The following is a 230,686-nucleotide window of genomic DNA, read 5'->3' as shown; positions in this document are numbered from 1 at the left end:
CGTCCAATGGTTTGCACTACCTGCTTTTTATCTTCCTGAATCTCTAATTCTCTTACAAATTCCTCTTGTCCATTTACTATAGTTAACATTCCGACTCCGATACGCTTATGATCTTTGTAAGCTATTAGAGAAAATGGCTTGTCTACATTATTTACTATTTTGTAGTTCAGTAACTCAAACTCTTCTTTACCTGAAACTTTTTTAATTCTATCCTCATTAATGGCGGTGTATTTATCTCTTGTGAAGTAATTTGAAACTACAACAATGAGAACTATACTGATTAGAATAAAAACAATTTTCCATTTGCCTTTATGCATTTTTGCCTCCCTAATATCTAAATTCGAAGTGCAAGATGTAGATTTCTATTTATGTAATCCATCAACTTATTTATCCATATTATAGTGAAAAAAATCCATGTTGTCATTAACTAGAAGACTATACATATACCAATATAAACCAAATAAAATCCCATATTTCTAATACACTATCATTTGTTGATACCCATTCACTTACCTTGCTTTACGCTTGAAATGGTAGGAATCTTATAATGTTGGAATCCGTACAGATTCCAAGTTTCAAAACAGTATTAATTTCTTTAGAAATATTCACAAAAAAAAACTTTATGAGAGCATAATTCCTTTTTACATTGACTTTATCAATCAAATAATCAGAGTTAGACGAGCCGTTTTTTTGTTTTCTAGAAAAGATATTCCTCATGTACTTTCACTTTTCCCATAAATACACATGACATCCTAAAATAAGTATCACCTAAGGAGGGGTGTATGATGGGAAGTGGAGAAACTTTGCAACAACGATTGGAGAAAAATCGACAGCGGCTCTATGATTTGCAAGCGAAGTATGGACTAGAGCATATCTATGTACTCCGTCAATCTATGGTCTTGGACGAACTGATTAATCAATATAATCGGATATACTATGCAAAATTAAAAAAGCCGATTGCTTGAAGGCAATCGACCGGGCGAGAAACTTGTGGTGGGTCACTCGCCCTTTTATTGTAACATACATGCCAAATAATCCGATTGCCAGCTTTATCGTTTATTTTTGAGTTCATTCATACAGCAAATACAGATCCAAGCATTCTTAAAGTATGTAAGATGTTGAAGTTCGCCACATAAGGTACAAACTTTCCCCGTGCATTGTCGCATGATCAAACCACTCTCCGTCATCCAAAACTCCATGGCTGTATGCTTGCCAATCCCAAGACGCTTTCTTATATCCACGGGGATGACAATCCGACCTAAGCTATCCAAGTCTCTGACCATTCCTACGCGATCCAAGAAACAACCTCCTTATTTCAAAAATATCAGTAGCTCAAAAATAGGCATAAATGCCTTAAATAAGGAAATATTTATCATGACATGGCAAGAACCGGAAAAAGGACCGTGTTCAACATGGAGAAAATATAAAGCGCCTTGCCGGGGAAAACCTCCCAGCAAAGCGCACAGTTACGCGTTAAAGGAGAATCATGGGTACGTTCATGCTTTTTGCCTTAATAAGCAAGACTCCCTCCCGAATATCCAACGATACGAGCGGGCAGAAGAAAAAACCTAATCATCACTTAACTGAAGGCTTTCCTCACTGATTACGGTTGGAACGATAAGCTCAGGAGGAGTCGTAGGCTTAGCTTGTGTTAAATAGTCTGCTGCCCCCATCATCAGAGCGATGCCGATAAATAGCACGACCCAATTACGATTCTTTTTCATCATCTGTACCTCTCATTCTTCACTGCGCCCGTTCAGCCACTTGAACCAATGGAGCAGATGACTGAATCGGTATTCATGCTGCAAAGCATACGTCCATACTTCAGGCTCTTCACCAGGCTCCTTCCAGACGAGCATGGAAAAGTGACCCTCTTCCTCGCTCGCAACCGACAGCAGCGAAAGACGATCATCCCCGAATCGGTATGGAGCCGATTCCACCCAGTAATTCCGCATATCGCTGATCCAGCTGCGGAACTGCTCTGTACCTGCGATCCGCAGCACTTCATCTGGTAGGAGCAGATGCTCGTCGATGTCCTTCCAATCCCCCGCATATCGGTACCGCGCTGCCAACATTGGACTGAGCGGTCGGGTTTTGCCGGGGGCCAACGTAGGCATATAGGCGACGGGAACGACCGGACCGATACTCTGGATAGCATAAGACCGAGCTTCCTCCTCACTCATTCCGTAAGACATAGCCTCCGCGAGAAAATGGTTTCGTCTTACCCCAAACTGATGCTGATACTGTGACATCTCATCCTGTAGCTCCAATACCATACCCTGTAATGCATCTGTTCCGATCATTCCCAAACACCTCTCATTCCAAAATATAGTCGTGCAATTCCCGTTGCGCTCGATACTTTGCCCAATTGAATTCAGGCCAAGCCGATTCTTCTCTCGTCATGCTCGTCAAACGGGCTTGTAAAAACTCATCTAGTGATCCATGTTCCTTACGACTAAAGTCAATCAGCAGCGGAATCGCGTCTGCCGATAGCTCACTCAAATATTCCTTATCTATCACCGATGTCGTACGATACCGTTCGAGATTATTTTCAGCAATCCGTATATCAATGCCCACATAGTTCACGACGACATAGGCGACCAGAGCGAGTACAATATAATATTTCGCCAACGGCAGTTGACGGAAATGAATGCGCACAGCTGCAATAAGCAGTAGCAAGCCCAGAAAAATCATAAACGCGTGTACCAAATAGCGGGTGTACGTATAGCCGTATGCTTCTTCGTACATAACCAGCCGGGTATATCCCGAGTACAGCATCACACCCGAACAACCCACGAGTATGTACAGCAGGCCGCTGTTCATTTTTTGCACTATACCTGAGCCAAATTCAGTCCACTTCAATACACTGATCATCAGCACAAAGTTGATACCTGTTACCATAACCAGCTCCCCGAATCCTCTTCTCGCATATTCAGCATACGAGGTTCCTTCGGGCAGAGCACCTTCCCATGCACCAAACAGATATCCGAACTGCAACACAACGAACACAACATACACCAAATTCATGACAATCAGCACCGTAGCGGTAATTACAGGATCAAACTTGATCGCGACCGGCTCGTGGTAAGGCACCGTTGGTCGGTCAATCATCACTGAAGAATGACCATCGTACTCGGTGGTTGGACCATTCGTGCGCTCATTTAACCCGTGCCATGATTGAGTCTCTCTTTGCGTATTACGCGGAGCAGGCTGTACAAATCCCCACAAGTAGCAGAAGAAACAGAAGGTGAAAAAGCAGGTCCAGATCAGCCGCAGCATGCCACTCCCAAAGGACAGTGTGCCGATCCAATCGGGTATACCAGATAACAGCTTTTCGAACATCCCATCTGCCGAAGCCAGCAAAGATATGATGATGAACAGTAGCGGCAAGGCAATAAGCAAACCGATTATCACTTTGCCCAATACACGCTTACGCTCATCCTTCACATTCCGAAGGGCTACTGTCTTAACCATCCGAAACGGGGTCACGATATGACGAAAGTTTTGATAAAACCAATGGCTTAACGCCTGACCAATAATACCGGGTTCCGACCAGCCATGCCTTTTCTCCCCAAACAGCAGCACCATATGTACGCTAATCAGAGCAGATATCGCCAGCGCATTTAACACATATAGGACCGGATTATTGAACAGCGCATATGTCAATGCCAGCATGAAAATGATCACAAACAGTAAACGCCCTATCCATGATCCTAACTGGAAACGATCTCGATTAAAGGCATACATATAGGCGTAAAACACAATAACAAAAATTGGCATAGACACGCCCAGCCCATGTCCGTAAAACAGATATTGATGAACCAGCGCCAACACAATTGCGCCAGCAAAGGCGGACAGAAACGACGTTTTCGGCAAAGACGTTCCATTCATCTTGTCATGCATGGTAAATACCTCCACAAATATGCTTTATAACCCTTATTGTAGATGATAAAATAAGAAGATAAAGAGAAATTAATTCAAACAAAATTTCCTATTTTATAAAAGTGGCTACGCTTTTAATCAAATATAGGGGAAACGGAGCAACCTTGAATGAAACTCCATGCCCAATTTTTACGGCTTCACTCACACGCAGCTGACGACAAGGACGAAAACCATACCATAGAGACGACGCTGGATGAGCTGGCGGCTATTTTTGACTGTACTCACCGCAACGCCTTGATGATCATTCAGAAAATGGAGCAGCACGACTGGATACAATGGACTCCCCGCCGAGGCAGAGGCCGCCGCTCCAGTCTGCGCTTCCTCATTCAGCCGGAAGACATTGCCGTGCAATCCATGATGCAAGCCATAGACCGCCATGATATCAAACGCGCGCTGGATGAGATCCGAGTTCATTCACGCTCCTCCACCATGCAGGAGCATTTGCAAGGCTGGCTGCTAAATTATTTTGGGCATCACGCGGAGGTGCGCAGTGATCAGCAGCAGATCGACACGCTGCGTCTGCCTATTCGCCAGCAACTCTATACGCTGGACCCGTTGTACTTGAACTGGCTCGCCGAGTCCTTCGTATCCAGCCACGTCTTTGATGGCCTGGCCCGCCGGGCGAACGAAAGCGGTGAGATTTTGCCGGGATTGGCGCACGCTTGGGAGGTGGACGCCACTCGTACACAGTGGACCTTTTTCCTACGTAAAGAAGTGCTGTTTCATAACGGAAAAATACTGACCGCTGAAGACGTCGTCTATACCTTTGAGCGACTGAGTCGGGCGCCGGGAAGGCGACTTTATCATTTTATCGTCCGGCAAATTCAGCACGTCCAGGCGTTGAGCCCGACGATGGTACGCTTCGTACTAAAAGAGCCGAACGAGCTATTTCTATCCTTCCTGTGTACCAGCCGGGCTGCGATTGTGCCGCGTGAGCTTAATCAGGTGGGTGAGGCCGCCTTTGGCATCCGCCCTATCGGTACAGGGGCATTCAAAGTCACGGAAATGAACGAAAGCCTGTGTACACTGGAGGCTTTCGCACCTTATTTTCAAGGCCGGGCTCATCTGGACCGAGTGGAAATTGTCCAACTCCCGTGGGCGACTAAGCTGGAATCGTCGGATACGGAAGACACCGCTTCTTCTTTTCACATTATCCATAATCCCGTATCAGCGGGAGATACGGATACCGCATGGAGCCAGATTCACTCGGCGGCTTCGGTACGCAAATTTATCACATGTAATACACACAAGGATGGACCGTTGCGCAACCCAGAAATACGTGCCCGCATTGTAGCATGTCTGGATCATCGCTCCCTTCCTCCAGCAGTGGATTCATCTAACGATTCTTATGAACCACTGGCGGCACTACAAATTGCTACCATTCCCGAGTATAAAGCGGACGCAGACCGGGTTGCGGCTCAGCTCGAATCCTGTGGGTATACCTGTAACATCGTGGCCGCATCTATGAATGAATTCAAAAGCTCATCTATCCGTATGGAGTCAGACTTAATCATCTTTTCTCTCTTTCGTGACCGTGATGAGCAATTACGCCTGTTTGACTTGTATCTCAATGTATCTGGGCATGTGGAGCCTCATAGCCGTGTGGATATCGAAAGACTGCTGCGTGAAATTGCACGGGAGGCCGATCATACTGTTAGGGCGCAGCAATTTGAACATATCGAAACTCGGCTCATGGATGAGCACCAGCTGCATATTTTATATGAAAAGCCCGTTCAGACGGCCTATCTTCCTTCTGTGCGCGGTGTATCTTTTAACAGTCAGGGCTGGGTGGATCTGCGTCATGTCTGGTTTCCGCCTGCTCAACTTCCAACTCCCCACTCTTGACGGCAAAAGTGCTCCTTCAAATGCACTTCCACATCAAAAAAAGGTATCCTCTTCTTCATAAGAGGATACCTTTTGGGTTACGACAATCTAGACCTTTTCAGGTAGATGTATCAAGGGATGAAAAAGCCCATCCCCCCAGCCCATGACTGTGGATGTCGCTAGGATCTTCCATAGGGGGGGGAACGGGTGAAAAATTCAATAGGACAAAAACATTAAATGCGAGCAGAGAAAAAACGATCTTTTTTATCATGGATGTACTCTACCTCTCCAAGTAAGTTTTTATATTCCTCTTTGTCCTCAGAAGTGGCAGTATGCCGAAACTTTTCAAATAATCCTACACATTTGATTGTGACAGGATTACCATTCAGCACGACGGAATAGGAAAGGCTCTCGAGCAGGAATTTCATACCTTTGGAATAACGATGTTTGTTGAGATCATAACAAGCCATCTCTGCCAAAAATCGTGCATAGAGATCTGCTGACATTTGCTCCGTATAGGTCCCTACCTTGACATGCTGATCTGAAAATGCCTCAATTTGTTTTTCAAAGCGCTGCAGTACATGATCTACATTAAAATCATAACGGTTGGCCGCTACCATAATTTTATGTAGCCCCACCAGAATTTCACCTTCGTTTTTTTCCAAATAATCTACATACTGTGGAATCACATCCAGGCTGCCGGACATCAATTGATATAAATACCCGTTGGCCTCAGCCCAGTTGCTACAAAGGGCCTTCAAACGCTGAGCTTCTTCCGTATCCTCTTGCACCCAGCTCAAATCAGAGTATAGGGATACAAATTCCAGCGCTTTTTGGTAATCCCCGCGCTCATCCCACACCCCGGCGCGCAGCACATAAGAGTATACAATATACATAAACAAAGGACCCTTAGGTTCCTTGCCACGCTCCGATCTTCTGGTATTTCCGTATTTTTGCTCGTATTGTACCTTGGCTTTTTGAGCCATTTTTTCAGCAAACCATTCTACTTTATCCCAACGCCGCAAGGAGGCATAGGTATTGGCCAAGTCTCTTAAGGCATCCAGTTGGTCTGCTTCACCCAGTCGGTCCACAAAGCTTTCGAAATGTGTGGCTGCCCATAAGTTTTCGTCCTGGTCATCGCCAACGGCAATCGTAAATAAACGGTATTGGCAGAGCGCCAGACGCTCTGAATGTTGGTACTTTTCACTTTCCGAAACATTTTTATAAATAATTGCCGCAGCCTCGAACTTACCTTCACTGAATAATTCTTCTGCTGTCTCAAACAAAGCTGGGGCGTATATGAGATAGTCCATCATAAACTCCACGACTTGCTTAATACAATCCAGTTTGTTCAGCTCTGCACAGCGATGCAAAAAGGGGCGAACCCGTCGCCAATTCGGTGCCGTATTCCGTATAAATTCATCAATGTATAACTCATAGAGGCTCCCTTCTTCAAGCCCCATGCCTTCACCAATCCGATCCAACAGCAGCATCGCAATCGGACGATTACCGTTAATAATGGCACTGATCGTTCCTGCATTAATACCTGTGTTCTCCCCAAACTTACTAATCGTAATTCCTTCTCGTCTGATGTACTGCTCCAGCTCTGCGCGAATTGTGGTTGTTTCCTTCAAATCAGGCACCCCCAGGGATTACTTGCATGATTACAATACAAAAAAAGAAAATTCCCGTGAATATTCCCTTAATTATACAAAAGAAAGCCCACTTAGCCAACCGCTCAAGTAAATTTATATCAGAAAATTCAATAATTCTCCGAATTGCCGTATACTACGGGGAGGTGAGCCGAACAGCTACACCCAATCGGTACGCAGGAAAGGATACGACAAATGGACAACACCCCTACAACAGAACAAGAGATTGCACAATGGATGGTCGCGCAGATCCGTGAAGTGGGCACCCTGAAACAAGAAGATGCAATTGCATATGTACGCTCTGAGTATGGAGAGCAGTATGTGTTTATAAGCGAGCATGGTCATGTATCTCTGGAAAAAGAAATCAAAAAAGCATTCCGCAAGCTTCATGGTGGTAGAATTGCCTGGGATCGTGACGGATTTCTCTGGGCCTGGACTTAACAAGCAAAAGCATCTGCCCTAGGCAGGTGTTTTTTTAATCATTTATCCATATATCCTCTGGAGTCGGTTAATTTCTTCCTTCACAAACTGTCGGAGTGCTACAGGCTCCACAACTTCAACCCTACCGATCCAATCCATAGCATCGCGACAAGCCGCTTCATAACTATACATGTTGACCGTTAGAATGAAATGACTGCCTTCCTGTACAGACTGGATGATTTCCATTCTTTTCGCTATAATTCCCGCTTGCTTCTTATTCGTTCGGATCAGAACGGGATAGTATTCTTTCTCTGTACAAAGCTGCTTAAACGCGGTTTCTTGCCTCATCCAATGATGTTCCAGCGAAAAATCCACCGGAACCTCAAACACTTCCGCAGACGGCTGAACCTCCTTGATTCGCTCACACTTAAAGGTCCGAATCTCCTGCCCAACTTCACAGAAGGCAATGAGATACCAATCTCCTTTTTTCACCACAAGTCCATAGGGATGCACATGACGGGAAGAACAGATTCCGTCAGCCTTCTCATATTGAATGGTTATTTTATGGGACCCCCACACTGCAGCTCTCACGGCCTCAAGACAAGGAATGGCTATACGTTCCGTCCACCACGGCGTATCATCAAAATAAAACCGCGCTTTGGCTTTCTTAATATCGGACTGATACGGGTCTGGCATCGTCTGTTCCAGTTTGAGCAGAGCATTCTTTAACTTCAAACCCGATTCGGTGGGCCCGCCTGTATAAATGCCCATCCCTGTTAAATACAACTGAATGACATCCCCGCCATTCAACTGTTTCAGGTTCGCCGTATAACCCTCCATTAAATAAATTCCGCCCTTCGGTCCGGATGCGGTAACAATCGGAACGCCGGCTTCAGCCAGGAGGTCGATATCCCTGTAAATGGAGCGTACAGAGGTTTCCAGTGCCAACGCCAATTCCTTGGCCTTCATTCTCCCTCTAGATTCGATACATAATAAAATCGCGATTAAACGATGCAGTCTCACAATCATACCTCCACAATAGATGGTTAACCCGAATTGAAAAGATGATGCAAAGATTGTTGACACCCTGTTGGCAGCAATAGGTGTGTATCATAGAAGTAAAGGGGTGTAATGGATGATGAATATTGGAATATTGGGGACGGGATTCGGCGCATATCATGCCTCATTGTTAAACAACCATCCCAAGGTAAACAGAATCATGGTATTTGGAAGGAACGAAACCAAGCTGCAAAAGCTGAAAGAGGAGCTAAACGTAGAAGTCACACAAAATATAGAGGATATTCTGCTGGATCCAGACGTGGATATCGTCGATCTATGCCTGCCCTCCCACCTGCATAGGTCATATGCTGTGGATGCGCTAAAGCACGGTAAGCATGTATTTTGTGAAACACCCGTTTGCTTTAATCTCGAAGACGCTCTTCTTATGCAACAAGCTGCGGAGCAATATGGCAAAAAGATTCTGGTCAACCAGTTCATTAAGTTTGATCCCGCCTATACCTATCTGTATGAGGCATACCGCCAACAGAAGTACGGAAAGCTCATTTCCTTATCTTTGAAAAGAGAAACGCCTCCCCTGTGGGGAGATCTTGGACTAAGCTCCATCCCTACTCAGTTCATGATTCATGAACTGGATTTATTGACTTGGCTATTGGGCCCCTGTGACCCATGTACAGTCTGGGGTACAGAAGTTACCCATCCTGAACAAGCACAGGTTCGTGCTTACTTTCAGCATCGGGATACATTCACAGAAGTCATCGCTTCATCCCATATGCCGGGAAGCTACCCCTTCACAGTGGCCTATGAAGCTTATTTCGAAAAGGCCAAGCTGGTATTTCATGAAAGCGACGAAAACGATCTTATACCTACCGCATTATATGAGTATACCGCATCAGGACAGCAAAAAATCAACCTCGAATCTGCCAATCCATACGAAAAAAGTTTGGATCATGCACTTGAATGCTTTGGTGGACATTCGGAAAGCCTGATTCCACTGGAATCGGCTGTACAAGCGCTGAAAGTGGCTATTGAGATTAAAAGCAGACTGGGGCAAGGCCAGCGTTAACCCGTATTTTTTCTTATGCCTGTTCTTATCTACGGAAATCAGCTTCCTATAAGGAAGCTGTATCCGCAGGCAGGGAAACTTCGTCCGCGTAGTTCGTTGCCATAATCTTGGCTACCCCGGCCGGATCGGTCGTCTGCCCCAACGCCCACATCATTTTCGTCACCAGCGCTTCCGTTGTCATGTCATACCCCGGAATAACACCCTTCTCCAGTACCTTTTGCCCCACTTCGTAAATCGTCAAATCCCCGCCCTCATAAGGACATTGAGTAGTCACGACAATACTCATACCGTCCTTCATCAGTTCCTCGATTTTACTGATCAGGCTTCTTTCTTTAAAAGGGACGCCACCCATACCAAAGCCCTCAATGACGATACCTTTATAGCCCAAGCCCTGAATGGCATCGAAAATCGCCGGATTCGTACCCGGAATCAGCCTGAGCAGAAATACTTCGGAAGCATACCCGTCGTTGTATGGATGACGAACGGTACTGCGATTTGCAAATACGCCCTCCGTATAGACCACCTTACCGTTCTCCACGAGGCCAATGTACGGATAGTTAATACTCTCAAAGGCGTTATAGCTGCGTGTTCTGATTTTCGAGCTACGGCTACCATTGATAATTTTGCCGTTAAACACGACAAAAACCCCAGCCACCTCGCCACATGCGGTCAGGAATGAGTCAATTACATTTTTTTTGGAATCGCTGTGCTCCGCCAAAATGGAAACCTGTGAACCTGTCACAACGACGGGTTTGTCTACGGTTCCCAGCATGAAACTCAAGGCTGAAGCCGTATAAGCCATCGTATCCGTACCGTGTGCAATGACAATGCCGTCGTACTGATCGAGCGAACGATGTACCATCCGGGCGATGGAAGCCCAATCCTCTGGTTGTGTATTTGTGCTATCAATGCTCATCAGATTATGGGCATCAATCTCGCAAATCTCCTTCAGCTCCGGAATTTCCGCCAAAATATTTTCAGCCGATTGGGTCGGTGTCAGGCCGTTTTCCTGATAAGAGGAAGAAATGGTCCCTCCGGTATTAATGAACAAAACCTTTTTCATATGCCAATGTTCCTTCCCGATTACATCTTCACTGTATTGTTCTTAGAATTTATCATGAATAAGTGTGATAAGCTACTTTGCAATGGAAAAGAATTTGGGATAAGAGGCGCCAAAAAAGCACGACAAACAAGCGCGGGCTTTCCTTCCTCCTGCGACTTGTCTAACGTGCTTTTTACTATAAGTGCAATAAGTCTACAGCGCTGCACATACCTATAACCCATCCACGTACTTTTTATGGGGATACAGGCTGCTCCTGTGGTGCTCTCTGTACCAACGCTTTGCCCAGAAACTGCCGTGTCCGTTCTTCCTTCGGATTGGTGAAAAACTGCTCCACGGGTCCCTGCTCCACGATCACGCCATGCTCCATCAGCACAACCCGATCCGCTACATCTCTCGCAAAACCAAGCTCATGCGTGACAATAATCATCGTATTGCCTTCACTCGCCACCTTTTGGATCACGGACAGCACTTCATCCACCAGTTCAGGATCAAGTGAGGATGTCGGTTCATCGAACAACAACACCTGCGGATTTAGTGCCAAAGCACGGGCAATCGCAACTCGCTGCTGCTGTCCACCCGAAAGCTGGGCAGGATAATAGGTCATACGATCCTTTAACCCGACCTTTTCCAAAATGCCTTCACTGATCTCCCTCGCCTGCTTACGATCCAGCTTTTTCACACTGGTCAGACCAATCATCACATTGTGGAGTGCATTCAAATTTTTAAACAACTGATATTGCTGAAATACCATTGCCGTTGCCATCCGTAGTCCGAGAATGTCCTTTTTTCCCGCCTTGGCGGCATCGACCTTTACATCGTCAATTTCAATGACTCCGCTGGTCGGCTGCTCCAAAAAATTAATGCTGCGCAGCAACGTGGACTTCCCCGATCCGCTTGGGCCCAGGATCACCACGACTTCTCCCTTGCCTACCGTCAGGTCTATGCCCTTCAACACGTGATGCTGTCCAAAATGCTTATGAATTTGATGAAGCTGAATCATGCTCTTACTCACTTCTTTCGTAAATTCGAATACGCTTCTCCAGCACGACAAGCCCGCGCTCAATAATAATGCACACCAACCAGTAAATCAGAGACACCGCAACATATACCTCAAAAAAAGCCAACGCCCGCGCGCCCATAATTTTAGCCTGTCCCATCATATCGACGACACCGATCATAAAAATAAAAGACGTATCCTTCACCGTACTGATCAGCGTGTTTCCCAGATTGGGCAAAGCCACCGTCAACGCCTGTGGCAATACAATTTTGAGCATAATTTGTGTTTGGCTCATGCCGATGGAATTGGCTGCCTCAAATTGTCCTCGGTCGACTGAATGAATCGCCGCCCGGAACGTCTCCGACAGATAACCCCCGAGATTTAGTGAAAATGACAACAATGCGAAAACCTCGGGTGGAATCACGTAGATATTTAATTGCTGTAAGAAACCGTATTCGCTCTGAAAATAATATAAAAACTTGGGTATTCCATAATATACAAGAAACAGCTGCACAATGAGCGGTGTTCCCCGGATGTAGGAGACATACAGCGTAGACAGTTGCGCCAAGACAGGCACCTTGTATATCCGAATTAACGCCGTTGCCAACCCGATAATCGTACCCAGCAGCATGGACAAAAATGCAATCCATAGCGTAACGGGTAGATACTCAACGATCCGGGGAAGGCTTTTCAGCATATAATCAAGGTCAAACAGCTTTTCCATAGGAACCTCACTTTATCCTTTACATTGTTGTTACTGCGGGATATATTCCCCACCTGTCCATTGTTCAGACAATTTTTTCAGTGTTCCGTCCGTTTTCAACTCTTTAATAATCGGGTCGATTTTAGCTTTCAGCTCTTCGCCCTGCTTATCCTTTTTGAACACCAGATTGATATCATCCGTTTGCACAGGATCACCTATCGCTTCGACCTGCAAACCTTCCTTCTTGATCGTAGCAGCCGTCATGACTGGATCATTCACATAAGCGTCCACCCGGCCATTTTGTACGTCTTGAAGGTTATCGGACGAAGTGCCTGTATCATTGTATTTCAAAATAATTTTATTCCCATTCTTCGCATTATATTGTTCCAGCAATTGTGTGTAGGAATCGCCTACTGATGCGGCTACCTTCTTGCCTTCCAAATCCTTGAGAGAGTGTATATCCGTTCTGCCTTTTTTCACAACAATGACGGATTGTGCCTGAAAGTAGGATTCATCCGAGAACAAATATTTTTGCTCGCGCTCAGGATTTTTGGCGATTTCATCTGCTACGACCTGAATCTTGTTCGATTCCAGCGCCATGAAAATTCCGTCCCAGCCAGAAGGTACAAACTCAAACTTGTAGCCGTCCAGCTTCTTGTCGATCTCCTTGACTACTTCCACATCGTACCCGGTCAGCTCGTTTTTTTCATTCGTAAAAGCAAACGGAGGGTAGTCATTTTGTGTGCCTACATAGATTACCTTATCCCCCGATGCCGCATCCTTCGAGGAACATCCACTCAAGGCACCCGTTAATAACACAAGAGATAGGCCAATCGCTGCCACCAAAGCAGATTTCTTCATATATGACATCCCCTTTTTAATATCCAAGTAATTTACTATGATTTTATATTATAACGGGTTATTCAAATAATACAACAAGTAAATTTCATTTCGATTATTTATCCATATGTTGCACAAAAAAAGGACCCTTGCGGGTCCACTGTTATCCATGAAGCGGAAAACGCTCTGCTGGATGTTCCGGCAAAATGGACGAGATCAACCGTCGTACAGCCGGATGAGCAGATTCAAAAATCTGATCCTTCTCATCACAGCGCTCAATCAATCTTCCCTGCTCCATCACAGCAATGCCATCACAGACGGCATATGCCGCCCGAATATCATGCGTGATGAACAGATATGACAATCCAAACGAAGACTTCAGTTCTCCCAGCAGGGATAAAATATGCATCTGGTGAACCATATCGAGGCTGCTGACGGACTCATCCAGCACGATCAGCTTTGGTTTGAGCGCAATCGCCCGTGCAATGTTGATCCGCTGTAATTGTCCGCCGCTGAATTGATGCGGATATTTAATCCGATCTTCCGGCTTGAGGCCGACCCGTTCCAGCAGGCTTTCGACCGTTCTTTTTTGTTCCTGCACCGATAACCGTTCGTAATTGTCCAATGGCTCACCAATAATCTGCCCGGCGGTCATTCGGGGATTTACAGCAGAGTAGCAGTCCTGAAATACGACCTGCATATCCCGTCGCAGTCCCCTGCGGACTTGGGGGCTCGCATTATAAATGTCCTGTCCCTGGAACAGCACCTGACCCTCCTGCGGCTTCTCCAGCCCCAGAATAACCTTGCCCAGCGTGCTTTTACCGGCTCCGCTGGTACCAAGTAAGCCTAGGCAAAACCCACTTTCTATAGTAAGCGAAACGTTAGCCAACACAGGAGGACGTGGTTCAGAGCGGCCCAGCCATTTGCGCCTTCCATAGCTATGAGTTACTTTCTTCACTTGTAGCATGCGCATTCGCTCCCCTTTTGAAAGTGTAACCGTCGAACAGGCGACTAACCACCTACCTGATTTATGCCCCGAATGGACAACTTGGGTCTGACATGCAGCAGCATTTTCGTATATTCATCCTGCGGGTGATCGAATAACTGATGGACCTCAGCCTGCTCAACAATACGACCCTGCTGCATGACAGCCACTTCATCCGCCAATTGGGAAATGACGCCCAGATCATGCGAGATCAGCAAAATGGACGTATTGTATTCCGTACGCAAGCGATCCAGCTCTCTTAGCACCTGTAGCTGATTGACCACATCGAGCGCCGTCGTTGGTTCATCGGCAATAACCACTGCTGGCCGCAGGCACATGGAAATGGCGATCATGACTCGTTGCAGCATCCCGCCGCTCAACTGAAACGAATACCGCTTCATCAGCTTGGCTGGATCGGGCAGATTCATATTTTCCAGAGCCGTTATGGCAAGTTCATGGGCCTGTCGTTTGGTTAATCCGGTGTGCGTGCGGACCGTTTCCATAAACTGAGCTCCGATCGTATACACTGGCGTAAAAGCGCTCATCGGATTTTGCATAATAAACGCGATTTCCTTGCCCCGAATACGGCGCATCTCCTCGGCCACCATTCCGTTCAGCTCACGCCCGTTCAGACGGACACTACCTTCCACGTCCATCGTCTGGCGATCCAGCAGTTGGAGCAACGCTTTACAAGTCACTGTTTTGCCGCTTCCACTCTCGCCGACAAGACCCAGTACCTGTCCCTTTTTCAGCTCAAAATGAGTTGGCTCCAGCAGAGATACCGCCCCGGCATCGGTTTTGAGCTTCACCTGTAAGCCGCTGACCTCCAGCACCTTCTCCCTGTCGTCCATCGTTGTAACTCACTCCCGTTTTACTGACGTTTGGCAATTCCGTATCGGTCGGACAGCGCCTCCCCCAATATATTGAAGGCCATCACCACCACCAGAATCATAACCCCCGGATAGATCATTAATTCCGGATGACTGCGTATGTATCCCGTTCCCTCATGAATCATCGCTCCCCATTCGGGAGTCGGCGGCTGAATGCCTAGACCAAGGAACGACAACGCGGAAATATCCATGATCGCCCAGCCCATTTCCAGCGTACCAATGACCACAATCGGCCGCAGCACATTCGGAATAATATGCCGCCGGATAATGGCCCCTGAGGAGGACCCGCTAATCCTTGCAGCAGCTATAAAATTCCGTTCTTTCAGACTGACGACCATATTGCGGCACATTCTGGCATAATACACCCACTGCACCATCATTAAGGCAAGCAGCACCTGCATGAGGCCCGGCCCAAAAATACCGACAATGCCCAGCACAAGCACCAAATTCGGAAACGCCATAATACCTTCGCAAAACCGCATCAACACACTATCGACCCAGCCGCCCACATAACCTGCTAGCGACCCGACCACAACGCCGATGCTAAGCGAGGACAGGAAAATTAATGTCGCAAAACCGAGGGAAATCCGCGCTCCATACAGCAACCGGGATAAATTGCACCGACCCAAATGATCGGTCCCCAGCCAGTATTCTTTCGAAGGTCCCTCCAGCTTGTGCAGTAAATTGACTTTAACCGGATCATGGGGAGCCAGCCAAGGAGCTAGCGCCATAATGATAAAAAGAGCAGCCAGTACGACAGAGCAGACCACGATTACCTTTTGACCTTTGAACATTGTACGCAACCTTATCATCACTGCTCTGCTCGTCCCTTCGATGAAATTCGGGGGTCCATATACAAATGCACCAGATCAACGAGCAAATTGCATACGATGAACAGGCATGCCGCCAAAAACACATAGCATTGTATGACGGGAATATCCCGGTTAAAAATCGCTTCCACAAAATAACGGCCAAACCCGGGCCATGAAAACACCTGCTCCACAATAATTGTTCCGGTCAGAAGCTTGCCCAGATTCATACCCAGACTTGTAATCAGTGGAGCAATGGCAATTTTCAGTACATGCTTGAGCATGATTACCCGCTCACGAATCCCTCTAGTTCTGGCATACTGCACATACGTTTCCTGAAGCTGCTCCAACACACTGGAACGCAGCAGGCGCGTATATAAAGCAATCAGAACCAGCGACAGGGTCACCGTGGGCAACACCAGATGCTGCCACGTTCCTCGCCCCTCTACAGGGAGCCAATCCAATCGGACAGAGAAAAAGAAGATTAACAAATATCCCAGCCAGAACTGGGGTATAGATGCGCCAAAATATGAAATTCCTCGACTAAGCATGTCGATCCATCCATTTTTACGCATCGCCGCCAGCACGCCCAGTGGAATACTCACCACAATAGATAGCACCATACTGCTCACAGCCAATTCAAAAGTGGCGGGCAGCCGAACCTTGACCTCATCCCACACCGGCTTGTTGGTCAGATACGAAGTACCAAAGTCCAATTGACTGATTCTTTGAAGTGTATGCATATACTGCGTCAGCAAAGGCTGATCCAGCCCGAACTCATGTCTTTTCTGCTCCAGAATCTCTGGAGTAGGATAAATATGAGCAGCCGTCAAATAGGCCTCGGCCGGATCAACTGGTGAAATATGAATCAGTGCAAAGGTAACGAGGGTGGCAAAGAGAACAATAGGAATGACCGCTACCATTCGCTTCCCGATATAGCTGATCATGAGTTGTCCTCCTATCCTGTAAACTACCGTTACCTATCGGCTTCAGCTACTTTCCGATTTCAATTCCCTCAAACGGATTTTCATCCCGATTAGCCGGGAATACAAAGTTTGTAATCTTTTTCTGGTACACTGCCGTTTTCTTAATATAAGAAATAGGCACAATGGCAGATTGCTCCTGAAGCGTCTTCAGAATCGAAGCATACAGCTCTTGACGCTTGGTTTCATCTGTCGATGAGAGCGCTTCGTGTACTTGCTGATCCAGGTCTTTCTTCATCGGAAGGGCACTCAGCACCTCGGAAATTCCGAAGCTCTTCTTGGCAATGACATTAATAAAGGAGTGCGGATCATAAGGCGCACCATAGTTGTACCAGAAGTACAGATCAAACTGGTTGGATCTAAGGCGCTTAATTTGAACCGTCAGCTCCAGTCCGGTCAGGTTCACTTTGACACCCAATTCTCCCCATTCAGCCTGAATGGTTTCAGCCATCGCCTTTTGGATCGGATCAGTCTTATCAAAAATCAGCTCAAAATCCAGCTGTTGTCCGTCTTTTTCCCGTACTGTACCGCCTGCGGGCAGCTTCCAGCCAGCCTCATCCAGCAACGATTTGGATTTTTCCACATCATAGCCAACAGGCTGTAAGTTTACATTCGTATACGGATAGTTTTTGGATAAAACCGTATCCGCTGTTTCCTCCAGCCCCGAGGTTACACCTTCCACCATTGCCTGCTTGTTAAAGCCATGCTGGAGTGCCAGACGTACCCGAAGGTCTGCCAGCTTGGGATTGGATGAGTTGAGTAACAGGCTTCTTGTACCTACAGGCTCGGACAGCGTGGTAACATACTGATTCGTGTCGCGAAGCTGTTTGAAAGCATCCAGACTAATGACACCCTCTCCATAAATCAGATCCAGGTCGCCTTTTTCAAAGGCCATTACACGGGTTTCGCCATCGGGAATGATTTTTACCGTAATTTTATCCACCTTCGGTGCAGTACCCCAATAGTTCGGATTACGCTTAAAGGTTGCATATTCATCTTGCTTGTATTCATCCAGCATCCAAGGTCCTGTACCTACAGGTTTCTTGATTCCTTTGGACGTATCTCCATCATCCGGGAACCCCGCTTCACCCAGAAAACGGAACGGGCGAACGACAGACAAATCCTGAAGCACTGGGTAGTATGGCTCTTTGAGCGTCATTCGGAAGGTGCTGTCATCTACAGCTTCAGTTTTGTCGAGAACGCCTACTATACCAAGCCAGCTGTGCGTTTTCTCATTTTTCATAATAGCGTCAAAGTTCTTTTTGACAATGGTCGCATTAAATAGCGTTCCATCCGAAAATTTCACACCTTTGCGCAGCTTAAACGTATATATTTTGCCGTCCTTGGAAATAGTCCAGGATTCAGCCAAAGCAGGCTCCAGCTTGCCTCCTTGCTTGTAGCTGACTAACGGCTCATAGACCATGGATTGTGCAAAAAGTTGGGAAGGATTGTATACGTGAGGATTCATCGTACCAATGTCACGCGGCCACGATAGCGTGATCGACTTTTCATTGGCAGCTCCGTCAGTAGAGGTGGATGCAGGGGTGTTTTCCTGCTTCGCGCAGCCCAAAACAACGGATAATAAGAGGAGCGCCACCAACATAAGGGTGGCAGTCTTGCGGTGTCGAACGGACATCAATGTATTTCCCCTTTTCTATATATGTGATAATGATTATCATAATCATATTTAGAATAGGTACCACGTTCTATTTTGTCAACAATATTCGACAAGCAATCCTCTTATTTATTTTAAATTTGTATAATATTAAATTTATGGCTTAATTCTCCAACGTTTGAAACAGAGTACGCGTGTACTCGTGCTGTAACAAGTCTTCATCCCATTCCTTAAAGATTTCCACGATCTCCCCCTGAACCATGACGGCAACTCGATCACAAAACTGACGAGTAGATTGGAGATCATGAGTGATGAATAGGTAGGACAACTGACGCTCCATCTGCATTCTTTTGAGCATGTCCAGTACAGAAGACTGCGTTGTCGTATCCAGATTGGCGATCGATTCATCGAACAAGATAATATCCGGCTCCACCGCCAACGCTCGGGCAATACATACCCGCTGTTTTTGCCCGCCACTCAGCTGTGCTGGGTATTTTTCCAGACTGTCAGCCTCCAATCCTACTGATTCCAATAGAGACAGACAAATATCCAGCGCCTGCACTTTTAGCTCAGGAAAATAGTTGTGGATCGGCTCCATTAAAATATCTCGAATGGTCATACGAGGATGCAATGAGGAGGACGAATCCTGTGCAACCAACTGGATTCGCTTGTACAACTGAACGTCCTTCATCTTTTCGAAATGTATAGGCTGATGATCCAGCCAAATCTCCCCTGAGGTCAACGACTCCAGCCCTAGAATACATTGTGCCAGCGTACTTTTGCCACTTCCACTTTCTCCAACCAATCCAAGACACTCCCCCTGCCGTAACTCCAGACTCACCTTCTTCACGGCCTGCTCGCTATCTTGCGTGCTGAACCAGCCTTTTCTCCGTTTGCGGACAGGGTATGCTTTGGTCACATTCTTCAATTCCAGCATCACTGGTGCATCCTTCCTTCCGGGCTCATCTCCAACACTCGATCTGCTATGCGGCTCATACCTTGGCGATCATGTGAAATCAACAATATGGTGAGATCAAAGTCTTCTCTCAATTGTTGCAGCAATGCCAAAACCTTGTCGCGGTTGATAACATCCAACGCCGTAGTAGGCTCATCGGCAATAAAGAGGCTCGGACCTGAGCTTAACATTGCAGCCAGCAGCACCCTTTGACACATGCCTCCGCTTAGTTCAAAAGGATATGACGACAAAATATGCTCAGGATCTGCAAACCCAACCTTGCGGAGCAGAGAGCGCAAATAGGCCTCCCGCACTGGAGTAGCGCCTCCTCTGGCTATCTCCATGGCACGGATCAGCATCTGCCGCATCCGTGGCAGCACGCCCAGCGGGTGGACTTGCTGCGGTGCAGTGTGGGATGGGGCAGCACCAGCTTGCCCCGGCTCCATCTGGTCGTGCGGCATCCGACGCCGCCCGTGCAGTCTAAGCGTATCCATCAGCTGGGCGCGGACAGTCCGGATCGGATTCAACCCGCTCAGCGATTGTTGAATGAGCAGGGCAATATCCTCTCGGCGCAGCCTTTGCCAGCGCCGTTCCTGGAACGGGAGAGTGTCTTCCCCGTTATAGTAGATACGCCCTTGCGTAACACCGATACCTGGCTCCAGCATGCCTGCGATTGCGTGTGCGGTCAGACTCTTGCCGCATCCGCTCGGTCCGGTCAGGGCCACAATCTCCCCTGAATATATGGAAAAGCTCACATCCCGCAGCAGTGGTTTGCTCCCACTTCCGCTTGCTCCTACGCCTGTGCGGCAGATTTCCAAATGTTCCACGTGTAACAACGGTTTTCGCCCTGCCACTTGTTCTATCGTATCCTTGCCCCCAAGGGCTATTTGATCTCCCACTATTTGGCCGCCCCCTTTTCCGAAAAGCGGTCGCCCAAAAGCTGGCAGGCAAGTACGAATAGCATAATCGCCAAGCCCGGGAAAATCATGACATGCGGAGCCACCTGAAAATATGAGGTTGCATCATGCAGCATCACGCCCCACTCTGGCTTGGGCGGCTGTACACCCAGTCCAAGAAAGGACAGCCCAGCGATCATCAGCACCACGCGTCCGATATCCCATACCGCATAAACCAACAACTGCGGCAACGCTTGTGGCAATACATAACGTCTCAGTATACGCACGTGTGAATTGCCGGATAAACGGGCATACCGAACGTAGTCCTCCTGACAGGCTTTTTGAACCAGACTACGGATATACCGGACATAGCCCGCCCACCGTACCGCAATAATCGCAAGGGTCATGTTAACAAAACCCGGGCCCAAAATGCCCACAATTGCCACCGTTAAAATAATATCAGGAAAAGCCAATACGCCATCGATTCCCCGCATGATCAGCTGATCTACACGTCCACGCACATAACCAATGAGCAACCCTATAGGCAGACTAAAGCACAGCGTAGCTACAGTAATTGCACATGCGATTAGCACGCTCGTCCGTATCCCATAAATTAGCCGTGACAGCACATCCCGACCCAGATGATCCGTACCGAAAGGATATTTCCGACTGGGTGGTGCCAGACGGTTCAAAAGATCCACTTGAAGAGGATCATGAGGAGCGACCCATGGAGCCAATAACCCAAGCAGCACGATCAGACCAAAAAGTACGCCTCCTGCCAGCAAGCTCCCTTGAAAGGAAAGCCGTATCTTTTTCATTTTCAGCTTCCCCCTTAACGCAAACGTAGCCTCGGATCTATCGCCGTCTGGACCAAATCCACCAAACACTGAACACCTACAATTAAAAATACGGCAAAAATAACATACCCCTGAATCACCGGATAATCTCGCTGGGTAATCGCATCTATAAAATACTTACCTAACCCCGGCCATGAAAAAATGGTCTCGACGATGACATTACCTGCCAGCATAAATGATAGATTGGTACCTAGCAGTGTAATCATAGGCAGAACCGCATGCTTAAATATCTCAAAAAACAGGATATGCATACGGGAAAAGCCTCGGGCCTTCGCTGCTTTCACAAAATTCCGGTCACCCAGCTCCAGCATTTGAGCACGCAGTACACGTGCTTGTACCGCTCCCAAACCTGCACCAAGAGTCAGCGCTGGGAGCACTAGATGTGTCCAGTCCTCCCTTCCCATGGATGGGAGCCAGCCCAGGCGAACGGAGAATAGATAGATCAACAGAAACCCAAGCCAAAAAGAGGGAATCGACGATCCCAGCAGGGCAAACAGCCTGCCCAGACGATCCAGTGGGCCGCTGATTTTTAGCGAGGCAGCCAGTCCCAGCCCCAGCGTAAGCACCGTCATGACGGCAAAGCCCGCAGCAGCTAGCTCCACAGTAGCAGGCAGTCTGTTCCATAGTTCGGCTAGCACGGATTCCTTGGATACATACGAGGTGCCCCAATGCCCCGTGAACACATCTCGCAGCCAGTTCACATATTGAATATGAAGCGGCTCGTTTAAGCCCAGTTCCTGCCGTAGCGTCGTCAACGCCTCCTCAGAGGCAGGGACATTATGCGCGGTGAGCAAAATAGTAGCAGGGTCACCAGGAGCGAGCCGCATCAGTACAAAAGTCAGCGTGGATACAACGAATACAATGATGAGCAGCTGCGCCACACGTTCCAGTATAAAACGAATCATAGGATACGCAGCTCGTTATTCCGTAATATCAGATTGCGCTGTAATGTAGTAATACTCGATCGGATGGGGTGTAAAACCCTCCACCCCTTTTTTCACACCAAACACATTATCAGGATGCACAATGAACGACTGTGGCAAATCCGCATTGATGATATCCAGCGCTTGTAGTGTCACAGCATTACGCTGCGCTGTATCCTTCGCCAGCTTCAAGCTGTTAAGAATACTCTCTAGCGGTTTGGAACTATACCGGCTTACATTGGCTTCGCTTTTCGAAGAATAAAACATGTCCATAAAATATTGCGGCTCTCCTGTATGAGCAGTAAGCATGCTGTACATTGCAAAATCCCAATCGTTTTTGGTCAACGCCTCGTCGATATTTTCCACCTTGCGAATCTTGACCTGGATTCCCTCTTTCAGCAATTGGCTTTGGATGACCTCAGCCATAACGGAGAGCTCTGGACGCTGAGGGAAAGTCAGCAGTGTAACCTCGAACGGCTTGCCTTGCTTAGTCCATGTCCCTTGGGCGTCTTTCTGCCAGCCATCCTTCGTCAACAGCTGCTCTGCCGTTCCGTTCAGCGCTTTACGCTCAACTTTACCGAAGGGAAGAATGCTCGGGAACGGACTGCTTGCTTCCGTACCGAAGCCCCTCATGACGGCGCTCACAATCGATGTGCGCGGAATCAGGCTGTCCACCACCTTACGGTTCGCCGCATCCTTGAATACTGGCGATTCCATATTGTACACGATCATATGGGTGCGCAAGGAGGGAGCCGACAGCACTTGTAGCTTGTCGTTCTTTTTCAGTACCTCTGCGTTATCAACCGGAATATCCGTCGCTACGTCCACCTCGCCGGATTGCAGCGCCATCAGACGCGAATTCCCGTCCGTAATGAACTTCATCGTCGCTTCAGCCAGTCGTGCCTTCTCGCCCCAATATCCGTCATAACGCTCTACGACCAACGATTGGTCCTTGTTGAACGCTTTGATTTTAAAGGCGCCTGTCATCGCTGGGTAACTCTGCTCATCTTTCATCGATGCCACATCCAGTACAATTGTCGATGGATCAGCTAGATTGGACACCAGCGCCGCGTTCGGCTGGTTTGTCGTGATTTTCAAAGCCAGCGGGCCGCTTACATCAATGGACTTCACATTCAGTAAATCCTTAGCCAGATGGCTTTTCTCGATAGAGCGCAGCAAAGACGCTTTTACACCTGCTGCATCCATACTCTTTCCATCATGAAAAGTGACTTTATCCTGCAAGCTGAACGTCCAAACTGTAGGACTATCCTGCTTCCACTCCTTTGCCAGCCAAGCCACAGGCTCCAGCTTTTCATTCAAACGTACCAGTGTCTCACCTGCACCGGATCGCATCACATCCCAGCTATTATCTCCGTGCGGGTCAACGCCTGACGGTTTCCATGTATACGCCATTACCAGCTTTTTATCTGTCGCTGTTTGTTGTGCTGACGCGTTTTCACCTTTGCCGGAGCTATCCGACGTCTTATTGCTGGCACATCCCGAAAGAGCCATAACTGCCAGCAACAGCATCACCCCTGTACATATCAACCATGAACGCCTACTACGATTGCTAATCATTCAAAGAATCCCCCTCTATCTTGTAAAATCATATAAACCTAACGCAAAACGCGAAAAAAGCATTCCGGACCACTTGATCAGCAGTCAGAAATGCTTTCATTATAAAATGTCAAAACTCACCTCGAAGCCAACTCCAAAAACATAGAAGGGATCAGATCGGTTTCAGACATTCCGTATGCAGCACGCCTAACCACCTCCCCAGCATCCCGTGGGTCTGACAGTGATGTCAAAACAGGCAGGTCTCCTGACTCCAGGCGCATCTTTCAGGCCTTCCCGGTTCTTCACAGTTCCAGTGGCTGTTCTGAAAGCTCCAGCAGTATCCTGCTGATGCCTGTATACAGTGGCGGGCCCGTGTCGGAATCAACCGAACTTCCCTTTTAAGTGAACACGCTCAACAACTATCCACATGGTCTCAACAAAACCCCGTACATAGAGTCGTCCGGCTCACACCTGTTTTCTTCCTTTATTTCTTTCCATTACGATCTTATTTTGTTGTCACAGGCTTGTCAATAAATGCTGCACAATATTTTAAATTTGAACGATACAGCGAGATTGAAGGTGATGTCTATTCATTGCGTGCACGAAATGAACGTGCTAAAATTAGGTATAGAGATAATCATCGTGTCCGTATACTAAAAAGAGTCTTCGCCGCGCCAACGGCAAAGACTCTAGGACTTGAAAGGCTGTGGATCACCACCACGGCGCGCTGCATAACTAAATGTTAATGCAAACGAAACCCACCGTTAGGGGCCAACCTAATTACGCGGTGGGTTTTCGCTTGTTCCGAAATTTTCGACGTAGCCAGCGATAAAGTTTACGAATACTAAACACCAGGCTTAGTAACGTAACCATCCAACGCAACACATCGTAGCACGACACAAGGTTGACCATCGGCTTCACCCCCTTTCGGGAAGCTGCACCGTGGTCCGAAAACATCCACCACTATTCAAAATCCATAAGGTAAATTATACCACTGCCTCGCCCACTACTCTAGCAAATTCCTCTAGTAAATAAATCAACTTAAGAGCTAACTTTAGCGCCACTGCACAGTCGGACAGGGTCAATATCTATATGTCCCCAGACGGCAAGGGTTTATTTATCCCTAATCATCAAACCTTCTGTGGAACCTCCTGAACCGTCACGCTTTTGACCGAGTCCCCTTGTTTTCTCGTCAAAACGATGTTCAAGACAATCGCTGTAATCGAGCCTGAAACGATACCATTTTGCAACAGCATTTTGGCAAAGCTCGGCAGCTGGTCGAACATTTGTGGCAGAACGGCAGAGCCTAGGCCCACGGCAATACTGCATGCTGCGATCAGCAGATTGCTTTCCTTCCGCAGATCCACTTCTGACAGAATAGACATGCCTGATGCAGCGACCGAGCCGAACATGACGATCATCGCCCCGCCCAGCACAGCGTTAGGAATCACTGTCGTTAAAGCAGCCAGCTTAGGCAGCAAACCGAGAACAACCATGATACCGCCCGCAGCAAAAATAACGTTCCGCGATTTGACGCGTGTGAGTGAGATCAGACCCACATTTTGCGAGAAAGCTGTATAAGGAAACGCGTTAAAAATACCCCCAAGCATGATCGCAAGTCCCTCGGAACGCAGACCATTGACGATCTGCTTCTGCTCCACCTTCTGATCAATTGCTTTGCCTACTGCCAAATAAACGCCTGTAGACTCAACCATACTGACAATATTGACGATAATCATCGTACAAACTGCCATAATGCTAAACTCAGGCTTACCAAAATAAAACGGCTGTGCAACACTCACCCATGAAGCCTCCGCCACGGGAGCAAAATGCACCATTCCCATTCCATAAGCAACCACTGTGCCCGCGAACAACCCAATAAGCACGGAAATCGAGCGCAAAAAGCCTTTTGCCAACCGATTCACAAGCAGAATAACCAGTAGTGTGACTAAGGCCAACAGTAAATTACGTGGCTGTCCAAAGTCCGAACTGCCCTGACCCCCTGCTACATTGTTCATCGCCACCGGAATAAGGGATAGACCGATAATCGTAACGACCGAACCTGTAACCACCGTCGGGAAAAAGCGTAGCAGCTTGCCATACAACGGTGCTGCTAACACCACAAATATACCAGACAAAATAATGGCACCATACGCTGTCGCTAAATTTGAGGTCGAAGCAATCGCGATGATGGGCCCTACTGCCGTAAACGTACAGCCTAAAATGACAGGCAGTCTACTACCGAAAAAGCGTGTGCCCATAATCTGTAATAACGTAGCAATCCCGCAAGTGAACAGATCGGCAGCCACCAAATAAGCCATCTGGGCTGGCGTCAGGTGCAATGCTCCCCCTACAATTAGAGGTACAGCAATTGCTCCAGCGTACATCGCCATGACATGCTGGAAGCCCAGCGCGAATAACTTTTGTTTACTTAACATCCCACATTCTCCTTAACGGGAGGAATCACCACGCCAGCTTCCTCTATAAAATGAACCTCGCCTGGTGCCATGGAAGCGATACGCGCAAGAGAGCGCACAGCAATGCCTCTCTGCTCCAACAGTCCACGACCTTCCTGGAAGCTCTTCTCAATCACACAGCCAACCCCGGCCAGCTCCGCTCCTGCTTCCTTCACAATATCCGTAAGTCCAACCAATGCTGCGCCAGTAGCCAAAAAATCATCTACGATTAGCACATGGTCGCTGGCATCGAGATATTTTTGGGAAATACTCACCTGATAGGTTTCCTGCCGAGTGAATGAATGAACCTCGGCGAAGTATACCTGCTCATTCAGCGTGATTGCTTTCTTTTTCTTCGCATAAATGAACGGGACCCCCAAGGCAATAGCAGTAGCCATAGCAAATTGAATACCACTAGCTTCAATTGTAAGCACCTTGGTGATCGGAGCACTGCCGAAAAGGCGTGCAAACTCCTTACCAATCTCCAATGCTAATGCTGTATCTACCTGATGATTCAAAAATGAATCTACCTTTAATACGGTGTCAGATAAAATTTGTCCCTCTTGACGAATACGTTCCTCCAAAGCTTTCATTATGCGAGTATCGCTCCTTCTGTACTTTAAAATAGTATAAAACCTGCCAAAACCAAAAAAAGGACAGGCTCCCTTGAGTTGTTTCTCAAGTGAAGCCTGTCCTTGGGGGTTGTAATCCCTGACGGATTGGCGCACAAATAAATGCCCGCATTCATCCAAAGCCGATGCGCTATCACTCATAGTCGGACGATTACAGTGGTCATCCGGTAGAAACTTCTGGGCCATATCCCCAATATTATACGAGTCATATGAAATTGATATCTTGTATACTACACCCTCTGGCGGGCGGTTTCAAGACTATTTTTCATACAGACAGCGGCATTTGGAGAACCTTCCACAATTGGAATATCGTAAATCAAGCCGACCTTTGTTCAAGGTATATATATTGTAAGGACTTTGCATAATCCTGATTGTAGAAAACAGATAAAAAACAAAAATACATGCAAAACAACATTTAATTTTAATTATAATTTTAGAAAACAAAAATAAAACCACAAATTATACTTCCGTTTATGTTGACTACAAAGAAAAACGGAAGTAGTATGGAGTTAGTTAAGAAAGCAAAAGGCAGACTTTCAGGCTGCCAGTATTTTATCCATGCAAGGAGATTGGGTATGAATAATTATCTTGCTGTTGATATTGGAGCTTCAAGCGGAAGGCTCGTAAGTGCAACTCTGCAAGGTGACCAGCTACACTTGCAAGAGCTTCACCGTTTCAACAACTCCTTTACCGAAAAAAACGGACACGATTACTGGAATATCGACGAACTATTGAATGAGATTATTCAGGGCTTGCAAAAAGCTAAACAGACGGGGATTCACTCCTGTACGCTCGGCATTGATACATGGGCTGTAGATTACGTGCTGCTTGATCAGAAAGGAAACCGCATTCATGAGGTATACGCTTACCGGGATGCACGTACCCTCCATGCGCCCGACAGGCTGCACCAGATCATCAGTCGAGAGGCTGTGTATGAGAAAACAGGCATTCAGGAACTAAACTTTAATACCCTGTATCAACTGTTTGTCCATGATCGGGAACAGCTTGCCCAGGCGGATAAAATATTGATGGTCCCCGATTATCTGTACTATCGCCTGACAGGCATCATGATCAATGAAATGACGAATGCGTCCACGATGCAGCTTCTCAACGTGAACACACGAGAGTTTGATGAAGACCTGCTGTCCCTGCTCCAACTGCGACGCAATCAGTTTTCAGAGCTTGCCGAGCCTGGACGGGTTCTGGGTTCTCTTTTGCCGGAGCTTGTTCAAAAATACGATCTTCCGGACTGTCAGATCATTCTTGCGCCTACTCACGATACTGCATCGGCTGTTGCAGGTGTTCCGTCACAGCGGGAAGAATCTTGGGCCTATATTAGCAGCGGAACGTGGTCACTACTGGGAATGGAACGTTCCAAAGCCTTGAATACCAAGGCAGCCATGCAGGCGAACTACACGAATGAGTGGGGTGCTTACGGTACGTACCGTTTTCTGAAAAATATTATGGGATTGTGGATGATTCAGGAGGTTAGGAGGGAGGGCGGTTCCGCACATAGCTTTGCTGAATTGGCCGAACTGGCTTCAGCAGAGACACCGTTTGTCAGTCTCGTCCTCTGTAACCAGTCATCCTTCTTAAACCCGGATAGTATGACCCTTGAAATCCAGCGATTCTGTGAAGAAACAGGCCAGCCCAGCCCCAGAACGCCGGGTTCGCTCGCCCGCTGTATTTTCGACAGTCTGGCCTTAAGCTACCGCGATGCCTTACACGAACTGCAACGTTTAACAGACGAAACGATTACCAGATTGTACATTGTCGGCGGAGGCGCTAACAACGAATTACTATGTCAGCTTACAGCCGATCTCTTGGGAATTGAGGTTCAGGCAGGTCCTTCCGAATCTACAGCCATCGGCAATATTGTCGTGCAATTAATCAGCTCTGGTGTTCTTGAGGATCTCAAAGCTGCTGGCCGTACCATCGCCCGCTCCTTTCCGACTCGGCTATATGAACCGAAATCGGTGGAAGGCTTGCAAGAACTCCTGGATCGCTGGGAGCGCCTCAAGATACAAGCAACATCCTCTATTCAGATATCTCAATAAAGGAGTAAAGCCATGAATGAAGCTATTGAAGCCAGTTATAACGAAGCGAAAAAGCTGTATGCCCGCCACGGTATTCAAGTTGACGACATTTTACGGAAGCTTTCACAAATCAAAATATCACTGCACTGCTGGCAGGGAGATGATGTTCAGGGATTTCTGTTCAAAGACAAACAGCTTAGCGGGGGGATTGCCGTAACGGGCAGCTACCCGGGCAGAGCAGGCACGCCGCATGAGTTGCGTCAGGATTTAGAAAAAGCTCTATCGCTTATTCCGGGTAAACACAAGGTCAATCTGCACGCAATCTATGCGGACACCACAGAACAAGTGGATCTGGATCAACTGGAGCCACGCCATTTTCAGAACTGGGTAGACTGGGCCAAACAGCAAGGGCTCGGGCTTGATTTTAATCCAACTTTGTTCTCCCATCCCAAAGCGGAAGACGGCTTCACACTGAGTCACAAGGATTCGGAAATCCGCGATTTCTGGATCACACACTGCAAAAAATCACGCAGGATTGCAGAGCATTTTGGCAAAGAACTCGGTCAGCCCTGTGTCACAAACCACTGGATGCCGGATGGCTATAAAGATACTCCGGTTGATCGGTTGGCTCCAAGAGAACGTCTGCGTGATGCGCTGGACGAAATTTTTAGCGAGGAAATCAGCGAGGAATACAACATCGATGCGGTTGAAAGCAAGCTGTTTGGCATCGGCTCGGAAAGCTATGTCGTAGGCTCACATGAATTCTATATGGGATACGCCCTGACACGCGGTAAATCCATCTGTCTCGACGCTGGTCACTTCCATCCAACCGAAGTCATTTCGAACAAACTGTCCTCTGTGCTGATGTTCACCGATCAATTATTGCTCCATGTCAGCAGACCGGTTCGTTGGGACAGTGATCATGTCGTGACGATGGACGACGAATTGCTGGACATTGCCCGTGAGCTGGTTCGCGGTGAATTGCTTTCCCGAACCCATATCGGTCTTGATTTCTTTGATGGAAGTATCAATCATGTAGCAGCATGGGTCATCGGAACACGCAACACGATCAAAGCGCTACTTCGCGCTATGCTCGAACCGATTGAAGCATTAAAGCAGGCGGAAGAGGAACAGGATTTCACCACTCGTCTTGCTCTGGTCGAAGAGTTTAAATCGTATCCGTTTGGTGCCATATGGGATTACTATTGCGCTCAAAACGGCGTTCCTGTTCGTGAGGAATGGTTGGCCGAAGTAAAAAACTATGAACAACAGGTACTGCTGAAACGGTAACTACTGCACTGATAATGCTTATATTCATATCATACAAAGGGAGAGATTATCCATGACTACTGTGCTGGAGAATCAAAAAGAACGCAAATCGGGACTGGATATCCCATTTGTTCGCGAGATGGCGGAAATTACACAAAACATGTGGAAATTCGGCTGGGATGAACGCAATGGAGGTAATGTAAGCTATATTCTGGATGAAGCTGAGGTTGCAAAATATATAGATATTCATCAGGTCATTCGGACGATTAAACCTGCTTTTCCGGTGAATGAACTGGCTGGTAAATATTTTATCGTCACCGGATCAGGAAAATATTTCAAAAACGTAATTGCCGATCCGGAAGCCAATTTAGGAGTTCTTCGTGTCTCGCAGGATGGCGAGCAATTGGAAGTCTTGTGGGGCCTCAAACACGGGGCGGTGCCTACCAGTGAGTTACCATCCCATTTTATGGGCCACATTGAGCGCTTGAAGGTCGATCCTAACCATCGTGTTGTGATTCATAATCATGCCACCCATGTTATTGCCATGACCTTCATTCATAGTCTGGACGAAAACCAATTCACCAAAACGCTGTGGGAAATGTGTACCGAATGTATTGTCGTCTTTCCAGACGGTATCGGTGTAATCCCTTGGATGGTACCGGGCTCCAGCGAAATCGGCCGCGAAACGGCTAAAAAAATGAAGGATCATCACGCTGTATTATGGCCTCATCATGGCATTTTCGGAACGGGCAGCTCCATTGATGAAGCGTTTGGCCTGATTGAAACGATTGAAAAGGCAGCGCAAATTTATATGCTCATTGCACACCATGATATTCAGCAACGGATTACAGATCAGGAATTGGCCGATCTGGCCAAAGCCTTCAACGTTACTCCAAAAGAAGGCATCCTGAACGTATAAATGTAGGCTAATCTTCATCTCATAATACAGAACTTAAAAGGCTCCATGGCTCGTCTCAAATCGACCATGGAGCCTTTGGCATACCTAGTTTTAATTATATAACCCTTAATTCCAATGAATTAACTTGTAATTACGCTTCCCTTTATATACAATAAAATCAAAATTCCCTTATCTCCACCAAAGGAGAGGTGACAAGTTATGAAAAGAACAAAAAATGAAGATCACTTCGACATCGTGGAAGACCATTATTTCACAGCTACCGAACTGGAAAAATCCAGCGCCATTTGGCCAGTCAGACTGGGTATGGATATTTCGAAAACAAGCTGCCATGTCGGTCCCAAGGCTGTTCCTTATTTTTATTTGATTTTTGTACTTGAAGGTCAGGCTGAGTTTATTTATAAGCAGCAGAAGTACCGTGTCCAAAAGTCTGATTTATTCTGTTTTTTTCCGCATCTTGCCCATGAATATTACACCGATCAGGAGCACCCGTTGCAAAAGGTATGGATTGCCTTTGAGGGACCTAAATCCCTCGCGCTACTGGAGCGGATCGGAATTAATCCCTCTACGCCATTTATGGCTAACGCAGTGAGCGAGGAAATCCTTGAGCTTATCTCCAACCTGTTTTCCATCGTAAACGACAACAGACAGGGTAGCGATCTGGCCCGCTTGATTACACTGCATCAGATCTTCGAGGAGTTATCCCGCAACACATCTGACGTACTGCGCAACTTTGTATGCTCTGATTATTGGCTCCAGCAGGGGAAAGATTACATTGAAATGCATTATTGTGACCGTGTTACGATTGAGCAAATTGCCGAGCATGTAGGTGTGGATCGTGCGCATTTTTCACGTAAGTTCCATTCCACCTTCCTCATCTCTCCCGCCAAGTATTTGCAAAACCTCAAGATTAACGAAGCCAAAAGATTACTGGAGCAGACAACTTACAATTTGTCGATCATAGCCCAGTCCATCGGCTATACCGATATGTCCACCTTTTCCAAGGCATTTAAGAAAACAGCAGGGATTCCACCGCGTGAGTATCGCTTCCGACATCAGTCCCGGCAAGAGATTCGTACCGTCAACGCTTAGTCGGAATCCAGTAATGTTAAAGAGAGCCGCCGTATACGGTGGCTCTCTTTTTATGACCTGATCCTAATTTCCACTTGGTTCTGAGCCCTTTCAACGCTATAATAGGCTTCAAACCAACAGGAAAGGTACGTGAAATCCATGCTGCGATTCAATGCGATACGTACGGGCTATCTGCTGGGCATCTCACTGATACTGGCCGCAATTATTTATTTTTTCGCCTCCAATTGGGGCGGACTGGATCGGACATCCAAGATTGTACTTGCTGCTGCGCTTATTGTTCTGTTCTATGGCTTGTCTTTTGTATTTGCACGGATACGTGCTGTTCCCGGCCAACAAGCTTTTCTGTCTAATATGTTTTTGGTGGCTGGCTGTATAGCCTTTGGCGTTTCCGTGGCATTGCTCGGTCAAATTTACAATTCCCATGCGGACAGCTACGGATTGTTTTTCATTTGGTCGGTGCCGGCTCTGCTACTTAGCTGGATTACTCGCTACAATCCCTTTTATATGCTGTCTTATGTACTGATTCAACTTGGTTTGTGGCTTTATTTTTACCCTACGATGCAAAGTGTGCCTTATAGCGAACTTCGATCATTGTCGATTGCCGGAGTGTTCGCACTGGTCAATCTGGTGTTGTTTCTATTGGCGTTCCTTCATCGTATACGCTCTGCTCCACTACAATATATGAGCTTTACTGTTTTTCATATAGCCATGTTAGCGATGACCAACTCTTTTGCATTTGATGGGTATGGGCTGGTCATGAATATACCGTATATCGCTGTGATTGCTTTAGGATTTTATATATTTATCAAGGTGCGACTGAATAAAACGCTACTGACCTTGAATGCATTGGCGCTCTCAGCGTTTGCTGTCTTTAAATTTATAGAGCTGGCAGAGGCGTACTCCTCATCTCTGTTTTTTGTGTTTGGTTTGATTTTTGTGGCGCTGCTGCTGACGGGTAACGTGTGGTTTTTCCGTTATTTGAATCGTTTGGGAAAAACACCGCCGGAAGCAGGGATAACGGACATTAGTACATCAAAGACTGAGACGACCGTTCCCGAGGAACATGGCAGTGAATGGATCAGCAAAACCGTATCCCGTGTAATCAAAGTGGTTGGAGTGCTGATCGGTAGTATCTCTCTCATCGGATTGATTATGATTAGCACGAATGTAAACCACACCGAATATGTACTGTTGGTTGTGTCGTTGCTGCTTATGATTTTGATGATTGTCATACCGGAATCGAAGCTGGATTCGGTAATACGTTATACACTGCTGACCATCAGCTATATAACAGGCTTGGCGGCCATTCTATGGTCAGATCAGTCGCTGCTTTCGGTATTATTTCTGATCGTTTCCATCGCTGGATGGTTCCGCTCCAAGGGGAAAAGGCAGTTGTTTTTTGCCTACACCTTTGTAAACCTGAATCTGGCGACCATTTTATTTCAGCAGTATCAGGAGTGGGATGGTTGGAACTGGACCTATAAGTTCATCATCTTCTCTCTTTTCATCGTCAATGCCGTGTTATATGGGGTAAGTTACTTTATATTCAAGACGGAGTTAAAAGAACATCTGCGGAATAGCTCATTATTTTTCAGCTTGTTGTTCCTGTTTTGGGCGACGTTTTTCGAGGATGTCATTCCACACTCTTATATGTTCATTAACATTTTTTATTTTGTTATCGTTACCGGGATGATCTTTGCCTTTGCCCGTCTGAAACAAAAATCGGAGACCCTCATGAGCGTTGTATTCTGGTTTATTTTTATCGGCTTCAAATACTATGATTTATTGTGGACGCTACTGTATAAGTCTTTTACGTTGGCGCTTCTGGGGGTCATTGCACTCGGCTTGACCTGGTGGGCGGATCGGCGAATGGCCCATAGCGGCAAAGCAGCATTTGATGCCGACCACCGCAGCTTTAGCTTCATGCGCTTAAGCCCGTTACTCATCGCTATTGTCATCGTGCTACAGCTGGGGATCATCGGCTATCAGACGGCGAGAAGTGAAACCCTGCTCGCCACAGGGGCTTCCATTAAGCTCAAACTGGCTCCTATAGACCCGCGCTCCCTGCTGCAAGGCGATTATGTGGCACTGAATTACGACATATCTACCCCGCCTTCCAAGCCCCCTCTTCAGGAGGAGGAATGGAGCCGAGGCAAGGTCAAAGTCGTTCTCACACCAGATAGCCAAGGAGTATACGTCGCGGATCGCCTATATCAAGATGGTGAAAAACTTACCAGTCATGAGGTCGTTCTAAATGGACAATGGTATGGTTCTCGTATTCTGTACGGTATTGAGAATTATTTCATCCCTGAGGGAACCGGACGTACTGTAGAACAGAACGCACATTTTGCCCATATTCGGGTGAGCCGCAATGGGGACGCGCTGCTGGAACGTTTGGCAGAAAGCTGACCGGATCGGCGCAGGTAGTTAACAAAGCAGGCTGAACCAAGCTGCTCCATTGCTGGAGCACAACTTGGTTCAGCCTGCTTGTTCTTTTTCGGGCCATCGAGTTACCTCTTATAGATAACTTTTATCCCTACGCTACGCTTATCCTCGTTTATACATCTCTCGTCCATGATGCTATTTCCTCAATATCCAGCGGCTGAGTCCGGCAACAGCCGCCAATCAGACGAGCTCCCGCTTCATACCATTGGCGGGCACTTTGTCCAAATGTCTCTGTACAAGTGCTGCCGTGCCATGTCTTGCTGACCGGGTCATATTCCTCCCCCAGATTGGGATATACCACCACAGGCTTATCCGTGTGACTGCGTATTTCGTGAATAAGCGATGGAACGAAATTCGGCAAAGTGCAATTGATTCCTACAGCGGCCACTTGCTCATGCCCATTCAGCCACTCAGCACATGCAGCGGCAGACTCACCGTTGCTGATATGCTGCCCATCCTTTGCGCTAAAGCTGATCCAGGCATACGTGCCTGGGAATTCCTTCAGCAATCGGGCGATGGCCTTGGCTTCAACCAGACAGGGTATCGTTTCACAAGCTAAAATATCTGCACCCGCCTCAATCAGAGCTTTCATACGCGGCCTGTGGAACTCCACTAGCTGTTCCTCGCTCAGCTTGTAATCGCCGCGATACTCTGACCCATCTGCCAAAAACGCCCCGTAAGGGCCAACAGAGGCCGCGACTAGCGGCTTGGGACGATGCCGCTGACTAGCAGTAGCCGTCACGTCAGCCCAAAACTCATCGCGTGCCTGCACAGCAATCCGCACCGATGATTGAATCAGTTCCAGCGCCTCATTTTCACTTAGGCCCCGTTTAACATAGCCTTCAACGGTAGCCTGATAGCTCGCAGTAATCGCACAGTCTGCCCCAGCCTCAAAATAATCTCTATGTACACGCTTGATCGACTCCGGATGCTCATGGAGGATTTTAGCTGACCATAAGCTATCGTTCAGATCATGTCCATGACGCTCCAGTTCAGTCGCCATGGCGCCGTCCAGCACGATCAGCTGAAATTCGTCCAGTATATATTGTATCGGGTTCATGTGACCCCTCCTGCTCGTCTTTTCTATTTAACCCACTAATCAAGTAGGGTTTAATGATTTACATTATAGCACGGATGTTGATGAGCACTCACAAAGCCAATAAATAATCATTCCGTGAAGACGTGCCCTCTCGTTTCATTTACCATCTGATGTAACGTATAAATTTTTTAAATTAGTTTCATAAGTTAAATTAATTAGATATTGTTCTTTTTTTCACAAAGTCATTTTACTATAAAAGTGCAAACCAACACTTTGGCCAAAAGATCAGGGAATTGCATCGTCACATTCTGCATCGTCATTTATGTGAAAAAAGGTACAAGAGAGGGTTTTATCTATGTCTTTACTAGAAATGATTACAGCGACCTTAACAGATAACAAAATTCTCAGTTCTATCGCTTCCACCGTTTTTATTATCCTTCTTGGTTTCTTTTGCCGGAAGAAGGGGATTTTTAACGCAGCAGTAGGAAAGATGTTATCCAAGGTTGTTCTAACCGTGGCTCTACCAGCACTAGCCTTTAATTCTTTCATGCAGGATATTAATCCTACAATGTTAAAACAAGGAATGAATGTTTTAATATGGGGAATTCTAATTTATATTATTCTCATCTTTATTTCTAAACCGTTCTTCCTGAGCTACAACAAGGATAAACAGGATGTTTTGCGGGTGTTAACCATTTTCGGTTCTACTACTTTCTTCGGAATTCCAATTGTCGGAGCCATTTACGGTCCTACCGGAGTGATGTACAGTTCCATTTTTAACATAGGGTACCGCATTTTCTTATACTCCTATGGCTATATCAAAATGAGCGGCTTGAAAATGGAGCTTAAAAATCTCAAAACCATGTTTTTGAATCCCATCGTTATCGCCACGTTTCTAGGCTTGTTTGTTTGGTTGTTTCAAGGTTATTTGCCACAAATGAGTGTAGCTACAGAGGATGGGGCCATTCAGCAGTTCGCCTTTCTAAGAATTGATCAAACCGCTGTCTGGCTGTTCAAGCCCATGACCTACCTAGCTGGACTAGCTTCTCCATTAGCCTGGTTATCGATTGGCTCGACATTGGGGGAGATCAGCTTCAAGTCGGCAGCTACTGATAAGACCTCTTGGTATTACAGCATAGTTAAGGTTTGGCTTGTTCCTATTGTTAACATCGTCTTGCTGGCTTTGTTGACTGTATCCCATATTCTGTCAGTCGATTCTGTCGCTTTAGCTACTATTGTCATCATGATGGCTACTCCTACAGCTACCGTAGCCGCAGCCTATGCCATCAGTTTTGATAAGGAAGCCATATTAACTTCTAATGCATCGCTTCTATCTACTATCACTTCTGTCGTCATGATTCCAGTGTGGATCATTACGCTCAATGTCATTGATAAAATTGGAATTTTCTAAATCAGGGGGAAAACAACATGTTAAAAATCATTTGCTATGGTGTCCGTTCTTATGAGAAACCCTATTTCCAGGATCTCAATAAATATAACTTCCAACTAACGCTAGTAGAAGAGTTGTTAACCACCAGCAATGCAGAATTGGCACAGCATCACGATGCCGTTTTGCTAAGAGGAAACTGTGCTGCCAATCGGGAAAATATCACAAAATTCAATGAATACGGCATTCAATATGTTTTCACCAGAACAGTCGGAATCAACCACATTGATTTGGATGCCTGCAGCGAATTCGGAATGAAGGTGGCACGCGTGCCATCCTACTCTCCGAATGCCATCGCCGAGCTCTCCCTAACTTTAGCAATGATGCTGTTCCGACACACCGCTTATATGACTACCAAAAGCTCGTTCAAAAATTTTATTGTGGATGAGCATACATTCAGCAAAGAGATCCATAACTGTAAAGTTGGAATTATCGGGGTTGGTCGCATTGGTCTGACGGAGGCCAAATTGTTTAAAGGATTGGGAGCCTCTGTTATTGGTTATGATGTGTACCAATCGGACGCGGCCAAGGAAGTCATTCCATTCACAACCTTGGATGAATTACTGGCAGAGAGTGATGTCGTTAGTGTGCACGTCCCTTATCTGCCGGGACAGAACGACAAAATGATTAACGCCAGCTTTTTAGCAAAAATGAAAAAGGGATCTATTCTTATCAATACATCACGTGGAGAATTACAAGATAACCAAGCCATTTTGGACGCTTTGCTCAGTAACCATCTGGAAGGCTTCGCTACGGATGTCTTTCCTAAAGAAGATGAATTATTCTTTAGAGCATTTGAACCATGGCAAATGCTCCCGGACCCAACGATCCAGAAGCTTGTGGAGCTGTATCCAAGAGTTTTGGTAACGCCTCATGCTGGCTCGAATACCGTTACGGCGTTATCCAACATGATTGAAACTAGCTACGACAACTTCCATGATATCGTTACAACTCATTCTTCGGATAACCTAGTCCCACTTCCTGTTCTCTCTATGAAATAATTAGGAAGCTCGGTACTCTTGTTGAACAAAAAAGAACCGCTATTTCCAGATTACATCGGAAATGGCGGTTCTTTTATATCAGGATTCAACTGATAGAGCATTAGCGGCCTGCCAACCTTGTGGTATTCTATCGATTCAACCAGAAAGCCATCGTCCACCAGGAACTGAATATATTTTTTTACCGTGATACGGGACAAGTCCACTTCTCTGGCTAACGTTTCAACCGAGAATGGTCCGTCCAGCTCTTGAATATTCTTCAGTATCGTGGTCATGGTTAGTTTGGACAAATTTTTAGATAGGTTTTTCGGTAGATTATGCGATGGATGTTCAACAGGTTTTTTCTTCTCCACACCCGTATACTCTTCTTTATTAAAATAATGGTCAATGACAGCTTGATTAATTCCGTTCCCTTCCTCCATCACCGTGGCTAGGCGCTGGATTTTCTCAACAGCCAGTCTAAAGCGTTCGAATGTAAAGGGTTTAATTAAATAGTCTGCAACACCATAAAAAACAGCTTCTTTCACCGTCTGAATATCTTTTGCAGCCGTAATTAAAATAACCGAAGCATGATATTGATGCTCCTGCATATGTGATAATAAAGTTAATCCGCTTTTTCCAGGTAAATAAACGTCCAGTAATACCAGATCCGGTTTCCATTTTTGAAGACAGTCCTGTGCTTTCTTGACGGTATCTGCCTTACATATAACGTCCAAATTGTCCATGCGCTCGATAAACTGTTGATTGAGCTCAGCAACCATCGGATCATCCTCAACAATTAGAACCTTCATTCATTTGTCACCTCCAATGTACAGGGCAACTCTACATAAATACTTGTTCCGAGACCCGGTTGGCTATCAAGCTCAATGATTCCTTGATGATTTTCCACCATGGTTTTAACTAGATTCAAGCCGTAGCCTCTGTCTTCTCCTTTGGTTGAAAAGCCATGCTCGAATATCCTTTTTTGCATCTCAAAATCAATCCCCATACCATTATCTTTCACTTTCAAAATGAATACATTTCCCTCACACTCATAATTCAATTTCAGCTCAATTTTGCCGGGTTCTTTTTTTTGTAAGATGGAATCTATGGCGTTGTCAAAAAAATTACCCAGGATGTGTATGACATCATGAACGATATCCTGCATCTCCACATTAGAGACATCCGAGCTTTCTGCAAGAAGAACCGAAATATTCTGTTCGCGTGCTTCGTTGATTTTACCCATAATAAAACCTGCTAATGCCGGAACTTTAATTCTCTCAGTCAAAAAGCCTACCTCATCTTGATACCGGTGATTTAGCTGCTGAATATATTGACTGACCTCCGCATATTTCCTCATTTCAATCAGCCCGGATATTACGTGCATTTTGTTCATAAATTCATGGGTCTGTCCGCGAAGGGAGTTAATATAATATTTTGTACCACTTAACTGGTTGCTAAGATGGATCATCTCGGATTGGTCGCGCAGCGTTGCAACTGCCCCAAAAAACTCATTTTCAATATATATAGGGGTTACTGTCGCAATGACTTCTATACCATTCACATAAAATGAGCGATCCTTGATTTTCTTTTTATCATCAAACACTCTCTTGAAGAGCACGTTATAAAAGTTGGTATCTAGCTGCTCGCCAATCGGGGCTTTCATCTCTTGGTTTGCCAGTTGATACTTGGCCTGAGCTTCTTTGTTCATGAGCATAATTTTCTTGTCAGCCGAAATGGCTATAATTCCTTCAGCGACCTCATTTTCAATAATTTCTTTTTCGCGCAATCGTGTTGCTATCTCTTGCGGCTCAAGCCCAAATAAAATCGTTTTGATTTTCTGAGCCAGAATGATCGCCCCCAGAACTCCACTAAAGAGCCCCAACATCAGCCCCCCAAAAATGGTATACTGCGCCTGCATCAAATCATGATTTAGGGTTCTCATGGTCAGCCCTACACATACAATGCCAATGACCTCATGCTGTTGATTAAATATCGGCGTAAAATATCGGTAACCTTTGCCCAAAATACCTATATTCTCAGAAAAATGTCCCTGACCGGATAGCGCTCTTCTGGCATCATTCAAATCAGAGAACGGTTTGCCAACCATCGTTGCATTCGGATGAGATAGCCGAATTAAATCGTGGTTCAAAATGACAACAAAATCCACATTAACGTTGTGCATGACTCCAAGCGAGTAGTCTTGGATCTGCTTCACAGGAACTCCCTGCTCAACATTACGAATAACATCGTTGTCACTGGCAACCATCTTGGCAATACCCGAAAGTTTTTCCTTCGTATTATCAAAATGTTGGTTAATCACGAAATTACGAATGAGAAGCAAGGATATAATTAAAGAAATAATGATAACTAAAACAACCAAAATAATAATCATGAATTGTAGCGAAACTTTGAATTGTCGTCTCGGTTTCGACTTACTTTTTAACCGCAACCCCATCACCTAGCTTCTTTGTTAAGCTCTCCATTAGGAAGAAGAACCTATCTCTGACCCTATATTCCCTTGATATTCGACATCGTTTGACAATTTCCTTCTTATTCTGCAAGCTCTGCGCGCTCCACCGACAACCAAACGTATCCTTTATCTGAAATAAAACGATATGCTGAATAAGGAAAGATCAATTCTCCATAATAAGGACGTATACCTAATGAAATGGAGGATATCGGATGATTGACAATCTCGAAAGCAATTACAACTGCGCTAATGCGGGACAAGACCTTCATCAGCTCAAGCAGGAACTCACTGCGCTTCAGGAACAAGGTGCAAACGACCAGGCGTCCGAGGAAGCCATTCATCGGCTGGAAAATCAAATTTCGTTCATCTTGAACAAGTGCGATATTAACCACTAGTTGATGCTTGGCTATTTCAGTAAAATAAATAAAACCGACTTGTCTTTTAAAGACAAGCCGGTTCTATATGAATTAGTGTATGCAAAAAGGTTCCAAATTCACAAAATTCCCCGTATCTCATCCAATGACTGCACCTTTTCCCGCTGCATCCATTGTTCAAGGCCATGTACCAGCTCAGCCCCTGCATGTAAATGAACAAAATTGTACGTTCCCACCTGAATGGCAGCGGCCCCTGCCATGGTGAATTCAATAATATCCTCCACCGAGCTAATCCCGCCCATCCCGATCACCGGAATCGACACCGCCTGTGCCACCTGGTGAACCATGCGCAAGGCAATCGGTTTAATTGCCGGGCCGGAAAGACCAGCATACGTGTTGGCGAAGACACTGCGACGCCGGCGTATATCTATTTTCATTGCAGAAAATGTATTGATCAGCGAAACTCCGTCTGCGCCTTCTTCCTCGCACATAACGGCCATCTGTGTGATGTTCTCTGCGTTTGGAGACAGCTTGACGACCAACGGAAGCGCCGTCACATTGCGCACCTGACGCACAACCTCCCGTGCTACCTCCGTCTGGATACCAAATTGCATTCCACCCTGCTTCACATTGGGACATGAAATGTTCAATTCCAGCATATCAACGCCTCTGCGGTTCATCGTGCGACGCTTTTGCGCGTTTTCCGTAATCATCGCTACGGCCTGAACGTATTCCTCCAGATTGGAGCCGCCCACGTTGGCAATAACAGCCGTGTTCCAGCGTGTCATGTCATCCAGCTCATCCTTCAAAAAGGCGGCAACACCCGGATTCTCCAGCCCCACACTATTGAGCATGCCCGATGCTGTCTCATGTATTCGTGATCCCGTATTACCAGCCTTCGGATGCAGGGTCAGTCCCTTGCCGACGATACCACCCAATAATTCAGGAGAATAAAATTCCGCATACTCACGTCCGAATCCAAACGTACCGGAAGCCATGATGATCGGGTTCTTGAATGGTACACCCGCAATATTACACACCATGGAGATCATCAAACTCCACCTCCTCCACCGGGAATACAGGCCCTTCTTTACATACCCTTCGATTGCCTCCACGGGTACGCATCGTACAGCCCAAACATGCGCCAATACCACAGGCCATGTGTCTTTCAGTTGAAATATATAAACGGGATGACGTATCCACCGTTTTCATGGCGAGTGCTTGCAACATCGGAGTTGGCCCGCAGGAGAACATATTTGCATAAAGCGTCGGATCAACCTGTTCGACGATGCTTCCCCCTACCTTGACCTGCACAGATGCCGCCACAGCTTCGAACGCTTCAACCCCGAAGGCTTGCTGTGCAAACCCCAAATAAACGTGCGCATGCGGGTAATACTTTGCAGCCAACAGCAACGGAGCTGTACCCATGCCACCGCCGATCAAAGCCAAACTACCCTCTACCTGCGGAAAACCGTTTCCGAAAGGTCCTTTTAAATGAATCTCCTGACCAGGCTGTAATTGGGAAAACAAATTTGTCCCCTCTCCAACAACCCGGTACAAAAAGGAAATACTCTCTTCCCCGATATCATAAATGCTGATGGGTCTGGGCAGCAGTGGGTAACCTGTCCCGCTGCGCAGCATGTAAAACTGCCCCATGTTCCCTTTAAACTTTCCCTCTATTTTCATCACATAAATGCCCGGAACGAGCGCCACATTCGAAATTACGTTAGCCATATAACCCCTCCACTAACCACTCACTATAACGTAAAAGCAGCAACTATTACGTGACTATTTTCACATTTTCGGGTAACGTTTCGCCCTGCGGCTCGTGATATAAAAAAGCGTACTCCTGTTAGAGAGTACGCTTGTGTATTTAACTAATGGCTTCGCGCTCCGCATTGCGGCTACCCTTGGCATCCTTGCGGATTTGCTTGCTGCGTAGCTGCCCGCAGGCTGCGTCAATATCGACTCCATGCTCCAGCCGAACACTACAGCTAATGCCTTGTTTTTTCAGAACATCATAGAAGCCCGTAATCGACTCCGACTCACTCCGCTGGTATTGACTATGCTCATCCACCGGATTATACGGAATCAGGTTTACATTGGCCAAATTACGACGATGGCCCACCAATTCAGCCAGTTCGAGCGCGTGCTCCTTACCGTCATTAACATCCTTCAGCAAGATGTACTCCAGCGTAATCCGACGATTTGTTTTGTCCAAATAATAATCAATCGCCTGCATGAGTTTCTCAATCGGAATCGCCCGGTTGATCTTCATAATGCGAGTACGAATCTCATTATTCGGAGCGTGGAGGGAGATCGCCAGATTGACATGCAGGTCGGAATCTGCAAATTCAATGATTTTATCAGCCAGTCCACTTGTGGAAACGGTAATATGCCGCGGCCCAATCGCTAGCCCTTTGTGATCCTTAATGACCCGAATGAAATCGGACAGGTTCACGAAGTTATCAAACGGTTCGCCAATTCCCATCACAACAACATGACTGACCTGGTCGCCCGGGCGTTCCTGATCCAGATACAGCTGGACCTTCATAATTTGCTCTACAATTTCACCGCTGGACAGGTCACGGCTCTTTTTCAACAATCCGCTCGCACAGAAGCTGCACCCAATGTTACACCCTACCTGCGTAGTCACACATACGGATAAGCCAAACTTATGCCGCATCAATACTGTCTCAATCAAATTACCATCCTGAAGCCGGAACAAGAACTTAACCGTCCCGTCTGCTGACTGTTGCTTCACGTGTTCTTCAAGTGTTTCAATGGAAAAGTGCTCGGCCAACAGGCGAGTACAATCCTCATGAACCTCTGCCATCGCTGCAAAATCAGTAACCCGCTTCCGGTACAATGCGTCCCATACCTGCAATGCCCGGGATTTCTTATGTCCATGCTCGATGAGCCATGCTGTCAATTGATCTAGCGTTAATCCATAAATGGATTCTTTTTTCATGTTCGATCCTCTTTTCAAAACATTCAAATTCGTCTTCCTCTATATGAAACTAAGCACGCACCATTCGTCTCAACCATCATTGCATCATAGCATGTTTAAGCAATCTGCGCTATTTAAACGCCTCTTCCATTGTCCCAAATTTTAATTATGAACACAAGGGGGCAGGCACATGGTTTCTCCAAAATTTTAGCGTGAAATTATATCTTGAAACAAAGTACAAGCCACATTAAACTAGGCGACAGAACCTGTTCGATAAGAGCACGCAAAGACAGGATTACAGATACTCCTAATGATATGATTACAACTAAGGAAGGTGATGCGGTTGGAATGGTTGCTTCGGATCAAGAACGCACTGGATCTGATGGAAGAGAGAATGCAGCAGTCACTCGATATCGATGAAATTGCAAAGGCAGCCTACTCGTCTCCTTTCCATTTTCAGCGTATGTTTCATATGCTAACCGGCGTTACGGTTGCAGAATATGTGCGCAAACGTCGATTGACCTTGGCTGCTCAGGAATTGAGTCTTTCTTCCGCCAAGGTGCTGGATGTAGCGTTCAAATACGGATATGATTCCCCCGAATCTTTTTCTAAAGCGTTCCGAAGGGTACACGGTATTTCGCCCTCTGAGGCCAGAAGCCCTGGGGTAAACCTGAAAGCCTTTCCACGTATCACCTTCCATTTATCGTTGAAGGGAGATCAGGAAATGGATTACAAAATTATAGAGAAGGCGGCCTTTACGGTCATTGGCAAGTCCATTCAAGTCACCACTAAGAACGGCGATAATCTTCGAGAAATCCCAAAATTCTGGAACGAACTGAATGCGGATGGTACATCGGATCAGATTCATGCCTTGGGAACAGGCGACGACATCCTCGGTATTTGTTTGGATTTCAAACATGGAGAAGAGAAATTCACGTACCTGATTGCCGCAGAAGGCAGCGAAGACGTAGCGACCGCGAATGGGCTAGAATCCAGAACCATTCCGGCTTCAACCTGGGCAGTATTTACATCCATCGGCCCTATGCCTCACTCGATCCAAAAGGTATGGCAAAGAATTTTTCAGGAATGGTTCCCTGCCAGTAATTATGAGCATTCAGGCGGCCCGGAACTGGAAGTGTATACTATGGGCGATTCACATGCTGAAGACTACCGAAGTGAAGTTTGGATTCCGATTAAGAAAAAGTAAACAACGAACCGACTGCCTATTGCAGTCGGTTTTATACCGTACTGTATTTACATCAGAAGGTGACAGAAAACACAATTCCCTGCATACTCGCTACTCTAGCTTAATGCTCCCAGGCAACTCCCCAAGCTCCTGCTTCAACACAGAGTATAGGCTTGAACCTGCCGGCTTTAGCGGATAGTCTGTTGCTTTGCAAAGAAGGCCGAAGGTCATATCGATCAGGCTGCCGCTTAATTCCCTCACCGCTGTTCCTGCTGGGACAGAACTGACCAGAATTTGTGGCACAAGTGCAATACCTAAATCGCTCTCCACATAAAATTTCAGAGCCGTCATGCTGCCAATTTCCATCGTGTTTAATATGGTTATTCCATATTCCTTCATGACCATTTCAAGTTTGCGACGATATGGACAGGTGGCCGACGTAATAAGCAACCGCTGCCCCTGTAAATCCTCCGGCCCAATCTTTTCTTTTTGCGCAAGCGGGTGATTTTCAGGCATCAATACTACAAATCTCTCCCTAAATAAAGGTTCAAAATATAGCTCTGTGCCCAAATCCGGTGCGGAGCACAGCGCTAAATCAATATCCCCCTTGAGAACACGCTCGCTTAGAGTAGGGGTATTCCCAAACTCAACAGAAACCCGAATGTTCGGATAATGGGTTAAGAATCGTTTTAAAATTTCTGGTAGTCGGTAACTGGCAGTCGGTTCGGTCACTCCTATACGAAGGTCGCCTGCGGTTCCTCTTTGCAGATTGTCCATATTTTCCTGCAATTGCTCCATATCCTTTACAATATGTAGACTTTGCTCGTAAAACATCCTGCCCGCTTCAGTTAACTTTATTTTCTTGCCCCGTTCGATCAGTTGAATTCCCATATCGGACTCCAGCTTCTGTATTTGCATCGTCACGGTAGATTGTGCATAATTCAACTCTTCCGCTGCACGAATAAAACTCCCGTAATTCACAATCATTTGAAATGTTTTGAGTGTTTTAATGTCCATTCTCAAACTCCTATATGCACAATTAATTCAATTTTATTGAATTGTAAATTCAGTTAATTCAATTATACAGAACACAATACATCTTCTACAATGATACATATCAGATCATATTATTTTTCAGACGCAAAATGAACTGGATGGGAAGGAGCGAATATATATGGATTTACATCAAAAAGTAGCACTGGTTACAGGTGGAGGTACAGGAATTGGGAGAGCCGTATGTATGGCCTTGGCAGATCGAAAAGCTACGGTAGTCGTAAACTATTCCCGCTCTAAAAACGATGCTGAGGAAACTGTACGTATGATCCTTGAAAAAGGCGGACGTGCTATCGCATTACAGGCAGATGTTTCCCGAGATCAGGAAGTTCGAACTATGGTTGATCAGATTGTCCAGCAATTTGGTACGATTGATATACTCGTGAATAACGCTAGCATTACACATCACATTCCTATGGATGATCTGGAGGCAGCCACGGAAGAGGTATGGGATGATCTATTTGATGTAAATGTAAAAGGCATGTTTTACTGCGCCAGAGCCGTAGCTCCTTTTATGAAGCGTAGTAAACAAGGAGCTATCGTCAATCTGGGAAGTATAGCAGGGCAAACAGGGCTAGGTTCCTCTCTTCCCTATGCGGTATCCAAAGCGGCCGTCCACGGGCTGACCAAATCTTTAGCACGAGCACTGGCACCGGATATTCGCGTCAATTGCATCGTGCCGGGAGCCGTAGCGACAAGATGGTGGGCAGGCAGGGAAGAACAAATGAAGCAACTGTTTCCTCATTTGCTCCTACAGCACATTTCCACGCCCGAGGATATTGCTAGCATGATCTGCTCTGCTTTGGAACAGGAAGCCATGACAGGCCAGACTATTACGGTGGACAGCGGACAAACGCTGTAAAAATACTGGGATTTCTGCGTAAAAACAAGCCGCCTTCTCAGACAGAAGGCGGCTTTTGAGCTATCGTATACCGTCGTTGACTACGTTTTTTAGCTTAGAGATACCGCAATTCGTGTACCTTTCACGAATTTAACAAATAAGTACCGAACAAGCGGCCCTACAATTAAGAGCTGCAGAGGGAAAGCAAAAATAAAATTCTTGCAAACTAAAGACAAGTAATTTTTAAATAATGAGTCTCCCGAAAGACCATTAAAAAAGTAAGCTGTCCCCAATCCATAAAGTGACATACAGAGAACCATTCCAATGACCATACAGCATGAGAGGGATAGAATCACAAATACCTTTTTAGTTTTGTCGTATGGTAATGAGAAGGCTATTTTCTTTGCTAGTGGACCGACAATAAATAATTCCAATACGAAAGCAATGATAAAACATAAAATAAATTGCAGAAACATTACTTTTAGAGATATTGTGCCAATCAAGTCATTTGTATATAGATTATAAAATGTCATGAATACGACCATCCCCAAGCACATCATTAAACCAAAATAAAAATCTTCTTTCTTCGTTGTTGGCAATTCCATCATCCCTTCCGTGTACCTTGGTAATTATATAAATAGTCAAAACCTCCACATAAGTGAACTTTCTGTGAACTTTATAGTAAGCGCTTCCTTTTTTGTATATAAGAAATAGGCATCGTTCATCTCAACGATACCTTGGAATACTGCGTCATGTCCCTCAATGATCTGCTTTTAAATCTAAGCCAAATCTCTTCAGCTCAATAAAAACACCTTCCAGTCGCTTCCCTTTTTCCGTTAACGAATATTCAACACGCGGGGGAACCTCGGCATATACCTTTCTTTCTAACAGACCGTTATCTTCAAGTTCCTTCAGGCGTAGGGAAAGCGTTTTGGGGCTAATCCCCTTCATGGATTTTTGAAGTTGGCTGAATCTCAGTGTTCCTTCGATAAGAAGGTCGCGGATGATTAAAAAAGTCCATTTCGTTCCGATCAAATCAAGTGTTTGGGCAATAGGACACGGCTTACCTGGTATTCCTTTGGTCAATTCAATAGGTTCTTGGGCGTGCATAGGAACTCCTCCAAAAATATCTGTTAAACCCAATGGTATCACAATAGTTCCATTTAGGAAACTATATGAATTAAATATCACTACTTCCCTAAATAAACTTACTACATATACAATATCGGTGTAGCAAGTCATGTTTTCTCTAATACGAGGAGGTGAAGAGATGAAAAATATACTAATCATTAACGGTCATCAAAAATATGATTCGTCTGAAGGGAAATTGAACCGAACATTGATGGACAATATGGTGCGTCTCTTAAGTGAAGAGAACAAAATCAAAACAACGTCTGTTCAAAATGGCTATACCCTCAGCGAAGAACAAGAAAAATTTTTATGGGCGGATGTAGTCATTTACCAAACCCCTATCTATTGGTTCAGCGTTCCTGGATTATTAAAGACTTATATGGATGAAGTCTATGCTTACGGTGTATTCTTCACGGGTGCTCATGAATATGGTAGCGGAGGTTTATTAACCGACAAGAAATATATGTTCTCCACGACTTGGAACGCTCCAGAAAAAGCTTTTAATGATCCAACTCAATTTTTTAATGGCGCTAGTCTAGAAGCCGCACTCAGGCATTTGCATTCTGCACATGCATTTCTCGGTATGGAGCCTTTGAAAAGCTTTGCGTGCTACGATGTTATTAAAAATCCAAATATACCTAAATTTATTACTGATCTTGATATACATCTACAAGCCGTATTACATGATTAACAAATCCAGAGGAACACTAGGAGGGAATCCATTTGCAAAACCAAAAGATTGTCATTATTGGTGGAAGCTCAGGTATTGGTTTAGAAACAGCTAAGCAAGTCATTTCGCTTGGAGCGGAAGTGGTAATCGCCAGCCGCTCGGAGGATAAATTGCACAAGGCCAAAGAAATGCTGGGCTCTCGTGCTGCAATATATGTGCTAGACACGTCAGATGAGCAGCAGGTAAAATCTTTCTTTGAAAAAGTCGGCCCCTATGACCATCTTATCGTTAGCGCGGCAGAAACCTCAGGTGGGTCATTCCTTCAGTTGGAGACGGATCAAGCCCGCAAGCTATTCGAAAACAAATTTTGGGGCCAGTATTATGCAGCTAAATACGGAGCTTCTCAACTTTCAACCGAGGGTTCCATTACTTTATTTTCAGGAGTGGTGGCATACAAGCCGATGATTGGCTCCTCTGCGCTCGGTGCTGTGAATGCAGCGGTTTCGAATCTTGGTCAAACCTTGGCGTTAGAGCTTGCTCCCATCCGCGTGAATGTCGTCTCACCCGGCATTATTGATACACCTTCACGCAGCAAAATGCCTGAAAATACGCGCAATCAATTCTATGATACGATCGCGCATAAGCTTCCTGTGAAGCGAGTTGGACTTGCCGAGGATGTTGCACGAGGTGTAATTTATTTGATTCAAAATCAGTTTGTGACCGGAACAGTCCTTCATGTGGATGGCGGACACATTTTAACATAAAAGCTTCGTCTTAAATCCGTCAGTCATTTAACAAAAAAAACGAAGAACGCTCCCGCATCTTTGCTTGGGCGTTCTCCTCTTTTCTTATCAATGAATGATTTCACAAACTTTATCCTAGTGATGAATACGACGTTTGTTTCTCAAAATGTTGCGAATCATCTTGTGATTGGGGAGCTGCCTGAACAACATATGTCCGGGATGCGGGTTGGCCTCGATAATCCAGATTTGACCGCTCTTTTCAATAGCAAGATCGATGCCCAGCTCGCGAACCGGATGATTTGTATCTATCGTGTCGGCAATGATTCTAGAAAGCTCGGTGATCTGGTCCAGAATCTCTTTCATTTTTGTTCTGTCATTTTTAAAGACCCTTAAAAGCACTTTGGACAACGGCGCCGCATGTCCTCCCTTCCGATAGTTGGTAACGACTTTTCGAGGTGCAGCGACACGGCCGGTTATTCCTGAAATGACCCATTCCGATTCCGGCTTCTGCATATACACTCTGGCATCAAAAATGGAACCTTTGTACTTGGCTAACTTAAGTCCTTGCTGTACCAAATAACGGCGATGAGGTCTCCGATAGGTTCTAACTGCTCTTCTTACGGCGTGGGATCTAACGACTCTGCGACTGGAGCCACAACGAACCTCATATTTCCTCCCCAGCTTTTTCGCACGTATGATGCCAGTTCCTCCACTCCCATAATTAGGCTTGATGAAGACTGTGCGATAGGTATCCAGCATCCGTAAAGTCCTTGCATTACTGATCCAGCGGGTTTCGGGCAAGTGAGAACGTAAAATGGGATGTTGTCGCATTTCCTTGTATTGAATCATCTTTCCAATGGGCACGAATATCCCTCGATTCTGTTGGGTTTTTGCACACATTACATGAATATGCAACTATATTCTATCTTGGTAACGGCGAATGCCACAGTTTGCTATGAAAGAGGCAAATCTCCTACTTTCTTTAAGGCGAGTCTTCTTTGATTTCAAGAGAGAAATGAACAATGTGTTCTTTGCATGACGAAGTTATTGCAAATACCTATAAAGTTGATTCCAATAATATATTAGACCAATAATAATTCTGGATATATGATGTATTAAAAAATAACGTGAGGAGGAACGTTAATATGTCTATTTATGATTTTCAGGCAACCTCAATTAACGGGAAACCGATTGAATTCTCAGACTACAGAGGAAAGGTTCTCCTCATTGTAAACACAGCCAGCAAGTGTAGCTTCTCCAGTCAATTCGCTGATCTGCAGAGGCTCTACGAGAAACGGAGGGAACAAGGTTTTGAAATCCTTGCGTTTCCTTGTAACCAATTCAATGAAAAAGAGCCGGGTAGCCATTCGGAGGTTCAGGGATTCTGTCAAATGAACCATGGAGTAACCTTCCCGCTATTTGAGAAGACGGATGTAAGAGGCTCATCTCCTCATCCTTTATTTCAATATCTGACCCAACAGGCACCGTTTCAAGGCTTCGATACCCAGACCAAAGACGGTCAATGGATGGAGGATTTCCTGCGGGATAAGTATCCAGAAATATACGCTGGCGACGGTATCAAGTGGAACTTTTCTAAATTCTTGGTCGATCGCGATGGCCATGTAAAAGGAAGATTTGAAGTAACAACCGAGCCCTGTGCCATTGATCCTGTCATCGAATCGCTATTGTAATTTTTCCGTTCACTTCTTTGGATTCTTTAAAAAAAGAGTATCAAATGACAAAAATGAATATTTGTCATTTGATACTCTTTGTGTTATCCTGACTTCAAGGAGGTGACTCACACGGCACTTGACCGTGTCCCTATGGAAAAATCCTCAGATGTGCTAACCAAGGAACAGATTCTCATCGCTACAGAAGACACCCTTAGACGTTTTGGTGTAGCCAAAACCTCCGTGACCGATGTTGCCAAAGTACTGGGAGTAAGTCATGGCACCATTTACCGACACTTTAAAAGTAAGGCCGAGCTTCTTGAAGGCGTGACCGAAAAATGGCTGAATGAAAAGATTATTGGCCCGTTAACGGAGGTCTGTCAGAATTCATCTATACTGGGAACGCCACATTTAAAACGATATATACAGACCTTAGTCGAACTTAAGCAGTATTATGCCCGCGACGACGAGGAAATGTTTGAGATGTATACGAGGGTCACCGAGCAAGCCGCTGATTTAATCGACCTGCATATCGCCCACATTGTGGATCAGCTCGCTGATATCATTGCACGCGGGGACATCACATCGGATCAGCCAGCCCAACTGGCGCGTACCCTTTTCTATGCCACAGCCCGTTTTCATCATCCCGCTCATGCTTACGAATGGAAGAGTCCCGTGATTAATCAGGAGTTTTCGGATGTGTGGATGCTTTTAGAAAAAGGAATCACTTAAAATAGATAAAGGAAAGAAGGACAAAACACATATGAAGCATTTGGACGGAAAAACAGCAATTATCACCGGGTCCTCCAGAGGGATTGGACGTGCCATTGCCGAGCAACTGGCTGATCTGGGCGCTAATGTAGTCATCAATTATGCCAGCAGTCCGGACAAAGCCCAAGAAGTCGTGAAGAGCATTCTTCAAAAAGGCGGCAAAGCCATAGCACTTCACGCTGATCTGGGCAAAATGAGTGATATTGAAGCATTATTTACAAATACGATTGCTGAATTCGGTAAAGTGGATATTCTGGTTAACAACGCTGGGCTGATGACCACCCAACCTCTGGCTGAGGTGACCGAAGCTGATTTTGACAAACAATTCGCACTTAATGTAAAAGGCACTTTCTTTGCATGTCAGCAAGCCATGAAATATATGGAGAACTACGGAAGAATCGTGAACCTGTCTACATCCGTGATCGGACAAATGTTCCCGGCCTATAGCGTATATGCAGGTACCAAGGGCGCAGTGGAGCAATTTACCCGTCAGCTAGCCAAAGAGTTCGGAAGCAAGCAAATTACGATCAACGCTGTGGCTCCCGGTCCTGTGAACACCGAGCTTTTCCAAGCAGGAAAAACCGAGCAGCAAATCGAAGGCATGAAAAAAATGAATGCTATGGGGCGGCTCGGCGAACCGGAAGATATCGCTGATGTGATTGAGTTTCTGGTCAGCGCCAAATCACAGTGGGTTACCGGGCAAACGATCCGCGTCAATGGCGGGTTCATCTAAAAGCTGGAATACATGGAATGGAGGCTGTTTACGTTCATGATATTAAACAAAGGCGAGACCTTATTTCGACAAGGAGAATCCGGCCCTTTATATCACTTAAAGAGCGGCTTGTTAAAAATTGTCCGAGTCCATGAAGACGGCTCGCAAATTTTAGTTAATGTGATTGTGCCCGATGAAATCATCCCGCACCACTCCCTGATCAGCCCCAATCCTTATTATGGTACAGCGGTGGCGTTGGTAACCTCTGAGGTCGAGGTTCTGTCGCAAAAAGAATGGTATCAGGCGCTGGAGCAAGATCCGGCTCAATGTCGGGCTATCGCTTTGCAGCTACAGGACAAGTTACGCATGATGCAGCAACGAATTGACCAGCTCACCGAGGTGTCACCTGCCGAGAAGCTTCGGAAGCTCCAACGCTGGTTCCACTCCTACATCGCACCCGCCACGTTAACGGACGTGCTGACGCAGGAGGAAATCGGCCAGTTTATTGGGCTGCGTCGGGAGACGATTAATCGGCTATTGCGTGCTTCAAGCGCTCCTTCTGCAAAAGATGATGACGATAATGCATCTCAATGAGCTCAAACCACTCTCCAGCATTCAACGCACCAAAACTGGGATGAGAGACGGTGAACAGCGTTGTTGATTTCCCAACGGTCGGCTCAATCTCTCTCATCTTGCGGATCACGACGTTTAATCCCTCCACAATTTCTTCTTTGCTAGTGGGTTGTTGGGGAGTGTACTGAGGGGATGGTGGAACTTGGATACGCATTGGCGGAAAGCTCCCCAGATTAAAAATGGCTGTGCCTGCCTCCGTTTTAACTCCTGTCTCCCCATTAGGCTGTAGACAAAGATCAATGTTCTTAAGATGCATATACAGTGCAGAGTTCACCAAATGAAGATACATTTGTCCAAGCGACCATTGACCCTCCTGAGGTGTGTATTGCAGTTCCTCCAAGCTAAAGCTGTCCAATTCAAGAAGATAGTGTTGTGCCGTTTCTTCGAAACGCTGCAATGTTTCAGTTGTATTCATATATTAATAATTGCCCCTCTCTATCAAAGTAGCTTTACTATACAAAAATGCTACTGACAGCATTATGTCAGTAGCATTTCAACATTTTTTCCACTTCCACACGTATCCGCTCCCTGAGCGACTCAGGCTCCAGCACAACCATATCCGCGCCCCATCCAAGTATCCATTGCAGTAGTTCCTCTGGCTGTCTGACGCGGAAGAGTACATGCAGTCCATCTGCACGCTCCTCTATGGCCTCCATATAAAAGTTGTTCGCTTCCTTCACCTTATCTGCGATATCTGAACGTGCTAATATGCGAACAGTTACATGACGGTCATCGGTTTGCTTGTAATCCTGCAAATGAAAATCGACAGGCAACTGAAACCTGTCCTCCAGCACGATAAGCTTGTCCATACGTGACAGACGGAAATGGCGAAGCTGCTGTCGCAATTCGCATTGCCCAATTAACATCCAAGAACCACGGAGCAGTACAAGACCATAAGGAGCGACCACACGCACACTTTGACGATTCCCGTCAGCCTCTGGCATTCTCTTGGAGTAGCCAAACTGTACTTTCCGTTTTTCCAATACTGCGAGACGCAACGTTTCCAAACAGGTTTTCTCGCTATGGTTTACCCCTTCATCCACCGCGAGCAGTCTGATGGTCGTACGCACCCGGGAAACTTCCCTGCGAACGCTCTCCGGTAATATGGCTTCAATCTTCCTGCGGGAGGTTTGCGCCTTGATACCGTAGTCTGTATCAAATTTTTGTTCGACAAAATCCGTTCCGATTAGCAACGCCACAGCCTCTTCTGCGGTAAAGCTCAGGGGGGGCAGGAAGTACCCCTCCATCAAGGAATATCCAATGCCCGGTGCTCCTACAATCGGTACACCCGATTCACTTAGAGCCTGAATATCCCGATAGATGGTCCTCACACTCGTTTCGAATATGGCTGCCAAATCCTCGGCTCGTAAAATATCCTTACGCTGCAACTCTAGCAAGATCGCTAGCAAACGATCTGTTTTGTTCATACCACGGCCCCTCTCTGGAAGGATCTAAAATGCAGAAATACAAAAAAGCAATAAGGGCAGTACAGTCACTGCGACTTATTGCTCTTTTTTTCATACGGAAGTTACTTCATTATTTAAAAAACACTTTTTCGACGTTATATTTAGCCTTTTGTGAATTGATGATGTAGGTTTCATAGATTTCTCGCTCTACAGCATCTTCCACAATACAAACCTCAATAATCGCTACTTCGTTCCGCTTGTCCTTGATCGGCGATACGGTATCTTCAAAATGCTTTTTGATTCTTTGTCTCAGCTTTCTTGCTTTACCAACGAACAGCAATTCCTCCTGTGTGTTGTAGAACATAAAGATACCAGCCTTATCTCTAGGGATCAGGTGAAAGTCGGTAAATCCGTAAATATGGCTGAGCTCAGGGTTAACCTGTTTGGTAATTGTGATATCCGGAGTTGGAATTGTTATATTAATCACTATGTCACTTCCTCATTCTATATAGGTGTAAATATTATCACAAATCCCGTGGTAACACCATTTAATAATCCTTGTCCCATGACTAAAACTCCCAACTTAGAAACTGTATGAGAAAAAGATGACTCTGATGAATACAGAGCCACCTTTTCATTTATGTTATCCATTTTTGTAATCCGTAATGCGGTAATACATCGTTTTATCCTTCAACTTACGGAAATGGGACCTTGCCGGATAAAGATTAGCCTCAATAATCCCGATACGTCCTTTCCGGTCTATTCCAATGTCCAGTCCATACATACGATGTCCCGGAAAAAAATTACTTAATCTCTTCGCGGAACGGATGGAAACACGATTAATATGGGACTCTAGGGCACTGGCAGACAGGTGCCGAACAGAAGATTGTTTTATGCCGGATTTAAAACTGAGTAAAGTTCCCTTACTCCGTGTATTGTTGGAAACAATATAACCTTTGCCTGCAACTTTGATAACCTTCCCTGTGACTACCCATACAGGTGAGCCGGTTCTCCGTTGAATGATGACTCTCATATCAAAAGGGCGTTTGTTGATGGTCGGACGGGTAATTCTGCGTTGAACCATATAACTGGCGTTCCCGATTTTTCTTCTAATATAATGATACGTATTGGTTCTACCCCTTACTAAAACTCTTTTATTCTCGTAATGTACGATGTACTTATGGTTTCCTAACCAGGAGACCTGGAAGATCCCCCGTCCACGACTCCCCCACACCGGTTTCACAATAACATGCACGTACTTGGAGAGAAGTTTCGAGAAATTATGCCTATCCAGGAGCCTCGTCTCGGGGACATAAGACCTCAGAGACGCATACCTTCTCAATAACAAATATTTGTACCACTTATCTTTTGCTCCTGATGCCATGGGAACTCCACCTTTCTCATCCGCATTTTATGCTACTGAGATAGCCTTCAAGCAATTCCAAAAATAACTCCATTTCCTTATACGTAATATCACCTATATTGGCAATCCGGAACGTATTTAGCTTCTCTAGCTTGCCGGGATAAATCATCATGCCTTTGCTATAAAAATAATCATGCATAGATTGAAAATCATAACCTGCACAATGAGGCTCAAGAATGGAAGTAATGATCTTGGAATGATGCTCTTCGGGAATGATATAGGTTAGGCCTAACCGGGCTAACCCGTTAATTAAGGTTTTCCAGGATGTCGCGTACCTTTCGTACCTTTTATCCACCCCTTCCTGCTTTAATTCCTCAATCGCTTGTCTAAGCGCATATAAGGTTTGGACTGGGGGAGTAAACCGCATCTGCCCATGTTCCACAAAGTAGTTATATTGAGCATACAAATTCAAATAATAGCTTCTTGGTTTCTGGCCTTTCAAATTCTCCAATTTGCTTTTTTCGGCGATCACAAACGAAACCCCGGCCATTCCCTGTAAGTTTTTGTTGGAGCTTGCCGCCAGGTAGGCAATGTTCATTTCCTTCAATTGAATTGGAACGGCCGCAAATGAGCTCATGGCATCCACGATCATGTCGATTTGATATCTTTTGCACAATTCTCCGATATCCTTCACCTTGTTAAGCAGGCCAGTTGTCGTCTCATGATGTACGACGGCCAGATGGGAGACAGTGCGTTCGGAAGATTGGATAAACCTTTCTAATTCAGCCAAATCAATCGCATCATCGGGGGGACTTTTGAATTCAAGATAATCTACCCCATAAACCTTCGCTATCTCGCACATCCGTTTTCCATAGGCCCCATTGCTGACAATGATTACTGCATCGTGATTCGGGACCGAACTGATGATGGATTCCACCGCTGCAGTACCTGATCCGCCAAACAATACGGTCGCATAATCATCCGGGTCAGCAACCAACCGGGTCAGTTCTGTAGAAATGTACTCCATGATTTGGCCAAACTCGGCTTCACGAGGACAAATATCCGGAACCACCTGTGAACATTTCACACTTTCTGTAGTCGTTGCCGGCCCAGGGGTTAGCAAAATGTTTTTCTTGACGACAGAACTCATGAACCACCCACTTCCTTGCCCTTCAAAGGATCGTTATGAATAAAACGCTGCAGACGTTCTTTTACTTCGTGAGGCTTCATATGCGGACGAGCAAGCTGATCCTTAGAATCTTTGGATATTTTCAGACACAAAAACGTAAGTTCTCTATTCATTTTCCATTCTTGTAAAAAGACTTTTAGTTCCTCGAGACTGTGAACAAGAATCGACTTTGTATACCCACAGGAAGCAGCAATATCTATAAAATCAATATTATGCGATACCGTACTTTGCCCGCCTGTTGATTCATGGGCATTATTATCTAGCATGATATGAATCATATTGGCCGTATGGTAGTACCCGTTGGTTGCCAGGCTCCCCATACGCATCAGCAGAGATCCGTCTCCGTCAATCACGACAATATTTTTGCTTGGTTGGCTCAGAGCTAACCCCAGTCCAAAAGAACCGATGCACCCCATAGAACCTACCATGTACAGGTTGTTATCTGCATCTTCAATTTCATATAGTTCGCGCCCAGTTTTACCAGTTGTTGCGAGCTGGACGGTATGGCTGTCTTTCATGGAGTTAATCGCACATAATGCATCATAGCGCGTAGGCATTTGATGATTCGCACGACCATGCTGCCGGATCTGATTTAAATGGATGGAGGTTTGCTGTTTTTTCAATGGCTCTTTGTCGAACGTGCCTTTTTTAACGACAAAAAAGAACGGGCGATTCCGGGCAATTTGCTCATTAGCCTGGATCAATTGATTTTTTACCTCCTCTAAATCCTTGGAGAGATACTGCCATTCCACATCCATCAAATCCAGCATTTGCGTTGTAATCTGGCCCATCAGTTCATGCTGAGGCTCGTCAGGTATCCCCGGTTCTCCGCGCAGACTGACAAATCCAAGCAGAGGAATACGAAAAGGGTAAGTAAGGGAGGTCAATGGCGAAACAGCGTTGGTCAGCCCCGAATTTTGCATAAGGACTACCGATTTCTTCCCCCCTATATAAGCTCCGGATGCAATGGCGACCGCATCCCCTTCGTTAGCCGCTGCAACATAATCGCATTCGTTTATGGCATAATTGATCAAGCTTTTCAAGAAGGAGCATGGAACACCGCTGAAAAAGGTAAATCCTAATTTTTTCAGCTCTTCTCCTAACAATTTCGTGTCCATTATACGCGCTCACCCGAATCCGGTTCTGACGATGGAAGATATTTCTTTTCCGCAGCTTGCAGCTCTTCGACCCCTTGAAGCCGGAATACTTCTTCGAGGGTTGCGACTTCCTTTTCGACATGAACAAGGCTTTCATCCCGATAAATTCGGCCAGATAATTGTTTCATGGCTTGAATGGACGCTCTCAAATTATGGTTTGCCCAAATCACAAGGCTAATCCCCATCTCCTGAAACCTGATGGTTGGAGTCGTATAGTATTTGGTAGGCACGATCACTACTGGCAATCTTCCAGCCCATTCTTTCATGAACGCTTCAATCTCTGCGGCATCCGATCTTTTGCTGTGTATAAATACGGCATCGGCTCCTGCCTTTCGATATGCCTCCGCCCGCTGCAGCGCCACTTTAAGCCCACTCCCGGTAATAAATGCCTCTACTCTGGCCACCACCGTAAAATCCGTGTCCGTCTGCGTATCTTTCATCGCTTTAATTTTCCCGGAAAACTCTTCGATATCAGCCAAAGTCTGCTCTTGACCGTTAATGAAAGAATTCGTTTTGGGGAACCGCTTATCTTCGATACATACCCCCGCAATATGGCGCTGCTCCAGTTTCTTCACCAAGCGCCTTGCATTGTTGAAGTTGCCGTACCCCGTATCTCCGTCCAACAAAATCGGGATAGAGGTAGCGTCACTCATGAATTCCAAAACATCCAAAACCTGCGTCCAGGAGGCCTCATTGTTGTCCCTTACTCCCATCGCTGCAGAGATGGATAACCCACTGGCCCAAATTCCTTTAAATCCTGCCTCCTCCACAATTTTGGCTGACAGACCATTATGAGCCTCCATGATAAACTCTGGCTTTTGTGAATTGACCAAGTCTCTAAGTTGCTTTGTTTTTTTCATTGAAACTTTCTCCTTCTCCCCTAAAAATAACGTGCATGGAATCTACTTTCGAATAAGACTCTTGTTTCTCATGATGGTGTTGATCATAGTAGGATCGGGAAATTGAGTAAATAGCATATGTCCTGGGTGTGAATTGGCCTCGATAATCCAAATATGACCTTTTTTATCTATGGCAATATCAACCCCCAATTCGCGAACCGGATGCCGTTCATTGATCTTTTTGGCAATAATGATGGATAGTTTGGAGATTCTACGAAAATAGGCATCTGCTTTCGCGCGGTTGTGCTTAAAAAGGCTGAATAGCACTCGATGCAAGGATACTGCATGCCCTCCTTTAAGATAATTGGTAACATACTTATGAGGTGCCGCGACACGGGCAGCCACCCCGGAAATAACCCATTTCCCCCTTGGCTTCTGTAAATATATCCTGGTGTCAAAAATCGACCCGTGGTACTTAGCCAACCGAAGTCCTTTCTGTACCAAATACCGATGTCTGGATTTCCGGTATGACTTAATTGCTTTTAAGACAAAACGAGATCCAACAAACTTTCGACTTGAACCGCTACGAACCTCATATCCTTTTTTCAATCTCTTGACCCGGATGATCCCGCTGCCACCACTCCCGTGATTGGGTTTTATGAAGACCGATGAATAAGTATTCAGCATCCGCGAGGTCCTTGAATCCGTAAACCAGTGGGTTTCAGGTAAATGCGAACGCAAAACGGGATGTTGCAACATTTCTTTATGCTTTTTCATTTTTCCAATAGGCACTAGTCATCCCTCTTATCTTTTTGGGTTTTTGCGCATACAGTATGCATATGCATCCAGATCCCCTTCTGCGTGGGCCGCTACCTCTGCTAGAAACCAAGATTTATGTCACAAAAAGGCATGTCCCAGCTGTTATAAATACGCCCCCCTTGGAGACACCCTTTCGGACAGACTCGGGGTTCGGACCACAGAAAATAGGCTGTCACACACTGTACTTGAAATAAAACCCATTTTGACCGAAAATATAAAGGGTAATTATGTAATTAATTCAACTATTTTGTTAGGAGGAATATGTATCATGTCAAATATCTTTAATCGGAAGGTCAGGTTTAGCTTCTTACTCGTAGCCATCATTGCGTTCGTTATTCAAAATTCTACAGGAGACATTCATGTAGCCCGAGCTGCGGACAATGTAATTAATGCCAAGGATTTTGGCGTTAAAGCCAACTCGAATTCCTCACAGTCAAAGGAAATTCAGAATGCATTAAAGTATTTCTACGACCGAGGAATGGAGGGAACCGTCTATTTTCCAAAAGGAACATACTTGGTTGACGAATCTATTCGTTTATATGCCGGGGTTAGCCTGAACGGTGACGGAATGGGAAAAACGATTTTCAAAAAGACAGGGTCTAAAAGCCAATACGTCGTTGGCGATCCGATTCTACGAAACAATTCTGACCGACTAGACGTGAAGTTATCTAATCTCACCATTGATGCAGACCGTGCCAACCGTGAAGCCCGTGGCGAAAGTCAGGTAGGCGGTATTATTATGGAAATGGCCGTCTCTCACTTCACGCTGGATCACGTGGAAATTTGCGATACAACGATCGGAGCCCTTCTTCGCAGAACGAGAGATTCAGAGATTACCAACAGCCGCTTTGACCGAAATAATGGACATGCTATTGCCACCGGACACGAGAGCTTTCCGGCAGGCGAGTTCCGCAATGTCAAAATTACGAATAACCAGATTACCAATTCGGGCGGCGGCAGTGGAATCAATTTATCACGCGCAACCTACACGACAGTCACTGGGAACCAAATTATTAACAAGACCCATCAATCTGATGGATACGCAGGCATTCGCATCCCTAATAATGGTGCCAACAATACTGTAAACAATAATGTGATTGAAAATTACCCGCGCGGGATCTTTGTCCTGACTGGAGCAACAGGTAACAATGTATACGGAAATACTGTAAAAAATGCATCCCTGCAAGGTCTTTTGGTCCAATCGGATGGCAATACGTTTACCGACAACGAATTTATTCAAACCAATTCCTCACTTACTCCAGAGGCAGTCATTCGCCTTGCTGACGCAAACAACAACAAAGTTATTGGTAACGAGATGACCACATACTCCGGGTTCTCCAATATAGGAATACGGGTCACCGATTCCAACTCCAATGAAATTAAGGACAACATCACAGATACTAGAGGTAAATCAGTCAGTATTGAAGGCGGGCGTAATAACGTCAATACAGGCAACCGCAATCGGTAGAAATTTTATGAATTACCTACTATGCGAGTACGTCGGTTTCCGTTACAATATGTCAGTGTGATTCTGGCATCGGCAGATTGACGCGTACTTGAACATTATTGGAGGCTTCTATTTTTTCATGCAAAACGAATCTCATTCTAACGTAAAAATCATAACGGCCGATCCGAGTGCGATCGGCCTGTTTGGCTTGGCTATCGTAACGCTTGTGGCTTCATCCCAAAAGCTTGGTCTCACCGAAGGCTTAAGCTTCATCATCCCTTGGGCTATATTTCTCGGTGCTTTTGCGCAGCTGTTTGCCTCCATTCAGGATGCAAAACATAACAATACCTTCGGCATGACGGCATTTGGTGCTTACGCCTTCTTCTGGTTAGCCGTAGCTAGTAGCTGGATGATTAAAATGGGCGTATTCGGCCCTGAGCTGGCGTCTGCTGTAGACGGCAAGCAGCTCGGCTTTGCCTTTGCGGGCTATCTCATCTTTACGCTCTTTATGACCATTGGAGCGATGGAGACGCATAAGGTTCTATTCTTTATTTTTGTGTTGATTGATTTTCTGTTCCTCGGTCTTAGCTTTGATGCATTCGGCGTTGCACCAGAGATATTCCATACCATCGCCGCTTATGCTGAAATGGGCATTGGTCTACTCTCACTGTACGGTACAGGAGCTGCCGTTCTAAATGCTCATTTTGGCCGTACATTCCTGCCCGTTGGACGTCCTTTCGGCATTTTCAAGCCACGTCCTTAACTGTATATGTAAACCCACAAAGCCGCCTTTCGCGCCGATCCGCGTAAAGGACGGCTTTTGTTTTGGGATTAATATGCTATCTTAATTATTCAGCTTGCCAATTCGGCATCCGCTCTGCCGGATAACGAAGGCCTGCTGCCATTCCTTTTGGAATGATTGCGTTAATAGCTTCCATTTCCTGTGTGGTTAAAACAACATCGATGGAACCTGCATTTTCCTCTAAATACGTAACCCGCTTGGTTCCTGGAATCGGTACAATTCCCTCCTGCGCAAGCAGCCATGCCAACGCCAGTTGAGAAGGTTTGACCCCTTTTTGGGCAGCAAGGTCCTTAACATGCTGCACGAGGTCCAGATTTTTCTGGAAATTCTCAGGTTGGAAACGTGGCACCGAGCGACGGAAATCATCTTCTGCAAAATCATCAAACTTCTGAATTTGCCCGCTCAAAAATCCGCGTCCAAGTGGACTGTAGGCCACAAATTCGATACCCAACTCCTTACACGTCGGTATAACTTCATCTTCCGCTTCCCGGCTCCATAAGGAGTATTCCGTTTGCAGCGCTGTAATCGGATGTACCTTGTGAGCGCGTCGAATGAGCCCAGGAGAAGCTTCGGACAGCCCCAAATAGCGGACTTTTCCCGCCTGAACCAAGTCACTCATCGCGCCAATCGTTTCCTCGATAGGTACATTCGGATCGACACGGTGCTGGTAATACAAATCAATCACATCTACACCCAGTCTTTGCAGGCTGCGATCACATGCCTCTTTTACATATTCAGGACGGCCACTTACACCCATAAATGCGCCATCTTCCCCGCGCATAATGGAAAATTTAGTGGCCAATACGACTTCGTCACGGTGGCTCCGCAGGACTTGGCTAATCAGTTTTTCATTTTTCCCCACACCGTAGACATCGGCAGTATCCCAGAAGTTTATCCCTAGCTCCAGCGCACGATGAAGCGTTTTGATCGACTCCTGATCATTCAACTCACCGTAATACTCGGACATTCCCATGCAGCCCAGACCCAGTGCAGATACTTGAAGGTCGCTGTTACCCAGTTGTTTCTTTTTCAATTTTTATCACTCCTAAATTATCAGAATAGTCATCGCATTTCCTAATCACCACGTCACATCCCGTATATTACTACTTAAAGTTAACTTGAAGTCAAGCATTGTCTTGTATATGCTATTTCAAAATTTTTTAGAAAAATTTGATTTCCGGGTTGTAAGAGGCAGCTGTAAATTTCCTATATATATGAGAAACGAATTATCGCGCGAGATTCGGTTTCAAAATAATCCAATTGGAGGTTTAACATGCCAGCAAACTACTCTTACACCAAAACGTCCGATGGTTTCCATGTTATCATCACGCCAGCTTCGAATATTCAAAATAAAAATATTCGAAGCCGGATCACACAGCAAACCGATTACGGGATTAATGGGGGCTTCTTTAACCCAATCAGCACAACAAAGGCGCCGACCGAGTGTTTGTCTATCGCGGTCACACCTAATAATACCCATGATACTAAGGCGAATGCCAAAGGGAATAGCCGTGGTACAGCATTTGTATACACGGAGAGCAACAAAACGAAAATAGGGATTACCCGTGCTTCAAGTGTGACGGATCTCAAAAAACAAATGGGGAGTTCGGTTGCGTATAAGTCTATTATTAGCGGCGGTAGCCTGTCGCTGAAGAAAGAGGAAGAAGCATGGCTTGAGGATTTAAAAGATATTGAAAAATTTGATTTGAACGGAACGTTGCGATACACCGATTCCACCGGGCGAACTGGCCTGGGCTTCAAGGTCGTAAATAATGTTTGGCAGGTCTACCTGGTTGTTCATGAAAATGCGACACTGAAACAACTTCGCAATTATTTTATTAAACAGGATTGCTTTGAAGCCATTCTTCTTGATGGTGGAGGCTCGTCCGGTATTCAAGTTAAAAACTCTGCAGGCACTATGGTTAAGTATGAGCAAACACGTTATATCTACAACATGGTAAAACTCATTAATATCACCTAAGCCTTATGATATAACGTGCTTGTATAGGAGTAAGGAGGCCTTACCGGCCTCCTCTATAAATCATCCAGCACAACGATTTCCAATGCCAGGAAAACAGGTGTTACAGGGTACACATAAGAAACTTCAATCGGTTGCCCCGCTTGTAATTGTGCTGGATTGATTAATTGCCTCCGCTGACCATCCATCTGCTTATAAATATGTGTATCTGGGACAGATATATAGACCGATTGGATAGGTTTTTCCGTTGGATCATCACTTTGGGGTAGTTCTTTAGCAAATTGAACAGGCTGTTCAAATCGGACCAAATAGTCCATGGTGGGGGCTGCTAAGGGTTGTTCTACTTCTTTTTCAATTCTTTCAATACTTTCGATTTTGGCACGCCCTGTGTATACCGTTGTGCTTTCCAGACGGACTAAGTCAAAAATAGATTGAGCCACCGCTCCATTAGATTCGTTAACCGGCGTAGCCGATTCTGTTGTAGAACATGCAGGCAGTAATGCTGCCGCAAGCAAGACAAGGACAAGGGCAGAAACTCTATTTTTCATAAGTGATCCTCCCTAATCTGGTTTATAGAATATGTTCACTATTAAGACGCGGACAGGAACAATTTGGTTGCTTTAGTCTGTATTTATCCATTACATTTTGAAAGGTGTGCAATTATATGTTAAAAAAACTCAGTTTGGTAGCTCTCGCTGCATCAACACTTTTAGTAGGAAGCTCTATTACGGCAAGCGCTGATTCTACTGTAAATTACGATCATTTGCTCTCGGCAGGGACCACTAACGCTTTCCTGGCCATGGAAGATGGATCTTCATTTTATGCAACGGGAAGTAACAGTGATGGCAAGCTCGGCGTAGGCGCTGGCGGAGGGAATAATAAAACAAGCCCAATGCAAGCAGATGTATCCGACATCGCAATGATTGATGCTGGTGATTTGCATTCAACTTTGCTCAAAAAAGACGGAACCATCTGGTCTTGGGGGTTTGCAAGTTACGGCGAACTAGGGACAGGGAATAAGAGGGACACGGCAAGAGTACCTGTTAAAAACAAATATATTGATAATGTTAAGGAAGTGAGAGCAGGAGGTCAATTTACGCTTGCGCTCAAAAATGACGGCACAGTGTGGGCTTATGGAGAAAACAACTTTGGGCAGCTGGGGATTGGCACAAAAGGAGTTTCCGCCTTTTCCGTTAAGCCTGTTCAGGTACAAGGTTTAGAAGATATTGTATCCATTGATGCTGGTGACAGTTTTGGCGCAGCCCTGGACAAAAATAATCAGCTATGGGTATGGGGACGTGGTTATGACGGCGCACTGGGGCAGGATGACAAAGAAAACCAGCTTACCCCTGTTCAATATCGAATTGATGATATCAAAACTTTTACTGCCGGAGCTGACCGCATTTATGTACTAACGAACAGCGGAGAAGTATATGCTTCCGGGAGTAACACTTCTGGAAAGCTTGGGGATGGAACCTCTACTTTTAGAAGATCACCCGTATTGATCAATGTTTCCAATGTAAGTAGACTGAAAGCAGGCAAAACTCAAACTTTTGCACTTAAAAATGATGGAACTCTTTGGGGCTGGGGAACCAATAATGAGGGACAGGTAGGTGACGGGACCGATGTATTTTCTGTTAAAGTCCCATCCCAAGTTGTAGATGACACAAACACGCCACTAACCGATGTAGTAGCATTCAGTGCAGCAGGAACCCACTCCCATGCTTTGACAGCCGATGGGACGGTCTGGTCCTGGGGATATAACAAAAACGGCGAACTGGGAATCGGCAACACCAAGGAACAATATGCTGCCACGAAAACGAATTTCCCAAATCCTTTTTCGGAATAACTAATATTCTTATACCTTAATAAATTGTTTAAGGAATACGCTTAGCCCTCCGTTTTTTCCAACCCCAAAAAAGCAATAAGGGCAGTCCAATCAACTGCCCTCATTGCTTTTTATTTTCATTTAGAGCTGCTTTATTACAAATAAAACTATGATTATGTATGAACAGAAGCGCTTTAGTAGCTTCTGGACGGTAGAGAAATTCATTTACAGAGCTAAGGCTTCTTCCGTAATCTTTTTGATATCAATGGATGAAGGCGTTTCTTCCTTGACCATATCGGGCAAGATATTTTCCAAAAAATAATCAACGCAATGTAATTGAATATTCTTGATTTTCACAAGTGCATTACGGTACATGACTATAAATTCTTTTTCAGTATTTCCCCGCTGTAGTTCGGCAAATGCTTCGTACACCTGATCCATCTTGTCAGCAACTTCAAGGATCAAACCTTCTACTGAATTATCTTTGCCTTCACGTAACTGTTTGCGAAAAATAGCTTTAAAATCCTCGGGAATATTCTCTTCAATAAAATACTCAATCATACCTTCTTCGACCTGCTGGATTAATAATCGTAGTTCCTTAGAGGAATGCTTAACAGGCGTTTTGATGTCCCCAATAAAAATTTCCCCGTAATCGTGACTGCTCGTAATCTCGTATAGCTTTTTCCAGTCAATACTGACACCATTTCTCTCTTCAATATCAGCCAGCGTTTTAGCGTATTGTACTACTTTCCAAGAATGTGCCGATACGCTGTGTTCCTCGAATTTAAACTTACCCGGACAACGGATGATTCTTTCCAGCTCATTTAGCGACCGAAAATACGTGTGAATTCCCATCATTGCATCCATCCTTTAACATATATGAGATAGTCAATATAAACCCCACTATAAACCTCAACTATTAACAGCAGATTATCGCAGTATCAAGTTGAATCCACACATGTAGCACATATACAATTTTTGCTATACACTTTATAAAAGGGGAGTTGCAAAATCCTAAAAAAAGTATAAAGTGGTGAAATCGTTGTTCAAAATCCTACTAATTGAAGATGATGAAACTTTGTTCCATGAAATGAAGGATCGGTTAACTCAATGGAACTATGATGTGTATGGCATCCAGGATTTTAATAAAGTCATTCAGGAATTCACAACGATAAAGCCTGACCTGGTCGTGATAGATATTCAATTGCCGAAATTTGATGGGTTTCATTGGTGTCGAATGATTCGATCCCACTCTAACGTGCCCATTCTTTTCTTATCATCACGGGATCATCCTACGGATATGGTGATGTCGATGCAGCTTGGCGCGGATGATTTTATCCAAAAACCGTTTCATTTTGATGTACTCATTGCAAAATTACAGGCGACACTCCGCCGCGTATATAATTACAATACAGAACCTGTCTCCCTGAAAACATGGCGTGGAGCGACGGTCGATTATGAAAAAAACGTAGTAGCCAATGAGGCTGGCTCCATCGAATTAACCAAGAACGAGATTTTTATTTTGAAGCTGCTGATCGAACAAAAAAATAAAATTGTCGCACGAGAGGAATTAATTAAAAGCCTCTGGGATGATGAACGTTTTGTCAGCGACAATACCCTGACCGTCAACTTGAACCGCCTGCGTAAAAAATTAGACGAGCTGGATTTGGGCCGTTTCATTGAAACGAAAGTCGGGCAAGGCTACATGGCTACAGAAGAGGCACCTTCCTATGATTAAAAAATATCTTATAGAGAGGCGAAGCTGGATTCTACTGTTTGTATGCCAGCAATTCCTGATCCTGTTCATTGCTTATGTGGATGCAGCAATTCCGTTAATGCCAATCCTTTATATCGTCTTCTTATCCATGATGATTTTCTTGGTTTTTTTAATCATTCGCTATCCCAAGGAAATCAAATTCTATACCACACTAGAAGAATGGAGGAGCCCTCTTGAACTAACGGGTATAGGCGAACCGGAGAGTCCGTTTGAGCAAATCATTGAACAAAAAATCACTGACCAGACCGAACGGTTACAACAGATCATCTCGCAAAATCAATTGACACTTGAACATGAAAAAGATGAATTATTATCCTGGATTCATGAGGTAAAAACACCTTTGACCACCATGCATTTGATGATTGAGCGGTTGGACGATAAGCCCCTAAAAGCTCAGTTAACCTATGAATGGCTACGAATCCACTTACTGCTGGATCAGCAGCTCCATCACAAACGCATATCCTTTATTGAAAATGATCTGTATGTCGAGCAAGTGAATTTAAAATCTCTGGTTTTTAATGAAATCAAAGCATTACAGTCATGGTGCATCCAAAAAGGGATCGGTTTTGACATCCAATTGGAGCACATGGAAGTGCTGAGTGATGCCAAATGGCTGGCTTTTATCATCAGACAGCTCTTAACCAATGCCATCAAATATAGCGATGCCAGTGATATTATCATTCACAGCTATGAACAAAGGGATCGAATACAGCTTGAGGTCCAAGACTTTGGGCGCGGTATTGATCCGAAGGATATACCCCGTATTTTCGAGAAAGGTTTTACCTCCACAACCCAACATTCTGATCATACTTCAACGGGCATGGGGTTATATTTAACGAAAAAGGCAGCACAGTCCTTGCTCATACATATAGATGTGCACTCCAAACCGAACGTGGGTACAACCTTCACTTTAATTTTTCCCAAACGAAATGATTTTGTGAGCATGGTGAGCATGTGACAGAGATGTCACATGCTTTTATGTATTGTTCGCCCAATCAAAGGAAAAACATCGGCTCTATTTTTATAATAAGGCTACAAGAACAATAAGGAGTGCATCGAAGTGAATATTTTAGAAGCCCATAAAATTCATAAAAGCTACGGTAATAAGTTAAATATGCAGGAGGTTTTGAAGGGAATAGATATCGTCATTGAAGAAGGGGAATTTGTCAGTATTATGGGAGCCTCCGGTTCAGGTAAAACCACACTGCTGAATGTTCTTTCCTCCATTGATAAAGTGAGCCAAGGCTCCATTAAAATCAATGATATCGAAATGACGAAAATGAAAGAAAAGCAACTGGCTGAATTTCGCAAAAAGCATTTAGGCTTTATTTTTCAAGAGTATAATCTGCTGGATACGCTAACCGTGAAGGAGAATATTCTCTTACCCTTATCCATCACCAAAACGCCTAAAAAAGAAGCCAACCAAAAATTTCAGGAAGTAGCTACAGAACTGGGAATTTATGAGCTAAAGGACAAATACCCCAATGAAATCTCGGGTGGACAGAAGCAGCGTACATCTGCGGCCAGAGCGTTTATTCATGAGCCCAGTATTATTTTTGCCGATGAACCTACGGGTGCGCTGGATTCCAAGTCGGCTTCCGATTTATTAAATAAGCTGGGCCAGTTGAATCAAAAACGCAAGGCAACCATTATTATGGTCACGCATGATCCTGTCGCTGCCAGCCATTGCAGTCGGGTCATTTTTATTAAAGATGGGCAAATGTATACCCAGCTTCACAAAGGCGAGCAGGAAAGACAAAGCTTTTTCCAGGATATCATGAAAACCCAAGGTGTCTTAGGCGGGGTCCAATATGAACATTAATCTGCTCATTCTAAAAAATTTGAAGAAAAACCTGAAAAATTATTACCTTTATGTTTTTGCTCTCATTTTCAGTGTTGCGCTCTATTTCGCTTTTGTCACATTACAATACGATCCCTCCATGGACGAAGTGAAGGGTTCTGTTAAAGGTGCAGCTTCCATACGTGCAGCTTCCGTTTTACTGGTCGCCATTGTCTGCATCTTCCTTTTGTATGCTAATAATATCTTTATAAAAAGACGCAGCAAAGAAATTGGCCTATTTCAATTGATCGGAATGACTAAAAATAAAATTTTTCGCATCCTGAGTGCTGAAAACTTAATTCTATACTTCAGTTCACTATTCATCGGAATTGGGGTTGGATTTTCCTTTTCCAAATTAGTGATCATGATTTTATTTAAGACGACGGGCGTCGAAGCCATTGCCACTCTATATTTCTCTAACCAAGCATTGACTCAAACACTCATCGTTTTTGGTATCATCTACCTGTTGATCATGCTCATGAATTATTCCTTTATCAAAAGACAAAGTATTTTGTCTTTGTTCAGAGTAACCTCAACTACCGAGGGGAAAATCAAGAAAATATCTATCTATGAGATGATCATCGGGATCATTGGAGTTTCATTCATCGCTTTAGGATACTATGTTTCTTCCAAATTATTTGGCGGAGACTTTACATCCATGAATGAGTTATTTATCGCTATGGTGTTTATTTTGGGCTCTGTCATCATCGGAACACTCCTTTTTTATAAAGGATCTATCCGCTTTATTTCCAATATCATCAGAAAAAGTAAAGGCGGCTATTTGAACATTAATGAGGTGCTATCTCTCTCATCCATTATGTTCCGCATGAAATCCAATGCTTTGTTGTTGACCATTATTACAACAGTATCAGCACTTGCCATCGGTTTACTTTCCTTAAGCTATATCGCCTATTATTCTGCGGATCAAGCAGCTGAGGACAATGTGCCTTCCCATTTTGCAATGACGAATGTACTGGATGCGGAGAAATTCAAAACGTTACTTCAGGAGCATGACATAAAGTATCGTGAAAAGAAAATTGAAGTTATTCAAGTCAGCGTGAACACAGCGCAAATTATGGACACTCCTCTGGAAGGATTAAATATCGGTGCGAATTCCATGACGTTGCCTGTCATAAGCGATCAATCTGTGAAGGGTACGGATGTATCTCCAGGCCAAACGATTTTAACAGGCTATAATGATTTGTTACAGAAATTTATGTCCTTGAAAAACTCAGGTCCATTGGATTTGAAGGGAAATAAGGAAGTCATACACCAACAATATGTGGGTCTAAAAAAGGAGTACGTGATTCCCTACTATTTTACAGCCGGTGGATTACCCACTGTCATTGTAGACGAAACTATCTTTGAGCGGCTAAAGAAAGATGCAAATCCTGAGATTCAAAAGAAGTCATCCTTATATATTGGAATTGATATGATAAATGCAGAACAGATCAAAGAAGCCGATCGTCTCTTTGCAGCTGCGAATTTTAATGATCAACAAACATCACGCCTTGAAATGAGCAGCAATCAGAAGCGGAACATGGGAGTGATCATGTTTGTAGTTGGCTTTTTAGGACTGACCTTTCTCATTACATCAGGCTGCATCCTTTATTTTAAGCAAATGGATGAGAGTGAAGACGAAAAAGCCAATTACACCGTGTTAAGAAAGTTAGGGTTCACCCAGAGCGACCTGCTTAGAGGCATTAAAATAAAACAACTCTTTAACTTCGGCATTCCACTAGTAATTGGCCTTTCACACAGCTATTTTGCCGTTCAATCCGGCTGGTTCTTGTTTGGAACTGAAATTTGGATGCCTATGATCATCGTTATGGTGCTGTATACCGCCTTATATTCCATTTTCGGGATACTATCCATCCTGTATTATAAAAAGGTCATTAAATCAGCATTGTAATCGGCAAAAAGCAAAAAAAAGCCCCAGGCGAAAGCGCTGGGGCTTTTCCAAATATTTGAGCATTTTCGTTCCTATGTGTACAATAAAATAACTATCATCGTAACCCCAAAGGGGGAGAGCTTATTTTATTATTAATCATCAATGGCATCGGCATCGTAGCCAATATCATACTCTGTTCCTCTGTAGGCGTGGCTATTATCGTAGGAATCGTCTTTTTCCTGATTGGCTTGCCTGAGTTTAAAAGATCGCCGAAACTCACGAAAAAGGCTAAAAAAGATATCACCTATATTATATCAACCCTATTAACTCTCCTTATATTCGTAATTATTGTTTCTTGGAATCTCCATACTTCAGGTGACCTATTTCTTGAAGATCCGCTAACACCGCAAATGAAGTTTCACTGGGGACAAAAGGTGTTGATGCTAGGGTTACTGGAGGGCTTATGGGCTGTCATCAGCCTAAAATGGCTGTTGCCTATCTTTTTTGATCCGCTGGATCTCAGTAAGAAGCAAATCCTTGTTTTAGTAAGCGGGATTGTATTTAGTGTGGTTTCAGGTATTTATGCCCTGCTTGAAGCAAGTTAAAAAGTCTCGCTCTTCTCTGTTAAGGACAGGAAGAGCGAGACTTTTTTATTAATGGTTCCCCTCTACAGAGGCTAGAATGCTTAACGCAAAGGTTCAAAACCTTCTGCCTGCTTGAGAATCCGCTCAATTTCCACGCATGTCTCCGGTTGCAGCGTCACTTCGACTGCTTTTACATTTTCTTCGATTTGTGCCGGTTTAGTGGCCCCAATGAGTGCAGCGCTGATACCCGGTTCTCTCAGAATCCAGGCAAGCGCGAGCTGTGACAGGGTGATACCCAAATCCTTCGCCAGCTTATCCAGCTCCTGGACACAGTTTAGAACGGTATCGTTCATGTAACTGCTGATGACATTATTGACAGATGCATCAGCCCCGCGGCTGCCCGTCGGTAAAGGTTGTCCAGGCTTGTATTTACCCGTGAGGATACCTTGGGCCAGAGGCGAAAATACAATTTGGCCGATACCTACCTGCCCGGATACGGGAAGTACCTCATGTTCGATATAACGTTCGAACATATTATAGATCGGCTGATTGGCAATCAGTGGCCGCAAATTCAGCCTTTTTCCAATCCCATAGGCATCCGTGAGCTGGGCAGCACTCCATTCACTGACAGCAGCGTATAGAATCTTACCCTGAGCCTGAAGGTCATCGAGCGCTCGCAGCGTCTCCTCCAAAGGAGTGTCCGAATCATAACGATGACAGAAGTACATGTCGATATAATCCGTGCCAAGACGCTTCAGACTCGCTTCACATTGCTCCATAATGTGCTTGCGTGACAGTCCCCTGTCATTGGGACCAGAATCCATAGGGAAGTAAACCTTGGTAGATAACACATAGCTCTCTCTTCGATAAGGCTTCAAGGCAGCTCCCATAGCCTTCTCGCCTTCTCCCCGGTTATACGCGTTCGCGGTATCAAAGAAATTAATCCCGAGTTCAAAGGCTTTGGCAATACAGGTATGAGCTGCTTCCTGCTCGGCAGCTGTACCGTACGTTAACCAGCTACCCAGACCGATTTCACTAATTTTAAGACCACTGTTGCCTACATTTCTATATTTCATATCTACTCCTTCTTTCATAAGAAGATCATATTTTTATATTTTAACATGTAAACCCTTTCATTAAAATCATTGATAAAGGACTCATGGAGTTATATGAAGGATATCTACCACCCTGACTGTTAGGGTGGTAGATGCTTATAGCCTCACAATCTCAAATCATATTTACTTGCTTCCTACAGGAAAAAGCGCATCATATGCGGGACAAGGCAGTTTGTCGAGAAACTCCTGAAGCTGCTTCGGTTTATTTTTGTAAATATCCTTTAGGGATGTTCCATTATAAATATTGCCGATGACCACAGGATGGCATAGCTCACAGATCAGGATGTCCCCGTTCCCGTGAAGATGGAGCTGTTTTTTACCATCAACACAGTTGGAAAAATAAACACCAGGCTGTTCCTTGAAGCCCAGCGCTTCTGCAAAACGGTCCATACAGGTGAAATACAACACAGTATCATCTTTCTTATGTGCAATCAGGTCATGAACGGAACGGACGAGCGCTTCCTTGGTGGAAATAGCATTCCAGTTCGTATGATCCATCACAATGCTGTTTTGGATTTCATGGATGCGCACACCGAGTTCATATACCTTTTCGCTAATCGCTGGCATGTTGTTCTGCGTCTCCGCAAACAGCAACGTCTCCAGCACCGTTTCCAGCTTGGCTTCGGTACATAACCGGATATTTTGGACGATTTTCTCATACATGCGAGGATGAACATGATAATAGGTTGCATATTTATCGGCATCCGTGAAGTTGAAAGAGATATGAATGTTGGAAAGTCCTGCATCACGTAGTTTCTCAATTCGTTCAGGGCTGAGCAAGCTGGCATTGGTATTGAGCTGGGTAGCGATGCCCTTGCTTGAGCAGTGAGCCACAATGTCCAGACAATCCTCATACTTCAAGGTCACTTCTCCCCCGGACAGTCGCACACGTTTTAACGTTGGAATGTCATCAATAATATCAATGACCTCTTTGCTGCTAATGCATTGCCCATCGTTCCGCTGATACGCGCAGCAGTAATCACACTTGAAGTTGCAATTAGAGGTGACCCCGACTTCCAGTCCCTCCAGCTCGTAGATGCCCGGCTTTTCCAGCTCAAGTGCTTTATATTTGTTGTCTATACTCACTTTCTCATGATCCTCCCGATCTCAGGCTTATGTCTTGAATTCCCTTGAGATTATACAGAATAGGAGCGGTTTGTAGATATGACATTGGTAACGGTGGGGCCAAACAGATACCATAGCGGTAACGGCCTTGGGAATCCTCCTATCAGCGCTGAAAAAATTAATTTGACAAGTACTGCCGAACTTTAGTAAATTCATATTAGTTAAGTCCTTAACTACATTTATGGTGGTGATCGTTTGAAAGACCTACAGGATTATGTACTTGATTTGCCGCTGCATTCTCTGGTTTTCTTTTCACTGGTGGAAACGACAGCCGGATTAGTTGATGTCTCAGAAAAATACTGGCATTCGAAGGGAACCAATGGAGCCAGAATTCGAATTCTAGTTGAAATCATGAAGGAAGGAGGCACAATTCTCCCATCTGTGCTCGCCCAAAGGATCGGAGTCACCAAATCAAATATTAGCCTGCTGCTCACCCCGCTCGAAAACGAAGGGTTCATTCGCCGGGAAGGCCATCCCATGGACGGCAGAAAATCGGTAATTTCTATAACAAGTGAAGGGCAAAGCCTCCTGTTGCGTAATTTACCCGAAAACCGACAGAGGATTGCGGAAAAAATGCAAGTGTTGAATGATCAGGAATTGAAGCAGCTCCTTTCCCTGCTCAACAAATTAAAGAGGACGTAACGGCTTTTCTACTCAATTGGTTAAGCCCTAAACTAAAATCCCATTTGTATAAAAAGGATGATATTCCATGTCGATCGTTATTACTGGAGCCAATGGTCAATTGGGGAGCCTAATCATACAACAGCTCCTTCAAAAAGTCTCACCTCATGAAATTACCGCTTGTGTTCGCCACCTTGAAACCGGAAAACACTATGAGGCACAGGGAATTACAGTACGATTAGGTGACTACGATCAACCCGATTCGCTTGAGCAAGCATTCGCGGGTGCTTCCCAACTGTTGTTGATTTCAAGTTCACATCCCGACGATACGATTCGTATTCGTCAACATACTCATATCATAGAAGTAGCTAAAAAATGTAAAGTAGAACACATTTTATACACCAGCTTTGCCTTTTCTGAAGCCAGCTCTATCCCCCTCTCCAATCTGCATTTGGCTACAGAACACGCCATTTGCACCACCGGAATTCCTTACACTTTTCTACGGAATGCATTATATACCGATTTTGTCAAAACTCTCGACCTGAACGCCGCCATAGCGAAGGGCGCACTCGATATTTACCCTGGAGAGTGGAAATTTAACACCGTCACGCGTTGGGATCTTGCCAGAGGGATCGCAGCAGTGCTATCCGGTCCAGACCGCCATAAGAATAAGAAATATGAATTCGTCTCCTCCAGTCCCTGGACCTTTTCAGATTTGACAGCAGCTTTGACCGAGCTTACAGGCAGATCCATCTCCCTCCGTCATGATCCCCAAATCAAAAATTGGATATTTGGGTTTTTGGGCAAAATAGATACGCGCTCCACGTCGGATGAATTGGAACAGTTGATCAGTGGTCCGCTCACTTCACTGAAAGAAAGCATCCGGCCCTTTATCTCCACATGAAAAACAACGCTAAAAATTCTTGCCAACACCCACTCCATAAATTGTGAGCGATATGTGAACTGGGCATACTTCTCATTCCCAAATCCATACTGAATATATCTGTTGGTAATGGAGGCGGGAATTGTGGATAAAAGGATGAATCTGCTTATGTTCAGCGGCGATTATGATAAGGCAATGGCTGGACTGATTCTGGCAAATACAGCGCGGGAATTGGACGTGGACGTGACGATGTTTTTTGCGTTCTGGGGACTATTTCTGGTTCGTGATCCTGACAAGATGACGTTTGAGGACAAGACGATTTATGAAAAAATCATGGGCTGGATGACTCCAAAAGGACCCGAAGAGTTGCCATTATCCAAAATGAATTTTAGCGGCCTTGGCAAGCTGATGCTGACGGAAATGATCGAAGATAACGAAGCCCCGAAGCTCATTCATTTCTTGAAAGGAGCACGGAAGAAAAATGTGAAATTTTATGCCTGTAAGCTATCGGTCGATATTATGGGCTTTAAACCGGAAGAATTTATACCTGAACTGGAAATTATCGAGGCCAAAACGTATTTAAAAGATGCGCTCGAATCCGATATGCAGTTGTTTATATAAGATAGACTTGCGCCTTATCCGGCTGTTGGATGAGGCTTTTATTGTGACTAAATGATGACACTCGCCTATTTTTTTTAACCTATTCGGGCCTACCTACGTACCCTAAGAAGACAGAACGACTTGGGAGGCGCCGTATGCTCATGGCTCGAATTGGAAGCAGTAATTGTAGGTATCAGCCTTCTAACGAGGCTTATTTCCAAAGGTATCGTGAAAGTACAATCGGATATCACCAGACCTTTGAATCTCCATATGGGCAAAAAAAGCTGATTTATGCGGATTGGGCAGCCAGCGGCCGTCTGTATGGACCCATCGAGTCGAAAATAGCTAATGAATTAGGCCCTTTTGTGGCGAACACGCATACGGAGTCTAATTTGACAGGAACTCTGATGACCCAAGCCTATGAAGAAGCGAAACAAATCATTAAAAGCCACGTTCATGCCAATGAACATGATATCATCCTGTTTGCCGGGTCCGGTATGACAGGTGCAGTGAATAAGCTTCAGCGACTGCTAGGATTGAAAATACATGAAAAATTAAAGCCCCTCTACCCCATCGCCGAAAAAGAACGTCCCGTTATTTTCGTTACACACATGGAGCACCACTCCAATCATATTTCCTGGGCAGAAACCATTGGAGACGTTGTGTGTCTTCCTCCGGGTCCCGGCGGAATTGTCGATCCAACTCATCTCGAACGACTGCTGCTTCAATTCCAGCATCGCCCTATCAAAATCGGCGCCTTTACCGCTTGCTCCAATGTTACAGGGTTCGAAGTGCCGATTTACCAGCTAGCCCGCAAAATGCACGAACATGGTGGCGTTTGTTTCGTTGATTTTTCGGCAAGCGCACCTTACGCCGAGATCAACATGCACCGTACAGATCCCCTTGAGAAACTGGACGGGATTGTATTTTCACCCCACAAATTTCTTGGGGGACCCGGTACAAGCGGCGTTTTAATTATGGATTCGAGGCTGTGCCTCCATTGTGCTCCAGATCAGCCCGGAGGGGGCACAGTTAACTGGACCAATCCTTGGGGTGGATACGAGTATAAAGATAATATTGAAGCCCGTGAGGATGGAGGGACGCCTGCCTTTCTACAAGCCACTCGAACCGCGCTCTGCATTCGGCTAAAAGAACAGATGGGACAGAAGCGTCTGTTGGAGCGCAAAAAGGAACTGACATCTCTATTACTAAAGAGCTTGAGTACCATACCAGGGCTACACATTTTAGGAGGAGGCAGCCAAGAACGATTGGGAATCGTTTCTTTCGTTGTCGGCCATATTCACTATAACCTGATTGTGAAACTATTGAATGATCGGTTTGGCATTCAGGTCCGGGGCGGATGCTCTTGTGCAGGCCCCTACGGACATTATTTGCTGGGCATCGACCAGCAAACATCTAAACAAATGACAGACCTGATCCATGCGGGAGACTTATCTCGAAAACCGGGCTGGGTGCGTCTGTCGCTCCATCCCATGATGACGAATCAGGAAGTCTCCTATATCGCCTCTTCCATACGGGCAATCGTGGAAAACATCATGACCTGGCAAAAAGATTATACCTATCAACCAGAATCAAACGAATGGCGATCTATGCATGAACATCACAAAATAGACATCAGCAAATGGTTCAATTTCAGCGATTAAGAGACTCCTATCCGTTCCCTTCTTTCAAAATTCTCATAGGATACACTGTAAATTACTATATGAGGAAAGAAGTGACGACAATGGGGCTCAATTTTCGCAACAGTACTAGTGCAGCTATCTTTGTAGTCTTTGCCTACCCGGACTTCAGCTGTACTCCTGTTAACTACTCTAAAGCAGGCTGGTACCGTGTTAACCCCGGACAGACTATTCAGGTTTGGAGCGGCTTCGCAGGAGGTAATACGTTCTTTTATTACGCTGAAGATGATTTTGGACGCGAATGGCGGGGTTCATATTTCACTCAAGTTCCTGAAAATGCCTTCAATTGGTGCTGGGATACAGGCTGTACCACTTGTAGAAGCGTGGGACTGCGGAGAATCGCAGTTAGTCCGTTCGTCTTGGACTACACCATCAACTTTGTAACGAGCAGCAGTCAAAGAAAACCTGCATCATCCACACTCCGCATGACATTGCCTTCCAAAGCAACCCAAGAGAAACCTATTTTGCGCAGAGTTCCTGCAACACCTAAGAGACTAAAACAAGGCAAAACTTTATTGCAAAAACGTATTGCGCATAAAAAACGGACCAAATAAAAAATGATCTGATCAGCTCGCATATAGTTTTTTAGAACCCAAAAAAGGAGCGACCTCACCCCCATGGCCTGCTCCTTTCTCTTTTATCTATGAGGTAACCGCTTATTTACTCTCGGATTCCCACTTGGATATCTCTTTACGAACCCGTGGTGCTACCTCTGTTCCCAATAGCTCAATAGCTCTCATGACATCATCATGCGGCATCGTACCGACGGGCACGTGCAACAAAAAACGTGTAATGCCTACCTGTTTACGCAGATGAATGATTTTCTTGGCAACCGTATCGGGATCGCCTACATACAACGCTCCTTCAAAGCTGCGTGCGGCATCGAAGCTGGAACGAGTGTAAGGGCCCCAACCACGTTCACGCCCAAGCACATTCATGCTCTGCTGAGTGGAAGGGAAGAACTTATCCGCTGCCAGCTCAGTAGTCTCTGCGATAAAACCATGCGAGTGTGATGCAACCGGAAGCAGCGATGCATCATGACCAGCATGCCTAGCGGCTTTTTTATACAGTTCCACCAACGGGGCAAACTGTACAGGGCTACCCCCAATAATCGCCAGAACCAGCGGCAACCCGAGCAAGCCTGCACGAACCACAGATTCCTGATTGCCCCCACTCCCAATCCATACGGGCAAAGGATTTTGAACTGGACGCGGATACACACCCAAATTGTTGATTGCCGGCCGATGTCCGCCTTTCCAGGTAACTTTCTCGGATTCTCGTATTTTCAATAACAGCTCCAGCTTTTCATCGAATAATTCATCGTAGTTATCCAAATCATACCCAAATAACGGAAACGATTCGATAAAAGAGCCCCGGCCTGCCATAATCTCAGCTCGTCCATTCGAAATACCGTCCAGTGTAGCAAAATCTTGAAACACACGTACGGGATCATCCGATGAAAGCACCGTAACTGCACTGGTTAACCGAATTCGTTGGGTCTGTGCTGCTGCAGCAGCGAGGATAACAGCCGGAGCAGATGCCGCATAATCTTTACGATGATGCTCCCCCACGCCGTACACATCCAGCCCTACCTGATCTGCAAGCACAATCTCCTCGACCACTTCACGTATTCGTTGTGCATGACTGATAACCTCACCCGTTTGGGTATCCGGCGTTGTTTCTACAAATGTGCTTATACCTATCTCCACTTGTTCTCCCCCCTATTTTCATGCCTCATTCTCATACGACTGCTTTCGAAGCCAATCATTTTAAAAACCGATATCTTTATATTGAACCTTTTTCACATCTTTTTCAAGCTCTCCTTTTTTGAGTCTGAAAACCAGCCAAGGGAAGTGTCCAGATTCGCCGCAGGAAAAGAAGTCTCTTTGTCGAATATTTTATGGAATAAAGAAGATTCCCATCCCCACAACATGAATACAACAAGGAGGCACATACATTTATGGCTTTTGTCATTAACAATTTAAAGGATAACAGCAATGTTGCCATGACTGACCAATTAGGTGGATTTACGGTACTAGAATACATAACAGATTTGAGTTCTACCTCGGTTATGGCTGCGAAAGACAATTACTATATGAGCAAAAGTAATATGCGCCGCAAACAGCTCATGATCGAAATCAACAATAGCGAGATTATGATGAAGGCGGGAGCCATGCAATATACTGTGGGTAGCATGGAAATGACTACTGGTGTAAAAGGCGTTGGAGGCTTAATGCGAAACTTGGTGTCCGGTGCTGTAACGGGAACAGGTGCCATTAAACCACACTATAGAGGCACGGGTACCATTATGCTGGAGCCTACTTACCAATATATTTGGCTTATTGATGTCGACAATGATGATATTGCCATCGAAGACGGCTTGTTTTTGGCTTGTGACACGACGCTGGACATTTCCGTCGTTGCACGTAGTAATCTTTCCTCTGCTGCACTGGGTGGAGAAGGGTTATTTAATTTAAGCGCCCGCGGAAAAGGAGTTCTGGCACTTCAAGCTCCAATCCCTTCTGAGGAAGCGGTCGTTATAGAATTGCAAAATGATGTGCTGAAGGTGGATGGTAACTTTGCCCTCATGTGGTCCAATACCTTACAGTTCACCGTCGAAAAATCCGGGAAAACCAAAATGGGCTCGGCTGCTTCCGGCGAAGGGCTGGTAAATGTGTACAGGGGAACGGGAACCGTATGGTTAGCACCATTGTAAATAAAAAAGGAGAAGCCCTCGGCTTCTCCTTTCTTACATTTTAATTCTTTTTTACAAACTCCGATTTTAGCTTCATTGCTCCAAAACCATCAATTTTGCAGTCAATATCGTGATCGCCATCCACCAGACGGATGTTTTTTACTTTGGTGCCGATTTTCAAGACGGATGAGCTTCCCTTCACTTTAAGGTCTTTAATGACAGTTACAGAGTCACCATCCTGCAGGATGTTACCATTCGCATCTTTAACAACCTTTACGTCTTCACTGCTTGCTTCTGACTCGGTAGACCACTCATGAGCGCATTCCGGGCAAATGAAAAGACTGCGATCCTCATAAGTGTACTCTGAATTACATTCAGGACAATTTGGTAAATTAGACATGGTATTATGTACTCCATTCATTTTCAAATTCTACTGCTATGCTAAGCTTCCTTGATAGACCAAGCTTGCTCCAAGTCTTCCTTGGAGTTCCCTACAAGTATATTGGATAATCCGTCACGATTCCACTCATCGATGAAACTAATCTGAGTATTGTTGTATCTTATATGTAAGCGTTCTGTCTGCTGAAAATGCCGAGAGGTAAACATGTAATTAAAAAGGATGCTGTCTTCCTAGGCAGCATCCTTTTTTACGGCACGTTTATTATGCTTGGGTTTGCTTGATCAGTTCACTAATTCCTTGACTAAGCGGCGTAAGGGGGCGTTTCAACAGCTTCTCGAAGTCGTTGCTTACGACATCCAAGGCTCCTTCACGAATTGCTTGTTGAATACCGACCACAATAGGGATGGCACCTTCCGGGACTCCCGCACCGAGCATAACCTCGGCATACGTAGCATCATCCACCTGCTGTACAGGAACGTCTTTGCCCAGAACCTCAGCAAGTACCGCTGCAAACTCTTCTTGGGTAATCGGCTTACCGGAGAGCTCGTATATTGTATTCTCATGCCCTTCGCCAGACAAAACGGTTGCAGCTGCTTGCGCATAATCTGCGCGGGTAGCCCAACCTACTTTACCGGACCCTGCCGAGGTTAGCCAAGGAGCCCCCGCGAGTACGGATTGGATCGTGCCTGCCTCATTCTCCAGATACCAATTATTACGCAAGAAGGAGTAAGGAATACCTGACTCTCGAATGAACTCCTCCGTGATACGATGTACGGGCGCAAGGAATAGAGTGCTGTCAGCGGCATTGGCAGCGCTAGTATAAACGATGAAGCCTACTCCAGCACGCACAGCAGCATCAACAGCTGCTTTATGCTGACGGATTCTAGTATCATTATCCCCGTCTGCGGATATAATCAGCAGTCGATCTACTCCAGCAAACGCCTGATCCAGCGTCTCCGGTTTATCAAAATCGCCATGACGAACGTCAACACCACGAGACCGTAAGTTCTCTGCTTTTTCTGGATTTCTTACGCTAACAATAAGATCGTTTGCGGAGACAGATGTAAGCAACGTATCTACCACGATGGAACCCAGTTGCCCCGTTGCTCCTGTTAATGCAATTTTCATATGAAATCCTCCATTCAAATTGTATTCACTTTTATATAGTAACTAAAAATATAACACATGTCTAATCTAGAGTCTAAAGGTCTGCTTTTCGGGTAAGAGTTGGTAACCCAGACTTTCCCCAGAGAAAGGAACATGTATATGAAGAAAGCTATGATTATTGTAAATCCCTCTTCCGGCAAAGAGGAATCCCTCCAACATGTCAGAAGCGTAGAAGAAATTCTACGTGATCAAGGATACGTTGTTACGGTTAAAGAGACGGCAAAGGAACTGGACGCCACTCGTTTTTGCGTCAATGCGTGTGAGGAAGCTTGTGACCTAGTCGTTTCCATCGGCGGGGATGGCACACTTCACGAAACAATCAACGGTTTCATTGATCAAGACCATCGTCCAAGACTGGGTGTCATTCCCCTGGGGACAGTCAATGATTTTGCCCGTGCCTTGCAAATTCCGCTAAGTCCCGAGCTGGCGATCCGTACACTGACTTCTACCCGCGTGAAAAACGTAGATATGGGTCTCTTAAACGGCCGAATGTTTGCCAATGTTGTTGCCACAGGTTCGCTTGCTGAATCGCTATCAGCTGTATCATCAGACGATAAATCCATGTTTGGCACGTTTGCCTACTTCAAAGAAGGCATGAAAGAGCTTATCAGCCATCCTGCCCACTCACTTATCGTCCGCTACGATGACAATATCTGGGAAGGAAAATCCCCACTCTTTTTGGCTACTTTGACCAATTCAGTTGGCGGATTCGAGAAACTGGCGCCCGATGCGGCTGTTGACGATGGTCTGCTTCACTGCTTTATTTTCAAAAACCTCAATATATTGAACACCGTGACGGCCAGCATATCCTTATTTTTAGGCAACCTGAAGGATCATAGTGATATCGTTTACTTTACCGCAAAGCATGTAAGTGTCAGCTCTGCAGAACCGGTCAGTACGAATGTAGATGGTGAGGAAGGGCCGTCTTTGCCTATCGAGCTTGGTATTTTACCGCGTCATATTGAGGTAATTGTGCCGGAAGAGGTTTAAGTAATGCGGTGCTGATCCTCAAGCTTGAGGATCATACTCGCTCAATTTCCCCTCGTAGATCAAATGGAATCGATCACTTTGACGAAAATCGTCTGGCGTAACAAGAGCGGGCAACTTGTTCCATATTTTTATGCCGGATCGCTGTAAAATTTCCGCAACGAATTGCGAACAAAAATAAGAATTACTGAACTCAACTGGTTCTTTGAGTGCAATACCAATCAAACCCAGTAAGTTATACATATATTTTTGACGACTTCGGATAAATACATGTAAAACTCGCTTCATTTTTTCAACTTCACGGTCGGTTACTTGAAGCTCGTAGATAACACATGTTGTATTCGGAAATCTGCTGTATGTACCTGTCTTAATATCCTCTTTCACGAAACCACCATCCAGAGGGTTATTAGGGGTCTTTCTCCCGAAGCTGTATAACTCCGAAAGTTCCCGGTTGAAGGAAATGGAGGCGTGATTGTATGGCGCTCTCGTATAGCTTTTAATGACTCTCGTAAGAAACGTTCCCGTATTCGTAAGCAAGATAAAGACGGATTGATCTGCTACCATTTACGAAATTTCCCCTTATCAAGTTTGAATTATTCCTTCATAATAACATAGGAACCTTAATGGAATCCTATTTCGCGATAAGTTGGTGAGTGGTAATGGACAGTTCGCTATTAACGTTAATCCTTATTTTCGCAGCCTTATTGGTCATCCATCTGATTTATATAGTGGTAGTCAAAACACAGCCAGACAAAGACTATGCAGCTATTGGGCTTCGCATCAAGACATGGTGGGGTATGTTCTTTATCTTTTGCTTGGCAACTCTTTTCAATCCGATCGTTTCACTGCTTTCCTTGATGGCACTCACCTTTTTTGCGCTAAAAGAATACTTTTCCATGATTAGATCCAGAAAAGCTGATCGCAGATTGTTTCTATGGGCGTACTTAACGATTCCCGTACAATTTTATTGGATTTATATCGGGTGGTACGGAATGTTTATTGTCTTTATCCCTATCTATGTATTCTTACTGCTACCGCTCCCGCGATTGATCAACAAAGGAACGGTTGGTTTTTTGCGCAGTGTCAGTTCGACCCAATGGGGGCTCATGCTGATGGTTTTCGGGTTGAGTCATCTGGCCTATTTTCAGTTTGCTACGCCGCAATACGGAGCAAAACTTGTACTTTTTCTAGTGGTACTGACGCAGCTCAATGATGTCGTACACTATCTAGCATCACTCTATTTCGGAAAGCGGAAAATCGTCCCGACATCCAATCCCAATATAACTTGGGAAGGCTTTGCATTCGCTTTTCCCGTAACCATAGCGGCTTCCTATCTTATCTATCCCTATCTGACGCCGTTTGACCTGAAATTTGGAATTATTTTCGGCATGCTGATCAGCTTGAGCGGTTTCTTCGGTAGCTTAACGGTTTCCGTGCTGAAGCGGGATTTATTAATCGGCGATGATGACAAGTTCGATGCTTTGAAAAAAAGCTATTTAAGTCGGGTGGATAGCTTGACCTACACCTCGCCCGTCTTTTTTCACGTAATCCGTTATTTTTTTGACTTTATGTAGCGATTACATGGCTCAAACCTAGATGATCATGGAACACAATATCTTGCTATGAAAAGGGCAGCCTATCCTCACTTAAGGATAGGCTGCTTTTGCGTGTACTACCGTTGCAGGGCATTCCTAATCCTGCTAACCCCTTCACGAATTTCGTTTTCCCTTAGATGCCCGTAGCCCATTAGCAGTCGATTCCCTTCGAGCTGTGCCGCAAATACATTTTCGCTACGGAGATGTTCTAGCAGATTCTCTCGGAGTGGGAACTGAAACTCTGCTACCAAATGTAAACCAGCCGATCGGCCACATATCCGGTATTGCCCTGTAAAATGCTGTTCCAGGCTATCAAGCAGGACCTGACGACGCTTGGCGTACACTTTTTTCATCTTATGTACATGCTTATGAAGGAGTCGCTTCCTTATATACCGACTCAACACAATTTGCTCCAGGCTCGCTGTCTGGTAATCCGCCAGTTGCTTTAAACGGATAAAATCAGCGACTCGTGACGGGGGAAGAACAATATAGCCGATCCGCAGTGCGGGGAACAAAATTTTGCTAAACGTCCCGACATATAGCACCCGTTCTGGGTCCAGACTCTGCAAAGAGTGGACGGGCGCCCCGTCATACCGGAACTCACTGTCATAATCATCTTCGAGCAGAAGACATCCTGTCCGGGCTGCATACTGAATAAGCTCGATCCGCCTTTGGATCGGCAAGATACCCCCCAGCGGGAACTGGTGCGAGGGTGTCAGATATGCCAGTTTGGGGTGTCTCTTTTGCGGCAGATCGGCTGTTATAACTCCCGAATCATCAACAGGCATGCTCCGCAGTGTGGCCCCTGTAGCCGACAGAATGCTTTTTAAATCTTCATTTGTCGGTTCCTCTACCAGAACTTCGTCTCCAGCTGACAGTAACAGACGGGTGACAAGCTGAATCGCTTGTACTGCTCCGCTAGTGATTACAATATGTTCCGGTCTGGCTTTCACTCCTCTGGTGTGAACCAAATAGTCGGCCAGCTCCCTTCGTAACTCAGGCTCTCCAGCAGGGTCGCCATAACCCAGTGCCAGATCAGGAGCCTCTTTGCATACGCTCTGAAGCAAGTCGGCCCATGATTTGCGCGGGAACAATTCCAATGCGGGGAGGCCTGTCCGGAAGGATATTACCGACTCCTCATTTGAATATGAAGTATTCATTGCAGACGCAGACGCCTCGATAGGCGGTGCGGATACATAACCTGGAAGAACGGCCCCCTCGGCTACATAGGTACCTGAACCCGAGCGCGCAATGGCTAAGCCTTCGGCTAGCAGCATTTCATAAGCTTCGAGGATAACATTCCGGGAAACATTCAACTGTAAGGCCAGCACCCGGGTCGAAGGAAGTTTATATCCTGCATGCAGTTCTCCGGCTAAAATACGGTCCCGTATCGCTTGATACACCTGACGCAGCATCGGAACTGTCACATTCTTATCGATAGATAACCACATAGGTTGCCCCCTCAAGCGGTACTGTCAAAAACCTCTTCAACTGGATCTACAAGTGCCCAGTTTCTATTGCTACAGTATATATCAATATCTGTACAAGAGGTGAGATGAAATGAACAAACCAACCTTTTCGACTTACATGGAATTAGTGATCGCAACCTCCATTGTCGGCAGTTCTGTAGTAGTCGGTAAACTGGTCGTGATGCGGCTGCCTGTTTTTTTATCGCAATCTGCCAGTCTGGCCGTTGCCCTTCTGTTCTTGGTACCCATTGTATTCATCAAGAAATATTCACTAAGGATCAGCAAACGGGATGCCTTAATCCTGTTCATTCAGGCCCTGATCGGCATGTTTCTCTTCCGCGTCCTAATGCTGTACGGGCTGGCCTACGCCTCTGCTTCCGAAAGCGGAATTTTAACAAGCTTGACCCCAGCTATCGTTGCACTTCTTTCGTATATACTGCTGAGAGAAAAGATTACGCTACGCCCCGGTCTCGGGATTGCCTGTTCTCTGCTCGGTGTTTTGGCGTTGCAAGTGCCTCACATATCGGCGCTCTGGTTCAATGCTCCCAACGCAACCTCGTTCATTGGCATGCTGCTTGTTCTGTCTGCTGTGTTCGGAGAAGCGGCACTAACGGTATTACGCAAGATGCTATCCAGCGATGTCTCTTCCCTGCTTGGGACTATGTATATAACACTCTTTTCATTCCTTATGTTTCTGGGTTGTTCCTTCGGGGAGGCCCAACAGTTCAACTTTAACCACGTTGGGGCAGGGGATATTGGGCTTGTCTTATATTATGGTATCTTTGTCACCGCATTAGCCTACGTATTATGGTTTCGGGGCGTGTCAAGGGTATCGGCTAGTACAGCAGCTGTATACACGGGTTGTATTCCCGTCAGTACACTGTTGCTGTCCTATATCATCCTCCGTGAATCCTTCTCATTGGCTCATCTGGCTGGTGCAGGCTTTGTATTTCTCGGCATCATACTTATATCACGCGGTGAACGCCGCTGACTTACGCAAAGACCTTCTCAAGAAAAGAGGCTCCCGGCTGAAACTTCGGGAGCCTCTTTTTTTTGATTCAAGTTCTTATCGCTTGGAATTAATGCACCTGATCCAGCAATTGATATGCTTCTTCCTTCGTTTTAACCGCCAGGAGCGCTTCTCTGAAATGATCATCCATCAGCTTACGCGATAACATCTGCAGTACTTTCAGATGCGCATTTTCCTTGCTGTTGCGCGGTACGGCAATCATGAAGATCAGTTTTGCTTCACTTCCGTCTGCACTATTCCAGTCAACACCGCCCTGCTTGATGCCGAAGACCACGCTTGGTTTCAGGACAGCTTCCGATTTGCCATGAGGAATGGCAATATTCATTCCAATGCCTGTGGAGCCTTCTTCCTCTCTGGCTAATATCGCCTGTTTGAAATCACTGGCAGAGCTTACGGCTCCAGTTCTCTCAAGTGCTCTGATCATTTCATCAACCACAGCATCTCGTGTCGTTCCTTCCAGATCCAAATTAATCAGATCCATTGTTACAATATCCGTCAGTTTCTCAATGTGAATGGTTTGCGAAGACACGGCCGGCCCGTTATTTGTGACAGTTGTTGATGCAGATGACTCCGCAGCGGCCTTTGTAGTAATCGCAGATTGTCCAGCCCCTGCGGTGGAATGTCCAGGCATCGCTTCCCCAGCAGCATCCGAAGTTACAGTTGCTGCAATATCCTTTTTCAGCAAGCTTACCAGGACAACCGATACGGCTACGCCGACAATAACGGCGATGAAGAACATAAGCACATGGTCCACTGCACCAAGTACAGCTACAATCGGTCCACCGTGAGCTACCTTATCACCTACATTTCCCAACATGGCGATGACAGAGCCGACCATGGACCCTACCATGATACTGGGAATAACACGCAGTGGATCTTGCGCCGCGAATGGAATCGCACCTTCGGTAATACCGAACAAACCCATCGTGAATGTTGCCTTCCCAGCCTCGCGTTCTTCAGGTGCAAATTTACGTTTGTTGATCATCGCTGCAAGTCCCATCCCAATTGGCGGGATACAAATCGCAACGGCGATCGGGCCCATAATTTCATAATTCCCTTCGCCGATCATAGCCGAACCGAATAAGAAAGCGACTTTGTTCACAGGTCCACCCATATCGAAGGAGATCATCGCACCTAGAATCAATGCCAATAGAATTGAACTTGTACCTTGCATACCTGCAAGCCAACCTGTTAAAGCTTCAAACAATTGTGCGACTGGAGCACCAATCACAAAGACAAAGATTAATCCTACAATTAAAGATGCCAATACAGGGATAATTATAATAGGCATGATCGGCTGTAATGCTCGGCCAACTTTAATTTTCCGAATCCCAAGTGCAACATAACCAGCCAGGAAACCGGCGATAATCCCGCCGATAAATCCAGCCCCCGCCTCACTTCCATAAAAGCTGCCGTTCGCAGCAATGAATCCGCCAATCATACCTGGTGCAAGCCCCGGTCTATCCGCAATACTCATCGCGATAAATCCGGCGAGGATCGGTATCATAAAGGTAAACGAAGCTGAGCCGATATCCTGAACCGTCTTCCAGAATGAACCGTCCGGTATAACCAAACCGCCTGGTGTCTTCTCACCGCCAATCGTCAACGCTATGGCAATAAGCAATCCTCCAATGACGATGAAGGGTACCATATAGGACACACCGTTCATCAAGTGGCGGTAGATGGGATTTTGTTTCGGCTTGTTCTCCTGTGAGCTACTTTCGGCAGAACGCGACTCTGCCTGGTACACAGGCACATTCCCCTTCATCACCCGCTGGATCAATTCTTCCGGACGGCGAATCCCATCCTGTACGCCAACGACCAGCAGTTTTTTGCCGACGAAGCGGTCTTTAACTACCGTTTTATCCGCTGCAATAATAATGCCATCTGCCTCACGGATCTCCTGCTCGGTCAGTTGATTTTCGACTCCAATGGATCCTTGTGTCTCGACCTTCATCTCAATGCCCAGCTTTGCTGCTGCCTTTTGCAGATTCTCAGCTGCCATATACGTATGTGCAATTCCGTTAGGACATGAGGTAATCGCCAATATCTTCATAGTCATTCCCCTTCTCTCTGTTGTTTCCGCTTACATTGATAGTATAAACGCCTATCTTGCTGTTATCGGACGAACTTTTTACCGGAACTTTCGGAAAAACGGAATTATACCGGCAAAAAACAGGACTTATCTATAAGTCCTGTTCCAGAGCACAGCTTTTTTAGTTTATCCCTTCATTCTCCCTAATAATCTCATCGCATCGGTCTCCTTAGATAAGGCATGAACCAAAGCAGGCTGCTCACTGATCAGGGACAATTCCTTAAATAACTGGCGCATTTCTTCCCGCCCATCCTGTTTGACCGCAAGCAAGAACACAAGCTCTACTTTCTCGGTTCCCCAGGTAAGCGGCTGCTTCAAGGTAGCGATTACAATGGAGGACTGCCTTATCCACTCAGAACCGCCATGCGGGATGGCTATGCCTCCCCCAATCGTCGTGGCCGACATTTTTTCTCGCGCCAGTACGCTGTCCACATAACCAGGCTCCACATATCCTTTGTCCTCCAGTATTTGCGCCAGCTTGGAGATCAATTGTTCCGGATGCTGCACTTCCTGCTGGGGAAAGACCAAAAAAGGTGTTGTATATTTAAAAAATACCGATTCTTCTGCTGCCCTATGTTCCGGCTCATCCAGTCGTCGGATCACTTGCTCCAGTCGACGTTCGTCCTTGACATCCAGCAAGGGAGAGACGAGAATGTGCGGAATGTTCATCTCTGGGAGATCTACAGTGGTAATGACGAGATCCACCTCCTGGGCTGCCAGATAGTCCTGGACTTCTGCTTTGGAAAGGGTTGTCTCCACATGTACAGCCGGAAATTTACGTTCCACCTTGGTGCGTAGCAGTTGGGACATACCGATGCCCATGTGACACACGATGATGGCTCTCTGGGGATGACTCTCTTTCTGGTGCAATCGCTCCACAGAAGCCTGAAAATGCAGCGTTAAATACGCCGCTTCCTCCTCGGGGAAGGATAGCCGGATCCATTTCCCCACCTCTTCCAGTGTAATAATAACTCGGTCGAACATGTAGGGGTACATCTTCTTGATCTCGGCCAGCATAGGATTGGACACGGTCAACCCATATTGAAGACGGTTCAGGGTCGTATATAAATGGACATTCAACCCTTTCAGTAACATCTTGTCCTTGGAAAAGGCAATCATATTCAGCTCGGACATCCGCCGAACTAACTGCTCAATCAACTCAGGCAAAAGCGGGTGACTATCTGCCAGCTCACCTTGTTTTCCTGTTCTTCCCTCCTGCTGGTAACGGAACTTCCCACTAAGCAGGTGCAGAGTTAAATACGCCGTCTCTTCCTTGGAAAAAGGCACAGCAAACAACTTTTGCAACTGCTGCAAAAAAGACGTAGCCCATGTAAATTCGCGTCTCTCCTGCAAAAAGGCAATGTCCTGCTTGGAGAGCGAAATGGGTTGTCCCATCTTGGTTCGTTTGACCATTAAGAGAATATGCAGCATTAGAGCTTCGAAAGCTTCGTCAGTAAAGCTGAGCTCATGGCGTTTTTGAAATGCTTTTAATTCATGATTTATGGTTGTAATCTCGTGCGATTCAAACTGTTTGCGCATCATCTGTCCTGTTAACTCAGGACTGTCAATCAGCTGGTTCATCCGCGCCAAAGCGATGCGCTTATTTTTCTCAGAGCCTTGAATGGTCAATCCAACGCGCTGCTTGGTAATCAAGGCCAGATCAAAGCTGTGCAGCCAGCCATCGATCTTCTCCATATCTCTACGAATCACCGTCTTGTTCACATAATACTGTGAAGCTAGATCCTGGATGGTCACAGGCTTGGCATTCATCAAGAGCCGATAGGCGAGATGCAGCACCCTTTCCTCATCCGACTCATGTTGGGCTGTACTCTCGTCCGCATACAGTCGATGGAACAATTCATTCTGATCCGCTTCACCCATCTCCAGATAAATGCCGCGTCCCGGCCTTCTCACCAGATTGGCATCAGAATGCTTGACGATATAATCTTCAATTACTTTCAGATCGTTGCGGATCGTCTTTTCAGAGCAGTCGGTCAGATCCGCCAGATCCTGCGCTAACCACAACCGGTCCGGTTCAGTTAACAACATGCGTAAAATTTCCATTTGCCTTTTATTCATTCCATTCTCCCATCTTCCAAAATAAAGAATGTCCAGGGCATTTCGAGCTATATTTTTGCTGGTTTTGTGTTGACTTTAAGTATACTCCAAGTAGTACATTTAAAGCATGGTGGCCGCCAAATTCAAGAATAATGAAAAGAGGAATCGCTCATGACTATTGGGAAAACAGCTCTTATTACTGGGGCCAACAAAGGCATCGGGTATGAAACAGCCAGACAATTGGGGGGGATGGGTATTACAATCCTGATTGGCTCACGGAATGAGCAGAGCGGCCGGGAAGCGGTGGCTAAGTTGGCTAATGAGGGAGTAGAAGCCCGATTGATTTTGTTAGACGTGACGAATCAAAGTACGATTGATTCCGCAGTCCAACAGATCAAACAAGAATTCGGTTCCCTTGATGTACTAATCAACAATGCCGGCATATCTTTAGGAGGAGCCACTCCTCCAAGTCAGTTCTCTTTGAACGATTTAAGAGAAACGTATGAAACGAACTTTTTCGGTTTGGTCGCCGTGACGCAAGCCATGCTACCTTTATTGCAAGAATCTCCTTGTGGTAGAATCGTTAACTTGTCGAGTGGCCTTGGTTCGTTAACCTATAATGGCGATCCTGAGCATGAGCATGCACAATTTAATTTGCTTGCCTACAATAGCAGCAAGGCAGCGGTTAATATGTTCACCGTCACCCTTGCCAAAGAATTCAAAGACTCACCTCTCAAAATTAATTCGGCTGACCCTGGCTTTACCGCCACTGACTTAAATGGCTTTACAGGACCGGGTTCGGTACAACAAGCTGCTGCTGTCGTTGTTCGTTTAGCCACTTTAAATAATGACGGGCCGTCAGGAGGGTTTTTCGACTCGAATGGAGAAGTGCCTTGGTAATCGTTACAATTAAGGAGTGGGATACTTTGCAGGAAATTCCGGAGACCATAACCTCTATTAGTCAAGCTGCAGAACTAACAGGTTTAACAGAAGATACTATACGCTATTATGAGCGAATTGGCTTGCTGCCTTATGCAGAACGAAAGGCTAACGGACACAGGTTCTACAGTAGAGATCAGATTCTGGGGATTATCTTTTTAACCCGATTAAAAGCTACTGGAATGACTATAGAGGAAATGAAGCATTATCGAGAACTTTCGATGCAAGGCAACAGCACCATTCCGATCAGACACTCCTTACTTGAGAAACATAATCAGAAGATTCAACAAGAAATTTCCAGACTGATGGAAACCCAAAAAATTATTGAATATAAGCTCAACCATTATCGTGACCTCTCTACCAATCCTGATCTTAGCGACACGAATTGCAACCCTACAACACCCAGCACCAATCCCCTTTTTTAAGGGGTTTTTTTATTTTCAGCGGGAGATTGATGGAGCTCCCTTAATTCCCTATAATCCAAATATAGTATGAATTTCTAGGGGGAATAACGGTGATCACCTATGTGAGATGCAATGACGTCAGTATGGAACACATTTTCCAAGCATTTTCGCTTGGGTTCTCGGATTATTCCATTCGTCTGACCACGGATCAGGACGATTTCGCAGCACGTTTTTTTGGTCCAGAGGGTAATACACGGAATCACTCTTTCCTTGCCATGGATGAGGATCAACCGATCGGCTTAATTCTTGGCGGTGTCCGGCAGTTCGACGGGTACAAGACCATGCGTTGCGGCACGCTATGCATCGCCCCGGCTTACCGTGGTCAGGGGATTAGCAACAAGTTGCTGGAATTACATAAACAAACAGCCATCTCCGCGGGTTGCCAGCAGCTATGGCTCGAAGTCATCAAGGATAATCATCGGGCCGTCAAATTATATGAAAAGCAAGGCTATCAGCCACGCTATACGCTGAAATACTACAACGGCACTCTGCCCTCCACCCCACCCGCTGCCCTCTCATCTTCGTATATTCTTAAGGAAGTTACATTTGATGACATCGCAGCTTTTCGAAAGACCCTTATCGACTGCCACATCCATTGGCAAAGTGACACACCTTATTACGCCACTAGTACACAGGAAGCTTTTCTCGGCATCTACGAAGTAAATCAAACGTGCCTCGGCATGGTGAGCATGAGTGCTAAGGGTAAAATCAACTTTCTTTGGGTCGATCCTAAGCATCGCAACCAAGGATTAGGATGCGCCCTCCTTCATAGAGCAGCAGAGATCCAAAAGATTGAGAAGGTGTACATCTGTCTGTCTGACAATGACTCTCTTGAAGGCTTTATCCAAAAAATAGGTCTCTCGAAAGACCCCATTGAGCAATATGAAATGGGTATGCCGCTGAAGGTCGATCATGTTGTACAATGATCAACCTTCTTCCTATCTATGCTCCCCCTGCTTGATTCACCTACATCTATCATTTCTGAGAACGATTGATATACTCTGATTTGACCAATGCGCACATGTAAAGATCATCATATTTCCCTAACGTAAATTCATATTGGGAGAGGAGCCCTTCTTGCCGAAAGCCTGCTTTTTCAAGCAACCGCAAGGATTGTGCATTCTCTGGCTCTACTAGCGCCTGAATGCGGTTCAATGAGAGGAAGGGATATTTATAATAATTTCTTTGTTTATAGAATGTTTTCCTAAACATGGATTGTAAAATGACCGTTAATATAAGGAGTGTGTTTTCAATTATTAAGAAGAGGTGTATTTTTTGGACGAACAGCACATATCACACAATCCGCAGGAAACTTCAAGACAGACGTACATTCAGCATGGTCAAAATTATGGGGTAGATCCAAACAGGATGGCGGCGTTATCAAAAACATACGGGAATTCTACTCTGTTTAGACGGTGGGGAGCAACAGTTTTTGATTGCATATTTTTTGTAATCGGGTATATTTGTTTTTTTATTTCTGTCATTCAAATAACGGACAGATGGTTTTTGCCTTTAGCGATTGCAACCCGTTGTATTCTGCTTATTGCTTTCTTCAGCTATTATTTGCTTTTGGAAGGTTACACAGGCTATACGCTGGGTAAGTTCGTTTTTCGTATTAAGGTGGTTAACGGGGAAGGAAAGCCTCCTGGTTTTCTTAAATCACTCATTCGTACGCTGCTCAGACTCATAGACACCAATCCGTTGCTAATGGGTGGGATACCTGCTGGTATCAGTGTGTTAGTAACTGCATCAAGACAACGAATTGGTGATTTAGCTGCAGGTACATATGTTGTAAAGGTACGGGATTTAGAGCCGATTAACAAAAAGACAATGAAACGTTCGCTCTTTATATTTTTTACTGCAATGGTGATCTTGGGAGCCTCGTTTGTAAATGCTATTTTTATACTTGCAGACAGTTACGTACCTCCTGAAGCTCCAGTGAGCAAGAAAGAGCAAAGCTATGTAAGTAAAGATGGACGATTTCAAATCACGGCCCCGCTGGACTGGTCAACAGACCCGGACCGTGAAGGAAAAGCAGAGATTGCGATATTTAATCCGTACATTCAAAAGTCCGTTGCGGTAGTATCCAATTCGAAAAAGGAATTGGGCAATGTAACTCTCCAGCACTACACAAAGAAAATTCAATACAACATGACCAAAGAGTTTAATCTCTCTACTGTAGGACCTTCATCTAACACAACGATTCATGGATATCCTGCCATTGAGTTTACGATTAAAGGACAAAAAGATGTGAACCATTATGTCACCCATGTGGCGATTATTGAGACCGAAAATGATTATTATCAGGTGCTCGGATATACGCCCGCATCTAAATATAGTCGTTTTAAGAAAGAGCTACATGATATTATCTACAGCTTCCGCGAGGTCCGTCATTAGACAGCGTGGCTGGTGAAGGATAGGAACAGACTCGAAAAGCAGGAACTCTTCAGAGTAGCCTGCTTTTTGGGTATATATTTCAATGATACCTTAAAACTCACATAGGAAAATCTAAAAAGCGTAGTGTGCTGAAATGAGATTTCTATCACTTAAAATTAAAATTAAAATTAAATATTGGTAATCCGTTAGTATAATCAACTTCTATAAGTACACTTTCAAAATCTATTATATATATCAATTCTTTTACTGGGGTTTCTTTTGTTGGACGTTCTAATTCTAGTGCAAAGGAAAAAAGCTCTAAAAAATCAGCATCTAAACCATGACTATTCGATTTATATTTGACATGATCTACATCTTCCTGTTTGACAAGTATAAAATCTGAATTATTGATCGTCTCTACTATACGTTTTTTTTCTAAATGATTAACTAGATCATCATTATCTCCTTGGAAAGATAAAACCTGTGTATTTCCATGAAAATCTTTATACAATGTTTCTAAGTTTAAATCTAGTCTATTGGGTATTATTTTTTTAGCAATATAGTCGAATTCAATATCAAATGTTGCATTTCCTACCTTTCCATACAAAAACCTATTATTTGATAAAAACGCTGGCTCTATCCAAGCTGAGTTGTCTACCAAATATGAAAATAAATTAGGTGCTAGCCTATTACTTAAGTGCAATAAATATGCCCCATGAGAATGTCCATACCCAATTATTCTCGCGGGATTAAATATCAGATTATTTCCCTTCAATATGGTTTTAACTGCCTCTACAGAACTAATGATATCTATTGCCTGCATATAGCTCATATCATTAAATTCCTCTATACTTTCATCTATATTAGCAATCACAGGAAGTAAAATGTTTTTTTCAGACAATATGCTTAATAAAATAGAAGAGTCTTTATTCATTTTCTCCAATTCATCTACTGTAAGAATGGACTGAAGAATTTCGGGATTTTTCAACCTGAAACGATCAGCTGATGATTGCATAAATGTACTACCAAAATAATCACACTGAATCGTTACCATATTATATTTATCCGCAAATACTTTTCTCATTTTCGCATAAACTTTGGAATCAATATTACCTCCGAACCCGGGTACAAAAATAATCAATCCTGTACTTTCAGTAACTCCGTTTTGTGGAATAGAATAGTCTATTCGTAACTCTCGATTAGAGTTCCCCGTGTATATATTATAATGAGCTGGAATATTAAAACTATGCTGTTCTGACATGAATTTCCTCCTAAATAATATTCAGTCTCTTTTTCCATTACTATGATTAAAAAACAGAGAGGATGTTTATTTAATGACATCCTCTAATAGATTTATCGTAATACACAGCGATTTCATTAAATCTAATTTTTTAAAGGCCTGAACCGCACTACAAATAATCGTTCCATCTCACAGATCTCATGATCAAAAGGTCTAAACGCTATGCAACCAGCCAATTGCGAAACGGTTGCATTCCTATGATAAAATTGACTGACATGCTCGGCGACCTGCCTTATCATATTGTTCAGATGCACAATAAATTGGAAACCCTTTCACAAAGGTAGTACATTAAAATACACTATATCACTATAGATAAAGGAGGAATCCTGATTTGTTTCAGCTCTCCGAAAAACAAGCCCAAGACATCGTAGACAAAATGATGAAGGATATTCCATACAATATCAATATTATGAATGAACGAGGCATCATCATTGGCAGCGGCGAGAGTGAACGAATCGGAACCATTCACCAAGGAGCTGTTCAGGCGCTCGAAACTGGGAAAATGGTTGAAGTGTGGCAGGACGGCCACTATGAGAAAAAGGGAACCAATGAACCGATTGTCATTCATCATGAGTTAGTTGGTGTCATTGGTATTTCAGGCAATCCCGATGAAGTACGTCCTTTTTGCAATATTGTTAAAACTACGGTGTCTCTCCTGATTGAACAGCGGATCTCCTTGGAGCATCTGGCCCACGAAGCCAATCGCAAAAAATCTGTGCTGGAAATGCTGTTAAATCATCAGGGAGCCTACACGCAAAAAATAAAAAAAGAAGCAGCCCAATATCACATTGATTTGCTTCTAAAAACTTCGGCTGTATATGTAAAGTACCTGCCTACTGATCCAGCTCATTTAGCCGAGTTGTCCAATATATTTATGCAGCATCCATCCTTTCGTATGGAGGAAGACTGCTATCTCATCCTAATACAAAATCAGGAGCCGACAGACAAACTGCTAGAGCCACTTGTGCGCAGCCATCCCGATGTGCTGGTTACGGTCAGCAGACAAGAGATCAACATTGCGGATGTTTATATGCAAGCCAAGTCAGCTATGAATGTTTTACTGGCTTTGCGCCCGCCTGTGCAAAAAATTTCTTTTGCGGAAGTCGAATTTCTGGTCAAATTGAGTCAAACGAACCTGACGAACACGATCTATCTGGTTAGCAAGTTGGAAGATACTGTGGATTTGCTGGATACGCTGCGAAGCTTTATTAACCATAACGGCAGTGTCTCCTTTACCGCAGATGAATTAAATATTCACCGAAATACGCTGCAATACCGCCTGAAGCGCATTCATACCTTAACCGGTAAAGATCCCCGGAATCTCCTTCAGCTTTTTGAGCTTACGCACGGCTTATTGGCACTGTATCAATGAACTGCTGTATCACGCCAGACCATGCGCCAGTAACACCATATTTTCGCTCGCCGTCTCCCAAATTTCTCAGGCGAGCGCTCGTATTATATCGTATTTGTATGATGCCGTTTTATGTTTAAAACCCGCTTCTCCATCTGTTCATTTCTCGCTCAATTGAAGTACTCTTGCGATATTCTCGCACGTACGCTCTACGTTTTGCGGCCCTTCGGCCAGCAGCTTACCGAGCTCCGAGGCTCCCGGTACGATGCCGAACACCGCATCTATTCCTTCCTTGTACAACGTGTCGATCCCTTCCCCGATATAACCTGCGACCGCAATGACCTTTTTTCCAGACTGTTTTGCCGCCTGGGCTACTCCATAAGGAGTTTTACCGAATTTGGTCTGAAAATCAATACCGCCTTCCCCCGTCAAAACGATATCGGCAGTGGCGAGCTTTTGTTTTAAACCGGTGTATTCAATCACAATTTCAATGCCTTTTTGCAGCGCCGCCTGAGTGAAAATTAATAAGCCCGCACCCAATCCACCTGCTGCGCCTGCGCCTGGGAGATCGCGCACATCCTTGCCCAGCTGCTGCTTCACCACATCGGCGTAATGAGCAAGATTGGCATCCAATTGCTGCACCATTTCCGGAGTTGCCCCTTTTTGTGGCCCGAATACTTGAGATGCCCCATGCTCTCCGCACAGCGGATTTGTCACATCACAGGCTACAATTAATTGTACCTGCTGCAAGCGGTCATCCAGTGATGAAATATCAACACTGGCCAGCTCGCCCAGACTACCGCCGCCGCGCGGAAGAGTATTGCCTTTTGTATCCAGAAATCTGGCGCCCAGCGCTTCCGCCATTCCTGTACCGCCATCATTCGTCGCGCTTCCACCAATGCCGATGATAATTTTTCGAATTCCCTGGTTCAGACATTCACGGATTAACTCCCCTGTTCCGTAGGTTGTTGTCTTTAACGGGTTTTTGTTATCCTTGTTCACCAAATGGATTCCACTGGCGGATGCCATCTCGATTGCCGCTGTGGTGCCGTCTCCCAGCAGGCCGTATGCAGCAGTTACAGGTTCTCCAAGCGGTCCTGTCACCTCGATATAACGAATCTGTCCGCCTGTCGCATCCACCAGTGACTGCACCGTTCCTTCACCGCCGTCCGACATCGGTACGTGGACATAATTCGCCGCCGGATAGACCTTGCGCAGTCCTTTCTCCATCGCGATACATACTTCTTTAGCCGTCATGCTTTCTTTAAAAGAATCTGGTGCCAGAACAAACGTTTTCTCTCTCATCTTCTCACCCCATCGTGAATATTAAAGTAAAAATCCATACATGATTGTCGCTACAATTGCCATCGTTCCACCCACAATAGCTTCGTAAGGAATCAAGCCCATCCGTTGTTTAATGCTCATTTTCATGCTGTCTGCCGTGACGTGAAAATAGTTGCCCTGCGGCAAGGAATCAATGACTGTAGCTCCTGTATGCACCATCACAGCTGCAGCGAGTGGGGCCGTTCCCATGTTCAGAATGGCTTCCCCAAACGAGCCTGTTGCCAAAATAACGCCCGTCGAGGTGGACGCCGTAGCAGCTGCCATCAGAATACCTGCAAGCGGTGCCAAAAATGTACCGGAAACTCCCGAAGCTTCAATCAGGCCAACCACCTGAGCAGACAAGTTGGAAGCAGAGATCAGACCAGCAATCCCGCCTGCACCGATCAAAATCAGCACAGTCGCCGTCATTTTATTTAAACCGGAGGCCGAATACTTTAAGATATTGCGCCCTTGCCCCATGGCCAGCATACCCACAATCCCAGCGATCGGCAAAATGTACATCGCATCCACCTTGAAACTCGAAAGTGCTTCAATACCGGAAATAGAACCAATCGGGTTAATCATCAGCAAAATAACAGCTACCAGCGGGGCTACAATTGCCCGTCCCAACGCTGGATATTTCGATGTATCGACGTCACTGTCCATGATATCCTGGTCGGACACCTTCACACCTTTGGTTTTCAACATAGACGCCACCAAAACAGTCATGATTAAACCACATATCGCAGGAACCACACCCGCCAACATCACGTGGCTTAAATCCAGATTAAATCCGCGCGCCGCTGCAATCGTATTAGGATTGGGAGAGATGATGTTCCCCGCTTTTCCGCCTCCAGACAAAGCCAACAGGAGCGCCAGCTTGGAAATCCCCATTTTGTTACCGACCGACAATGCAATAGGTGCCACAATCAACACGGCAACGGGAATAAATACACCTACCGCCGTAATAATCATCGTCGCCAAGGCTAGTGCGAGTATCGCTTTACTGCCGCCGAACTTCTTTACAATAGCCTGCGCAATCGTCTCCGCTGCCCCGGATTCCATCATTACACCTGCCAATACACCTGCGGCAAGCACACGAATGACCGTCCCCATCACACTTTGCGTACCGCTTATTAACACGCTGATCGTCTGCTCCAGATTGGCTCCGCCCAATAAAGCGCCTACAATAGCTCCCAAAAATAAAGCGTAAACCGGATTCAGCTTTCTTAATATCAGAATAATTGCAATAGCCAGCCCTGCCAGAGCTCCTATCCAACTGATCGTCAATCCTTCCATCTGTCTAACCCCCCGGGTAATTTTTGATTACGCTTTCATTATATCGATTGCCGCATGTTAAAAATATTGAAGAACAGACGAAATTGATTGTGCATTTGAACAAAAAATCGGAACTTCAATTGGAACCTATAGATGAAATCAGTATTGAGTCTAGCACTATATATGAGAAGATCCAAACAGGATCTATGTCTTAATATGCAATTTTCATTTTATGTATCGAGGCGTTACAAAACAAATTTAATGTATACGCTTGCAAATTTAAAATTTCAGATTATAATACCTGTATACAAGTATACTTGATTAATTAAGAAGGTGAAATGATGGTCGAATCAGAATTCCTATATCCCTCCAAATGGCTTTTAAAAGCCTCTGCTGGTGATCGCGTAACATCCGAGCTTAGAATGCGCATTATTTCTGGCGGGATTGAAAGCGGTACCATATTATCCGAAAATAAACTAGCTGCTGATTTCACTGTAAGTCGCTCACCCATTCGTGAAGCGTTAAAAATACTGGCATCCGAAAATATCATTCGATTAGAAAGAATGGGAGCCGTTGTTATTGGCCTATCAGAAAAAGAAATAGAAGAAATTTATGATGTCCGTCTGCTCATAGAATCCTTCGTATTTGAACGTCTTGTAAAGATGGACACTAATGATTTGGCGAAGGAACTTAGTAAAATACTCGAAATGATGAAAGTCGCCCTCAAATATAGTGATGCTGATGAGTTTTCATATCAAGATGTCTTGTTCCATGAAACGATTATTCGTGCAGTCAATCATTCACATATTCTGATGATCTGGAATAATTTAAAGCCTGTTATGGAAAGTCTCATTCTTTTGTCGATGCGTATGCGTTTTAAAGAAAAGTATGAAGACTTTACACGGATTATAAACAATCACGAACTTTATATTGAAGCAATCAAAGCAAAAGATAGAGACCTCATGATCAAGTCTCTACATGAAAACTTTGATGATGTTCAAGGTAAAGTAGAAGACCTATGGATGTCACAACAAATGCTATCTAAAGGAGTCGTGCAACAAAATGACTAACTATATGTTAGGTGTAGATATCGGAACCACAAGTACGAAAGCCGTTCTATTTAGCGAAAAAGGCGAAGTCATCCAACAAGAGAATATTGGATACCCGCTTTATACACCGGATATAGCAACAGCTGAACAAAACCCAGAAGAGATTTTTCAGGCTGTTCTGCAAGCCACTTCAAATATAATGAAACATCACTCACAAAAAAAGCTATCGTTTGTTTCATTTAGCAGTGCCATGCATAGTGTCATTGCGATGGATGAAAATGACCGCCCACTGACGCCTTGTATTACATGGGCAGATAATCGCAGTGAAGCGTGGGCACATAAAATAAAAGATGAGCTGAATGGCCATGAAGTCTATAAACGAACAGGAACACCCATTCACCCCATGTCACCATTAACAAAAATAGCTTGGATTGTGAATGACCTTCCTGAAACCGCTGTCAAGGTTAAAAAGTATATCGGAATTAAAGAATATATTTTTAAAAAGTTCTTTGATCAATATGTAGTGGATTATTCCCTAGCTTCTGCCATGGGTATGATGAATCTAGAAAAATTAGATTGGGATGAAGAGGCATTAAAAATTGCTGGTATAACCCCTTCTCAATTATCTGAGCTCGTGCCAACAACCAGAATATTTACCAACTGTGATTCAGATTTAGCAAAAAAGATGGGGATCGATCCACAAACATCGTTTGTCATTGGAGCTAGCGATGGAGTCCTTTCTAATCTAGGTGTAAATGCGATACGAAAAGGCGAAGTTGCCGTCACAATCGGGACAAGCGGTGCCATTCGAACCATTTTAGACAAGCCTCAAACAGACGAAAAGGGAAGAATATTTTGTTATGCCTTAACAGAAAAGCACTGGGTTATTGGGGGGCCGGTGAACAATGGCGGGATGGTCCTTCGCTGGATCCGTGATGAACTTGCCTCATCAGAAGTGGAAACAGCGAAAAGACTAGGAATTGATCCATATGATGTACTAACCAAGATTGCTGAACGTGTAAGACCAGGATCTGACGGATTGTTATTCCATCCGTACCTCGCTGGTGAACGTGCGCCATTATGGAACCCAGACGTACGTGGCTCATTCTTCGGTTTAACGATGTCACATAAGAAAGAACATATGATTCGCGCAGCCCTAGAAGGAGTCATTTACAATCTGTACACCGTATTTTTAGCATTAACCGAATGTATGGACAGTCCTGTGACCCGAATCCAAGCTACTGGAGGCTTCGCAAGGTCAGCTGTTTGGCGGCAAATGATGTCCGATATATTCGCATCTGAAGTCGTCGTTCCAGAAAGCTACGAAAGTTCTTGTCTAGGAGCTTGTATTTTAGGCTTGTATGCCACTGGACAAATCCAGTCCTTTGAAGTCGTTTCTGAAATGGTTGGCAGTACCAACAAACATACACCAAAAGAAGAAGCGACCAAGGAATATAGGAAATTGCTGCCGATTTTCATTAATCTATCCAGAGTATTAGAAGACGATTATACACGGATTTCCAATTATCAAAGAAGCTTAATTAAACACTAAAAAGATAAAAAGCAGGGGGTAATTACAATGCCATTAGTTATCGTAGCGATTGGAATTTTAGCATTATTAGTTTTAATAATGGGCTTCAAATTGAACACCTTTATTTCATTAATCATTGTATCGTTCGGCGTCGCTTTAGCACTTGGAATGCCATTAGAGGAAATTGTCAAAACCATCGAAGCCGGATTAGGCGGAACCCTTGGTCACTTAGCGTTAATCTTTGGACTTGGAGCGATGTTAGGTAAGTTGATCGCTGATTCTGGCGGTGCTCAACGAATTGCCATGACCCTCGTAGACAAATTTGGTGAAAAAAATATCCAATGGGCAGTCGTAGCTGCTTCATTCATTATCGGTGTGGCGTTATTTTTTGAAGTAGGATTAGTATTGTTAATTCCAATCATATTTGCCATTTCAAAAGAATTAAAGGTTTCTATCTTATATCTCGGTATTCCGATGGTTGCAGCTTTATCCGTAACACATGGCTTCTTACCTCCACATCCAGGGCCAACAGTTATTGCTGGTGAATATGGCGCGAACCTTGGTGAGGTTTTACTTTACGGTTTCATTATTGCCATTCCAACTGTTATTTTAGCTGGACCTGTATTTACTAAGCTTGCCAAAAAACTCGTACCTGCATCATTTACGAAAACGGGTAATATTGCCTCTTTAGGTGAACAAAAAGTATTTAAATCCGAGGAAACTCCTGGATTTGGCATCAGTGTATTTACTGCAATGCTTCCTGTTATTTTAATGTCTATTGCTACGGTTATTACTTTGCTTCAAAAAACAATGGGCTTTGAAGATAGTAGTTTACTAGCAGCGATCCGTTTTATTGGTGATGCATCAACTTCCATGTTAATTTCCTTACTGGTAGCTGTCTACACCATGGGAATAGCAAGGAAAATTCCAATTAAAAATGTAATGGCATCTTGTACAACTGCTATTACTCATATTGGGATGATGCTCTTAATCATTGGGGGTGGCGGAGCCTTCAAACAAGTACTGATTAATGGCGGCGTAGGTGACTATGTAGCTGAATTATTCAATGGAACTACATTATCACCCATCTTACTTGCCTGGATTATCGCTGCAATATTACGAATTTCCTTAGGTTCTGCAACTGTTGCAGCTTTAACAACCGCTGGTTTAGTTATTCCGATGTTAGGACAATCCGACGTTAATCTTGCTTTAGTTGTGCTTGCAACGGGAGCGGGTAGTTTAATAGCTTCACATGTTAACGATGCTGGTTTCTGGATGTTTAAAGAATATTTTGGTTTAAGCATGAAAGAAACATTTGCAACATGGACATTACTTGAGACCATCATTTCTGTAGCTGGATTAGGATTTATTTTAGTACTAAGTTTATTCGTATAAACCATGATTCCCGGGCGGTAGATCCCCCACTTATTTTTCTTAGAATCTTCTAAGCCTATAAGTGAGGATCTACGGCCTATTCATTTCAAATAAAAGGAGCAGAAAAAATGTCCAACACAATTGGTGTCATTGGTTTAGGGGTAATGGGCTGTAATATCGCTTTAAACATGGCTGGTAAGGGTGAGCAAGTCGCTGTCTATAATTATACGAGGGATTTAACGGATGATCTTGTTAAAAAAAGTGAAGGTCACTCCATCCATCCCTACTACGAAATTCAAAACTTTGTTTACTCCTTAAAAACTCCAAGGAAAATCTTCCTTATGGTAACAGCGGGCAAACCGGTCGATTCGGTAATAGGTACATTAGTACCCTTCCTTGAAGCAGGCGATGTGATCATGGACGGTGGTAACTCCCATTACAAAGATACGGAACGTAGATATGATGAATTGAAGTCAAAAGGAATCGGTTATTTAGGAATCGGTATCTCCGGCGGCGAAGTCGGGGCTTTAAATGGACCTTCGATCATGCCTGGTGGAGATAAAAACGTATATGAAAAAGCAGCTCCTATTCTAACAAAAATAGCAGCCCAAGTGGACGGAGACCCTTGCTGTGTTTATATGGGTCCAAAAGGGTCCGGTCACTTTGTAAAAATGGTACATAACGGAATCGAGTATGCAGATATGCAGTTAATCGCAGAAACCTATACATTTTTAAGAAAAAGGTTACGTTTATCTGTGAATGAAATTGCTGATATCTTTGAAATATGGAATCAAGGGGAACTGAAAAGTTATTTAATCCAAATCACAGCAGAGATTTTACGGAAAAAGGATGATGTAACAGGCTTACCACTAATCGATGTGATTCTTGATAAAACAGGGCAAAAGGGCACAGGTAAATGGACAAGCATTCAAGCAATTGACAATGGGATCCCATCATCCATTATTACAGAGTCATTGTTTGCCCGTTACATCTCCTCTTTAAAAGAAGAACGAGTTTATGCAGAAAATATTCTAACAGGACCAGGGATTGATCAGCGAAGTTTAGATAAAGATGTGTGGATTGAGTACATTAGACAAGCTTTTTATATGGGTAAGATTTGTGCCTACGCGCAAGGATTTATACAATATAAAATGACTTCTGAACTTTACGGATGGAATTTACCTTTAAAGGATATTGCCCTTATTTTCCGTGGTGGTTGCATCATTCGTGCTGAATTCTTAAACGTAATAAGCGAAACATATCAAGAACAGCCGAATTTGGCTAATCTATTAATCGCCCCGTATTTTGCTGAAAAAGTTAAAGAGTATCAAAAAGGATTACGAAAAATTGTCTGTGAGGGTATTAATTCTGGCACTTCGTTTCCATGTTTAAGTGCTTCACTTACTTATTATGATAGTTACCGGACAGGCATTTCGAATGCTAACCTTTTGCAAGCACAAAGGGATTATTTTGGTGCCCATACTTATGAACGAAGTGATGCAGCAGGGTCCTTTCACACAAACTGGCAGTGATCGATAGTGGTAGTAAATCTCCAGAGCCCTAATGAAGTGGTTCTTCCCTTCATTAGGGCTCTTATTTTGAATACATTTTCCCCACAATGCTCTTGTGTCTATATTATGTAACAGACGTTGAGATTCTGAAGGGCAAGGGGAATAAATAGAAGCTACATGACAAAACGATTAATACATGTGCTGATTCTTTATACGGACCAAAACCTTGCCAAAGCGCCCCCCTTGTTGGACAGGAATTCTCTTTCCTGCGTACGTCCTTCTTAAATAAGTTTCGGCCTTCTGTAATGACTGTTCATCTGTCGGCATCCCGAAGAATGAGAACCAGCCTAATGTATGTTTTACCGCCTCGTCCACCGACATCATTACCGTTTGGGTTTCACGAGTAATCAGGGTTTGAAAAGAATAGCCATATATATTTAATAGTTGGATGATATATGCCATATCTGACGTTTGTACTAGGTCTTCTTTTATTCCGACTACAGGGCGCAATTCCTGAATCAGACTATGCTCCTTAGGCCCAGCACTCGTACTGATGTAACAAAACTGGCTGGCACAGGCGAGCGCCTTCTCTACCATTTCCCAACCGAAAATGGCTGGACACATGGATGCAAACACCAGATCAAATTTGTTTTTCCATCCGTTCGTCTCAATAGATAACTCCTCAAATTGTTCCCGCACGATTTTAATGTTTTCCTTTATCGATGGCTTAATACTCTCTTCCATTAAGGCTGTCAACGGTCCTGAAGGCTCAACGGCGGTAACATTTGCCCCTTCCTCTGCAAAAGGAATACTGAAGACACCGGAGGCAGCACCAATGTCCAAGATAGAGGAATTTTCAAAGGTAACTCCCTGTGTCCTTAGCCATCCCATAATTCTGGTTGTTCTCTTTATTCCCTCTTCATTAAATGCCTGCTCGTGGAAGCTTCTTGCCCTCGTCATATCATCAAACGAATGAGCCGGTACCGTTCCCGCTCTAAGCATTCGATTTACACCGGCTTCCGGATCGTTAATCCAAGCAGCCTTCCATACTTCGGGATCAAATAAAGACTGGGTCATTAATTAGACTTCCCTTCTACTAATTAGATTTTAAAGTCTACTAATATCTACACCTTGCTTCCGTATGGTGGTAAATATGAAACACCCTACAATCGACATTATAGACTTATTATATCTGCAATTCAATCAAAAAAATTTAAATGACTAAAAATTCATACCCTCACGCCGTGCGGCACAAGAACTTTCTCGACGAATGCCCTTATGCCTTCAAGCGTGTTTATATCCTCGGTCCGAAAATTTTTATCTCATTTTTGAACGATTGAACCCGTTGCTTCTGTTGTAGCTTTTGCCTCACCATGTCCTGCACCAAATAGGTTCAGTACCACCACGCCAATAACAATTAAAGCAATACCTGCGATACTTCCTGTATTGATTTTTTCTTTCCAAATCAATACTGAAATAAGCGTTGTAGCAACAGCCCCTACACCTGACCAGATGGCATAAGTCATATTTAAAGGAAGCGTCTTAAGGGATAGAGAGATAAAGAAGAAAGAGATCACAAACGCAACAATTGTGAATAGAGTCGGATACAATCTGGTAAAACCTTCTGAAGCTTTAAGCATTGAAGTTCCAATAAGTTCACCAACAATAGAGATTGCCAAGAAAAGATAAGCCATTATTCATTCTCCTTTATATATGTCTTCAATTCTTCCATCATTTTTTGCCTCATTTCCTTATTAGGAGGAGCAAGCCCAAACATTTCGGCAAACCACAAGCCGTCTATAGCTAATCGGACTATCGTGGAACGAACGGGATCCAATTCGTCGTTTTCAATTTTGTTTTGGATATTCTCATACTCGTCCTGAAGTAACTTTAGCATTTGAGGGTTCGTAAACTGTGCTGCTGAAAGAGCGGTATACAGGTCACTTGCATTCCGATCGCCAGAAAATGATGTATTCATATAAGCGCGAGTCCATCTTCCTTTGGAATGCATATCGTTTTCTGCTCTCTCATTAAATTCGGAGACAAAGCTGGTCGATAGTTGCTCAACCATTCCCAAAACCAATTCATCCTTATTCGGAAAATGGTAAAGCAATCCTCCTTTACTTATTCCCGCTTTCTTAGCCACCGCTTCTAACGTTAACTTCTCTACTCCTTCTTCGTGCACAATCATGGAGGCCGCTTTAAGAATTAATTCTCTTTTTAATGTTTTTTTAGTTGTATTCATATTGATCACCCCTCTTTACTATACCGTCCAGACGGTTTTATTTCAAGTGGGTTAAAGTTATAGATTGGGTATGTAAGCCTAATTGAGTTGGATTAGGTTTTGATACGTTAGGTTTAAGCTAAATAAAAAGAAGCCTTGGGCGTATAACATTTCAGCCAAGACTTCGTCAAATAAATATCTACCCAGCCCAGACATTCGGAAAAATTTCGCATCTGTTGGGTTTTAAGTGCCACCTATAGCTTAACTCTGCACATATTGTCTCAGCCATTGGAGTGCGGGACGTTCCGTGCCATTTGAGTTCAGCAGATGTGTATTCGATATCCAGGTTTGCCCCTGGATGTATCCCCAGAGCGTAACTCCCTTCACCGCGGAATGCTTCCATAATACCGGAAATTTCTCCTTGTATCTGGCAAGCTGGGTGTTGTCGTCGCCAGTTATATCCAGTTCCGACACATAGATTGGCAATCCTGTTGCCGCTAGCTTGTTCAGTACAGTGTTCATCGTGTTAACTGAGACAGTGTCCATGCTAAACTGGTGGCATTGAATACCAATACCGTCAATCAGGCCTCTGCTCTTGAGCTGATTAATAATATTGACATATTGGTCGGTTAACGAGGGATCGTTGATAATTCCATATTCATTAATCATCAGCTTGGCATTTGGAAAGGCTTGTCTTGCCTGTTGGAATGACCATATGACCCAATCCCATCCGGTCGATCCGTCACCTCCTATGGCATTGCGGAAGGATGGCTTCTGATGCAGGGGCTCATTCACCACATCTATAAACTCCGCATTCGGATAGCGTTGGCCTGCTGCTTTAATCCACTGGGTCACTTCCGCCTTCTGATCAGCAGCCGACAGTCCGCTAATCCAACCTGGCTCCTGAGCACCCCATACCAATGTATGGAACTTGAACGGGAAGCCATTGTTACGGGCATAATTGTAGGCGGTATCCGCCTGCGACCAGTTCATGTTGTTACGACTGCCTTCAACCGACCCCCATTTGGTCGAATTCTCTGGCGTCACCTGGTTCCAGTATGTTCCGAAACTTGCAGGGACACTTCCAGCAATGATATTCCCGAGGAATTTGCCACCGTTCGCCATACTGGCACTAGCCGGGTTTATCAGAACTGATGATAACAACACACCCGCCAACGCCAAGCTGCTTACCAACTTGCCCACTTTAAATTTCGACATACAATCTCCTCCTCATACGTATAGTTTTTTAATATCCTCGCCTCTAAATAAATCGCTTACATTTCCAATTATAAGAATGAAAGGTTATTATCCGCTACATGTAAAAGTAAAGATTTTACCCGAAAAACTTTACATCATTGCGGGGCGACTGAACACCTGATGCTCCTTTAACACATCGTTTCGGTTAAAATCTAGCCTCGTATCAAACGACAAAAAAGATTACTGCAAAAAGTGATATGCTCCCCTTACAGTAGCAAGTTTTATTATTTAACCTGTCTACTTTTTTGGAAGCATATCACTTTGGAGACTGCCCATTTAATAGTTTAAGAATTAAGGGCTCGTGCAATTGCATCTACATAACTTTGGCTAGCACGTTGGCTCACTTCTGCTTGCGGAACCATCCCCTCAAAGTTGTGGAATGTGCCGGGATACAGATGGAATTCAACGTCTACCCCAGCTTGGGCAAGGCGTGTCACATATTCAATCGTCTCATCTCGGAACAGATCGAGCTGGCCAATGCACGTATAGGTCGGCGGTAGCCCAGCCAAGCATTCCGCTCTCGACGGCACAGCGTATAGGGACACCTCGGTGTCTTCAGTACGATCCCCCAAGTACATGTTCCAGGCCGCCAAGTTGTTCTTCCGGTTCCATGGTGCGTTATCGGCCGTAATCTCATGACTTGACGCCGTAATACTACGGTCATCGATCATCGGATACAGCGGCATTTGGAAGATGAGGGCTGGCCCGCCTTTGTCACGAGCCATTAAAGCAAGTGCTGCGGTCAGACCGCCGCCCCCACTTGCTCCGGCAATTGCGATCCGATCTAAGTCGATGCCCAGCAGTTCAGCTTCGTCGGTCATCCACGTCAAAGCGGCATAACAGTCATCGATGGCAGCTGGGTAGGGATGCTCGGGAGCAAGTCGGTAATCGACCGATACGACGACGCATTTAGCCGCCTGTACGAAGCGTTCGCACAAAACATCGTCCATATCAGGATGCCCCATCACATAGCCTCCCCCGTGAATCCACAGCATGGCCGGAAGCCTAACGTCAGTTCGCTGGGCAGGTTCGTAGATTTTGACTAATATCTCGCCTGCTACGCTCGGAATCATCCGGCTTGTCGTGCGTACGTGCTCCGACTGCTCAATGGGAGAACTCGACAAATAGCTTCTGCTCAGTTCTAAATTTTCTTCCAGTTGAAATCCAGGAAATTGTGCAATTACCGACCTAAATTCTGGGTACAAACGATTTTCAAAATCCATGCATATCACTCCTATGTTGGTTTTTATAATCTTTTTTCCGTCTCCGCTTCCCACTGGGCTATTTCCTTCCGAACTCGGGGTGCTACCTCTGTTCCCAGCAGCTCAATGGCTCTCATCACCTCGGCATGCGGCATTGTACTTAACGGAACATACAGCATAAAGCGTGTAACACCTACATGTTTGCGAAGGTGAATGATCTTCTGGGCAACAGTCTCAGGATCGCCAACATACAGCGCACCTTCAAAGCTGCGCGCGGCATCGTAGCTGGAACGATCATAATGCGCCCAGCCCCGCTCCCTGCCTAATCTATTCATACCTGCCATCGTAGAAGGGAAATATGTATCTGCAGCTCGTTCATTATTCTCTCCAACAAATCCTATCGAGTGCGATCCAACCTTAAGCTGCGATTCGTCATGACCAGCGTGCGCTGCTGCCTTCTTATAAAGCTGTACAAGCGGTGCAAAATTCATCGGATTTCCACCAATGATCGCCAGCATCAAGGGCAGTCCTAACAGACCTGCACGGATAGCAGAATCCTGCCTGCCCCCGCTGCCAACCCATATCGGTAAAGGATTCTGAACCGGCCGTGGATACACACCCAAATTGTGAATCGCTGGCCGATGTCCGCCCTTCCAGGTTACTTTTTCGGACTCCCGTATTTTAAGGAGCAATTCCAGATGTTGTTCAAACAGCTCATCATAGTCTTCCAAGTCATAGCCAAACAGTGGAAAAGATTCAATAAAGGAACCTCGGCCCGCCATAATCTCCGCACGTCCATTCGAAATACCATCCAGCGTAGCAAAATCCTGAAAAACGCGAACGGGATCAGCTGAAGAAAGCACTGTGACTGCACTGGTCAGCCGAATCCGTTTCGTCTGCGCTGCAGCCGCTGACAGCACAATTGCTGGTGAAGATGCCGAATAATCCTTCCGATGATGCTCACCTACCCCAAACACATCAAGTCCCACTTGATCAGCAAGGATAATTTCCTCGACAACTTCGCGCAATCTCTGTGCGTGACTTATCACTTCACCTGTCTGGACGTCAGGCTTTGTTTCTACAAACGAAGTAATACCTATCTCCATGGTCCATCTCTCCTATTCTAATAGCTTTCTTTGTATGACAATCAAACACCGATAAAATATCATACCGATCGGTAATATATTTTTCCCAGTAAATATAACTCATTAAAAAGAATACTGTCAATAAATACAGTAAAAAACACTTTGATTTATCCTCATACTGATATCTCCTTGGTGCGATAAACCAATCTGCATTTGACAATATAACGGGCTAATTATAAGATAATAACATACTAATTGGTACGCAAATAAAAAACCCTGACAATTATGATCAGAGCTATTGAGTTAAGAATAAAATTACGAGCAATGAGAGGTATTGATTATGGGACGAATCCGCGAATTTGACGAAGATAAAGTATTAGATGCAGCAATGCAAATATTTTGGGAGAAGGGATATGAAGCTACCTCACTGAGTGATTTAACTTCCAGAATGGAAATTCAACGACCTAGTATATACTCCACTTTTGGAGGAAAAAAAGAATTGTTCGAAGCTGCGCTGCGCAAATACATGATGTCCCGTGCTTCTCTGATCCGAGCCAAGCTTCAAAGCAAACCATCTGTAAAAGAAGCATTTCGAGCTTTTTTTGAAGGTGTGGTCGATGAGGAATATACAGAAAACCCTAGAAAAGGATGCTTTTGCATCAATACAATGGTTGAACTTGCACCCCATGATGAGAAGTTTGAAATTCTTACAAGGGAACATCAAATGTACCTATCGGTTATATTTCAAGAAACCATTGAACGAGGTATACAATCAGGTGAGCTTGAGATCGGGCTCAATGCGAAGGCTGTATCACAGGCGCTAGTCGTATCGTTAATTGGACTAACCGTAATGATAAAGTCTCGTCCAGAACGATCATTTATTGATAACACGATAGAGGTGACACTTACACTTCTTAAGTAATTCGGAGTGAATTCAATTTTACCGAATGGGAATCACTATACGACAGTTTAAAGGGCACCCAATCGGGTGCCCTTTGTGCGTAACACATGTTTTCACATATGCTGATATAAAACATGCGTAACAATTGCGGATAAGGATGGAAGTTTTATTAATGCCCGCGATGTTTTTCTTTCGCTTTTTCTCCTTTAATTCCCTTATCCGTGCCTTCATGGATTCCCTTTGCTGTTTAGAGTAAGCATGTTTCTCCAACTTGCGCTTCTCGTACTCTAACTTTAAGGCCTCTTGTGCGTTGGAAGAGACCCCCTTCTGCCTTAATTCATACGCTGCCTGTCTTGCTAGCCGCTTCGGATTGACCTTCTTCGTTTCAGACCACTTTATAGCCACCTCTTGTGAGAGCCGACTAACAAGTTCCCACATTTCCTCACGGATAAAATGGAGAATTTCCTCGTCCTTAGGCTCTGTACCAAAGATGTGCCTAGCTGCCTTCAATTTCCCTTGGTCCTGCTCTTCCACGACTCCAACCCAATACTGTCCATCATGATAAACTGTAAGCTTCATTTTAATCCCCCTCATTTTAAATCGAAACGATGGACATCCCGAGGGGGGAAGGTTACTGACATGGTACTCTTGGAATCTGAGAGTCATTCATGCGTCTGGACTACCAACCAGACTGTGTTTTTTCGTCCCAGAAAAAGTATAGGTGCCTTACTGGAAAACAGCAAGACGAAAAGATTAATTCTGTATGATATTGTAAACCGCTGATATGTATTAGAGTAAGCCTGGATATAGAGTATACTAGATGAGTATAAGTTCGATACACGATGACATTATATATGTATTGGTATTCAAATACAGCGCAGAAGAGGTTGAAAATGAGTCAGAAGCATTTTACAGATTACGCATTAAGTGAAGAAATTGTAAGAGCGCTCAATAGCTTGGGCTATGAGACGCCAACAGAGATTCAGACGGAAGTTATTCCTGTTGCGCTTGAGAAGAAGGATCTTGTCGCCAAATCGCAAACAGGTAGCGGCAAAACAGCAGCATATGGTATTCCAATTTGTGAGCTAGTAGATTGGAATGAGAATAAGCCCCAAGCTTTAATTCTGACGCCAACCCGTGAACTCGCATTACAGGTCACCGAAGACATCACGAATATTGGACGCTTTAAGCGGATAAAAGCAACACCCCTTTATGGAAAACATCCTTTTCATATCCAAAAGGCTGAGTTAAAACAAAGAACGCATGTGGCTGTAGGTACGCCAGGACGTGTACTGGACCACATTGAACGAGGCACGCTATCGTTAGATCGGATTGCCCATCTCGTGATTGATGAAGCTGACGAGATGCTGAATATGGGCTTTATCGAGCAAGTCCAGTCGATTATTCAAGCGCTGCCTAGTGACCGGGTTACAATGCTATTCTCCGCTACCTTCCCTGAGGATGTAGCCACACTGTCACGTAAATATATGAAAGATCCTGTTAGAATTGAGATTAAAGCAACTGGTATAACGACCGCCACAATTGATCACTCTCTTATTCAGGTGAAGGAGTCAGACAAGCTGGCACTACTGCAAGATCTGCTCATTGTTGAGAATCCTGACAGCTGCATTATTTTCTGTCGTACGCAGGAGAATGTAGATACATTATTCAGAGCATTGGCTGATCTCGAATATCCATGTGATCGCATTCATGGTGGCATGGAGCAAGACGAGCGATTTGAGGTAATGAATGCATTCAGAAGGGGTCAATTCCGTTACTTGATTGCGACAGATGTTGCCGCCAGAGGGATTGATATCACGAATATCACCCATGTCATTAACTACGATATTCCCCTTGAGAAGGAAAGCTATGTTCACCGTACAGGACGTACGGGACGTGCTGGCAAAACGGGGAAAGCCATTTCCCTCATCACTCCTAAGGATGGCAGAAGATTAGCTGATATTGAAGCATATATTGGATTCGCGATTCCGCAGGTAAAGGCCCCCTCAGAAGAGGCTGTTGATCTCCGTAGAGAAGATTTTGAGCAGAAACTGCATGTAAAAACCGCACTCAAAAAAGATAAGCGCGAGCAACTAAACCAACAGATTATGAAGCTGAATTTTAACGGCGGTAAGAAGAAAAAACTTAGAGCTGTCGACTTCGTGGGGACCATCGCTAAGCTTGACGGAGTCACCGCAGATGATATCGGGATCATTACGATTCTGGATTATGCGACAGATGTTGAGATTCTGAATGGTAAAGGTCCACTGGTGCTTGAGATTATGAAGAATACAACCGTAAAGGGTAAGCTGTTAAAGGTACGCAAAGGGAATAAGTAGAAGATACGCTGCATTAAAGAGGGTGAGGCAATCCCGCCCAGCATAGCCGATGGTTTTCGTTAGCTATACGGGCGGGATTGCCGAGTTTATCTCTTGATCATTTAATTCATCTTTCCACTTATCGATATCATAAATGACTTTAAATTTTTCTTTCAACTGAGTATCATCTTCAATTGGCACAAAGCTGTCCAATTTCATATGGAAGTCCAAAACATCTTTTTTATGGTCATACATCTCTTCTAGAATCTCAATGATTGTGGAAAGTCTAGATTTAAATGATAACTTACAATCCTCTTTGTCCTCGAATATATATATATTTTCTACCTCTCTAAAAAAAGAGTTTCCTTCGAAATATAGCTTGTTACAGGTCATATGGATCTGCATCAGTGGTTCGCATATTTGCCAATCTGCTTTCAGCATAGCGTTTTTGAGCGATATATGTGCTCCACTAATATAATAATAATCTCGATAAAAACACATTGTACAAGAGGCTTTCATTATTTTAATTTTAGAATCTACAGCAGGATACCCTAATACAAATCCTTCAGCTAATAATTTCTTGGAAAAGTAATCTAACGATTTGATAAATAATTGATATCCAAGTTCCTTTCCTTCCTCATCATCTTTATGACAACAATAATGAATAATATCTTCATCCACTTGTTTATTTTCGTATTTATATCCCATTCCAGCCTGAATATGATCAATATGAATTTCGACTCCTGCAAATAGGTCATTTAAACTTGTTATTCTAGAATGATTGCCTTTCAAATGAATATTCAAGTCAGCAGTATATTCTCTGTAGAGTATACAGGTGTCTTTGATATTCAATTTAATGTGTTGTCTTTCCATAAAATCAATGATTCTCTTAAGATGCAAGTAATCATTCCCTATTAAAATTATTTTCTTATATTCAATTGATCTATCATCAGCCTGATTCAAATGAACAGCAATACAAACATCCTGATCGTATTTTATTAATGCTTCAATACTTTCAATAATCCTATTTCGTAACGCATTTTGTTGAGGAAAAGGCATTGTTAATCCCATGTATTTTGATTCTAAGTTAGGTAGTAACTCCATTTGATCATTAAGATAACGTATCATATTATCAAAATTATATTTCTTAGTACTTTCATTCATAAGAAACTGTATCCTCTCATATTTTTTTACGAGCTGGCCACTCTTCTTGGAATATCTCCTTCATATTTTCTATTTCTCGATGAGTAACTTCCGTGCGATTTTGAAAAAACACTCCCGAATCGTTTCAGAGATTACTTACTATTGCGACGTCTAAACTTATTAAAAATGTAATGTCTAAATAGAACAATTAAAATTTCGGGTAGTAATACAGTAAATATGTATAACAATATAATGAATGGTAATGACGAAATGAAAGTTTCAGCGCCCTGGCCTGTTTTCACACGTTCAACTAGCAGCCACCACATAGGTACTGATACAATCCACATCAAGACATTAGAGATGATTACATAAAGAGTATTTTTCCATAGCAGACAAAATAAAATTGCAATAATGGCCGGAACAGTCCAGGAACCTATCATATGACTATTACTTAATATAACAAATGTTATAACAGGATATAAAAGTGCAACCACCATCTGGACTCCCCTATTATCATAAAACCCCATTTCCCATCTCCTTTTTTCTTTACAATCTATTTCCACTTTTTTGATAGGTATATTTCATCATTCTATTTATTTCCACAATAAAAATTCAAGCTCTATGAAATCAACAACGTTGGTGATAATTGTTCTGCTTTATCGTATTCTCTTAGAGAGTTGATTAATACTTAAAAAATTTTAGAAAAGGTGTCCCTTTCGGTCCTCTTCATTTGTTATACAGACATAGTTTTCTTTTTAATCAGAGGGGGTGCCTAAATCTTTGAATGAGGAAATCGAATATAGAATTAAACGGGTCCAAGCTGGCGAGATCCAGGATTACGCCTACATTGTAAAGGAGTATCAGCGTCAGATTTTTGTGTACTGCTGGCGGATATTAGGCAGTGAGCAGGAAGCGGAAGAGGCTGTACAGGATATTTTCGTTAGTGCTTTCGAGAAAATTAGTATGTACAGGCCCACAGTGGGTTTCTCCTCCTGGCTGTATAAAATGGCTTATCATCACTGCCTAAACCTGATTCGCAGGAAGAAACTACAGCGCAAATTTAAAATGACCCTGTTCACCTCAACTAACATGACTTCAGACAGTGCTGCGCAGGTTATGGAACGTCAGCTTTTCAGTGAACCGCTGAGCCGGGCATTGGACCAACTGAATGCAGAGGAGCGAAACCTGTTGGTGCTGCGCATCTTTGAAGAAAAATCGTTTGGAGAAATCGGGGAAATTATGAACAAAAGCGAGGAAGCGATCAAGAAAAAATACGGCAGAACAAAAACAAAGCTCAAAAAAATGATGGAGCCCATAGAGGAGGACCCAAAATGCGTGAATTACAAGACAGAACTCAGGAACAAGGCCTGAAATACACCGATCTAAAAGACAGAGGCTTAAAAAACATGGACATGCTGACAGAACCAGAGAGTGTCCTAAAAATCCAAGCTTTTGACGTCTCTGATAAAGTGATGGAACAGGTCTACCAAAAGGCGAAATCCAAAAAGGGACTCATTGTAAAAATGCGTCTTCAGCCGCGCATCACCGCTCCTATCATGATCTTGCTTTTTGTATTGGGCGTCTCTGTGACTGGATACGCCGCTTCGCAATATCTGGAATTCCGTAACAGTAAAGGCGATGTCGTATTAAATACCGCCAAAACACCTGCCGAAACGGACGCTTCCAAAACGTATACAACCACCTACACACAGTGGAACGAAGAGGTGACAGACCGTCTACAGCCTGGAGAGTATGCCGCCTATTACGTTAAGGACGATTCTATGAATCAACAAAATTCGTCTAATCCCGTCCTGTTTGCCTACAAACCGACTGAACTTTCTAGCTTCAGCAGTCTGCAGGATGAAATCAAGCGGACAGAAGCTCCGCTGTTGCATAGTCCCACTCATCTGCCGAATGGCTACCGGTTTGATTTCGGATACGTCTACCCAGTCGCTGCATATCCTGGGATGATGAACAAAGAGGAATATCGGGCTTTAACGGATAAACTGACGCAACAGGCTAAAGCTGCACCGAAAGGTGAAAATCTGTTTATTCAAAAGCTGAGCTGGGACAAGTCAGACTTCACCCTCGCCCGGTATGCGAGAGGAAATGACTATGTAAATATCGCCGTCACCAAATACGCTCCCGAAGTCACAAAGACGACCGTGATGCAAAATGAACAGGATTCGGCTGAGGAACTGATGATTAAAGGAACCAAGGCCTATTACATCAGAGCAAGCGAAACAAGCAAGCCCTTGGAGGTAGGAAAAAATCGACTGGGATGGCTCGATGAAAAAAGACGGTTACACTACAACATATCTGATAACCAGGACAGCCCGCTGAGCAAAGAAGACCTGGTAAAAATAGCTGAAGATTTGCTTAACGGTTCACCGCAATAGCTATAAAAGAAAAGTTTCGAAGAGAGACCACCCTTAAAAAAGGGATGGTCTCTCTTCGAAGAATAGTCCTTATACCTTTTCCTCACAAACTATTACGGCATGTTCCACAATCTTTTTACCTCAACTAATTCCTGATCATTGAATTCCATTCTGTATACGTCTGGTTTGGATGTGTGTAGTAAAAAATTCAAATCATACTGCTTGTCATAATACTCCATCATTAAAGTCATTACAGCTCCATGAGTGCCTAATGCGACTTTCTGTCCTCGGTAGATTTTTAGCAATTCCTTTAAGACTGTTATACTTCGGTTCTGACAAACTGCATTAGACTCTCCTCCCGTTAAAGCAAAGTTGGGATCAGAAAATGACTTATCTAACAAAGGGAATAATTCATCATCGGGGATTCGGTTATCTTCACTAGAAAAAATTCTTTCTTTAAGATCCTCGAATATTAAAACTTCTTGTCCTGAGCATTGAGCTAATTCTTGAATGGTTAGGATTGCCCGTTGATATGGACTTGAAACGAAAACCTCGATCCCCTCTCCTCTCAATAATTCAGTTATTTGAAAAGCATCTGACTTGCCTTTATCAGTCAAACCTCTTGTTCTTTCATTTCCTTCCGTCTTCGGTGATTCGCCATGTCTCACCATGTAAATGAAAGTTTTCATAGTAGCCTCCATGAAGAGCTGATGAATTTTTATTACATGATATTCGTGACTAACTACCAAGTTACCTTTTGCTAGGGTGGTTTTCTCTTGTTTCTTATTGCATAAATTTTTCTTGAAGGTGACGTTACGTCATTTGCTATACTGACTGAGAACGACATGCTAGAGCAATCAATTGGATGTGAGCAATGGATGGACAAAGAGAACTATCTGACGACAGGACAGCTTGCCAAACGTACAGGGATAACGGTCAGGACATTGCGATATTACGACCAAATTGGACTTCTGAGTCCAGGAGGTCATCGCACTGGATCCATAAGACTGTACAACATGAAAGATATGGAAAGACTACAGCGAATTCAGATGTTGAAGTATCTAGGGTTATCGCTTCAAACAATAATGGACATTTTAGATGCAGAGTCGCCATCCAACGGAGAGATCAGACACTCGTTGCAAGCACAACTCGATGTTTTACAAAAGAAAATTGCTCATACAGAGCACGTAGTACATGCAATACGAGATGCTATGGAAATGTCGGCTTATGGCTCCGATTGGAACCATTTGGCGGATGTTATTCAAACCGTGCAGAGTGAGCAAAATTGGGGGGAGCAATATCGGACGGCGAACCGCCTGCAAACGCGGATACATCTTTACGACAAGTACAGTACGAATCCCCAAGGCTGGCATCGTTGGATCTTTGAACAACTGGAGGTGCAACCGGGAGCCCACATTCTCGAGTTGGGCTGCGGCGACGGGACCTTTTGGATAAGAAACGCCGAACGAATTCCAAGCAGCTGGCGTATCACGCTTACCGATATGTCAAGCGGGATGGTGGAAGAAGCACGTTGTCGCTTGGGAAGCAACAATCCGCAGTTTAAGTTTTTATCTGTTGACGCGCAACAGATCCCATTCCATGAAGAGCAATTCGATATGGTTATCGCTAACAACATGCTGTACCACGTGCCGGACATCCCTAGAGCAATCCGCGAGATGCACCGTATCTTAAAGCAAGGAGGTGTAGTATGCACCTCTACAATGAGCACTCAACACCTACAAGAGGTCGAACACTTGGCGGTTTCGTTCGATCCTGAGCTTCATGTGTTGGATCATGCTATTAAACGGTTCCACCTGGATAACGGAGGGGACTTGCTGTCTTCTTGCTTTTCCGATCTTCGGTTGCTTCGATACGAGGACTGCCTGTTGGTCGACGAAGCGGAACCCCTGATCGAATATATAATCTCGACTCCGATGAACGCAAGAGAGCGACTTGTCGGAGCGGCTATTGACAAGTTTCGAGACCACGTCAATCGGCTTCTGCAGCAGAACGGAACTCTCGAAATGACTAAAGAGAACGGAATCTTTCTAGGGAGGAAATGAGATGAAGTCACAACAGTATCACCCAAGAGTACGGATTGTAAAAGAGGAGCTTCTATCGGATAACTGGTACATCTTAAATAAGGTCACATTCGAGTTTGAAAAAAATAATGGACAATGGGAGACACAATCCCGTGAAGTGTACGATCGCGGCAACGGCGCAACGATCCTGCTCTATAATCAGCACAAACAAACCGTTGTACTGACCAGACAGTTCCGGATGCCTACTTATCGGAACGGCAATGAAACTGGGATGCTTATCGAAACCTGTGCAGGACTACTCGATAAAGAAACACCGGAAGAAGGTATTCTTCGGGAGACGGAGGAGGAGACGGGATACCGTATCGACCGTGTGCAGAAAGTTGGCGAGGCCTATATGTCACCGGGCTCCGTAACCGAAATCCTGCACTTCTATGTAGCCGAGTATAGTGAAGATATGACAACGGGTGACGGTGGTGGCCTTGAGGAGGAGCAGGAAAACATTGAAGTAATGGAACTTCCGTTTGCTCAAGTGCTAAACATGGTCGAAAGCGGCGAGATTCGTGACGCCAAGACAATAATGCTGCTCCAATACGCTCAGATCAAGGGTCTCTTAAAAGTGAAATCGAAACCCCTTCATATCCTTATCGCAGGCCCGTATCGATCTGGAACGAATGATGATCATATATTAATTGAGAAGAACGTCAACTACATGAATGAAATTGCTCTTCAAGTTTACGAGGCTGGTCATATGCCGGTGCTGGGGGAGTGGTATGCTTTGCCCCTTATCGCGACAGCTGGTTCCACTGCTTTGGGAGACGAGACTTTTAACAGAATCTTTCATCCGTCTTCCATTCGCCTGCTTGATTGCTGTAACGCCGTGCTTCGGGTTGGAGGACCCTCTCAGGGTGCCGATGAAATGGTAAGGGTGGCGAAAGAGAAAGGATTGTTGATTTACGAACGGCTCGACGAACTTCCGTTGGTGTGATATATCCTCTTTGACCAGACCAAAGACAACTTGCCTCTGGGCATCCTCCACGGATCACCCGAAGAAACTCTCAATCAACTGAGACACTAAGGGAATTACGCAAATGTGTAACATCACTCATCGGTGGACGTCCAAACATGCGTCCATATTCCCGGCTGAACTGTGATGGGCTCTCATAGCCAACGCGAAAGCCTGCAGTGGCGGCTTCCAATCCCTCCGAGAGCAGTAAGCGGCGTGCAGTCTGCAATCGAATGGCCTTCTGATACTGGAGAGGACTTATAGCTGTTACCTTTTTAAAATGCTTGTGTAAGGAAGAGGCGCTCATGTTTACTTCCTTCGCCAATTCTTCGATCACAAGAGGCTTAGAGTAATCGCGGGTTATCAGATGGATCGCTTTGGAGATGCTATGTGCATAGCTACCAACTACGGCAAATTGCCTGATTAAAGCTCCCTGCTCACCTTGTAATACACGATAAAGGATCTCATGCGTGATAAGCGGCGCAAGAAACTGAATATCCGCAGGCGTATCCGAAAGTCTGACAAGCCGAAGCAGCGCATCAAGCAGCAGAGGGTCAAATTGGCTCACCAGTATGCCGCGTCCAGTCTTTACGTTACATTGAGGAGGATTCTTCTTGATAATATCCAAAATGACGTCTGGACTAATGGATAATTGAAGACTTAGATAAGGGAGCTCCGACGAGGCCTGAGTTATTTTACCAGTTACGGGAAGCTGAACTGATGTGACCATGTAAGTTGTTGGATCGTACACATAGTTTTCTCCAGCCAGCATTGCTGTCTTTGAGCCTTGTGCAACCACGTACAGGGAGGGCATATGGACCGTATGATTTAGCTCCGACACATCGCTTGCACGTCTGAAATAAAGTCCTGGCACAGACGAGACAAACGTACCATCCGAAGACGCATGTTGATGAATTAAATGAATCAGTTCTTGTAGATTCGTAGAAATATCAGAGGGGGGAGGAGACGAAATCATTCATGCTTCACCGTCCTTTCCGTTGAACGCTAATATTGATGTGCTAATTATATGCACGCCGAATAGGATTAGGCAAGAATTGGACTTGATCGGTCTACCTGTCTCAATCGAATTCTACTTAAAATTTACTTGCAAGGCCAACAAAGGGCCTAAGGCAAATAGATTAGAGGAAGAGGGATTGGGCTATGCATTTGGAAGGAAGAATAGAGAACAAAGTCGTCGTGATTACAGGTGCAAGCAGCGGAATTGGAGAAGCAACAGCACTGTTGCTTGCCGAGCGTGGGGCAAAAGTCGTGCTTGGAGCGCGCGGAGCGGATCGCCTTGAAGCGCTGGCGACACGCATTTCAAATGGAGGTGGCGAAGCTGTTTATGCACGCACTGACGTGAGACGGCGCGAGGATCTGTGCAACCTCGTTAATTTGGCTTGCGAACGGTACGGGAAGCTGGATGTTCTCGTCAGCAACGCTGGCGTTATGCCCATTTCCCCTCTCGAAGATCTGTGTGTCGAGGACTGGGAGGACATGATTGACGTCAACATTAAAGGCGTTTTGTACGGTATAGCCGCAGCGTTGCCTATCTTTCATAAGCAGGGTTCCGGACACTTCGTGAACATCGCTTCTGTAGCAGGACATAAGACTGTGCCGAACCAGTCGGTCTACTCCGGTACGAAGTTCGCTGTGCGCGCCATCTCAGAAGGGTTGCGCCAGGAGGCTGGTGACAAGCTGCGCGTGACCATCATTTCGCCTGGTATTGTGCAGACGAATTTCACGGAGGGTATGACCAATCCCGCATTGAGAGATCAACTCGCTGCCATCCGGGATAAACTAGCCATGACACCGGACGCGGTAGCCCGCGCAATTGGATTCGCAATTGAACAACCGGCCGATATTGATGTGAACGAAATCGTAATCCGTCCAACCGCACAAATGTAATATAAATAGGCAGGGGCACCTCCTCTTGTGAGTGCGCCCCTCCAATGAGCGGGTACAGCGGATTGCTACCCCGGAACTGGAACTGAATAGAGTCTATAGCAATGCTTCTGTAATCAAATAGGGAGCGAACGTGTTCACCTCAAAAGTATCTCTGAGCGCATCTCCGTCTAACAGAATGATAGTTAAATAAAAACTCTGCAACTAAAGATACAAAAAGACATGGACTCTCATTTCTAAGAGTCTATGTCTAATTTCAGTTAGTATATTATTTATCTTTTTGACTATAATCCTTGATCTTTCTTATAACCAAATGTCCAAGTCAATCCGAATGATACTGCGAATGATACTACATTCACCAAGATATATAACGGTAATTGCTCATTAAGATAAAGTAGTGTCCCCGGAATTCCTGTTAATGCCATACCTGTTGCACGTAAATGGAAAATAGAGGCTAGAAAACCACCAACTCCACCACCAATCATAGACATCACAAAAGGTTTTACTAAGCGTAAAGTAACTCCAAAAACAGCTGGCTCGGTAATTCCCAATGCTGCGGAAAGAGCAGAAGGAAAAGCAATTTGCTTCATTTTTGGCGAAACTGCTTTAATTGCAACAGCTAAAACTGCTCCTGCCTGAGCAATATTCCCGCAAGTCCCAATAGGATTTAGATAGTTCCAGCCATCTTTTCCTAACATGCTGATTTCAAGAAAGTTCAGGATATGGTGAACACCGAAGATACCTAATAACTGTCCGAAACTTCCATAAATTAAGCCGCCAATCCCCAATGGTAGATTCAATAGGAATTCAACTGCATATAAAACACCGACTTCTACTTCATGGAAGATTGGTCCAACAATAAATAGCGCTAAAATTAATCCTGATAATAAGGTTAAAAAGGGAGTAAGAATTAAGTCTAAAGAATCTGGAATTTTCTTTCTCAAGAAGATTTCAATTTTTGAACCTAGAATACCTGCTACGAATGCAGGAAGAACAGAACCTTGATAACCGACAACTTTAATAAATCCAAAAAACATAAGTGGCTCTGCTGTTTGTTGACCAACCTCATAAGCGTTAGGAAGTACTGGACTAACAAGCATCAATCCCAGAACAATTCCTAGAATAGGTGTTCCACCAAAAATTCTAAATGTAGACCAAGCTACTAGTGCTGGTAAGAATGCAAAGGCAGTATCAGTCAAAATTTGGGTAAACATTAAAAGCTGTTGTGGAATATCATCAGGAGTCAGGCCAACAAGTCCCAATAACGCTTCTTGAGTGAATAAACCTCGTAATCCCATGAATAACCCCGTCGCAACTAATACTGGAATAATTGGAACAAATACATCTCCAAAAACTCGAATCGCTTTTTGGAAAGTAACTTTTTGAGATTCATTTGAAGCCTCAGTTGCCTTCTTACCCGAGCCATTAAGCATTGGAACAAATTCATCGTAAACTTTGTTAACCAATCCAGTCCCTAAAATAACTTGATATTGCCCAGAATTGAAAAAGCTACCTTTGACTTTATCAATTGCCTTTACTCCTTTCATATCAATTTTATCTTTATTGTTAATAATAATTCGGAGTCTAGTTGCACAATGTGTCACTGATTGAATATTTTCATTTCCACCGACTAATTCTAAAATTTTTTCGGCGATTTCTTTGTTACTCATTCGTTTTCCTCCTCATAAGAGTAAAAATTAATCATACCTTTCTCATTCAAACTCTTATATTCAATATTACGATTCTGCTCATCGCAAAAATATCTCATTGAAAAAACATACTGTCCATCATTAATGAAAATTTCTAAAGTAGAGCTGTCACAAAAAATGTGCAACTTCGTTAGGTCCTTTACTTGAATAATTTTTGTTTCCAATTTCTCAGTAACCCAATTAATTCGTCCAATCTCAAGTTTTCCACAATGATATATAATTGGATTTGTGTTGGAATTCAAAGACACTGAAAAATCCTTTATAGCTTCATCAAAATCAATAATGAGTTCAAAGGCTTTACTATTGTTAGAAATAATGCCGTATTCATTTTTGTATTCTTGCTCTTTCTTTCTCAAATTCTCGTATTCTTTCAAGGGGGTTTGATAGAGGTGATTATCGATCCACTTCAGTTCTCTCGGCATTGATAAGCAATGAAGGTAGCCATCTTTTACTGTAGGACAACTTCTTTCTTGATTCTCGTCCATTCTAGACATCCAGCCAACGATAATTCTTCGACCTTTATCATCTAAAAAAGATTGCGGCGCATAAAAATCAAATCCTTCATCCAACATTTTTATCTCTGTTGACTGATTAAATTTATTTGTTTTATAGTCCATTTTCCCTACTAAATATCCAGCATAGCTTGAAATTGGCCGATCACTTTGTCTGTCAGAAGTTCGCTTTTGTGGACAAACCATTAGTATTTCGATTCCATCGGTTAAGGTAAAGTAGTCCGGGCATTCACACATCTGATCCAATATAGTATCCGTGTAAAAAATACCCTGATATTTCCATGTCAGTAAATCGTCTGATTGAAAAAGCGTGATTGCTCCCACATTTTCATTTGTTTGAGCTCCGACAATCATCCACCATTTATTATCCTTTTTCCAAACTTTGGGATCTCGATGGTGTTCAGAAAAACCTTCAGGGGTTTCAATGGTGCTTTCCTGTTTGATGAATGTTCGTCCATCGTTGGATACAACAATTTTTTGATAACTTTTTCTAACTCCATTGAGTTTAGTATTCCCTGTATAGAAGAGATACATTTTCCCATCATTCTCAATCGCGCTTCCTGAGTAAACACCATCTTTATCATCATATCTATCAGGTAAAATCGCTGATCGAATATTTGTCCAATTAACTAAATCCTTAGATAAAAACAAACCCCATTCTTTGTAATCATGGCTCGTATCAAAACGATTCCATTGATGAAAAAAATAATATTTTCCTTTAAACTGAATCAAACCGTTTGGATCATTAAGTAATCCTTTATCCGGCTCAATATGGAAATAATTCTTATGCCGATTTTCCAACTTGAAATAGTCCTCCTCTTCAAATTTTTATTAATGCGCTTTCATTGCCTTTGTTAATGAGATATTATCATTACAACCTACATTTATAATATAGAAATATTTAAGAGAAATATGGAACTTTCTAATATCGACATTTTCTTTGAAGCGTTCCTATGTATAATAAGGGCATGAATAATAACTTAAGAGAATATACGGATAGATTCACTGATTTTACAAAAAAAAGTATTTCAGACTTTATTCTTTATAACAGTGGCATTGAATATTGTGAACCGGGTTACAGTTATGGTCCGAAACGACGAGACTATCACTTTATTCATTTTGTAAAGGAGGGCAAGGGAATACTGGAAATTGGAGATCAAAAGATTGAAGTCCATGAAAATCAACTTTTTATTGTACCAGCGAATGTTGTTTCTACTTATACCGCTGACCCAAATAAGCCGTGGAAATATTCTTGGATTGGTTTTATGGGCATTCAATCTGGAAACTTTGTTCAAACATTACTTCAGTCTGATGAAAAAAAATTTGTAATGAATTGCCAAGATGCTTCCTTTTATGAAAGTAGAATCGAAGATATTATTGAACTGAATAAAAATGATTTAGCCTCTTTTTTTAAAATTAACGGCATTATGTATGATATCGCAGGAAATTTATTGAATGAATGCCCGGTTCAAACAACTGTGAATAGCAGTACCTCCATTTCTTTTCAAGCGATGCGTTATATGGATCTTCATTATCACGATGACATCCAAATTTCCGATATTGCCTATTCTGTTGGCATCCATCCAAATTATTTGTCTCTTATGTTTAAAAATGAGGTGGGAATCCCCCCAAAAAAATATCTTTCGAATTTAAAAATAAACAAAGCAAAAGAACTACTTGCTGAAAGCGACGATCCAATTAACCTTATTGCTAGCTCAGTTGGTTTTTCTGATGCATTATCATTTTCTAAATTTTTTAGAAAAGAACTTGGGATATCACCTTCCCAGTATAGAAAGGAGCATAAATGATCAATGAATCCTTTAATTCATTTTGTTGAAGAGAAAAAAGTATTTCATCTCACAAATAATTATGTCAGTTATATTATAGAAATTGTAGAAGATACCTATTTGCTACATCGGTATTGGGGAGAAAAGATTACTAGTTACAATTTTAGCAATCGACCAAAATTAAAAAAGAGAACATTCGCTGCAACTCCAGATATTAATATACCTGAACTATCTCTTGAATTTTTACCTCAAGAGGTTTCTTTACCTCATCAAGGTGATTTTAGAAATTCTTCCTTAAAGATTCGAAATGAAGATGGACAAGGAATTACAAGATTTGTCTATGTTGGGTACGAAATTCTTGATGAAGCGTTAACGCTTCAAGATCTGCCCTCTGCAAGAAGCAATGAAGCTTTTTGTCAGACCTTAATTGTCCATTTGTACGATAAAGTCGCAAATATTGCTCTAGATTTGTTTTATACGATTTTTGAGGATTCACCGATTATCGTACGTTCTACTAAAGTAATTAACGAAGGCTCTAGTACAATAAAAGTTGAAAAACTTCTAAGTGCTTCTCTTGATATACGTTACGAGAATCAAGTATGCACCTCATTTTATGGCACTCATCAAAAAGAGTTCCAAATGAATAGAAGTGATATCAAACATGGATTATTTAAAATTGGTAGTGCTAGAGGTGCAAGTGGGCCTCAATATCCTCCTTTCATCGCTTTATCAAAAGAGGCCACAGAGTTTCAAGGAGAAGTCCATGCAATGACCTTACTTTACAGTGGCAATCACGAAGAGATTTTAGAACGTGATCAATATAATAACTTAAGAATGCAAATTGGGTTAAATGAAGAGGGCTTCTCATGGACTTTAAAATCAGGGGAGACCATTCAGAGTCCACAAGCTCTGCTAGTATACAGCAATCAAGGGTTCAATAGTAATTCTCAAGCATTCCATACTTTTTTCAATAATCACTTGATTAATCCATCATGGAAAAAAAGAAAGAGACCCATCGTAATCAACAGCTGGGAGATGACTTATTTCGATGTTTCTGAAGCTTTGCTAAAAAAATTGATTGATTCTGCTAGTCTTTTGGGTTTTGAAACAGTGGTGTTGGATGATGGCTGGTTTGGTAAACGCAATAGTAGTAAAACTTCTTTAGGAGATTGGAAGGTTGACGAAAAAAAATTCCCCAATGGAATTAAATCTTTGGTGGATTATGCTAAAGAGAAAGGCATTGGTTTTGGGATTTGGTTCGAACCCGAGATGATATCACCCGATACAAATCTAATCAAACAACATCCCGAATGGGTAATGAAGAGTAAAAGCTATGAACCCATTTTGGGCAGAAGTCAATACTTCTTAGACTTAACCAATAAAGAAGTTCAAAACTTCGTTATCAAGACATTGTCAGATGCTATTACAAATTTCGGAGTGAACTATATCAAGTGGGATATGAATCGACATATGACTGATCCTTTCTCCCCGACTGAAACAGAAAACAACTCACAAGAATTTTCTCATAGATATATGCTGGGCTTTTATCATATTATTAGCACACTCACTTTAAGCCATCCAGAAGTACTCTTTGAAAATTGTTCTAGCGGTGGAGGTAGATTAGATCCTGGTATGTTGTTCTATTTTCCTCAAACATGGATCAGTGATAATACCGATGCTCTGGACAGACAACAAATCCAATATGGAGCTTCTTACATGTTTCCAATCTCTTCAATAACTGGTCACGTTTCCGATGTTCCAAATCATCAAACTGGTCGCATAACTGAATTTGAGACAAGAGCAGCTTTGGCTTCTTCAACCAATATGGGCTATGAAATGGATGTTATCTCCATGTCTGAAGAAGAGAAGAAGAAGGTAGCGAATCATATATCGACTTACAAAAGAGAAAGAAAGCTTGTTTTTGAAGGGGAATTCTATCGATTGAGTTCTCCTAATGAATCAAATATTTGTAGTTGGATGTTTGTCGATGGAGATAAAAGTAATGCCATTATTTATGTATTTCGGAACACCTATCAAGTATTTGATTTATCATTACTTGTTCGAATTCCTTATTTAGATCAAGAAGCCAACTATCTCGAAGTTATTACAAATGCTACTTATAGTGGATCAGAATTATATAATTGCGGAATCTCTCTTGAAAATCCTAAAGGTGATTTTATTGTTCATAAGTTAATTTTAAAAAAAGTGTAAATGATCTAATACCTTAGCTCCCCGTTCAAAGAATTAAAATCTTAAAAAAAGCAGAAACCGTTAAATTTCACGGTCTTCTGCTTTTTCGATTAAGTTTCTTGCAAGAGTTTTTGAATATAATTTTAATTCTTCTATTATTGATAAGCGAACTCAATTCAAAAAGTAGTAAACTAAATGATCTCCGCTCACGATACGAAGGTTTTGAGTTACTAACTTACCAGCCATGCAAAAATTAACGATGAAGCGGTTCTTTTTCGCCCAGTCCCAGCACCTCCGTTGTGGAATCGTAAATTTCTTGGTAAAGCTCTGGGTTTTCCGCTAGTGACACCCCATAAGAAGGAATCATCTCTTTTATTTTTGGTTCCCACTCTTCCATATGTTGTGGGAAGCATTTTTCCAATACTTCCAGCATAACGTGAACAGCAGTAGAAGCACCCGGAGAAGCGCCGAGCAGTGCAGCTACCGAACCATCAGCGGCACTAACCACCTCCGTACCAAATTGAAGTGTTCCTTTACCGCCCTCCGTATCTTTGATCACCTGCACACGTTGACCCGCTACCACAATCCCCCAGTCCTCGATTTTGGCGTTCGGAATAAACTCGCGTAATTCTTCCAGACGCTTTTCATTCGATAACATTACTTGCTGGATCAGATATTTGGTCAATGCCATCTCTTTTGCGCCTGCGGCCAACATCGTGATGAGATTATTGGGTTTTACAGAACCGATCAAATCCAAATTTGAGCCCGTTTTCAAGAACTTCGGTGAGAAGCCAGCAAACGGCCCAAATAGCAGTGCTTTTTGGTTACCGATGTATCTTGTATCCAGATGCGGAACAGACATGGGAGGAGCACCAACCTTAGCTTTACCGTATACTTTTGCATGATGCTGGGCGACAATCTTAGGATTGTTACATACCATAAATAGTCCACTTACCGGGAATCCCCCGATATATTTGGACTCAGGAATACCAGTTCGTTGTAGCAAAGGTAGACTTCCACCGCCACCACCGATAAAGACAAATTTGGCATTATGGTATTCGATTTTACCGTTGTCCAGATTATGGACTTTGACTTTCCACGAGCCGTCGCTCGCACGTTTAATATCCTTTACACTATGCTTGTAATTGATGTCGACGTTTTTACTTTTTAAATGCTCAAACAACATGCGTGTTAAAGCACCAAAGTTGACATCTGTTCCAGAGTCGATTTTGGTTGCCGCGATTGGTTCATTCAATGTACGGCCTTCCATAATCAACGGAATCCATTCCTTCAGCTTTTCAGGGTCGTCGGAAAATTCCATGCCTTGAAACAGAGAAATAGTTGAAAGCGCTTTAAACCTTTTTTTCAAAAAAGATACATTTTTCTCTCCTGTTACCAAACTCATATGAGGTATTGGTTTGATAAAGTCCTGTGGATTACGAATCAAATTGCTGTTTACAAGAAAAGACCAAAACTGTCTTGAAAGCTGAAACTGCTCATTAATGTCTACAGCTTTACGAATATCTATAGATCCATCAGCTTTCTCGGATGTATAGTTCAGTTCGCACAGTGCAGCATGGCCTGTACCTGCATTATTCCATTCGTTAGAGCTTTCTTCTCCCGCGTTTGCGAGTTTCTCAAACACTTGAATTTCCCACTCCGGTGCTAACTCTTTCAGCAATGATCCCAGAGTCGCGCTCATGACTCCGGCACCGATTAAGATAATGTCTGTTTTTTTCTGAATGCTATTCATAAAAACCTTCCTTATCTCTTATATTTGCAAAAAAGAGCAGGCCCTCCTGCTTAGATGATACAAGAAGCAAGGCTCCACTCAGGAACATATCTTTTCTGTCTCTATTATAACTAAAATATAATCTTTTAAAAATTATATTGTCTATTATCTGATAATTATAAATCATTTCTGCTAAAAAGTGAGAATTTTCTTTGCAGAAATAATAAGAATTGATCTCAACACACTGTATTATTTGAGCTTCACTTACTAGCAGTAATAACAGACACCAAAAAAGCGTTTAGAAGCAAATGATGTAGAGTACAGATTTCCAATGATCGAATCAACAGTCCATGTATATGAATAATTCGGTAAAATATGTCTTTACGGGATAGGCCCTTTCTAATTGCACTAACGTTTTCTGGAATGAGCTTCACGGTTTATAAATACTTCATCATAATATTCAAAACGGTCTGTTGTTGATTCTCCCAAACATAATCGGAGTTATCCATAATAAATGATTGAAAAGGGAGTTGCTCAATGATTTGCAATTCTAGCTCACGTCGATGTTCAAGGAACTGAATATATCCTTCGTACCCGTGCAAACCCTTCCTCTTTCCATAATCTTGCTCCGTATGGTACCAAATCGCGAAATCTAACCATTCTTGAGATCTCGTTGTTTTAACTCGCTCAATCGTCTCACGCACATTTGGTTGCTTCAAATAGAACAAAATTGGATTTAACTCCTGAATTTGCTCCGCAATCTGTAATACATGCTGAATAAAACGGTCTTCTCCAGCATCATGCCGGGCGAGTAATGCACACCCTGGGTTCTGTAAAAAACAGCATTCGAGTATCATCAACTTTTCTTTTTCTCGCTGATCTTTAACAAAAGACTTCCAACGTTGAATCATCAACTCGCAATACTTTTCTACGGGTACTCCATCGTAGATTTCATAACGCCGGATTTCCTCATACAAACTAGAGGGAATTTCATTTTGGGCTGATTGCTGCGCAAGCGCATAGGCGATTAAAGAGTCGTTGCCATTCAAAGATATAAACGGATCAATGTAATGAAACGCCTCGGAATAGATTGATCGAAGCTGATCAAGTTCTTCGTTTGGCATACATGCAACCGATTCATAATCAGCGGGATGTCGTAAGTCCCCTTCTAAAAATAGTTCCGATTCTATTTGATGTGTGTTTAACATGTCATGTATGTGTCTAGATAATGTGGATTTACCAGAGCCAGGTATACCTTCAACGATAACCAGTTTCGTTTTCGTAGCTGGTAAATTGGCCATAGTATCACATCCTTATGAATTAAATGATTACCTTAAGGAGAATCCTATTGTCTCGTTATATCGGCCGACATTATATTTAACGGATCGGTGTATATTCCCCACTGAAATGAAAATGATAGCCGTTGTCTATGCGGATATATCCGAGAATACAATGACCTCTATCCCTGTATAAAACACTGGAGTAGTTCTTATTGTCTTTGTTACCTTCTGCGACCAAAATTTTGTTGTCATCACAACCTAGAACAATTCCGATATGATCGTGGGAATCATCCGATAGAAGCTTCTCATAAACGACAATATCACCACGTGCTGGCTCAAATCCATCTTGCTTATCGTGATAAAAAAATTCTGTTTCAGGCAGCTGGGCCCAATCCAACCACGCACCAACCCCAGCTAATCGATACATACAGTTCGGATATCGAATGGGCAGTAGAATTCCAACCTGCATACAACAGTAGTATACAAATGCAGCGCACCAATTGCCTTCCAGTACTTTATAAATATCAGAATCCGGCCAATACTTGCAAATTTCCCGATAACGTTCATCTTCCGGGACGCCAATAATGTTTTGTCCTGCAAACATTTCTGCAAAATCAGCCAGCATAAGACGACTGTCTTCAGCGTTACTGTTTATCGTTTCCGTATCAACGTTGAATCCCGCTTCCACATGTTCGACCGAAATCCCTAATTCAACAAACACATTTTGTAGTCTATGTATAGCCGCCTTAGATAAATTGTCACCAGTATTCTGTAAGTACATCTGCAATAAAATAGCATCTTTAATAATTTCTTCGCATGGTCCATGGACTTGATGCCTATCTTCTTGATAAAAGATCGACCTTAGAATGACAAGCTGCTCTTCGTCGGTAAAGAGTTGGGTGCTACGTATAATAGGTCTTACAGCATCTGCACTGTTGGGACCAGGGAAGTCCTTAATTCCGGTTTTATAAAAATAGAAACCGTGCAGCACCCCCGCGATTGCAGCGATCTCCACATCTTGTTCCCTTCTCATAGCAAGCATTGAAGCAAAATTGGATACCCCAGAAAGATGAACCCAAGCTTCCTGTTTCATGGAAGTATTCTCTGTAGTAACAAGCATTTCATGAACAAGACTACGAACACTTTCAAGCCGCTTAAACTTACTCTCATGAATCAAACTTTCGCCTCCCTACCCTGCCCACTTCAACTTCCCTTATCCCGACATCCTTAGAAAACCAATAAAAAGCATTGGGCCCTGAGGACTGACCCAATGCTTTTAGTAGATGACTATCTTCTAGTTACTTAATAATTACGTATTCCAGGTTAACCAGTTTTGCATAAGTAACAATTTGGTCTGTGGTTAGATTCAAGGAAACCACGGTATGGTGACCACCGCCGTTCTCAATCCATGCTTTAACCCCATCTTGGAAGTTTGGCTTCACGTTCCACAGTACACGGGCCACTGGAAGATTTGGAGCAGGAACTGTCGGTTCAAATGCAGTAACCTCATTGATCAGCAGTTTATAATGCGTGCCAAAGTCAGCCATGGAAACAACTACACCGTCTCCTGCCTTGCCGTCAAACACCAGACGGGCTGGATCTTCACGATCGCCGATACCTAACGGTGAAACGATGATTTTAGGCTTGTTGCTTGCCAACGTTGGGTCAACTTCAAGCATATGGGATTGAAGGATCGATTCCTGACCAGCCGCCAATTCATAGGTGTAGTCTTCCATAAAGCCAGTGGATTGGTTATGGCTCATTACTTTAAGCAGGCGATCGAGCGCTGCCGTCTTCCAGTCCCCTTCACCGGCGAAGCCGTATCCTTGTGCCATCAAACGTTGAACGGCAAGACCAGGAAGCTGTTTCATACCATAGAGGTCTTCGAAGTTCGTAGTGAAGGCAGTATAGCCGCCATTATCCAGGAACCGTTTAAGGGCAATTTCATAGCTTGCTTGCACTCTTACGCTGGCTTCCCAAGCTTCCTTGCTGTAAGTACCATAATCAAATTCATAGAGTTCGGAGTATTCTGCAAACAAAGCATCAATCTCTTCTTCTTTCACAGCATTGACGTACTGAACAAGGTCGCCAATTCCGAAGTAGTCAACGGTCCATCCAAATTGAATTTGGGCTTCGACCTTATCGCCTTCCGTAACGCCAACGTTACGCATGTTGTCGCCAAAGCGGGCAACTTTGATATTGAAGCTTTCGTTATAAGCAACCGCTACATCCATCCACTCTGCGATTTGCTTCTGCACTTCCGCACGTTCCCAGTACCCTACGACCACTTTATTCTGTTTCTTCAGACGGGCATTGATGAATCCATATTCACGGTCACCATGAGCTGCCTGATTGAGGTTCATGAAGTCCATGTCAATCGTAGCCCAAGGAATACTTTCATTGAACTGTGTAGCAAGATGAAGCAGCGGCTTTTGCAGCAATTTAGTACCACGAATCCACATTTTTGCAGGTGAGAAGGTATGCATCCACGTGATGACACCGGCAACCTCGTCGCGATAGTTGACTTCTTTCATAAGGCTAGTAATTTTGTCTGCACTAACCGCCAGATCCTGCAATACAAGCGGATAAGGCAGAACGCCACTCTTATTTAAGGCATCGGTCATTTCTTGTGCGTGTGCTTTGACTTCTGCTAATGCTTCTTCTCCATACAGATGTTGTGAACCTACGACAAACCAGAACTGTTTTGTACCTACTGTTGACATCATTCATCCTCTTTTCATAATTTTTTAGTTTATATTACTTTTGCCCGTAGTACGCGTCTTTCCCATGTTTGCGTAAATAGTGTTTATCTAGAATGCGTTGCGGCAATTCTTCAGCAAAATGATTCAATTCTCGTGCGAATAAATTCATTTTCGAAACTTCTTCCAACACGACGCTATTCATGACTGCCGATTTTGCATCTTTCCCCCAAGTGAAGGGAGCATGACCCTTAAGCAGAACACCCGGCACTGCTAAAATATCCAGCCCGCGCTGCTCAAAAGTTTCGATGATGACACGGCCAGTTTCCGCTTCATAACCACGATCAATCTCCTCTTGTGTCAAGAAACGGGCGCAAGGAACAGAACCATAGAAGGTGTCTGCATGAGTAGTCCCCATTACAGGTACATCCAAGCCTGCTTGAGCCCAAATGGTCGCCCAAGTTGAATGCGTGTGTACAATACCGCCGATCTCTGCATAATGCTTATAAAGCACGGCGTGAGTCGGTGTATCTGATGAAGGTCTCATTTCTCCTTCAACAACATTGCCATCAAAATCAACAACCACCATATCGCTAGGTTTCATCGTGTCATAACTAACACCACTAGGTTTGATAACGAATAAGCGGCTCTCACGATCAACAGCGCTTACGTTACCCCAGGTGTATTTCACGAGTCCATGTTTAGGCAAATCCAGATTGGCTTGATATACTTCTTCTTTCAGTTGCTCTAACACGTCAATCCCTCCAGTTTTCCACTAGATTATCTACAGCAGCCTGTTCAATCGCTAGACCTTGTGTATAGCGTTCCATGAATGCTTCGAATCCCTTAACGTCGGAACTGTCAGGAGAAATTTCTTGCCCCTCAGCATCTCTAAATACTTTTTGGTCGAGGAAGTCTTCCAGACTTTCTTGTTGAGCCTTGTTCATCATGTAAGAAGCCAGAATAGCAATACCCCACGCCCCGCCTTCTCCAGCTGTTGACATCACTGATACCGGGACATTCATGGCAGCCGCAACGATTTTTTGTCCGACGATAGGGGTTTTAAATAAACCACCGTGAGCCAGTATGCTATCAATTGCTACATTTTCTTTCTTTGTCAAAATATCCATTCCGATTTTCAAAGCAGCAAACGCAGTGAAAAGATGAGTCCGCATGAAATTGGGCAAATTGAAACGGCTCTCAGGGGAGCGGACAAACAATGGCCGGCCTTTCTCTATTCCGGTGATATTCTCTCCTGACAAATATCCGTAGCTAAGTAAGCCGCCGCCATCTGGATCTGCTTCCAAAGCCTTGTTCAGCAACACACTGAATAATTGGTTTGGATCGGCCTTTTGCCCCATTGCCTCATAGAACTCACGGAACAATCCCAGCCAAGCATTGAGATCACTTGAACAGTTGTTGGCATGAACCATTCCGACCGGATTACCATTCGGTGTAGTCACCAGATCAATTTCCGGATATACCGCTGAAAGATCCTTCTCTAATACAAGCATGGCAAAAACCGAGGTTCCCACAGAGACGTTGCCAGTCCGTTTCCTCACACTATTCGTAGCGACCATCCCTGTTCCCGCATCACCTTCTGGAGGACAAAGCGGAATACCTGGTTGTAAATCTTCGGATTTATCTAAGATTTTGGCTCCCGCGGCGGTTAGTACACCTGCCTGCTCGCCTGAAATATAAACTTTAGGGAGAATTCCTTCTAACTTCCAATCGTAACCTTTGGCTGCAATGAGTTCATCGAACTGCTTAACCATCGATTCGTTATAATCATGTGTAGTCTCATCAATTGGGAAGATACCCGAAGCATCTCCGATGCCAATGGACTTATTGCCAGTCAGCAGCCAGTGAATATATCCAGCTAACGTCGTCATAAAATCAATCTGAGGGACATGTTGCTCTTCGTTCAATATAGCTTGATACAGGTGAGCAATACTCCATCGCTCAGGGATGTTGAATTGGAATTTATCGGTTAACACTTTTGCCGCAACACCGGTTGTCGCATTCCGCCAAGTCCGGAACGGAACAAGCAACTCACCTTTGCTGTCAAAAGCCATATATCCGTGCATCATTGCAGAGAATCCTATAGATCCAACGGTACGAAGGGTGATTCCATATTTTCGCTCAACTTCTTGCTTCATTTCGCTATAAGCCTCTTGTAGACCCGTAATAATACTCTCTAAGTTGTACGTCCAATATCCGTCTACCAAGAGATTTTCCCACTCATAGCTTCCAGATGCGATTGTTTCAAAATGATGATCAATCAGCACTGCCTTGATACGTGTGGATCCAAATTCGATACCAAGTGAGGTTTCTCCCTTAGTAATCGCTTGTTTAATGTCTTGATCCATGCTCACGTGACTCCTCTCTCTGAACAACTGTTATAATCGCAATAATTGAAAGAAGGCGCTTTCTTTAATTTACAACCTTAGTATATTTTTTGTTCGTACATTTGTCAACACGAATACATAGTTATACCTACAAATATTCTTACGAATTGAATGTTTCTCTATTTTTCCTTTAGTATTACTGCATGTTGGGCAATGGATTATAATAAGTTCATAATTATGCTAAAATATGTACATACAAATATTATGGATAGGTAAATTGGTATTAGGACAACCAGGAAAGAAGGAATAAAGTGAAACCAAAGTATCAGGTCATCCTTGAGGATATAAAAAGCAACATTCTATCAGGAGCATACAGCGTAGGAGAACAAATTCCAACGGAATCGGCTTTGCAGGATATGTATAAAGTTAGTCGCCAGACGGTACGAAAGGCTATTTTAGAACTATCCAACGAGGGTTTTTTAAGAAGTGAAAAAGGATCGGGCACTTACGTCAGCAACCAATTCCGATCAAAAACCGGCGGGAATTCCAGTAATAAAACCATCGGAGTCATCACGACCTATATTTCTGATTACATCTTCCCTTCTATTATTCGCGGGATTGAAGCTAGATTGAATGAAGATAATTATTCATTGCTATTAGCTAGTACAAATAATGATGTCGCACAGGAAAAGAAAGCTTTGGAGATGATGTTGTCCTTTGGTGTGGATGGCTTGATCATTGAGCCTACGAAGAGCAATCTATATAATCCCAATATCTCTTACTATTTGACGTTCAAGGAGCAGGATGTTCCGTTCATCATGATTAATGCTTATTATGAAGAGTTGGAAGTTCCCTTCTTTTGTCTCGATGACGTACAATCCAGCTATCTGGCAACAAAAGAATTGATTGCTAACGGACACACACACATTGGTATCATTGCCAAAATGGATGATTTGCAAGGAAAGCATCGAATGAAGGGCTATATCAAAGCGCTTGGAGAAGCCAAATTACGGTTTCACCCAGAGCAAGTGCTCTCATTCTATACAGAGACGAAGCAGGACCTGTCCGCCAACTTAAAAAAATTCCTTACCGAACAAAGAGACGGGTTAACCGCAATTGTCTGCTATAACGACGAGGTAGGATTAGAAGTTGTACATGTATGCAGACAACTTGGGATATCTGTTCCCGAAGACATATCCATTATTGGTCAAGATAATTCCTATATTTCCAAAAATGCAAACATCAAGCTAACCACATTAACACACCCACAGGAACAAATGGGACGTGATGCCGCCGATTGGGTTATTAAGAAACTGCAAGGGAAGAAGGATCTACGCAACCACACCTATTATCAGCCCGTGTTGATTGAAGGGGAGACGGTAAAGAAGAAACTGAAGTAGATGGTGCTCACATTACCTCCAATTATGAACCGCCAGTTTGCCATTAACATTAGGGTATGCTGGCTTGAATTTATGGCGGGAACGTAAGTTTTAATAAATTTCATACAATTGGAGGTAAACATGAATCTAAAAAGGATAAAATATTTTATAGATCTCGTTGAATGTAGAAACTTCACAGAAACAGCAAAAAAGAATTTTGTATCGCAAACTACGATTAGCCAACAAATTGCCTCACTTGAGAATGAGTTCAACATTCAGTTAATTGATAGAAAACAAATTCCGATTGAGCCCACCAAAGCGGGATGGCTGTTTTATGCAGAGGCCGTCGTGCTCTGGAAGCAATATAATCATATGAAAACAAGCATGGAAAATTTTCAAAAATATAATACCCAACTATTGAGTATCGAATATGCTGCAATCACAGATATCCAAAGCTTGTTAAAATTTATCCCTTCATTTAAAGAAAATCATCCAAAGATTAAACTTGAATTAAATAAAGTATTGCTAAAGGATATCGCTGAGTATCTGCAAAAAGGAATACATGACGTGGCCGTTGCCTTTGACTCAGAGTTTAAAGGGAAAGAAGAAATCCTAACCCATACATTATATAGCGGACGATACTGCGCGGCCGTAAGTAAACAACATCCCCTCTTCAGTTTTGAGTCCATCTCAAAGGAAGAACTATATAAGTATCCGCTTGTCATGCTGAATCCAATGGTTATTGGAGACTCCTATTATTTAATGATTCAGCATGCCATGGAAGATGGTTACCAGCCCAACATCCTTAGAACCGCAGACGATGTCGAAACAAAGCTGTTTTATATCATCACAGAGAATTTAATTGGCTTTTTCCCAGATAACTATGATCTTGCTGACCTGAAAGAAGAGGTCCGACTCATTCCCATACAGGGTTCACACCATACTTTTAAAATCGAAATAGGCTACTTAAAAAATAATTCTAATCCAGCATTATACTCATTCCTGCAACAAATACAAAATTCGTTTTAGCAATAGCCCATAAGTTTTTTGTATTATACTTTGTTATTTTTTTCACATAATATATAAGTATAGTTCATTTCAGCAAGGAGTGACGACAAACATGGGTAAGTTATTATTAACGGGTGTGGATGGCAATCTGGGCAGACAAGCGGCTGAATTTTTATTGAAATTAGTAGAAAAAGACCAAATTATTTTTTGTGCATATGATCCGGCATCTTTACAGGGTATGCAGAACAAGGTATTGAAACGCATGTGACCAATTTCAATACAATAGACGGTCTTGCAGAAGCTTTTGCTAATGCAGATAAGCTTGCTTTAATCTCCATGCCTTTTGTGGGGGTAAAACGCCAAAATGCACACAAAAACGTGGTCGATGCGGCGAAAGAAGCTGGAGTAAAACAAATCATCTATACTTCATTGGTTAACGCGGCGGATGAATCCAATCCAAGTGTTGAAAAACTGGACCATGTCTATACAGAAGATTATATCAAAAGTGTCGGGTTAGATTATATTTTCCTGCGTAATTCGCAATATGCGGAGGCTATGGTTACCAATTACTTCACCTATGTGAAGTCTGACGGCGTGTTGAAAAATAATCAGGGTGACGGCAAGATGGCCTATATCTCACGGAAGGATTGTGCAAAAGCTGTCGCTTATGCATTAGCAGCAATCAATTATCATGAGGCGATATTAAATATAAATGGTCCTGAATTAATAACAATGTCCGACTTTATCGAGATTGGAAATGAAGTAACGGGTCATCATATTACCTACAAGCAGATCACGGATGAAGAAAACTACGCCATATTTGATGCCATGGGTGTTCCCAGAACAACGGATGGCAAATTTGCAGAGGACTCCGAAGCCCCCTTCTCTTCTGAAGGTATGGTTACCTTTGGACAAGCTATTCGCTTAGGAAAAATGGATATATTTACGGACGACTTTAAGAAGCTGACGGGCCAAGATCCCGTAACAGTGAAATATATGTTTGAACATGCGAATGAGTACCAAGTGGGTGAACGACACTCCAAAGATAATTAATTCAAGTCATGATCATGTTTGCGGAGAGATCGGAAGCTGATGTATGACCGAAGAGTAGGGCCGCGCGGCTCCCTGCATACTATCAACAAAGCGAAACTCTGGGTACCTGCACCAAGGAACCAGAGTGTTTTGTAATCTAATTGGTCAAGTCTTTATGCAGTCTTGGATTAATGCCGGGAGCACCTTTAGTTCCCCATAGTCCAGCTATCATACAAACCAACCAATTCTAACTGAAAGAAGCTCTCTATATCTTGTTTTACTCTATAAGGTAAACTATTATCTGCACTGTAGAACTTAGCATCCCACTGAGGAAGTCAGTATTTTAATCATAAATACATCTTATATCGCAATGCTTCGCTCTCCTATCACTTATGGTACGGTTCACCGTAACTTATTAATTAGTTAAGCGATTCCCTCACTAATGAAAATTATCTTCGATTCTCGGCCACCTATGGATTTAGTTTTTCTTGCGACTGGACTATCGCTCCGATAAAAATTCCTAGGACATGGTTTATATTGTTCAACGAGTCTGTGTAGTTTAAATTTGTCTCTTTGTACACTTTATCGCTTTTCATGTGTTCAGCCTCCTGAATTCATCCGTTTTCTTAGTATCAAATGATATCTGGAATGGAAAAATCCTGTTAATATATTTTCATTACGAATCATCGTAATCTCTTCAATAGCAAAGTTGCTGCCGATCAGGTCCAGAATTTTTGAGTAATTGTAATACATTTGCACAGTTCCTTGTTCGTGCCCTGTACCGGAAATTTCTTCGCCAGTGAATTCCCTCGAATGGTTCGAATCATCTCCAGAGATTAAATCACAATAAAATAACCCCTCTTTTTCTAACACCCTTGCAGTCTCTCGTATACCCTCTTTAGCAATTTCGAAGTTCATGCTATCGAATACACCGTTACTGCCCGCAAATTGAAAAAAACCATCGTTCCAAGGCATCTTGGTAATACTGCCTGCTACAATTTTACTCTCTATATGATCAATGCCAGCGCTTGAAGCCCATTCGCGAGCTTTCGTTATCGCTTCATCCGACAAGTCAATTCCATAGGAATCCAAACCCATCTGCTTGCTGAAAATAATATGTCTTCCTATACCACAACCTACATCTAGGAATCTTGGTTGTGCTTGGTGAGTGTGGATGGTCTTGTAATCTTGGAGTCCCACTCGTTTTGTAATATATTTCGCAAAAAAACGTACCACTTCTTCATGGGGAAAAAAAACGTGATTTTCCCCGTTTTTATAAGAATTTTGCCATTCTTGTTTCTTGTTATCCACTTTAAATCTCCTCCGCTTTGATATGTAAGGTATTAATTGAATCACAAAATGCTCGGTGAGCTTTGAGTTCCTATTCCAAACAACTATCTAAATAGATTATCGGAAAAAAGAGTGATATTCATAATACTGATAATTACTACTAACTCTTTCCACGTTCAATAACTCAGTCCAGACTGTTCTATATGAGAACTGGCTGCTACGCCAACAGCAACCTCCATCGAATGAGCTGTATGAGCTCGCATGACTTCTCCGATTGAACCTTATTAATTTGATGTAATTAATCAGCATGCCGCTAAGAATCATGAAAAAAACGTTATACTTACTTAATTATAAGGTAAGGTTTACCTATCCTTCATAACGGCGAAATGATAAAGAAGCCGGGGACAAGCTCGTTTATTATATAAATATAGGGTGTACTTGGCTTCCCGATCATTAACAAGCTGACGAAAGCGGATGATCACCGTCTGCGGCGAGGTTCAGGATGTAGTGGTGTTACTCCGGTCAATACGGTCTTCCCACATTAAATTCACCCTATTTATAATACAGTTCACCGCACTGTCTGAAACAGCAACGAAAAGACTGGATGTCAAAGACGACCAGTCCTTCGAGGTCACGTTAGTTTCCTTTTTAGAAAAGGATAGCTGCTGAATAACGCCCCCATATGCCCCCCTTCTACCAAATGTTGATCCCCATCTAGTACAAAAACACTGCTCGCCATGACATTGCCATCTCCCGCTTGACTATTGATTGTGCTCCAGGAGGTGTTAGTATCCCATAATTGTGTCAAAGAACTGCGATCCTTCTGTAGATACTGAATCGTGCTTTTTCCAATCCCTGCAATAAGGGCCACTTCAATACTTCTAGATTTTATGAGGTCTTGACACCTATTCAATTCATCTAGAAACAAATTCACAAAAAAAACTTGCTGTTACTTGTGGTACGGTTCGGCTCGTTGGTTGTAACGGCAACAAGAAAAGACTGAGTATCCTCTCAGTCTGCATTGTATCTATAATGATTTAAAAATCTCACCCTGCTTGACTGGCAGAGTAAAACGGGCAAGCCAACGTCGTCGGAGAAATATATCAGACGGCTTACGGGCGCTTGCCGACGCGAACGGCAACATTATCGACATTTTCTATGTCGGGGCCCCGCAAAGGCTCATTCAGGTCTTCATCTCTTCCTGCGCCCGTCAATTCGTCCCCATCATGGTGCTGGGTGATTCTGCTCTCGACGGCGGTGATGGTCCTCTTTATCCGCTGATGACGGCCAGAATACGCGCCATTTCCTCGGCGCTACGGCAGACCGGGTCGCCCGCTCCTCGGAATCGATCCTGGACATCACAGGGCGGTCGCGCCGCCATTATCCCTTGATCCGCGCAGAATATGCGTCCGCACCTATCGTGAATAGCCCCCCTTTGACAGATATACGATTATTCGTTATCCGGGGAGGCCGGACCGGCCGGGGTCATCAAGCCTTGAACGGCGCCGAAGAACGGACGAATGGACTTGATCATGCCGTAGCCCATCCTCACGACCGGGACAAATTTCTGGATCATGCCGAACAGCCGCAGGCCGCCGAGCAGCGAGCCCATCATCGGCAGGAATGCCGACACCTTGGCGTCCGGCTTGCGGGAGCGCGAACGGACGGACGGTTTGCGCGCGCCGCTTCTCCGATTGCCGAGACGGACGCCCGGAGCATGCGAACCGGCTCTGCGTTTGGGAGATCGGGAGCCTTGCTTCCCGGAAGAAGCGCGTGGGGGGGGCTCCAGCGCTGGCAAGTACCAACCCGCCGCAATTAACGTCGGTGATGTAGCCGACGTAAGTCTCTCCGCTGTGCAGGGTGACGCAGACCGGATGGCCCTGAAGCTTCTTAGCCCGTGCGCGCATCTCATTCGATTGTGCCATGGAAGTTCACCTCGCTCACTGATTATAATTCAGTTTACGCCAGGGGCGGGCTGCATGCTTGTGCAAATGGGGCATGCGCATGCCGAAAATCGCTTGATGGGCTCGCCGTCACCGGGGCATTAGTCTGCTCCAAACGTTGGAAGCAAAACTAGCCGGACCGTTAGTTCGACCGGTTATTGTGTTCTTTTACCCATTCATGCAACACTTCAAAGATCAAACTCAGTGTCATTCCATATTCCGTAGTCTTATAACAGACTTTAGGCGGTATTTCTGGATATACCGTCCGTTCAACAAGACTGTCAGTAACCAATTCCTTCAACGCTTCTGACAGCACCTTTTGAGAAGTGCCGCTTATTTTCCTATGGAGCTCATAATTAGAGCTCATAATAACGCTATTCGGTTTCCAGAGCCGCTCTCAATAAGGTGCTTTCTTATTGCTTCTCTAAGACGACGTATACTTTGAGTAACGGTAAGGTAACCATTAGCTAATCATCGAAAACAATATATGGGATAAGGCAAATGCTAATCTTGATAGACAATCGACAGGAACGCCCCATCAGTACGCAGGGCCATTTCCACTGATTGGAAATATAAAGTGCCTCCTTTTGCGGGATGGCCCATTCTTTGATCTCGCATCTTTTTTTGCAAATAGAACAAGTGGATCGATCCCTCCAAATTGCACTTTTGCTTACTTTAATATTCTCTTTTAATTACAAAAAATGAACCTCGGATTGTTCCAGCTAGTTTAGACTTCTGCCTAGCAAACTTAAACTTCCCTTCTAGCTCCTTTGGTACTTCCATCCCCTCAGAAAGCTTAAAACCAACGGCCCGCTTCTTAGGGTCATCAACCGTATACATAACGTTGACCTCAAGACCATCCTCATAAAAGACATAAGCAAATTTAATATTTTCCACTTGAAAACGTGACGTTTCTAAAGGTTTGGCCGCAAATTCAATATCACGCTCTTTCAGAATTCGGTTCACATAATCTAGGGTCTCCTGACTTTCACTAGCTGACACCACCGTAAATTCATGCTTGTATTTGTTCATAAAGTAACGGGCTTCATTAGCACGCAAACCAGCAAGCGCTTCTACTACAGGTGAAGACTCTAAACCAACCGTAGACACATTATTAAAATCAACGATATAGGACATTTCCACATCTCCTTTTATCTCATTATGCCCAAAAAAACTTGCCGCTACTTATGGTACGGTTCTGGAGTTCACAACTTACTGGTACACATAAATCGTCACCGATCCAAAGGAATATTCTCTCCAACTTCCTTCTGTCTGAGGGAACATGGGCGTTGGAAAGCATGTCAACTTGAACTCAGTTAGGGTATGATCGGCAGCAACAAATAAGAATCAAATTCATCCCCTGTATATAGAGTAATGTCTGCATCCCAAACCCTGTCATCCCCCGTCTGAGTCAGCAGTGCGCAGCCACTTTGATTCTGACTTCCAATTTCCAGGAGCAATCGGTTTCCTTTAGCTACAACAATTGCGCTATCCCATATCTCAATATCCAAGCAATAGACTTCTCCTGGAACCAGCTTTTGAAACTCATCGAAGGTGTAATAAGGCTTATACTCCGTAGATAATTCATCATCAGTTTTACGTAAGGAAGCGCGCAGCCAGCCCTGGCTAATTGGGAATTTCTCTGTTAGTGCTCCTGAGTTAACGACCTCATTGCCTAGTGAGTCAATATTTCGCAAAGATACGAAAATGTCCATATCATCTGTAGTTGACGATGCCCACAAACGGAGTTTGATAGGCCCGAGAATTTCTGTTTCGTTATCAAACGGATCGGTTTCAAACAGAACACGCTTTGAATTGTTTTCCTCTCTCGAGAATTCTTTCACCATAAAAGGCTTCGCCCAGTGCTTTGACTCGCACTCCTTATCGCCTTCATAGCAAAGCTGGGCCTTGGCTTGCGGAGGCTCTTGCGAAAGCAAATTCGAGCTTGCATCAAGGTAAAAGCGGGTCCATTGGGTGCGCTTAAGCGGATACTCGTTCTCGTAGCGCCATGTGTAGTTATTGCCTCCGCGAGGGATGGCAAGCTTTACTTTCGGTTCTCTCATTATGCCAGTATCGATTCCTTTAAGCCAATAATCCAGAAATTTTTTCTGCAGTTCCCGACCCTGAGCGGTGTAAAATGCACCAACATGGCTCCCGATATGTACTTCAAGCCACTTGTGCTCTGATACCGCATTCTGAAAACCCAGGAAATTTCCACGGGTATGCATTCCGGCGCTAAACCAGTTGCTTGCGGATAATAAAGGCACTTCTACTTTTCTCAAATCAGAAAATCGATTCGTCCACGATTGATCACGTAATGGATTGTTTTTTACCATCTCCGGGAAATCAGTGCGATTGGCTTGCAATTGTTCTTCCGAGAATTTTCCATCGGGATTGTATTGATGCGCCAAAACTCCGTTCTTCCACCAGAATGAAAGAAAACCGTTCGCCTGGATTCCGCCCGGATAACAGAATTCTGCATAATAATCTACTGTACCTTCCCAAGGTATGATACAAGCTAAATGAGGAGGTTGTTCGGATGCCACGGCCCATTGACTCATAGCCAAATAGGAGATGCCCAGCAGTCCTATCTTTCCATTGCTCCATGGTTGCGTTCCAGCCCATTCGATTGCATCATAATAATCCTTCTTCAAAGAATTTGATAATATATCCAGCTTTCCTGGAGAATTACCGATACCACGTTCATCTACTCGCAAGACAGTATAGCCTTGCGGCACCCAAAATTCAGGATTTGGTGTTTCCCAACTAATTAAGGGCCCTTTATCCTGCGAGTGTGTATATTCTATTGCGATTGTTGGATTAGCAGGAGCAAATTGAGAGAAATGAAGATCCTTTCCATACGGACACATCGTCATGATTACTGGAAAACTCCCATCCACATTAGGCTGATAAAGATTTGCGGCGAGATAATTCCCGTCTCTCATAGGAATCTGTACTTCTTTCCAAGTAAGTTCATAAAAGTGATTACTTCTTTCGTTAATGTCGATAGGTAATGGATTCATAGCTTGCCTCCATTTGATAGTTTTTCTTCAAACCAGTCAATCAATAAGCAGCGTGCTTCTGTATCCTGTTCAATCGCATTGTGAACTTTAGGTCTCTTTCTGATTTCTTGCAAGGGGTTCACTCCCTTCAATAATTATTCAGAAAAGTTTTAGTACACGTGTACTAAAACCAGTATATTCCTGCAAATACAGCAACTCAACTCTGGTCTTTATTGGGAATGGCACTCTTGGCTGAGGATTTTCGCAAATTATCTCTCGAATTCTTCCGTATTCTTAATCAAGCTACTTATTTCGGCTTGAAGGAACAATTTATGATATAATGCTTTTGATTTCAAGTGCATAGCACAAACGCTCTAAAGGAGATAGAAATGGATATTAATTTAAGGGATAAGATCCTTGAGACTTCAATTGAATTATTTAATAAAAAAGGATATGCATATGTAACATTGAGGGATATTTCCGATGCGTTAAATATAAGTCCTGGTAATTTGACATACTATTTCAAAAAAAAACATGATCTTATGATTGGTGTTATGACAATGCAGTATGAAGAATACCAAAACTTAAATTTCTCTGCGGAGGTTTCTATCGAAGGGCTGAATCAGCAGTTTTTAATTCTTAATGCATTCCGTAAAAAGTATTTCTTTTATTTCTCCAGTTTTACAGAATTGCCTAAGTTATATCCGGAGATAGCTAAAATGCAAATTAAGGTTGTTAATGATTTCTATACGCTTTTTACCAACATATTTAAGGGGTTTGTTAATAAAGGAATTATGAAAGAAGAATTATATGCCGGGCAATATGAAGATTTGGCTATTTCTTTACTATCGATAAATATGTATGGCACACAGGAAATAATTCTTCTCCAAAAGTTTCTTCCAAATCCCAAAAACATCTTGTCCATCCTATGGAGCCTTATACTGCCTCATCTAACCAAAGAAGGAATGGCCATGTATTGTCGGATAACGCAGGTTGATAAAACTATCCCCCCCAAGCTATGCTACAAGCCAGATCAATCGGATGGAGGCTTGGAAGGCTCAACATGAGGCCGCCAAGGCATCTTTTTGTAGCGGCAAGTTTTTGAATAAGGACCATCCCGATAAAAGGATGGCCTTTAGGACCGCTAATCTACTATTTTAATTGCCTCGATATAAAGTTCGATTCTCACTTCATTCCCGACAACAATCCCGCCTTTTTCCAGATGCGAGTTGAATGTCAAGCCAAATTCATTGCGTTCGATACTGGCTGTTGAATGAAATCCTACACGTTCCCGGCCACGAGGGTCTTTATTTAGTCCTTCAAAAACGGTATGAAAAGTGATGGGTTTTGTTACTCCATGCAAAGTTAGATTGCCCGTAAGCTCATATTGCCTTTCGCCAGCAAGGACGCAGCTGGTGCTTTGAAACGTAATGGTTGGATACTTGGCTGCATGAAGGAAGTCGTCGCTCTTCAGGTGTTCATCTCGTTGCGATTGGCGAGTTGTGATACTATTTGCGTCTATGGAAGCCTGAATACCCATGGTTGTTAAATCATTGGGGTCAAAACTCAAGATCGCTTGGAAATGCTCGAATACTCCTTTGATTCTATTAATCATTAAATGCGTCACCGAAAACTCGACGGAGCTGTGGTCCCGATCCACTTCCCAATTGATATTGCTCATAATAAATTCCACCTCTATGGTAAGATTTGAGAAAGGTCACCCTATCTCCAAAACACTGCGCTATTCGCATGCTCCTAATATACAAAAACGCTACTGACAACGGGATGTCAGTAGCGTTTTAGCATTTTTTCGGCCTCCTCATAAATCCGATTTCGGACTGTACAAGAAGCATGGGGCTGTCTCATAAGGGGCGGCCTTTTATTTCGTTGTATTTTAGAATCCCGACTATAACGAGAGCTGATTTCTGCCTAAAAGTTTATTTTCGAGAATCAAGAATAAACATAGATGCATCTTGTCCCATGAATATTTTACTTCCATTATAAAAAGTTTTGGATTGAATATCTCTATACCCTATTTTAGTCATAATGTCAGCCAGCTCTTCTTGATTAAATCCGTTATGAACTAAATCTGAAACTACTTTTTCATTTTTATTAAAGTCTACAATTAGTAAATGTCCTCCTTCATTTAGAACATCCAATAATCTGGATAAAACGAATTCAACATCATGAATATGGAGCAGAACCTGAGCCATAAAAATATAGTCAGCATGAAGATCCGATAGACCTTCCTTTTCAAAATCAAAGCATATTGTATCTGCATTATGAATATGAAGATCAGTAATTTTTTGTTTTATTTGATTAATCATGTTTTGTGAAGTATCCAGAAAAAGCATAGAATTAAAATCGTTTAACAAGTTCATTCCGACAAGGCCCGTTCCACACCCAAAATCAATAGCATTCTTACTGTTAGCGTCAACTACATACTCACGAATGGCATCAGATGATGCCTTTGCAATCTGAATTCTTTCAGAAGTGTCATATACATTAGCTATCATTTCAAACTTATCCGTATTTCCCATTTTACCTCTCCAATCTGCCTTAATAAAATCCTGAATACAACCATATAGAATGATATTCTATCAAGCATTAGCATTTAGTCCACATTCTTATTCATGCTTATGGAAAAACAAAACCTCTGTATGAATGGAGGAGACAACCTTGGGGTGGTTCATGTACACCTTCTTCACGATTCGTCTTTGTCGAAATAATCATCTGGCAAATGCAGTTCTCGCAAACAACCGATAAATTTTTCTCTGAAATTCGGATTGCTTTTGTATTCCGGCCATACCGCCTTATAGTAAGGCAGCAACTTCTCATGTGGGATAATGCCCCAGTATAAAATTAAGTTATTCAGAACCTGCGGGCCGCCCCCCATCAACATCTGTTCAATAATCTGCCAGCTTCCCAGCTTGTTTTCGCAACTGCGCGCGGCATAGATGGCAGTGGTTTGCATTTTCGGGTCAGCGTGACACAAGAAAGGCGCAAAGTTCTGGAGAGTAATCGCACCGTAATCCTCCAAGATATACCCTGCATAACGCAACGTTTCCGGGTCGTGAATCCTGTCAAGCCTTTGCAAGATCACTGGAATAAACTCTGTTAAATTCACAGTTTTACTGGAAGCATGCAGAATCTGTAAAGCTTGCAGAAAATCCTCATGCCCATCCGATTGCAACAGCTCCAGAAGATATTTCCTACCCGTGTCAAAAGAAGTTTTGCAGATGAGCCAAATGGCTGTGGTCCGATTTTTTGGGCTTTGCTCCGCAATATTTTTCAAAAAAGCAAGGGTTGGCTGAGAGACTTTCTTAAACTTGAACATTCCATCAAGCGCTTTGACTTGGATTTTTTCGTTTGGAGCGCTCTGATAAATCTGGATCAGTGCATTCTCATCACCCGGCATTCGACTGCCAAACCACCCGATATCATAATCCAGAATAATTTCATCCAGCCAGCGCTCGTACCAATCCAGAAAGCTGCCTTCATAGACAAAGAAAAAAGGATGATCGGGATGAAAATCGGAGGTGTACACAATCCTCCCCCTATATTTCCCTTCAAGTACGAGATACATGTCGTATTCGCAGCCTTGGGTACCTATGCACAACATGCCGCCCAACACCTGATTACAGGTATCGTCGTATTCCTCATCGGGAATGTGCTCGTCCCTGGTCAGGGGCTCAATCAGATGGTTCCATTCCTCTTTGGTCATCCCGGGATGCAGAACGGATTTGGCAAGGAGTGCCTGGCGCTCGGTGTAGGAAGTTGCCTTTCCAATTGAATAAATTCCATAGTAGGGTCCGGCGCCTCCGTTGCCGATTTTCGTTAAAAACAGCGCGTAAGGCTCAGGAAGTGTGACCTGATTGAGGGTTTGCCAGTCCGCCAGCTCTTTTGCTGTAAGCTTCTCTTTAACCCTATATTGATGTGAGGATGCTCCAAACACCGAGAAGTCCGCATCTTTGCGCATAGCTTGACTCAATTTGTTATTTATTCGATCCAATTGCGTTTCTTTCTTCCTAAACCACATATTTGAACCCTCCTGTTGACCATATCCAGGTTTCCTTGTTTGCTTATCCAGCAATTTTATTGTTTTTTCTATGGGTCGTACCTCTTTAAAATGATATGTATCTTTAATTAATCTTTCATTGTAGCTTCTATTAAGGTCCCCTGGACCACCTTAGATTACCATACAAAAAATGCATATGAAAGGAATCCATATGGGGGCCAACACGAATTTGTTAGGATACGGAAACTTGGCAAATTTAATGACAAAGAACGTGATCATTTTTATTCTTGTTAGAAAGTGATGGTGTGGGCTAGCCCCCTTTGACCACTCAATGGGGGCTTAAAGTTCACAGGGACACGATTATTCGTTATCTGGCGTGGCCGGACTGGCCGGGGGCATCAAGCCTTTAACGGCGCCGAGAAACGGACGAATGGACTTGATCATACCGTAGCCCATCTTCACGACCGGGACAAATTTCTGGATCATGCCGAACAGCCGCAAGCCGCCGCCGAGCATACTGCCAAGCCCTCCTGCGCCTGCAGTGGAGCCGCCAAGGCCGCCTAACAGCGAGCCCATCATCGGCAGGAATGCCGACACCTTGGCGTCCGGCTTGCGGGAGCGCGAACGGCCAGACGGCTTACGCGCGCCGCCTTTCCGGTTGCCGAGACGGACGCCCGGGGCATGCGCACCAGCTCTGCGTTTGAGAGATCGGGAGTCTTGCTTCCCGGAAGAAGCGCGTGGGGGGACTCCGGCGCTGGCAAGTACTAACCCGCCATAATTAGCGTCGGTGATGTAGCCGACGTAAGTCTCTCCGCTGTGCAGGGTGACACAGACCGGACGGCCCTGAAACTTCTTAGCCCGTGCACGCATCTCTTTCGATTGTGCCATGGAAGTTCACCTCGCTCACTGATTATAATTCAGTTTACGCCAGGGGCGGGCTGCGTGCTTGTGCGAATGGGACATACGCACGCCAAAAACCGCTTGATGATTAGGCATTTTACAACTCTCCCTCAAGAAACGCGAATGCCCTTACTCCGCCGCTTCTGCCAGCCATGCTTGCATAGCCGGAGACTCCACCCGATTCAAACGTAGGGCGATTTCGGTATTGATCTCATCCGGCGGCATGACCTCGACAAGGACGCATACAGACTCTCTCGGTTGATTCAAGGCAAACACGCCTTCATCATCGAGCATTTTCATCGCCAGCTCCATGGCCTTCAGCCTCGAATCAAATTCACGCTTCCATTCGTCAGCTTCAAGCTCCGCAATGGAAGGACGCTCCATAAACAATTGTTTAACATCTTCGAAGTTCTCATCCCTGAAACAACAGTAGGGTGAATCGGCATAGGACCATTTGATGAGTTCCGCAATCGTTGACCCCGGCGTGTCACTTTCTTCTCCTTGCCTGGCCGCTTCCCTCTCCAAGGCCTCCCATGACCAGGCGGAGATGCTTGGCGCATGTCCCTCTCCAGAAGTGAATAGCGTGCAGTAATAGTAACGTTCGCCATTTTCAAAAAGAGTGCGAAAGGATGTCCTAGCCACATCGACAATTTCCGCCGCCAGCGCCTCTATTCCTTGCGTCGGTTTCATGACATTCGCTCCTTAGCCCTATAAATATATCTTATTTCCATTATAAAAATTGTTCGTACTAGATCTACCTACTTTTCACCTGAATCCTGGAAATATGGGCGATTAAGGTTCTAATTCAAGGTGCATCTTGGCTTCCGCCTCATCCCATGGCACCGAGTAACCCGCCCCCTTGGCGCAAAAGATGGAGGAGGATGTATACAGTGGGTCTGCCCCTTTGCGGTAGCCCATCCGTTCTATGACTTCCTCCGTGTTATGGCAGCGGTCGTAGCCGCTGAACACGCAGCGGATACTGCCTCGTCCATGCGTAAAGGATGCAAATTCGGCACTGTAGTTCATGAAAGTCGACACGGGCACCCTACCCGTGACCACCGCTTGCGTTCCGGTTGTTTGCGGCGGATTAAAAATACCTGAAGCACGCTGAATATCGGACAGCACCCTGCCCATTTCATCGATAGCGACCTTAATTTTAAAATCGTAAAAGGGCTCCAGCAGCACGTTGTCCGCCTTCTCCAGACCCTGCCGTAGTGCTCGAAAGGTAGCCTCACGAAAATCGCCGCCATGGGTATGTTCTTTGTGCGCGCGGCCCCTCAGCAGCGTAATGTTCACGTCGGTGACTGGCATGCCGGTCAGCAGTCCGTGATGCTCCCGTTCATAGAGATGATTCCGAATCAGATTCTGATAACTGACATTCAGATCATCGGCATGACATCTGCTATCGAACATGATGCCGTTGCCTCTTGCTCCCGGTTCAATCAGCAAATGCACTTCCGCATAATGCCTGAGCGGTTCGAAGTGGCCGTACCCTTTCACAGCCGATTGAATCGTTTCCTTATACAAGATTTCCGGTTGTCCAAAAGAGATAGCAAAGCCAAACCGCTCTCTAACAAGCTGCTCCAGCACTTCCAGTTGAATCAATCCCATGACGCGGATAGAAATCTCCTGCAATTTCTCATCCCAAACGACGTTCAGAGAAGGCTCCTCTGCCTCCAGCGTGCGAAAAGCACCGAGCACCTTCTGTACATGTATCGAATTGTCGAATAATACCTTCGATTGTAACGTCGGCTCCGACTCGTAAGCTAACTTGTCCGATATCGACCCCAGGCCTTGTCCAGCTTCGGCGGCGGACAAGCCGGCAGCCGCAAACAAATCGCCAGCTTCCACTTGTTCCACCGGCTGCGATTTAAGGCCGTTAAACAAGAAGAGCCGCGTAACTTTTTCGTCATATTGAACCCCGCCGCTCTCGTAACTAAGCTGTTCTCTCACCTTTAGCCGACCACCCAGCGCCTTAATGAACGTGAGTCTCGCTCCGCCTGCATCGTGCCGAATTTTATAAACCCGCCCCTGGAACGAAGCATTCTCGTCATAAGTGGTTGTCGTCAGCAGATGCAGCTGATCCAGAAATTCAATGACGCCTGCATCCTGAAGCGCAGAGCCGTAAGCACAGGGGAAGAGAAGACCTGCCGCTATCATCCTCTGCAAAGCCTCCAGCCAGAAGCCGCAATCCTCTCTCCCCTCTAGGAATGCTTCCAGCAAAGCTTCGTCCCGCTCCGCCATGGCCTCCCGCAGCGGCTCGCCGACTATGCCGTCAGCGAAGCTCTGTGTAATGCAGCATACTTCCCCCGTCAACTGCTGACGGATATCCGCCTCGGTTCTGCCTACATCCGCGCCGATCCGATCCGTCTTGTTGATAAAGAAGAACGTCGGAATCCGATGCTTGCGCAGCAGCTGCCAGACCGTCTCCGTATGGCCCTGGACACCTTCAACTGCGCTTACAATCAGGATGGCATAATCAATGACCTGAATCGCCCGCTCCATCTCCGGGGAGAAATCGACGTGTCCGGGCGTGTCTATTAAGAAATAGCTGTCTCCTTTATATTCTATTACCGCCTGATCTGCGAACACCGTAATACCCCTTGCCCGCTCGATGTCGTGGCTGTCCAGAAACGCATCCTGATGATCCACCCGCCCCCGCGACCGGATACTGTGCGTATGGTACAGCAGCTGTTCCGCAAAAGTTGTCTTACCTGCATCCACATGGGCGAACAGGCCAATCGTTAGTCGCTTCATAGAATCCCACTTTCAACGCTTCTTGTTGATACTGCTCATTTTATTAAAGCATAGAAATCGGGAGAGTGGGTAGGAGTTGGTTTTGAGAGGGGGTCTTTTTTCATAAATTGCGTAGATAAACTTAGGATCATTTTCGCTGCCACGCATACCCCTTAACTATTTAAGAGCTGCACATCTTACAGAGCATTTAATTGTAGTATACTGAAGTAGTCTTTACTAATTTCCTAGATTCTACAGGTGGCTAACATGACTAATAAACTTATTTTTAAAAAAATAGGCTTTTCTTCACATGACGCACAACAAATAGAGGAAGATTTGCTAACCAACCATCCCATTATCTACATTCTTTATAATCAACACTCGCTCCAGGCTTATGTTGGCGAAACGGTTCAATTTAAACGGCGCTTAAAAAAGCATTTGGGTAATCCCCAGCGCAAGGGCCTTAAGCAAACCATACTTATTGGACATAAACGATTCCACCAGTCTGCGACCTATAATATTGAGACTAATTTAATTAACTATTTGATCGCAGAAAATCGATACAGGCTTCAGAATGTCAGCCAGACGGTAAAAAGTGAGGTACACAATTACTATCGAAAGCATTACTACAATGAAGGTGTTTTCACAGAAATATGGGAAAAACTCAGAGATGAAGAAATTGTAAAAGAACCTATTGAAAAATTAAAGAATAGGGATACCTATAAGCTCTCGCCCTTTAAAGAACTATCCGATCAGCAGTTTGAGATTAAGAATCAAATCCTTAATTTCTGCAAGAAAAATATTCAAAAAACGGAGTCGCAAGTATTAACTATTGAAGGGGAAGCAGGAACCGGAAAAAGTGTGCTAATAAGTTCTCTATTTAATACTATTCAGGACTATGCCAATGACAGTGACTCTGTTCTCTACGGTACAAATAATTACTTATTAGTGAACCATAGCGAGATGCTAAAGACTTATCATAGTCTGGCTAAAAGCCTTCCTAATATAAAAAAGAACAAAGTTATGAAGCCCACTACATTCATTAATGATCAAAAAATAACGTCAGCAAATATTGTCTTAGTAGACGAAGCCCATTTGCTTCTAACTAAGGAAGATCGATATAACAACTTCAAAGGGAATAATCATCTCGAGGAAATTATCAAGAAAAGCAAAATAACGATCGTCATTTTTGACCCGAAACAGGTTCTAAGAATCAAAAGCTACTGGAACAAAAAAATGTTAAAAGAAATTACTGAAAAATATCATTCTAAAACCTTTCGTTTAGAAGATCAATTCCGAATGAATGCCAAGCCTGAGTTTGTTAACTGGATTGACAGCTTTGTATCAAAGAAGCTGATTAACATGCCACAAGTAAGTCAAAATACATATGACTTGCAGATTTTCAGCAATGCTCTTGAAATGAAGAAAGCGATTGAGGACAAAAACAAAAAGTTTGGCTTGTCCCGAATAGTTGCGACCTTTGATTATGAACACAAAAAGGACGGACAGGTATACTACGTTGAGACAGACGGATTGAAAATGCCTTGGAATATTCCAGTTAGCGGCACGACCTGGGCGGAGAAAGAGGATACGATTCATGAAGTAGGTTCTATCTATACCATCCAAGGCTTTGATTTAAATTATGTAGGTGTCATACTAGGTCCTTCAGTCGGGTATGATGAACATACGGACCAAATCCTTATTGATACAACTAAATATAAGGATGTCGGCGCCTTTAACTCACGAAGTGATCTCTCTGCGCAGGAAATACAACAAGCTAAACAAGATATCATTTTAAATTCAATTAATGTGTTGATGAAGCGCGGTATCCATGGACTCTATATTTACACTGCAGACCCTAAACTAAGAAAGAAGCTATTGTCTTTGGTTAAAAGTTAAGGACCCGATGCACCAAGCAAGACCACTTCCCGAAATATTAGACTAACGTGAAATGCTCCTATAGGTTTAGACTAAAACTTTATCCTATTTGTCGTACGCTTCGCGCTAGGTTGTACGGCAAGTTTTAGAGCCGTCCAGCACTGGACGGCTCTATCATGGTCATTTTAATTATGCTGAAAGATTAGCGAGAAATACAGCAATATATTGGTCATCAATACGAAAATCATTTCCACGATTAACTAACATACAAAATTGATTGTTTCGTTGCTCAATTAGACCAACACCAGAGAACAAATACCCTTGATGTTCATTGGCCAAATTTTGTAGATCTTGAAAGTAACGACCAAAGTTAACTGCGGCGTTATCAAAGAAATATTCCTCGAAATATATTAGAAAGGAGTTACTACCATCTTGTAGCTGAAGCACTGCTCTTTTGTCGCCCACTTCAACATTTTGAATATAACCTTCTATGCTTCTAGTCCAATTCAAATCATCAACAGTCAAGTTGATTAGGGACCTATTTCTGACAGAGGGTTCTCTCACATTATCCTCTCCACTTGCTAAATCAGCATTTGGACCTGTGGTGGGAACAATGTTCAGAGTAGTATTCTCACCGGAGCCTGGGTCTACTGTAGGTCTTGGCTTTTTCTTGTTGCCCGATTTAGGTTTACCCGTTCCTGCTGCTTCTTTTCTCTTTTTCCTCAAATTATCAAGTACATTTTTAACATGTTTCTCGCTTAATTCCATAGTAGATGTAGCAACAGATCTTTGTTTGTTTGCTGTAGCCACCCTCTCAAAATAGTCCACGCAATCTTGAGTGTGGTCTTCTTTGGGCCAAGTTTTGAAGTAAGCCCTCACTTTTCCTTTAGGTACATAGGACAGCCTGGCGGTGCACCCTTGATAAGTGCAGTACAAATTATTTTTAACATCAGTGAAATTTTCGTGTTGTTCAATATTAAAAACCGTAACCATCTCTTCGTTCTCATCGGATTTATAAATCGCTTCATAGATAGACATATATCACAATCTTCCTTCCTAAATTTTATATCTTGGGACAGGAAGAAATCCTCTCTATGTACCCCCTTAACTTTTTGCCGATCTTATAAAAACCGTTTCTTATTTCCGAACGAAAGGCGAACATAAAATGAACATTTTATAATGATACTATTTTATTCTTGCCTAATATGACTGAAATCTGTTAGTATAAACTCATCGTGAATGGAAACGGATAGTTATATTAAGTATGTCCTCTCTCAATGTCCCCACATTGAGAGAGCTACCGAACGGACATCGGAAGACTTCTGTCCCATTATTATTGTATATTCTTACTATATACAAAGTCAAAAAAGCTAATGTCGTTATTCAGCGATTTTAGTCTTTTTTTGTCCGAATTTGCCCAAATATCTTATCTATTGCATATGAAATCTCCCTATATCTCGTTAGCACTCTATATTATGGAGTGCTAACGAGGTTCTTTGAATAATTCTCTCCCACCTTACATTAAACAACGGACATTTCTTCCCCAAAACGCCGTGCCGTATTGTCTCTCACCGAAGTCAACAACATCCTAACCCCCTACGTCGATTGCTCGGAATGCTGACTGCTCACCACACCAGCGCCAGGGCTGAAGAGGCTTTCTCTTCATTGACCGGAATAAGACTAAATATTTCGCCCTACTTATGATACGGTTCACCGCACTATCTATAACGGCAAGTTTTAAGACCATCCCGTAAGATGGCCTTGTTCTTGAAATCCTAAGGGTCGTTATCATTTTTCATCTAATCAGAATCTTAAATTCATAATATTAGAAATCCATTCTGTAGCTAGTTGAAATACTTGTATGTGCTTAAAGACAACAGGAGTTTCCATTAAATAAAGCCCCGCCTACTCGCTCTCCTCTCACAATATTCTGGACTATACCGTAATACTCTTCAAATAATCAAGACTCAAGCTAATTGATTATTGAACTAATAATCAACTCGATCAATTAACTTTTCACCTCGCCATTGACCCAAATAGATTGAACCATACATTTCATAGAGATCAATGTTGTATGGAATATGCTCCCTAATTAAATACTCTTTATATTCTGTTGTCATATTTAAAAACTCCATAATTTGTTCTTCACTAAATAAGTGAAAGTCTTTCTTAGTTGAGTTATAAACGTTCCAAAAGCGCTCGAGGGGTTTTGGGTGCGTTTTTTGAGAATTTATTGGAGGATAAATATAGTTCGAAACAGCTTCAAAGATATCTAAATATAGAAAAAAAAGAATAGCCGCAAGAACTAAATATTGATATTCCATTTTACTCTTAAATATCGGTCTATCTAATGCAGTGAGATCAGCCTCAAACTCTTGTTTCTGCATGTAATTATAATACACGTGATTTTTCTGCTCTCCGTATTGTTCCAATGATCTTCTTGTTAGTGGACGTAGGGTCGTGTTACTTTCATCCAGGTGGTTAAGTAAATGATGCGCAATTTCATGCCCAAATATAAATTCAATTTGTTTGTTCGCAATGTTTGTACATTGATTGTGTATATTCTTGGGAACTTTACCACGTGGATCAAGTTCAAAATCCATAGCTTCAGTCTCTAACATTGTCCTTATAGCAATCATTCTGGAACTTGACTTAACATCTGAAGGAATTTCACCAAAGTTTAAAAATCCTAAATTCATATAATAAAAGAAATGTCTAAGCGCTTCTGACACCACAATAATATTCCCGAAATCTGTTTTCATACAGTAACCATTAGATTCAAAAGTGAATATAAAACCCATCGGGACATTTTTTACTACTTCATGATCCTTTTTTGGTAACAAATGAATATATTTATTAAATTCCTTTGTTCTAAAATGGTTCGAAAAACTCCATTTATCCCCTAATAATCTTTTTCTAGCAAGGATAACTCTCTCTAAACGGGTACTGTCAAACAATGCTTCCGCCCTTAGCTTCAATAAGTAATCAGCCCCATTAGTTGGGTTAAAGATACGTTCCACCTCATTTTTATTACAAAATGATAAGAACCAGTTCTTCTCTTCTGCCCTGGGGTCGTCATCATTATAAAGATCACAGACAGAGCGACTTTGCAATTGGAAAAACTTCACCCCAGGATCCTTGTTAGCAATGGCACGTTCAAGCATTCTTAGATTTTCTTCATTTGCCCTATGACGTCTTTTCATATCTTCCCTCCTATGTTTAATCAGCATTATCGTACCGGTGATGATTTTGCAAACAAGGTATTCGATTAATATTTAAAAATACTCATAGTAATGAACTTTATAATACTTAAATTATATATGAATATTAAAAACTTGCCGCTACTTATGATACGGTTCCCCCCGATTAATCTTCACCGCCCGATAAATCTGCTCTACCAGCACCAATCGCATCAGCTGGTGAGGCAGGGTCATTCTTCCGAAGCTCAGCTTCTGCTGGGCGCGACGGAGGACTTCGTCAGAGAGACCGTGGCTTCCGCCAATGACGAAGACAACATGGCTTGTGCCGTAGGTGCCGAGCTTGTCCAATTCCTCTGCGAGTTCTTCCGAGCTCCACAGTTTGCCGTCGATGGCGAGTACAATGATGTGTGCTTCGCTTTTCACATGAGCAAGGATGCGCTCTCCCTCTCGCTCCTTGACCTGTCGAACCTCCGCCTCGCTCAGTGTATCGGGAGCCTTTTCATCGGCTACTTCGATCATTTGAAACTTAATGTACGGGCCCAGCCGTTTAACGTATTCCTGAATTCCCATGACCAAATACTTCTCTTTTAACTTGCCCACACCTATAAGCTGAATAAACAAATTCCATACCCCTATCTATGTCGAATGATAATGTAAAATCGCATTTACGATCCCTAACATGAAAAAATACCTTTAACATAGTTATTTTAGCACCTGCAACGTCTCTTACCTATCTATTTCCTCTCCACTACGAGCCTATTCCCTGTTCAGATTATAGCGGATCATTCATTTACGCCCTCTACAATGAAATGCCTATCCATTTCATATTCATCAACACACTGCATTAGCATCTGTCGATATTGGCTGATTTGTTCCGCTGTCGCTGACTCCCGTAATGATTCGAACAATGCCGTACATCTCTTGAAATTACGATCGTTACCCGACTGATCAGCTAGTTGCATCGCCTGCAAAGTAAGCCCCACTGCATCCTGTAATCTATCGTACTTCCGATAGTACAAAGCCAAGTGATAGCAGTAGCTATAATAGTAAGATACGTTCTCCGCGTCTTCATAACTCCCGAATTCATCAATCTGCTCTGCAAACGTATGTAAAATATCTGCCACATCCAAATGGTACATAAGCGCTGCCTGTAATATGGTATTCAACCCCGGTAATATTTCCTCTAGATTATCCTGCAAAAAGGCTACGTATTCCTCGACATGCTCTATATTTCCAGACAAAATATCCACTGCATATAAATTAGTTTTGGCTAAAAACCTGAATTCCTCGACAACCTGATTGTCTTCTTCCTTCAGGTCCTCCATCCACCCCAGCTCAGCATACTTATAGATGCACTCCCTTGCCTGCTCATATGTACCCTGGTTCTGGTGAGCCATTCCACACATCAGGTGACTGAGCCCGAAATAATATACCAACGGACGTTCTAAATGGACATGCGGGATGGATAATTTCATTGCTTTATGATACTGCCGTTCTTCATAGATACGCTGTACACATTGGTACAAAATATCCGCCGTCTCCATCACCTTTTTCCAGTTTTCAAAAGCCACAGCCATCTCTAACATTTCAACAATGATGTCCGGTTTGAGTGATTTTAGAATGTCCTCTTGCAAAAATATTACCTCCTCTAGTATATCCTCATTATCGATTTAGAGTCGCTAACCACTCGTGAGGAGTGACTAAACAAATTAATTATACTACTTAAAATGCGTAATATAAACCATTTTTACTATATATTTTGACCTGACTTTTATACTTCATCTTCCATAAGCTTGTTATGAGGTGGTTATATGACAGAATTACGCAAGCAAATGGGTATAAGAATCCGTGCTATTCGAAATGCAAAGGGACTAACACAGCAAAAACTGGCTGACATCGCAAGCTTGGACTATCGATATATTGGTGCATTAGAAAGAGGCGAAAGAAACTTTTCGATTGATACCTTGGAGAAAGTGTTAACTGCCTTAAACGTGTCTATCAGTGAATTAATGTTTTCCAAAGAACATATGACTGAAGACGAAACTATTCGGCAAGAGGCGATAGATGAGTTTGTTGCGTTGACCAGCAGATTGAATGAGGAGCAAATCGGCATTCTCAGACGCGTTAGTAAAGAAGTTTCACGGGCGTTCAAGTAAGTCATGCCACCCTATAAAAGCCATAAATAAAACCAAAAAAGAGCACCGCACAGGTGCCCTCCAAACCTTTTATAAAAATACTCAAGCGTACAGCATAAAAAAGCTCACTTCATGTCCCAGTTGCTTCAAATAATTATAAATCTGCGAACGATGATGGAATACGTGGGTCAAGGTCTCAATCTGCCATTGAACCTGCAAATGTCCATGCTCCATATAAAAGGCCTTCGTCGAACGGTTCAGATAATCGTCTTCGCTAAGCGAAAGAATGTAAGCTTTATAAGCCTCAAAATTCTGCCTGAAAGTCGCAGCCAAGCGCTCGGGATCTTCCACCCCGGACAGGCTGGTTTCAATGCTTCCCACTTCACCCTCAGACTTCTCCTGCATGATCGCAAGATCCGAAGCAGGAATAAGCACAAAGTGATGCACTAACTCCAGCAGCGAACGGAAATTACCCTGTGGGCGAAAGCTCCAATCCTCTGGACGTATTTTACGAATCAAGGCTTCCCCCGTTCGTACTCCGGTCTCCAGCTCATTCAGCAAATGATCGCGAACTTGCAGCGTTCCACTCATATTCACATCTCTCCTTTGCCATTCTTATTCATATTTTGAGTATAGCCGAAGCCTCTGGGCGTGTATTGTAAAAATCGGACAACTTCCGTAAATCCTTAGCCGCAGTAAGCGGAGAATCTCCATAAAACCTGCGGAAATCGCGGATTAAATGCGCCTGGTCGAAAAAGCTATGCTTCAATGCCAACTCCGTCCAATCCAGATCCCCGCCGCTTTGAATACTGTGTAGAACGCTCTGGAAGCGGACGACTTCACTGAACTTTTTGGGGCTGATTCCGATCCATTGTCCGAACTTGCGGTTAAGCTGTCTTTCACTGATCGCCTCACACTCCGCAAGCTCCTTAACCCCCACACTCCCAGCGCTCACAAAGATGCGATGCAGCAAGTTTTTCATCAGGTCACAATCGTTCGTGCGTTGGCGCAGCAGAAGCTGGTTAAGATACTCATCCATGATGCGCACCCGTTCATTGAAATTCTGCGCTTCCATAATGCGCTCACCTATGACGGCGATGCTTTCGGGCCAGAGATCTTCCAAGCGATAATTACCACCTGTAAACAAATGAGTCGGCATACCGTGAAAATAATGTGCCCCACCGGGAAAAAATCGCACCGCAAAAATGCGTGTCTCGGACCCTGCTTGTCTGGCAGACACAAACGGTTGTGTAAATGTCCCACAGTACGAGAGTTCCTGACGCTTACTCACCGGGTCGTATTCAAATAGAATATCCGTACAGCCGTCAGGTAAAACCCGCTCCATGGTTTCTTCATGCGGCAAGCTTAACAAAGCGGTGTCTTCGCACGAAGCTGCTAGATTCTCTTCTACCACCCTATTAGCCGGACCAGACTCCCAATAACAGGCCACGTAAGCTTTCAGCACAGCAGACGGCTTTTGTTCGATATAATACGTGGACAGATCACTTCCATTGACTTGAAGCGGACGAAATAGTGAATGCAGCAAAGGGTCCATCTATCGTTCACTCCTGTCTCAGTACGTGGTGGGAATAAATATAGCTCTATGTATGGGGTATTTTTGCAATAAATCCTGGTATACAAAAAGGACGTTTCTGCCCGAAACGCCCGTGCTTGTTTTTTAGACGACCAAAAACTCTGCTTTGTTCTCACATTCCTTGCACTTCACTGGAGGGTCCCAATCCGAAAATTTCGTTTCCTTAAGATCGACGACATCCGGTGCATCCTCGTATTCATCGACGAACATATCAATTGCCAGTTCCACATGCTCTTTACATACCACGTACATTCCAGTTGCATCCCTTTCCGTTTGAAGCTCTTCCTGTTGTAGGTGTGTCAAAACTGCCTTCTTTTGTTCTACCACACTTGACGGGGAAAGGAAAGGGCTTGCTTTTTACCCCAAACGTCTGGTTGTAAAAATAAGAAAATTAGTGACATTCAAGTCCTCGTGAAAATGAGGATATTTCTCCAACATTTCGGCAGACGGCTTGGGTTCGATCATTCCATCCAACAACAGTCCCGCCTCAACAATGGTCTGTACATAGCTGCCCAGCGTACGGTGAAAATACAAAAGCTTTTCCTCCTGATCATAAGGAATCGCTTGCTCCAGAGGGCCTTCGTTGAAATATTGATCCACTTTCCAATACAGCTTTTTCCCTGTCTCATCCTTCACCCAACCACTCTGCGGTGTCTGAAAGCACGGATGCAGAATAGAAAAAATAAAGCGGCCTCCTGGAACTAATAATCGCTGCATTTCGGCAATCGCCTGCTCATAATGGGCCAAGTCCTGTATGACCATATTGGACACGATCAGATCAAACCTCTGGTCCCCGAACATCTCAAGCCTCTCCAGATTGCCATGGTGATATGTAATTCCCATTGATGGTGGTGTTCGCTCTCTTGCAAGCTTCAGCATCTCTGTCGAGTAATCGACAGCCTCTACCAACGCACCCGCTCTGGCCATTTTACGGCTTAGATAGCCTTCGCCACAGCCGGCATCCAGCACTTTTTTGCCCCCGAGAGGTCCCAGACAGGCTTGCAATGCCGGATTCAGCAGTACTTCGCGAGATCGATCTCCTTCCTCCGTGTACTTGGCAGTAAAGTTTTCTGCATGCATATTCCAGCGTCGAATGGCCTCTTCCGTGTCCCACTTATTCATATTCATCTCCTTCTTTCTTTTGTATTTACAAATCCGATGCTATACTACAATCCACGTAGGGCCATAGATTTTACACTCATTTCTGTATTTTTTCAATAATAACGCTTACAAAATTAAAATATCTAATTAACACATGATTTTTACATGAATTATACAGGTATTCCATATTCAAATAGTGTGGTAGTGTTTTATTAGAAAGCGCTTTCAAAAATAACTTTGTAAAGGGGCCTGTTATGTTAAAACGAAGACCCGTTTCATTGCTGTCGTTGACGCTTGCCATTACCCTGTTGTTATCTACGTTCGCATCCGTTGCCGCTGCTGCCGAATCTGACGGACAAGCACCACAAGCTGCGGCTGCGAGCAGCATGCAATCGTATGTGGAAGCCATGCAGCCTGGATGGAATTTAGGAAATTCTCTGGATGCTGTGGGGGCGGATGAAACAGCCTGGGGCAATCCGCGCATTACCCAGGCGTTGATCCAGCAAATTGCTGCCCAAGGGTACAAAAGCATACGCATCCCGGTCACCTGGGATAAGCACATTGGAGCAGCACCAAACTATACCGTTGAGTCTGCCTACATGAACCGTGTGGAAGAGGTTGTTCGCTGGGCACTGGATGCCAATCTGTACGTCATGATTAATGTCCATCATGATTCATGGACGTGGGTAAGCAATATGGAGCCCAAACATGATGAGGTGCTGGCTCGCTATAACGCATTATGGACACAAATTGCCCCACGCTTTAAAGACCAGCCTAACAAGCTGATGTTCGAAAGTATTAACGAACCCCGTTTCTCCGAAGGAGGGACTACGGATGAAGCGAAAATGAATCAGATGCTCCAAGAACTGAATGTATCCTTCCACAAAATTGTCCGCGCCTCTGGCGGTAAAAATGCCACTCGTCCCCTTGTTCTGCCTGGCTTGGACACCTCACCTGCTCAGGCCAAAATCAACGAGCTGTATAACACGATAACCAAGCTGAATGATCCCAATCTGATTGCCACCGTCCACTATTATGGTTATTGGCCTTTCAGTGTAAATATTGCGGGCCATACTACTTTTGATAAAGATACTAAAAACGATATCATCCAAACCTTTGATAACGTCTATAACACCTTTGTAGCCAAAGGTATTCCGGTTATTGTAGGTGAATTCGGTCTACTCGGCTTCGATAAAAATACAGGCGTTATTGAACAAGGCGAAAAGCTGAAATTCTTCGAGTATTTAACCTATTACATGAAAGAGAAGAAAATAACAGGTATGCTCTGGGATAACGGCCAGCATTTTAACCGCACAACGTACAAATGGTCTGATCCTGAGCTCTTTAATGTTATTAAAGCCAGTCTAAAAGGGCGTTCCTCCAATGCAGCCAGTGACCTCATTCACTTGAAGAAGGGCACTCCTGCTCAGGATGCCAAGGTCATTTTAAACCTGAACGGCAATCAGCTGAAAACACTCAGTGTGGGCGGCAAGCAACTGACACAGGGCACCGATTATGCGCTGAGCGGAGACACATTAACCTTAAAGGCCAGCTTGCTCACTAGCCTGACCACTTCCGGTAAATATGGGGAGAATGCCGTCATTACCGCTAAATTTAACAAGGGGGCAGACTGGAACTTCAAAGTAGTCGTGTATGATACCCCAAAATTAAGCGCTGTCGAAGGGACTACACAAGCCTTTACCATTCCAACAGAATTCCACGGTAGCCAGCTCGCCACGATGGAAGCCGTTTATACCAATGGTGGCAATGCCGGTCCACAGGATTGGACGCCTTATAAAGAGTTTGGCAATACTTTTGCCCCTGCCTATGATGCCAATGTCATCAAGCTGCTACCTGAATTTTTTAATAGTGTAAAAGATGGTGAAGTCACGCTGAAGTTCCATTTTTGGAGCGGCGATGTGGTGACATACAAGATCACCAAGAGTGGAACCCGTGTAACGGGAACGACATCCTAATCTAAGGCTCAGCAGAAGATCGAAAAAGGCGTTCCCGGAAATGAGCCGGTGAACGCCTTTTTTTATAGTTAAGCCTATAAGTTACCTTAGCCTTCCGGCTTATCTGTTAATTTTAACATCACCGTTTCTTCCTTGCCTGCCCGGTAAAAAGTAACTTTCAGCTCATCGCCAATCTTCTTGTTATCGTACAAGTAGCGACGTAAATCAAGGGTAGAGTTAATCGGTTCGCTATCAAACGCTGTAATGACATCGTTCAGCTTCAAGCCACCCTCCTTGGCAGGACCATGGGCCTCCAGAACGACTGCCCCATTTTTCACGCTGTCCGGCAACTTGAGCTCCTTGCGCTGAGTTTCATCCAGCGGTGCATATTCATTGTTGAGGTCCACCGTGTATACCCCCAGATAAGGGCGGGTGATCTTGCCGTCCTCAACCAGTTCATTCACCGTCTTCATTACCTCATTGGCGGGAATGGCGAAACCAAGTCCCTCAACACCAGTATCAGCGATTTTCATCGTATTGATGCCAATCACACGTCCGTCCAGATCGACCAGCGCTCCGCCGCTGTTTCCCTCATTAATCGCCGCATCGGTCTGGATCACATGCTGCTCCCAGTCATATACGCCATCCTGGTTAATGGAAATCGGAATGATGCGATTCGTATAACTCACAATACCGGAGGTAAGCGTGTCTCCCAGGCCAAGCGGATTGCCAATAGCAATGACCGTCTCACCCAGACGAAGTTTACTGGAGTCGCCGATATCCGCTACCGTGCTAATGCCTTTATCGTCAACTGCGAGTACAGCGATATCACTAATGCGATCCTTTCCGATCAGCTTTGCCTCTTTTCTGACACCGTCTACCGTTACAATATCCAGATCATCTGATCCTTCGACCACATGGTTATTTGTCATAATGAAGGCTTTGCCTGAACTCACTCGGAAAATGACACCCGATCCAAGCGCGGATTGTTCCGTGCTTTTACCATCTTCCTCTTTCAGATTCACGATGCTGACGACGGCTGGGCGCACCTTGGCTGCCGCCTGCACAATCCGATCATACGGATCACCCGCTGCTTGCCGCAAGGGATAGTGACTGGCTCCCGTTACCGCCGTAGTGGAGGGCAGGCCTGTAATAAAGCTGAACAGAAGCACAGCAACCACTGCACTGACTGCACCGCTAATGACAGCAGCTTGCACCGGACTTACTCCACGCTTCCTGTGTGGCCAACGTCCACGTCCTCCACGGCGCGCCTTAAATGCCATTTTTTTAGCCGCACGTGTGGATACCTTTGTTGAATAAAAATCGTCCTCAAACAAGCCCATGCTAATCCTCTCCCCTTCGTTGTCATGCACCGACACTCACTAAAAAATTAGGGCTATTCGGGCTTGCGCCAACCTATGCTACAGAGAACCTGCTCCGTTGAACATCTCAAATGGATTGAATATCCCTTATCATCGGAATCCAGCAACCAATCGTTCCGGCCTACTTATTAATCACCACAAATGGTGCCTTCCTAAGCAACCGAATCTCATAAATTAGCATACACGCCGAATCTGACCCCGAATAGAGGAAAAAAGAGGAATGATTTCCAAACCAATGGACTACAATAGTAACAAGTCTTCTATTCTATTACAAAATGATCGTCTCATAGAGACGTTCTGGCCTGTTCCCGTCCGCTTAAAGCTGCCTATACTTTCGATGAGAGCCTTCCTTCAGAAAGCTTTCCGTTGTTAGCTTTATTGTATCACAGCACCCGGCAAAACCACAGGCAGAACCAAGCTCATTGCACGCCATTTCTAAAATATTTTTACAGGAGGAATATATGATGAATTCACATCGTTCGGCTATGGATGAAGTTCACATGGCTGCCAAGCTTGCGGATTTGAAAGACGAGCATTACCGCAATACACTGGCGCTAAGTACATTGATTGAACTACTGGTGGACAAAGGCGTAGTGACCCGTGAAGAGGTAGAACGCAAAGCCGCCGAGCTGGACAGCTTTATGGCTCACTTACCTTATCCCAAGGTGTAGGACGATCATAGTACGTATCGCACAATCGAAATTCACTGTCCTTGTAAAAACAGCCGCGGTCTTCCATCGCCCCACGTACAGTCAACTTCGCAAGTTCCATCATATTGTGGTCGCGGCTCAAATGTGCCAAATACGTTCGCTTCGTACGGCCTGTCAACAGCTCGCTAAGAATCGCGCCCGCCATCTCATTGGATAAATGACCGATATCACTGAGAATACGGCGCTTGATGTTCCACGGATAACGACCCATACGCAGCATTTCCACATCATGATTAGACTCCAGTACCAATACATCCGCGTCTGATATCGCCTGTTTCACTTTGTCGCTGACATAGCCAAGATCGGTCGCTACACTGAGCTTCTCTGCCCCATCATAAAAGCTATATCCTACAGGCTCAGCCGCATCATGGGATATGCCAAAAGACTCCACGCGTAATGACTCAAATTCCCGCGTTGCGCCTGTCTCCAATATTCTGCGGTTATCGTCTGCAATTTGCCCAACAGCATTGCTGATGGCAAACCATGTCTTCTCGTTAGCATATATAGGTAAATTATATTTACGCGCCATGGCGCCTAGTCCTTTAACATGATCGGAATGCTCATGCGTGACCAAAATACCATCCAACTCTTCTCCGCTCAGATCGCGTTCTTTCAGCAATTCGTCAATACGCTTCGCGCTGAGACCTGCGTCGATGAGCAATGTCGTGTCTTCGTTCCGCACAACGGTAGCGTTGCCGGTCGAACCGCTCGACAGCACGGTAAATGAAATCCCCATATCTGTTCAAGACCCTTCTGTATGTTCTGTCTTTGGACTAATGACATCTCCGTTCATCTGCACATAGTACACACCTTTCCCGTTATCCATCATAAACCGCCACACGGGGGCAGCCACCTGGCTATCGGAGTTAAAGGTCTGTCCGTAATAACCGAGCCGGATATCCTTCACAATCGAGTCGCGCGGCAAATAACCGTCAATCAGCCTTGCCAGTGCTTTGGACGCAGGCAGCATTTTCTTTGCCTCATCCGAAGGCTGGAGATCGACCTTAATTTTGCGATACCCTGTAATTTTCTGATTGCTGTAAAACAGAGCCAGCTTCACATTAAATAGCGGCCACTTGCCCTGTACCAACGGATGGAGCACAAAAGCATCTGCTTGTCCGGATGCCAACTCCTCCTGAACATCCAGCGGATCATACTGAAAGTTATCGATATCCTTGATTTGTGGCTCCAATGCCTCAACTAGCGCGTCATGGGTGAATACCAGTTTGCTGTCCACCGGCTTCACCAGCTGCACACGATCATCCTTTTCTCCACTATGAACGTATGTGTAAGAAAGTTTAGGCAGCTGCGGGGTATCACCGGGAATCGGAGCCAGCACCTGAATGCTTTTCTCTTCCATTAAACGCTGCGTATTTTCATCCAATGAAGTAAAATCCAAATTCGGCCCTACCGTTTCCTGCGCATCATGCCACAGTTGATAACTCAATACCACATTGAGCAGCAAAAATGTACAGATCAGTACGTTTTTGGCGCGGCTCCAATCCATTCCCGTTCCCCCTTCCTGTCACCTCTTTGTCTCTTGGTCTGGCTGCGTTTGTGTTGTATTCGATGCTGTCGTTACAGGGACAGCATGAATCTCAGCAACAGAACCGTCACTGAGCGTAACGCGCCACTCAGGAGAAAGCTTCAATCCATCATTAATCAGCTCCGGCTGATATACAGGAGTCAGTTCTCTAATCGTCTTCCCTTTGCCTACAGTCTCCAGTTGCTTTTTCAAGGGCTCGCCGCCCGGCATCATAACCTTCTTTGAGGATTGTTCTCCTCCCTTGAGATACAGCAACGAACGTTCATAGACAGAAGCCGTTTCCTGCTGGATTTGCAGCGAAATCGTACCAAAGCGGAACGATGGTGTGTCCAGCACTGGATAAGCACCATAATACTGCTGAAACATCACAGTTGTACGATTTTCATCACTGCTCTTCAATTTCAGCTGATACGAAGCATCCCAACCACCATGCTGATTTACAAAATCAACCGCGGCCAGCACATCCCTAATCGGACTGCTTCCACCCGCCCCCGGCGCACTGGGATCGGTATAGCTCATCCATCGTTGCTCCTGCTTGATTTGCAGACTACGCTTGCTGTCCGTATAAATTTGGGAGCCGTCCTTTTCCTGAATATTGCGCGTAATCCCCGGATCGAAAAACAAATTCCGCTGCATTTGCTCCGTCGTAAACAACCCGGCATATACCACAGGCTGTGTAGTTTCCAGGTCATTCACGGGAATGTAGTACTGATTATCCACCAGCTCGTACAACGGGGCATTTTTACCGAAATTCACATGCTGTCGGATGTCCTCTACCGTCATATCGAACTGGTTCGCCTCATACACCACATCGCCTCTGGCACTGAAAAAGAGCGCGTGCGGCTTGGCATTCTTTTCATCTATATAGATCCAGATGCGGTTAATCGTCTCTCCCTGAAACACCGAATCCGGCGTCAGACGCATGACCCGCTCCAGTAATGAAACCGGGACTCCGCCTGAAAAAGATAATTCGATGCCTTCATTTTCGCTGCGAATCCGCGCCCAGTCTGCCGATTGAATACTTCGACGTTGAAAGTTGTTAAAGCTTCGGCTTTCCAGCCGTGTATAAATTAAATCGTAAAAAGTAACACCCGGATAAAAAACGGTATGCTTCTTCTCACCTTGGTGAATGAGCATTTTATCAGGAAACACGAGGTTCTCAATCTTTTTCTCCTGCCCCATGCTTTCGGTTTTGACATAGTTCGTCTCTGAAGTGAGTACAGAATCACTGCCCGGAAGGCGGTAAATCAAAAAATAAGTCTGTATCAGGCTGGAAGCAACCAGCAAAATAAGCGTCCAGGACTTCAAACGTTCCTTCACTGTGCTTCCCTCCCTTCACTCGACATGGGTAGCGTAAAGGTCGTACAGGTTCCCTGACCGTATTCCGACTCCAGAAAAATCTGGCCCCCATGCGCCTTTACAATTTCCCGGGCAATCGACAGTCCCAGTCCCGTGCCGCCCATATTGCGCGATCTCGCCTTGTCTACACGATAAAACCGTTCAAAAATCCGGTCCAGGTCTTTTTTGGGAATACCAATTCCGGTGTCTTGTACCGAAATGGATAGCATCCCCTCACTATTGCGGCGAGCTTCAATCCGAATACTCCCGCCATCTGGCGTATATTTCAGCGCATTGGACATCAGGTTGTCCAACACCTGCTCAATTTGGTCCCGGTCGATCACGACTTTACCGATTCCCTGCTCTACGAACATCCCTGAGCGAATGTGCTTTTGCTTCATTTGAAAAGAAAACCGATCTGCGACCTCGTCCAGCATCTCCATCACATCTGCAGGCTGCATCCGCAAAGGTGCCTCATTGGAATCGAGCCGTGACAGATGCAGCAAATCCGTAACCAACCGGATCATACGCTCTGTCTCGTTGCGGATCACGCCCACGAAACGCTCCGCGAGCTGCGGTTCAGCCATCGCGCCGTCATCCAGCGCCTCAGCATAGCTGCGGATGGTCGTCAACGGAGTGCGCAGCTCATGTGATACATTCGCTACGAATTCCCGCCGTGTCGTCTCCATCTCCTCCTGCTCCGTCACGTCTTGGAGTACGGCAATCGTTCCCGTAATGCCAAATTCCCGCCGATGAATCGGCGTGAATGTCACACGGATAACAATGGGTTCATCCTGACCGGCTGGCTCCAGCTGCAAGAGCGTGGAGGCCGAAGAGCCGCTATACAGGGCCTCGGTTTCCTCCGGGTCGATCCCCAGCAGTACCGCGATATGCCTTCCAGTCATTTCGTTCTCGTTTACGCCCAGCATGGCGCTGGCCCGACGGTTGACTAGAATGACCCGGCCATTGTCATCAGTAGCGACTACACCGTCGCTCATATTGGTCAAGATGGAGGAGAGCTTCTCCTTCTCCTCTTCATTTTGGGACAGCGCCTCACGCAGACGGCCTGTCATATAGTTAAAGGCCACGCTGAGCCTGCCGATCTCGTCATCACCAAATACAGGCATCTGCTGGTCGAATTTGCCCTCGGCAACCTCCGTTGCATGACGTGTCATCACCTTAATCGGGTGCGTAATCGTGTGGGCCAATACCACGCCCAGCACAGCCGTCAACGCGAGCGCAATGAGCATACCTGAAAGAAACACATTGTTAATGCGTTTCATCGTATCGTAGAGCTCGGTCATCGAAGCGGCGATGTACACCGCGCCGACAATCTTGCCTTGGCTGATAACAGGTTTGGCGACGACCTTCTTGCGGACATTATCCTCGTCCACCATGTATTCCTCGTTATCACGGATACCTTGGAGTGCGCGGCTGACCACTGTCTGCGTATTTTTGCGTCCGACATAATCGGCGTGTGAACCCTGAGAAGTAATTAATACTTTGCCGCTGGCATCCAGCACCTGAATTTCCGCGCCGCTGAAATCAAACAAATTATTCACGCGTGCACGCAGGCTTTCCACGCTGTCTTCTTCCATTTTGCCGTCACTGCCACTCAGATCCTGCTCCGCCAGCACGGACAGCATCTCCGCCCGTGCTTGCAAATCCTGCGTAAAATTACTCGTGAGAGAGTTCTTCATCGAGCTGACAAAGTAGACCCCAATCAGCTGCATAGCCACCAAGATTAGCAACACATAGATAATAATCAGCTTTGCATGAATGGTACGAAAGAAAGACAGCCATCTCATGCCCGCAGGCCACCTTTGCCCCCGCTAACGATATATCCAAGACCACGGCGTGTCAGGATGGTCTCCGGCTTGCTCGGGTTCTCCTCAATCTTCTCGCGCAACCTCCGAATGGTCACATCTACTGTCCGCACATCCCCGTAGTATTCGAAGCCCCATACTGCCTGGAGCAAATGCTCCCGCGTCATGACTTTTCCAGCATTCTTCGCCATATAGTGCAATAGCTCATACTCACGGTGCGTCAGGTCAAGCGGTGTTCCGTTTTTGTAAGCTGTATACATATCCGTATCAAAAAAGAGGTCGCCCACGCGCAGCCCCTGCTTATCCTCCTGCGGTCGGCTTTCCGACGTGCCTGCCCCGCCGCGTTGCTGTCTGCGCATCTGTGCCTTCACCCGTGCCAGCAATTCCCGTGTGCTGAACGGCTTTGTCACATAATCGTCCGCGCCCAGCTCCAGCCCCAGCACTTTGTCGATTTCGCCGTCCTTAGCGGTCAGCATAATAATCGGCGTCTGGAGCTGATGCCCACGTACCTCGCGGCATACGTCCATGCCATCCATGCCCGGTAGCATCAGATCCAGCAGAATCAGGTCAGGCTGCTGCTTGACCGCGATATCCACCGCGCTGATTCCATCGAAGGCGCAAATCACCTGGTAGCCCTCTTTTTCCAAATTAAATTTTAAAATATCAGCGATTGGCTGTTCATCATCCACTACCAGAATCGTTCCCTGCATATAGCGTTCACCTCTCTTCACGGATCATAATTTATAATTAACTTACGTTTGTCAGTACCTATAAGATGTTTATTCTATTCTATCATACCCGTGAGCCATTCCATTACTTCTCTAGACCCTTTTCTTTACGCAGAAAAAAACCATGCCTGCACCTAATGTTAAGCATGCAGAAAAACATGGCCTTTCCCTTTGATTCTCATAAATCATGTAACTCTCGCTATAAATATCCAATCTATCTTAAATACGTCATTGGATTGCGTGGCGTATTATCTTTACGAATTTCAAAATGCAGATGCGTTCCGGTCGAGCGTCCTGTGTTCCCCATGACCCCAATCGACTCGCCTTGCTGAACCACCTGTCCTACATGAACGCCAATGCTGCTCAAATGCCCGTACACGGTTTGGTAGCCGTTGCCATGATCGATCATAATAACATTGCCGTATCCATTCTGCTGACCTGCAAATGATACCACGCCTTCATCTGATGCGTGAATGTCAGCACTACCGACCAAGTCCACACCCTCATGCATACGTCCCCAACGTGCGCCAAAGCTACTCGACATCGATGCGCCGGACACCGGCCAAGCGAACTGTCCTGAGCCTTCTCCCACGACCTTCGTTCCTCTGAGAACCACCTCAGTAACAGACGGCTGCAGCACCTTTTGACCGAGCCATTCCTCTTGCACGACCTCACCGTTCTCCTTGGTCAAACGATAGTCCATCTCTTTAAGACCTGCTTGTCCCGGTCTGACCACTTTGGTAACTCCTGCCTTCAGTTCATCGCTCTGGCGAATCTCAACCTCAGGCTCGATGGCAATCTGTTCGACGACCTTCTCTACTGTTCGGACCGTAACCGGAGCCTTCGGAGCAGTAAGCTTCAATTCGTCCCCAATTTGCAAATACAGCTCACGCGAGCCGGGATTGTTCTGCTTAATCTCCCAAGCGGTCATATTAAATTTAGTTGCAATCGACGACAAAGAATCGCCTTCTTGCACTGTATACGTGATAGGAGCCTCACGCCCCTCAGTCAACACTTTGACTGCTTCTGCCTCCGTCAGCACCTTGTTCGGGTCTGCTTTCACAGGCTCGTACGCGATTTTCTCACGGATACCGGCAGACTCCAGCCATGCTTTAGGGGTTTTAGTACTAGCACTCGCATGGCTGCTGCCCACGGATGTTTTGCGAACCAGCCCCTTGATACCTGTAGATGTACCCTCACCCACAGGTGTGTACTTCTTCTGTACTTGCTTTAAAGCCGCTTGTGCAGTCGCTTTGTCCTTTACAATGCCAACCGTCTGACCGTTGACCTTCACTTCTACCCCTTTGGCATACGCTGTCAGCATACCGTCCAGCTTCTTTAGCGTGGCCGCGCTGTCGATATCCGCCTTATATGCCTTCTCAATGCCTGTCGTTACCGCGCTCGTATTGAGCACCATATCGACGCCGGGATACTTGTCCTTATATTGTTTGCTCTTCGTTGCGTACAGCTGTTTAAGTTGTTGCTCATTCAAGATATTCCCGACCTCGACGCCTTTTACATACACTTTATAATAAGGAACTGTGTTAGCCCCGACATACTGATTACTCGCAAAAATAAGACTGCCTGCAATCACCACACCGCCTGCCGTCCAGCTCAACCATTTTCTCCGACCGCTCCACCACTTTGCTATTTTCCCCGCTTCCACAGCAGGCTTGTCTGCAACGTTTGAGTCTGCATTCCTGCTGTCTGGTGAATCCTGCTCCCTCAAAACCTTCATGACTCTCTCCTTTTCAGCATATCTTATCTCTATATAAATGCGTTCGTTATTGGTCTTTCACATTATGAACCTAGCCCGTATTCACAAGCATCTATGATATTAGTCGCTATCTACCATTGCATAGTTGCGTAAAAGGTTTCAAAAATTTAACCTTTTCACAACACTGTTTACTTTAACATAGCCTTTACAAAGAATTCAACTACACTCCAATTCCTTCCTGACACGCAAAAAAATCCGCGCATGGCGCGGATTCTATAGTCCTATTTTGAGCATAAACATTTCCCATGAATTCATCGTTTATTATTCAAGATTTTGCAAAATACTCATTTAAGCAAATCCATCAGCTTGTTATATTCCTCTTTGGTCAAATACTTCGCAAGCACCTGCTGAATATCCTGAAGCTCCTGCTCGGTGAGACCGCCTTCCATCGCAGCTGATATTTTCTGCATCTCCTCCGGCGGCAGCTTATTCATCAGAATCGCAAAAATTTCCTGCTTCTGTGCAGCCGGTAAGTTGTTCTTCTTCTCCGTCAAATGGTCGGGCGTAATCACTAAATCATGGCCTTCAATACTCGTTCCGGGTGTAGCTGTACCTTCTGCCTGCTTCCGTGACTCGTTGCCTGATGTTCCGGCCGACGTGGCCCCCTCCTGAGATACCTTGCCACTGGCTACGCCACCAGCCTCACTCCCGCTTTCTTCTAAGCCCTGTCCCATGACAGGCAACGCATCATCAGGCGGTGTTACACTTCCCGAGCCACTTCCCGTCGTCTTGTTCTTCCCCGTGTTTGTGCTTTGGTCCGTACCCGCACTGCCTTTTAGCCAACCCAATCCCCATATGGGCTGATGATCGAGCTGAATGTTAAACTGCCGCAGCAGCGATTGAACATAAGCATTAACGACTACACCTGTCACTGCCAGCGTTAGTGCGCTAACCAACACCACCGTCATTCCTTTTTTGAGCAGCCATCCAAGCCACCTCATATCCCGTTACCTCCTTATACGCATCCTGCCATGTGTGTATCATCATGAAGTGCATATAGATCAGTATTGACGAGATATGACGATTTTTAACCCATGGAATATGTAAAACTAGCACAATTCAATAGAAGATGCCACATTCTGATTGAATCAGCGCGTACGACGCACCCAGAAACGGAAAATGTCACTGCGGACATAATCCAGAGAATACAGCACCTGCCTGTTCATTTCATCATAGTGAAGCTGCTTCAATAGTAATACCGTAGCCTGCGGATGCTTCAGCAGACGTGTCATATGTGCGTCGTCATAGTTGGGAACGGTAAGCTCGGAATATGCTCCGACGATTCGCACCCCCGCCTTGAACTCAAGACTCTGAAAAAGCGAGCCTGAAAAAGAGTCATCTTCCAGAATGGGTCCGGCTAATTTCTCTGGCATCCAGTTTATAGAGTGGGCTACAGCCTCTCCGTTGGCAGTGCGTGTACGCTCTAGAGCAATCATGGGCTCATTCTCGGAAAATCTCATCTGTTCGGCAATATCAGGAGGGCAAACCGAAATTCTCTGAATGGATTCCAGCTGCTCGTCTTCCCGTAACCCTGCCGAACGAATCATGTCCCCGATGCTGTACAGGCGGTCCAGCGAGCTTGGAATACTCGGCAGCGGACAAGTAGCAAACGTGCCACTCCCGTGTTTTACTAGTAGCTTACCTTCCGATTCCAGTTGGCGAATAGCTCCCCTTAGCGTCGTACGCGAGACACGAAACGATTGGGAAAGTGCAGTTTCCGACGGCAGCCGATCCCCCGGACCCATTTGATTAACCTTCATATATTCTTCTATAAGCTGCTTTATGTTCTCTTGTTTTGTTGACACCGTCCGAAGCCCAGCCTTTCTATTGTGTTAAGCCATATAAATCGGATTCGTAAAAGCAATCATCATCACGCAGTCTTCCATGCAGCCGTAAAGCTCGGCTCTTATCCAGCCCTTTCCTAGCGGATCTTGCAATGACAGCGTATATTCTCCTGTGTGAGCAGGGACCTGGATCTCGGAGCATATTCCATGACTACTTGTCAGCAGAAGACGAAGATTCTGAGGCTTGAGGTTATAATGGGATGCTCTTGCTTCCACATCCAATTGAACCGTCACCGATAGTGAATCCTCTACAGTCAGCTCTATACATTCGCCGATGTGATAACGATTTTCTTTGCCCTTAATCTGTGCCCACATCGTCAGTAACGGTCCCATCGTAACTGACACTGAACCGTGGCGAATCGCATCAACTGCCCGACCTGCTAAACCTTCTCGCTCTTCTGCTTCATCATGAACACCCAAATACGTAACAGCCGGAAGCGCATCATCTGGTTTAGATACATGCCAGTCCCGACCGCTTACCGCAGTGATGCGATACCCCTGATTCAACAAATCGGTCCACATGGCAAACGCCCGCTGGCTATCCCGCTTAATAGATGGCATAAGCGTTGACCAGACCTCTATATAATCCACCTCATGCCAATCCTGAATCGTGTATTCCCAAAAGCACCCCGTGCAGATCGGACTTCCGATCCTGAACGGATGGGCAATCCCTGCAATGCCTCCCTGCTCATGCACCTGCCGAATCCCCTCATGGATGTCATCTGGTCCCAGCACACGCCAGTCGATAAAGCGGTCAACCCCAAGCGTCAGCATGTGCCCGTAAAAGGTCGTCCACTCCATCCCTGAAATGATGGGGAGACCGAACTGCCGCTGAACCCGTTCCTGATCCGCAAGTGCCGATTGCGTGTTGTGATCCGTCATAGCGATACATTCAAGCCCGAGATTGGCTGCACTTTGGGCCAGCTCCTCCAGTGTTTGCTTGCCGTCGCTGTGAAGCGTATGGGTGTGAAGCTCAGCTGGAATCCATTTAAGCATATGCTGCTTCCTCCCCCAATACATGAATTTGGTAGGCAAGCGTCTCGGTCACAACGGCATGCAGACTGACCGTAATCCGCCACATGCCTGGCGGATGATCTCCTGCAAGGAATCCGGGGGAAGCCGCAGACGAACCGAGCCAATGCTCCTGCTGCATCTCGGGACGGTGCGCATTTCCGCGGTGACGGAGAGGATCATCGACAGACAGCGTTAATAAATTTTGCAGCGGTATATACTTCTTCCATAGATCGGATGAATGCCCCGGCTCGTCGTATCCGTATTTGCTCATGCTTTCCTCAATGATTTCTCGTGCTTGCTCTTGATCCTCCAATAACTTGGGCGTGTAAGAGAAGTGAATACGGATCGTTTCAGTCGGCTGTGGAATATGAAAAGAGTACGTAATATGGCTCTGGGTGCAGGTTCTGTCGACCGTTCCTTCCACATACAGTAGTCTGCTCATGACTCCCCATCCTGGCTAGACGGTTCATCCACAACATGTCTCACCATATCATTCACAGTATGTACTTCATCACCCGACATGTCTTTGTCTGCCGCCCACAAAACACCCACGGGTTGAAGCCGCGTCAGCTCAATCACCCGGTCTGTACGAATACCTGGAAACTGCGGGAGATTATCTTCGTTTAACGTAAAAGCACACAGTCCGACCACTTCCATGCTGTCCGCACCGCCTTCCAGCAATACGGCTCTGATTTCAGCTATATCCTCAAGCACAGCCTCTCCAGACAGCTTGATCGTGGTGGAAAAGTGTGACTCTGCCCCCTCATAAGCGGCTCTAAAATCCCCGAGTCTCAGATCATGATGGCACGATGAATACCACTGCTCCGAGCCGTGAAGACGAAGCTGAACATCGACACAGGCATCCTCCTCACGCCGATTGAAGCCAGGCTTGAACCCTGGAGACAATTCTCTGCCTGAATCCCGCAAGGGACGTTTTGAAGTCTGGATAAACACATAGCTACGCTGGTGTGCAAGTGTAATGGAAGACGCTTGTGATGGCATTTCCAGCTCCTGCTGACGTTCCATCTCCCACCCAGTGACCTGATAGGCAAAAGGAAAACGGCTCATGACAGCCTCACGCGGCTCTTCCTCTGGTTTCCAATGGAAAGCAGGCGGCAGCATAAAACGATAGTCCGATGAAATGTCATCCTTAAAGTTTCCGTTGGTTGTTGCGGATTGGAGAACAGGATGCCCGCCCAGATCATAATTGCCATTAAACGCAGTCGTAATATGATGTGCCCCCTGGAAAACAGCTTCCAGAACATTGCCCCCTGCATCCAGCTCTACGCGGTACATCCATTCGATATCGGTGGTTCTTCCCCATTTGCTCATAAGCAGCGGCGCGGGCGTTCCCTCATCTTCATGGCTGAACATCATCTGGTATTCGATGACCGTCTTCCCCTCGTTCACTTCTATGGAATAGAACAAAACAAGCGGTGTATCTGTAAAGCGATTCTCATAGGGATGTGACAGATTGCGGCCATATAAAAGCGGGGTATGGCGATAAATCAGCGATCTTGGAGAGGAATCAGCCACGCAGCGCAGTTCAACCCCGTCGATCCATGCTCGAGATACAAGCGGAGCCGATTCCAGTTCGCGGAATTCGGCATAGACCTCATAATCGCCTTCTTTTAGATATCCCAACAAACGGGTGTACACTCCCTGACTGCTACCATAGTACAAAATGACATCTTGATTATAGGCTTCATTCAGGTAGAGACGTACGAAGGCAGATTCTCGATCTGTCGCAGCCCAGTCACTGTCTGATCTGGCGAACAGATCAAGCTCCGCGTATCCGTCTTCTGGCATGGAAAATGTAAACCGGAATCCGTTTCCCGGACTGAGCTCAACCTCCGCCTTGTGTAAGGCAATCCGATAACCGCAATCCAGCAGATCCTTTTCCCACACTCGCCCACTAAACCCGGTAATTTGCACCTCTGCTTGGCTGTTCATCCCTGTAACCTCCTTAGTGTATAACGGCGGTCTAGCTGGCATCCGCATCCTTCACCATTGTCCGAATATAAAAGTAGCCCATAAAAGAACACAGTAGAAACATAAACACTGCCATTGCGCTGGCCGTATGCGTCTCCTGATAGCTGGAAAACACCTGCTGCATCGCAACACCCAGCACTTGTGGTGAGTTGGCACCGATCAGGAAGGGAGCCGTAAAGCTTCCCATGATTCCCATGAAAATGAAGGTCACCGCAACCCACATCGTTTTGTAGGAAAGGGGTAAAATAAAGCGCCCAAACAGCTGCATCGTGCTGGCTCCGGCATCTCTGGCACTTTCGACGACAGCGTTTGGAATGCTGGCAAGTGCCGAGCTGAGCAGCATGGTTGCGAACGGAATGTTGAACCACAAATTAGCCAGCACCAGCCCTTTGTAGTCATAAATAATCCTCGGAATCGTCTCAATGCCAAGCGGCAGCAAAAGACGTGTAGCCCAACCGTGATTACCATACATAGTAATGATCGCATACGTTGCAATTACACCGGGAACAAACATCGGAATAAAATACAACCGACCTATCCACTTCACGACAACCCCTTTACCGAATCTCAGATAAACCGCCAAAGCATAGCTGATGACCAGAGTAAGGGCCGTCGAGACTAACGTGACATTAATGGTATACATGATATTTCTACGCATGGCAGGTTCCGTGAACAGCCGAATATAGTTGGCCAGACCGTAGCCCGTTCCATATTGATCAATCAAGCTTTCCTTTACGGCATAGAGAATCGGAATAATAACGACGACCAGCAAAATGAGAAAAGACGGGATGACCAGGGCAAGCCCCAGCATCCCCCTTTTGGACAATGAACTCATGATCAACCGCCCGCTACTTCACTTTGCCAGCGTTTGTAGATTTCCTGCTGAAGCTCTCCGCTGTTAAAGCTGCGGTATCCAGAAGATACACTGTTAAATTTCTCTTGCAGCTCCGTTGGCATCAGATTCCACTTAATCCCCGGATAGCCGTACATTTTATTAATAACCACCGTTTGCGCTTCGGGCGTCAGTATATAATTCAAGAATTCCTGAGTTGCTTCTTTTTTGGAGGAAAGCGAAGGAACCATCAGATAAGAGGGTCCACCTGTAAAGGCAGGGTCGATCTGTGTCAGCTTCACCGTGTCTGGAAGCAGCCCTTTAGCCAGTTGCTCGAGCGCCATATCAGACCAGGCTGGAACCATGTCAACCTCTCCACTTGCTAAAATATCAAGCGTGCCTTGGTTCTTCTTAGGATAGACTCCTTTTTGGTACATTGAAGGGCCCAGTTCCTTGAGCAGTGAGAAGCCTTGATCCCATTTCTTCATATTTGCCGGATCATCACTGTTCATCGCCTCTGGTGGAAGGAAATTATAGATAACCGTGTTCACAAACGAGCTGCCTGACCCACCAGTGGACGGATCATTATAGGCAAACTTACCCGGATGCTGACGAATCCACGTGTACAGCTCGTCGGCTGTTTTCGGAGGTGTTGCTACTTTTGCACTGTTATAGGCAAGGACAACCGAAGAGGCACGGTATGGAATGGCCTGATTGTTGACTTGCTTGAGATACGTTTCATCAACATTCTTCAAATTTGGAACCTTGGCAGCATCCACCGTTTCCCACAGTTTCTCGCCTACCCCTTTGGTGATGTCATCCAGACTGCCTTCGTACAGGTCGATATCTGTATCGGTTTGTCCGCTTTTCTTGGCTGCGATCAGACGATCCAGTGTAGATGCGCCTCCGGTCCCTGCTGGCAAATACACCAGTTTGACCTTAACGTGATCATTTTTAGCTTCAAAGTCCTTGATTAACGTTTCCCACAGCTCTTTGACGTTCAGGGACCCTCCAGTGTACAAGGAAATTTCCGTCGTTCCCGTAGCCGCTCCCGCTTTTGTAGACTTGGCTTCCCCTGTAGCCGTGGCGGCATTACCGCCGTTTCCACAGCCAGCCAACAACGATAAACTAAGTACCCCTGCCAAAACCAGACCCATATTCTTTTTCCCAAACACGTTGTTGCCTCCTTTAGATAGTTGCACAAGTTCGCAGCATCACCAGATGATGCGTTCGTGATGGACATTGATGCGATATAGAGGTTGATCGTGAATCTTCACTGTGCTGATGGAAAAGTAACAATTTTACTGAAGCTGAAGCTGATGTGCTCTCCACTGCGCAGCTCGGCCGCTCGTTCACGCGGCACAAACATTTTCAGATGATGGGTACCGCTATCCAGCGAAACTTCCGCATAATGCCCGAGAATCATCACTTGTCTGATCGTTCCGGCTAGAGAACCATTTTCTTCCGTCGTCAGAACAATATCCTCTGGTCTTACACCAACCATGGATTCACCTGTGTATTCATGCTCTTGTGCAAACGGTATTCCGCTCACAGAGACACTGCGACCTGTGCTCACCCCCTTTAATAAATTAATACGGCCAATAAAACCCGCTACAAAAAGTGACTGTGGCTTGTCATAAATCTCCTGCGGTGAAGAGAGCTGCTCAATTCGGCCCGCATTCATAACGACGATTCGGTCAGAAATAGACAGCGCCTCCTCCTGATCATGGGTGACGAACACCATCGTCATCCCTGTCTGGGTCTGGATATCGCGCAGCTCCTCTCTCATCTCCATGCGCAATTTGGCATCAAGCGCGGAAAAAGGCTCGTCCAGCAGCAATACATCAGGCTTTAGCAGCAAAGCCCGAGCGAGTGCTACCCGCTGCTGCTGACCGCCCGAGAGCTGTCCCGGCGTTTTACGCTCTGCGCTCTCTAGCCGAACCAGCGCTAGCGCTTCCTTCACCTGACGGTCAATTTCTGTCTTCTTCACCTTTCGAATCTTCAACCCGAAAGCCAGGTTGTCATACACGGTCATATGCGGCCACAAATTATAACTTTGGAACACCATAGCCGTCGGACGCTTTTCGGGCGGCAGTTTGAGTACGCTTTTACCCTGAATCTGAATGTCGCCACTGTCCGGGTCCAAAAAGCCGCCAATGGAGCGAAGCACGGTTGTTTTACCACAGCCGGAAGGTCCCAGCAGTGTCACCAGCTCTCCCTTCATCACGTCAAGTGAAATGCCTTTGACTCCGTCTCCTGTCTTGAAGCGCTTAGTTAACTCTTGAATGGATAATTGAATGGGCATTAGCTTAGGCTCCTTTTTCAGGATTTTGCAAACTCCTCTTTTGACCAATTACGTTATTTCACCTGAAATCCGCCTGCCAGTACATCCGCACTTACAAAACGCTTGGCTGCCAATAGCAGAATGATCGTTGGCAGGGTAAGAATGACAGAGAAAACAGCGCCCGTTGTGCTCGGATAATCAGCAATGATGGAATACATGATGACTGGCATTGTTTTATAGTCCGGTGTTCCGACAAGGAGTGTCCCCTGTGCTTCATCTAGTGAAGCAAGAAAGGTAAAGATGGAGGCGACCACAATGCCGGGCAGCGCCATAGGAAAGGTGATTTTCCAAAACACCCGAAATGGTCCGGCTCCGGCATCCCGCGCTGACTCCTCCTGTGCACGATGTACGCTGCGGAAGGCAGAGGAAGGAATCCAGGTCATATACATGAGCGTGTTTACCATATGGATAAGCACAATGCCTGCAAAGGTGTTCATCAACCCGAATTGGTAGAATAGTACGGCAATGGACACATACAAACCCATTTTCGGAAAAGCATGCGTAAGCAGGAATGAGAAAAGAAACCACTTACTGAGCGGGAAAGAAATTCGTGCAAAGGCATAAGCAGCAGGAATACATACGATAATGGAGCAGACCGTAACGGTAATCGCAATCAGGAAGGATAGGGAAATCGAGCTGAGTACATCATCCTGGGTAAGTACAAACTTCCACCATTCCAGTGACAAGCTCTGCGGGAGCGGTGCAGGATACTGCCATTTTCCCGAAACCGCCAAAAGGAGAAGATTGGTCAGAGGCCCTAGGAAAAAAATGACGAAAATGACAAGCACGATGAATTCCACAATTTTGCGTGTGCCGAGTGAGCGAAGATACCAGTTCATAATTCATCCCTCTCAAGACGTCTAGACGTCCGAATCTCTTTTCTATTTGGATTATAGAGAGGGTTTGTTATCACAAATCGACAAGGAAGATAAGATTATGTAAAGGGGAAGATACCATTTAACACTTCACAGAATAAAAAAAGAGAGAGGCTGCTAACAGCCTCTCTCTTTGAACGTGTATCAATAGCTATATCATTCTTGTCCTACAAATAAATCGGAAGCACCTGATTTGTTTGATCGCGATTACGCCCAACCGAGAAAATAGCAATTGGGATACCTGTCAGATCAGACACGCGTTGTACGTAATTGCGTGTAGTCTCAGGCAGTTCCTCCAGCGTTTTCACACCAGTGATGTCTTCGCTCCAACCTGGCATTTCTTCATATACCGCTTCGCATTCCGCCAGCATTTTTAGGCTAGCCGGATAATGCGTAATCACCTCACCGCGGTACTTGTAACCTGTACAAATTTTCACTGTTTTCAGGCCAGTCAATACATCCAGCGAGTTCAGGGAAAGACCCGTTAACCCACTGACACGACGGGCATGACGCACAACAACGCTGTCAAACCAGCCAACACGACGAGCACGACCTGTAACCGTACCGTACTCATGACCTGTTTCACGAATGTAATCGCCGACTTCATCGTTCAGCTCAGTTGGGAAGGGTCCATCACCTACACGAGTGGTGTACGATTTAGCCACACCGATGACTTGTTGAATCTTGGACGGGCCTACACCGGAACCAATACATACGCCGCCAGCCGACGGGTTGGAGGACGTAACGTACGGATACGTACCTTGGTCGATATCGAGCATAACGCCTTGCGCACCCTCGAACAGTACCTTTTGATTTGCGTCAATCGCATCATTCAACACGACAGACGTATCTCCTACATAAGGACGGATAAATTCAGCATACTCCAGATACTGTTTCAGTATTTCTTCTACGTCCAATGGCTCGCCGCCGTATACTTGTTCAATCACTTGATTTTTTTCTTTCGTTTGGTGGCGCAGCTTCTTTTCGAATTCCTCTGCATCCAGCAAATCAGCAATACGAATACCGTTACGTGCAGCTTTATCCATATAAGCAGGGCCGATCCCTTTACGGGTAGTACCAATTTTGTTAGGACCTTTGCGGTCTTCTTCCAGCACATCCAGCGTCATATGGTACGGCATAATCACATGTGCACGGTCACTAATGACCAGATTTTTTGTGGAAAAGCCATTATCATGAATGTAAGTAATTTCTTCAATAAGAGCGGCTGGATTTACTACCATGCCGTTGCCAATAACACACTTTTTATCTTCATAAAAAACGCCGGATGGAATCAGGCTCAGCTTGTACTTTTTACCGTCAATGAGAATCGTATGACCAGCATTGTTTCCGCCTTGGTAACGGGCCACCACTTCAGCGCTTTCCGCCAGATAGTCCGTGATTTTACCTTTGCCTTCGTCTCCCCATTGTGTTCCCACAACGACTACAGTTGACATGTTTCATTCCTCCGTGGAGTGCCCACAGACACTCTGATTTTGAGCTGACACACTACGCATATCCGACTTCAATCGCCTGAGCGAGCAGATATGGAGCGTTCTCGGACAGCAGGAAAAAACGTCCGTCGCAGACATTCCGTAGGTTCGGAAAGCCCCGGGCGTATTGTTCTCCCCACTGCGTTGAAGCAGCACTATAAGTGTAACAGCACCATTTTTTAAAGTCAAATAAAAAGCGAACATTATATTACATGAAAATAGTATTGTTCGTAATTGAGAGTTTCATTCCTTATATGAAAATACGTGAACCCTATAAAAAAGGACCCTTTCGAGATCGCGAAATCCGCGTCGAAAGAGCCTTTTCTTATGATACTAATATGTTATCCGGCGAACGCATCCGAATGGGCACGCTCGTAATTAGCGAATTTATTATAATTTTTGAGAAAGACCAATTCTACCGTACCGACCGGGCCGTTACGCTGCTTGGCAATGATAATCTCAATAATATTCTTCTTTTCTGTTTCCTGATTATAGTAATCATCCCGGTACAGAAACGCCACGATATCAGCATCCTGCTCGATAGAACCCGATTCCCGCAAGTCACTCATCATCGGCCGCTTGTCTTGACGCTGCTCCACACCCCGACTCAGCTGGGAGAGGGCAATTACAGGCACTTCAAGCTCACGGGCGATTTGCTTCAATGTCCGTGAAATTTCGGATACCTCCTGTTGCCGGTTCTCGCCTGCTTTGCCTCGTCCGTGAATAAGCTGCAAGTAGTCGATTACGATCATGCCAAGTCCCTTTTCCGTCTTGAGACGGCGGCACTTGGCACGGATATCAGCCACAGTGATGCCGGGCGTATCATCGATATAGATTTCCGCCTCTGACAAGGCTGCAATGCCCATCGTCAGCTTCGCCCAATCGTCGTCGCCTTTAAATTCACCTGTCCGCATGACGTTCGCGTCCAGATTGGCCTCGGCGCAAATCATCCGCTGCACGAGCTGAGCGGCCGACATCTCCAGACTGAAGATGGCTACTGTCTCTTTTGCCCGAACTGCAACGTTTTGCGCAATATTCAGAGCGAACGCTGTTTTACCTACGGATGGACGGGCGGCCACAATGATCAAGTCATTGCGCTGGAAACCCGCCGTCATCTTGTCCAAATCAACAAACCCGGACGGAATCCCGGTCGTATTGCCCTTGTTCTGATGCAGCAATTCAACGCGGTCAAACACTTCCATCACGACATCGCGGATGGCAATAAAGCCGCTACCTGAGCGCCCGTTGGATATCTCCATAATCTTGCGCTCAGCATCGCTCAGCATACCAGCGACATCTTCGCCACTGCTATAGCCTTCGCTCACAATCTGTGTAGCTGCACGAATCAAGCGACGAAGCATCGCTTTTTCTTCAATGATCTGGGCATAGTAATCCACGTTAGCCGCTGTTGGCACCCCGTGAGCCAGCTTCGCCAGATAACTGACACCGCCGATATCCTCTAGCTGTCCCTTGTCCTGAATTTTCGAGGTCAGCGTAACCAAGTCAATCGGCTGTCCGGATTCACCCAGCTCAATCATTGCTTCGTAAATCATCTGATGAGCCTTATCATAAAAGTCCTCGGTTTGCACCCGCTCCATTGCGGTAATCAGTGCTTCAGACTGGAGCAAAATAGACCCGATAACCGCCTGTTCAGCCTCCAGATTTTGCGGAGGAATCCGATCAAAAAATTCGCCGCCCATAATTATTCTTCAGTCACCTGTACTTTCAGCGTAGCTTTGACCTCAGGATGAAGCTTAACGGTCATTTGAGTCACGCCCAACGTACGAATCGGTTCTTCCAGCTCAATTTTGCGTTTGTCCAGCTTGATGCCAGTTTTAGCTACTGCCTCCGCGATTTGCTTGCTTGTAATCGCGCCGAACAGCCGTCCACCTTCACCAGCCTTCGCCTTGAGCTGAATCGTTGTCTCTTCCAGCTTTTTGCCGAGCGCTTGAGCCTCTTCCTTTTCCTCTTGCTTGCGCTTTTCCTCAGCAGCATTCTGATTTTCCAGCGTCTTCATATTTCCTTCTGTCGCTGGACGGGCAACACCACGCGGCAACAGGAAATTCGCTGCATAACCGTCCGACACTTCCTTAATTTGCCCCTTCTTGCCTTGGCCCTTCATATCTTTAATGAATATCACTTTCATTCAAATAACCCCTCTTCCCCATCAATTTCGGCCAGCACGTCGACCACTCTGCGCTTAGCTTCCTCCAGCGGGCAATCCAGCTGAACCGCCGCATTCGTCAGATGTCCTCCGCCGCCTAGCCGTTCCATGACGACCTGTACGTTCATGCGTCCGAGTGAACGGGCGCTGATCCCCACCAGGCCGTCAGGACGTTCACTGACCACAAAGGAGGCCAGTACATCCGTCATATTGAGTAATGAATCCGCCACCTGAGCAATCAGGAGCTGCGGTATTTTCTGTCCGGGCTCAGTTACCGCAATTGCGATATGCCCATATATCATTTTAGCATGCTTAATAATTTCCGCCTTAGCAATATATTCATCCAGGTCCTCTTTTAACATGCGCTGGATCATTACTGTATCTGCCCCACTACGCCGTAAAAAGCCGGCTGCCTCGAATGTACGCGAGCCTGTATGCAGGGAAAAATGCTTGGTATCCACCGTAATCCCCGCCAGCAGTGATGTTGCCTCCAGCGGTGTCAGTTGGACCTTCTCATGGATATATTGTAGCAGCTCGGTCACCAGCTCACAGGCCGATGACGCATATGGCTCCAAGTAGATCAGAACCGAATCGTTAATAAATTCCTCGCCCCGACGATGATGGTCGACAACCACCACCCGGCTGGCCGTTTGCACCAGACGCGGCTCAATCGTCATTGAGGCCTTATGCGTGTCCACCACGACCAGCAGACTGTGCTCAGTCATCAGCTGGAGCGACTGCTCTGGCGTCATGAGCGCTTGCGATAACTTCTCATCCTTGTTTACCTGCTCCATCATTCGGTCGATAGACGGATTGGATTTATCCAGTACGATATGTGCCTCTACATTGTAAAGTGCCGCAGCCTTCCACACACCGATGGCCGCTCCCAATGCATCCATGTCCGGTATTTTGTGTCCCATGATCAGGACGCGGTCGCTCTCCTGCATCAGGTCACGCAGCGCATGTGCAATGACTCGGGCACGCACCCTGGTACGCTTCTCGACAGCATTGGACTTGCCTCCATAAAAGGACAGGCGCTGTCCCGCCTTCACTGCTGCCTGATCGCCCCCACGTCCAAGCGCCATATCTAGACTGGATTGGGCCAGCTCGCCTAGCTCCTTGATGCTCTCTGCACCGAAGGACAAGCCAATACTCAGTGTCATTGGTACTTTTAAATCCGCCGTCATTTCCCTTACGGTATCCAGAATGACGAATCGACTTTGCTCCAGCTCCTGAAGCGCTTTATGATTTAGCATAATGAGATAACGCTCAGAAGATAATCGACGCAAATAAATATTGTACTGATTAGCCCAAGATGTAATCTCGCTTGACACCTTTGCAATAAGCGCGGTGCGTTGCTGATCGTCCATTCCCTGAGCAGCCTCGTCCATATTATCGAGCATGACGATACCGAGCGCCAACCGCTCGTTTTCATACTGCTTGCGTAGCACCGCCAACTCCGTGACTTCATACAAATATATCAGACGCTCATCGGGCACGATCAAAAACTGATAATGACGCTCATCATGCTGTAGCTCCACCTTCAGCTCACGAGCAGGCTCCTTTGTTTCCTTCTTGGTGCTTAGAGCACCTGCGAGTTGAGGAAACAAATCTTGAAGAGACTCACCAATCAGTGATTGCTCCTCGAACATCTCCCCGGCAAACCGATTGTGCCATTCTACCGTTCGATTTTCACTGTATAAAATGATGCCGAACGGCAATGCACTAATCGCTTCCCCTTCCACCCGCTTGATCCGGAAGGAAAGACCGCTGATATATTGATTCAGTTCCCGACGAAAATCCAATTCCGTCTTCAGCATCAGCCCGCCGAGCAAGAATGACAGCAGCAGTCCTATCACACCCAGTTCCCAGTTGTACATGGAAATACATATGACAAGCACCAGCAGCAGTAAAAACGCCCAGACCGTCTGATAGCCGTGCCAGCGTTTTTGTAGAAATTTAGGCATGACTGTTCACCCTATTTCTTTGATCTTGTAATAGCTTCACGCAGCGGAAAGGCCAAATCAATAATACCTATAATGCGGAGCGGCTGGAACACCAGAACGACGAGCGACAGCAGCAACGCAATCACCGGGCTCATTTTACGGCTATGCGTCCAGAAGTATACAAAACCAATCGTCTGGATAATAAAACATGCATGAATCAGCGGTAGCATACTAATGGAAACCATTTGAATCCAGCTGCTATCGGAAGACCCTGCTATCCATTCAATTACAATTGCCAGCAGATAATACCAGATCAGCGCGCGCGGTAGCCTCCACTCGCGAGCAGGCTTCATTTTGCGTACCGGTACATCGAGACTGCTCAATGCCGGACGTGCCAAAGCATGCGTAATCACCGCCAATATGAACGAGGTCATGATCAGCACATACGGAATTTTTCCAATCAGCATTGTACTGAGTTTCTGCGTATCCTCCGCTGTCCAATTCATGTTCGAAAACATCGGATTAGCACTCAAAACCTGCTGTACTATACTTGCCGATATCGCGGCCTGATCACGAAGGTACTGCGAAAGATCAAACCCAAAAGAATACGTAGCGATAAACAGAACAACCAACAACTCGGCTAAAATAATGCCCATTCCGGTCATCAACGCCTGAAAAGCAGATCCTCCCTTTTTATAAATCCGTCCCATCATTATTGAAGGAATCAGAAAATAAATCGCAGGGAGCAGCGAATACACATCGAGTAGCGCTATAATTAACAGCACCGGTATGACGTGGACCAGAAATCCTTTGAAAGGCAGCGATGAAAACAATACAGCGCCAGGCACAATCAGCAAAAATACGGTAATGATTCTTAATGGTGTCAATAGAGTCAGCAGCAGAAGCAAATAAATGACGCTCCATGCTACAGTTGCCAAGCGGAATTTCAACGTTTTCACCTCTTACGCATATGTTCTTCCAGTGCGGAAATGTCCTGATACCAATCCTCCAGCTGGTGTCCTTCTTTTCTGTGCTTTCTTAGCTTGTCGATGAGTAGATCATCCAATTCACGGTAAGACACTCCAAGGCGCCTCCCCAAAATATAACTGCTCATCACCAAACTCGCCAAACAATCACCAATGCGGGCTGTACTGCCTTCCCACATCGCCTTAAACAGACGGGAGACTTGGTCAAGCACCTCTGTTTTAAGCCATTCAATAACCTTGGCTCGTTTAACTACATCCATTTCTTTAGGCATATGATGAAGAGTCACACCCCTCTGAAAAAGCTTTATTCTCCATTATAGCATATCCTATTCTGAAAATAACTGTTACCCCATAAGGTAAATCGTTATTTTCGGACCAGCTTTGCTGCTTATTTTAGCTTGAAGTATTAAGCGATTCCCTGGACACAAATTTTTCACAATACTCAATAATCTGGCTGCGACGTACAATGCCAATAAACCGTTCCATATCATCTACGACGGGCACAAAATTCTGTACCTTCGCCAAATTAATTAAATCCTCCATGTTCGCGTCAATGGATACGGGCTTCATCGTAACCCGCAACGGAACGTCCTTAAGCATAAACTTAGAAGCGTTTTCAAAGGTGATTTTCCCCTCGGACTCTTTCATATGCCACAACAGATCACCTTCTGTAACTGTACCTGTATATCTACCTTCTTTATCCAAAATAGGAACCGCTGTAAAACGGTGATATTCCATCCGTTCCAACGTTTGCCGTAAAGTAGCATCCGCCGTTACACAAGCAACTTCCTGTTTGGGAAGCAAGAAAAAAGCGATGTTCATGAGAAACGAATCCCCCTCAAAATCAAATATAAATCAATTGATTATTCACTGAATGTCCTGCTTGTCGGGAAGCCTCAGCGTCTGCGGGGTTGTATCGGAATCTAGCCAGTTCGCAATCATAAGTCTGGCATATTCAAGTTCCTGTTCATTAGCCCGGTCATAATACAGGCCCTTCTTCTTGAACCCTTCCCCCGTAATCGTAAAACTTGAAATTTGTGGATTCCCCTGCGAAATAGCCTGCTTGCCAAGCCCAGTAATAAAAGTAGGTTCCATATCGGTTTTGAAATTGGCTCCCATAATATCGAGCAGCTCCGGGACTTTGGTAATTCCGTTGATATTCAGCAGCTTATCGGCCATAGCGTTCAAGAAAATTTGCTGCCGTTTTGTACGGTTGAAGTCGCTATCTTCCCGATATCTAACATAATACATGGCTTCCTCACCATTATAAAGCGGCTTGCCCGCCTCAATACGGAACTTGATATGCAGCGGATTCTTATTCTCAATGGGCTTGTCGATGGGAAGCACAACTCCACCCACTGCGTTCACCGCCTCCTGAATACCCTGGAAATTAATCGTAGCATAATAATCGGCCTTATGCTCCATCAACTTCTCTACTGTAGCCATGGACATATCTGCGCCTCCGAACGCATAAGCATGCCCCAACTTATCAAAATCATCCTCGCCATCGCGATTCGGATCATGTCCGACAATCTGTACGTACGTATCCCTTGGAATGGAAATCAAAAGCACACGCGATTCTGCGGGCCGTACTACTGCATACATAACCGTATCCGAACGACCACGCGCCTTTTCATTTGGCCTTTCATCTGTACCCAGTAACAGCACCGAAAAGGGCTCCTTACGGTAAGCTACTGTCTCTTGCTGCTGCTGTTCACCGGATTGTCGCGGCTGATAGGATTTCTCCAGCTTGCTCTCCAACGTCGGTGATACAAACCAATCAAAAGCCACCAGTGTCAGCTGTTTGCGGAATAGGTAGCCTCCCACTGCAATCAAAAATAAAACAATACATGAAATATATAGAGCGGTAAACCTCTTTTTCTTTTTGGGCTTTCCACTGGTCCTTCTCTTATGTCTTCTCTCCATAACAGGTACCTTCCTTCTTTCCGTCACAAATCCCATCTCTTCATTAAACCGAATTGGTCCCACATGAAGCGAAAACTTCCCCTCAAAGCATAAAAGGTCTGCTACCCTGTTGTCAAAAGTATCATGGCGTGGTCAGCTTCTCAAATTCATGCCAAAAAAGGCTTCGACCTCACGGTCAAAGCCCCAATTCATGTTTATATTCGTATCCTATGTAGCTTTCAAAATCATTTTCCCCCTTAATGCGGGGCCAGTTTCACCAAATTTTGCAGTCGCACCGGGAAAGAAGTCGACAGGGCAAAACCATAATCGAACAACCTCCGTGTCTGCTCAAAACGCTCCTCCTTGCTCGGTGCACCCAGCACCACAGCAACTAGCCGTCTTCCATGCTGCTCAGCTGTACCCGTGAAGCAGTATCCAGCATCGCTTGTGTATCCTGCTTTCAGTCCGTCCGTTCCCGCGTAAGAGTACGGTCCAGCCAAGGAAGGCAGCATCCAGTTCGTATTACTAATGTAGATGCCTTTATCCTTCAACTCCATCTGCGTACGGCTGGACGTTCTCAAAATCTCCGGGTGTGACGTAATCAAATAGGAGGCCAACTTCGCCGTGTCGCTTGCTGTCATTTTCGTTTCTCCCCGAATATCCTCAGGGTGATTCGGCCCCAATTCACTCTGCCCTGCTCCAGAGGCATTGCTGAAGCGACTATCGGATGACAACCCGATTTGGGCAGCTTTTCCATTCATACGCTTCACAAAAGCTGATTCATTCCCTGCTGAACGCTCCGCTAACGCGACAGCGGCATCATTCGCTGAATACACAACCATACTCTGGAACAATTCGGATACGGTCATCCTTTCACCATACCGGAGGGACAAATTCACACCGCCCACCGTACTCGCGTAACGGCTAATTCGCACTTCATCATTCCAGCCTAACCGTCCGGCCCGAATATCCTCCAGCACCAATAGCTCAGTCATGAGCTTGGACATATTTGCGGAAGGCATAGGCGTATCGCCGTTCACATCCATCAGTAATTCCCCAGTATGCATGTCCATCAGCACCGCAGCCTCTGCATCCACATTCGGCTTTCCGATCAACAGGCGGGGTCCAAGCGTAATAAAAATCAATATAATAAGTACCGGGACGACAATAGCCCAACGTAACCAATGTTTTTTCATCATCGTAATAACCTCCATACTTTATTAGACGATGAAAAATCCATTTTGTCTGCAATTTTTCGAAAAAAAGATACAATTTTTTTACCTTTTGTATTCCACGCCAAAATATCCGTCAATTCTGCTTTCAGGATGACGGATATTTTGCTTCCTAATTATATATTTTAGGCAAAGTGACAGGCTACAAAATGCTGATCGCCCGCATCGCGGTATACCGGAATCTCTGTTTTACAACGTGCTTCTGCCATAGGACAACGTGTATGAAACTTGCATCCTGAAGGCGGATTGGCCGGAGATGGGATGTCTCCTTTCAACACAATCCGTTGTCTCTTGATCGTGGGATCGGGAATCGGTACTGCCGATAGCAGCGCCTTTGTGTACGGATGAAGCGGATTACTGAACAGTTCCTCCTTGGAGGAAAGCTCTACCATTGAACCCAGATACATCACACCAATCCGGCTACACAGATGCTCGACTACACTTAGATCATGCGAGATGAACAGATAGGTCAATTGGCGTTCCTGCTGCAAATCACTTAACAAGTTAATAATCTGGGCCTGAATAGACACATCTAGAGCAGATACCGGCTCATCAGCCACAATAAAATCAGGATTCAAAATCAAAGCCCTTGCAATCCCGATCCGCTGACGCTGGCCGCCAGAGAACTCATGCGGATACCGATCATAATGATACGAGGATAGCCCACAAATATTCAGCGTTTCATTGACCTTCTTCCGCAGCTCACTACGATCAATCAACCCGTGATCCAGCAACGCCTCACCAATGGCTTCACCGACCTTAATTCTCGGATTCAGTGAGCTAAAAGGGTCCTGAAAGACGATTTGCAACTTCGGACGAAGCGCACGAATCTGCTCTTTGTTTAACGCGTGCAAGTCTTCACCTTTGTATCGTACCGATCCCTCTGTCTTATCCATCAATCTAAGAATCGTGCGTCCAATCGTACTTTTGCCACAACCCGATTCTCCTACCAGACCGAAGGATTCACCCTTATGAATGTTAAAGGATACATCATCGACTGCTTTCACATGTCCGACAGTACGCTGAAAAATCCCGCCTGTGATCGGGAAATACTTTTTCAGCCCTTCCACTTGAATCAAAGGCTCGCTCATATCCGTTGCCCTCCTTCTTTCTCATATAGCCAGCAGGCAACCTTATGACCATTCTCCTTTTCATTCAAAGGAGGAGCCTGATCCTTGCAGATTTGCATACAGTGGGAGCACCGATCATGGAAATGACAATTTTCCCCCAACTCAATTGGGTTTGGAACCTGTCCTGGGATGGAATACAGTCGATCCATTTTCTGATTAATGACGGGCTTCGCCTTTAATAAGCCTTGAGTATATGGATGCTGCGGATTTTTAAACAGCTCAATGACAGGCGCCTCTTCAATGACGTTTCCAGCATACATAACGACCACATAATCAGCCATTTCTGCCACGACACCCAAGTCGTGCGTGATGAGCATAATGGACGTTTTAAGCTTATCCTTCAAATCCCGCATTAAATCCAGAATCTGTGCCTGAATCGTAACATCCAGTGCCGTTGTTGGTTCATCCGCAATCAATAACTTCGGATTACAGCTTAATGCGATGGCAATCATGATCCGCTGGCGCATACCGCCACTCAATTCATGAGGATAGGAATGGAATATTTCTTCCGACCGCGAAATCCCCACCAAATTAATCAGCTCAATTGCCCGAGCATGTGCTTCTTTTTTACTCATTAATGTATGCATCAGCAATGGCTCCGTGATCTGTTCCCCAATCGTAAGCACGGGATTCAGAGAAGACATCGGCTCCTGAAAAATAATCGAGATGTCATTGCCGCGAATTTGCTGCATTTGACCTTTATTGAGTTTTAGAAGGTCCTTGCCCTCAAACCAGATTTGTCCGTCTGAGGTGTGGGGAGAATCAATCAACCTCATCATCGTCATCGCAGTTACACTCTTACCGCAACCAGATTCTCCTACCACACAGAGCGTTTCACCCTCACGAATTTTAAAACTGACGTCATTGACCGCTTTGACAGTTCCGTTAGAGGTATGAAAGTGGGTTTTCAGGTTACGAAATTCAATCAAAGCATTTTCCATAAACGTTCGTCTCCTACTTCTTCATTTTAGGGTCCAGCGCATCACGCAAACCGTCGCCAATCAGGTTAATCGCTACAACTGTAATTAGAATACACATTCCCGGTGGGACCCATATCCAAGGCCGTTTGCGGAAGTCAATTAGGTTATTTGCAGCCGATATCATGTTCCCCCACGAAGGTGTGGGCGGCACAACGCCGATTCCCAGGTAACTGAGCGCAGATTCTGTAATAATCGCACCCGCCACTCCAAGCGTAGCCGTAACAATAATGGTAGGAATCGTGTTCGGCAGCAAATGTCGGAATATTTTGCGGCGGTCTCTCAAGCCTAGCGCTTCCGTCGCCTGCATGAACTCCTGTTCACGCAGCGTAAGAATTTGCCCCCTGACCAGACGGGACAAGCTAGTCCAGCTCAAGACCCCGATAATGAGCATCAGAAAATAAATGCGATTCGACGGATCGACCTTCAAATCCGACAGAACAGCACCTAAAATAATAAGCAGCGGTAATGTAGGGAGTGCCATGAAAATATCGGCAATCCGCATAATAACCGTATCCACGCCTTTACGATAAAACCCTGCCAGCGCACCCAACGTTGCTCCGATCATGACCGAAATAAACGTGGCAACCAGTCCCACCGTCAAGGAAATACGGCCGGCCAGCATTGTACGCAACAAAATATCTCTACCAAACTTATCTGTACCAAGCCAGTACTTAGCATTAGGCGATAAATTTTTGTCAGCTAGCTTGTAATCATCTAAATGATAAGGTGAAATCATCGGTCCAAAACTACAAATGATAACCATCAGAATTAATATAACGAGACCAGCCAAAGCCAGACGGTTTTGGTTAAAACGGCGAACGGCGATTCTCCATGGAGACGCTTCAGGACGGATCGCCGCCTTTTGATTCGTTTCAATCGTGACTGTTTCTGCGGACAATAGTATCCCTCCTACTTCAAGCGAATTCTTGGATCTGCCATGCCATACAATACATCAGAGAGCAAATTACCGATAAGCGTAAGTAACGCTAAGAAAATCGTGAAGCCCAACATAAACGGATAATCCCGCATACTAATCGACTCCAGATAGACCTGACCCACACCCGGCCACACAAATACTTTCTCCAGAATCATCGCCCCACCAAATAAGGCCGGAAGCTCGAAGCCGAGTAGTGTGATGGCTGGAATCAGTGCATTGCGCAGTGCGTGCTTGAAAATAACCGTACGTTCCTTCAAGCCTTTGGCGCGTGCGGTACGAATATAATCCTGACGAATGACCTCCAACATGCCTGTACGGAAATACCGGGTCAGACTTCCTGTGCTCAGCATCGTAAGTACGAGTGTCGGCAGGAACATATGCTTGAGAACATCCACCATATAAGCCCACGAGCCTGGCTCCATCCCTGCTGTGGTCATGCCCCCAACCGGGAGAATCCCCCACTCTAGGGCAAATATTTTGATGACCAATAGACCAATAAAAAATGAAGGCAGCGACATACATAAGAAAATGAATAATGTGACAAACTTATCGAATAACGAATATTGAAACTTGGCTGAAAATACTCCTGCAATAACCGCAATCAGCCAGCTAAAAATAAGACTAAAAAAAGCGATAATAAATGAGTTCCATACATAATTGCCAATGACCTTCGTTACCGGCTGCTTATGCTGTAATGAATCCCCCATATTCCCCTTTAACATATTACCGGCCCATATAAAATAGCGTTGGTACTCCGGTTTATCCAGCCCGTAGATATGTCGTAGCTGCTGCGCCTTTTCGGCCGTCATATTCGGGTTCTGCTTGGCTGTAATATAATCACCCGGCACCATGGCTGAAATCGCAAATACGATAATGGATATGCCAATAAGTGTGGGGATGAGTTGCAGCAGTCTTCGAATAATGTACTGCTTCATATTCATTCCTCCAGACGAATAAAGTGATATGCCCAGCTCGTGAGAGCTGAGCATACGATTGGCAACCCTTATTGAGCGATCTGAGCGTTATGCAGAGTGAACTCAAAATCTTTGTATGGCGTAATTTCTAAGCCAGATACACGTCCATTAACTGGCCACATATCTCTGCGTTGGTACATAAAAATAGTTGGTAGATCTTTGTTCAGCTCTTGATAGAGCTGTTTGTAAATCAATTTGCGTTTCTCTTGATCCAGTTCATGCTTACCAGCAAGCGTTAGTTCATCGACCTTCTTATTGGAATAGCCGATATCATTTTGTGCACCATTCGAAATAAAAGTCGTTGTATCCGGGTCTGGTGTTAAGCCCCAAGCCGCGAAGAACATATCAAACTTGCCTGTGTCCTTTTTATCCATAATGGCGTTAAAATCTAAAGTTTCGGAAGTCAGCTTGATGCCTAGCTCCTTATAGTTATTGGACATGATCGGTAGCAAGGCCTCTACTACTGGGTTATCAGCAGTCGCAGAGAAGTTAATGGTCAACTTTTCTCCGTCCTTTTCGCGAATTCCGTCAGCACCAACCTTCCAGCCTGCCTCATCCAGCAAAGCCTTCGCCTTAGCTGTATCAAATTCATATTTGTTGATACCTTCATCCGTATAAGACCAAGATTCTGTAGATTGTGGAATGTTAATAACATTCGCATATGGACCATACACGCCCTGCACAATCTCCTTACGGTTTAAGCCAATCGTTAGAGCCTGACGTACTTTAGGGTCCTTAAATTTCTTTTCCTTATGATTAAACGCAATATATCCATAGCCGTTTGTCGGCATAATATTCACGTCCAAGAAGCCCAACGCCTTTAATTCCTCTACATTGTCTTCAGTAACTGTGATGTTGTCCATGTCCGTTTCACCTGTTTGCAGCATAGACAGGTTTGTTTCTTCTGTTGTTGTTTTGAAAATAACTGACTTCACTTTTGGTGCGCCTTTGAAGTAGTTTGGATTCGCATCAAATACGACTTGTTGACCCGGGGAGAAGCTCTTCAGTACATACTGACCAGAGCCGATTGGCTTATTATTAAGCGCCTTGATGCTGTCCAGGTTACCCTTTTTGAATCCTTTTCCATAATAAGCTTCTGGCATGAAGTATTGCTCACCCAGAAAATCCTTTGTATACGCTGTTGCTTCTGTAACGGTTACCTCTACTGTGTTATCATCAATGACTTTGATACCAGAGATATCATTCGCCTTGCCATCGTGATACTCTTTACCGCCTTTAATCTTAAAAGATAATACATCTGTTTCTCCGTCATAATTTGGATCATGCAGTACCTTGAGGACAAAAGCATAATCCTTCACTGTTACTGGGGTACCGTCACTATACTTCACGCCTGGTTTCAGATGGAATGTATATTTTAGACCATCCGGCGATACATCTACCTTGTCAGCCAAACTATTTTCATATGTACCATCCGCCTTCACCTGTAAGAAGGAATCAAATACTGTTCTGACTACATATAAATCGTAAGTCGTTTGCCAGAATAGCGGGTTAAATACCCCTTTAGGTGATGTCATACCTACTACAATGTTATCTTTCCGATTAGTCGCCCCCGGAGGATTTTGCGTCAGATCAGTCGCTTTAATAACACCCTCCGTAACAGGTGCACTTCCTTCATTTCCCTCTGTTTTATTGTCCGCATTGCCTTGCTGTGGCTGTGCCTCATTAGCACCTCCGCTACATCCTGCAAACAGAACACCAACGATCGTAAGCATCATAAGCAAAGAAACCCATTTCTTCGTCTGCATCATCCTGTTAATCCCCCTTAGTCGGTTCTTTATTTAACAGCCTGTCTCATTCCTGCGGTGATTCATTAAAGCTTGAGGTTTGAAAATGAAGTTGCACATCCTCCTTACTGTCTTAATAGCGTAAACACGTGTTTTAGACCTCTGGTCAATTTCGTGCGCTAACAACCATTACATTTTTATTAAGGTTTATCTTAAGTGTAAAATAATATCACGTCAATATCTTTTTTTATGTAATATAAAAATGCAAAATATCTATTTATGTAAAGTTTATGAATTTTACTTGTGGAAAATGACAAAAAAACAGGATTTCATGTAATATAAAATAACATTTCAGAAGGCCGAAATGTTTACTCTGGCGAGTTGGGGAGCTTGCAATTTCACAAGCCATTAAAAGGTATACTATGGTTTATGGGTAAACATGGATTGTATTATTAGTAAGTTACAATAGATGGCACTTGTTGTCAATATAAAAAATCACGAAAAAAGACGCTCCCGGGATCGGGAACGTCTCTTTTTTCCACCCACTACTATTCAGTAGTGTAAGGAAGCAATGCGATTTGACGGGAACGTTTAACAGCGATTGTCAACATACGTTGATATTTCGCACTTGTTCCAGTCACACGACGAGGAAGAATTTTTCCACGTTCGCTAATGAATTTTTTAAGCAGGTCTGTATCTTTATAGTCAATGTGAGTAATTTTGTTCACAGTGAAGAAACATACTTTACGACGTTTGTTGCGACCACCACGACGAGCTGGTCTTTTGTTATCGTCTCCGCCTTCTCTTTGTCTGAAGCCCATTCTTTGTCAGTCCTTTCCCAATTAAAATGGTAAATCATCATCCGAAATATCGATCGGTTTTCCGTCATCGGAAAAAGGATCCTGATTGTTTCGCGAGTTATTATTCCCGCGTCCACTATTGCTGTTACCGCCTCCGAAAGGAGACTCCTCACGCGCAGCTCCACCGCTATTGCCGCCACCGTTACCGCCATCGCGGTTAGATTCCAAGAAACGCACATTATCAGCTACAATTTCAGTCACGTATACACGTTTTCCTTCATTGTTCTCATAATTACGCACCTGAACACGGCCTTCAACAGCCGTTAAACGACCTTTGCGAAGATAGTTAGCGCATGTTTCAGCAAGCTGACGCCAGGTTACGATCGGCAAGAAATCCGCTTCCCGTTCGCCGCCTTGACTCGTAAACGGACGGTCTACAGCCAGGGTGAACTGGGTTACTGCTACACCAGACGGTGTATAGCGCAGCTCTGGATCTTTGGTCAAACGACCGATCAGAATGACACGGTTCAACAATCCAATCCCCTCCTTTGAGCGTTGTTCATTACATAATCACGTACAATAATTAAGCTACGTCGTTCGTAATGAGATAACGAATTACTTCGTCAGAAATTTTCATGATACGCTCAAGCTCAGTAACAACAGCAGGTTCTGCTGTGAAGTTTACCAGAACGAAAGAACCATCACGGAATTTCTTGATCTCATACGCAAGACGGCGTTTAGTTACATCGTGACTCGTAATTTCGCCACCGCCGTTAGAGATGATACCTTGGAATTTATCGACTGTCGCTTGAACAGCTTCTTGTTCAATGTCAGGACGAATAATATACATCGCTTCATATTTGCGCATTCTTTACACCTCCTTATGGACATAAGGCCCTCAATCTCAGTTGAGAGCAAGGAACGAGCCTAAGCTCGCACTAAAACAGTTTACCAAATCCAACAACTGAATGCAACCTACAAATTCAATACACAAGCCTAAAACGGCTAAAAACACTGCATATCATTAGCTATATACAATTTTATAGAACATCAAAAATTTTGCATATATAAAGGAAATCATTTGATTCACTCACTATCTGTATACACGGTTTCGCATGTTTCTGTTCAAGACAGCGCACAATAACCGTTGCAGTCCAAATTCATTTATCTAAGGAGGCACCACCGTATGGGTGAAAAGACTGAGTTCGAACCAGGAGATAAGGTCCCAAACGACGGCGTATACATGGAGGTCGGAGAAAAGAGCTTCCATACTGAAATCCAAAACCCACAGCAAGTAACGCTGGAAAGAGGCGATTCTTTTCCCAAAACCGCCAACCATAATCGCAAATGGAAGAAAAAAACGAAAGCTCGTGTCCACTAATGTATATTTCCTCGGAATCCTGGCCATATTATGATTAGGCGGTACAACAGAGAGGTGTGGTTCCGTTGGACGACGTAGCCGGACAAACTGTTAGGAGATCCATTCCGGGCATTAGAAGCGTTAGGTTTGTGTAAAAGGACACTGTCTTTTCAACACTGGTATTGCTGGTCAGTACACCGAGTTTCATGATGTGATTGGACAGATCGTATCCTGTTAAAAATGTATCGCCTACGATGGAGGACCTTTGTGGTCCTCCTTTGTTGCATTATCGGACTTTTTGCATATCCTGGTAAAATGCAGATTAATTCAGCTCCTTCTGCTAGAATATATCCAAGTACAAAGACCTACTATCTACGGAGGTTTAAAGATGAGCTATTCTCGAATATTAAAGTGGATATCAGGTATATTCGAATTGGTGCTTGCCGTACCGATTGTGGGGGGAGCTATTGTCATGGGGACCGGCTACTCGGCTCTGGGATTTATGCTTGTCCTGCATGCAGTAACACTTATCCTGTCGTTACGCAATCAGGAGGCGATCTACGGCTCTGTATGGGGAGTACTCACTTCTTTGCTGGCCTGGATACCCTTTGTAGGCTGGGCTCTCCATTTGATTGCAGCGATCCTTCTGATGATCTCTGGCTCAAAAAAAACAAAACGCTATCATTACCCGCCTAACCAGCTATAACAAAAGAGTGCTCCTACCGGCAATGTTTCTCTGCTGTCAGGAGCATTTTTTGCTGTAACGATATCTCTCAGAAGGAACAAACTAACCCTTGTCTTTTACAAGGTCGAGCTGTACGTCTCCCCTTTCTCGCAGACACAGCAATTCATCGAACAGGAAAGTAAGTCCGCTTTTGTCTCTCCAGTTTCTGATGATGTCCGATACTACCTCCATCAAATCACGCCGAATCCCCTCTGCCAGTTGTAATCCTGCACTGTCACCATCAATGAACAAATGTGTGTGTTCCAGCTGCTCCAAATTGCGTACCTGACGCAGACATAGCACACCATTGTCCAGATAGAAGAAGTAGCATCCTTTATATAGACCCCTTCGAATATCTCATACATATGCGGCAAATCATACGGCCCGTATACCATCGAAGCCCATTCCAATCCCAACGATTTACTCATACATCGTTTCCCCTTTCCTAATGAAAATAAAGTTATCCTTCTTTCCAAGTAATATGGAGCAAAAGTATGTAAACCTAAAACCAATAAAACTTAATAAGTACTACTTTATTAGTAATATAATGTTAAGAAAATAGTACTACTCGGTGAGTAGTATGTCAATAGGATATACGAAAAAAGTTTTACGATATATGTAGTGTAGGATATAATACAAATAACTAATTTAGTAATTTTGTAACCCACAATATTTCCTTAAGGAGGCTCATTAACGTGAGTCAAATTCATTTTAAATTGAGTGAAACACTAGAAATGATTGGAACTACACGTAACAAGATCGCGGTGGAATCGAAAACAAGACCTGCTACAATTCTTGATTTAGCAAGTGGCGATACAAAAACCATTAAGCTGGAAACCTTGGTTAATATCTTAAATGCGATAAACGAAATCGCCCGTAGCCACGGCTTGGAACAAACATTTGGTATTGAAGATATCATTCAGTACGTCCCTCAAAGCACAGAAAATACGCGCTAATCCACTTTGGGATAGCGCGTACTTTTTTTAATAATATGATTCTTACCTTCCAAAAGGCATAAATCCCTTCTAAGTTCTTTACTTCGTGGACACGTTAGCCGCATATATACCTTCAAAATATCTCCCACAAACAAAAAATCCCCTACGTCACAGACGTAAGAGATTGGTTTATTAAATGAAGTTAGTGGCGGAAAGAGTGGGAGTCGAACCCACGCACGCCTTGCGACGCCTAACTGATTTCGAGTCAGCCCCCTTAGACCTCTTGGGTACCTTTCCGCAGCAAGGATAATTATATCATCATTGCAACTGTGACGCAAGCTGATTCTGGTTCATCGCCATTCATCCTTCTTGGCTCAATTCGCTTCCGTGTTTTGCTCGTCGGCGTTGGCCTTTGATCGCAGCACTTTCTTCATATTCTTTTCGAACTTGGCACGCGGAATCAGCACACTATGCTGGCAACCGACACATTTGATTCGAATATCCATCCCCATGCGGATAATTTCCATTTCATTCGTTCCACACGGATGAGGCTTCTTCATCTGTACAATGTCCCCTAGTTCAAATGACTTACGCTCCACCCTTCTCTCCCCCTTTTCTTCCTTGCTCATCTTCTTTTTCTAGGGTTATCGCCGTCTCCAAGGCGGCCTGACGATGTTCCTCATCCTCTAGGGCCTTCTTGATGTTATTCTGAATATCACGCTCTACCACAGCCCCTGTATTCGGCATACATTCTGCCACAACACGCACAATATACTCTGAGGTGGTCATGGACTGAACCCCTAACACATCTGGTATATTAAGTATCTGTACATTGGACTCCTCAATGCCTTCGATTGCCTGTTTTACCAAACTAACTGCTTCCTCCAGGCTCCGCTCGGCCTTCATTGGCACATCCACTACCGCCAACGCGTTGGACATGGAGAAGTTCGTTACCGTTGTAATTGAGCCGTTTGGTAAAATGTACACCTCACCTTTCCAGCTCACCAGTCTGGTTGTACGCAGCCCGATCATTTCCACTGTACCCTTGAAAGTACCTGTCTGAATGACGTCTCCTACGGCAAATTGATCCTCAAAAATAATAAAGAATCCGGTAATTACATCCTTAACCAGGCTCTGTGCCCCAAAACCAACGGCCAATCCAAGCACTCCAGCTCCAGCAATCAGAGGGCCGAGATTAATACCCATTTGCGAAAGCACCAGCATAATTAAGATGAAATTAAATACAATATTGGTTACATTTTTCAGTAGTTCCCCAACAGTCGTTAAACGCCTTGTATTCAATCGGAATCTGCCGTTATCTCCTTTTTGTTGCATCGACTTATCTATAATTTTATTAATAACTCGAATAAAGATACGCGTGATGATAAAAATAATCGCGATTTTTAAAATTACAAACAAAAAGGTCGACCACATCGCACTATCGGTAAGCCATTTCCATACAACATCCTTCCAGTGAATCGCACCTTTCACTACGTCATCGGTTTCTAAATTACCGGCCAACCAATGTATAAAGGTCATGCTGTATTCCTCCTTAAATAAGGGAACTACTCTTCCTGCTTCCCGAATTCTATTTCCTACTATATAAGCTTATCAACTGACTTCAAACATATGGCTATGAATAATCTACTTCCTTCGAGTATAAAAGCACAAGTTTATCCATATACTAGCTACTATCTTGAGAATAAATGTTACCCGCAGGCTAATTGTTATTCTCCAAGGTACAGCGAGCGCAACCTTCACACTCCATTACAGAGCGAAAGGAAGATTCCATGACTCATCCATCTGACTTCATTCCGGAGCAAGAACCCCTAAGCTTAAAAATATCACACACAGACCCCGGGATCCAATCAGCCATCATCCATCGTCTGCTGTTCCATCTGCATCAGGCGCCGAGTCTGCAAAATATCGTCATTATTTGCATCGGCACCGACCGTTCTACTGGAGATTGCCTGGGTCCGCTCGTAGGTACGCATTTATCACGCTACAAAAGCCCTCTGTTTAACCTATACGGTACATTAGAGGAGCCTGTACATGCTATGAACCTGCAAACGACGCTGAATGGCATACAAGCCCGATATGAACAGCCTTATATCATTGGTATAGATGCATGTCTTGGACAAACCTCCAGCGTTGGATGCATTCAGGTTTCAGATGGTCCTCTCAAGCCTGGAGCAGGTGTAAATAAAGAATTACCGCCGGTCGGCGATATCCATTTAACTGGTATCGTTAACGTCGGCGGCTTCATGGAATACTTCGTGCTGCAAAATACGAGACTAAATTTGGTAATGAAATTATCAGATATCATTGCTGGCAGCCTATACTCCGCAATTAAGGAGTGGCATTACCGTTCTGTCCTGCTTGCTGCGCAAGAGTAACGGCTTCTTTTTCTTCAGGTGATAAGGAATAGGTGGATTGTCCCGCTTCTAGAGGCTTGGCATACACATATGAGCCATCTCGGTTATAAATGCCGGTTAATACCATACCATCCTGATTGTCGTCTACAATAGCCAGGGAAAAGCTTAAATCGCTTCCTCTCTCACCAAAGGCATTATAGCGTTTGATACCTATATGTCCCTTCAAGCCAGCCAGTTTACTACGTAATGATTTCATACTTGCACGATGGGTTTCCTGCTCATCCTCAATCGTATCCATCTGTACCTTCAAATCAATCAGCAGCGTTTCCAAATTCTCGACACCGCTGCCTGCCATCATGGTTTCATACTTTCGCCGCATCTTCTTCAGCTTTGCACCCTGCACGATAATAACAATCAACAGGATGAGCAAAATAAGCACGATCCCTGCAACGATTCCGGCAAGCTGTTCCATGATTAGTCCATTCAATTCAGCCATATGCTTGCTTCTACTCCTCTACCTCAAAAATCATGTTACTGCATACTTATATTTTATACGTTTGAGAACAGCGAAACAAATAACACAAGGCTATTAGTTTATCCATCATAACCATTCTAATTCCTGCAATTCCAGACAAAGCAAAGACATATCTCACTTTCCATTTTGCTCAAGGAGACATGTCCATATTTCAACAAACTACTGTAATAGCTCCAGTAATCTTTCCAAATCCTGCTGGCTGTAATAATTCAATTCAATTTTGCCTTTATCCTTATTGTGCTTGATCTTTACAGTTGTTTTAAAGCGTTCACGCAGGGACTCTTCCATATGGTCAATATAGGGGTCCTTTTTTCGTACCTTTGTTTTGGCTTTCGCCTCACCAGGCTTATGATCCAACTGCTGTACAGCTTCCTCCAGTTCGCGAACACTCCACTGCTGTTCAATACATTGCTGTGCTAACTGTTTCACCATGTCTGGATCTTTGAGCCCAACAATAGCTCTAGCATGTCCCATAGACAATGTTCCACGTGAAACATGATCTTTAACTTCTTCAGGCAATGCGAGCAAGCGAAGGAAATTGGCAATATGAGAACGTGATTTTCCCACTTTCATGGACAACTCTTCCTGAGTTAAAGAAAACTGATCCATTAATCCCTGATAAGCTACTGCCACTTCCATTGCATTCAAATTCTCACGCTGTAAATTCTCAATCAGGGCAATCTCCATCACCTGCTGATCCGTAAAATTGCGAACAACTACAGGTATAGTCGGATTCCCACAAAATTGAGAAGCCCGAAAACGTCTTTCCCCGGCTATGATTTCATATCCTCGCAATACACTACGTGCAATAATAGGTTGGATAACACCGTGCTGACGAATGGATTCGGCTAATTCCTTAATGGACTCTTCATCAAACGTTTTTCGAGGCTGGTACGGATTCGCACGCAACTGGCTGAGCGGAATGTCAACAACCTTATCCTCTTCATTGACTGTAAGGGAGGGAATGAGTGCATCAAGTCCTTTTCCCAACCGTTTACTCATAAGATACCACTTCCTTTGCCAACTCAATATATACCTCTGCCCCACGGGAACGGGGATCATACGTAATAATGGACTGGCCATGTGATGGTGCTTCGCTGAGTCTCACATTGCGTGGAATAATCGTCTGATAAACCTTGCTTTGAAAATACTTTTTCACTTCTTCAATCACCTGAATACCCAAGTTCGTGCGGGCATCAAACATGGTTAACAACACACCTTCAATTTGCAATGAGGTGTTCAGATGTTTTTGCACTAATCGCACGGTATTCAACAATTGACTTAATCCTTCCAATGCGTAATATTCACACTGGATTGGAATAATGACTGAATCGGAAGCCGTCAATGAATTGAGCGTCAAAATACCCAGCGATGGCGGGCAATCAATTAATATATAATCATAATTATGCTTAACGAGTTGAAGCGATCTTTTTAATCTCAATTCACGAGAAATGGTCGGCACCAGTTCAATTTCCGCGCCTGCTAACTGAATGGTTGCCGGAATAATATCTAGTCCTTCAACCTGTGTACTGACAATAGCTTCGCTAGGATCAACCTCGTTAATGAGTACATCATAAATGCAATTTGCCACATCCGCCTTATTGATACCCACACCGCTGGTTGTATTACCTTGCGGGTCGATATCCACGAGCAATACCCTTTTGCCGAGGGAAGCAAGTCCGGCGCCCAAATTAACGGAAGTAGTTGTTTTGCCTACTCCGCCCTTTTGATTGGCTACGGCTATTATTTTTGACACTTCATTCACCTCATAATTTAATCGGAATCCTGCTACACTCCATGATTGCAAAATGCTCTATGGAGACGTTACTTAGTCCTTAACTTACGGATAACGGCAATTTCAGAATAGAATTGAGTATGCTGCGGTTTTATTCGGCGTTAGACAGAAAAAGCGGCAATTGCTGCCGCCTGTACGCTTCATCCCTTACTTACGTTTGGGAATTTGAATGACAATCTCATAGTGATCCTCATGATCAGATTCCTTGGTTTTGATATCCAAGCCTGAGCCAGACACCATATCAATGGATTGACGTATCGTATTCAGCGCAAGCCGGACATCCTTGGTAAAGGAAATCCGCTTCGATTTCTTATTGGTGGATACTTGTTTATAAAAGGCAACTCGTGCCTCTGTCTGCTTCACATTGAGTTCTTTGGAAATGACTTCATCTAAAACCTTGTACTGTAGTTCTTCGGTCTCTAATGACAATAATGCACGAGCATGACGCTCGGACACCTTCCGTTCCATTAGAGCCTCTTTCACTCTCTCCGGCAGATGAAGCAGCCGTATCTTGTTAGCAATAGTGGATTGGCTTTTACCAAGTCGTTGAGCGAGGCTTTCCTGGGTGAGCTGATGTAGATCAATCAGCTTTTGGTAAGCTACAGCCTCTTCAATCGCAGTTAACCCTTCCCGTTGAAGATTCTCAATCAACGCGATGGATGCAGCTTGTGAATCATTAAACTCACGAACAATGGCTGGAATAGTTTCCATACCCAGCTTGGTGACAGCTCTCCAACGACGTTCCCCTGCTATAATCTCATATTGTCCATTACGGAAACGAACGACAATCGGTTGAATTACACCATGCGTCTTAATGGTCTGGCATAGCTCATCAATCTTCTCGTCGTCAAATATGGTACGGGGCTGATAAGGACTGCTGACAATATCCCGAACTGGAATTTGTTTTATTTCGTCCCCAGTAGATCGCTCCGTCAAACCAAATAGCTTGGAAAATTGTTCTTTCATTCCGTATAATACCACCTAATTTCATAATAGCACCATACTAACAGCGCTTCGTGAAAAACAGTTCCTTACGCGGATCGTAGACCCTTTTATATGAAACAGCGCCGTAAGCGGGTACACTCCACGTACTCCCCTGACATTTGTTGTCCCACTCCCCTATATGTATATCTGAATTCATGGGTACAGGAGCAGTCAACTTACATTAAAACGATTATCTCTATTCTATCACTTTTCCAGCCATAATCCTATCGTCTCTACCAGCTTTTCGGAAGGATAAGAGAATAAATTATGCATCCTCTTTGATAACTATCAGCCATCCTCCTCCCCAAATGTAAACAAGAACGTATGTTAGCAAAGAGTCTTTTATGTAAAGAGTCTATCAGCCATAAAAAAAGTGAATGTTTCACGTGAAACATTCACTTTCTTTCAAACATTTACACTAACGGCGTCTTCAAAGGAGTACCCGGCTTACGTGGATATTTTCGTGGTGTCGCCGCTCTTTTCTCAATAATAATCATATGTCTGGCTGCATCTTCAACAGGTAGCTGGAAGGCCTGAACATGTTTGATTTTTCCCTTTAGCTCTTTCAAGCTGTAGGAAGCTTCCTTGATTTCCTCTGTAGGATCACTGCCCTTCATCGCGGCAAAGTGTCCTCCTTCACGGACAAACGGCAAACAAAATTCATTCAATACTGCGAGACGAGCAACCGCTCTGGCTGTCACTAGATCATAGCTATCGCGGTATCCTGGTTTACGTCCCAATTCCTCTGCCCTGCTATGAATCAGTTCAACATTTTCCAAACCCAACTGTTCTACCACATGTGCCAAGAATTGTATACGTTTATTCAACGAGTCTACAATAGTCAACTGAATCTGCGGAAAGCATATTTTCAAAGGAATGCCCGGAAAACCTGCACCTGATCCAATATCAGCTAGGCTTTCCACATCTTTTAACGGTACATAAAAGGCCAGGGAAAGAGAATCATAAAAATGCTTGGTGTACACTGCATCACGCTCAGTAATACCCGTCAGGTTCATTTTTTCATTCCACTCAACCAGCACACGGTAATATGTTTCAAACTGCTCTAACTGACTGTCATTAATCACAATACTATGCTCTGCCAGCCGCTGCTTAAATTGCTGTTGTATCGCGTCCATTATGATCCCCTTGCTGCCGTTACGCGGTTATAATGCTCCAGATAAACCAGCAAAATGGAAATATCCGCAGGAGTTACACCCGAAATACGGGATGCTTGGCCAATCGACATCGGACGGATCTTTTCAAGTTTTTGCTTGGCTTCAATGGCCAGTCCTTGAACTTCACTGTATACAATATCCTCTGGGAGCTTCTTCTTCTCCATCTTTTGCAGACGCTCAACATGCATCAATTGCTTTTCAATGTAGCCCGCATACTTAATTTGGATTTCCACCTGCTCCTGTTCTTCCTCAGTAAGAGCTATAGGTGAAGGTGAGATTTGTGCTACTTGCGCATAACTGATCTCTGGTCGACGCAGCACCGTTAACAAATTACTTCCATCCTGTATTGGTGCAGATCCACCTTGCTCCAGCATCTCATTTATATCAACCGGACGAACCTTCGCCAAGCGTAAACGTTCAATCTCTTGCTCTACCTTTTGCTTTTTATCCAAAAAGCGCTCGTATCGTTCATCCGTAATTAGGCCAATATCATGCCCGATCGGAGTCAATCGCAGGTCGGCGTTATCATGACGCAACAACAGACGATATTCTGCACGTGACGTCAGCAAGCGATACGGCTCATTCGTACCCTTCGTCACGAGATCGTCAATCAGAACCCCAATATAGCCTTGCGAACGGTCCAATACGACAGGCTCTTTGCCCTGCACCTTGCGAGCTGCGTTAATACCTGCCATAATCCCTTGACCTGCAGCTTCTTCGTAACCGGAGGTACCGTTAATCTGACCTGCTGTGAACAAGCCCGGGACTTTCTTCGTTTCCAAAGTAGGCCATAACTGCGTAGGTACCATTGCATCATACTCAATAGCATAGCCATTGCGCATCATCTCTACCTTTTCCATCCCCGGAATCGAACGAAGCACAGCTAATTGCACATCCTCTGGCAAGCTGGTGGACAAGCCCTGAACATAGTATTCAGATGTGTTTTTACCTTCAGGCTCCAAAAAGATTTGGTGCTTAGGCTTATCACTGAAACGTACCACCTTATCTTCAATAGATGGGCAATAACGTGGTCCCGTTCCTTCAATCAGACCAGAGAACATGGGTGCACGGTGCAAATTATCATTAATAATCTGATGCGTTTCTATTGAAGTATATGTCAGCCAGCAAGGAAGCTGTTCATTATCCGATGACTTCGTTTCATAGGAAAAGAACTTCGGTTGATCATCACCCGGTTGTATTTCCGTTTTGCTAAAATCAATCGTGTCCTTATGCACACGTGGCGGCGTTCCTGTCTTAAATCGAACTAGATCAAAACCCAGCTCTCTCAAATGCTCAGACAATCTCAACGAAGGCTGTTGATTATTTGGACCACTCTCGTACATCAGCTCGCCCATAATGATTTTTCCGCGCAGATAAGTGCCTGTGGTCAGGACAACTGCTTTACTTCGATACTCTGTGCCCGTCTTCGTAATTACACCTACGCAATGGTCGTCTTCCATAATCAGCTCTTCAACCATACCTTGGCGTAAGGTCAGATTCGGTTCCTTTTCCATCGTTTCCTTCATCGTATGCTGATAAGAGAACTTGTCTGCTTGTGCACGCAATGCATGAACCGCGGGACCTTTACCAGTATTCAACATTCTCATTTGGATAAACGTCTTATCGATATTCCGACCCATTTCGCCGCCCAGTGCATCAATTTCTCGCACCACATGCCCTTTTGCAGGACCGCCAATAGACGGGTTGCAGGGCATGAAAGCGACCATATCCAGGTTAATTGTGATCATCAACGTGCGACAGCCCATCCGTGCTGCTGCCAAGGCTGATTCTACGCCCGCATGGCCCGCGCCTACGACAATTACGTCATAGTCGCCTCCTTGGTAACCCATACCTTTCTTACCTCCTTATACATTCCGGTCTTCACGCCGAATATGCTCTTGTATATATAACGATAGTAGGCTTATATCAGCCATGCTTGAAAGTTCTATTTGCCCAGACAAAATTGTGAAAATATTTGATCTATTAGCGCATCATGCGCAGTATCGCCTACAATCTCACCCAAATGCTCCCATGCCAGCCTTACATCAATCTGGATCATGTCGATCGGAACAAATTGATCAGCGGCTTCATAGGCATCTACCAGCGATTGCCGCGCCTTCTTCAACAAAGCAATATGCCGTACGTTGCTGACATATGTCATATCCGCTGATTCCAGCTTGCCGCTAAAGAATAAATTCGATATAGCCTGCTCCAGTCGGTCCGCTCCCTCATTTTCCTTCACAGACATCGGTACGATAAGCTCTTCGGGAACATAACGCAGCAACAAATCCCGGTCTACTTGGGCCGGTAAGTCCATTTTATTCATAATGACAATCGCTTGTCTACCGCGGATTTGTTCCATTAATGCCATTTCATCCTCATGCAGTGGTTCGTTGGCGTTAATGACGATGAGCAGCAGATCCGCTTCACTAACCGCCGTTCTCGAACGTTCTACTCCGATCCGTTCCACTACATCCATCGTTTCACGAATCCCGGCTGTATCCAGCAGCTTGAGCGGAATACTATTAATCGTCACATATTCCTCAATAACGTCACGGGTTGTACCCGGAATATCGGTCACAATTGCCCGCTCGCCCTGAGCCAATGTGTTCAGCAGTGATGATTTTCCCACATTTGGTCTTCCAACAATCGCTGTGGTCAGCCCTTCACGTAAAATCTTTCCCTGCTCCGCCGTATGCAACAGCCGATCAATTTCCGTCATGACCTGACTGCTTTTATCCTTGATTAAGTCAGATGTAAAAGATTCAACATCATGCTCAGGATAATCAATGTTCACTTCAATATGAGCAAGTGTCTCCACCAAAACATGACGCAAGCGACGAATATTCTGGGACAGTTGTCCATCCACCTGCTTCAAAGCCACCGAAAAAGCTTTATCTGATTTGGAACGAATCAAGTCAATGACACCCTCCGCCTGACTCAGGTCAATACGACCATTCAAAAAAGCACGTTTCGTAAATTCACCTGGCTCAGCCAGACGTATATTTTGCAGCAATAGTAAATCCATCACCCGTTTGACGGCTACGACCCCGCCATGAGTGCTGATTTCTACGACATCTTCTGTCGTAAAAGAGCGTGGAGCCCGCATCACTGTAACTAAAACTTCCTCCACCTTTTCCTGGCTTTGAGGATCTATTATATGTCCATAATGTACCGTGTGAGTTGGAGCCTTGCTTAGAGGCGTTTTACTACGGAACAAAGCCTCCACTTCCGTGACCGCTTCTGGACCGCTGATCCGTACAACCGCAATGCCGCCCTCGCCGACAGCCGTTGCAATGGCAGCTATAGTATCGCTCAGCATAAAGTTTCTACCTCCTATCAAGTAGAAACGACATTGCCGTCCTTCATCAAGGACGGCAGCCGTTTCAGCGAGAAATATAAGAAAAAAAGCAATGGCTTCTGCATCTTGCAGAGAGCCATTGCGTCGGATTATTTTTTAGCAATGACGACGCGCCGATTGGGCTCGTCCCCCTTGCTGTATGTTCTAACCAGCGCATGCTGTTGGAGCTTGGCGTGAATCAGCTTCCGCTCCTGTGACGGCATTGGCTCCAGTACCACTTCCTTGCCATAACGAATAGCCTGGTTTGCCAACCGATCTGCCAAATCCTCCAGCGTTTTTTGCCGACGTGCACGAAATTGCTCGGCATCCAGCACAATTCGGATGAATTTGTCAGAATGACGGTTGGCAACGATATTCGTCAGGTACTGTAATGCATCCAATGTCTGTCCTCTGCGGCCGATCAACATACCGAGTGACGGACCGGAGATATCCAGTGTACTTTCATCCTTGCGGTGGCGGACATCAACTTTAACGTCCAATCCCATTCCTGCTGCTGTTTCACGGATGAAACGCACCGCCTCTTCATAAGGATCTATATGTCCCGAAGGTGCTCCCATGTTCATCTGTGCTTCCTGTGCAACAGGCCCAGTTTCTTCTGATAAAGCCAGTCCCACGCTAGAAGGTGCTTGAGCCGATACATGAGGTTCAGCCGCGTGTGTGGTTTCAGGAGACGGCTCAGAGAGCAGCGTAAGCTCCACCTTCGCCTTCTTGACCCCGAGCCACCCCAGGAATCCTTTTGACGGCTGTTCCAACACGCTTACGGTTACCCGTTCACGGCTTACTCCCAGCTGGGAGAGTCCTTGTCTTACAGCATCTTCAACGGTTTTTCCTGATGTCACGACTTTGGTCATCTCGACTTTTTAGCCCCCTTCGTGTTTTTGCCACTTTTTCTCTTACTATTGGAGGAACCTGTTTTCGCGAGACTGGCTGTTTTCACATTCGCTAGTGTTGCTTCTTTATCCTTATTCCGATAAAGGAAATAGTTTTGAATGATCGTGTAAATATTACTGTAGAACCAGTACAACGGCAAAGCGGATGGGAAGTTGTACGACATGAACAGAATCAGCACCGGATAGACGTACAGCAAAAATTGCATTGGTCCCTGCTGCGGCGTCGGATTCATTTTCATCATCATCCAGGTTTGGACAAAAGTCGTAATCGCTGCCAAAATCGGCAAGATAAACAAGTGATCCGGTTTACCTAACTGGAGCCACAAGAAGTCATGATCCCGCAATGCCGAGTTATAATAAATGGCATTATAAAGCGCGATGAAAATTGGCATCTGTACTACCAAAGGAAGACAGCCAGCCATCGGGTTGACCTTATTTTCCTGGAACAACTTCATCGTCTCTTGCTGGACTTTTTCAGGCGTATCCTTGTACTTCGCTTGAATTTCTTTTAATTGCGGCTGAATGGCCTGCATAGCTTTGGAACTACGTACTTGCTTGAGTGTAAGCGGCAAAATAATGGTTCGCACGATAATCACCAGAATCAGTACGGCCAGGCCATACTCTCCAGAGAACCATTGGGCAAATGTATCTAACGCATACGAAAACCAGTAAACGACATATCTTTGCCAAAACGATCCATTGGCCAAGTCTGCCGTCGTGTAAGAATTGTGGGCCGTCTGAGCACATCCGGACAGCACAGCAACAAGTGCCAATAAGGCAATCAGGAGGAACCATTTTCCTCGTTGAGTCTTCAAACGCGACACTTCATAACCCCTTTCTTAACCAATCCATTCCAACGTAAATCATACCATATCCTGTAGGACAAAGATACTGACTATCGGCGTGAAGACTTGAGCAGCGAGGCTTTGCGTAGAACGTGCAGCACGCTTTTCTCCAGCTCTTGATACGACATTGTAACCGCACCCTTACGAACGATAAAAATCAGGTCAATCTGCTCCACCAATTCATGCTCATGATGGCGCACAATTTCCTTAACGATTCTGCGCATCCGGTTGCGAACTACTGCGTTGCCGATCTTCTTGCTGGCCGAAATTCCGACGCGGAACTGCTCTACCTCTCTGCGGCGGAACCAGTACACCACAAACTGATGGTTGGCAAAAGATTTGCCATGGCGGTATACGCGCCCAAAGTCCGCCCGGTTTCGTAGACGCAATTTTTTTTGCACGGCGCTTCTCCTTGCTCATCTCTTTTACACATGTCGGTAAGCTAACCTTTACCTTTTATATAGTAAGAAGTATGGACAACATTCCAACATGGTAATCTCGCTTATTTTATATCCATTTTCAAAAGCTTCATCTAATATAGGACAGGATGCTGGACTTCTCCCTCTTCTTTCACTACATTTTTTACAACAATAAAAGAAGGAATCCGATCCCTGAATACCTCAATTATGAAAAAAAAAGACCACCGTAGTGGTCTTTATGCACGCATTACGCACTCAATACTTTTCTACCTTTTTGGCGACGAGCTGCCAAAACTTTACGGCCATTCTTCGTGCTCATTCTTTTACGGAAGCCGTGAACTTTTTTACGTTTGCTGACATTCGGTCTGAAAGTCGGTCTCATTGTGCTGCACCTCCTTACAAGGAATACGTTTTATATGGAATATACCTAACGTAGCAATCTCCACAAAAAACACCTTTGTACATTTAACCACAAATAGCGGCCAAAGTCAATGTACTTGTGAATCCTCTCCCTCTTTTTCGCATTCAGGAAGCCTCCTCCCCTTCCTCCCGCTCACACTTTACTCTTTTATCCCCTTACTTCATAAAACTTCTTTCACCTCTCCCTCCATCATCAGCATTCTATTTGTAGTTTTCGCTCCTCCAAAAAACGGTTTTTTACATTTATTCATTCTGTAACTTGAATCCATCCTATTTTCAGATCGACGTTATCAGGTTCGTTCAAAAATAATGTCGGAAACGTTACCGGAAATTTTCAACAGAAAAATAAGCCTCTGTGACCAAAAGGCAACGGCTGTTATACACAGATCCACAAAAAGAACTGAATTGTGATTTAAATGGTCATAACCTGTGCATAACATTTTAGAGTAAAAAAGAGTTATTGTCGAAAACTGAACAAATTATAAACAATATCTTGTGTTGTGAATAAAAATTGTACACAACAGATTGAATTTGTGGATAAATAACCACCAGTCATTGAAATACAAGGCTTCTTTTGCTATGATGATATTACTTTTGAATGTGAATATGTTGTTTTACCCTCCATATTATCAACACCCTGTGGATAAAGTTGTGAACAAGTTCAATTTATCCATCTTTTTATTTTTGTGCGGATTCGGGATTCTGGGGATATATTCTACATTTTTCATTTGATTTCGACATATTGCAGTCCCGTTTTGGCCTGCGGGATCAAGAGAACGGATCGTGCCGCACATTCCCTCCTGAGAAATATCGCCTTTCTTCTGCTGATCAGCAGCGGAATTTCCATTAGCTATTTTTCAGGGTCATTTTGTGCTGCGTTCTCTCACCACACTGCCGCATGATTTAGGCGGCGGTATGTCTTTTTATGGCCTTCAACAACATTTTTGGGATTTAGGCGTTTTGCCGAAGCGCCGAGAGCAGCTCTCTGCAGCTTAATTCGGTAAAATGTCAGGATTTAAAAGGAGTGACGTCTGTGGACAGCCATACCTCTGAACTATGGCAGCAAATTCTATCCATCATACAAACCAAGCTGAGTAAGCCGAGTTACGACACTTGGTTTAAGGCTACCAAGGCAGCGAAACTAAATGACCACTCCATTGTGATTTCTGCACCGACAACTTTTGCCGTGGAATGGCTTGAAAGCCGCTATACCAAGCTAGTCGGAGCAACGGTTTATGAAATTTTGGGCAAACAACTAGAGGTCAAGTTCGTTATTGAAGAGAACAAGCCCGCCGAGGTCGACCTTCAGCAACAACCTCAGCAGCAGCCGGTCGTTCATGAAGAAGCTGTGTCCCATATGCTGAATCCCAAATATACATTCGATACATTCGTCATCGGATCGGGGAACCGTTTTGCCCATGCGGCATCGCTGGCCGTCGCCGAGGCGCCGGCAAAAGCTTACAATCCGCTGTTTTTATACGGTGGTGTGGGGCTGGGGAAAACGCATCTGATGCACGCTATCGGACACTATATTTTGGAGCACAATCCGACCAGCAAGGTCGTTTATTTATCGTCGGAGAAGTTTACGAATGAATTCATTAATGCCATTCGGGACAACCGCGGGGAAAGTTTCCGGAATAAATATCGCAACATTGATATTTTGCTCATTGATGATATTCAATTCATTGCGGGCAAGGAATCGACGCAGGAGGAATTTTTCCACACGTTCAACGCCCTTCATGAGGAACGCAAGCAGATTATAATCTCAAGCGATCGGCCGCCTAAAGAAATTCCAACGCTGGAAGAACGGCTGCGCTCTCGCTTTGAGTGGGGACTTATTACGGATATTCAACCGCCGGATCTGGAGACGAGAATTGCTATTCTTCGGAAAAAGGCGCGGGCGGAGAACCTGGATATTCCTAATGAGGCCATGATGTATATCGCTAATCAAATTGATACAAACATCCGTGAGCTGGAAGGGGCGCTTATTCGCGTTGTCGCTTATTCCTCCTTAACCAATCAGGATGTCACAAGTCATCTCGCGGCTGAGGCGTTGAAAGATATTATCCCGTCCAGTCGTCCAAAAATGATCACGATTCAGGATATACAGCATCAAGTCGGGGAATTTTACAATCTACGGCTGGAGGATTTTAAAGCGCGTAAGCGGACGAAGGCTGTAGCTTTTCCACGACAGATTGCCATGTACCTGTCTCGTGAGCTAACCGACTATTCTTTGCCAAAAATCGGCGAAGCCTTCGGTGGGCGTGATCATACGACTGTCATTCATGCGCACGAAAAAATCTCCAAATCCATTCAAGTGGATCAGGATCTGTTTAAAGTTATCAACAGCCTAATAGAAAAAATCAAAAATCCAACCTGAATAAGTTCAGAGCCTATACACAATTTATACACATGTGGATAGGCTTGATTTTATTAGGGTTACAGTGACTTATCCACATATTCAGTGCGCCTATTACTATTACTAATATATTTTAAAGATATACATCACCTAAATAAGGCCCGCGTCAACGCGTGCTTGAAGGATTAAAACCCGTAGGAGGAACTTATGAAGATCAGCATTCTGAAAAACGTTTTGAACGAGGCTATACAACATGTATCCAAAGCGATATCAAGTCGGACTACGATTCCAATTCTGAGTGGTATTAAGTTGGATGTGAATCACCAGGGAGTAACGCTGACCGCCAGCGATACAGACATCTCCATTCAATCCTTTATTCCGATGGAGGATGGTGACCAAACTGTTGTTCAGGTCGAACAACCCGGCAGTGTTGTGCTGCCTGCCAAATTCTTTGTCGAAATTATCAAAAAGTTGCCGTCGCAGGAGATCCATATGGAGGTAAAAGACCAATTCCAAACCTTTATCTCGTCCGGCGCAACTGAAATTCAGATTGTTGGCTTGGACCCTGAAGAATTCCCGGTGCTTCCCAACATTGAAGAAAATCAAGTCATCTCTGTACCAGGAGATTTACTTAAAAATATGATTAAACAGACGGTATTCTCCATCTCCACCCACGAAACGACACCGATTTTAACTGGCGTGTTGTGGAATCTGGCTGAGGGTGAATTGAAGTTTGTGGCAACGGACCGCCACCGCCTTGCCACCCGTAGCGCTCATTTGGAGACGTCTGAAGGCTTGCGTTTTAGCAATGTTGTCATTGCGGGCAAAACGCTGAATGAGCTGAGCAGAATTATTCCAGATCAAAATATGCTTGTGGATATCGTAGTAGCGGACAATCAGGTATTATTCAAAGTAGATCGGGTGCTATTTTATTCCCGCATCTTGGACGGCACCTATCCTGATACTTCTAGAATTATTCCGACCTCCTACAAAACAGAACTGATTGTGGATACAAAAAGTTTAAGTGAGTCAATTGACCGTGCTTATTTGCTGTCCCGTGAGGAAAAAACGAATATTGTAAAAATGCAGTCGCTGGAAAATGGCGGTTTGGAGATTTCCTCTAGTTCCTCTGAGCTTGGCAAAGTGCGTGAGGAAGTAACTGTGTCCAAATTTGAGGGAGAGCCGCTCAAAATTTCGTTCAACTCTAAATACATGCTCGACGTGCTGAAGGTGATTGACAGCGAGCAGCTGACGATTGCTTTTACCGGCATTATGAGCCCCATTATTTTAAAACCGGCTGATTCCAGCAATGCGCTGTATATCATCCTGCCATATCGCACAACCAACTGACGTTTAGCGTTAACCCACCCGAGGACAAGCGAAAGGATGAACAAGCCTTGAAACAGATATCTATACAAACCGAATACATTAAGCTCGATCAATTTTTAAAATTAGCCGATTGTGTATCCACAGGAGGCATGGCTAAAGCCCTGCTGCAAGAGGGACAAGTCCGTGTGAATGGTGAACCGGAAGAACGTCGTGGAAGAAAACTGTACCCGGGTGATACCGTAGAAGTAGAGGACAACGGAAGTTTCGAAGTTACAGCAGGAGCATGATCGCCTGGGTGGCAAGGACTCCTTTTAGGTACGGAGTAACAAGGGGGACCCTATGTGTTTGTGAACAACATTGTTTTGCAGCAGTACCGGAACTATGAACAGCTGGAGCTGAATGAATTTGGGCCCGTTAATTTGCTGATCGGACAAAATGCGCAGGGCAAAACGAATCTGGTAGAGGCGATTTTTGTACTGGCTTTAACCAAAAGTCATCGAACGTCCCGCGACAAGGAGTTAATCTCTTTCGGGGCTACTTCCACTCACCTAGCTGCGGATGTGGATAAAAAATACGGGAAAATCAGACTGGATCTCGCGTTATCCACACAAGGCAAAAAAGCAAAGATCAACGGACTGGAGCAGCGAAAACTGAGCGATTTTATCGGTTCGTTAAATGTGGTCATGTTTGCACCTGAGGATCTGGAAATTGTGAAAGGGACACCGGGGGTTCGCCGCCGGTTTCTTGACATGGAAATCGGACAGGTTGCGCCAGGATATCTGTATCATTTGCAGCAATATCAGAAAGTATTGGTTCAGCGAAACAACTTGCTCAAGCAAGCTTGGGGTAAGGATATGGCGTCAGTGCAGCTGATGCTGGAGGTATGGAATGAGCAACTTGTTGAGCATGGTGTTAAAATTGTTAAAAAGCGGAAACAATTTATAACAAAGCTACAAAAGTGGGCTCAGGCCATTCATGAAGGGATCGCAGGTGGGACTGAAGAGTTAAAATTAACCTATGTTCCCTCCTTCAGTGAGCCAGAGGAAGAAGATGAAGCTGTCTTATTGGAGCGATTTATGATAAAGTTATCCCAAATGAGGGAACAGGAAATCCGCCGTGGCATGACTTTGGCGGGACCCCATCGTGACGATTTGGCCTTTGCCATTAACGGCAGAGAAGTGCATACGTATGGCTCTCAGGGGCAGCAGCGGACGACGGCCCTGTCCTTGAAGTTGGCCGAAATAGAGTTAATTCATGAGGAAATTGGTGAATATCCTGTCTTGCTGCTGGATGATGTTTTGTCCGAGCTGGACCCCTATCGTCAGACCCAGCTGATCGAGACTTTCCAAAGCAAGGTACAGACCTTTATCACGGCAACCGGGGTTGAGACTTTGAACGCAGAACGACTCAAGGATGCCAATATTTATCACGTCCACGACGGGCATGTGGAACACTAAGGAGTGAGTGACCGCTATGTATATTCATCTGGGTGGAGAAAAAATCATCCGCTCGTCAGAGCTTGTGGCTATTTTCGATATCTCGATTGAAAAATCCTCTAAAATCTCCAAGCAATACGTGAACCACGCCCAACAGCAAAAGCATGTCGAGATGATTGGCGAAGAGGAAGCCAAGTCCATCGTAGTGACTCAGAATACGGTGTATTATTCCCCCATCTCCTCAACAACACTCAAAAAGCGGGCAAACCAGTTTGTTGCCAATGCTTAACCATAGAATCTATAGAAGTAGGTGAAAGGCATGTCTATGAATCAACCGTCTTATGATGCGGGCGAGATTCAGGTCCTCGAGGGCCTGGAAGCGGTTCGGAAACGTCCCGGGATGTATATTGGCTCCACGAGCGCCAAAGGTCTCCATCATCTGGTCTGGGAAGTTGTGGACAACAGCATTGACGAAGCGCTGGCGGGTTATTGTGACAGCATTCAAGTTGTGGTTCACGAAGATAACAGCGTTACCGTTACAGATAACGGACGCGGTATTCCGGTAAGCGAACACGCCAAAATGAAAAAATCTGCGCTGGAAGTCGTTATGACTGTACTTCACGCAGGTGGTAAATTCGGAGGCGGAGGGTACAAGGTATCCGGTGGTCTGCACGGGGTTGGTGTATCGGTAGTGAACGCTCTCTCCAGCAAAATGATCGTTCATGTTAAACGGGACGGACATCTGTATGAGCAGGAATATCACCGTGGTGCTCCGCAGTATGATGTCAGAGTCATCGGTGATACAGACGAGACGGGTACCCAAACGACCTTCTATCCGGACGATCAAATCTTTACAGAAACGACCGTATATGATTATGATACGCTCCAAACGCGGATTCGTGAGTTGGCTTTCCTGAACAAAGGCATTGCAATCAGCTTGACTGATGAACGGACGGGAGCCAGCGATACATTCCATTACGAGGGCGGAATCAGTGAATATGTGCAATTCTTGAATCAAAAAAGAGAAGCGTTACATGAACAGCCGATTTATGTCGAAGGCTCGCGTGATATGATTCAAGTCGAAGTTGCTTTGCAATATAACGACAGCTATACCGAGAATATTTATTCTTTTGCTAACAACATCAATACCCATGAGGGCGGAACTCACGAATCAGGCTTCAAGAGTGCATTAACCCGGATTATTAACGATTATGCACGTAAAAATGGCTTGATTAAGGACAACAATGCCAACTTGACCGGTGATGATGTGCGTGAAGGATTGACGGCGATTATCTCCGTCAAAATTCCAGAACCACAGTTTGAGGGTCAGACCAAGACAAAGCTGGGGAACAGTGAGGTGCGAGGGATTGTCGAATCCCTATTCGCAGAGAAACTCCAGGAATTCCTAGAGGAAAATCCGTCTGTTTCCCGCCGTGTGGTTGATAAATCATTACAAGCAGCACGTGCCCGGGAAGCAGCGCGTAAAGCGCGTGAGCTTACACGTCGTAAAAGTGCGCTGGAAATCAGTTCGCTCCCAGGCAAGCTGGCAGATTGCTCCTCTAAGGATGCTTCGATTAGTGAACTGTACATCGTCGAAGGTGACTCAGCAGGGGGTTCGGCCAAGCAGGGTCGTGATCGTCACTTTCAAGCTATTTTGCCGATTCGCGGTAAAATCCTGAATGTCGAAAAGGCACGCTTGGACCGTATTTTGTCCAGTGATGAAATCCGGTCGATGGTAACAGCAATGGGCACAGGGATCGGAGACGACTTTGACATCGCCAAAGCCCGTTATCACAAGGTCATTATCATGACAGATGCGGATGTCGATGGTGCCCATATTCGTACGTTGTTGCTGACGTTCTTCTATCGGTACATGCGTAAAATCATTGATGCAGGCTATATTTATATTGCTCAGCCACCACTATTCAAAGTAGAGCGTAACAAAGTTGTACGTTATGCGAACTCCGAGGCGGAACGTGATGAGATCATCAGGGAATTTGGAGAAAACGCGAAGTACAATGTACAGCGCTATAAAGGTTTGGGTGAGATGAATGCGACCCAACTTTGGGAAACTACGATGGACCCTGAGAGTCGTACCATGCTTCAGGTAACTGTCAGTGACGCGATGCTGGCTGATACACTGTTCAATACCTTGATGGGTGATAATGTAGAACCTCGTCGTGACTTTATCCAAGAACATGCGAAGTACGTGAAAAATCTCGATTTTTAATGTGTGATGTTCTTTCCTAGTGGCTGTATTACGTGCTCATTAGGTAGTATTTTGTAGGAGTTCACAAGGGGCGCCCAAAGGGGCGTCCCTTTTCTTGTCATTAACCAGCCCGGGTGTATTTGAATATTTAATCTCATTGTTTTAGGCTTTTTTCTTAGAGCGTACGGCTTTACCCGTGGATGGAGAGTACCGTCCGTAGCCTACTGCATATCTGAATATTTTATGATAGAGGCTTTTGTTTGGAAGGGAAGAGAACACCTTGATTGCTGGTCTCGTGTTAACCTCCAGAATCCACGGATAATTTTGCTGATCCAGTCCCACATCTAATCCTATTTCCCTTAAACGTGGGTATCTTTTTTGCAACTGCCAGGCTACCCGTTCGCCCATTTTTGATAATTTTTGCTCCAGTCGTACAGATTCCTTTACATCCATGTATGGAGCGACCAGCTCATTGAAAAAGCGCGTTGTCCCACCGCTGTGATGATTGGTGACGACTTTGTCAGGAGCAGCTACGCGTCCTACAATAAGCGTTGTTTCCCATTGGTGTCTTAAGTTCATCTGGGTTAATACCCTCAGATCGAAAGGGCGTGCTTCATGCTGAAGAAGTGGAATTCCACGCTGGATCAGATATGGACGTTTTCGTATGCGGGAAGAAACCACTCTATGCAGATCTTCTAGACTTTCGAAGGTGAAGGTATCTACTTCATAGCGAAGCACATACCAAGTTCTCTCTTCGATGATTCCTTCTTCTGTCGGCGGAAGCGGTTCTGTCAGCCTCTCTGCCCGCATAACCCCTTTTCCATAAGTACCGTTATCAGGCTTAATATAGACAGTACCATACACGGCCAACATTTCGTTCAAGTGATCAAATGTGTACAACCGTGTTTCCGGTACATAAGCGGCCAATGTCGGATTGGGGAGAATGGCATTTGTTTTGTTCCACTTACTGGATACTCGCTGAATAGACAAGTAATCTCATCCCTTTCTTTTCGAAATATGAGTCATGTACTTGGAATCCGCAACACTTTGACAAAACAAGGGAAACTAAAGGACAAGTGCGTAAAACAATGATATAATAGAGAAATACGGCGTTTTTCGGAATTTTGCTAAGTGAACCCTGACCGTATACGTATTGTATGTGGAAAAGGCCCTTAGGGTGGGGGCTAATCCCCAGCTCTGGGGAATTTGTTATAATCAGGGCTTGTGAGTTGTACAAGAGAATAGCGATCTGCTACAGGCAGAGAGAGAATGACGAGGGATTTACGCTGTAAAGAGGACAGATGTGTTTAATTGTGCTCTTTTTGTGAAAGTAATATAATTATACAGATGAGGATTTCAGCCAAAATCCTGCGCAGAGAGCGGAGTGTATAGGCAGTATCTTGTTAGGCTTTTCACATAGAGAGCATTGTATTGAAGGATAAGAAGGAGGACCAGCATGGCGGATCAAAATAACTCGCAAATCATCAATAGGGATATCGGAGTGGAAATGCGCGAATCCTTTATGGATTATGCCATGAGTATTATTGTTAGCCGTGCCTTGCCTGATGTGCGGGACGGACTGAAGCCGGTACACCGTCGTATTTTGTACGCGATGTCCGAGCTGGGCATGTCGCCAGATAAGCCTTACAAAAAATCGGCAAGAATCGTCGGCGAAGTTATCGGTAAATATCACCCTCATGGTGATACGGCTGTATATGATACGATGGTGCGGATGGCGCAGGATTTTTCTTTGCGTTATATGTTGGTGGATGGACACGGTAACTTTGGCTCCGTGGATGGAGATATGGCGGCTGCGATGCGTTACACCGAAGCACGGTTGTCCAAGATTGCCATGGAAATGCTACGTGATTTGAACAAAGAGACCGTTGATTTTATGCCGAACTACGATGGTGAAGAGAGCGAGCCCGTCGTATTACCTGCACGTTATCCTAACTTGCTGGTGAATGGTGTCGGCGGAATTGCAGTCGGAATGGCTACCAATATTCCTCCGCATAACTTGGGAGAGGTTATCGATGGTGTACAAGCATTGATCGAAAACCCCGACATTACGCCGATGGAACTTATGGATTATATTCAAGGGCCCGATTTCCCGACAGCAGGTTATATTTTAGGACGCTCTGGTATCCGTCAGGCGTACCAGACTGGCCGCGGATCTGTGACCATGCGTGCGAAGACCACCATAGAAGAGATTGGCAATAAAGCACGGATTATCGTGCATGAGTTGCCTTACCAAGTGAATAAGGCTCGTCTGGTTGAGAAAATTGCCGAATTAGTACGTGACAAACGTATTGAAGGCATTACGGATCTTCGGGATGAATCGGACCGTACAGGTATGCGTGTCGTTATCGAGTTGCGTAGGGACGTGAACCCGAACGTCGTTCTGAATAATTTGTTTAAACATACGGCTATGCAGTCGAATTTCGGTATTAATATGCTTGCCATTGTAAACAACGAACCGAAGATTTTGAACCTGAAGGATGTCTTGTATCATTATCTCAAACATCAGGTCGAGGTTATTCGTCGCCGGACAGAATTTGATCTGAAAAAAGCCGAAGCCAGAGCACACATTCTGGAAGGCTTGCGCATTGCCCTTGACCATCTGGACGAAGTTATTGCTTTGATTCGTTCTTCCCAAACTGCAGAAGCAGCTCGTGAAGGACTGATTGAGCGTTTCTCGCTCACTCTTGAGCAGTCTCAGGCTATTCTCGATATGCGTCTGCAACGCTTAACCGGTTTGGAACGTGAGAAGATCGAGAACGAATATAACGAGCTAATACAAAAGATTGCGGAATACCGTGAGATTTTGGCGAACGAGCATCTGGTACTCAACATCATTAGCGAAGAGCTGAATGAACTTAAGGAACGCTTCGCTGATGACCGTCGCACTGAAATTACAGTGGGTGAAGAGAGTATTCTGGATGAGGATCTCATTCCGCGTGAAGATGTTATTATTACTGTAACCCATACGGGATATATCAAACGCCTTCCTGTTACTACCTATCGCAGTCAAAAACGCGGTGGTCGTGGTGTAGTGGGTATGGATACCAAAGATGAGGATTTCGTAGAGCATCTGTTCATTACGAATTCACATCATCATTTGTTATTCTTTACCGACAAGGGCAAGGTATATCGGATTAAGGCCTATGAGATTCCTGACCTTAGCCGGACAGCCCGGGGAACACCGATTATTAACCTGATTCAGATTGAACAGGGTGAGTCGATCAATGCGGTAATTCCAATCGAGGAATTTGTGGAGGATAGCTATCTATTCTTTGCGACCCAGCATGGAATCATAAAGAAGACACCACTTGACGACTATGCAAATATCCGCAAAGGTGGCTTGATTGCCATTAACTTGCGTGAAGATGACGCCCTGATCGAAGTGAAGCTGACGGACGGACAACAGGAAATGATTATTGGTACAGCACAAGGCATGTCTATCCGTTTCCCTGAAAGTGATGTACGGTCTATGGGCCGTAGCGCTACAGGGGTTAAAGGGATCAACCTTGATGAGAGTGATGCTGTAATTGGTATGGACATCGTAGATACCAGCCTGGATATCCTGATTGTAACGGCCAAAGGTTATGGCAAGCGTACCCCTGTTGTGGATTATCGTATCCAAAGCCGTGGAGGTAAGGGGATCAAGACGATTAATGTTACGGATAAAAATGGTCCGGTTGTCGGTCTCAAGGTTGTAAAAACCGAAGAGGATCTGATGATCATTACAGCTAGTGGCACCTTGATTCGGACTAGCATGGGGGAAATCTCCACGATGGGTCGGAATACACAAGGGGTAAGGCTGATTAATATTCGCGATGATGATTCGGTTGCAACTGTTTGTCGAGCGAACAAGAATGAGGAGCAGGATGAACTGCTTGAAGAATTATTAGAGGGTGGGGAAGCTGGAGAGGGCTCATCTCTATCATTTGTTGAACCAACTCTCGAAACGAATACAGAAGGTGCGGAAGGTAACGACCCAGAATCTTCTGAGGGCGAATAAGAGCCTGAATATGGAAACAACAGTAGTTATTAAATTTCAGATGGAACAGACTCTCTGACTATTTGGTCGGGGAGTCTTTTTCTTTTTCTGGCTAACGAATTCAGACAAGTATGCTTTAAATGGCATAAAATGAATGTACAGGATCATTCCCAAGTAATATAATGACATCATAACTGGCAGCTGGAGCAGCTGTTGTGAGAACAGAGAGGTTGACCATGACAACTGTACCCGTATCCGAATTAAAAGCAGGACTTAGATTGCAAAGCGATGTATTTACAGAAATGGGCAGCTTGCTGCTACCGAAAGGGCGCATTCTGCTACCGCGTGACTTGGAGATTTTACAGGCGTTCCTGATCCAGCAAGTTGAGGTAGGGACGGATGATCTTACAAAATCCAGTAGCGAGTCTACGACTGTTCGATCTGGAACATCTGAATCGCAAGGACCTTCGTTAGATGGACGAGATGAATCTGAACAATTTCAGGATGAGTATGACAAAATGGTGATGCTCGTTAAGAATGCATTTCAATCGGTGCTCGTCTCTAATTTATCTATATATGAACTGCGAGGACAATTGGAGTCCTTACTGGTGCACATTCAGCGCTATAATGTAATGACCTATACTCCGCCCGCCATGATCGAAGTGGACTATATTTTTCACAACGCCGTGCTAACCTCCCTTACTTCCTATTCCATTGCACAATGGATCGGATTACCTCAAAAGGATTGGATGCAAGTGGCTTTTGCTGGATTGCTTCATGACATAGGGAACGCTAAAATGGACCCGGTCATTCTGTATAAGCCCTCCAAACTAACGTGGGAAGAGCAAGAAGAAATACGTCGCCATACATCACTAGGATACCAGTTGCTTAAAAATGTGAAAGCTATTAACGAAGGTGTGCGTTTGGCAGCTCTTCAGCATCATGAGAAAGTGGACGGTACTGGATATCCACTGCGTCTTAAAGGGGAACAAATCCACATCTACGCTAAAATCGTTGGAGTGGCTGATGTATTCCATGCTATGACTCTAGAGAAAACATACCGACCTGCCCAATCACCGTATCTGGTTCTAGAGCAAATCAAGTCAGAATCATTTGGAAAGCTGGACCCAAGTGTCGTACAAGTTTTTATTCATAAGTTAACCCAATTCAATAATGGAACCAAGGTGCGCCTCAATGATAACCGTACAGGGGAAATTATTTTCGCTGATCGAGATCATCCGACTCGGCCGTTGATTCAAGTAGATGGGGAAATCATTAACTTAATGCTGCAAAGAGAGCTTTATATCGAGTGTATTGTTACTTAACTAAGTATTTTTAAAATAACAGTTGCACAATATAAAGAAAGTATGATATATTATTTCTTGTCGCTTCAAGTGTTATCAAGAAGAGCGAAAAACACTTTTGAAAAAAGTGTTGACATAACTCTAGGAAATATGATACACTATAAAAGTTGCTGAGGGGTTGAAAGAAACGCCGATGCGGACATTGAATGTTTGATCTTTGAAAACTGAACAACGAGTGAGTAAAACGATTTTGTTCGCAAAATCAAACAAGAGATATTTTATCTCGTCAGTTTCAAAATGAGCTCATCGCTCTTTCTATAAACCAACTTCGGTTGGTCTTTAATGGAGAGTTTGATCCTGGCTCAGGACGAACGCTGGCGGC

The 230,686-nt window shown here is 44.7% G+C and carries 216 protein-coding genes, 1 tRNA gene, 3 pseudogenes and 2 riboswitches (1 of these 222 cut by a window edge); of the genes and pseudogenes, 77 read left to right on the top strand and 143 right to left on the bottom strand.

What is annotated here, in order from left to right:
• On the bottom strand, positions 1 to 317 hold the 5' portion of the coding sequence (locus NLX82_RS14020) for a hypothetical protein (RefSeq protein ID WP_053326406.1). 223 nt of this gene lie to the left of the window's left edge; only the first 317 of its 540 coding nucleotides appear in the window; the start codon lies at positions 315 to 317; the stop codon falls past the left edge of the window.
• A 468-nt stretch (positions 318 to 785) separates the two neighbouring features.
• Between NLX82_RS14020 and NLX82_RS14015 the strand changes: the two genes are divergently transcribed.
• A complete protein-coding gene (locus NLX82_RS14015; RefSeq protein WP_053326407.1) occupies positions 786 to 965 on the top strand; it encodes an aspartyl-phosphate phosphatase Spo0E family protein in 180 nt (59 codons plus the stop codon).
• 603 nt (positions 966 to 1,568) lie between these two features.
• Here NLX82_RS14015 and NLX82_RS14010 read toward each other — a convergent pair.
• The 3 genes from NLX82_RS14010 to NLX82_RS14000 are packed head-to-tail and all read right to left on the bottom strand — an operon-like array spanning position 1,569 to position 3,903.
• Entirely contained in the window at positions 1,569 to 1,724 is a 156-nt protein-coding gene (locus NLX82_RS14010; protein WP_176716881.1) for a hypothetical protein, read from the bottom strand.
• Between the two features lie 12 nt (positions 1,725 to 1,736).
• Positions 1,737 to 2,303, bottom strand: coding sequence for a hypothetical protein (locus NLX82_RS14005; protein WP_053326410.1), 567 nt, complete (start codon positions 2,301 to 2,303; stop codon positions 1,737 to 1,739).
• A gap of 13 nt (positions 2,304 to 2,316) precedes the next feature.
• Entirely contained in the window at positions 2,317 to 3,903 is a 1,587-nt protein-coding gene (locus NLX82_RS14000; RefSeq protein WP_254348344.1) for a DUF4153 domain-containing protein, read from the bottom strand.
• Positions 3,904 to 4,050: 147 nt separating this feature from the next.
• On the opposite strand from NLX82_RS14000, the gene NLX82_RS13995 reads away from it, so the two are divergent.
• On the top strand, positions 4,051 to 5,787 hold the full coding sequence (locus tag NLX82_RS13995; protein ID WP_053326412.1) for an ABC transporter substrate-binding protein: 1,737 nt from the start codon (positions 4,051 to 4,053) through the stop codon (positions 5,785 to 5,787).
• Between the two features lie 212 nt (positions 5,788 to 5,999).
• Here the strand turns inward: NLX82_RS13995 and NLX82_RS13990 are convergent, their stop codons facing one another.
• Positions 6,000 to 7,400 (bottom strand): helix-turn-helix domain-containing protein, encoded by a 1,401-nt coding sequence (locus NLX82_RS13990; protein ID WP_302055831.1) that lies wholly within the window; start codon positions 7,398 to 7,400, stop codon positions 6,000 to 6,002.
• Between the two features lie 213 nt (positions 7,401 to 7,613).
• On the opposite strand from NLX82_RS13990, the gene NLX82_RS13985 reads away from it, so the two are divergent.
• The gene (locus NLX82_RS13985; RefSeq protein ID WP_013312611.1) at positions 7,614 to 7,859 is read left to right on the top strand and encodes a DUF6953 family protein; all 246 of its coding nucleotides are present in this window, start codon (positions 7,614 to 7,616) and stop codon (positions 7,857 to 7,859) included.
• A 42-nt stretch (positions 7,860 to 7,901) separates the two neighbouring features.
• On the opposite strand, the gene NLX82_RS13980 is transcribed toward NLX82_RS13985, so the two are convergent.
• Entirely contained in the window at positions 7,902 to 8,867 is a 966-nt protein-coding gene (locus NLX82_RS13980; RefSeq protein ID WP_302055830.1) for a helix-turn-helix transcriptional regulator, read from the bottom strand.
• Positions 8,868 to 8,973: 106 nt separating this feature from the next.
• Between NLX82_RS13980 and NLX82_RS13975 the strand changes: the two genes are divergently transcribed.
• Positions 8,974 to 9,921: a Gfo/Idh/MocA family protein gene (locus NLX82_RS13975; RefSeq protein ID WP_049828356.1), complete on the top strand. Its 948-nt coding sequence runs from the start codon at positions 8,974 to 8,976 to the stop codon at positions 9,919 to 9,921.
• Between the two features lie 46 nt (positions 9,922 to 9,967).
• Here the strand turns inward: NLX82_RS13975 and NLX82_RS13970 are convergent, their stop codons facing one another.
• The 17 genes from NLX82_RS13970 to NLX82_RS13890 all read right to left on the bottom strand — a co-directional run bounded on the left by NLX82_RS13970 (position 9,968) and on the right by NLX82_RS13890 (position 27,043).
• The gene (locus NLX82_RS13970) at positions 9,968 to 10,984 is read right to left on the bottom strand and encodes an asparaginase (protein WP_013312613.1); all 1,017 of its coding nucleotides are present in this window, start codon (positions 10,982 to 10,984) and stop codon (positions 9,968 to 9,970) included.
• A gap of 232 nt (positions 10,985 to 11,216) precedes the next feature.
• Positions 11,217 to 11,984, bottom strand: a complete 768-nt coding sequence (locus tag NLX82_RS13965) for an amino acid ABC transporter ATP-binding protein (RefSeq protein WP_254348340.1) — start codon at positions 11,982 to 11,984, stop codon at positions 11,217 to 11,219.
• Between the two features lie 4 nt (positions 11,985 to 11,988).
• Positions 11,989 to 12,705, bottom strand: a complete 717-nt coding sequence (locus tag NLX82_RS13960) for an amino acid ABC transporter permease (RefSeq protein WP_023990975.1) — start codon at positions 12,703 to 12,705, stop codon at positions 11,989 to 11,991.
• A gap of 30 nt (positions 12,706 to 12,735) precedes the next feature.
• The gene (locus NLX82_RS13955; RefSeq protein ID WP_023990976.1) at positions 12,736 to 13,545 is read right to left on the bottom strand and encodes a transporter substrate-binding domain-containing protein; all 810 of its coding nucleotides are present in this window, start codon (positions 13,543 to 13,545) and stop codon (positions 12,736 to 12,738) included.
• Positions 13,546 to 13,687: 142 nt separating this feature from the next.
• Positions 13,688 to 14,497, bottom strand: a complete 810-nt coding sequence (gene nikE / locus NLX82_RS13950; RefSeq protein WP_028540875.1) for a nickel import ATP-binding protein NikE — start codon at positions 14,495 to 14,497, stop codon at positions 13,688 to 13,690.
• A 38-nt stretch (positions 14,498 to 14,535) separates the two neighbouring features.
• A complete protein-coding gene (locus NLX82_RS13945) occupies positions 14,536 to 15,360 on the bottom strand; it encodes an ABC transporter ATP-binding protein (RefSeq protein WP_053326416.1) in 825 nt (274 codons plus the stop codon).
• Positions 15,361 to 15,380: 20 nt separating this feature from the next.
• Positions 15,381 to 16,211, bottom strand: a complete 831-nt coding sequence (gene nikC / locus NLX82_RS13940; RefSeq protein WP_080682961.1) for a nickel ABC transporter permease subunit NikC — start codon at positions 16,209 to 16,211, stop codon at positions 15,381 to 15,383.
• Positions 16,211 to 17,155 carry a nickel ABC transporter permease subunit NikB gene (gene nikB / locus NLX82_RS13935; RefSeq protein WP_076156646.1) on the bottom strand — a complete coding sequence of 315 codons (945 nt, stop codon included), beginning with the start codon at positions 17,153 to 17,155 and terminating at the stop codon, positions 16,211 to 16,213. The genes nikC (NLX82_RS13940) and nikB (NLX82_RS13935) overlap by 1 nt, the downstream gene beginning before the upstream one ends.
• Positions 17,156 to 17,201: 46 nt before the next feature.
• The gene (gene nikA / locus NLX82_RS13930; protein ID WP_068939154.1) at positions 17,202 to 18,827 is read right to left on the bottom strand and encodes a nickel ABC transporter substrate-binding protein; all 1,626 of its coding nucleotides are present in this window, start codon (positions 18,825 to 18,827) and stop codon (positions 17,202 to 17,204) included.
• 142 nt (positions 18,828 to 18,969) lie between these two features.
• Positions 18,970 to 19,746 carry an ABC transporter ATP-binding protein gene (locus NLX82_RS13925; protein WP_068939156.1) on the bottom strand — a complete coding sequence of 259 codons (777 nt, stop codon included), beginning with the start codon at positions 19,744 to 19,746 and terminating at the stop codon, positions 18,970 to 18,972.
• On the bottom strand, positions 19,743 to 20,660 hold the full coding sequence (locus NLX82_RS13920; protein WP_068939158.1) for an ATP-binding cassette domain-containing protein: 918 nt from the start codon (positions 20,658 to 20,660) through the stop codon (positions 19,743 to 19,745). Before NLX82_RS13920 ends, NLX82_RS13925 begins: the two co-directional genes overlap by 4 nt.
• On the bottom strand, positions 20,660 to 21,475 hold the full coding sequence (gene nikC / locus NLX82_RS13915; RefSeq protein ID WP_053326421.1) for a nickel transporter permease: 816 nt from the start codon (positions 21,473 to 21,475) through the stop codon (positions 20,660 to 20,662). Before nikC (NLX82_RS13915) ends, NLX82_RS13920 begins: the two co-directional genes overlap by 1 nt.
• A 14-nt stretch (positions 21,476 to 21,489) precedes the next feature.
• Positions 21,490 to 22,419 carry a nickel ABC transporter permease gene (gene nikB / locus NLX82_RS13910; protein ID WP_023990985.1) on the bottom strand — a complete coding sequence of 310 codons (930 nt, stop codon included), beginning with the start codon at positions 22,417 to 22,419 and terminating at the stop codon, positions 21,490 to 21,492.
• A gap of 15 nt (positions 22,420 to 22,434) precedes the next feature.
• Positions 22,435 to 24,015, bottom strand: coding sequence for an ABC transporter substrate-binding protein (locus tag NLX82_RS13905; protein WP_076156651.1), 1,581 nt, complete (start codon positions 24,013 to 24,015; stop codon positions 22,435 to 22,437).
• Positions 24,016 to 24,131: 116 nt separating this feature from the next.
• Positions 24,132 to 24,275 carry a hypothetical protein gene (locus tag NLX82_RS13900; protein WP_023990987.1) on the bottom strand — a complete coding sequence of 48 codons (144 nt, stop codon included), beginning with the start codon at positions 24,273 to 24,275 and terminating at the stop codon, positions 24,132 to 24,134.
• Positions 24,233 to 24,436, bottom strand: a riboswitch (cobalamin riboswitch). Its footprint overlaps the gene before it by 43 nt.
• A 688-nt stretch (positions 24,437 to 25,124) precedes the next feature.
• Positions 25,125 to 26,432, bottom strand: coding sequence for a nucleobase:cation symporter-2 family protein (locus NLX82_RS13895; RefSeq protein WP_028540883.1), 1,308 nt, complete (start codon positions 26,430 to 26,432; stop codon positions 25,125 to 25,127).
• Positions 26,426 to 27,043: a xanthine phosphoribosyltransferase gene (locus NLX82_RS13890; protein ID WP_023990989.1), complete on the bottom strand. Its 618-nt coding sequence runs from the start codon at positions 27,041 to 27,043 to the stop codon at positions 26,426 to 26,428. Before NLX82_RS13890 ends, NLX82_RS13895 begins: the two co-directional genes overlap by 7 nt.
• 159 nt (positions 27,044 to 27,202) lie before the next feature.
• A riboswitch (purine riboswitch) is annotated at positions 27,203 to 27,306 on the bottom strand.
• 351 nt (positions 27,307 to 27,657) lie between these two features.
• Here NLX82_RS13890 and rhaB point away from each other — a divergent pair.
• The 5 genes from rhaB (at position 27,658) to NLX82_RS13865 (ending at position 34,804) form a co-directional block, all read left to right on the top strand.
• Complete coding sequence (gene rhaB, locus NLX82_RS13885; RefSeq protein ID WP_028540884.1) at positions 27,658 to 29,139, top strand: rhamnulokinase; 1,482 nt, start codon at positions 27,658 to 27,660, stop codon at positions 29,137 to 29,139.
• Between the two features lie 12 nt (positions 29,140 to 29,151).
• Complete coding sequence (gene rhaA / locus NLX82_RS13880) at positions 29,152 to 30,408, top strand: L-rhamnose isomerase (RefSeq protein WP_023990991.1); 1,257 nt, start codon at positions 29,152 to 29,154, stop codon at positions 30,406 to 30,408.
• Positions 30,409 to 30,460: 52 nt separating this feature from the next.
• Positions 30,461 to 31,306: a rhamnulose-1-phosphate aldolase gene (rhaD, locus tag NLX82_RS13875; RefSeq protein WP_023990992.1), complete on the top strand. Its 846-nt coding sequence runs from the start codon at positions 30,461 to 30,463 to the stop codon at positions 31,304 to 31,306.
• 198 nt (positions 31,307 to 31,504) lie between these two features.
• A complete protein-coding gene (locus NLX82_RS13870; RefSeq protein WP_023990993.1) occupies positions 31,505 to 32,395 on the top strand; it encodes a helix-turn-helix domain-containing protein in 891 nt (296 codons plus the stop codon).
• A gap of 138 nt (positions 32,396 to 32,533) precedes the next feature.
• Complete coding sequence (locus NLX82_RS13865; RefSeq protein ID WP_181016526.1) at positions 32,534 to 34,804, top strand: GDYXXLXY domain-containing protein; 2,271 nt, start codon at positions 32,534 to 32,536, stop codon at positions 34,802 to 34,804.
• Between the two features lie 148 nt (positions 34,805 to 34,952).
• Here the strand turns inward: NLX82_RS13865 and mmuM are convergent, their stop codons facing one another.
• Positions 34,953 to 35,900 carry a homocysteine S-methyltransferase gene (gene mmuM / locus NLX82_RS13860; protein WP_028540887.1) on the bottom strand — a complete coding sequence of 316 codons (948 nt, stop codon included), beginning with the start codon at positions 35,898 to 35,900 and terminating at the stop codon, positions 34,953 to 34,955.
• Positions 35,901 to 36,234: 334 nt separating this feature from the next.
• Between mmuM and NLX82_RS13855 the strand changes: the two genes are divergently transcribed.
• Complete coding sequence (locus NLX82_RS13855) at positions 36,235 to 37,290, top strand: AEC family transporter (protein WP_023990996.1); 1,056 nt, start codon at positions 36,235 to 36,237, stop codon at positions 37,288 to 37,290.
• Between the two features lie 17 nt (positions 37,291 to 37,307).
• A complete protein-coding gene (locus NLX82_RS13850) occupies positions 37,308 to 38,327 on the top strand; it encodes a 2-hydroxyacid dehydrogenase (protein WP_028540889.1) in 1,020 nt (339 codons plus the stop codon).
• A 50-nt stretch (positions 38,328 to 38,377) separates the two neighbouring features.
• Here NLX82_RS13850 and NLX82_RS13845 read toward each other — a convergent pair whose 3' ends face one another.
• Both NLX82_RS13845 and NLX82_RS13840 read right to left on the bottom strand, forming a co-directional pair.
• On the bottom strand, positions 38,378 to 39,115 hold the full coding sequence (locus tag NLX82_RS13845) for a response regulator (protein WP_103744496.1): 738 nt from the start codon (positions 39,113 to 39,115) through the stop codon (positions 38,378 to 38,380).
• Complete coding sequence (locus NLX82_RS13840) at positions 39,112 to 40,761, bottom strand: ATP-binding protein (protein WP_146255830.1); 1,650 nt, start codon at positions 40,759 to 40,761, stop codon at positions 39,112 to 39,114. The genes NLX82_RS13845 and NLX82_RS13840 overlap by 4 nt, the downstream gene beginning before the upstream one ends.
• Before the next feature lie 227 nt (positions 40,762 to 40,988).
• Between NLX82_RS13840 and NLX82_RS13835 the strand changes: the two genes are divergently transcribed.
• Entirely contained in the window at positions 40,989 to 41,171 is a 183-nt protein-coding gene (locus tag NLX82_RS13835) for a DUF2524 domain-containing protein (RefSeq protein WP_103744497.1), read from the top strand.
• A 98-nt stretch (positions 41,172 to 41,269) separates the two neighbouring features.
• Here NLX82_RS13835 and NLX82_RS13830 read toward each other — a convergent pair whose 3' ends face one another.
• The 3 genes from NLX82_RS13830 to rlmN form a co-directional block, all read right to left on the bottom strand.
• Positions 41,270 to 42,202: a dihydroorotate dehydrogenase gene (locus NLX82_RS13830; RefSeq protein ID WP_023991001.1), complete on the bottom strand. Its 933-nt coding sequence runs from the start codon at positions 42,200 to 42,202 to the stop codon at positions 41,270 to 41,272.
• Entirely contained in the window at positions 42,183 to 42,884 is a 702-nt protein-coding gene (locus NLX82_RS13825; RefSeq protein WP_103744498.1) for a dihydroorotate dehydrogenase electron transfer subunit, read from the bottom strand. The genes NLX82_RS13830 and NLX82_RS13825 overlap by 20 nt, the downstream gene beginning before the upstream one ends.
• Positions 42,885 to 43,023: 139 nt before the next feature.
• On the bottom strand, positions 43,024 to 44,121 hold the full coding sequence (gene rlmN / locus NLX82_RS13820; protein WP_023991003.1) for a dual-specificity RNA methyltransferase RlmN: 1,098 nt from the start codon (positions 44,119 to 44,121) through the stop codon (positions 43,024 to 43,026).
• A 316-nt stretch (positions 44,122 to 44,437) separates the two neighbouring features.
• Here rlmN and NLX82_RS13815 point away from each other — a divergent pair, with 316 nt between their 5' ends.
• Entirely contained in the window at positions 44,438 to 45,307 is an 870-nt protein-coding gene (locus tag NLX82_RS13815; protein ID WP_076264582.1) for an AraC family transcriptional regulator, read from the top strand.
• Positions 45,308 to 45,397: 90 nt separating this feature from the next.
• Here the strand turns inward: NLX82_RS13815 and NLX82_RS13810 are convergent, their stop codons facing one another.
• Entirely contained in the window at positions 45,398 to 46,303 is a 906-nt protein-coding gene (locus NLX82_RS13810) for a LysR family transcriptional regulator (protein ID WP_023991005.1), read from the bottom strand.
• 157 nt (positions 46,304 to 46,460) lie between these two features.
• Here NLX82_RS13810 and NLX82_RS13805 point away from each other — a divergent pair, with 157 nt between their 5' ends.
• Entirely contained in the window at positions 46,461 to 47,201 is a 741-nt protein-coding gene (locus tag NLX82_RS13805) for an SDR family NAD(P)-dependent oxidoreductase (RefSeq protein WP_068939178.1), read from the top strand.
• A gap of 89 nt (positions 47,202 to 47,290) precedes the next feature.
• On the opposite strand, the gene NLX82_RS13800 is transcribed toward NLX82_RS13805, so the two are convergent.
• Both NLX82_RS13800 and NLX82_RS13795 read right to left on the bottom strand, forming a co-directional pair.
• Complete coding sequence (locus NLX82_RS13800) at positions 47,291 to 47,779, bottom strand: DUF2798 domain-containing protein (RefSeq protein ID WP_068939341.1); 489 nt, start codon at positions 47,777 to 47,779, stop codon at positions 47,291 to 47,293.
• Positions 47,780 to 47,939: 160 nt separating this feature from the next.
• Entirely contained in the window at positions 47,940 to 48,290 is a 351-nt protein-coding gene (locus tag NLX82_RS13795) for a winged helix-turn-helix transcriptional regulator (protein ID WP_013312645.1), read from the bottom strand.
• A gap of 160 nt (positions 48,291 to 48,450) precedes the next feature.
• Between NLX82_RS13795 and NLX82_RS13790 the strand changes: the two genes are divergently transcribed.
• Together NLX82_RS13790 and NLX82_RS13785 are read left to right on the top strand one after the other, a co-directional pair.
• Positions 48,451 to 49,002, top strand: a complete 552-nt coding sequence (locus NLX82_RS13790) for an NAD(P)H-dependent oxidoreductase (RefSeq protein ID WP_254348338.1) — start codon at positions 48,451 to 48,453, stop codon at positions 49,000 to 49,002.
• Between the two features lie 32 nt (positions 49,003 to 49,034).
• Positions 49,035 to 49,745 (top strand): SDR family oxidoreductase, encoded by a 711-nt coding sequence (locus tag NLX82_RS13785; RefSeq protein WP_076156682.1) that lies wholly within the window; start codon positions 49,035 to 49,037, stop codon positions 49,743 to 49,745.
• A gap of 114 nt (positions 49,746 to 49,859) precedes the next feature.
• Here the strand turns inward: NLX82_RS13785 and NLX82_RS13780 are convergent, their stop codons facing one another.
• Positions 49,860 to 50,588, bottom strand: coding sequence for a YheC/YheD family protein (locus NLX82_RS13780; RefSeq protein WP_175405227.1), 729 nt, complete (start codon positions 50,586 to 50,588; stop codon positions 49,860 to 49,862).
• Between the two features lie 281 nt (positions 50,589 to 50,869).
• On the opposite strand from NLX82_RS13780, the gene NLX82_RS13775 reads away from it, so the two are divergent.
• From NLX82_RS13775 to NLX82_RS13760, 4 genes are all read left to right on the top strand, one after another.
• A complete protein-coding gene (locus NLX82_RS13775) occupies positions 50,870 to 51,415 on the top strand; it encodes a glutathione peroxidase (protein ID WP_254348331.1) in 546 nt (181 codons plus the stop codon).
• A 132-nt stretch (positions 51,416 to 51,547) separates the two neighbouring features.
• Positions 51,548 to 52,126 carry a TetR/AcrR family transcriptional regulator gene (locus NLX82_RS13770; protein ID WP_075154961.1) on the top strand — a complete coding sequence of 193 codons (579 nt, stop codon included), beginning with the start codon at positions 51,548 to 51,550 and terminating at the stop codon, positions 52,124 to 52,126.
• Positions 52,127 to 52,157: 31 nt separating this feature from the next.
• The gene (locus NLX82_RS13765) at positions 52,158 to 52,898 is read left to right on the top strand and encodes an SDR family oxidoreductase (protein WP_068939190.1); all 741 of its coding nucleotides are present in this window, start codon (positions 52,158 to 52,160) and stop codon (positions 52,896 to 52,898) included.
• A 36-nt stretch (positions 52,899 to 52,934) separates the two neighbouring features.
• Entirely contained in the window at positions 52,935 to 53,471 is a 537-nt protein-coding gene (locus NLX82_RS13760; protein ID WP_023991014.1) for a Crp/Fnr family transcriptional regulator, read from the top strand.
• On the opposite strand, the gene NLX82_RS13755 is transcribed toward NLX82_RS13760, so the two are convergent.
• The 8 genes from NLX82_RS13755 to NLX82_RS13720 all read right to left on the bottom strand — a co-directional run bounded on the left by NLX82_RS13755 (position 53,404) and on the right by NLX82_RS13720 (position 60,256).
• On the bottom strand, positions 53,404 to 53,925 hold the full coding sequence (locus tag NLX82_RS13755; protein WP_023991015.1) for a DinB family protein: 522 nt from the start codon (positions 53,923 to 53,925) through the stop codon (positions 53,404 to 53,406). The genes NLX82_RS13760 and NLX82_RS13755 overlap by 68 nt on opposite strands.
• Positions 53,926 to 53,992: 67 nt before the next feature.
• Entirely contained in the window at positions 53,993 to 54,937 is a 945-nt protein-coding gene (locus tag NLX82_RS13750; RefSeq protein WP_068939192.1) for a helix-turn-helix transcriptional regulator, read from the bottom strand.
• Between the two features lie 109 nt (positions 54,938 to 55,046).
• The gene (locus NLX82_RS13745) at positions 55,047 to 55,403 is read right to left on the bottom strand and encodes a nucleotide excision repair endonuclease (RefSeq protein ID WP_023991017.1); all 357 of its coding nucleotides are present in this window, start codon (positions 55,401 to 55,403) and stop codon (positions 55,047 to 55,049) included.
• A gap of 156 nt (positions 55,404 to 55,559) precedes the next feature.
• Positions 55,560 to 56,300, bottom strand: a complete 741-nt coding sequence (locus tag NLX82_RS13740) for a YheC/YheD family protein (RefSeq protein ID WP_023991018.1) — start codon at positions 56,298 to 56,300, stop codon at positions 55,560 to 55,562.
• A 16-nt stretch (positions 56,301 to 56,316) separates the two neighbouring features.
• Positions 56,317 to 57,429 carry a 2-aminoethylphosphonate aminotransferase gene (locus tag NLX82_RS13735; RefSeq protein ID WP_068939194.1) on the bottom strand — a complete coding sequence of 371 codons (1,113 nt, stop codon included), beginning with the start codon at positions 57,427 to 57,429 and terminating at the stop codon, positions 56,317 to 56,319.
• Entirely contained in the window at positions 57,426 to 58,586 is a 1,161-nt protein-coding gene (gene aepY / locus NLX82_RS13730) for a phosphonopyruvate decarboxylase (RefSeq protein WP_028540900.1), read from the bottom strand. Before aepY ends, NLX82_RS13735 begins: the two co-directional genes overlap by 4 nt.
• Positions 58,586 to 59,485 (bottom strand): phosphoenolpyruvate mutase, encoded by a 900-nt coding sequence (gene aepX, locus NLX82_RS13725; protein ID WP_023991021.1) that lies wholly within the window; start codon positions 59,483 to 59,485, stop codon positions 58,586 to 58,588. The genes aepY and aepX overlap by 1 nt, the downstream gene beginning before the upstream one ends.
• Before the next feature lie 42 nt (positions 59,486 to 59,527).
• Complete coding sequence (locus NLX82_RS13720) at positions 59,528 to 60,256, bottom strand: YheC/YheD family protein (protein ID WP_025719152.1); 729 nt, start codon at positions 60,254 to 60,256, stop codon at positions 59,528 to 59,530.
• A 295-nt stretch (positions 60,257 to 60,551) separates the two neighbouring features.
• Here NLX82_RS13720 and NLX82_RS13715 point away from each other — a divergent pair, with 295 nt between their 5' ends.
• Together NLX82_RS13715 and NLX82_RS13710 are read left to right on the top strand one after the other, a co-directional pair.
• Positions 60,552 to 61,751: a right-handed parallel beta-helix repeat-containing protein gene (locus NLX82_RS13715; RefSeq protein WP_053326441.1), complete on the top strand. Its 1,200-nt coding sequence runs from the start codon at positions 60,552 to 60,554 to the stop codon at positions 61,749 to 61,751.
• Between the two features lie 118 nt (positions 61,752 to 61,869).
• On the top strand, positions 61,870 to 62,493 hold the full coding sequence (locus tag NLX82_RS13710; protein ID WP_053326442.1) for an acetate uptake transporter: 624 nt from the start codon (positions 61,870 to 61,872) through the stop codon (positions 62,491 to 62,493).
• A gap of 85 nt (positions 62,494 to 62,578) precedes the next feature.
• Here NLX82_RS13710 and NLX82_RS13705 read toward each other — a convergent pair whose 3' ends face one another.
• Complete coding sequence (locus NLX82_RS13705) at positions 62,579 to 63,565, bottom strand: aldo/keto reductase (protein WP_254348329.1); 987 nt, start codon at positions 63,563 to 63,565, stop codon at positions 62,579 to 62,581.
• A gap of 240 nt (positions 63,566 to 63,805) precedes the next feature.
• On the opposite strand from NLX82_RS13705, the gene NLX82_RS13700 reads away from it, so the two are divergent.
• Positions 63,806 to 64,513, top strand: coding sequence for a phosphodiester glycosidase family protein (locus NLX82_RS13700; RefSeq protein ID WP_068939202.1), 708 nt, complete (start codon positions 63,806 to 63,808; stop codon positions 64,511 to 64,513).
• A 53-nt stretch (positions 64,514 to 64,566) separates the two neighbouring features.
• Here NLX82_RS13700 and NLX82_RS13695 read toward each other — a convergent pair whose 3' ends face one another.
• Complete coding sequence (locus NLX82_RS13695; RefSeq protein WP_028540909.1) at positions 64,567 to 65,058, bottom strand: hypothetical protein; 492 nt, start codon at positions 65,056 to 65,058, stop codon at positions 64,567 to 64,569.
• A gap of 116 nt (positions 65,059 to 65,174) precedes the next feature.
• On the opposite strand from NLX82_RS13695, the gene NLX82_RS13690 reads away from it, so the two are divergent.
• Entirely contained in the window at positions 65,175 to 66,359 is a 1,185-nt protein-coding gene (locus NLX82_RS13690; RefSeq protein ID WP_076264587.1) for an RCC1 domain-containing protein, read from the top strand.
• Positions 66,360 to 66,563: 204 nt separating this feature from the next.
• Here the strand turns inward: NLX82_RS13690 and NLX82_RS13685 are convergent, their stop codons facing one another.
• Positions 66,564 to 67,193 carry a YfbR-like 5'-deoxynucleotidase gene (locus NLX82_RS13685; RefSeq protein ID WP_023991029.1) on the bottom strand — a complete coding sequence of 210 codons (630 nt, stop codon included), beginning with the start codon at positions 67,191 to 67,193 and terminating at the stop codon, positions 66,564 to 66,566.
• A 187-nt stretch (positions 67,194 to 67,380) separates the two neighbouring features.
• On the opposite strand from NLX82_RS13685, the gene NLX82_RS13680 reads away from it, so the two are divergent.
• The 5 genes from NLX82_RS13680 to NLX82_RS13660 all read left to right on the top strand — a co-directional run bounded on the left by NLX82_RS13680 (position 67,381) and on the right by NLX82_RS13660 (position 72,451).
• Positions 67,381 to 68,076, top strand: coding sequence for a response regulator transcription factor (locus NLX82_RS13680; RefSeq protein ID WP_023991030.1), 696 nt, complete (start codon positions 67,381 to 67,383; stop codon positions 68,074 to 68,076).
• Complete coding sequence (locus NLX82_RS13675; protein WP_023991031.1) at positions 68,069 to 69,073, top strand: sensor histidine kinase; 1,005 nt, start codon at positions 68,069 to 68,071, stop codon at positions 69,071 to 69,073. The genes NLX82_RS13680 and NLX82_RS13675 overlap by 8 nt, the downstream gene beginning before the upstream one ends.
• A gap of 102 nt (positions 69,074 to 69,175) precedes the next feature.
• Entirely contained in the window at positions 69,176 to 69,937 is a 762-nt protein-coding gene (locus tag NLX82_RS13670; RefSeq protein ID WP_053326448.1) for an ABC transporter ATP-binding protein, read from the top strand.
• On the top strand, positions 69,927 to 71,867 hold the full coding sequence (locus tag NLX82_RS13665) for an ABC transporter permease (protein WP_254348327.1): 1,941 nt from the start codon (positions 69,927 to 69,929) through the stop codon (positions 71,865 to 71,867). The genes NLX82_RS13670 and NLX82_RS13665 overlap by 11 nt, the downstream gene beginning before the upstream one ends.
• Positions 71,868 to 72,055: 188 nt before the next feature.
• Positions 72,056 to 72,451, top strand: coding sequence for a hypothetical protein (locus NLX82_RS13660; protein ID WP_254348319.1), 396 nt, complete (start codon positions 72,056 to 72,058; stop codon positions 72,449 to 72,451).
• An 80-nt stretch (positions 72,452 to 72,531) separates the two neighbouring features.
• Here the strand turns inward: NLX82_RS13660 and NLX82_RS13655 are convergent, their stop codons facing one another.
• Complete coding sequence (locus NLX82_RS13655) at positions 72,532 to 73,506, bottom strand: aldo/keto reductase family protein (protein ID WP_254348317.1); 975 nt, start codon at positions 73,504 to 73,506, stop codon at positions 72,532 to 72,534.
• Between the two features lie 162 nt (positions 73,507 to 73,668).
• On the bottom strand, positions 73,669 to 74,631 hold the full coding sequence (locus NLX82_RS13650; protein ID WP_028540917.1) for a radical SAM protein: 963 nt from the start codon (positions 74,629 to 74,631) through the stop codon (positions 73,669 to 73,671).
• A 234-nt stretch (positions 74,632 to 74,865) separates the two neighbouring features.
• Here NLX82_RS13650 and NLX82_RS13645 point away from each other — a divergent pair, with 234 nt between their 5' ends.
• From NLX82_RS13645 to NLX82_RS13625, 5 genes are all read left to right on the top strand, one after another.
• Positions 74,866 to 75,312, top strand: a complete 447-nt coding sequence (locus NLX82_RS13645) for a MarR family winged helix-turn-helix transcriptional regulator (RefSeq protein WP_076295181.1) — start codon at positions 74,866 to 74,868, stop codon at positions 75,310 to 75,312.
• Between the two features lie 67 nt (positions 75,313 to 75,379).
• Positions 75,380 to 76,195, top strand: a complete 816-nt coding sequence (locus NLX82_RS13640; protein WP_254348306.1) for an NAD(P)H-binding protein — start codon at positions 75,380 to 75,382, stop codon at positions 76,193 to 76,195.
• A 123-nt stretch (positions 76,196 to 76,318) separates the two neighbouring features.
• Complete coding sequence (locus tag NLX82_RS13635; RefSeq protein ID WP_023991039.1) at positions 76,319 to 76,795, top strand: DsrE/DsrF/DrsH-like family protein; 477 nt, start codon at positions 76,319 to 76,321, stop codon at positions 76,793 to 76,795.
• Positions 76,796 to 76,929: 134 nt separating this feature from the next.
• Positions 76,930 to 78,438 carry an aminotransferase class V-fold PLP-dependent enzyme gene (locus NLX82_RS13630; protein ID WP_076156713.1) on the top strand — a complete coding sequence of 503 codons (1,509 nt, stop codon included), beginning with the start codon at positions 76,930 to 76,932 and terminating at the stop codon, positions 78,436 to 78,438.
• A gap of 80 nt (positions 78,439 to 78,518) precedes the next feature.
• The gene (locus tag NLX82_RS13625) at positions 78,519 to 79,028 is read left to right on the top strand and encodes a DUF1036 domain-containing protein (protein ID WP_028540920.1); all 510 of its coding nucleotides are present in this window, start codon (positions 78,519 to 78,521) and stop codon (positions 79,026 to 79,028) included.
• 102 nt (positions 79,029 to 79,130) lie between these two features.
• Here NLX82_RS13625 and NLX82_RS13620 read toward each other — a convergent pair whose 3' ends face one another.
• On the bottom strand, positions 79,131 to 80,183 hold the full coding sequence (locus NLX82_RS13620; RefSeq protein WP_053326455.1) for an LLM class flavin-dependent oxidoreductase: 1,053 nt from the start codon (positions 80,181 to 80,183) through the stop codon (positions 79,131 to 79,133).
• A gap of 251 nt (positions 80,184 to 80,434) precedes the next feature.
• Between NLX82_RS13620 and NLX82_RS13615 the strand changes: the two genes are divergently transcribed.
• Positions 80,435 to 81,190 (top strand): AIM24 family protein, encoded by a 756-nt coding sequence (locus NLX82_RS13615; protein ID WP_028540921.1) that lies wholly within the window; start codon positions 80,435 to 80,437, stop codon positions 81,188 to 81,190.
• A 40-nt stretch (positions 81,191 to 81,230) separates the two neighbouring features.
• Here the strand turns inward: NLX82_RS13615 and NLX82_RS13610 are convergent, their stop codons facing one another.
• Both NLX82_RS13610 and NLX82_RS13605 read right to left on the bottom strand, forming a co-directional pair.
• Positions 81,231 to 81,569: a zinc ribbon domain-containing protein YjdM gene (locus tag NLX82_RS13610; protein ID WP_013312677.1), complete on the bottom strand. Its 339-nt coding sequence runs from the start codon at positions 81,567 to 81,569 to the stop codon at positions 81,231 to 81,233.
• A 261-nt stretch (positions 81,570 to 81,830) separates the two neighbouring features.
• A complete protein-coding gene (locus NLX82_RS13605) occupies positions 81,831 to 82,697 on the bottom strand; it encodes an SDR family oxidoreductase (RefSeq protein WP_023991044.1) in 867 nt (288 codons plus the stop codon).
• Between the two features lie 138 nt (positions 82,698 to 82,835).
• On the opposite strand from NLX82_RS13605, the gene NLX82_RS13600 reads away from it, so the two are divergent.
• Positions 82,836 to 83,726 carry a diacylglycerol/lipid kinase family protein gene (locus NLX82_RS13600; protein ID WP_075155097.1) on the top strand — a complete coding sequence of 297 codons (891 nt, stop codon included), beginning with the start codon at positions 82,836 to 82,838 and terminating at the stop codon, positions 83,724 to 83,726.
• A gap of 18 nt (positions 83,727 to 83,744) precedes the next feature.
• Here the strand turns inward: NLX82_RS13600 and NLX82_RS13595 are convergent, their stop codons facing one another.
• Positions 83,745 to 84,287, bottom strand: coding sequence for a hypothetical protein (locus NLX82_RS13595; RefSeq protein WP_023991046.1), 543 nt, complete (start codon positions 84,285 to 84,287; stop codon positions 83,745 to 83,747).
• A 95-nt stretch (positions 84,288 to 84,382) separates the two neighbouring features.
• On the opposite strand from NLX82_RS13595, the gene NLX82_RS13590 reads away from it, so the two are divergent.
• Positions 84,383 to 85,297: a phosphatidate cytidylyltransferase gene (locus NLX82_RS13590; RefSeq protein ID WP_254348299.1), complete on the top strand. Its 915-nt coding sequence runs from the start codon at positions 84,383 to 84,385 to the stop codon at positions 85,295 to 85,297.
• A 98-nt stretch (positions 85,298 to 85,395) separates the two neighbouring features.
• Here the strand turns inward: NLX82_RS13590 and pdxR are convergent, their stop codons facing one another.
• On the bottom strand, positions 85,396 to 86,769 hold the full coding sequence (gene pdxR / locus NLX82_RS13585; protein ID WP_254348297.1) for a MocR-like pyridoxine biosynthesis transcription factor PdxR: 1,374 nt from the start codon (positions 86,767 to 86,769) through the stop codon (positions 85,396 to 85,398).
• A 109-nt stretch (positions 86,770 to 86,878) separates the two neighbouring features.
• Between pdxR and NLX82_RS13580 the strand changes: the two genes are divergently transcribed.
• Complete coding sequence (locus NLX82_RS13580) at positions 86,879 to 87,778, top strand: DMT family transporter (RefSeq protein WP_209940689.1); 900 nt, start codon at positions 86,879 to 86,881, stop codon at positions 87,776 to 87,778.
• An 88-nt stretch (positions 87,779 to 87,866) separates the two neighbouring features.
• Here NLX82_RS13580 and NLX82_RS13575 read toward each other — a convergent pair whose 3' ends face one another.
• Complete coding sequence (locus NLX82_RS13575) at positions 87,867 to 89,873, bottom strand: PTS fructose transporter subunit IIABC (RefSeq protein ID WP_053326456.1); 2,007 nt, start codon at positions 89,871 to 89,873, stop codon at positions 87,867 to 87,869.
• 165 nt (positions 89,874 to 90,038) lie between these two features.
• The gene (locus NLX82_RS13570) at positions 90,039 to 91,991 is read right to left on the bottom strand and encodes a BglG family transcription antiterminator (RefSeq protein ID WP_028540925.1); all 1,953 of its coding nucleotides are present in this window, start codon (positions 91,989 to 91,991) and stop codon (positions 90,039 to 90,041) included.
• Positions 91,992 to 92,141: 150 nt separating this feature from the next.
• Here NLX82_RS13570 and NLX82_RS13565 point away from each other — a divergent pair, with 150 nt between their 5' ends.
• The 4 genes from NLX82_RS13565 to NLX82_RS13550 all read left to right on the top strand — a co-directional run bounded on the left by NLX82_RS13565 (position 92,142) and on the right by NLX82_RS13550 (position 95,770).
• On the top strand, positions 92,142 to 92,870 hold the full coding sequence (locus NLX82_RS13565) for an SDR family oxidoreductase (RefSeq protein ID WP_023991050.1): 729 nt from the start codon (positions 92,142 to 92,144) through the stop codon (positions 92,868 to 92,870).
• The gene (locus NLX82_RS13560) at positions 92,864 to 93,334 is read left to right on the top strand and encodes a MerR family transcriptional regulator (RefSeq protein ID WP_023991051.1); all 471 of its coding nucleotides are present in this window, start codon (positions 92,864 to 92,866) and stop codon (positions 93,332 to 93,334) included. The genes NLX82_RS13565 and NLX82_RS13560 overlap by 7 nt, the downstream gene beginning before the upstream one ends.
• Before the next feature lie 89 nt (positions 93,335 to 93,423).
• The gene (locus NLX82_RS13555) at positions 93,424 to 94,299 is read left to right on the top strand and encodes a GNAT family N-acetyltransferase (RefSeq protein ID WP_053326457.1); all 876 of its coding nucleotides are present in this window, start codon (positions 93,424 to 93,426) and stop codon (positions 94,297 to 94,299) included.
• A 349-nt stretch (positions 94,300 to 94,648) separates the two neighbouring features.
• Positions 94,649 to 95,770 (top strand): RDD family protein, encoded by a 1,122-nt coding sequence (locus tag NLX82_RS13550; protein WP_023991053.1) that lies wholly within the window; start codon positions 94,649 to 94,651, stop codon positions 95,768 to 95,770.
• A gap of 145 nt (positions 95,771 to 95,915) precedes the next feature.
• Here NLX82_RS13550 and NLX82_RS13545 read toward each other — a convergent pair whose 3' ends face one another.
• Entirely contained in the window at positions 95,916 to 97,010 is a 1,095-nt protein-coding gene (locus tag NLX82_RS13545) for a DUF2920 family protein (protein ID WP_254348295.1), read from the bottom strand.
• A gap of 370 nt (positions 97,011 to 97,380) precedes the next feature.
• Here NLX82_RS13545 and NLX82_RS13540 point away from each other — a divergent pair, with 370 nt between their 5' ends.
• Positions 97,381 to 98,421 carry a CdaR family transcriptional regulator gene (locus tag NLX82_RS13540; protein WP_028540929.1) on the top strand — a complete coding sequence of 347 codons (1,041 nt, stop codon included), beginning with the start codon at positions 97,381 to 97,383 and terminating at the stop codon, positions 98,419 to 98,421.
• 138 nt (positions 98,422 to 98,559) lie between these two features.
• Here the strand turns inward: NLX82_RS13540 and NLX82_RS13535 are convergent, their stop codons facing one another.
• Together NLX82_RS13535 and NLX82_RS13530 are read right to left on the bottom strand one after the other, a co-directional pair.
• A complete protein-coding gene (locus NLX82_RS13535; protein WP_069080558.1) occupies positions 98,560 to 99,705 on the bottom strand; it encodes a glycerate kinase family protein in 1,146 nt (381 codons plus the stop codon).
• Between the two features lie 21 nt (positions 99,706 to 99,726).
• Positions 99,727 to 101,022 (bottom strand): GntP family permease, encoded by a 1,296-nt coding sequence (locus tag NLX82_RS13530; RefSeq protein ID WP_023991056.1) that lies wholly within the window; start codon positions 101,020 to 101,022, stop codon positions 99,727 to 99,729.
• Between the two features lie 317 nt (positions 101,023 to 101,339).
• Here NLX82_RS13530 and NLX82_RS13525 point away from each other — a divergent pair, with 317 nt between their 5' ends.
• The 4 genes from NLX82_RS13525 (at position 101,340) to gnd (ending at position 106,487) form a co-directional block, all read left to right on the top strand.
• Complete coding sequence (locus NLX82_RS13525; RefSeq protein ID WP_028540932.1) at positions 101,340 to 102,071, top strand: GntR family transcriptional regulator; 732 nt, start codon at positions 101,340 to 101,342, stop codon at positions 102,069 to 102,071.
• Positions 102,064 to 103,602, top strand: coding sequence for a gluconokinase (gene gntK / locus NLX82_RS13520; protein WP_069080559.1), 1,539 nt, complete (start codon positions 102,064 to 102,066; stop codon positions 103,600 to 103,602). Before NLX82_RS13525 ends, gntK begins: the two co-directional genes overlap by 8 nt.
• A 27-nt stretch (positions 103,603 to 103,629) precedes the next feature.
• A complete protein-coding gene (locus NLX82_RS13515) occupies positions 103,630 to 104,976 on the top strand; it encodes a GntP family permease (protein ID WP_023991059.1) in 1,347 nt (448 codons plus the stop codon).
• 107 nt (positions 104,977 to 105,083) lie between these two features.
• Entirely contained in the window at positions 105,084 to 106,487 is a 1,404-nt protein-coding gene (gene gnd / locus NLX82_RS13510; RefSeq protein ID WP_254348293.1) for a decarboxylating NADP(+)-dependent phosphogluconate dehydrogenase, read from the top strand.
• Positions 106,488 to 106,655: 168 nt separating this feature from the next.
• On the opposite strand, the gene NLX82_RS13505 is transcribed toward gnd, so the two are convergent.
• The 6 genes from NLX82_RS13505 to NLX82_RS13480 all read right to left on the bottom strand — a co-directional run bounded on the left by NLX82_RS13505 (position 106,656) and on the right by NLX82_RS13480 (position 112,255).
• A complete protein-coding gene (locus NLX82_RS13505; protein ID WP_254348291.1) occupies positions 106,656 to 107,543 on the bottom strand; it encodes a class I SAM-dependent methyltransferase in 888 nt (295 codons plus the stop codon).
• A 245-nt stretch (positions 107,544 to 107,788) separates the two neighbouring features.
• Entirely contained in the window at positions 107,789 to 108,160 is a 372-nt protein-coding gene (locus NLX82_RS13500; protein WP_023991062.1) for a DMT family transporter, read from the bottom strand.
• A complete protein-coding gene (locus tag NLX82_RS13495; RefSeq protein ID WP_069080561.1) occupies positions 108,160 to 108,711 on the bottom strand; it encodes a TetR/AcrR family transcriptional regulator in 552 nt (183 codons plus the stop codon). The genes NLX82_RS13500 and NLX82_RS13495 overlap by 1 nt, the downstream gene beginning before the upstream one ends.
• A gap of 240 nt (positions 108,712 to 108,951) precedes the next feature.
• Positions 108,952 to 109,908 carry an endo-1,4-beta-xylanase gene (locus tag NLX82_RS13490; RefSeq protein ID WP_069080562.1) on the bottom strand — a complete coding sequence of 319 codons (957 nt, stop codon included), beginning with the start codon at positions 109,906 to 109,908 and terminating at the stop codon, positions 108,952 to 108,954.
• A 323-nt stretch (positions 109,909 to 110,231) separates the two neighbouring features.
• The gene (locus tag NLX82_RS13485; RefSeq protein ID WP_069080563.1) at positions 110,232 to 111,170 is read right to left on the bottom strand and encodes an alpha/beta hydrolase; all 939 of its coding nucleotides are present in this window, start codon (positions 111,168 to 111,170) and stop codon (positions 110,232 to 110,234) included.
• A 23-nt stretch (positions 111,171 to 111,193) separates the two neighbouring features.
• The gene (locus NLX82_RS13480; protein ID WP_254348289.1) at positions 111,194 to 112,255 is read right to left on the bottom strand and encodes an LLM class flavin-dependent oxidoreductase; all 1,062 of its coding nucleotides are present in this window, start codon (positions 112,253 to 112,255) and stop codon (positions 111,194 to 111,196) included.
• A gap of 319 nt (positions 112,256 to 112,574) precedes the next feature.
• Here NLX82_RS13480 and NLX82_RS13475 point away from each other — a divergent pair, with 319 nt between their 5' ends.
• A complete protein-coding gene (locus NLX82_RS13475) occupies positions 112,575 to 113,156 on the top strand; it encodes a TetR/AcrR family transcriptional regulator (protein ID WP_023991067.1) in 582 nt (193 codons plus the stop codon).
• 148 nt (positions 113,157 to 113,304) lie between these two features.
• On the opposite strand, the pseudogene NLX82_RS13470 reads toward NLX82_RS13475, so the two are convergent.
• Positions 113,305 to 113,714: pseudogene (locus NLX82_RS13470) on the bottom strand (YjdF family protein).
• A 314-nt stretch (positions 113,715 to 114,028) separates the two neighbouring features.
• On the opposite strand from NLX82_RS13470, the gene NLX82_RS13465 reads away from it, so the two are divergent.
• Positions 114,029 to 115,474 (top strand): DEAD/DEAH box helicase, encoded by a 1,446-nt coding sequence (locus tag NLX82_RS13465; protein ID WP_025722811.1) that lies wholly within the window; start codon positions 114,029 to 114,031, stop codon positions 115,472 to 115,474.
• A gap of 63 nt (positions 115,475 to 115,537) precedes the next feature.
• On the opposite strand, the gene NLX82_RS13460 is transcribed toward NLX82_RS13465, so the two are convergent.
• Positions 115,538 to 116,617, bottom strand: a complete 1,080-nt coding sequence (locus NLX82_RS13460) for an elongation factor G (RefSeq protein ID WP_233903809.1) — start codon at positions 116,615 to 116,617, stop codon at positions 115,538 to 115,540.
• Positions 116,618 to 117,376: 759 nt separating this feature from the next.
• On the opposite strand from NLX82_RS13460, the gene NLX82_RS13455 reads away from it, so the two are divergent.
• Positions 117,377 to 117,967 (top strand): RNA polymerase sigma factor, encoded by a 591-nt coding sequence (locus tag NLX82_RS13455; RefSeq protein WP_023991071.1) that lies wholly within the window; start codon positions 117,377 to 117,379, stop codon positions 117,965 to 117,967.
• Positions 117,928 to 118,995: a DUF4367 domain-containing protein gene (locus NLX82_RS13450; RefSeq protein WP_254348288.1), complete on the top strand. Its 1,068-nt coding sequence runs from the start codon at positions 117,928 to 117,930 to the stop codon at positions 118,993 to 118,995. Before NLX82_RS13455 ends, NLX82_RS13450 begins: the two co-directional genes overlap by 40 nt.
• Before the next feature lie 92 nt (positions 118,996 to 119,087).
• Here the strand turns inward: NLX82_RS13450 and NLX82_RS13445 are convergent, their stop codons facing one another.
• Positions 119,088 to 119,663: a histidine phosphatase family protein gene (locus tag NLX82_RS13445; RefSeq protein WP_023991073.1), complete on the bottom strand. Its 576-nt coding sequence runs from the start codon at positions 119,661 to 119,663 to the stop codon at positions 119,088 to 119,090.
• A 189-nt stretch (positions 119,664 to 119,852) separates the two neighbouring features.
• Between NLX82_RS13445 and NLX82_RS13440 the strand changes: the two genes are divergently transcribed.
• Positions 119,853 to 121,037, top strand: a complete 1,185-nt coding sequence (locus NLX82_RS13440) for a MerR family transcriptional regulator (RefSeq protein ID WP_071558011.1) — start codon at positions 119,853 to 119,855, stop codon at positions 121,035 to 121,037.
• A gap of 1 nt (position 121,038) precedes the next feature.
• Positions 121,039 to 122,001: a GDP-mannose pyrophosphatase NudK gene (nudK, locus tag NLX82_RS13435; RefSeq protein WP_028540944.1), complete on the top strand. Its 963-nt coding sequence runs from the start codon at positions 121,039 to 121,041 to the stop codon at positions 121,999 to 122,001.
• A gap of 70 nt (positions 122,002 to 122,071) precedes the next feature.
• Here the strand turns inward: nudK and NLX82_RS13430 are convergent, their stop codons facing one another.
• Positions 122,072 to 122,995 (bottom strand): AraC family transcriptional regulator, encoded by a 924-nt coding sequence (locus tag NLX82_RS13430; RefSeq protein ID WP_254348286.1) that lies wholly within the window; start codon positions 122,993 to 122,995, stop codon positions 122,072 to 122,074.
• Positions 122,996 to 123,186: 191 nt separating this feature from the next.
• Between NLX82_RS13430 and NLX82_RS13425 the strand changes: the two genes are divergently transcribed.
• A complete protein-coding gene (locus NLX82_RS13425; protein ID WP_245240384.1) occupies positions 123,187 to 123,927 on the top strand; it encodes an SDR family oxidoreductase in 741 nt (246 codons plus the stop codon).
• A 281-nt stretch (positions 123,928 to 124,208) separates the two neighbouring features.
• On the opposite strand, the gene NLX82_RS13420 is transcribed toward NLX82_RS13425, so the two are convergent.
• Together NLX82_RS13420 and NLX82_RS13415 are read right to left on the bottom strand one after the other, a co-directional pair.
• Positions 124,209 to 125,594, bottom strand: coding sequence for a PTS transporter subunit EIIC (locus NLX82_RS13420; RefSeq protein ID WP_068939248.1), 1,386 nt, complete (start codon positions 125,592 to 125,594; stop codon positions 124,209 to 124,211).
• A complete protein-coding gene (locus NLX82_RS13415; RefSeq protein WP_068939249.1) occupies positions 125,591 to 126,946 on the bottom strand; it encodes a glycoside hydrolase family 32 protein in 1,356 nt (451 codons plus the stop codon). Before NLX82_RS13415 ends, NLX82_RS13420 begins: the two co-directional genes overlap by 4 nt.
• A gap of 152 nt (positions 126,947 to 127,098) precedes the next feature.
• Here NLX82_RS13415 and NLX82_RS13410 point away from each other — a divergent pair, with 152 nt between their 5' ends.
• Both NLX82_RS13410 and NLX82_RS13405 read left to right on the top strand, forming a co-directional pair.
• Entirely contained in the window at positions 127,099 to 127,953 is an 855-nt protein-coding gene (locus NLX82_RS13410) for an AraC family transcriptional regulator (protein ID WP_081326348.1), read from the top strand.
• 3 nt (positions 127,954 to 127,956) lie between these two features.
• Positions 127,957 to 130,143, top strand: a complete 2,187-nt coding sequence (locus NLX82_RS13405; protein ID WP_068939253.1) for an alpha-galactosidase — start codon at positions 127,957 to 127,959, stop codon at positions 130,141 to 130,143.
• A gap of 232 nt (positions 130,144 to 130,375) precedes the next feature.
• On the opposite strand, the gene NLX82_RS13400 is transcribed toward NLX82_RS13405, so the two are convergent.
• From NLX82_RS13400 to NLX82_RS13375, 6 genes are all read right to left on the bottom strand, one after another.
• Complete coding sequence (locus NLX82_RS13400; protein ID WP_023991079.1) at positions 130,376 to 131,875, bottom strand: malate:quinone oxidoreductase; 1,500 nt, start codon at positions 131,873 to 131,875, stop codon at positions 130,376 to 130,378.
• Positions 131,876 to 132,291: 416 nt separating this feature from the next.
• Entirely contained in the window at positions 132,292 to 133,155 is an 864-nt protein-coding gene (locus NLX82_RS13395) for a P-loop NTPase family protein (protein ID WP_069080569.1), read from the bottom strand.
• Positions 133,156 to 133,231: 76 nt separating this feature from the next.
• Complete coding sequence (locus tag NLX82_RS13390; RefSeq protein ID WP_254348284.1) at positions 133,232 to 134,311, bottom strand: CHAP domain-containing protein; 1,080 nt, start codon at positions 134,309 to 134,311, stop codon at positions 133,232 to 133,234.
• A gap of 121 nt (positions 134,312 to 134,432) precedes the next feature.
• The gene (gene araA / locus NLX82_RS13385; RefSeq protein WP_023991081.1) at positions 134,433 to 135,857 is read right to left on the bottom strand and encodes an L-arabinose isomerase; all 1,425 of its coding nucleotides are present in this window, start codon (positions 135,855 to 135,857) and stop codon (positions 134,433 to 134,435) included.
• Between the two features lie 34 nt (positions 135,858 to 135,891).
• Positions 135,892 to 136,587, bottom strand: coding sequence for an L-ribulose-5-phosphate 4-epimerase (locus tag NLX82_RS13380; RefSeq protein WP_068939259.1), 696 nt, complete (start codon positions 136,585 to 136,587; stop codon positions 135,892 to 135,894).
• A 1-nt stretch (position 136,588) separates the two neighbouring features.
• Positions 136,589 to 138,202: a xylulokinase gene (locus tag NLX82_RS13375; RefSeq protein WP_023991083.1), complete on the bottom strand. Its 1,614-nt coding sequence runs from the start codon at positions 138,200 to 138,202 to the stop codon at positions 136,589 to 136,591.
• 290 nt (positions 138,203 to 138,492) lie between these two features.
• Here NLX82_RS13375 and NLX82_RS13370 point away from each other — a divergent pair, with 290 nt between their 5' ends.
• The 4 genes from NLX82_RS13370 (at position 138,493) to NLX82_RS13355 (ending at position 141,621) form a co-directional block, all read left to right on the top strand.
• Positions 138,493 to 139,581, top strand: a complete 1,089-nt coding sequence (locus tag NLX82_RS13370; RefSeq protein ID WP_023991084.1) for a GntR family transcriptional regulator — start codon at positions 138,493 to 138,495, stop codon at positions 139,579 to 139,581.
• Positions 139,582 to 139,701: 120 nt separating this feature from the next.
• Positions 139,702 to 140,589, top strand: coding sequence for a LysR family transcriptional regulator (locus NLX82_RS13365; RefSeq protein WP_028540948.1), 888 nt, complete (start codon positions 139,702 to 139,704; stop codon positions 140,587 to 140,589).
• Between the two features lie 91 nt (positions 140,590 to 140,680).
• On the top strand, positions 140,681 to 140,836 hold the full coding sequence (locus NLX82_RS13360; protein WP_254348282.1) for a hypothetical protein: 156 nt from the start codon (positions 140,681 to 140,683) through the stop codon (positions 140,834 to 140,836).
• The gene (locus NLX82_RS13355) at positions 140,833 to 141,621 is read left to right on the top strand and encodes an NmrA family NAD(P)-binding protein (RefSeq protein WP_254348280.1); all 789 of its coding nucleotides are present in this window, start codon (positions 140,833 to 140,835) and stop codon (positions 141,619 to 141,621) included. Before NLX82_RS13360 ends, NLX82_RS13355 begins: the two co-directional genes overlap by 4 nt.
• A gap of 579 nt (positions 141,622 to 142,200) precedes the next feature.
• On the opposite strand, the gene NLX82_RS13350 is transcribed toward NLX82_RS13355, so the two are convergent.
• The 6 genes and pseudogenes from NLX82_RS13350 to NLX82_RS13330 form a co-directional block, all read right to left on the bottom strand.
• Positions 142,201 to 142,911, bottom strand: coding sequence for a class I SAM-dependent methyltransferase (locus tag NLX82_RS13350; protein ID WP_053326477.1), 711 nt, complete (start codon positions 142,909 to 142,911; stop codon positions 142,201 to 142,203).
• Between the two features lie 610 nt (positions 142,912 to 143,521).
• Positions 143,522 to 143,761 carry a hypothetical protein gene (locus NLX82_RS13345; RefSeq protein ID WP_068939262.1) on the bottom strand — a complete coding sequence of 80 codons (240 nt, stop codon included), beginning with the start codon at positions 143,759 to 143,761 and terminating at the stop codon, positions 143,522 to 143,524.
• A gap of 579 nt (positions 143,762 to 144,340) precedes the next feature.
• Positions 144,341 to 144,815, bottom strand: a pseudogene (locus tag NLX82_RS13340) (hypothetical protein).
• A gap of 160 nt (positions 144,816 to 144,975) precedes the next feature.
• Complete coding sequence (locus NLX82_RS27750) at positions 144,976 to 145,200, bottom strand: winged helix-turn-helix transcriptional regulator (RefSeq protein ID WP_071558004.1); 225 nt, start codon at positions 145,198 to 145,200, stop codon at positions 144,976 to 144,978.
• A gap of 308 nt (positions 145,201 to 145,508) precedes the next feature.
• Positions 145,509 to 145,970 (bottom strand): phage tail protein, encoded by a 462-nt coding sequence (locus NLX82_RS13335; RefSeq protein WP_076295166.1) that lies wholly within the window; start codon positions 145,968 to 145,970, stop codon positions 145,509 to 145,511.
• Positions 145,971 to 146,149: 179 nt separating this feature from the next.
• Positions 146,150 to 147,856 (bottom strand): CocE/NonD family hydrolase, encoded by a 1,707-nt coding sequence (locus NLX82_RS13330; protein WP_254348278.1) that lies wholly within the window; start codon positions 147,854 to 147,856, stop codon positions 146,150 to 146,152.
• Positions 147,857 to 148,224: 368 nt separating this feature from the next.
• Here NLX82_RS13330 and NLX82_RS13325 point away from each other — a divergent pair, with 368 nt between their 5' ends.
• Positions 148,225 to 148,902, top strand: coding sequence for a TetR/AcrR family transcriptional regulator (locus NLX82_RS13325; protein WP_254348276.1), 678 nt, complete (start codon positions 148,225 to 148,227; stop codon positions 148,900 to 148,902).
• A gap of 77 nt (positions 148,903 to 148,979) precedes the next feature.
• Here NLX82_RS13325 and NLX82_RS13320 read toward each other — a convergent pair whose 3' ends face one another.
• The 6 genes from NLX82_RS13320 to NLX82_RS13295 all read right to left on the bottom strand — a co-directional run bounded on the left by NLX82_RS13320 (position 148,980) and on the right by NLX82_RS13295 (position 155,510).
• Complete coding sequence (locus tag NLX82_RS13320; protein ID WP_160788367.1) at positions 148,980 to 149,516, bottom strand: YceI family protein; 537 nt, start codon at positions 149,514 to 149,516, stop codon at positions 148,980 to 148,982.
• 256 nt (positions 149,517 to 149,772) lie between these two features.
• Complete coding sequence (locus NLX82_RS13315; RefSeq protein ID WP_076156763.1) at positions 149,773 to 150,375, bottom strand: class I SAM-dependent methyltransferase; 603 nt, start codon at positions 150,373 to 150,375, stop codon at positions 149,773 to 149,775.
• A 164-nt stretch (positions 150,376 to 150,539) separates the two neighbouring features.
• The gene (locus NLX82_RS13310) at positions 150,540 to 151,874 is read right to left on the bottom strand and encodes an SMI1/KNR4 family protein (protein WP_254348274.1); all 1,335 of its coding nucleotides are present in this window, start codon (positions 151,872 to 151,874) and stop codon (positions 150,540 to 150,542) included.
• Between the two features lie 339 nt (positions 151,875 to 152,213).
• Positions 152,214 to 152,741, bottom strand: a complete 528-nt coding sequence (locus NLX82_RS13305) for a hypothetical protein (protein WP_053326487.1) — start codon at positions 152,739 to 152,741, stop codon at positions 152,214 to 152,216.
• Positions 152,742 to 152,882: 141 nt separating this feature from the next.
• Entirely contained in the window at positions 152,883 to 153,443 is a 561-nt protein-coding gene (locus NLX82_RS13300) for a DUF4303 domain-containing protein (protein WP_254348272.1), read from the bottom strand.
• A 102-nt stretch (positions 153,444 to 153,545) separates the two neighbouring features.
• On the bottom strand, positions 153,546 to 155,510 hold the full coding sequence (locus NLX82_RS13295; protein ID WP_254348265.1) for an elongation factor G: 1,965 nt from the start codon (positions 155,508 to 155,510) through the stop codon (positions 153,546 to 153,548).
• 246 nt (positions 155,511 to 155,756) lie between these two features.
• On the opposite strand from NLX82_RS13295, the gene NLX82_RS13290 reads away from it, so the two are divergent.
• On the top strand, positions 155,757 to 157,388 hold the full coding sequence (locus NLX82_RS13290) for a DUF2075 domain-containing protein (RefSeq protein WP_254348264.1): 1,632 nt from the start codon (positions 155,757 to 155,759) through the stop codon (positions 157,386 to 157,388).
• A gap of 168 nt (positions 157,389 to 157,556) precedes the next feature.
• Here the strand turns inward: NLX82_RS13290 and NLX82_RS13285 are convergent, their stop codons facing one another.
• The 4 genes from NLX82_RS13285 to NLX82_RS13270 form a co-directional block, all read right to left on the bottom strand.
• On the bottom strand, positions 157,557 to 158,405 hold the full coding sequence (locus tag NLX82_RS13285; protein WP_254348262.1) for a hypothetical protein: 849 nt from the start codon (positions 158,403 to 158,405) through the stop codon (positions 157,557 to 157,559).
• 950 nt (positions 158,406 to 159,355) lie between these two features.
• Positions 159,356 to 160,570, bottom strand: coding sequence for a M48 family metalloprotease (locus NLX82_RS13280; protein WP_254348261.1), 1,215 nt, complete (start codon positions 160,568 to 160,570; stop codon positions 159,356 to 159,358).
• A gap of 138 nt (positions 160,571 to 160,708) precedes the next feature.
• Positions 160,709 to 161,188 (bottom strand): 23S rRNA (pseudouridine(1915)-N(3))-methyltransferase RlmH, encoded by a 480-nt coding sequence (gene rlmH, locus NLX82_RS13275; RefSeq protein ID WP_068939279.1) that lies wholly within the window; start codon positions 161,186 to 161,188, stop codon positions 160,709 to 160,711.
• A 161-nt stretch (positions 161,189 to 161,349) separates the two neighbouring features.
• Positions 161,350 to 162,201, bottom strand: coding sequence for a DNA-binding protein (locus tag NLX82_RS13270; RefSeq protein WP_254348259.1), 852 nt, complete (start codon positions 162,199 to 162,201; stop codon positions 161,350 to 161,352).
• Positions 162,202 to 162,378: 177 nt separating this feature from the next.
• Here NLX82_RS13270 and NLX82_RS13265 point away from each other — a divergent pair, with 177 nt between their 5' ends.
• The gene (locus NLX82_RS13265; RefSeq protein ID WP_254348257.1) at positions 162,379 to 162,723 is read left to right on the top strand and encodes a helix-turn-helix domain-containing protein; all 345 of its coding nucleotides are present in this window, start codon (positions 162,379 to 162,381) and stop codon (positions 162,721 to 162,723) included.
• A gap of 81 nt (positions 162,724 to 162,804) precedes the next feature.
• On the opposite strand, the gene NLX82_RS13260 is transcribed toward NLX82_RS13265, so the two are convergent.
• From NLX82_RS13260 to NLX82_RS13245, 4 genes are all read right to left on the bottom strand, one after another.
• On the bottom strand, positions 162,805 to 163,293 hold the full coding sequence (locus tag NLX82_RS13260) for a DinB family protein (RefSeq protein WP_254348255.1): 489 nt from the start codon (positions 163,291 to 163,293) through the stop codon (positions 162,805 to 162,807).
• Between the two features lie 28 nt (positions 163,294 to 163,321).
• Entirely contained in the window at positions 163,322 to 164,257 is a 936-nt protein-coding gene (locus tag NLX82_RS13255; protein ID WP_254348249.1) for an AraC family transcriptional regulator, read from the bottom strand.
• A 123-nt stretch (positions 164,258 to 164,380) separates the two neighbouring features.
• Positions 164,381 to 164,548, bottom strand: a complete 168-nt coding sequence (locus tag NLX82_RS13250; RefSeq protein WP_007433184.1) for a CxxH/CxxC protein — start codon at positions 164,546 to 164,548, stop codon at positions 164,381 to 164,383.
• Between the two features lie 105 nt (positions 164,549 to 164,653).
• Positions 164,654 to 165,418 (bottom strand): class I SAM-dependent methyltransferase, encoded by a 765-nt coding sequence (locus NLX82_RS13245; RefSeq protein ID WP_076156794.1) that lies wholly within the window; start codon positions 165,416 to 165,418, stop codon positions 164,654 to 164,656.
• Between the two features lie 233 nt (positions 165,419 to 165,651).
• Here NLX82_RS13245 and NLX82_RS13240 point away from each other — a divergent pair, with 233 nt between their 5' ends.
• Positions 165,652 to 167,373: a cellulase family glycosylhydrolase gene (locus NLX82_RS13240; protein WP_254348247.1), complete on the top strand. Its 1,722-nt coding sequence runs from the start codon at positions 165,652 to 165,654 to the stop codon at positions 167,371 to 167,373.
• Positions 167,374 to 167,459: 86 nt separating this feature from the next.
• Here the strand turns inward: NLX82_RS13240 and NLX82_RS13235 are convergent, their stop codons facing one another.
• Positions 167,460 to 168,695, bottom strand: coding sequence for a S1C family serine protease (locus NLX82_RS13235; protein ID WP_023991119.1), 1,236 nt, complete (start codon positions 168,693 to 168,695; stop codon positions 167,460 to 167,462).
• A gap of 503 nt (positions 168,696 to 169,198) precedes the next feature.
• On the opposite strand from NLX82_RS13235, the gene NLX82_RS13230 reads away from it, so the two are divergent.
• Positions 169,199 to 169,405 (top strand): hypothetical protein, encoded by a 207-nt coding sequence (locus tag NLX82_RS13230; RefSeq protein WP_028540967.1) that lies wholly within the window; start codon positions 169,199 to 169,201, stop codon positions 169,403 to 169,405.
• Here the strand turns inward: NLX82_RS13230 and NLX82_RS13225 are convergent.
• The 32 genes from NLX82_RS13225 to rpsF all read right to left on the bottom strand — a co-directional run bounded on the left by NLX82_RS13225 (position 169,374) and on the right by rpsF (position 202,717).
• Positions 169,374 to 170,180 (bottom strand): MBL fold metallo-hydrolase, encoded by an 807-nt coding sequence (locus tag NLX82_RS13225; RefSeq protein WP_023991120.1) that lies wholly within the window; start codon positions 170,178 to 170,180, stop codon positions 169,374 to 169,376. The genes NLX82_RS13230 and NLX82_RS13225 overlap by 32 nt on opposite strands.
• A 6-nt stretch (positions 170,181 to 170,186) precedes the next feature.
• Positions 170,187 to 170,951, bottom strand: coding sequence for a two-component system regulatory protein YycI (gene yycI / locus NLX82_RS13220; RefSeq protein WP_023991121.1), 765 nt, complete (start codon positions 170,949 to 170,951; stop codon positions 170,187 to 170,189).
• A gap of 18 nt (positions 170,952 to 170,969) precedes the next feature.
• The gene (locus NLX82_RS13215; protein ID WP_254348245.1) at positions 170,970 to 172,310 is read right to left on the bottom strand and encodes a YycH family regulatory protein; all 1,341 of its coding nucleotides are present in this window, start codon (positions 172,308 to 172,310) and stop codon (positions 170,970 to 170,972) included.
• Complete coding sequence (gene walK, locus NLX82_RS13210; protein WP_416145706.1) at positions 172,307 to 174,061, bottom strand: cell wall metabolism sensor histidine kinase WalK; 1,755 nt, start codon at positions 174,059 to 174,061, stop codon at positions 172,307 to 172,309. Before walK ends, NLX82_RS13215 begins: the two co-directional genes overlap by 4 nt.
• A 71-nt stretch (positions 174,062 to 174,132) precedes the next feature.
• Positions 174,133 to 174,864 (bottom strand): response regulator YycF, encoded by a 732-nt coding sequence (gene yycF / locus NLX82_RS13205; RefSeq protein ID WP_023991124.1) that lies wholly within the window; start codon positions 174,862 to 174,864, stop codon positions 174,133 to 174,135.
• 232 nt (positions 174,865 to 175,096) lie between these two features.
• On the bottom strand, positions 175,097 to 176,620 hold the full coding sequence (locus NLX82_RS13200) for a M23 family metallopeptidase (protein WP_023991125.1): 1,524 nt from the start codon (positions 176,618 to 176,620) through the stop codon (positions 175,097 to 175,099).
• A 323-nt stretch (positions 176,621 to 176,943) separates the two neighbouring features.
• Positions 176,944 to 177,600, bottom strand: coding sequence for a hypothetical protein (locus tag NLX82_RS13195; RefSeq protein ID WP_068939296.1), 657 nt, complete (start codon positions 177,598 to 177,600; stop codon positions 176,944 to 176,946).
• A gap of 147 nt (positions 177,601 to 177,747) precedes the next feature.
• Complete coding sequence (locus NLX82_RS27745) at positions 177,748 to 178,464, bottom strand: GntR family transcriptional regulator (RefSeq protein ID WP_254348238.1); 717 nt, start codon at positions 178,462 to 178,464, stop codon at positions 177,748 to 177,750.
• A gap of 27 nt (positions 178,465 to 178,491) precedes the next feature.
• Positions 178,492 to 179,499, bottom strand: a complete 1,008-nt coding sequence (locus NLX82_RS13185) for a CehA/McbA family metallohydrolase (RefSeq protein ID WP_076295145.1) — start codon at positions 179,497 to 179,499, stop codon at positions 178,492 to 178,494.
• Positions 179,492 to 179,959, bottom strand: a complete 468-nt coding sequence (locus tag NLX82_RS13180; protein ID WP_076295144.1) for a hypothetical protein — start codon at positions 179,957 to 179,959, stop codon at positions 179,492 to 179,494. The genes NLX82_RS13185 and NLX82_RS13180 overlap by 8 nt, the downstream gene beginning before the upstream one ends.
• A complete protein-coding gene (locus tag NLX82_RS13175) occupies positions 179,956 to 181,470 on the bottom strand; it encodes a hypothetical protein (protein ID WP_076295143.1) in 1,515 nt (504 codons plus the stop codon). Before NLX82_RS13175 ends, NLX82_RS13180 begins: the two co-directional genes overlap by 4 nt.
• 31 nt (positions 181,471 to 181,501) lie before the next feature.
• Positions 181,502 to 182,344: an ABC transporter permease gene (locus NLX82_RS13170; protein WP_076295142.1), complete on the bottom strand. Its 843-nt coding sequence runs from the start codon at positions 182,342 to 182,344 to the stop codon at positions 181,502 to 181,504.
• A 2-nt stretch (positions 182,345 to 182,346) separates the two neighbouring features.
• Entirely contained in the window at positions 182,347 to 183,516 is a 1,170-nt protein-coding gene (locus NLX82_RS13165) for an extracellular solute-binding protein (RefSeq protein ID WP_025723151.1), read from the bottom strand.
• A gap of 98 nt (positions 183,517 to 183,614) precedes the next feature.
• On the bottom strand, positions 183,615 to 184,646 hold the full coding sequence (locus tag NLX82_RS13160; RefSeq protein ID WP_034095133.1) for an ABC transporter ATP-binding protein: 1,032 nt from the start codon (positions 184,644 to 184,646) through the stop codon (positions 183,615 to 183,617).
• Positions 184,647 to 184,699: 53 nt separating this feature from the next.
• Positions 184,700 to 185,524 (bottom strand): ABC transporter permease, encoded by an 825-nt coding sequence (locus NLX82_RS13155; protein WP_023991134.1) that lies wholly within the window; start codon positions 185,522 to 185,524, stop codon positions 184,700 to 184,702.
• Positions 185,525 to 185,727: 203 nt separating this feature from the next.
• Positions 185,728 to 187,014, bottom strand: coding sequence for an adenylosuccinate synthase (locus NLX82_RS13150; protein ID WP_025723148.1), 1,287 nt, complete (start codon positions 187,012 to 187,014; stop codon positions 185,728 to 185,730).
• Positions 187,015 to 187,391: 377 nt separating this feature from the next.
• On the bottom strand, positions 187,392 to 188,750 hold the full coding sequence (gene dnaB / locus NLX82_RS13145; protein ID WP_023991136.1) for a replicative DNA helicase: 1,359 nt from the start codon (positions 188,748 to 188,750) through the stop codon (positions 187,392 to 187,394).
• 2 nt (positions 188,751 to 188,752) lie between these two features.
• Entirely contained in the window at positions 188,753 to 189,196 is a 444-nt protein-coding gene (gene rplI, locus NLX82_RS13140) for a 50S ribosomal protein L9 (RefSeq protein ID WP_023991137.1), read from the bottom strand.
• Complete coding sequence (locus NLX82_RS13135; RefSeq protein WP_053326510.1) at positions 189,193 to 191,181, bottom strand: DHH family phosphoesterase; 1,989 nt, start codon at positions 191,179 to 191,181, stop codon at positions 189,193 to 189,195. Before NLX82_RS13135 ends, rplI begins: the two co-directional genes overlap by 4 nt.
• Before the next feature lie 11 nt (positions 191,182 to 191,192).
• Complete coding sequence (locus tag NLX82_RS13130) at positions 191,193 to 192,110, bottom strand: DUF2232 domain-containing protein (RefSeq protein ID WP_302055827.1); 918 nt, start codon at positions 192,108 to 192,110, stop codon at positions 191,193 to 191,195.
• Positions 192,111 to 192,115: 5 nt separating this feature from the next.
• Positions 192,116 to 192,418 carry a MazG-like family protein gene (locus NLX82_RS13125; protein ID WP_013312791.1) on the bottom strand — a complete coding sequence of 101 codons (303 nt, stop codon included), beginning with the start codon at positions 192,416 to 192,418 and terminating at the stop codon, positions 192,116 to 192,118.
• 121 nt (positions 192,419 to 192,539) lie between these two features.
• A complete protein-coding gene (locus NLX82_RS13120) occupies positions 192,540 to 192,968 on the bottom strand; it encodes a CBS domain-containing protein (protein ID WP_013312792.1) in 429 nt (142 codons plus the stop codon).
• A 45-nt stretch (positions 192,969 to 193,013) separates the two neighbouring features.
• Entirely contained in the window at positions 193,014 to 194,072 is a 1,059-nt protein-coding gene (locus NLX82_RS13115) for an LCP family protein (protein WP_254348234.1), read from the bottom strand.
• Positions 194,073 to 194,308: 236 nt separating this feature from the next.
• Positions 194,309 to 195,250, bottom strand: coding sequence for a D-alanyl-D-alanine carboxypeptidase family protein (locus tag NLX82_RS13110; RefSeq protein WP_023991141.1), 942 nt, complete (start codon positions 195,248 to 195,250; stop codon positions 194,309 to 194,311).
• A gap of 158 nt (positions 195,251 to 195,408) precedes the next feature.
• Positions 195,409 to 196,374 (bottom strand): ABC transporter ATP-binding protein, encoded by a 966-nt coding sequence (locus tag NLX82_RS13105; RefSeq protein ID WP_013312795.1) that lies wholly within the window; start codon positions 196,372 to 196,374, stop codon positions 195,409 to 195,411.
• The gene (locus NLX82_RS13100) at positions 196,371 to 197,354 is read right to left on the bottom strand and encodes an ABC transporter ATP-binding protein (protein ID WP_023991142.1); all 984 of its coding nucleotides are present in this window, start codon (positions 197,352 to 197,354) and stop codon (positions 196,371 to 196,373) included. Before NLX82_RS13100 ends, NLX82_RS13105 begins: the two co-directional genes overlap by 4 nt.
• Positions 197,355 to 197,367: 13 nt before the next feature.
• Positions 197,368 to 198,291: an oligopeptide ABC transporter permease gene (opp4C, locus tag NLX82_RS13095; RefSeq protein WP_013312797.1), complete on the bottom strand. Its 924-nt coding sequence runs from the start codon at positions 198,289 to 198,291 to the stop codon at positions 197,368 to 197,370.
• 11 nt (positions 198,292 to 198,302) lie between these two features.
• The gene (locus NLX82_RS13090; protein ID WP_023991143.1) at positions 198,303 to 199,265 is read right to left on the bottom strand and encodes an ABC transporter permease; all 963 of its coding nucleotides are present in this window, start codon (positions 199,263 to 199,265) and stop codon (positions 198,303 to 198,305) included.
• A 68-nt stretch (positions 199,266 to 199,333) separates the two neighbouring features.
• Positions 199,334 to 201,073, bottom strand: coding sequence for an ABC transporter substrate-binding protein (locus tag NLX82_RS13085; RefSeq protein WP_071557987.1), 1,740 nt, complete (start codon positions 201,071 to 201,073; stop codon positions 199,334 to 199,336).
• Positions 201,074 to 201,597: 524 nt separating this feature from the next.
• Complete coding sequence (gene rpsR / locus NLX82_RS13080; protein ID WP_013312800.1) at positions 201,598 to 201,870, bottom strand: 30S ribosomal protein S18; 273 nt, start codon at positions 201,868 to 201,870, stop codon at positions 201,598 to 201,600.
• Positions 201,871 to 201,891: 21 nt separating this feature from the next.
• Positions 201,892 to 202,383: a single-stranded DNA-binding protein gene (gene ssb, locus NLX82_RS13075; protein ID WP_013312801.1), complete on the bottom strand. Its 492-nt coding sequence runs from the start codon at positions 202,381 to 202,383 to the stop codon at positions 201,892 to 201,894.
• Positions 202,384 to 202,432: 49 nt separating this feature from the next.
• Positions 202,433 to 202,717, bottom strand: a complete 285-nt coding sequence (rpsF, locus tag NLX82_RS13070; RefSeq protein ID WP_013312802.1) for a 30S ribosomal protein S6 — start codon at positions 202,715 to 202,717, stop codon at positions 202,433 to 202,435.
• A 318-nt stretch (positions 202,718 to 203,035) separates the two neighbouring features.
• Here rpsF and NLX82_RS13065 point away from each other — a divergent pair, with 318 nt between their 5' ends.
• Both NLX82_RS13065 and NLX82_RS13060 read left to right on the top strand, forming a co-directional pair.
• Positions 203,036 to 203,230, top strand: a complete 195-nt coding sequence (locus NLX82_RS13065) for a YjzC family protein (protein WP_028540980.1) — start codon at positions 203,036 to 203,038, stop codon at positions 203,228 to 203,230.
• A gap of 367 nt (positions 203,231 to 203,597) precedes the next feature.
• Complete coding sequence (locus NLX82_RS13060; RefSeq protein WP_013312804.1) at positions 203,598 to 203,915, top strand: hypothetical protein; 318 nt, start codon at positions 203,598 to 203,600, stop codon at positions 203,913 to 203,915.
• An 81-nt stretch (positions 203,916 to 203,996) separates the two neighbouring features.
• Here the strand turns inward: NLX82_RS13060 and NLX82_RS13055 are convergent.
• Positions 203,997 to 204,361, bottom strand: a pseudogene (locus NLX82_RS13055) (hypothetical protein).
• A gap of 267 nt (positions 204,362 to 204,628) precedes the next feature.
• Here NLX82_RS13055 and NLX82_RS13050 point away from each other — a divergent pair.
• Complete coding sequence (locus NLX82_RS13050; protein ID WP_028540982.1) at positions 204,629 to 204,889, top strand: hypothetical protein; 261 nt, start codon at positions 204,629 to 204,631, stop codon at positions 204,887 to 204,889.
• A gap of 185 nt (positions 204,890 to 205,074) precedes the next feature.
• On the opposite strand, the gene NLX82_RS13045 is transcribed toward NLX82_RS13050, so the two are convergent.
• The 3 genes from NLX82_RS13045 to NLX82_RS13035 all read right to left on the bottom strand — a co-directional run bounded on the left by NLX82_RS13045 (position 205,075) and on the right by NLX82_RS13035 (position 206,407).
• Positions 205,075 to 205,165: transfer RNA gene (locus NLX82_RS13045), tRNA-Ser, on the bottom strand.
• A 77-nt stretch (positions 205,166 to 205,242) separates the two neighbouring features.
• Positions 205,243 to 205,467 carry a DUF951 domain-containing protein gene (locus tag NLX82_RS13040; protein ID WP_025723137.1) on the bottom strand — a complete coding sequence of 75 codons (225 nt, stop codon included), beginning with the start codon at positions 205,465 to 205,467 and terminating at the stop codon, positions 205,243 to 205,245.
• Entirely contained in the window at positions 205,457 to 206,407 is a 951-nt protein-coding gene (locus NLX82_RS13035; protein WP_025723136.1) for a mechanosensitive ion channel family protein, read from the bottom strand. Before NLX82_RS13035 ends, NLX82_RS13040 begins: the two co-directional genes overlap by 11 nt.
• 251 nt (positions 206,408 to 206,658) lie before the next feature.
• Here NLX82_RS13035 and yyaC point away from each other — a divergent pair, with 251 nt between their 5' ends.
• Positions 206,659 to 207,264 carry a spore protease YyaC gene (gene yyaC / locus NLX82_RS13030; RefSeq protein ID WP_023991150.1) on the top strand — a complete coding sequence of 202 codons (606 nt, stop codon included), beginning with the start codon at positions 206,659 to 206,661 and terminating at the stop codon, positions 207,262 to 207,264.
• On the opposite strand, the gene NLX82_RS13025 is transcribed toward yyaC, so the two are convergent.
• From NLX82_RS13025 to rpmH, 11 genes are all read right to left on the bottom strand, one after another.
• Positions 207,218 to 207,739, bottom strand: a complete 522-nt coding sequence (locus tag NLX82_RS13025; protein WP_023991151.1) for a DUF4446 family protein — start codon at positions 207,737 to 207,739, stop codon at positions 207,218 to 207,220. The two genes, yyaC and NLX82_RS13025, sit on opposite strands and share 47 nt — an antisense overlap.
• A 198-nt stretch (positions 207,740 to 207,937) precedes the next feature.
• Entirely contained in the window at positions 207,938 to 208,780 is an 843-nt protein-coding gene (locus NLX82_RS13020) for a ParB/RepB/Spo0J family partition protein (protein WP_013312809.1), read from the bottom strand.
• Complete coding sequence (locus tag NLX82_RS13015; protein ID WP_023991152.1) at positions 208,773 to 209,534, bottom strand: ParA family protein; 762 nt, start codon at positions 209,532 to 209,534, stop codon at positions 208,773 to 208,775. The genes NLX82_RS13020 and NLX82_RS13015 overlap by 8 nt, the downstream gene beginning before the upstream one ends.
• Before the next feature lie 186 nt (positions 209,535 to 209,720).
• Positions 209,721 to 210,539: a nucleoid occlusion protein gene (gene noc / locus NLX82_RS13010; protein ID WP_068939317.1), complete on the bottom strand. Its 819-nt coding sequence runs from the start codon at positions 210,537 to 210,539 to the stop codon at positions 209,721 to 209,723.
• A gap of 431 nt (positions 210,540 to 210,970) precedes the next feature.
• Positions 210,971 to 211,693, bottom strand: coding sequence for a 16S rRNA (guanine(527)-N(7))-methyltransferase RsmG (gene rsmG / locus NLX82_RS13005; RefSeq protein ID WP_028540983.1), 723 nt, complete (start codon positions 211,691 to 211,693; stop codon positions 210,971 to 210,973).
• Positions 211,693 to 213,582 carry a tRNA uridine-5-carboxymethylaminomethyl(34) synthesis enzyme MnmG gene (mnmG, locus tag NLX82_RS13000; protein ID WP_023991154.1) on the bottom strand — a complete coding sequence of 630 codons (1,890 nt, stop codon included), beginning with the start codon at positions 213,580 to 213,582 and terminating at the stop codon, positions 211,693 to 211,695. The genes rsmG and mnmG overlap by 1 nt, the downstream gene beginning before the upstream one ends.
• Before the next feature lie 95 nt (positions 213,583 to 213,677).
• Entirely contained in the window at positions 213,678 to 215,054 is a 1,377-nt protein-coding gene (gene mnmE, locus NLX82_RS12995) for a tRNA uridine-5-carboxymethylaminomethyl(34) synthesis GTPase MnmE (RefSeq protein ID WP_013312814.1), read from the bottom strand.
• A 128-nt stretch (positions 215,055 to 215,182) separates the two neighbouring features.
• The gene (jag, locus tag NLX82_RS12990) at positions 215,183 to 215,944 is read right to left on the bottom strand and encodes an RNA-binding cell elongation regulator Jag/EloR (protein ID WP_209940723.1); all 762 of its coding nucleotides are present in this window, start codon (positions 215,942 to 215,944) and stop codon (positions 215,183 to 215,185) included.
• Positions 215,941 to 216,807 (bottom strand): YidC/Oxa1 family membrane protein insertase, encoded by an 867-nt coding sequence (locus NLX82_RS12985; RefSeq protein ID WP_254348232.1) that lies wholly within the window; start codon positions 216,805 to 216,807, stop codon positions 215,941 to 215,943. The genes jag and NLX82_RS12985 overlap by 4 nt, the downstream gene beginning before the upstream one ends.
• A gap of 71 nt (positions 216,808 to 216,878) precedes the next feature.
• A complete protein-coding gene (gene rnpA / locus NLX82_RS12980; RefSeq protein ID WP_013312817.1) occupies positions 216,879 to 217,229 on the bottom strand; it encodes a ribonuclease P protein component in 351 nt (116 codons plus the stop codon).
• Between the two features lie 265 nt (positions 217,230 to 217,494).
• Positions 217,495 to 217,629, bottom strand: coding sequence for a 50S ribosomal protein L34 (gene rpmH, locus NLX82_RS12975; RefSeq protein ID WP_007433250.1), 135 nt, complete (start codon positions 217,627 to 217,629; stop codon positions 217,495 to 217,497).
• A 1,071-nt stretch (positions 217,630 to 218,700) separates the two neighbouring features.
• On the opposite strand from rpmH, the gene dnaA reads away from it, so the two are divergent.
• The 6 genes from dnaA (at position 218,701) to gyrB (ending at position 225,021) form a co-directional block, all read left to right on the top strand.
• Positions 218,701 to 220,047: a chromosomal replication initiator protein DnaA gene (gene dnaA / locus NLX82_RS12970; protein ID WP_023986414.1), complete on the top strand. Its 1,347-nt coding sequence runs from the start codon at positions 218,701 to 218,703 to the stop codon at positions 220,045 to 220,047.
• A gap of 186 nt (positions 220,048 to 220,233) precedes the next feature.
• A complete protein-coding gene (dnaN, locus tag NLX82_RS12965) occupies positions 220,234 to 221,376 on the top strand; it encodes a DNA polymerase III subunit beta (protein WP_023986415.1) in 1,143 nt (380 codons plus the stop codon).
• Between the two features lie 47 nt (positions 221,377 to 221,423).
• Positions 221,424 to 221,642: a S4 domain-containing protein YaaA gene (gene yaaA, locus NLX82_RS12960; protein WP_023986416.1), complete on the top strand. Its 219-nt coding sequence runs from the start codon at positions 221,424 to 221,426 to the stop codon at positions 221,640 to 221,642.
• A gap of 54 nt (positions 221,643 to 221,696) precedes the next feature.
• Positions 221,697 to 222,812, top strand: a complete 1,116-nt coding sequence (recF, locus tag NLX82_RS12955) for a DNA replication/repair protein RecF (protein WP_013308098.1) — start codon at positions 221,697 to 221,699, stop codon at positions 222,810 to 222,812.
• 16 nt (positions 222,813 to 222,828) lie between these two features.
• A complete protein-coding gene (remB, locus tag NLX82_RS12950) occupies positions 222,829 to 223,080 on the top strand; it encodes an extracellular matrix regulator RemB (protein WP_007433255.1) in 252 nt (83 codons plus the stop codon).
• A 30-nt stretch (positions 223,081 to 223,110) separates the two neighbouring features.
• Positions 223,111 to 225,021 carry a DNA topoisomerase (ATP-hydrolyzing) subunit B gene (gyrB, locus tag NLX82_RS12945; protein WP_013308100.1) on the top strand — a complete coding sequence of 637 codons (1,911 nt, stop codon included), beginning with the start codon at positions 223,111 to 223,113 and terminating at the stop codon, positions 225,019 to 225,021.
• 141 nt (positions 225,022 to 225,162) lie between these two features.
• Here gyrB and NLX82_RS12940 read toward each other — a convergent pair whose 3' ends face one another.
• The gene (locus NLX82_RS12940; protein ID WP_254348230.1) at positions 225,163 to 225,990 is read right to left on the bottom strand and encodes a YheC/YheD family protein; all 828 of its coding nucleotides are present in this window, start codon (positions 225,988 to 225,990) and stop codon (positions 225,163 to 225,165) included.
• Between the two features lie 466 nt (positions 225,991 to 226,456).
• On the opposite strand from NLX82_RS12940, the gene gyrA reads away from it, so the two are divergent.
• Together gyrA and NLX82_RS12930 are read left to right on the top strand one after the other, a co-directional pair.
• Positions 226,457 to 229,021 (top strand): DNA gyrase subunit A, encoded by a 2,565-nt coding sequence (gene gyrA, locus NLX82_RS12935; RefSeq protein ID WP_075153515.1) that lies wholly within the window; start codon positions 226,457 to 226,459, stop codon positions 229,019 to 229,021.
• 215 nt (positions 229,022 to 229,236) lie between these two features.
• Complete coding sequence (locus NLX82_RS12930; protein WP_028540988.1) at positions 229,237 to 230,325, top strand: HD-GYP domain-containing protein; 1,089 nt, start codon at positions 229,237 to 229,239, stop codon at positions 230,323 to 230,325.
• Positions 230,326 to 230,686: the final 361 nt, after the last annotated feature.

It is taken from the genome of Paenibacillus sp. A3M_27_13, from assembly GCF_024213315.1.
Taxonomy (GTDB): domain Bacteria; phylum Bacillota; class Bacilli; order Paenibacillales; family Paenibacillaceae; genus Paenibacillus; species Paenibacillus polymyxa_B.
Note: the sequence above shows the minus strand (reverse complement) of the source record. Positions and strands in the feature narration are given on the sequence as shown.

Excerpts from the sequence above, each read along its gene's own strand:
- nudK (WP_028540944.1), top strand. The coding sequence starts at position 121,039 with ATGAAGTCACAACAGTATCACCCAAGAGTACGGATTGTAAAAGAGGAG.
- NLX82_RS13830 (WP_023991001.1), bottom strand. The coding sequence starts at position 42,202 with ATGATCTCCATGGTGTGTAATATTGCGGGTGTACCATTCAAGAACCCG.
- NLX82_RS13110 (WP_023991141.1), bottom strand. The coding sequence starts at position 195,250 with ATGATGAAAAAACATTGGTTACGTTGGGCTATTGTCGTCCCGGTACTT.
- NLX82_RS13975 (WP_049828356.1), top strand. The coding sequence starts at position 8,974 with ATGATGAATATTGGAATATTGGGGACGGGATTCGGCGCATATCATGCC.
- NLX82_RS13870 (WP_023990993.1), top strand. The coding sequence starts at position 31,505 with ATGAAAAGAACAAAAAATGAAGATCACTTCGACATCGTGGAAGACCAT.
- NLX82_RS13430 (WP_254348286.1), bottom strand. The coding sequence starts at position 122,995 with ATGATTTCGTCTCCTCCCCCCTCTGATATTTCTACGAATCTACAAGAA.
- NLX82_RS13715 (WP_053326441.1), top strand. The coding sequence starts at position 60,552 with ATGTCAAATATCTTTAATCGGAAGGTCAGGTTTAGCTTCTTACTCGTA.
- pdxR (WP_254348297.1), bottom strand. The coding sequence starts at position 86,769 with ATGTGGTTATCTATCGATAAGAATGTGACAGTTCCGATGCTGCGTCAG.
- NLX82_RS14015 (WP_053326407.1), top strand. The coding sequence starts at position 786 with ATGGGAAGTGGAGAAACTTTGCAACAACGATTGGAGAAAAATCGACAG.
- NLX82_RS13755 (WP_023991015.1), bottom strand. The coding sequence starts at position 53,925 with ATGAATACAACTGAAACATTGCAGCGTTTCGAAGAAACGGCACAACAC.
- NLX82_RS13665 (WP_254348327.1), top strand. The coding sequence starts at position 69,927 with ATGAACATTAATCTGCTCATTCTAAAAAATTTGAAGAAAAACCTGAAA.
- NLX82_RS13770 (WP_075154961.1), top strand. The coding sequence starts at position 51,548 with ATGGAAAAATCCTCAGATGTGCTAACCAAGGAACAGATTCTCATCGCT.
- NLX82_RS13600 (WP_075155097.1), top strand. The coding sequence starts at position 82,836 with ATGAAGAAAGCTATGATTATTGTAAATCCCTCTTCCGGCAAAGAGGAA.
- NLX82_RS13840 (WP_146255830.1), bottom strand. The coding sequence starts at position 40,761 with ATGGGGTTGCGGTTAAAAAGTAAGTCGAAACCGAGACGACAATTCAAA.
- nikA (WP_068939154.1), bottom strand. The coding sequence starts at position 18,827 with ATGTCCGTTCGACACCGCAAGACTGCCACCCTTATGTTGGTGGCGCTC.
- NLX82_RS13565 (WP_023991050.1), top strand. The coding sequence starts at position 92,142 with ATGACTATTGGGAAAACAGCTCTTATTACTGGGGCCAACAAAGGCATC.
- NLX82_RS13610 (WP_013312677.1), bottom strand. The coding sequence starts at position 81,569 with ATGTCTAATTTACCAAATTGTCCTGAATGTAATTCAGAGTACACTTAT.
- NLX82_RS13825 (WP_103744498.1), bottom strand. The coding sequence starts at position 42,884 with ATGGCTAACGTAATTTCGAATGTGGCGCTCGTTCCGGGCATTTATGTG.
- NLX82_RS13160 (WP_034095133.1), bottom strand. The coding sequence starts at position 184,646 with ATGCCCATTCAATTATCCATTCAAGAGTTAACTAAGCGCTTCAAGACA.
- NLX82_RS13735 (WP_068939194.1), bottom strand. The coding sequence starts at position 57,429 with ATGAGTTCTGTCGTCAAGAAAAACATTTTGCTAACCCCTGGGCCGGCA.
- NLX82_RS13100 (WP_023991142.1), bottom strand. The coding sequence starts at position 197,354 with ATGGAAAATGCTTTGATTGAATTTCGTAACCTGAAAACCCACTTTCAT.
- NLX82_RS13805 (WP_068939178.1), top strand. The coding sequence starts at position 46,461 with ATGGATTTACATCAAAAAGTAGCACTGGTTACAGGTGGAGGTACAGGA.
- NLX82_RS13765 (WP_068939190.1), top strand. The coding sequence starts at position 52,158 with ATGAAGCATTTGGACGGAAAAACAGCAATTATCACCGGGTCCTCCAGA.
- NLX82_RS13980 (WP_302055830.1), bottom strand. The coding sequence starts at position 8,867 with ATGATTGTGAGACTGCATCGTTTAATCGCGATTTTATTATGTATCGAA.
- NLX82_RS13605 (WP_023991044.1), bottom strand. The coding sequence starts at position 82,697 with ATGAAAATTGCATTAACAGGAGCAACGGGGCAACTGGGTTCCATCGTG.
- NLX82_RS14005 (WP_053326410.1), bottom strand. The coding sequence starts at position 2,303 with ATGATCGGAACAGATGCATTACAGGGTATGGTATTGGAGCTACAGGAT.
- NLX82_RS13480 (WP_254348289.1), bottom strand. The coding sequence starts at position 112,255 with ATGGAGATAGGTATTACTTCGTTTGTAGAAACAAAGCCTGACGTCCAG.
- NLX82_RS13545 (WP_254348295.1), bottom strand. The coding sequence starts at position 97,010 with ATGTCAGAACAGCATAGTTTTAATATTCCAGCTCATTATAATATATAC.
- NLX82_RS13085 (WP_071557987.1), bottom strand. The coding sequence starts at position 201,073 with ATGATGCAGACGAAGAAATGGGTTTCTTTGCTTATGATGCTTACGATC.
- NLX82_RS13575 (WP_053326456.1), bottom strand. The coding sequence starts at position 89,873 with ATGAAGATATTGGCGATTACCTCATGTCCTAACGGAATTGCACATACG.
- NLX82_RS13120 (WP_013312792.1), bottom strand. The coding sequence starts at position 192,968 with ATGAACATCGCTTTTTTCTTGCTTCCCAAACAGGAAGTTGCTTGTGTA.
- NLX82_RS13410 (WP_081326348.1), top strand. The coding sequence starts at position 127,099 with ATGTATAATAAGGGCATGAATAATAACTTAAGAGAATATACGGATAGA.
- NLX82_RS13750 (WP_068939192.1), bottom strand. The coding sequence starts at position 54,937 with ATGAACAAAACAGATCGTTTGCTAGCGATCTTGCTAGAGTTGCAGCGT.
- NLX82_RS13525 (WP_028540932.1), top strand. The coding sequence starts at position 101,340 with ATGATGGTCGAATCAGAATTCCTATATCCCTCCAAATGGCTTTTAAAA.
- NLX82_RS13695 (WP_028540909.1), bottom strand. The coding sequence starts at position 65,058 with ATGAAAAATAGAGTTTCTGCCCTTGTCCTTGTCTTGCTTGCGGCAGCA.
- NLX82_RS13685 (WP_023991029.1), bottom strand. The coding sequence starts at position 67,193 with ATGGGAATTCACACGTATTTTCGGTCGCTAAATGAGCTGGAAAGAATC.
- NLX82_RS13260 (WP_254348255.1), bottom strand. The coding sequence starts at position 163,293 with ATGAGTGGAACGCTGCAAGTTCGCGATCATTTGCTGAATGAGCTGGAG.
- NLX82_RS13150 (WP_025723148.1), bottom strand. The coding sequence starts at position 187,014 with ATGTCAACTGTAGTCGTTGTGGGAACACAATGGGGAGACGAAGGCAAA.
- rpsR (WP_013312800.1), bottom strand. The coding sequence starts at position 201,870 with ATGGGCTTCAGACAAAGAGAAGGCGGAGACGATAACAAAAGACCAGCT.
- NLX82_RS13500 (WP_023991062.1), bottom strand. The coding sequence starts at position 108,160 with ATGGCTTATCTTTTCTTGGCAATCTCTATTGTTGGTGAACTTATTGGA.
- mnmE (WP_013312814.1), bottom strand. The coding sequence starts at position 215,054 with ATGCTGAGCGATACTATAGCTGCCATTGCAACGGCTGTCGGCGAGGGC.
- NLX82_RS13320 (WP_160788367.1), bottom strand. The coding sequence starts at position 149,516 with ATGAGCAATATCAATTGGGAAGTGGATCGGGACCACAGCTCCGTCGAG.
- NLX82_RS13640 (WP_254348306.1), top strand. The coding sequence starts at position 75,380 with ATGTCGATCGTTATTACTGGAGCCAATGGTCAATTGGGGAGCCTAATC.
- NLX82_RS13315 (WP_076156763.1), bottom strand. The coding sequence starts at position 150,375 with ATGGGAAATACGGATAAGTTTGAAATGATAGCTAATGTATATGACACT.
- NLX82_RS13135 (WP_053326510.1), bottom strand. The coding sequence starts at position 191,181 with ATGCCTAAATTTCTACAAAAACGCTGGCACGGCTATCAGACGGTCTGG.
- NLX82_RS13325 (WP_254348276.1), top strand. The coding sequence starts at position 148,225 with ATGGATATTAATTTAAGGGATAAGATCCTTGAGACTTCAATTGAATTA.
- NLX82_RS13285 (WP_254348262.1), bottom strand. The coding sequence starts at position 158,405 with ATGTCTATCTATGAAGCGATTTATAAATCCGATGAGAACGAAGAGATG.
- NLX82_RS13125 (WP_013312791.1), bottom strand. The coding sequence starts at position 192,418 with ATGCCTAAAGAAATGGATGTAGTTAAACGAGCCAAGGTTATTGAATGG.
- NLX82_RS13175 (WP_076295143.1), bottom strand. The coding sequence starts at position 181,470 with ATGAACAGCCAAGCAGAGGTGCAAATTACCGGGTTTAGTGGGCGAGTG.
- nikB (WP_023990985.1), bottom strand. The coding sequence starts at position 22,419 with ATGATTCGTTTTATACTGGAACGTGTGGCGCAGCTGCTCATCATTGTA.
- NLX82_RS13795 (WP_013312645.1), bottom strand. The coding sequence starts at position 48,290 with ATGCACGCCCAAGAACCTATTGAATTGACCAAAGGAATACCAGGTAAG.
- rplI (WP_023991137.1), bottom strand. The coding sequence starts at position 189,196 with ATGAAAGTGATATTCATTAAAGATATGAAGGGCCAAGGCAAGAAGGGG.
- NLX82_RS13815 (WP_076264582.1), top strand. The coding sequence starts at position 44,438 with ATGCGGTTGGAATGGTTGCTTCGGATCAAGAACGCACTGGATCTGATG.
- dnaN (WP_023986415.1), top strand. The coding sequence starts at position 220,234 with ATGAAGATCAGCATTCTGAAAAACGTTTTGAACGAGGCTATACAACAT.
- NLX82_RS13475 (WP_023991067.1), top strand. The coding sequence starts at position 112,575 with ATGGGACGAATCCGCGAATTTGACGAAGATAAAGTATTAGATGCAGCA.
- NLX82_RS13230 (WP_028540967.1), top strand. The coding sequence starts at position 169,199 with ATGAATTCACATCGTTCGGCTATGGATGAAGTTCACATGGCTGCCAAG.
- NLX82_RS13495 (WP_069080561.1), bottom strand. The coding sequence starts at position 108,711 with ATGAATACAACTAAAAAAACATTAAAAAGAGAATTAATTCTTAAAGCG.
- NLX82_RS13630 (WP_076156713.1), top strand. The coding sequence starts at position 76,930 with ATGCTCATGGCTCGAATTGGAAGCAGTAATTGTAGGTATCAGCCTTCT.
- NLX82_RS13865 (WP_181016526.1), top strand. The coding sequence starts at position 32,534 with ATGCTGCGATTCAATGCGATACGTACGGGCTATCTGCTGGGCATCTCA.
- NLX82_RS13960 (WP_023990975.1), bottom strand. The coding sequence starts at position 12,705 with ATGGAAAAGCTGTTTGACCTTGATTATATGCTGAAAAGCCTTCCCCGG.
- NLX82_RS13395 (WP_069080569.1), bottom strand. The coding sequence starts at position 133,155 with ATGGCCAATTTACCAGCTACGAAAACGAAACTGGTTATCGTTGAAGGT.
- gntK (WP_069080559.1), top strand. The coding sequence starts at position 102,064 with ATGACTAACTATATGTTAGGTGTAGATATCGGAACCACAAGTACGAAA.
- NLX82_RS13235 (WP_023991119.1), bottom strand. The coding sequence starts at position 168,695 with ATGGGCTTGTTTGAGGACGATTTTTATTCAACAAAGGTATCCACACGT.
- aepY (WP_028540900.1), bottom strand. The coding sequence starts at position 58,586 with ATGGACACGAAATTGTTAGGAGAAGAGCTGAAAAAATTAGGATTTACC.
- nikC (WP_053326421.1), bottom strand. The coding sequence starts at position 21,475 with ATGAAAAAGATACGGCTTTCCTTTCAAGGGAGCTTGCTGGCAGGAGGC.
- rhaA (WP_023990991.1), top strand. The coding sequence starts at position 29,152 with ATGAATGAAGCTATTGAAGCCAGTTATAACGAAGCGAAAAAGCTGTAT.
- NLX82_RS13690 (WP_076264587.1), top strand. The coding sequence starts at position 65,175 with ATGTTAAAAAAACTCAGTTTGGTAGCTCTCGCTGCATCAACACTTTTA.
- NLX82_RS13400 (WP_023991079.1), bottom strand. The coding sequence starts at position 131,875 with ATGAATAGCATTCAGAAAAAAACAGACATTATCTTAATCGGTGCCGGA.
- NLX82_RS13265 (WP_254348257.1), top strand. The coding sequence starts at position 162,379 with ATGACAGAATTACGCAAGCAAATGGGTATAAGAATCCGTGCTATTCGA.
- nikB (WP_076156646.1), bottom strand. The coding sequence starts at position 17,155 with ATGATCAGCTATATCGGGAAGCGAATGGTAGCGGTCATTCCTATTGTT.
- yycI (WP_023991121.1), bottom strand. The coding sequence starts at position 170,951 with ATGGATTGGAGCCGCGCCAAAAACGTACTGATCTGTACATTTTTGCTG.
- NLX82_RS13445 (WP_023991073.1), bottom strand. The coding sequence starts at position 119,663 with ATGAAAACTTTCATTTACATGGTGAGACATGGCGAATCACCGAAGACG.
- NLX82_RS13710 (WP_053326442.1), top strand. The coding sequence starts at position 61,870 with ATGCAAAACGAATCTCATTCTAACGTAAAAATCATAACGGCCGATCCG.
- NLX82_RS13295 (WP_254348265.1), bottom strand. The coding sequence starts at position 155,510 with ATGAAGCGACTAACGATTGGCCTGTTCGCCCATGTGGATGCAGGTAAG.
- NLX82_RS13115 (WP_254348234.1), bottom strand. The coding sequence starts at position 194,072 with ATGGAGAGAAGACATAAGAGAAGGACCAGTGGAAAGCCCAAAAAGAAA.
- NLX82_RS13240 (WP_254348247.1), top strand. The coding sequence starts at position 165,652 with ATGTTAAAACGAAGACCCGTTTCATTGCTGTCGTTGACGCTTGCCATT.
- NLX82_RS14000 (WP_254348344.1), bottom strand. The coding sequence starts at position 3,903 with ATGCATGACAAGATGAATGGAACGTCTTTGCCGAAAACGTCGTTTCTG.
- noc (WP_068939317.1), bottom strand. The coding sequence starts at position 210,539 with ATGAAAGAACAATTTTCCAAGCTATTTGGTTTGACGGAGCGATCTACT.
- rlmN (WP_023991003.1), bottom strand. The coding sequence starts at position 44,121 with ATGAAAAAAGAATCCATTTATGGATTAACGCTAGATCAATTGACAGCA.
- NLX82_RS13440 (WP_071558011.1), top strand. The coding sequence starts at position 119,853 with ATGGACAAAGAGAACTATCTGACGACAGGACAGCTTGCCAAACGTACA.
- NLX82_RS13170 (WP_076295142.1), bottom strand. The coding sequence starts at position 182,344 with ATGAGTTCATTGTCCAAAAGGGGGATGCTGGGGCTTGCCCTGGTCATC.
- NLX82_RS13490 (WP_069080562.1), bottom strand. The coding sequence starts at position 109,908 with ATGTCGAAATTTAAAGTGGGCAAGTTGGTAAGCAGCTTGGCGTTGGCG.
- NLX82_RS13535 (WP_069080558.1), bottom strand. The coding sequence starts at position 99,705 with ATGAGAGAGAAAACGTTTGTTCTGGCACCAGATTCTTTTAAAGAAAGC.
- NLX82_RS13700 (WP_068939202.1), top strand. The coding sequence starts at position 63,806 with ATGCCAGCAAACTACTCTTACACCAAAACGTCCGATGGTTTCCATGTT.
- rhaB (WP_028540884.1), top strand. The coding sequence starts at position 27,658 with ATGAATAATTATCTTGCTGTTGATATTGGAGCTTCAAGCGGAAGGCTC.
- mmuM (WP_028540887.1), bottom strand. The coding sequence starts at position 35,900 with ATGAACCCGATACAATATATACTGGACGAATTTCAGCTGATCGTGCTG.
- NLX82_RS12930 (WP_028540988.1), top strand. The coding sequence starts at position 229,237 with ATGACAACTGTACCCGTATCCGAATTAAAAGCAGGACTTAGATTGCAA.
- jag (WP_209940723.1), bottom strand. The coding sequence starts at position 215,944 with ATGACCAAAGTCGTGACATCAGGAAAAACCGTTGAAGATGCTGTAAGA.
- araA (WP_023991081.1), bottom strand. The coding sequence starts at position 135,857 with ATGTCAACAGTAGGTACAAAACAGTTCTGGTTTGTCGTAGGTTCACAA.
- NLX82_RS13675 (WP_023991031.1), top strand. The coding sequence starts at position 68,069 with ATGATTAAAAAATATCTTATAGAGAGGCGAAGCTGGATTCTACTGTTT.
- dnaB (WP_023991136.1), bottom strand. The coding sequence starts at position 188,750 with ATGGGCGGCGAATTTTTTGATCGGATTCCTCCGCAAAATCTGGAGGCT.
- nikE (WP_028540875.1), bottom strand. The coding sequence starts at position 14,497 with ATGCGCATGCTACAAGTGAAGAAAGTAACTCATAGCTATGGAAGGCGC.
- NLX82_RS13335 (WP_076295166.1), bottom strand. The coding sequence starts at position 145,970 with ATGTCCTATATCGTTGATTTTAATAATGTGTCTACGGTTGGTTTAGAG.
- NLX82_RS13740 (WP_023991018.1), bottom strand. The coding sequence starts at position 56,300 with ATGGCATCAGGAGCAAAAGATAAGTGGTACAAATATTTGTTATTGAGA.
- NLX82_RS13955 (WP_023990976.1), bottom strand. The coding sequence starts at position 13,545 with ATGAAGAAATCTGCTTTGGTGGCAGCGATTGGCCTATCTCTTGTGTTA.
- yycF (WP_023991124.1), bottom strand. The coding sequence starts at position 174,864 with ATGCAGGGAACGATTCTGGTAGTGGATGATGAACAGCCAATCGCTGAT.
- NLX82_RS13060 (WP_013312804.1), top strand. The coding sequence starts at position 203,598 with ATGAGCTATTCTCGAATATTAAAGTGGATATCAGGTATATTCGAATTG.
- rpsF (WP_013312802.1), bottom strand. The coding sequence starts at position 202,717 with ATGCGCAAATATGAAGCGATGTATATTATTCGTCCTGACATTGAACAA.
- NLX82_RS13250 (WP_007433184.1), bottom strand. The coding sequence starts at position 164,548 with ATGTACGTGGTATGTAAAGAGCATGTGGAACTGGCAATTGATATGTTC.
- NLX82_RS13310 (WP_254348274.1), bottom strand. The coding sequence starts at position 151,874 with ATGTGGTTTAGGAAGAAAGAAACGCAATTGGATCGAATAAATAACAAA.
- NLX82_RS13895 (WP_028540883.1), bottom strand. The coding sequence starts at position 26,432 with ATGTTAAGTAAACAAAAGTTATTCGCGCTGGGCTTCCAGCATGTCATG.
- mnmG (WP_023991154.1), bottom strand. The coding sequence starts at position 213,582 with ATGGGTTACCAAGGAGGCGACTATGACGTAATTGTCGTAGGCGCGGGC.
- NLX82_RS13970 (WP_013312613.1), bottom strand. The coding sequence starts at position 10,984 with ATGAAAAAGGTTTTGTTCATTAATACCGGAGGGACCATTTCTTCCTCT.
- NLX82_RS13985 (WP_013312611.1), top strand. The coding sequence starts at position 7,614 with ATGGACAACACCCCTACAACAGAACAAGAGATTGCACAATGGATGGTC.
- walK (WP_416145706.1), bottom strand. The coding sequence starts at position 174,061 with ATGCAGCTGATTGGGGTCTACTTTGTCAGCTCGATGAAGAACTCTCTC.
- rsmG (WP_028540983.1), bottom strand. The coding sequence starts at position 211,693 with ATGGACGCGATACAACAGCAATTTAAGCAGCGGCTGGCAGAGCATAGT.
- NLX82_RS13365 (WP_028540948.1), top strand. The coding sequence starts at position 139,702 with ATGAATCTAAAAAGGATAAAATATTTTATAGATCTCGTTGAATGTAGA.
- NLX82_RS13330 (WP_254348278.1), bottom strand. The coding sequence starts at position 147,856 with ATGAATCCATTACCTATCGACATTAACGAAAGAAGTAATCACTTTTAT.
- nikC (WP_080682961.1), bottom strand. The coding sequence starts at position 16,211 with ATGATAAGGTTGCGTACAATGTTCAAAGGTCAAAAGGTAATCGTGGTC.
- gyrB (WP_013308100.1), top strand. The coding sequence starts at position 223,111 with ATGTCTATGAATCAACCGTCTTATGATGCGGGCGAGATTCAGGTCCTC.
- NLX82_RS13450 (WP_254348288.1), top strand. The coding sequence starts at position 117,928 with ATGCGTGAATTACAAGACAGAACTCAGGAACAAGGCCTGAAATACACC.
- NLX82_RS13025 (WP_023991151.1), bottom strand. The coding sequence starts at position 207,739 with ATGGCTGAATTGAATGGACTAATCATGGAACAGCTTGCCGGAATCGTT.
- NLX82_RS13775 (WP_254348331.1), top strand. The coding sequence starts at position 50,870 with ATGTCTATTTATGATTTTCAGGCAACCTCAATTAACGGGAAACCGATT.
- NLX82_RS13420 (WP_068939248.1), bottom strand. The coding sequence starts at position 125,594 with ATGAGTAACAAAGAAATCGCCGAAAAAATTTTAGAATTAGTCGGTGGA.
- NLX82_RS13505 (WP_254348291.1), bottom strand. The coding sequence starts at position 107,543 with ATGACCCAGTCTTTATTTGATCCCGAAGTATGGAAGGCTGCTTGGATT.
- NLX82_RS13965 (WP_254348340.1), bottom strand. The coding sequence starts at position 11,984 with ATGATTCAGCTTCATCAAATTCATAAGCATTTTGGACAGCATCACGTG.
- NLX82_RS13200 (WP_023991125.1), bottom strand. The coding sequence starts at position 176,620 with ATGAAGGTTTTGAGGGAGCAGGATTCACCAGACAGCAGGAATGCAGAC.
- NLX82_RS13855 (WP_023990996.1), top strand. The coding sequence starts at position 36,235 with ATGTCTTTACTAGAAATGATTACAGCGACCTTAACAGATAACAAAATT.
- NLX82_RS13090 (WP_023991143.1), bottom strand. The coding sequence starts at position 199,265 with ATGAAGCAGTACATTATTCGAAGACTGCTGCAACTCATCCCCACACTT.
- NLX82_RS27750 (WP_071558004.1), bottom strand. The coding sequence starts at position 145,200 with ATGAGCTCTAATTATGAGCTCCATAGGAAAATAAGCGGCACTTCTCAA.
- NLX82_RS13890 (WP_023990989.1), bottom strand. The coding sequence starts at position 27,043 with ATGAAAGCTTTGGAGGAACGTATTCGTCAAGAGGGACAAATTTTATCT.
- NLX82_RS13485 (WP_069080563.1), bottom strand. The coding sequence starts at position 111,170 with ATGGATTTTGAAAATCGTTTGTACCCAGAATTTAGGTCGGTAATTGCA.
- NLX82_RS13900 (WP_023990987.1), bottom strand. The coding sequence starts at position 24,275 with ATGCGCCTGGAGTCAGGAGACCTGCCTGTTTTGACATCACTGTCAGAC.
- NLX82_RS13835 (WP_103744497.1), top strand. The coding sequence starts at position 40,989 with ATGATTGACAATCTCGAAAGCAATTACAACTGCGCTAATGCGGGACAA.
- NLX82_RS13810 (WP_023991005.1), bottom strand. The coding sequence starts at position 46,303 with ATGGACATTAAAACACTCAAAACATTTCAAATGATTGTGAATTACGGG.
- NLX82_RS13790 (WP_254348338.1), top strand. The coding sequence starts at position 48,451 with ATGAAAAATATACTAATCATTAACGGTCATCAAAAATATGATTCGTCT.
- NLX82_RS13065 (WP_028540980.1), top strand. The coding sequence starts at position 203,036 with ATGGGTGAAAAGACTGAGTTCGAACCAGGAGATAAGGTCCCAAACGAC.
- rpmH (WP_007433250.1), bottom strand. The coding sequence starts at position 217,629 with ATGAGACCGACTTTCAGACCGAATGTCAGCAAACGTAAAAAAGTTCAC.
- NLX82_RS13305 (WP_053326487.1), bottom strand. The coding sequence starts at position 152,741 with ATGGCACAATCGAAAGAGATGCGTGCACGGGCTAAGAAGTTTCAGGGC.
- NLX82_RS13375 (WP_023991083.1), bottom strand. The coding sequence starts at position 138,202 with ATGGATCAAGACATTAAACAAGCGATTACTAAGGGAGAAACCTCACTT.
- NLX82_RS13905 (WP_076156651.1), bottom strand. The coding sequence starts at position 24,015 with ATGATTAGCAATCGTAGTAGGCGTTCATGGTTGATATGTACAGGGGTG.
- NLX82_RS14010 (WP_176716881.1), bottom strand. The coding sequence starts at position 1,724 with ATGAAAAAGAATCGTAATTGGGTCGTGCTATTTATCGGCATCGCTCTG.
- NLX82_RS13995 (WP_053326412.1), top strand. The coding sequence starts at position 4,051 with ATGAAACTCCATGCCCAATTTTTACGGCTTCACTCACACGCAGCTGAC.
- NLX82_RS13530 (WP_023991056.1), bottom strand. The coding sequence starts at position 101,022 with ATGGAAGGATTGACGATCAGTTGGATAGGAGCTCTGGCAGGGCTGGCT.
- gnd (WP_254348293.1), top strand. The coding sequence starts at position 105,084 with ATGTCCAACACAATTGGTGTCATTGGTTTAGGGGTAATGGGCTGTAAT.
- NLX82_RS13405 (WP_068939253.1), top strand. The coding sequence starts at position 127,957 with ATGAATCCTTTAATTCATTTTGTTGAAGAGAAAAAAGTATTTCATCTC.
- remB (WP_007433255.1), top strand. The coding sequence starts at position 222,829 with ATGTATATTCATCTGGGTGGAGAAAAAATCATCCGCTCGTCAGAGCTT.
- NLX82_RS13255 (WP_254348249.1), bottom strand. The coding sequence starts at position 164,257 with ATGGACCCTTTGCTGCATTCACTATTTCGTCCGCTTCAAGTCAATGGA.
- aepX (WP_023991021.1), bottom strand. The coding sequence starts at position 59,485 with ATGAAAAAAACAAAGCAACTTAGAGACTTGGTCAATTCACAAAAGCCA.
- NLX82_RS13245 (WP_076156794.1), bottom strand. The coding sequence starts at position 165,418 with ATGAATAAGTGGGACACGGAAGAGGCCATTCGACGCTGGAATATGCAT.
- NLX82_RS13035 (WP_025723136.1), bottom strand. The coding sequence starts at position 206,407 with ATGACCTTTATACATTGGTTGGCCGGTAATTTAGAAACCGATGACGTA.
- NLX82_RS13300 (WP_254348272.1), bottom strand. The coding sequence starts at position 153,443 with ATGAAACCGACGCAAGGAATAGAGGCGCTGGCGGCGGAAATTGTCGAT.
- NLX82_RS13155 (WP_023991134.1), bottom strand. The coding sequence starts at position 185,524 with ATGAACTGGTATCTTCGCTCACTCGGCACACGCAAAATTGTGGAATTC.
- NLX82_RS13020 (WP_013312809.1), bottom strand. The coding sequence starts at position 208,780 with ATGAGTAAACGGTTGGGAAAAGGACTTGATGCACTCATTCCCTCCCTT.
- NLX82_RS13595 (WP_023991046.1), bottom strand. The coding sequence starts at position 84,287 with ATGGTAGCAGATCAATCCGTCTTTATCTTGCTTACGAATACGGGAACG.
- NLX82_RS13460 (WP_233903809.1), bottom strand. The coding sequence starts at position 116,617 with ATGAATGAAAGTACTAAGAAATATAATTTTGATAATATGATACGTTAT.
- rhaD (WP_023990992.1), top strand. The coding sequence starts at position 30,461 with ATGACTACTGTGCTGGAGAATCAAAAAGAACGCAAATCGGGACTGGAT.
- NLX82_RS13465 (WP_025722811.1), top strand. The coding sequence starts at position 114,029 with ATGAGTCAGAAGCATTTTACAGATTACGCATTAAGTGAAGAAATTGTA.
- NLX82_RS13625 (WP_028540920.1), top strand. The coding sequence starts at position 78,519 with ATGGGGCTCAATTTTCGCAACAGTACTAGTGCAGCTATCTTTGTAGTC.
- NLX82_RS13360 (WP_254348282.1), top strand. The coding sequence starts at position 140,681 with ATGGGTAAGTTATTATTAACGGGTGTGGATGGCAATCTGGGCAGACAA.
- NLX82_RS13105 (WP_013312795.1), bottom strand. The coding sequence starts at position 196,374 with ATGAGCGAGCCTTTGATTCAAGTGGAAGGGCTGAAAAAGTATTTCCCG.
- NLX82_RS13580 (WP_209940689.1), top strand. The coding sequence starts at position 86,879 with ATGAACAAACCAACCTTTTCGACTTACATGGAATTAGTGATCGCAACC.
- NLX82_RS13655 (WP_254348317.1), bottom strand. The coding sequence starts at position 73,506 with ATGAAATATAGAAATGTAGGCAACAGTGGTCTTAAAATTAGTGAAATC.
- yyaC (WP_023991150.1), top strand. The coding sequence starts at position 206,659 with ATGACTCATCCATCTGACTTCATTCCGGAGCAAGAACCCCTAAGCTTA.
- NLX82_RS13515 (WP_023991059.1), top strand. The coding sequence starts at position 103,630 with ATGCCATTAGTTATCGTAGCGATTGGAATTTTAGCATTATTAGTTTTA.
- NLX82_RS13225 (WP_023991120.1), bottom strand. The coding sequence starts at position 170,180 with ATGGGGATTTCATTTACCGTGCTGTCGAGCGGTTCGACCGGCAACGCT.
- NLX82_RS13280 (WP_254348261.1), bottom strand. The coding sequence starts at position 160,570 with ATGAAAAGACGTCATAGGGCAAATGAAGAAAATCTAAGAATGCTTGAA.
- NLX82_RS13570 (WP_028540925.1), bottom strand. The coding sequence starts at position 91,991 with ATGAATAAAAGGCAAATGGAAATTTTACGCATGTTGTTAACTGAACCG.
- NLX82_RS13845 (WP_103744496.1), bottom strand. The coding sequence starts at position 39,115 with ATGAAGGTTCTAATTGTTGAGGATGATCCGATGGTTGCTGAGCTCAAT.
- NLX82_RS13195 (WP_068939296.1), bottom strand. The coding sequence starts at position 177,600 with ATGAGGTGGCTTGGATGGCTGCTCAAAAAAGGAATGACGGTGGTGTTG.
- NLX82_RS13290 (WP_254348264.1), top strand. The coding sequence starts at position 155,757 with ATGACTAATAAACTTATTTTTAAAAAAATAGGCTTTTCTTCACATGAC.
- NLX82_RS13615 (WP_028540921.1), top strand. The coding sequence starts at position 80,435 with ATGGCTTTTGTCATTAACAATTTAAAGGATAACAGCAATGTTGCCATG.
- NLX82_RS13185 (WP_076295145.1), bottom strand. The coding sequence starts at position 179,499 with ATGCTTAAATGGATTCCAGCTGAGCTTCACACCCATACGCTTCACAGC.
- NLX82_RS13760 (WP_023991014.1), top strand. The coding sequence starts at position 52,935 with ATGATATTAAACAAAGGCGAGACCTTATTTCGACAAGGAGAATCCGGC.
- NLX82_RS13590 (WP_254348299.1), top strand. The coding sequence starts at position 84,383 with ATGGACAGTTCGCTATTAACGTTAATCCTTATTTTCGCAGCCTTATTG.
- NLX82_RS13850 (WP_028540889.1), top strand. The coding sequence starts at position 37,308 with ATGTTAAAAATCATTTGCTATGGTGTCCGTTCTTATGAGAAACCCTAT.
- NLX82_RS13180 (WP_076295144.1), bottom strand. The coding sequence starts at position 179,959 with ATGAGCAGACTACTGTATGTGGAAGGAACGGTCGACAGAACCTGCACC.
- NLX82_RS13945 (WP_053326416.1), bottom strand. The coding sequence starts at position 15,360 with ATGGACGACAGGGAGAAGGTGCTGGAGGTCAGCGGCTTACAGGTGAAG.
- gyrA (WP_075153515.1), top strand. The coding sequence starts at position 226,457 with ATGGCGGATCAAAATAACTCGCAAATCATCAATAGGGATATCGGAGTG.